The organism is Paucilactobacillus vaccinostercus DSM 20634, from assembly GCF_001436295.1.
Taxonomy (GTDB): domain Bacteria; phylum Bacillota; class Bacilli; order Lactobacillales; family Lactobacillaceae; genus Paucilactobacillus; species Paucilactobacillus vaccinostercus.
Genome location: NZ_AYYY01000005.1, coordinates 57,672 through 233,333 on the forward strand (window position 1 = coordinate 57,672; position 175,662 = coordinate 233,333).

The window sequence follows — 175,662 nt, forward strand, 5'->3', positions numbered from 1 at the left end:
CGTTGGCCGGGCAGGGACTGCGTTTATTTATGGTATTTTAGTATCAATTGCGGTCAATTTTTTCTGGACACCAGGCCATATTTATTCATCCGGAATTACAGGACTCGCACAGCTGATTAACACGTTAACTGCTCGGTATGCCCCTATTCAGCTGAGTACCGCGCTGATGCTGTTTTTATTGAACGTGCCACTATTTATTTTGGCATGGGTCAAAATTAGCCATCGATTTACGATTTTTACCATAATTTCAGTGGCCTTAGCTAGTATTATGATGCGCTTTATTCAGCCAGTGACGCTGACACATGATCCATTGATTTGTGCAATCTTTGGTGGTGCCATTAATGGATTTGGTACGGGATTGTCACTACGGTATGGGATTTCGACTGGCGGACTGGATATTATTGGGATTGTGTTACGCCAAAAAACCGGTGCCAAGATGGGTAAAATCAATATTAGCTTTAATGTTTTAATTATTGCTGCGGCTGGATTTGTATTTGGTTGGCCATATGCGCTGTATTCGGCTGTTGGATTAGTTGTTAATGCTCGAGTCATGGATATGGTGTATACTCGCCAACAACTCATGCAGGTTATGATCGTTACCGACCGGCCAAAGTCGGTTACTGACAGTATTCAAAACCATATTCGCCGGGGAATCACGATTGTTCATGGTGCTGAAGGCGCGTATCGCCATGATGAAAAGGCCATCTTGTTTACGGTGATTTCGCGTTATGAAATGTACGATTTGAGATCAGCAATCGAAGAGTCTGATCCCCGGGCCTTTGTGTCCATCACTGAATCAATGCAAATTATGGGCCATTTCTATGAGCCTAAATTATAAGGAGTGATAATATGCTGATCGGATCGCATGTTAGTATGAAGGCCCCTAAAATGTTATTAGGTGCTGCACAGGAAGCTGCTAGTTACCAAGCAAACACATTTATGATTTATACGGGTGCACCGCAGAATACGCGCCGTAAGGATATTTCTGAAATGAATATCGCAAAGGGAAACGAATTCATTCGTGCTCATCACATGTCACATATTGTTGTGCATGCACCCTATATCGTGAATTTGGGAAATACGGTAAAACCACAAAATTTCGCTTTTGGAGTCGACTTTTTACGGCAGGAAGTTGTTCGAGCACAAGCAGTTGGGGCCACTCAAATTACATTGCATCCTGGTGCTCATGTTGGCGCGGGTGCGGATCAAGCATTGAACCAGATTATTAAGGGACTCAACGAGGTTATTACACCTGACCAAATTCCTCAGATTGCAATTGAAACAATGGCCGGTAAGGGCAGTGAAGTGGGAATTAGCTTCGAACAACTTGCAACTATTATTGACGGTGTCACAAATAATCAAAAATTATCGGTCACGTTTGATACATGTCATACCAATGATGCTGGCTATGATGTAAGAAATGATTTTGATGGTGTTTTGAATGAGTTTGATCATGTCGTGGGAATTGATCGGTTAAAGGTATTACATTTGAATGATTCCAAAAATGAACGTGGCGCACATAAAGACCGGCATGCTAACATCGGGATGGGGACCATAGGATTTGAGACTTTAAATTACATTGCTCACCATCCGCAACTCGAAAATGTACCTAAGATTTTGGAAACACCGTACATTCCAATTGACGAGAAACATAAGGTGGCGCCATATGGGCGGGAGATTGAAATGCTGGTAACACAAAAGTTTGATCCAGATTTTACGAAAAAAATAGCGAAAAGTGCTATCAATTAGAGCATATTTCCTGTATAATACATTCCTGTGGTAAATTACAGATGATAAAATTATTACTTGCTGTATTGACGATAAAATCGTAATTATGTATAATAATCTACAGCAGTATGACTATGTCTTAATTATGTATAGTTTGCCGTGTAATCTTAAGCTCGGAGGGAGGGAATTCATATGGCAAAAACAGTCGTTCGCAAGAATGAATCTCTAGACGACGCTCTTCGACGCTTTAAGCGTACGGTTTCAAAGAACGGTACTTTACAAGAATACCGTAAGCGTGAATTTTACGAGAAGCCAAGTGTCAAACGCAAGTTAAAATCAGAAGCTGCTCGGAAACGTAAGAACAAGAAACGCTTTTAATATTGGACGTTAATGCTCCTGAATCGAATGAGTTTTCATTCGGACAGGAGCATTTGTTTTTAATTACGATAAAATACTAATAAAAATTAATGTGGAGGACAACAAACATGAGTTTACTAGAAACATTAAATCAAGATATGAAAACAGCAATGAAGGCTAAAGATAAGACTACTTTGAGTGTTGTCAGAATGCTGAAGTCAGCCGTGATGAACGAACAAATTAATTTGGGTCACGATTTAACTAACGATGAAGAAGTTGCCGTTTTATCACGTGAATTAAAGCAACGCAAGGATTCAGTAGCTGAATTTGATAAGGGCGGCCGTGAAGATTTAAGCGCCCAAACTAAAGCAGAAATTACCGTTGTTGAAAAGTATATGCCAGCACAGCTTTCTGAAGACGAAGTCAAGCAGATTGTGGCTGATACAGTGGCTGAAGTTGGTGCTCAAAGTATGGCGGACTTTGGTAAAGTGATGGGTGCAGTTATGCCTAAGTTAAAGGGTCAAGCAGATGGCAAATTAGTTAACCAAACGGTCAAAGACTTATTGAAGTAACCTTAATCCCTGGCGTTGGTCTAATTAGTACCGATGTGGTAAAATTTGTCTGTATTGATTACATGGTAAAGGAGATTCTTAGTTGAGCGAGCAAACTACAAGTTCAGTCGAAAAAACGTTTCGTGTGAGTGATCCAGAAGTTGAAATGGGCCTTTTGGGAACGCAGGATCAATTTGTGAAACTTCTTGAAGAAGGCATGAACGTTACGATTCGACCGTTTGGTGAAGAATTAAAAATTAATGGGGATGATTTGCAGGTTGATCAAACCCTCGGGATTTTACGGAAGTTGGCAGAGTTATTAAAGAATGGAATTCGCCTCAACAGTACTGATGTTGTGAGTGCGATGAAGATGGCCGATCGGGGGACCTTAGATTACTTTACTGATTTGTATAAAGAAGTGATTATTAAGGATCGCCAAGGTCGATCAATTCGAGTTAAAAACTTCGGTCAACGCCAGTATATCAAGGCCATTCAAGAAAATGATTTGACTTTTGGAATTGGACCGGCAGGAACTGGGAAAACGTTTCTTGCTGTGGCAATGGCAGTTAGTGCGTTGAAACGTGGAGACGTCGAGAAGATCATTTTAACGCGGCCAGCTGTCGAAGCTGGTGAGAGTCTGGGATTTTTACCCGGTGATCTCAAGGAGAAGGTTGATCCATATCTACGCCCAATATACGATGCACTGTACCAAATTATGGGTGCGGAGCATACACAACGCTTGATGGATCGTGGTGTGATTGAAATTGCACCATTGGCCTATATGCGTGGACGGACCCTTGATGGGGCGTTTGTTATTTTGGATGAAGCTCAAAATACAACAAATGCGCAGATGAAGATGTTTCTGACACGACTCGGGTTTGGATCAAAAATGGTGGTCAACGGGGATATTTCGCAAATCGATTTACCTCATGGAACACGTAGTGGATTAGTCAATGCTCAGAAGATTTTGCAGAATATCAAAAACATTGAATTTGTAAGCTTTAGTGCGGATGATGTGGTGCGGCACCCGGTAGTGGCAAGTATCATTAATGCGTATGAAAAAGAAACTACGAAACGATAGGAAGAATAATGGACTTAGAAATTTACGATCAAACAACACAGCATGTTGCAAATGAGAAAGTTAAGCTAGTTGAAGATGTCCTTCAGTATGCAGGTCGGTATATAGACTTACGAGACGATACGGAAATGTCTGTAACGTTTGTTAATAATGATCGAATTCAGAAACTAAATCGCGAATACCGTGGGGTGGATCGGGCGACCGATGTGATTAGTTTTGCGATTGAAGATAATGCAGATGATGATTTTCCGTTGGTGATGGATGACGAGCTTGCTGCTGAAATTCCCGAAAATATTGGTGATATTTTTGTTTCAGTTGATAAAATTGCTGAACAGGCCAAGTTTTTAGGTCACTCCAATGACCGTGAATTAGGATTTTTAGTTGTACACGGCTTTTTACATCTGAACGGATATGATCACCAAACGCCTGAGGATGAAAAAGAAATGTTCACCCTGCAAAGAAAGATCTTGGATGATTATGGGCTTAAACGATAAGCAAACAACTAAAAACCGGCATTTTGTCCAAGCTATGAAGCATGCTGTTGTTGGCATTTGGACGGTTATTCGTGATGAACGTAATATGCGCTATCATTTACTAGCGGCGATTGTTGCGGTTGGAGCGGGTTGGTATTTTAAAATTTCAGAGTTGGAGTGGTTAATGATTGCCTTAGCCATTTTCTTCGTAGTGGTCAGTGAATTCGCGAATACGATTGCTGAATCGCTAACGGATTTGATTGTTCGAAATCACTATGATCCATTGGCCAAAAAAATTAAGGACGTAGCTGCAGGAAGTGTTTTACTTGCGGCTACGTTTGCTGTTGTTGTGGCGATCATTATTTTTGTTCCTAAACTTTTTTAGAATGAGTGGTAGTAAAAATGGATAATCCAAACTATAAATCAGGGTTTGTTGCTTTAATTGGCCGGCCAAATGTCGGCAAGTCGACGTTGCTCAATCAAGTTATCGGGCAAAAGGTGGCGATCATGAGTAACGTCGCCCAGACAACCAGAAATAAGATTCAGGGAATTTACACTTCTAATGACGCACAGATCGTGTTTATTGATACACCGGGGATCCATAAGCCACAAACTAAGTTAGGTGACTTCATGGAACGTTCGACGTTATCTGCATTGGATGAGGTGGATGCAGTTTTATACGTTGTGAATGCGACGGAGAATAAAGGTGCCGGTGATAACTTCATTATTGAACGATTGAAAAAGGTGCATCAACCGATTTACTTGGTTATTAATAAGATAGATCAGGTGAAGCCGGAACGGCTATTGGATGTTAAAACGCAATTTGAAAGTGCACTTAAGTATGAAAAAATTGTTCCAATTTCGGCGTTAAATGGGAATAATGTGTCAACGCTGATTCAAGAGTTAGTTGAGAAGCTACCAAATGGACCCCAGTATTATCCTGCGGATCAGGTGAGTGATCATCCTGAACGATTTGTAGTGGCTGAATTAATTCGGGAAAAGGTATTTCAACTAACCCGGCAAGAAGTGCCGCATTCTGTTGCCATTGATATCGAGCAGATCAAACGTCGAGATGAGCATACCATCGATGTCAGTGCCACGATTATTGTTGAACGCCCTGGCCAAAAAGGGATTATTATTGGCAAAGGTGGTGCCATGTTAAAGAAAATTGGCACACTGGCACGGCAAGATATTGAACGATTGATGGGAGACAAGGTTTACTTGAAGTTATGGGTAAAAGTTGTCGATGGTTGGCGTGACAAGGGGTCAATGCTCAAGTCATACGGTTATCGTCGAAATGATTATTAGCCTTTAGTCGGTTGGTTGATGGGGGTGACGTCGATGAGTGGTTCTGTGCAAGAATTTAACGGTATCGTGATGTATCGACGTGATTATCGCGAACGGGATTTATTAGTTAAAATTTTGACGGACAAAATTGGTAAGACCATGTTTTTTGTCAAAAATGCTAAGAAAAAGGGATCGCGAGTAGCCGCCGATATTCTCCCGTTTACAAGTGGTCAATATACTGGGGTCCTTAACCAAGATGGATTGAGCTTTATTAATACCACAATGGAAACCACGCATTTTTATCAAATTACGCAAGATATTGTTAAAAATGCTTATGCAACCTATGTTTTAGCGTTGGTTGATAGTGCATTCACTGATCAAAAACCGTTGGGACGGTGGTTTCATCAAATTTATCAGGCGTTAACGTTAATTGACGATGGGTTAGATGCTGCAGTCATTGCTAATATTATTGAAATTCAATTATTAGTACCGTTTGGAATTGCCCCCAATTGGCAGGGATGTAGTGTCTGTGGTCGAACGGATTTGGCATTTGATTATTCGCTCAAATATGGCGGGGTGATCTGTCAGCAACACTATCATTTGGATCCACATCGGCTCCATGTTGATCAACGGACCATCTACTATCTCCGCCGATTTTCAATTTTGGATCTGGATCAATTAAAATCGATCACAGTTCATCCGGATACAAAAAAGAAGCTTCGGCAAGTAATTGACAAGATTTACGATGAAGGTGTTGGTTTGCGCTTGAAAAGTAAACGATTTATTGATCAAATGGATTCATGGGCGGAGCAAATTCCACCATTAAAGCCAAAACAAAAAGACGATTGACAAGTTGAAAGACGTCGACTATGATTAACTAGAAATTAAATATGGCAGCAATGACGAAGTAAAAATAATTCAAGGTTTAGCGAGTGTGGGAAGGTGAAAGCCACGCGATTTGAATTTTAGGCACTTTAACAGTTGCGTTACAATGAAGCTGTTTCACGTTGATGTGAAAAAGCAGGGTGGAACCGCGAATGATATCGTCCCTGTAAAGATTGGCATTAGTCTAATCTTTACAGGTTTTTTATTTTGAGAGGAGAACTAGTGATGACAAAAAAATTGCCGGTACAAGAAATCATACTTACGTTACAAAAATATTGGTCACAACAAGGGTGCATGCTGATGCAGTCTTATGATACTGAAAAAGGAGCAGGAACAATGAGCCCCTATACTTTCTTGCGGGCAATTGGACCAGAGCCTTGGAATGCGGCCTATGTGGAACCATCAAGACGTCCGGCTGATGGTCGATATGGGGATAATCCAAACCGGTTATACCAACATCATCAGTTCCAAGTCATCATGAAGCCATCTCCTGATAATATTCAAGAACTGTATCTTAATAGTTTACGGGAACTCGGAATTGAACCGCTGGAACATGATATTCGATTTGTTGAAGATAACTGGGAAAACCCATCAATGGGTTGCGCTGGTGTTGGTTGGGAAGTTTGGCTTGACGGGATGGAAGTGACCCAGTTTACTTATTTCCAAGTAGTCGGGGGGCTTCAAATGGATCCCGTTGCTGCCGAAGTAACATACGGACTTGAACGACTTTCACAATACATTCAAGATGTTAATAACGTGTTTGATCTTGAATGGACGGATGGCGTTTTGTACGGAGATATTTTTAAAGAACCTGAATATGAACACTCAAAGTATAGTTTTGAAATGAGTAATCAAGAAATGCTACTCCAATTCTTTGAGTCGTACGAGGCTGAGGCACAACGATTGATTAAAGCCGGGCTTGTTCATCCAGCTTATGATTATGTTTTAAAGTGTAGTCATACCTTTAATCTGTTAGATGCACGGGGAGCGGTATCGGTTACCGAACGTGCCGGCTATTTATCGCGAATTCGTAACTTAGCCCGGATGATTGCGCGGGCCTTTGTTGCAGAACGTAAGAAGCTTGGATTCCCACTGATCAAGGATGAAGCAAAACGACAAGCATTATTGGCTGACGATAAGGAGGAAAAGTAAAATGGCTCATTCATTTTTACTAGAAATTGGCGTCGAAGAAATGCCTGCACATGTTGTAACACCAAGTATTGAGCAATTAGCACAACGTGTTACGAAATACTTAAAGGAACAACGTATTGAATTTGGGGAATTGAAGCAGTATGCGACGCCACGTCGCCTGGCGATTTTATTGACGGATCTGGCCGATAAACAACCAGATATTGATACTGAGGTTAAAGGCCCCGCAAAGAAAATTGCACAGGATGCTGATGGTAATTGGACTAAAGCAGCGATTGGATTTACACGTGGTCAAGGCCTGAGTGTTGATGATATTACATTTAAGGAAATTAAGGGAACTGAATACGTTTATGTGGAAAAACACATTGCCGGTAAAACGGTAAATGAAGTTTTAAGTGGGTTGAAAGACATTATCATGGCAATGAACTTCCCAACGATGATGAAGTGGTCAACACATAAGTTTGAATTTGTCCGCCCCATCAAATGGTTAGTGGCATTACTTGATTCGCAAGTAATCCCATTTTCAATCTTAAACGTTGCCACCGGCAACCAAACTAAGGGGCACCGTTTCTTAGGTCATGATATTACGCTTAATCAAGCAACTGACTACGAAGGGGCACTTGAACACGAGTTTGTAATTGCGGACCAAGATGCAAGAAAGCAATTAATTCGGCAGCAGATTGAAAAGATCGCAACCGATAACAAATGGCATGTTCAGCCCGATGAAGACCTGCTGGAAGAGGTCAACAACTTGGTTGAATGGCCAACAGCGTTTAGCGGTCACTTTGACGAAAAGTACCTTGAGTTACCGGATGAAGTTTTGATTACTTCGATGAAGGATCACCAACGTTTCTTTTTCGCGCGGGATCAAGCAGGAGCTTTGCTGCCTAACTTTATTTCAGTTCGAAATGGAAATGATCAATTCCTAGATAATGTGGTCCGCGGTAATGAACGTGTGTTAACCGCCCGTCTTGAGGATGCACAATTCTTCTATCAAGAGGATCAGCAGGTTACGGTGGACGAGTACGTTGAGCGTCTTAAAAACGTTAGCTTCCATGATAAAATTAGTACAATGTTTGAAAAAATGCAGCGAGTATCGGTTTTAGCAACCATGTTTGGGCAACAGTTGAACTTAACTGATAATGAACTGGCTGAGTTGAAGCGTGCTAGTCAGATTTATAAATTTGACTTAACCACTGGTATGGTCGGTGAATTTGCCGAACTTCAGGGAGTTATGGGTGAAAAGTATGCCTTACTTAAGGGAGAACCAGCGGCCGTAGCAACCGCAATTCGCGAACATTACATGCCAATTTCGGCAGAAGGCGAATTACCAGAAACTCAGATTGGTTCAATTTTGGCAATTGCGGATAAGTTGGATTCTATTTTAAGTTTCTTTGCTGTTGGAATGATTCCAAGTGGTTCCAATGATCCGTACGCACTTCGCCGTCAGGCATTTGGAATTGTCAGAATTATTGCTGATAAGCAATGGCACTTGCCATTACTTAACATTGCTTCGGTATTTTCAGATGCAATGAAGACGGCATCTGTGGTTCCGACATTTGATGTGACTGTTCATGCAAACGAGGTCAGTGACTTTATCAAGGATCGGATTAAGCAACTCTTCAGTCATCAAGGTATTCGCCATGATATTGTTGAAGCTGCTACTGAAAGCACACAGTCAGATATTGAAAACGTGATCGAAGCACAGCAGGCAATTGATACGGCTAAAAATACTGATGGCTTTAAAGCTTCGGTTGAAGCTTTAACACGAGTAATGAGAATCTCAAAGAAGGCAGATTTTGCGGAAGATCAGTTAACGGTTGATGCAAAGCTATTTGAAAATCCATCCGAAATAGCTTTGCATGACCAGGTGGCTGCATTAAGTGATCACTTTGCGGCGCAGTCTGTGACGGCTAAGCTAACGGGATTGCTGGATCTTCGCACTGCGATCGATGCTTACTTTGATGAGAACATGATTATGGCCGATGATGAACAAGTGCGTGATAATCGATTGAAACAGTTGAAAAAACTATCAAATATGATTTTATCCGTTGCTAATCTCGATGCATTGATCGTGAAGTAAGCGCGGAGAACTTGACAAAGATGTTCGGGCAAGGTTGTTTTGATTGACAATATAGTAGTTTGTGTTAACATGTATCATGTATAAATGTGAGTGTGAACAGAGTCGCGTTCCGATTGGAAAGCGGCTTTTCGTAGCTATTGGCAATTGAACCGAGGTGTTTTGATGGTGGCCAGGATTCCGGAGGAAGTTATTGACCAGGTACGAAACTCCGTTAATATTGCAGATGTTGTTGGGCAATATGTGCAATTAAAGAAATCTGGTAAAAATTTGTTTGGGCTGTGTCCATTTCAAGATGAAAAGACGGCCTCTTTTTCGGTCAATGAGAGTAAGCAAATTTTTCACTGCTTTAGTTGTGGTCGTGGCGGAAATGTTTTTAAATTTATTATGGAAATTGAGAACATTTCCTTTCCACAAGCAGTTATTAAAATTGCACAAGATAATCAGATTGCGCTACCGCAATCTGTTCAAGAGAGTGAATTTGATGGTGGTCAACAGGTCAACAGTGTTGATCACCAGCTTATTGAGCTCCACGAGTTAGCGGCTAAGCTTTATCATCATATTTTGGTTAACACTCAAGCTGGCGCTACAGCGTTAAGCTATTTAAAGCAGCGAGGGCTGAGTGCGGAAATTATCAATGATTTTGGAATTGGCTTTGCGCCACCTCAGCGACTATTATTGCCGTTTTTTCACGAGCGGCAAACCGACGCCGACTTATTACAGCAAACGGGCCTTTTTTCGCAAAACCAACAGGGCGAGCTGTATGACCGCTTTGTGGATCGAATTATGTTTCCAATTAAAAATGGTAGTGGGCAAGTGATTGCCTTCTCAGGACGATTATTGTCAACCGAAAATACGGACATGCCAAAGTATCTGAATAGTCCTGAAACGAAACTATTTAACAAACGCCGGGTGCTATTTAATTTTGATATTGCGCGTAAAGCAGCTCGTCGGGAACAAAAATTGATTTTATTTGAAGGCTTTATGGATGTGATTGCGGCCTATCGAGCGGGAGTTACCAATGGGATTGCCTCGATGGGAACCAGTTTGACTGAAGAACAGGTGAGCATGATTGAACGGGTAACCTCCAATCTTGATGTTTGCTATGATGGTGATCAGGCTGGGCAAAACGCAACTAAACGGGCGCTTGAAATGATTCAAGGGCAAACGACGAATGTTCAATTGGAAGTTGTTTCGATGCCCGCGGGTATTGACCCTGATGAGTATTTACAGCAATATGGCGCAGAAAAATTTAAACAGTGGTTGATGGATGCTCGACAGACCCCAGTTGCATTTAGCCTGCGACATCTTAAGCAGGGACTAAATCTAGAAAACGAAGCCGACCAAATCAACTATTTAAATGCGGCATTACAAATTATTGCTGGGGTTCCAAATGAAATTGAACAGGATGTTTATGTTAATCAACTGGTGTCAGAGTTTAAACTCGATAAGGCCAATTTAACAAGCCAGTTACGGGAGTTAACCCGTCAGCGCGATGAACAGGTGCAACGAGAGCAAGCACAACAAAATTATAACCATGTTGAGACAGCGCCCGTATATCAGCAAGAACAGCCGGTACTTGACCAAACACAGGTTGCGGAACGAATGCTCCTCAGGCAAATGCTGCATGATCATGGTATTTGGGTGCACGTTCAAAATATTGATAATTTTGCTTTTGTCCATGAAACGTATCAAACTCTTTATTTATTGGCGGCCAGTTATTTTGAGACACATAGCGAGTACCTTGCGTCAGAATTTGTTGATTACGTTAAGGATGACCGATTGCAGCAGTTATTGGTAGAGGTTGAGCTAATTCAAACGGATGAAAGTGCTAATATTGATGCCGTCAATGATTATATACGGATCATTATGCAAAAAACACCAATTGAAGAGCAAATAAAGAGCAAAAAAATGCAGTTGCATGAGGCGTCTCATTTGAAAAACCAAGAATTAGAGCAACAGTTGACGATTGAATTGATTGATTTGTTAAGAAAGCAACAGCAATTATGATCATAAGGAGAGTATTAAATGGCTAAAAATGTCAAAAAAGATAAAGACAAGGTTATCTCTAACAAGGAAGATTTCGACCAAAAAAAATATGATTCTGCCGTTGGTAAATTAATTCGTGAATACAAAAAGAAGAAAACGATTAAGTATGATGAATTAACCGATAAAATTGCGACGCCTTTCGGTCTGGTTGCTGAAGGAATGGATGACTTAATTCAAAATGTCGAAGACTCAGGAATTAGCGTTGTCGATGAAAATGGTGAACCAGATCCACGGGCGTTGAAAGCACAAGAGGTATCTAAAAAAGAATTAGATGACACCTCGGCTCCAGCCGGTGTCAAGATCAACGATCCAGTCCGGATGTACTTGAAAGAAATTGGCCGGGTTAATTTGTTGAGCGCCGAAGAAGAAGTACAACTAGCACTTCGGATTGAAGAAGGCGACGAGACAGCTAAGCAAGAATTAGCAGAAGCTAACCTTCGTTTGGTGGTTTCAATTGCTAAACGCTATGTTGGGCGAGGAATGCAATTCCTAGACCTCATTCAAGAAGGAAACATGGGCTTGATGAAGGCCGTTGAAAAATTTGATTACCGCAAGGGATTCAAGTTTTCGACTTACGCAACATGGTGGATTCGTCAGGCGATCACCCGTGCGATTGCCGACCAAGCGCGGACGATTCGTATCCCAGTGCACATGGTTGAAACGATTAATAAGTTGATCCGGATTCAGCGTCAATTGCTTCAGGATTTGGGACGGGAACCAACCCCTGAAGAAATTGGTGCCGAAATGGATATGCCAACCGAAAAAGTACGTGAAATTTTGAAGATTGCACAAGAACCTGTATCGCTCGAAACCCCAATTGGTGAAGAGGATGATTCACATTTGGGCGACTTCATTGAAGATCAGGATGCAACTAGTCCTGCTGACCATGCAGCCTATGAGTTGTTGAAGGAACAGTTGGAAAATGTTTTGGATACCCTGACAGATCGTGAGGAAAATGTTCTTCGTCTTCGGTTCGGTCTAGACGACGGTCGGACACGGACGCTTGAAGAAGTTGGGAAGGTCTTTGGTGTTACCCGTGAACGGATTCGCCAAATTGAGGCTAAGGCGTTAAGAAAGTTACGTCATCCATCACGTTCAAAACAACTAAAGGATTTCTTAGAATAGTTAACAAGATTGGAAGACTCTCTCGGCTACGGATAGCGATTGACGCTTCCTTTTTTTATGATTAAACTTTTATTGAGGTGAAATGATGGACGCAAAACAGTTATCAAAACGACTCGCAACAGTTGCTAAGTATGTTCCGGAGCACGCCAGGATGGCCGATATTGGTTCGGACCATGCCTATTTGCCGGCTTTTCTAGCTTTACAAGGAAAAATTTCGTTTGCCGTTGCGGGTGAGGTTGTTAAGGGACCGTACGAGAATGCGGTTCATGAAATAAAGAGTCAAAATTTGGATCATGTGATTATCGCACGCCTGGCGGACGGATTGGATGCCGTTAACTTGGATGATCAGATTGATACCCTTACCATTGCGGGAATGGGAGGAACGTTGATTACTAAAATTTTGGAGCATGGATTAGCTAAGTTATCGACAGTAACTCGATTGATTCTGCAACCTAATGTGGGTGAGTACGGTCTACGGAAGTGGCTAATGGAACATGATTACGAGATAATTGCTGAAGAAATTCTTGCTGAGGATGGGCATACTTATGAAATTATCGTCGCCCAGCCAGCCACTGATCCGATTATGTATACAGAGGCTCAGCTACTATTCGGTCCATATCTTGTGCAACAGCAAAGTGATGTTTTTCAAGCTAAGTGGCAAGAACAGTTAACACATTTAAAGCAATCTATTCAGCATATGGAAGCAGCAAAAAATCCGCCCTTAGATAAAATTAAGACGTTCCAAAGCGAGGTTAAAGCAATTCAGGAGGTGCTGGCATGATTGGTCAGGATTTAATTCAGCGTTTTGAACGGTTTGCCCCCCCTGCAATTGCCGAAGACGGTGATCCGATAGGCCTTCAGCTTGGTGATCCGCGGCGTGAGGTTAAAACGGTGATGACTACATTAGATGTGCGACCTGAAGTTGTGGATGAAGCTATTGCATATCATGTTGATTTCATTTTTGCACATCATCCAATGGTGTTCCATGCAGCTAAAAATTTAGATTTAAGGGATCCTCAGAATGCAATGTATGCCCAACTAATCAAACATGACATAATTGTGTATGGTGCGCATACCAATCTCGATAATGCCAATGGGGGCATGAATGATTGGCTAGCACAACAACTGGGACTGCAACAGACGATACCGTTACTTAAAGGTGGTATTGATCCTGAAACGGGACTACTGTACGGAATGGGACGGGTTGGTAATTTGTCGCAACCGATGGATGCAATGACGTTTGCCCAGCATTGCAAACAAGTGTTCGGTGTTCGTGGATTACGCCTAATTCAGCCTGCTCATCCCCGGATGATTAACCGTGTTGCAGTTTTAGGGGGCTCGGGGGGCCAGTTTTATTTAGATGCTCTCAAAAAAGGTGCAGACGCGTACGTGACAGGTGATGTTTCGTATCACGTTGGTCATGATATGATTGCACATGATTTAGTCACAGTGGATCCTGGGCATCATATAGAATGCATTTGTAAATCATATTTACAACAGATATTCACACAATGGTGTACGGAAAATGATTGGGCGGTTGATATTTATGCGTCACAGCTCAATACCGATCCATTTACGTTTGTTTAAAATGTGGAGGCGATACAATGACGAAGTACGATGGATTACTAGAACGGTTTATCCGTTATGCTGAGATAGAAACTAGATCTGACGAAAATTCAAACACGATTCCTTCAACACAAACGCAGGTTAAGTTTGCTCAGCAACTGACTCAGGAACTGACGGAACTTGGTGTGCAAGACGTTCATATTCATCCTAAAAATGGGTATGTGATTGGGACGATTGCAAGCAATGTGACGGACGAAGTGCAAACCATTGGGCTAATTGCCCATATTGATACGGCTGACTTTAATGCGCATAATGTGAGGCCACAGGTGATCGAAAACTATGATGGCCATACTGATCTTTTACTCGATAAAGAGGGACAGTATGTGCTCTCCTTAAAGGATTTTCCGGCCTTAAAACAGTATGCCGGTCATACACTGATAACGACTGATGGTACCACGCTTCTTGGTGCTGACGATAAAGCCGGGGTAGCTGAAATTATGGCGCTGGCACAGTATTTTTATGAACATCCAGACGTTAAACATGGTGCGATTAAAATTGGGTTCGGCCCCGACGAAGAAGTTGGGACCGGTGCAGATCTTTTTGATGTTCAGGATTTCGATGCAGATTTTGCCTATACGGTTGATGGTGGCCCGTTGGGAGAACTGGAGTACGAAACGTTTAATGCAGCGCAGGCTAAAATTGAAATTCAAGGGAAAGATGTACACACGGCGACTGCTAAAGGTGTGATGGTGAACGCATTGCAGGTTGCAATGAATCTCCATGATATGTTACCTAAGCATGACCGTCCTGAATTAACTGCAGGCCGTGAGGGCTTTTATCATTTGGATCATTTAGCCGGGACGGTCGATCATGCAACAATGAACTATATTATTCGAGATCACGATCGTCAGTTGTTTGAGCATCGCAAGCAACAGTTACAGGCAATTGTTGCCCAGCTTAACCAACAGTTTGATGAGCCACGAATTTCTTTGCATCTTGCGGATCAATATTACAACATGCGTGAAGTGATGGAAAAACATATGGCTGTTGTTCAAGTTGCAAAACAGGCGATGGTTGATCTTGACATTGCGCCCGTGATTTATCCGGTTCGTGGTGGTACGGACGGATCGAAAATTTCGTTCATGGGATTACCAACGCCCAATTTATTTGCGGGTGGCGAAAATATGCATTCACGTTATGAATTTATCTCGTTACAGGTGATGGAGCAGGCCGTGGATGTTTTGCGCAAAATTGCGGAGTTGACGGTCGAACAAGGTCAATAAAAAAGTCATGGCAATCATTGCCATGACTTTTTTATTATTTAATTTAATCTTCTTTTAATTCAGCGCTACGAGTAATGTAGTAAAAGCTGTTAACCCCAGCTAATGCTACCACAATAGCAATAATTCCCATTTCGAGCGGTTGGATAGTCAATAAATCAAGTTGACTACCAATGTAACCCAAAATTTCACCTAAGATGAATGCCCAAAAGGCAGCAACCAGGTTCTGAACGATAAGACGCATGTTTACTCACCCTCTCAATTTACATACTTTAGTTTATCACTAAATCTGAAAATAGACAAAGGAAAAAATAATGGATTCATCTTAAATTGGTATAGATTTTTATAAACGATAATTTACTGTGATAAACACTTGACAATTCAACAATAAACCATCAATATTAAAGCTGTTATCATCGAAATTGATGGTATTGGTATAGATTAATTACGAGAATCATTATTCATGACTGGGGGTGGTCTTTGGTATAATTACGTTGAGAGGATGATAATGATGGAGTTTGTGCCACTTCAAGTATTAAGTAGTTATAGCTTGCTTAATAGTACAACTAAAATTGACCAGCTGGTGTCTGCTGCCAAACAACGTGGTTATCGGTCGCTAGCGTTGACTGATGAGGACGTTTTATACGGTGCCGTTGAGTTTTACAATGCTGCTCGGCAAGCTGACATTCATCCCATTATTGGGTTAACACTCCGAATGAATAGTGTTGCTGAAGAAGGTGTGACCGTCCCAGTTGTTTTGCTAGCAAAGGATTGGCAGGGTTATCAGAATTTAATGAAGCTGTCGACGCTACAAAATACCGGTGATGAAAAAACACGGCTCACTTATTCCCAAGTCAAGCCAATGCTGGCACACGTCTTTGTAATTCATCCAACGAATGGGGATGTTTACCGGCTGGTGCAGCAGGGAAATAGTGATCAAGCACGTGATCTACTTGTGCAATGGCAAAGCGATGCAGATGAACAGAGTGTTTTGATCGGTGTGAATCCATATACGGATCCCATTTTACGGCAATCGATTCATCAACTGGTTGATGCAACTCATACCGAGGAAGTTGCGCTAAATCGGGTTGGCTACCTTAATGCCGACGACCATTTTGCCGTTGAAGTGTTACGCTCAATTGATCAGGGAAGTAAGTTTCAACAGCCTGAAAGTTTAGCGCACCAGTTAGGAACACATTATCTGCGTGATATGACGACGGAGGTTGCCGCCTACGAAGCTGCCCAACTATCAAAGGCAGTATATCGTACGCAACAAGTAGCTGAACAGTGTCAAGTGGTGTTTACCTTTCAACCGCCTGTATTGCCTGCCTTTCCAACAACTAATGGTCAAGACTCACAGCATTATTTACGACAGCTTTGCTTGTCAGGACTGAAACAGCGCACCCTAGCGCCTGGTATTACGGTTACCGATTATACCCAACGACTGGCCAAGGAATTAAAGGTTATTCACAAGATGGGATTTGATGATTATTTTCTAATCGTATGGGATGTCATGCGTTTTGCTCATGACCAGGGAATCACGACCGGCCCGGGGCGAGGGTCAGCAGCCGGTTCGCTAGTGGCGTATGCATTAGCAATTACGGATGTGGATCCGTTGCAGTATCAGTTGCTGTTTGAGCGTTTTTTGAATCCTCAACGCGCCCAGATGCCCGATATTGATCTAGATTTACCGGATAATCGGCGTGGAGAGGTTCTTCAATACGTGCATGATAAGTATGGTCATACGCAGGTTGCCCAGATCATTACGTTTGGTACACTGGCGGCCAAGCAAGTGATTCGAGATGTTGGTCGAGTATTTGGCTTATCGCAGTCAGAATTATCAGCGTGGAGTGCAGCAGTGCCCAATCAGTTGCATATTGGTCTGAATCAGGCCTATCAAGATTCGATGGGGTTACGGACGCTCGTTGGTGAAACTACTAAAAACCAGCTGCTGTACCAGGTAGCGCAGCGCTTGGAAGGATTACCGCGTCATTATTCGACCCATGCGGCGGGAATTGTATTGTCAGATGAACCCTTAATTAACGTTGTCCCGCTACAAGATGGTGGTGAGGGACTATTGATGACCCAGTTTACCAAGGATACTGTAGAATCGTTAGGATTATTGAAGATGGATTTCTTGGGTCTCCGTAATCTAACGATTGTTGCCCAGACAATGGCCATTATTCAACGTGAAACGCCTGAATTCTCACTGACTCAAATTTCGTTGGCTGATGAAGAAACATTGCAGTTGTTCCAGCAGGGAGATACAAACGGTATTTTTCAGTTTGAATCTAATGGGATTAAAAACGTACTGGTGTCATTGCATCCGGATAACTTTGAATTAATTGTGGCCGTAAACGCGTTGTATCGTCCGGGACCAATGGAAAATATTGATCACTTTATTAAACGAAAAAATGGTCAGGAACCTGTTACCTACCCGGATGAGTCCCTGAAACCAATTTTGGGCGTTACTTATGGAATTTTGGTTTATCAAGAGCAAGTATTGCAGGTCGCTTCACAACTTGCCGGTTTTTCACTTGGAGAAGCTGATTTATTACGGCGAGCGATGAGCAAGAAAAAGCAAGCCGTAATGGATGAGATGCAAGATAAGTTCATAGCTGGCGCACAGGCAATGGGGCATTCACGGGCGGTAGCTGAGCAAGTGTTTGACTATATCGACCAATTTGCACGTTATGGGTTTAATCGGTCACACGCAGTCGCCTATTCAAAGATGGCTTTCCAGATGGCGTACTTGAAGACTCATTTTCCCGAAGCGTTTTTTACAGCACTACTAAACTCCGTGGCTAATAATCCGGCTAAAATCAAAGGATATTTAGCCGAGATCAAGAAACGACGGGTTAAAGTGATAGGACCTGACATTAACCGTAGTGAGGTACAATTTTCCTTCCATGGGGATGCCATTATATTTGGGCTAAGCGTGATTAAGGGGATGCGTCGAGACTTTGTCGAGGCAATCGTCAATGAACGAACAAGCAATGGCCCGTTTGAAGATCTTTTGTCGTTTATCCAGCGAATGGATACGAAGTGGCGTAAAAAGGAAATTTTGGAGCCACTCATTTATACAGGGGCTTTTGACGGCCTCGGCTATAATCGTGCTGAGTTAATTGAAGCACTTACCGGATTACTCGACAGTGTGGAATTAACGGGTGCGAGCCTGAGCCTGTTCAAAGAATTAAAACCGACGATTGCAGAGCGGGCGGAATTTTCGTTAACCAAGCGTCTGGCGTTTGAGGAACAATACTTAGGGGCATATCTTTCCGGACACCCGGTGGATCAGTATACTGATCTGGCCCACCAACTTGGGACAACGATGATTGCTGAATTACGTGAGAATATGACGGTGACAATGATTATTTTTGTCGGACATGTCAAGGTGATTCGAACTAAGCGTGGTGATCAGATGGCCTTTGTTTCTGGTAGCGATCAGTCTGGAACTGTCGATATTACGGTATTTCCCAAGTTGTTTAAACGAGTACAGCAATTATTAGACCAAGATCAAATAATTGTTGTTCGTGGCCGTGTGGAACTGAATCGAGGTCTTCAAATCGTTGCGGCCTCAATCGAAGCAGCCCAGCAACTGGCAGTTAAATACCATCAGTCGACAGCAAACGCGCAAACAGGTAAGCGATGGGTACTAAGAATTGATGCGAAACATCAGAACCAGGAAGTTCAAACTCGCCTTCACGAGTTTATTCGACAACATCAAGGGCCCATTCCAGTTATCCTATTCAATCCGGTTACCGACCGGAAAGTAATTCAACCAAAGAACCAGTGGCTAGTGGATAGTACACAAATTATCGGTGATTTGGTCAAAATCATTGGCACTAATAATGCAGTATTACAAAATTTAAATAACACTGCTCAATAAAAGGAGAATAAGGTTATGAATCAAAAATTTGATATTGAAGTTTATTCAGATGGTGCGATTATTGAAGATATGCGTGAAGACGCTAAAAAGGACTACGTGACTGGTTTTACAACCAACCCATCTTTAATGAAGAAAGCTGGAATTACCAATTATATGGAATTTGCCAAGCAAGTGATTAGTGAATTTCCGGATTACAGTATTTCTTTTGAAGTATTTGGTAGTGATCATGAAACAATGAAAAAGGAAGCCCAAACAATTTCTGCACTGGGAGATCATGTTTTTGTTAAAATTCCGATTATTTTAGCGGATGGGACGAGCAACGGACCATTGATCAAAGCCTTATCAGATGCTGGTATTAAGGTTAACGTAACCGCAATTGCAACAGTGGACCAGGTTGAGGATGCGCTTGCAAACGTGAATGATGATGTGCCATCACTGATTTCAATTTTTGCTGGTCGTGTAGCCGATACGGGACAGGATCCAACAGACTTTGTTAAGCAAAGTGTGACATTAACTAAGAAGCACCCTTCTGCTAAACTTCTATGGGCTGCAACGCGTGAAGTTATTAATGTTTATCAGGCTCAGGCAATGGGGGTTGATGTGATTACTGTACCACCAACGATTTTGGCTAAACTAAACAAGGTGGGTAAATCTTCTCTTCAAGTTTCAATCGATACGGTCAAGGGCTTCGATAAAGATATTTCGAGCCTTGGCTTTAGCATTTTAGATTAAGAATTTACACACGAGTGAATTAACAGTTTCGATTTTAGGATGAAGTGGGAGACTAACTAAGATAAGCAATTAGTTAGTCTCCCATTTCTTTTTGCTTAAATTACTTAAAAATAATTGATTAGATTAATTATTTAAATACTTAATTAAACTGATGAATTAAGGATTAGTTTGAGATTGGAGCCGTTTTCATTGATAAAAATGATAGAAAATGGAGACATCAAATTTAAAAAGTGATATCATAACATCTGTACAAAAGGTGAGCGGTTCGCAAACCTAACTTACTCAAAGGAGAGATTTCACTTATGAAAAAAACCAAGATTGTTAGTACGCTTGGACCCGCAAGTACTGACGTTGATACAATTGTTAAACTGATCAATGCTGGCGCAAACATTTTTCGTTTTAACTTTTCCCATGGTGATCACGAAGAACACCTGGGCCGTTTGAACAACGTTCACAAGGCGGAAGAGATTACTGGCAAGACTGTTGGTATTATGCTTGATACCAAGGGTGCTGAAATTCGGACTACTGTTCAAAAAGAAGGTAAGATCGAATTCAACATTGGTGATAAGACTCGTATCTCAATGGATGACTCAATTGAAGGTACTCACGAAAAGATCGCTGTCACATACCCTGGCTTGTACGATGATGTACATGAAGGTGGACACGTCCTTTTTGATGATGGCTTGATTGACATGAAGATCGACGAAAAGGACGATGCTACTAAGGAATTAGTATGTACTGTTCAAAACCATGGTTTGCTTGGCTCACGTAAGGGTGTTAATGCCCCAGGTGTTTCAATCAACTTACCAGGGATCACTGAAAAAGATGATAGCGATATTCGTTTTGGCTTGGACCACGAAATCAACTTTATCGCCGCTTCATTCGTTCGTAAGCCAGAAGATATTGAAGATATCCGTGCATTGCTTGCTGAAAAGCACATGGAACATGTTCAAATCTTCCCTAAGATTGAATCACAAGAAGGTATTGATAACTTTGAAGAAATCATCAAAGTTGCCGATGGCTTAATGGTTCCTCGTGGTGACATGGGTGTTGAAATTCCAGCAGAAAATGTTCCTTTGATTCAAAAGACATTTATCCGCAAGTGCAACTTGCTTGGCAAGCCAGTTATTACGGCAACCCAAATGCTTGATTCAATGCAAGAAAACCCACGTCCTACACGTGCTGAAACTTCAGACGTTGCCAATGCCGTCTTTGATGGTACTGACGCAACAATGCTTTCTGGTGAAAGTGCTAACGGTGACTACCCAGTAGAATCTGTTGCAACTATGAACCGGATTGACATTAAGGCTGAAAATGCTTTGAACCGTTTTGGTACTGAAACATTTGATTTCGATACTGCTGACGTTACTGAAGCACTCGGTTCAGCTGTTAAGAAGACTGCTAGTGACTTGAACATTAAGACAATTGTTGCTGCTACTAAGTCAGGATACACTGCTAAAATGATTTCTAAGTATCGTCCAGATGCTAATGTTTTGGCTTTGACTTTTGACGAACGCACACAACGCGGTCTTATGATCAACTGGGGTGTTCAACCATACGTTGTTGAAGCACCTAAGGATACAGACGCTTTGTATGAATTAGCTTCAAAGAAGGCCGTTGAACTTGGCTTTGCTAAGAAGGGTGACAAGATCATCGTTGTTGCCGGTGTTCCCGTAGATCAAAAGGGAACTACTAACATGATGCGTGTTCAAGAAATCAAGTAATTTAAAGATTTCTAAAACCGTTTAATTCTGTTTTTTGCAGAATTAAACGGTTTTTATTTTGCGTAAATTTTTGGGATCAATTGATGACGCTTTTCAATTGTGCTTTTGACGTGTAAAATAAGGGTATCTAGAAAAGTCGAGGGATAAAATATTGTTAAATACATCGTTAGGTAAAGTCGTTACTGCAATCATGATTGATGAAAATCATGATTATTATTTTGTACAAAAGGATGGGGTGACCTACAGCCTGCTGAAAGAAGAGACTGAAAAAGCACTTCATATTGGTGGACAAGTGCGTGGGTTTGTCTATGAAAATAATGATCATCAGTTACAGATGACATTAGACATACCTCAGGTCATGGTTGATCATTATGCATATGGCACCGTAGTTTCGGTTCGCCGAGATTTGGGTGTGTTTGTAAATATCGGCTTAAAGAATAAGGATATTGCGGTATCATTGGACGATTTACCATCATTGAAACAGCTTTGGCCACAAAATGGTGATCGCTTAATGATTGCTTTAAAAATTGATCATAAGGGCCGACTCTGGGGGGAACTGGCTGATGAACCAATTTATGAGGCAATCTCTAACCGGGCTCGTCCAGATTTAAAGAACGCAGACATGATGGCCACGGTTTATCGGTTGAAGATGGCGGGCACGTTGGTGCTGACTGATGATTATTACTTAGGTTTTATTCATCCAAGTGAGCGTGATCAAGAACCACGTTTGGGACAACATGTTAAGGTGCGGGTAATTGGGGTATCGGACTATGGTACGCTTAACTTATCAATGAAGCCGCGAGCCTATGAAGCAATTGGCGATGATGCAGCAATGCTTTTGGCAATGCTGGAACATGCGCATAATCAACAGTTACCCTACACTGATAAAACGGATCCCAAAGTAATCCGAGACGTTTTTGGCATTAGCAAGGGGCAGTTCAAACGAGCAATTGGTAATTTACTTAAACGTGGTCTAGTTGAACAGATGAACGGATTTTTAGTTTTAAAGCGATAAAATAATGAAAGACGGCACTCAGCATGCAAAATGAGCTAGAGGATTATCTTCATTACCTTCGGGTAGAACGCGGCCTCTCAGAAAATACAATTACCAGTTATCATCAAGACTTGGTGGCTTTCGCACAGTATCTGACGACACAGCAAATTAAAAGCTGGCGTGAAGTAGATCGATATGTCGTGATTAACTACTTGGCAACGCTGCAAGAGCAAGCTAAAGCTAAAAATACAATCATTCACGTGGTATCAACATTACGCCATTTTTTTCGCTATTTAGCGGGTGAAGGACTGATTAGCGAAGATCCTATGCTGAAGGTTGATACACCCAAAAGCGGACAACACTTACCTCAGGTTTTGACACGTGCTGAAATTGATCGGCTATTGGCCGCTCCAGACACGAGTAAAAAACTTGGGATCCGTGATCGCGCTATTTTGGAAGTGATGTACGCAACCGGGTTACGTGTTAGCGAGTTGGTGAACCTAACCTTGGATGAACTGCATCTCGAGATGGGATTGATTCAGCCCCTGGGTAAGGGTGATAAAGAACGGATCATTCCGATTGGCGAGGTCGCACTTGATTGGATGGAACGCTATTTAGCGGAAGTTCGCCCTATATTGCTTAAAAGCCAATCTAGTGACTACGTGTTCTTAAATGCACATGGACGACAGCTTTCACGACAAGGTATTTGGAAAAATTTGAAGGCACATGTGGCACGAGCCCAAATTACGAAGAACGTAACACCACATACGTTACGGCATTCATTTGCAACCCATATTCTGGAAAATGGGGCCGATTTACGTATTGTGCAGGAATTGTTGGGACATAGCGATATTTCAACGACACAAATATATACGCATGTTTCTCAAAAACGGCTAACGGAAGTTTATCAGAAATATCATCCACGGGCTTGAACGCGTAGAAGGGGATTACATGTTAGTTAATTACCGAGATGAGTATAAAAAAATTGCCATGGGATTGTTATCGTTTATTCCCGATCTTAAAGATTTGAGCCATTTGAATTCTGAGATGGCGTGGTATCAGCAAAGTGCTAACCGACCGATGTATCTATGGCGCAATGCGGATGAACACCTGATTGGAATCGTGTGCTTGGAAATTGGCGACGAGTATGTGTTGATCAGAAGGCTGTCCTTCACACCCTCTGATCGGACAGGACGCAATATTTTTGCGCTGTTGAATGCGGTACATGATAAGTATTCTGAAAAGAAACTCGTGGGAACGATGGAGACCCAGCCGCTCATCACTAACTGGGGGAAGACGCTAAATGGCTGACGAAATAATTCAAGAGTATCAGCACCAACCGACAATCCGGGTCAGTGATTTTGAAGGACCATTGGATTTGCTGCTTCATCTGATTAAAAGTGCGGAAATGGATATCTACGATATTCAAATTACCGAAATTACGGCGCAATATCTAGAATATCTACATGCGATGCAGGATAATCAGTTGGAGGTCGCAGGGGAATACTTTGTGATGGCGGCAACGCTGATGGCGATTAAGAGTCGTATGTTGCTACCAATTGATGAAGATGAAACATTTGTTGAAGAAGAACCGGTTGAGGATCCACGCCAAGAGCTGGTCGATCAACTATTAGAGTATAAGCGCTATAAGCAGGCAGCAGAACAACTGCATGAAAAAGAACAACAACGGCAACAGGAGTTTACACGTTCTGCGGCGGCAATTCCTGATGACATAAAGGGAATTAAGGTCGCCCCCGGTGTGAGCATTGAACAGCTGCAAGAGGCTTTTGTCGCCGTAATGAAACGCAAACAGTTGGCACAACCCGTGAGTCAAACCGTACAAACGGAGCGAATTAGCATTTCAGAGAAGTTGAAAGTGGTGTTAACCGCAGTTAAAAAGGGGCCAACCGTTTTTGAGGCACTTTTCGAAGGGCAAACAACCCGGGATGAACTAGTGACGACTTTTTTGGCGGTGCTTGAGTTATGCAAACATTGGGCGGTGCGAGTCGATCAACAGCAACGTTTGGGCCCACTATTGATCGTTGCGGGTCCTAAGAGTAAGGAGTTTGAACATGAACAATTTGGCACAAATTGAGAGCCTGATCTTTATTAGTGGGGATGAAGGAATTTCATTGACTGATCTGGTATCGATTACGGGGTTTATGCGTCCGGCGGTTCAGACGATGGTCGAACAGTTGACGCATAAGTATGCGGATGATGAGCAGAGCGCGCTAGTCGTATTGGAAAGTGATCAAACATATCGATTAGCGACTAAAAAAACACTTGCACCGATCGTTAAGCAGTATTTTGAGGTGCCACTGACAACGCCACTTTCGCCAGCTCTCCTTGAGGTCTTAGCAATTATTGCCTACCGGCAACCGATTACTAGACTGGAAATTGATGAAATTCGAGGCGTTCAAAGCTCAGCGACATTGCAGAAGTTAATTTTAAGAAACTTGATCGAAGAACACGGTCGACTGAATGCGCCTGGCCGGCCGTTTCTGTATGCAACAACACCGTACTTTTTAGATTATTTTGGATTGACCGGAATTGATGCGCTGCCACAGTTACCACAGATTGATGATATCGATAATGAAGCGTTGAACGGCGATCTCTTTTTGCAGGCATTTGAAAATAGAAAACGTGAGGATAATTAGAATGGAACGATTACAAAAGGTCATGGCTGAGGCAGGCGTTGCTTCAAGACGGAAATCTGAAAAGATGATTCAAGAGGGCCATGTTAAAGTTAATGGGCAGTTAGTGACTGAATTGGGCGTTAAAGTAACGGCCAAAGATTTAGTAGTGGTTGATGGGGTTCCCCTTTCACGCCAGCGATTAGAATACTATCTCCTGAATAAACCACGTGGGGTTGTTTCAACGGCTCACGATGATAAGGACCGTAGAACCGTTGTTGATATTTTAGCTGATGACGAGATTACAACACGAATTTATCCAGTTGGCCGGTTGGATTATGATACGACAGGGTTACTACTGCTTACCAATGATGGTGAATTGGCGAATAAGCTCACGCATCCTAAGTACGAAGTCGAGAAAACCTATGTCGCTAAGGTTAAAGGACAAGTAACCAATGATGATTTAAAACAACTGCGACTTGGCGTGATGGTTGATGGACGAAAGACAAAATCTGCTAAAGCGAAGATTACGGCTACGGATGCTAAAAAAGGAACGACAATCGTACAACTAACGATCCATGAGGGCCGGAATCACCAAGTCAAAAAAATGCTGAAAGCCGTGGGGCATGAAGTGCTTAAACTACACCGTGAAAGTTATGGCTTCTTGACACTGGCTGGGGTTCCAGCTGGACAGTGGCGACGACTCAAAACAAGTGAAGTTATGCAACTAAAAAAGCTATAACGAAATTGTTGTATTGCTTGGGATTATCTGCTATGATTTAGCCGTACAGATCTGTACGAAAAAAATTTAATAGGTTCGTCTTCAGGGCAGGGTGTAATTCCCGACCGGCGGTGATAGCCCGCGACCTACGTGTGTGCGTAGTTGAATCCAGTGAAATTCTGGGTGCCGACAGTATAGTCTGGTATAAAGAAGATTTCCACTATTTAGTTAGTCGTAAATCTTTTATTTGATTTACGATTTTTTTATAGTGAATTTTCATTATCATTGAAGATGGCCTCTCAGGAGGTTTCAATTGTGGTGAAAGTATTTAATGTGCATCGGACCGTCGGTATGGCGTTGTTAGGTGCAATTGCGTTTGTGTTGATGTTTGTGGAGTTTCCAATAATTCCCATTGCACCATTTCTTAAGATCGATTTTTCTGATGTACCGGTGCTGCTCGGGTTGGTCATTTATGGGCCATGGGGCGCGGTTGGCATTACGTTTTTGAAGTGTTTGATACACGCCTTGGTATATGGCATGTCCATCCCAGAATTGATCGGTATTTCCAGTAGTTTCATTGCTTCATGCACGCTGATTTTCCCATTTAATTGGGCATTGAATCGCCGTCATGGGTCACAGCGATCGAACTACATTATTGGAATTCTTTTAGCTACGCTTAGTTTAACCGTTATCGAGTCTTTACTGGACTGGTTAGTGGTCTTACCGCTATATATGACGGTTTTAGGAATGAAACTTACGATCTCGTTGCCAACGTTGGTAATGGCCGGCGTCGTACCGTTTAACCTTATTAAAGGAATTTTAATTGGTGTTGTCTTTTGGTTAATTGCCAGTCGAATGCAAGGCTGGTTAGCAAAACAAAAATAAACTTTTAAAGCAAGAGTCTGGTAATTTACCAGGCTTTTCTTTATGCTTAGGGTATCTGATTTTGGAGGGACAACCGTGGACTATTTGATCATGCTATTATCTGTGCAACAAGCACGCCGTATTCGAGTGATTGAAAATATATTAGTAAATAAGCGCACGGTTGCAACGTTATTTTGGGGGATGCGATATCAAATTTTACCGTGGCTAGGGTACCGACGCAAAGTATCACGCAGGCAGTTTGACATCGTTTGGCAGAACCTACTCGATGCAGGACTGATAACGATTGTCGAACAGCAGGCTCAATTAACTGCTCGTGGAGAAGCACAACAGAGGCAATTTTACAGCACTCATTATCAACCACGGTATCAAGCGGCCTATTTACTGATGAACGTGGATCAGGTCATTCAACGACTACTACTTGCTACTCAGGTGGTATCCGAGTATAGCTACGAAAGCCGACAATATGCCCCATTTTCGTTTAATGATGATGATCTGCGAGCTGTTAAGCAATGGTTTACTCATCAAAACAAGGCCCAATTAGTGCTGACCTATAAGCAAGAGCTGGCCGATTTCTTAGCGACATTAACGGATGAAGAAGCCGATTTTATGGTGAGCCAGTTTATTGGACATGAAGTTGCTGGGGAAGCATTAACTCAGCTGGCAGACCGACTAGCAATAGATGTTGAAACGGCACGGTTGATGCAATATGATCTTTTTGCGGGCTTGGCACAATATGGTCTGCATCTGAAAGGTGGTGCTCTTTACCAATTGATAGCACCAATGAGTAGTTTAACGCCTATGTCGAATAGTGCGGCACAAACATATACACTTTTTCAACAACGATTATCCATTCAGCAGATTAGTCGTACTCGGCGGTTAAAGATTGGGACGGTAAGGGAACATCTTCTTGAAGCCGCAATTTTTGAGGGCGCTAACTTTCCATATGATTGGGTGTTGTCATCTAGTCAGCAGACTCAGTTGGCGACACGGTATGGGGATGAACAGATTGACCATTGGCAGTTTCAGGAACAAGAAACGGATACTGCGGATGCCTTTTTTTACTTTCGACTATATCAAATTATGAGGAGTTTTATTTCCAGTGACGATCACACAGGCACAGATTAAGACGGTATTACATAATCAATTTGGGTATGATGGGTTTCGTGAGGGACAAGCGGAAGTTGTTAATGCTGTCCTAGAAGGGCAGGATACATTAGCTGTTTTACCTACTGGAGCCGGAAAAACGTTACTCTATCAACTCCCAGGCTACTTATTGCCCGGCACCGTATTAGTGGTGTCGCCGCTCTTATCGCTTATGCAAGATCAGGTCTCACGGTTACATGAACGGGGCGAAAAGCGAGTTGTTATGCTGAGTTCATTACAGTCGGTTAGTGAACGGCAACGGACGCTTCGAATGATCGCTCAGTACCGATTTGTATTTGCTTCTCCGGAGGTTTTGGCTCAACCGACAGTCATCGCCGCGTTAAGGCGCGCACAAATTAGTCTATTTGTGGTGGATGAAGCCCATTGTGTGTCTCAGTGGGGCCCCGATTTTCGTCCGGAGTACTTGATGCTAAACCAAACAATTGACTTACTGAATCATCCAACGGTGCTTATGCTCACGGCAACGGCAACTAAAGCAGTTCAGGCCGATGTGATCAATCGTCTGGGATTAACCTCGAATCGGGTAGAACATGTGGTGAGATCGGTTAATCGCAGTAATATTTTCTTAGCTGTTCGTGAATGTACGGATCAACAGGATAAATCGGCCGAGTTAATCCAACTTGTAACTCATATCCAGGGAGCAGGGATTGTTTATTTTTCGAGTCGCAAACAGGCATCCGCATTTGCCGAGCAATTAAATTCGGAGACCTCACTTAGGGTAGCGGCCTATCATGCAGGAGTTGACCAAATTACCCGTTATAAGGTTCAACATCAGTTTATGAATAACGAGCTAGATTTGATTTGTGCAACCAATGCGTTTGGTATGGGAATTGATAAGGAAGATATCCGATATGTGATTCATTATCACCTGTCTGCTAATTTGGAAAGTTATGTGCAAGAGATTGGCCGTGCTGGTCGTGACGGCCAACAAAGCATTGCAATTTTGCTGTATAGCGAGGGGGATGAGCAGATTCCGCGACAGCTCAGCCTCGGAAACTTACCTAATGAACGGGTAATAGAAGGCGTTATTAATCAGCAAATTAATCCGGATGATTTAGGTGAAATGGGAGAGATTTTATCGTATTACGTGGCTAATGACTATCCGGCCGCAGAAATTACTAGAATTTTCAAAGAACGTGCTTTACAATCTGAACAAGCGTTACACATAATGATGAGTTACATTCGGGCAACAACGTGTCGGCGGTCAGTTATCTTACAGTATTTTGATGAAGCACCACTTTCTCACCGGCCAAATTGTTGTGACTATGATAATCCAGATAATGTGATTGAGCGGTTAGGCTTACAAACCGATCCGAAACTAAGCCAGGCAACACAGCCCTCAGTTTCGTGGCAAAAAAAACTAGATCATCTGTTTTTTGTAAAATCTTAATTTTTTGTGAAAGCTGGTATGATACAATAAAAAGGATGGAAAAAAAGGGGGATCACCTGATGAGTGACAAACGTGAAGACCAACCCAAAGAAGAAAAAAAGCCTTGGGAAAAAACCTTTAACGATGATCAGGATTTAGATCAAGAAGGTAATTTGTCACGGACAAAGCACCGTAAGCAGACAACCCATAATTCGATGATTACGACAATTTTGATTGTCATTATTATTGTCCTTGCTGCGACACCGGTCGTTTACTGGATTGATCACCAAAGTTCGTTTAATAAACCTGATTCCGGAACGGAAGCAGTGGCCCAGTCATCTTCTTCTCACAAGAAGGTGACTTCAACGTCTAAAAGTGAAAAAACGAGCGTGAAGAGCACCAGTACTAAAAAGGCGAGCAAATCTAAATCAAGCTCGTCAAGTGTAGCAAAGGAGTCAACCAGCGCAAAAGCCTCTTCTAGTAGTGCTAGTTCTTCGTCGTCCTCATCGTCGTCTAGCAGTAGTGATGGGGATAAGAAGTATGTGACGGTGCCTGCTGGTGAAGGACTTTACCGAGTTGCTGTCAATAATGGCATTACGGTTCAAGAATTGTGTGAATTAAATGGTATTAGTTCTAGTACTTCACTGACACCAGGTCAGCAGTTGCGCGTTAAATAATTTTTGGGAGTGGAATAGGAGTATGGTAAGTGCATTACAGGTAGCAATTGATGGACCGGCATCCGCTGGCAAGAGTACGGTGGCTAAATTAGTCGCAAAACAGTTTAATTATATTTATTGTGATACCGGGGCAATGTATCGAGCAATCACATATGCTGCTCTTCAGCAACACATGGACTTAACTGATGATATTGCGGTTGCACAATTAGCAAAACAAACCAAAATTATATTTCAACCGGGTGATCCAGTTCAACGAGTGCTGATCGGTACTCAAGATATTACTGAGGCAATTCGACAGCCAGAGGTAACCAATAACGTGTCCACGGTAGCTGCAATTGCCGCTGTTCGTGAAGAATTAGTGCGACAACAACGTGAAATTGCGTCACATGGTGGTATTGTGATGGATGGACGAGATATCGGTACGACTGTACTACCGGCCGCGGAGGTTAAAATTTTCTTGGTGGCTAGTGCTCATGAACGGGCAGTCAGACGGTACAAAGAAAATGTCCTCAAGGGCATTGATACACCACTTAATCAGCTACAAGAAGAGATTGAACTGCGTGATAAAAAAGATTCTACGCGCAAGGTATCTCCACTGACACAGGCGTCGGATGCTCAGAAATTAGATACGACTAGTTTGTCAATTGAGCAGGTTGTTGAGAAGATTAGTGATGTAATTACAAAAAAACAGCACGAATTGTGCTAAATACTAGCATTATCGACGAATTTTAGGTATCATATAGGGTAGAGTTGATTGTTGCAAGGAGGAAATTTTTTTCATGGCTGAAAATGAAGATAGAAACGACTTATTAAACGCATTGAATAGCGTTGAAGAAGTAAATGTTGGGGATGTAGTTAAGGGTGAAGTATTGGCTCTTGATGACGATCGTCAAGTAATTGTTGGTATTGAAGGTGCGGGCGTTGAAGGTGTTGTACCTGCAAAGGAATTATCAACAAAGCCAGTTGAAGATATTAATGAACAAGTTAAAGTTGGCGATGTTTTAGATTTAGTAGTTATCTCAAAGATCGGTAACGATAAAGAAAATGGAAGTTACTTACTTTCACACCGTCGTCTTGAAGCACGCAAGGTTTGGGACGATATTCAAAAGAAGTTTGAAGCTGGCGAAACAATTACAGCGCCTGTAACACAAGTTGTTAAGGGTGGATTAGTTGTTGATGCAGGTGTTCGTGGATTTGTTCCAGCATCAATGATTACGGATCACTTTGTGGAAGATTTGAACCAATTCAAGAGCCAAACACTTGAATTCAAGATTGTTGAAATCGAACCTAGTGAAAATCGTTTGATCTTGTCACACAAGGCAATTGTTCAAGCAGAACACGAAAAGGCAGCTAAAGAATTGTTTGCAACTCTTGAAGCCGGCCAAGTTGTTGAAGGAACAGTTGCACGGATGACTAACTTTGGTGCATTTATTGACCTTGGTGGTGTGGATGGCCTAGTTCACGTTTCAGAAATTGCTTACGAGCGTGTTGAGAAGCCTTCTGATGTTCTTAAGACTGGTCAAAAGGTTAGTGTTAAGGTATTGTCTGTTGATCCAGAACGTGAAAGAATTTCACTTTCAATCAAACAAACATTGCCTGGCCCATGGGATGATATTGCTGAAAAAGCACCTGAGGGTAGTGTTCTTACCGGGACTGTTAAGCGTTTGACAAGTTTTGGTGCCTTTGTTGAAGTATTCCCAGGCGTTGAAGGCCTTGTTCATATTTCACAAATTTCACACAAACATATCGCTACTCCCGCTGACGTGTTGACGCCAGGACAAGAGGTTCAAGTTAAAGTACTTGAAGTTCATCCAGATCAACAACGTTTAGGCCTTTCTATCAAGGCCTTGGAAGAAAAGCCACAAGCATCAGGTGATCAAGAACGTCGTCAAAGTCGTTCGAACAACGTCACTGCAAATGCACCTGAAGAGGAAAGTGGTTTTACTCTCGGTGATCTCATCGGTGATGAACTTAAAAAGTAATTTTTAAAATTATCTATAAAAAAGAGGCTGGGATATATGTCCCAGCTTCATTTTTGTTCGAAGGAAGGTGAAAAATATGGCAAAACCTGTAGTTGCAGTTGTTGGCCGACCAAACGTTGGTAAATCAACGATTTTCAATCGAATTGCCGGGGAACGTATCTCGATTGTTGAAGATACGCCTGGAGTTACGCGTGATCGGATTTATGCACACGGTGAATGGATCGGAAAGCAATTTGATTTGATTGATACTGGTGGAATCGAGATTTCCGATCAACCGTTTGTAACTCAAATTCGGCAACAAGCTGAAATTGCGATCGATGAAGCAGACGTCATTGTTTTTCTGGTCGATATTAAGAGCGGATTAACTGATGCGGATGAACAAGTCGCGCAAATTTTGTATCGTTCTAGTAAGCCCGTTGTTTTAGCTGTTAATAAAGTCGATAACATGGAATTGAGAAGTGAGGTATACGACTTCTATGCACTAGGGTTTGGTGATCCTTACCCAATTTCTGGGGTTCATGGTATCGGAGTTGGTGATTTGCTGGACGCGGTTGTAGCTGAATTTCCGGATGATGCTGAAAATGTGGAAGATAATAGCATTCGGTTTAGTTTGATTGGTCGACCAAATGTTGGTAAATCTTCTTTGGTGAATGCGATTCTCGGTGAACACCGGGTGATTGTTTCTAACGTTGCTGGGACAACCCGTGATGCGATTGATACGAAGTTCACCACGGATGACGGGACAGAGTTTTCGATGGTCGATACGGCCGGAATGAAGAAGCAAGGCAAGATCTACGAAAATACAGAACGGTATGCGATGCTGCGAGCAATGAGGGCGATTGATAATAGTGATATCGTACTAGTGGTGTTGAATGCGGAAGAGGGCATTCGTGAGTTTGATAAACGAATTGCTGGTTATGCTCATGAAGCCGGACGTGGTGTTATCATTGTTGTTAACAAGTGGGACGCTGTCGAAAACAAAGATACTAAAACAATGCAGGCGTTTGAACAAATCATTCGTGATGAATTTCAGTATCTAAGCTATGCACCAATTGTTTTTGTTTCTGCTAAGACCAAGCAGCGCCTTATTAAACTACCACCACTGATTAAGCAGGTATATGAACACCATACTAAACGGATCCAGTCGGCAACGCTTAATGATGTGCTTATGGATGCATTGGCTGCAAACCCAGCACCCAGTTCTAATGGGAAACGGTTGCGGGTTTATTACGGCACACAAGTGTCAGTGCAGCCACCCACGTTTGTCATTTTTGTTAATGATCCGGATATGATGCATTTTTCATATGAACGCTATTTAGAAAATCAAATTAGAAACGCCTTTGATTTTACCGGTACGCCGATCCATTTGATCAAGCGTCGACGTAAGTAGGACAAGGCTTTCAGCCATAAATACGGTCCTGAAATTGTGATGATTTCAGGACCGTATTTTTATACATATTTTGAAGCTTGCCCCCCATTTTGCCCACCCAATTTAAAAATTAGTCGGTTGGTGCCTCCCTTTTTTGTATCAAAGTAGTAATTTATGGGAAAACAACACCATAAAAAGGCGTGAATCGCTGAAGGCTGAGAACGGAGACGAAAGGCTTGACTAATCCAATTATATAAGGGATTGTACTAGATCTTAGTGTAATTTTAATAATGATGGAATTTAAAGTGGATTTTTACCTTTTTTTCGTTTGAAATGTCTGAAAAGCCCTTGCCAGCGCGGTTTGCGTATGATAATGTTGAGTTTAGAAATGATACGGTGTTCCGTCATTATTTCGTTAATTTTGACAACCAAAATTAACATCAAATTTTGTGGATGCCCATAGGCATCTTACTACTTTGGTGGGAGGTGAAATTACATGGCAAATAAAGCAGAATTAGTTAACGACGTTGCAGCAGCAACTGGTTTAACCAAGAAAGATGCAACTGCTGCCGTTGACGCAGTATTCAACTCAGTTCAAGCATCATTAGCTAAGGGCGAAAAGGTACAATTGATCGGCTTTGGTAACTTCGAAGTACGTGAACGTGCTGCCCGTAAAGGACGTAATCCTCAAACTGGACAAGAAATTCAAATTCCAGCAAGCAAGGTACCTGCATTCAAGCCAGGTAAAGCTTTAAAGGACGCCGTTAAATAATCGGTAATCCTTTTAAAAAAGGAGCTATGACTCATTTAGTCATGGCTTCTTTTTTACATAAATAATGAGTAATTGTCTGAAATATTCGCTTTAGAATGAAAAAATTGGTATGATCGATTGAGTGATTTTTAACTAAGGAGATGTTTTTTAATGACGTATTCTGAGAAAATGTTGGATCAACTTTCTAGTGGGCAACTAGATGATGCCAAAAAGTCATTTGCAAGTGCGCTGCGCCATGATGACGATGACATGCTGTATAGCCTGGCAGAGGAATTGTATGGCCTTGGTTTTGTGCGGCAAGCCCAACGAACTTATCTAAAGCTTTTAGAACGTTATCCGGATGAGGATCAGTTGCGGACCGCATTAGCAGATATTGCCATCGATGAAGGAAACAACGACGAGGCCCTTTCGTATCTGGATCAAATTAAACCTGAGTCGAATGCGTATGTGCAATCTCTATTGGTGGCAGCCGACTTATATCAAACACAGGAATTATTTGAAGTTTCTGAGCAAAAGTTAATCGAAGCTTATAACCAAGCGCCTGAGGAACCGGTGGTATTATTTGCTCTGGCCGAATTTTATTACATGATGGGACAGTATGAGACGGCTATTCCGTACTATTTCTCTCTAATCGAACAGGGGGAGACTAACTTTGCGCAAGTTGATTTGGCGGGACGACTGGGGATTTCCTACGCACAGAGTGGTAAATTCGAAACGGCAATTGGGTATTTAAAACAGGTAAAACCAGAATTTCAATCTAGCGATATTCGGTTTCAGACCGGCTTTACACAACTACAATTGAAACAGTATGAGGCTGCAATTGAGGTGTTTAAAGATCTTCAGGAACAAGATCCCCAGTACGCAACAGTTTATCCCTATTTAGCCCAAGCATATGAAAAACTAGAGCGTTATTCAGAGGCACTAACGGCGCTTCAAGAAGGACTTGGAGTCGATCAGTATAATGAACAACTCTATCAGCAGGCGGCGGCTGTGGCGAGTCATTTGGACGATGAGGATCTAATGGAACGCTATCTTTCTAAAGCGCATGGATTGGACCCAGAAAATATTGCGATTACGATCGAATATAGTAATTTATTACTTAAACGGCGAAAATACGCACAAAATATTGAATTACTATTACCAGCGGTCAAGTCTGATCAGACGGATCCACAAATTTATTGGAATCTAGCTGTTTCGTATCGAGATCAAGATCAGTATGATCAGGCACAAAAATACTATGATGCCGCATTACCGTATTTCAATGATCAACCTGAATTTGTTAAGCAAACGGTCTATTTCTATCGGGAAATGGGGCAACGTGAAACCATGCTTGAACAACTCAAAAAATATGTCCAATTAGTACCAGACGATAGCGAAATGGCGTTATTATTGGAAGAAACAGAAGACGAGTTTTAAAAAAGACTCAACTATTTAGCTTAAGTCGATCAGTAAATGTTGATAGTACTGTAGTGCTTGTGGATCCAACATCAATTTTGCGGCTAATTGTTGGTCGGATAAGCCAGATTCGCGTTGTAAAACAGACAGAATATAACTTTGATGCAGTACCTTGGGTGAAATTGAAAATCCAAGGTACTGACTGTCTTTTTTGAGGTATTTATGCAGGGCAGCATTGGTTAGTCGAGGATTGGCAAGATCTAATCGCTGTTTTAAGAAAATATCGGCACTATGTTGACGACGTTGCAATGGGGTAATGAATGTTTGGAATGATTCGCGAAAGGTAAGCTCATGTTCAACTGTTGCTGGTAGAGACTGCCAAGTTAAGTAAAAGTGCGGCTGAAGAAATTCTTGGACGGTGTAACCCTTGCTCAGCAATAGGAGTGTTAGCCGCGTATAGTGGTGAACATGCGCATCGTCAAGGATGATCGGTAAGGTGGCCAACCACTTAGTTTGAAATGGTGCTTGTGTATCGCGTTTCGGACCATGAATGCTGATGGTAGGCAACTGAGTCGTGAGATGATGAGTAAAGAGAAATTGAAAATAACGATTAATTTGTGAAAGGATCTTGTTGATGGTCGTTGCTTTGGCCTGTTGCTGATCCGTTAACCAGGTGAGATAGGCTTCAATGTCACGATCAAAAATATTATTAACAGTTGGATGGTCGGCGAAGCCGGTATTTGTGGTAGTCAAAAAAGAAAAAAATTCGGATAATGATTGGTTATAACTGGTGATGGTCGCAGAAGCCAATTGTTGATGTCTTAAAAAACGGACGAAATCGATTTGATAGGGATACGGCATATGCGTTCCTCCTGCTAAAGTTAAATGTAAAAAGTTACTTTAACTTTAGCATAAAAAACATCCCGCTGCAAAAACCGCAGCGTAAACCATCATAAAAGCGGGTTTCACTTACAACTTGAAATCTGGTAAGATAAAGCTTGAAATTAACGATAGGAGCGAAAAAAATGACTAAAGTAATTATTGCCGGTTATAACGGTAAAATGGGCCAAAAGGCCGTTAAAATGGTTCAACAACATGACGGATTTGAATTAGTTGCCGTGTACGGATTAGAAGAAAAAACAGCAATTGAGCTGGATACAACAACTAAGATTTTTAAAAGTCTTGATGAGATTGACATTGATGCAGATGTTTGGGTTGATTTTACTGTACCAAGTGCCGTTTATGAAAATGCAAAATTTGCCATTAACCATGGTTACTCACCAGTAATCGGAACAACTGGTCTAACTGATGAACAAATTAGTGAGTTGAAGCAATTGGCAGCTGAGAAAAAATTGGGTGGTTTGATCGCACCTAATTTTGGTATCAGTGCAGTTTTGTTAATGCAATTTGCACAGCAAGCCGCTAAATATATGCCCGATGTTGAAATTATTGAAATGCATCACGATCAAAAAGTCGATGCGCCAAGTGGTACTGCGTTGAGTACTGCCAAGCTCATAAGTAAGGTGCGTCCTTCCCACGAACAAGGTAATCCTAATGAAAAAGAAACGCTGGCCCATGTTCGTGGCGGCGATTTCGATGGTATTCGAATTCATGCGGTACGACTCCCTGGATTGGTAGCCCATGAGCAAGTGATGTTTGGGTCATTAGGGGAAGGATTAACAATCCGTCAAGATACATTTGATCGAGAATCATTTATGAGCGGAGTTGCTATTGCAATCGAAAAAATTACTGACTATCACGAACTATTGGTTGGACTTGAGAACGTTCTATGATTATTAAAAAATTACCACAGGAATTTGAACAGGCACGACCAGTCATGCAACAGATTGAAGCAGCTGGCTTTGAGGCTTATTTTGTTGGCGGCAGTGTCCGTGACACGATTTTAAATAAGCCGATTCATGATGTTGATATTGCGACGAGTGCTTATCCAGAAGAAATCAAACAAATTTTTCACCGAACGGTAGATACGGGAATTGAACATGGTACGGTCATGATACTTGATCATGGTAAAGGGTATGAGACAACTACTTTTCGTACTGAATCTGGCTATCAAGATTTTCGGCGACCCGATGAAGTTACGTTTGTTCGATCATTACAAGAAGATCTTCAACGTCGCGATTTTACAATCAACGCGCTTGCAATGAAAGAAGATGGGACCGTTATTGATCTTTTTAACGGTTTGAAGGATCTCAAAGCGGGTATGATTCGAGCTGTTGGAACACCACAAGAACGATTCCACGAAGATGCTTTGCGGATGATGCGGGCGATTAGATTTGCTAGTCAACTGGATTTTAAAATTGAGAAAAAAACGTTGGCCGGAATTCAAGAAAATGCAGCACTGCTGAGTAAAATTGCAGTCGAACGAACTCGTGTTGAGCTTGAAAAATTATTACTTGGTGAAAATCCGGCAAATGGAATCAGTGCTCTGATCGAGACAAATCTGTACGAGTATTGTCCCATGCTAGCTCACTTTAAGAGCGGGTTGACACAACTATTGGCGTTAAACGACTGGCATTTGAGTTCTGAAACAGAAGTTTGGTCATTGCTGAGTTATGCTTTTTTCCTGCAAGGAAAGCAAGTGACTACGTTTTTGAAGGCCTGGAAGACATCTAATCAGGTATTAGAAGATACTCAGGCCATCGTGAGTGCAGTCAGTCCGTTACTTGAAGGAGAACCATCGAAGCTATTGTTATATCACACCGGGCGTGAGCGGTTAGCGAGTGCTAATAAAATTGCCAATCTGTTTGGTGGCGAAATTGATACACCTGAGTTACTTGAGCAATACGACCAACTGCCGATTAAATCGAAAAAGCAATTGGCGATCAACGGCGGGCAGTTAATGAAGCAAGCTAACTTAACGCCAGGGCCGATGATTGGTACAATTTTGACCCAGTTGGAGACAGCGGTGGTTAATGGTGAAATGGAGAATAAATTAGAGTCGTTACTTGAAGAAGCAAAAAACATAGCGAAAGTGTGAGAGAATGCAAACATTACGTGCTGATAATTTAACCAGTACCTACGGCGAAAAAACATTATTTAAGGATATTTCCTTTATCATTAACGAAAACGATCGGATTGGATTGATCGGAACGAATGGTAGTGGCAAAACATCTTTATTAAATGTAATCAGTGGTATCGTGAGCCCAGAAAGTGGCGAGTTTGATGCGCCTAATGACTACACAATCGGGTATTTGAAGCAACAACCTGAATTGAATGATCAACTGACGATTCTGGATGCTGTTTTTGCGGGGACTCAGCGGGTATTTGAAACTATTCGGCAATATGAACAATCAGTTGAAGATATGGGAAAACATCCGGATGATACTCGTTTATTAGACCGTTACACGAAGCTTCAGGCACAGATGGACCAACAAGATGCCTGGGCGGCTGAAAGCCGAATTAAGACGATCTTAACGCAACTTAAAATTACCGATATGTCTCAGAAAATTGTTAACCTTTCTGGAGGGCAAAAGAAGCGGGTTGGAATGGCACAAATCTTGATTCAGGAACCAGATCTACTGTTGCTCGACGAACCAACAAACCACTTGGATCTAGATTCAACGGTTTGGTTGCAGGACTTTTTACAGACCTACAAAGGGGCTGTCATTGTTGTTACCCACGATCGTTACTTTTTGGACCAAGTTGCTAACCAAATTTGGGAATTATCGTTCGGAGAACTATATCAGTACACGGGAAATTATCAAGATTATGTTTCACAAAAGGCGGAACGAGTTCAGCGAGAGTTAGATACAGAGCATAAACAACAGCAGCTATACCAAAAGGAATTAGCTTGGATGAGAACTGGTGCCAAAGCTCGGTCAACTAAGCAAAAGGGACGTATTAATCATTTTAATGAACTTAAGGACTCTATTGGCAAGGTTCAGGTAGATCAAAATATTGATATTGAGCTTGGTCAACAACGACTTGGAAAAGATGTTATTGAGCTAAGCCATGCTAATTTGACACTGGGAGATCATCAAATTCTTAACGATTTCAGTCTTCTTGTTCAGGCCGGTCAACGAATTGGAATTTCAGGTGAAAATGGAGCCGGAAAATCTAGTCTACTGAATGTGATGGCATCGAAGCTTTCATTGGACAGTGGAACCGTTAAAATTGGTGAAACGGTCAAAATTGGTTATTATACGCAACAGACTGAGCCTATTGACGAAGATAAACGGATGATCAGCTATTTGAGTGAAGTTGCACAAAGTGTGACAGATCGAAATGGTGTTCAAATTAATGTTACGCAGTTACTCGAACGATTCTTGTTCCCAAGATTTATGCATGGTACGCTCATTCGTAAGCTTTCGGGTGGCGAAAAACGTCGATTATACCTACTTAAAATTTTAATGATGCAACCCAATGTATTATTGTTAGACGAACCGACTAATGATCTTGATATTGGTACATTGACAGTTCTTGAAGATTATTTAGATTCGTTTAATGGAACTGTAATTACAGTTTCACATGATCGTTATTTTTTGGACAAAGTTGCGGATCGGCTGCTTATTTTTAATGGTCAGGGTGATATTGACCCCTATGCGGGTATGTATACAGATTACTTAGACCAGTTGAATCAACAATCACGAGCAACATCAGCCAAAAAGGGGAACTCTGATGATGAGCAGAAGCCAGTGGTTGAAAAGCCAGCAAAAGAAAAGACCAAGTTAACCTATGCAGAACAAAAAGAATGGGAAACGATTGAAGATGATATTGATCAATTGGAACAACGAAAGCAAGATATTCAAGGCCAAATGCAAGAAAATGGCGATCAATATGATAAACTTGCTAAACTGCAGGCGGAGTTGGAATCACTTGATCAACAGATCGATGACAAAACTGAACGTTGGGAATACCTCAGTGAATACGCAGAATAGGTAGGAGGACAATACAGTGACAACCACGAGTAATGAACAACAGTATTTGAAATTGGCACATGATGTTTTAGAGTATGGTCACGAGAAGATGGATCGTACTGGAACTGGGACAAAATCATTATTTGGATACCAAATGCGTTTTGACTTAAGCGAAGGCTTTCCAATTCTAACGACGAAAAAGGTTGCCTTTGGATTAATTAAGAGTGAATTACTCTGGTTCTTGCGTGGTGACACGAATATTCGCTTCCTGTTGCAACACAAAAATCACATCTGGGATGAGTGGGCGTTCAAAAAGTGGGTTTCTAGTGATGAGTACCAAGGACCGGATATGACTGATTTTGGACTCCGAGCAGATGCTGATCCGGAGTTCAAAAAAATCTATTTGGCTGAGAAAAGAGCTTTTTGTGAAAGAATTTTAGCAGATGACCAATTTTCACAAAAATACGGAGATTTAGGACTTGTGTACGGTAGCCAGTGGCGAGCATGGCAAACTAGCAATGGACAGTCAATTGATCAAATTCACGATGTTGTCGAGCAAATCAAGCATAATCCTAATTCGCGGCGTTTGATTGTGACGGCATGGAATCCCGAAGATGTGCCATTAGTGGCCTTACCGCCTTGTCATACGTTATTCCAGTTTTATGTAGCGGATGGCAAACTGAGCTGTCAGTTATATCAGCGAAGTGCCGATATCTTTCTTGGAGTACCATTTAATATTGCTAGCTATGCATTATTAACGCATTTAATTGCCAAAGAGTGTGGTCTTGAAGTCGGTGAGTTTGTTCATACGCTGGGTGATGCCCACATTTACAGCAATCATATTGAACAAATACAGACTCAGTTAGCGCGCACCCCACAAGATGCACCTAAATTGATTTTACCGAGTGAGACAAAGGCTTTAGATAGTTATGAAGTGAGTGATATTAAACTAGAAGGTTATAAGCCATTACCGGCAATTAAGGCACCTGTTGCCGTCTAGTCAAGGAGGAAAGCTAAATGATCGCATTTGTTTGGGCTGAAGAGTTAAATGGCTACATTGGAAATCATGGCGATTTGCCGTGGCATTTACCTGCAGATATGGCGCGATTCAAGCGTGTTACAATTGGGCATACCGTGGTGATGGGAAAAACAACATTTAATTCGATGCACCGACCATTACCTAAGCGCCGCAATGTGATTTTATCAACTTCAATGCCAGTCCAAGACGGTATTGAAGTTGTCCGGTCAGTTGCAGAGTTGCAACAACTAATCGATAACACTGATGATGATATTTATATTATTGGCGGTGCAAAGGTATTTGAATCAACGCAAGCGATTGTTAATTGTCTCATCAGAACGGTTATTGAAAAATCTTACAAGGGCGACACAAAAATGCCGCCAATCGATTATCACAATTGGCGGCTGGTTAAATCCGATCACTTTGAGGCAGATGAAAAAAATGAAGCGGCTTATAGGTTTGAGACCTGGTGCAAACTAGACGTAGAATAAAATTGAGAAGTACATGGTGATGGTGCCGGCAAGCACGAAAAAGTGCCAGATAAGGTGTGAGTATGCGTTGGGTTTTGTGTAAACCAGTGCGCCAAGGGTAAACAAAATGCCACCACTGAGTAGCAGGAAGAACCCGACAGGTGTCAGACTAGTCCACAGTGGTTTGAAGGCTAGTAAACAGAGCCAACCCATGATGATGTAGATAACGGTGGACCAGATACTAACGCGATTGAGCCAGATACTTTTATAAACGACACCACAGACCGCCATGGCCCAGATGATGCCAAATAGTGTCCATCCTTGCCAGCCACCAATGCTAACGAGACAATATGGGGTATAGGTTCCGGCAATTAGCAAGAAAATCATGGAGTGGTCGAAGACCTGAAAAACATGGTGCGCTTTCGTAAATACGAGTGCATGGAACATTGTTGATGCGAGATAAAATAAAACGAGCAGACTTCCATAGACTGTGAATGAAACAATTCGGATTGCGCTACCAGTATGTGCTGCACGAATGATGAGTAAGACTAAGCCGGCGATTGCCAGGCCAACACCAAGGCCATGGGTGATGGTGTTGGCAATTTCGATAACGATGGTTTGTTTTGTTTTTTGTGGTTGCATAAAATAAACTCCTTGTTAATTATTGTCGATTTACAATGAAATTAAGCCATTGTTTTGCTATACTAAGTGCGAAAGTAGTTCAACCTTGTGTCTTGACTTTCAATCTTAACTTAACTACTATTCGTTAGTAAGTTAATTAAATTATATGATCTAGTCTTCAAGACTAGATCAGTATAACACATTATTACTTTATGAGAAAGCGTGGTCAAATTATGACGAATATTAAAATCGTCACCGACTCCTCAGCGGGATTAACCGAAGATGAAATCAAACGATATGATATCACGATCGTCCCGTTGTCAGTTATGATCGATGGCACAATTTATGTAGAACGTGAAACAATTACTAACGAACAATTCCCAGAACTGATGAAGAATGCAAAATCATTGCCTAAAACTTCACAGCCACCAATTGGTAAATTTGTGGACGTGTTTGATCGGCTAGGCGAAGATGGTAGTGAAGTTTTGTGTCTCACAATGATGGAATCAATTAGTGGTACAGTACATGCCGCAGAGCAAGCCGCTGCAATCACTAAAACAAAAGTAACGGTCGTCGATAGTAAGGAAACTGATCGTTGCTTGGCGTTCCAAGTGATTGAAGCCGCTAAGATGATTGAAGCAAACGCCCAGATGGATGCGATTTTAGAAAAGCTCGAAGATATTCGCGAACATTCGGAAATTTATTTAGCCGTTGTAAATTTGAACAACTTAGTAGCCGGTGGCCGAATTAGCAAGATGGCGGGAGCTTTGTCTAACCTGCTTAACATTAAGGTAATGCTTGAGGTAACAGATGGTGAAATTAAGATCCGTCTTAAAGGTCGCGGCCTTAAACCAATCCACAAGTATTTAGATGACGTCTACGAAAAAATGCAAAGTGGTGTTAGAAAAGTTAAAGCCATTGGTATTTCACATGTTCAGGCAGACGAAGAGGTGGCCAAGATGAAGGCCACATTGGAGAAGTTATTCCCTGATATCAAGATTGTTGTCAGAGAAACTGTCCCAATTATTGCCACACATACGGGTATGGGTGCATTTTGCCTACTTTATTACACTGAATAAATGAATTTTAATGATAAAGGCTGACGCAAATTATTTGCTGGCAGCCTTTCTTAATACGTTGGGAGTTTTTAATTTGCGAAAAGCAGTGATCAAAATTTTAATCGTAATTGTGGTACTTGCTGCTGGAAGTGGCGGACTGTTACTGTGGCAACAGCACCAAAGTCCAGCACGGCAGTCAACTGAAAAGGCGGCACCACTAGTTCATAAGAAAACGCAAATTAAAAAGAACGTTAATTTAATCGCATTGGGAGATTCTTTGACACAGGGTGTTGGTGACCAAAAGAAAAATGGTGGTTACGTTGGGATTATTAAAAGTAAAATCGAAAAAAATTATAATACCACGGTTCATACTAGTAACTACGGTGTCGCTGGGGATCGATCTGACCAAATTTTGAGTCGCTTAAAGAGTGAAAAAAATTTTCAATCGCAGTTAAAATCGGCTGATGTGATCGTTATGACAGTTGGTGGCAATGACTTAATGCAATCATTGCAAAAAAACATTTTCGTTGCAAATCAGAGTGAGTTTACTCGTAACATGAATCAGGCTAACCAAAAATATGTGACCAAATTAACCAAATTGTTCAAAGCGGTTCGTCACTATAATCCACACGCACCGATTTTCTTATTCAGTGTCTATAATCCATTTTACGTTTACTTTGCCAATGTTGACACGATAACAGCATCGGTAAATTCGTGGAACCAAGTAACCAAAGAAAAAATGGATAATTACGGACCATCCTATTTCGTTGATATTAATAATCTTATGTCGCATGGTCAGTATACGACTAAAAAGGCTCAGCAACAGTTGATTAAACAAGATAAGCAAGCTAACACAGGTGCTACTAGTCAGAAGCAAGCCATTAAAGTAATGAGCGAGAAAAATCATAATCTGAATGACTATATTTCAACTGATGATAATTTTCATCCGAACCATTTAGGTTATATTAAGATGAGCGATCAATTGTTTAAAACGATGCAACATCACATTAGTTGGATAAGAGAGGGTAATGAGTAGAAGTGACCGAGACAAGAAAAAATAATCGAAAAACGAGACATAATTGGTGGAAATGGGCGTTTATTATTTTGGTGGTACTAATTGTTGGAAGCACCGGCTACGTTGTTCATCAAGTTAGTGCACCAGTTGAGAAACAAACGACGGTACAACCATTGAAGACGAGTAATTCTTCGTTTCAAGTTAAGCTTAATTCTACCCAGGTTAATGCATTGGCCGCCAATTATCTAACAAGATTACAAAAGAATGAAAAAACAAAGTATAAGTTTGTTGTTGGCAAAAAATATGCTACGATCACTGGATCGACGAAATTTTTGGGGTTTAAGTTGAATTTTGCCTTGAACTTCATCCCCCAGCGACTTAGTGATGGTAATGTGTTATTGAATGCCAAAGGCCTCTCAGTCGGCCGGTTGAATATTCCGATTAAGTATGTCATGGGCTATATTAAAAATCATTATAAACTGCCAAATTGGGTTAAATTGAATCAGAAGAAGAAGACAATTTTACTTGATATGAATAAGTATAGTAAACATCGTAACCTACATTATTCGGCGGAAGAAATTAATTTACAACAGGGAACGTTTAGATTTTTAGTTACCGTCCCCAAACTTGATGGAGGTAATGACTAATGCGGCTAAGCTTTTATCAGTATTTAATGACACAAAAGAATCCAAGTGGTGCCAATGAGGTTGAACAGTTTGCAAATAACGCTGCGCTTGATCAGGCGTTTCCAAAACAATCTCAAGATTTTGACGAAATATCGCACTACTTGGAGGAAAATGCACTCTATTTACCATCAATGACAGTTTTTGATACCGCTTGGCAGTGGTATCTTGAAAAAATGAACTAGATTAGTTTAAACGCTGGTATACCAATTGTTTGCAGCTTGTATTTTTATACAATTTTTTTACCAGTCTCAATTTTGCTCCAAAAAAATCTACATCTCAGTTAATGAGGTGTGGATTTTTATTAGGGTGGCTTTAATAGCTTTAGGGTCTAACAAACGGTTGATTGTAATAATTGATTGCAAACGGTAGATTGGAGGTTTCTGATTCATATTGCCCGTGTACTTGTGTAAAAAAATAGCCACCTTACTTATTAGGTGACTAGTCATAGATACTTCGGCGGTGACCAATTTGCAATGCTAACACGACTAATCTGTCATCTTGAATCTCAACGATGACACGATAGTTGCCAATGCGGTATCGCCATTCGCCTGATCGATTAGCGGTGAGTCCTTTACCAAATGATCGAGGATCCGCAACACCATCAACGTGCTGGTATAACCAACGAGTAATAAGTATTGCTTGATGTTTGTCCATCTTACGAAGTGAACGTTGCGCTTCGCGAGTGAATTCTAATCTATAGATCAATCTAGATCACCAAACTCATCTAAGATTTCATTCATTGATACAGTTTTATGGTTATCTTCGCCCCAGCGCTTTTTTGCAATTGCAGCAGTTTGCTTGTCATATTCATCTTCGAGTTGATCCATTGAGTAGTTTTTTATCAAATCGGATAGAGTTAGTCCATAGAAGTCGGCCATATATTGTAGCCATTCCTTCTCGTCGTCTGACACTCGTACTGTGATCATTGCCATAATATGCGCCTCCCATTGGTGTAATACATTGTACTACGAGCGAGAATATATGTAAATAAAAACAAGCTGTCCATGGCCAGACGATTATTGGGTATGGTTTATCAGAAACGGTGGCAAATTGATATTATTGATTAGTGACAGAGAGTACTATACAGTGCATTTAGTTATCTATGCCTGGGAGCAATGCCCATTGTTTTGACCTGCTGTTAATTACAAAGTAGTAATGGTGGAGTAGCAATCATAAAAATGCTGGAGCGGCTCCACCATTGCCTCACAAAAAATAATCGTGTATGCTAGTGTGTGCATTATAATGGTAGAAATAAGAAAGTACGGCGTCTGGTTATTGGCGACTGTATCTAAAAAATGAACTAGGAAGGAATTTAACATGGCAATTATTCAATGGTAGACTGGAAGCTCACTATAAAAAATGACTAGATATTGTAAAAAAGCAGCGGGATAATATGAGATTTAAGTAGCCAAAAGCCTGATAAAACGGGCTTTTTTGTTTGCCGTTGATTTGAAAGTTTAGGTATCTTTTTCTCCCAATTTTGTATAGAAATTTGGCCGATTGAGCAATAATAAGCAATGATTATCAAATTATGGTACCAAAATTGGTACCGCAAAAAGGCCGCCGGGACATATGGACTTCCTTTTATGGATTTGAATAAGTTATTTTCAAAACGAAATATCGATCCAAGTTTGAAGTTGGTTAATCTATCGGCTTAAAAAACTAATCATGGAAGAATGTGATTATTCAGTATGATCTAAAATAGATGCTGCTATTTTATTTCAAAATAAAGCTTGACGCTTACATAGATATGGGTCTATATTATAGATATAGATGCGCGTCTATGTTTACAAAATACGATGTTTCTTGCGGTGATCGAAGCAAGTTGAGTTGAGGAAATGCAGTTGCGGAGTTTGCAACTAAGTTCCCTAAAATCACCACGAAAGCGGTCATAATCATTCATTTTGGCAACACTGATTAGCAAGAAGTATCTGCTTGTTGAATATTTTCTGCTAAACAGGATTGGCTTTCTGTTGTTGATTAAGCCAAAACCAAAAGTAGCAAGTTCAGTCTGTATCACTGTAACATCAATGTTTATTATTAGCGTATTTAACTAATAGATTACCTTAATTATGGAATAGGAGCTTACAAATGGACTATCAAAAGTATGTTCAAATGCTGAAAGCAATGGCCGATCCAAATCGCTTAAAAATTATTGATCTGCTTTCCTGTGGTTCTTTGTGTGCTTGTGATATTTTAGAATACTTCGATTTTTCGCAGCCGACTTTATCCCACCATATGAAAGTCTTGCAAAATGCCGGTATTGTTGCGGCACGCAAGGAGGGAAAGTGGCAGCATTACACGTTACGCGCCGACTTTATGCTGACCTTTAAGCAGGATACAGCGCAATTATTATCAAGTGATGATCACTGTATCTGTCACGATGCCGGCTGTGCTGATTGTGAAGAATGTGCTTCAGGAAAGGTTGTTATGACTAATGAAAAAGATTGAATTATTTGAACCAGCAATGTGCTGCTCGACTGGGGTTTGTGGCCCGTCCGTTGATCCTGCTCTTTTAATGATCACGTCGGCTTTTGATGCGCTGCAAGGTGTGACCACCGTTGAAGCTGACCGCTACAACTTAAGCAATAATCCTGATGTTTTTAGTGAGCGGGCCGATATTTTAGCGGCCATCAAGGATGATGCTGACGCTGTTTTGCCGATCACCGTGGTTGACGGCCAGATCGTTAAAACTGGCGCTTACCCAACGATCGATGAATTATCTGACTATACTGGGCTAGTTTTCGTGCCAGCTGAGCAAACCGGTGGTTGTTGTGGCGGTGACGGGGGCTGTTGCTAAATTTTTAAGTAAGAGATGGCGCGGCCATTTCTTTTGAATTATACATAGATAAATATCTATGTGACTGAGGAGGATAACATGCAAGATTATCAACCACAAAAGGCTAATTTAACTCATTATTTGTTTTTTACCGGTAAAGGTGGCGTTGGTAAAACAACGACGGCCAGTGCGACCGCCATTAATTTGGCCGACGCTGGCAATCAAGTGATGCTCGTTTCAACTGACCCAGCCAGTAATTTACAGGATGTTTTCAATACAGCGTTGACCAATAAACCACAAGCAATCAAAGGTGTACCGGGGTTGTTTGCCGCCAACTTTGATCCAGTGACTGCTGCCGGTGAGTATCGGGAGAGTGTTGTTGGCCCTTATCGCGGCGTATTGCCGGCCGCGGCGATCAAAAATATCGAGGAGCAACTATCTGGCTCGTGTACAGTCGAGATCGCGGCATTTAATGAATTTGCCAACTTTCTAACTGATCCGACGGTTGACCAACGCTTTGATTATATTATTTTCGACACGGCGCCGACCGGCCATGCCTTGCGCATGCTACAGCTACCATCAGCGTGGAATAATTATTTAGCTGAAAATGAGCGCGGTGCTTCTTGTTTAGGCCAATTAGCTGGCATGGGTGATAAAAAAGCAATTTACGCCAAGGCGGTAGCAACGTTAAGCAATGGGGACTTGACCACATTAATGTTGGTAACGCGGCCACAAAAAGCCGCATTACTTGAAGCGGCACGAGCAGCACAAGAACTAGCCGCGATCGGCATGACTAATCAGCAGTTGATCATTAATGGCACGCTTAAAACACCGACGGATCACGCTTCGCAGGCTATTTTTGCGCAACAACAGGCTGATCTACAACAAATGCCGGCTGTATTAAAAAAATTTACTCAGTATGAAGTGCCGTTACGCGCCTACAACGTTACCGGCTTAAATAAATTACACCTGGTGTTACAGGCAACACAACCCGCATTAGCTACCTATCCGCCGCTGACCAATAACTATCCCAACTTAGATACGATCGTTGCTGATCTGATCAAGACGGATAAAAAGATTATTTTTACCATGGGCAAAGGGGGCGTCGGTAAAACAACGGTTGCGGTGCAGATCACGCAGAAATTAGTGGCCCAACATAAAACCGTTCATTTAGCCACCACTGATCCGGCCGATCATCTAGATTTCTTTAAAACAGCTGATCCGGCAGTTACGATCAGCCATATTGACGAGCAGCAGGTATTGAAAGATTATCAAGCTGAAGTACTGGCAACGGCTCGCCAAACCATGAAAGCGGCTGACGTTGATTATGTCGCCGAAGATCTCCGTTCACCATGTACGCAAGAAATTGCGGTTTTCCGCGCTTTTGCTAATATTGTGGCGCAAAACGACAGTGACGTGGTGGTGATCGATACGGCGCCAACTGGGCACACGTTGTTACTATTAGATTCCACTCAAAGTTATGCACAGGAAGTTAAGCGCACAGCCGGTGACGTGCCACAAGCAATTATTGATCTATTGCCACGGTTGCAAGATCCCCAACAAACCGAGATCGTGATGGTGACTTTACCGGAAACAACGCCAGTCTACGAATCAATGCGGCTCAATGAAGATTTAAACCGGGCGCAAATTGCCCATACATGGTGGTTGGTCAATCAAAGCATGCTGGCTACACAAACCACGCATCCGTGTTTACAAGCACGGGCACAAAATGAAGTTGAATGGATCGAAAAAGTCAAAGACGTTTCGGCCAATCATTTTGCAGTGGAACAGTGGCAACCAGATTTTGAACAAACGCTATTAACGATTTAAATAAAGATATCAATTGATCAGGGTAGCGATACCCTGATTTTGGTAGTTGGGAGGAATTATGCAAGTCTTTTTTGCTGTTTTTATATTTTTACTCACGTTATTATTCGTCATTTGGCAACCTAAGGGGCTATCAATAGGCTGGACCGCAATTGGTGGGGCAGTACTTGCACTGCTATTTCGGGTCGTCACATTTAAAGATGTGGGTACCGTTACTGGGATCGTTTGGAACGCCACTTTGTCGTTTGTCGCCATTATTTTGATCTCATTGATTTTAGATGAGATCGGCTTTTTCGAGTGGGCCGCTTTACATATGGCACGACTGGCTAAAGGCAATGGTGTACGTATGTTCATTTTGATCGCTATTTTAGGTGCGATCGTGGCGGCACTTTTTGCCAACGATGGGGCGGCATTGATTTTAACGCCGATCGTTCTGGCAATGGTGCGAGCCCTACATTTTGATGAAAAAAAGGTTTTCCCATTTATTATTGCCAGTGGCTTTATTGCCGATGCGACTTCGTTACCATTAGTTGTTAGTAATCTAGTCAATATTGTTTCCGCTGACTTTTTCGGCATTACATTTTCCGAGTATGCCCTAAGAATGTGGATCCCTGATCTTTTTTCACTGATCGCCAGCATCAGTATCTTATATTTGTATTTCCGCAAGGCCTTACCCAAACATTATGATGCAGATCAGGTTGCTGAACCAAAATCTGCAATCAAAGATCAACGATTATTTAAGTTCTCTTGGGTCGTGTTAGCGGCGTTATTGATCGGTTATTTTAGCAGTAGTTTTCTAAACATTCCCGTTTCGTTTATTGCACTTACGATTGCCGCAATTTTCTTGTTGGTTGGTCAACAAAGTCATCACGTTGATACTAAGGCAGTCATTAAAGGAGCACCGTGGAACATCGTCTTCTTTTCAATCGGAATGTATGTGGTGGTTTATGGCCTACAAAATGTTGGCTTGACAACATTACTTGCTGGTGTTATCGCCAAAATGGCAACTGGTAGCCGGTTTGTGGCGACCATGGGAATGGGTTATTTGGCAGCGTTCCTGTCATCAGCGATGAATAATATGCCAACGGTAATGATCAATGCTTTATCGATCAAGGGCGCTAATGTATCAGGGTTAATGCACCAAACGTTAGTTTATGCAAATATTATTGGTTCTGATCTAGGACCAAAGATCACACCAATCGGTTCGCTGGCGACGTTAGTGTGGTTACATGTTTTGGCGCAAAAAAACGTAAAAATTGCTTGGGGTACTTATTTTAAAATTGGGATCACGATCACGATTCCAGTCCTATTCATTACATTATGTGGTTTATGGTTATCGCTAAGTCTTTTTGGTTGAGAAAGGATGACTTGCTATGATGCAAACTGAGTATGCACAACAAGATTCATTAGCTAATAGATTAAACATAGTCGATGCTTTAGTGAAACAGGCCACGAAAGCTGAAATAGAATCAATTTCTGCTGTTTACCTGATTCAAGCCAACCAAGAAATTAATTTGCTTGAATTAAAATACAGTAGTGAATTAACAATACAACAGAACTTGTATAAGGTAAAAATAGCCTTTTTGCAAATAAATCACTTGATTTTAAATAATCTAGCGGTCAGCCATTTTCGTGATTATACACAAATAGAAAAGGAATTTGAACATTTTCATCGTCTAATATGCGAGGTGAAAGACGATTAAAATTGAAATATTTGAAGAGGCGATGTGTTGTGCAACTGGTGTTTGTGGTCCCAGTGTAAAGAAAGAATTGATTCAGACTACCGCAATTCAACGTCATGTTAATGCAGATGGTGAAAATATAATCATACGCAGAAATCTTACACAAAATCCGGACGCCTTTGTTCGTAATCATCAAATAAATGACCTATTAAAAAAATATGGAATCACTGTATTACCAATTACTATGGTTAACGGTATAATTTTTAAACAAAGAGATTATCCAACCTTCCAAGAGTTTTCAGATTATCTACATCAGGATTTAAGTCGTGCATTTGTTCGCTAACAACGGTGAAAGGAATTAATTAAATGGCAAATGAAACGGAAAAATTATTAATTATCGGCGGCAGTGACGCCGGAATTTCGGCGGCCTTAAAGGCTAAAGAACTTAAACCTGAATTAAAAATTCAGATATTATTAGCAGATGAGTACCCAAATTTATCAATTTGTGGAATACCTTATGCAGTCAGCGGAGAAGTGCCGGATTGGCACTTGCTAGCTCATCGTAATTTACAAGAATTGACTTCGACTGGTATTGAATTTCAAATGAACATGATTGCAGATAAAATTGAACCGCAACGACATGAAGTCGTAGCACATGCGCTTACAGGCGAATTAAAAACTTATCATTATGACCACTTGGTTGTAGCAACAGGAGCTAGACCAAAACTATCGGGTATTAAAGGTGTGGACCTGGCGCAAGCTCAACAGCAAGATAGTAAAGTTCGTATTTTGCATACAATGGCAGATTACTTTGCGATTGAAAGAAATATAGCTACAGATAGTGTTCGGAAGGTCGCAATTGTTGGGTCTGGTTATATCGGAATCGAAATGGCGGAGGCTTTAAGAAAACGGCATTTAGACGTCACTATTTTTCAACGAGGTTCAGAAATACTTTCCACGGTTGATGCTGATTTAGGCCGAATTATTCATCAAAAGTTGTCTGCTAATGCCGTCAATGTTATTACTGGTTTAACCGTTTCAGAAATTAATGAAACTGGTAGCAACGTGGAAGTTGTTGGCTTAAATGAGCATCAAAAGACACAATCTTCTACGTATGATTTAGTCTTAATCGTTGTTGGTGTTCAACCAAATAATGAGCTACTGGTCAAGGTAGGTGCTGAAACTGGAATTGCCGGGGCCATCGAGGTTGATCAATATATGCAGACCTCATTACCTGATATATGGGCGGCCGGCGATTTGGTGGAAACAAGACATCATTTATTAGGTGAAACCTACTTGCCATTAGGTACGACTGCACATAAACAAGGAAGAATTGCTGGTTTTAATATTGCTGGAATTCAACGTGCCTTTAAAGGTAGCCTGGGGACACAAGTTTTAAAGGCATTTGATTTAGTTGTTGTACGGACAGGGTTATTGACAAGTGAGGCTATCCAGGCAGGGTTTAATCCTTTCACGGTAACAACTGATGTTGATGACCATAAGGCTTATTTTCCCGGTGCTCAAGAAATTAAGATCAGAATTACTGGTGATCAAAAAAGTGGCCGGCTTTTAGGCGTGCAGTTAATTGGTCATTACGGTAGTGAAGTTGCTAAACGCAGTGATATTTTTGCTACGGCAATTTTTAATGATATGACAGTAGCCGAAATTAGCGACCTAGACTTATCCTATTCACCACCAGTTGGATCACCTTGGGATGCAGTACAAATCGCAGCACAGAACTGGGAACAACAGAATGCGAAACGCTAAGGAATTAATTTATAACTGAAGGAACAACTTCACTTCATTATTAATTAAGCTTTCTACTATCTGTTTTTATATGATTACCAGATTACTCTGAGGACAATGATTGGCGGCTATTTATATTGAAAGAATTAAAATGGCGCAAAATGATAGTAACGAAACTTTGGCATCTTCTGGTAGATTAAATTAAAACTAAGACCTGTATCTTAGTTTTAATTTAACTAGTGAATATGAATAGTGGTTAATGTCAGATAGAGTGGCTATAGGAGCTACTCTATTTTTTGATTCAAATTAAATTGGGGGACAACACTATTACATGATATAATGTAATAGATTAATAAACGAGGAGTGATCTAATGATACAAGTAGACTGTTGTCCGGGTAAACCAGATTTGGCTGATCGGGCATTGTTAAATGAGAATCAAGCCGCTGACATTGCTTTACTTTTTAAAGTACTCGCAAATAATACGCGGCTAAGAATTTTACATTGCTTAACGCGTGAACCAGATATGGCCGTTAGTGAGATTGCTACATCACTAAATATGAAGGTCCAAGCCATCTCAAACCAGTTACAACGTCTAGTAGATCAAAAGATAGTTAAAGCGAAGCGTAATGGCAACTTCATTGAATATCAGATCATTGATGAATGTACGGCAATTTTATTAGAACGGGCATGGTGTTTAGCTGAAGATGCCGGAAAAATCAATGCTGGTGGGGGAAAATAAAATGATCAGGACAATTATAACGAGTATTATTCTTTATACATCAACTGCAATCGACTTATTAGTTATTTTAATGTTACTTTTTTCAAAATATCGTTCAACAAAGCATCGCCGACAAATTTATATTGGTCAGTTCTTAGGCTCATATACGCTCATTGGAATTAGTTTGTTTTTTGCATTTATTCTCCATTACGTACCCGCCAAATGGTTACTAGGTTTTTTAGGGTTGATTCCCATTGCCTTTGGAATCAAATATATATTTAGCAAAGAAGATGAAGCCGCAGAAGTTGATCAGAAAATTGAAGCGCGTAAAAATAAGAATTTAATTGCAACGGTGGCTTTAATTACGGTAGCTTCTTGTGGTGCGGATAATATTGGCCTTTTTGTTCCTTACTTCGTATCATTATCACTGGTACAGCTAATCGTAACGCTGTTTGTTTTTACCATTTGTATTTATTTTTTAGTTTTCCTTGGTGATAAGTTCTCACAAGTGAATTTTGTAAAGAACTTTCTTGATCGTTTTGGTGATTGGATCATGGCCATTATTTATATTGGTTTAGGCATCATGATCATTCTTGAAAGTGACACTATTAGGCATATTATGCAGCTATTATTTTAATTAAGCAGTAGTCGATATTTTTTATCATTCATTGATCATTGCGATAATCCCTTTGTAGTTGTCAGATGAAATACAATAATTCATCTGATGATTATGGAGGGATTTTTGTATGTCCAGATCTAAGTTCACAGTTCTCGAGAAGCTCAATTTAATTGAAGATTATCAGCAGTCGGGGCTCCCTAGGGCTACTTATGAAAGGCAGCATGGAATCGGTAAAGATACACTTAGAAGTTGGTTGATACGTTATCAAAGAGATGGTCTAGAAGGCCTGCAAGAAGCAAAGAAGAATATTCACTATAGTAAGGAGTTGAAGCATACAGTCGTCTTTGCGTACTTAAATGGAGAAGGTACATTTGGTGAGTTGGCGGACAGATATGGTCTGCGTAACGCTACCCAAGCACAAAACTGGGTTACCAAGTATAATGAGGACAAACCTTTGACGGCATCGCCGTCCAGAAAGCGGGTTCCCACTATGCCTAAGAAGACAACTTTCGAAGAACGAATTGAAATCGTTGAGTACGTAGTCAAACATAAACATTCATACGCTGAGGCCGCAGAGCACTTTCAAGTCTCCTATCAGCAAGCACAATCTTGGGTGCTTAAGGCCAAGAACGGTGGTTATGAAGCCCTCGTCGATAACCGTGGTCATCACAGGGACGAGTCTGAATTGACTGATCTCGATAAGGCAAATCTTCGTATCCGCCAGCTGGAAGCTGAGCTTAAAGATAAAGAATTGGTGGAACAATTCGCAAAAAAATTGCTGGAACTTCAGCGCAAGGGGTGAATAAACAGCATCAACTGGCCTACGTCGCAATCAAAGAGGTCAGTCAAGGCAAGCGCGGTGCGCTTACCAAGTTATTAGCTGTTGTCGGCGTAAGCCGGCAGGCTTACTACAAAGGCTTAAAGCGTGAAGAAACAGCTTGGGAAGTTCGTGATCGTCAACTCAAGGAACGGATACAATACTGGTTTGATTTCCATCATCAGAGCATCGGTGCTGGGAATCTCTTAGTGAATCTACAGCATGATGAATCGATTACGTTTGAAGTTACCTATAAAATGGTTCGGCGTGTGATGCGAGAGCTTGGACTGAGGTGTCAGATTCGAGTCAAGAAACACAGTCGTCAAAAAGCTAGTGAGCAGTACGTCCAAGACAATGTCTTAAACCAAAATTTTGATACGGACGCGCCTAACAAAGTTTGGTTGTCCGACTCGACTGAATTGCGATTCGGCCCGAATGGTGAATACAAAATTCGACTGAGTGGCGTTCTTGATCTCTATGGACGCCTTCTCTTGGCACACAACCTCAGCATTACCGAAACCTCAGCTGCGGAAATCGAAGTGTTCCAACGTGCATTTGATCGTGTTGGAGACGTTCATCCATTGATTCATACGGATCGCGGCTCAGCTTATACATCTGGTGCCTTCAACAACTTTCTAGGCCGTTACGATGTGATACGCAGTATGTCTCGTCCAGGCACACCATACGATAACGCGCCGATGGAACGTTGGTGGAATGAGTTTAAATTGCGCTGGATGGAGCGTCATCCGATGCCTAAGACCCTTCAAGAACTCGAGAGGCTGGTTGAAGAAGGTATTGAATACTTTAATCACCACAACCGTTCAGCACAAAGAAACGGCCTCACTCCAGATGAATACTGGAATGAAGCCTCTTAGAAACAGATTCAATTTTTTATTATTTCATCTGTCAACTTGACAGGGCCTAGTGCACATCTTCTTTTGAAGGTGATTTTTTTGCGTTTGGTGATAAGCATTGATGGTATTGATTTTATTGTATAAGGCATTGATTTCTTTAATTGGTAATTGCCGATATTTTGATTGGCGGATGATCGGTCGATCATTGTTATCAGTCTCTGGGGTACCATCTTCATTGATTTTTGTGTAGGGTTGAAAATAGCTCATAATTTCATGAACTTGATCACTAAGACCATCAATTTGACGCGGTGAAAAATCATCTATGCGGTGCATTAAGCGAAAGAGGTGCTCAGTTTTGTCAGTATATTCATCAATGCGATCAAGAATAGCAGTAGTGCTACTGATTTCAATTTCAGCCGGTGTGCCAAATAAGTCGACGGCGGAAACATTGAAAAATCTGGCAATTCGGTCCAAGTTTTCAAAACTAGGATAACTTTTACCGCGTTCAATATTTGAAATTGCTTGTTTTTGAACTTCGATGGCAATGGCTAAGTCTTCTTGCGTGATCTGGTGTTTTTGCCGCAATCTTTTTATGTTTTGACCAAAGTTTTCGATCATTATCATCACCTCATGATTATCTTAACTTAGTTACTTAAAGTAGACAACTACAACGACTACTCACGGTCTTTGAGTAGGTGGCATAAGGTGATTGACCAGCTCTAAAGGCCTACGTTATCATGTTTATATGATCTAAGCCAAGTGAAATATTCTTACAAATTTTTGCTGGCATTGATCATAATCGTTCCTTGAAAACAGAATAAAGGAGGAAAAAAGATTAGCCGCCGCCACGCGCGGCGTGCAACGCGAAAGCCGCTAGCGTGAGCGGCGGTCGGCTTTAGCCGGCCGCCTCAACCCCCAAGTTCTAATAGGGGGGTAGAAAGTATAAACGGTTAATTAATCCAGCAGCAAGAAATGCCAATTTCTAGGTATTCAAGCAACAAAGTTGCTGTTAACCGTGACTAAGAATTGCAAATTTTGGAGGTGAGCGTACTTGAATGAAGATTTAACTCTAATTGATTACCAGGTCCAAGCTGATTGGCTTAATATTTTTTGGCAACAGTTGGAGGATAAAAAAATTAAGCAAAGTCAGCTAGCTAAGTCAATGGGCATCAGTCGTTCTTATCTCAATCAACTATTGAACAGTAAGCGACCATTAACTGAGGCCATGCGCCAACGATTAACCGCAGCCTTTCGCGAACTGAGTGGCATCACCGCATTAAACATTTGTTTTGACTATGTCCGGATCAGATTTCCAACCCATGATGTTGACGAATTGATCGTGGCACTTTTCTGCATCAAGCCGATTTATTTTGTTTATGAACCTTATGGCCGTTATGGCTACAGTGGAAAATTTCGGCATGGCGATATGGAAATTTTTGTTTCACCGGAAGACGATAATCGCGGTTCATTGATTGAGTTGAAGGGGAAAGGTTGTCGCGAACTGGAAGGCATTTTAGTGGCCAGTGAACAGAGCTGGTATGACTTTTTACGGCAGGCACTGGCCCTTGATGGCGTAGTTAAACGCATTGATCTAGCCATCAATGATTATTTAGATGTGCTCCCGGTTCATTACTTGATTAAAAAGAGTATGCGTCATGAATACATTACAAAGTTCAGGGAGTGTAAATACTTTGTCCGCGACAAAGACAATTTAAAAGGAGAAAGTCTCTATTTTGGCTCACGTAAAAGTGCAATTTATTTTTGTATTTATCAGAAAGATATTGAGCAATATTTTAAATTAGGTAAAGCGTTGGCGGAGACCAAAATCAAGAATCGATTTGAGATTCGTGTGTTTGACGAACGGGCTGAGCAAACGGTCGCCGATCTATTGGCCTATCGCAACCCGCAGCGAACCGTGTTCGGTATTATCAATAATTACTTGCGTTTTGTGAAGCCGATTGCCAACAAGCCAACGTCAAAATGGCCGTTGGACGATCGGTGGACACAGTTTATTGGTAAATATGCCGATAAGTTACGTTTGGCCGTTTCGCCGGAACCGGTCACTTTAGACCAAACTATTCAATGGATCAAGAAACAAGTGGCGCCAAGTTTAAAAATGTTAATGGCAATTGATTCGGCTAAAAGCGAGGATACTCTAATGACGATCATTGCTGAGGCCAAGTTAAGTGAAAATCAACAAGTGATGATTCAACAAATGTTGGCTAGTCCCGAAGAAATAATGATTCAGCAACCCAAACATAATGGCGATTGAGATAATAAAAAGATGCAACTACGCCGACCAAAGCAAGTAGTTACACCTTAAAATAGATAAAATAAGCAATCTATCTACGATTATTATCTCACTTCATCTAGAAATTAGGAAGTGAAAAAATGGAAAATACAAGTGTACCATATAGTGGCGACTCCGCCGGTAAAGCGGAATGGGGAACCAAGCAAGCATTGTTGAAACGCTATGAGGGTCTAAATATTTATACATTAAATCGGTGGTTGTCGGAAATGCGTAATGACGCTACTTTTCGTCAGGGCGTTATTAATCCTACACACAAAATTGTATTGATCAACTTTGCGACCTTTCAAGAATTCTTGTTTTGGAAACAGCATCATTACATCCGAAACGTCTGACAACACCGCCGGGACATGGTAAAATGAAATAGCTATTTAATCTCATTTTATCTTTCCTGTTTATTAATTTGAATTGGAGGATAAAATTATGCATTTTCAAAAAAGAGTACTCGCTGACGGAACTTCAACTTATCGCGCTTTCGAGAATTATATTGACCCCTTAACTGGCAAACGGAAACGGGCCTCAGTAAGTTTTAAGTCTAATTCTCAAAGAGGTAAAGCACAAGCGGCGCGAGAACTTGATGAAAAGATCGAAGAGCTAACTTCACAGCGAGCTCAAGCACTTGATGAGCGCGTTCAAAAATGGACGTTCAAAGATTTACGCGAAGATTGGTTTGATTTGTGGAAACAGTCTGTTAAACCAATGACAATTAAGCGCGAGGCGCTTGTTATTAGGCGGTTGAATCAAATTATTGCAGACGATATTTTGGTAAAAAACATCACGCCTATGTTAGTCAATAAATGTTTGCAAGACTATCGCGAAAAATACAGCGCTAGTTTTGCCACCATGCAACACATCAAATCAACTTTCAATAAACTTTTCGACCATGCGGTGCTATATAACATCATTCCAGCTTCACCGACAGCCGTTCTGCATTTAAAAGCGACAACGACTGAAAAAATCGAGCGGAAGGATCGCTTGGAAAGTAAGTTTCTTGATTCGCGTGAGGTCAAAGTCTTGTTCACTGAATTGGCACAACGCCGCAATCCGGCGTACTATGATCTGGCACTATTTATGATTGCAACAGGTTGCCGAATTGGTGAAGCATCAGGGTTAACATCTGATAAGATCGATTTTGCTAAAAAAACAGTTACGATTTCTAGTTCCATGCAATCACATGACTTACGGGTTGATGAGTACTACGAAGATACCGTCAAAACGGTTGCTGGCGAACGGGTGGAGCAGTTACCTGATTTTGCGATTGCTGCATTGAAGCGTGCGATACACCGTAATGCCGTATTTGATAGGCGGATGAAGGAATTACCGAGTGATGCTTTTCATGAATTTCAAGTGATTTTTCGGACCGAGTACGGTTCACCGATCACGTCACATAGTTTTCGTGAAGTACTTGGCAGAATTAAAGCAGACTTGGAAAAGAATTGTGAAAAACGCTATGGCTTCAAATGGACGAAAAATCCAGTGCCACATAGTTTCCGACACATTCATATCTCCGTCTTGCGTGATGATTCCTCTGTAACGTTGAAAGAAGTGCAAGAGCGAGTCGGTCACGTTGAAGAACGGACGACTGATGGCTATACGCACCGCCTTTCACATTCACAAGAAAAGTCGGTTGAAGTAATTGATACGTTCGCTAGGAAGGTTGGTATTAGTCTTCAACCGGTGTAAACAAAGTTCAGCTATTACCGCTAAAATGCTAATAATATGGTACCAGCAACGGGACACATGGCACAAAAGTGGTACCATTAAGAAAATTTATCAGAGCAAGAGCTTGAAAGCCTTGCTACGAAAGGGGATATACACTATGGCAACTATTCAATGGTTTCCAGGACATATGGCGAAAGCTTTACGACAAATTCGTGAACAAATGTCGCTGGTTGATATTGTTTTTGAGTTGGTTGATGCACGACTCCCATACTCGTCCCTTAACCCGGAAGTGAAAAAAGCAATGGGAGATAAACCACATCTGTTAATCTTGACTAAACTTGATTTGGCCGACCCAGGTGTCACACAAAAATGGATTCAATATTTTGAACATCATGGACAGCCTGTACTGGCTGTTGACTCACGTGATCGTAAAGTCGCAAGTTTGGTCACTAAAAAAGCACAAGCTGTACTTGAAGAAAAACGGTTATCACAGCAGCAAAAGGGTATGCAGGAACGTGCTATTCGGGCAATGTGTGTGGGTGTCCCGAATGTTGGGAAATCAACACTATTAAATCACCTAGTAAATCGAAATGTGGCGACGACTGGAAATCGTCCTGGTGTAACGACTGGCCAGCAATGGTTACGATTATCCGCGGATTTGGAGTTACTGGATACACCTGGCGTACTGTGGCCTAAGTTTCAAACTCAAGAAATTGGGGTCAAACTGGCACTATCTGGAACAATTAAGGATAGCTTATTTCCTAAAGACGATGTGGCCTTGTTTGCAATTCGGCATTTACGAACCGTTCATCCAGAGACAGTTATTGACCGTTATCATATTTCCGAAACGGATATGTCAGAACAAGCTAGTGATGCTGACGTCTTATTGGCGATTACAGCTAAATTAGGGTTTAAAGATGACTATGACCGGGCAAGTGAACGACTCATCTTTGATTTTCGAAAGGGCAAGCTTGGTCGATTATCGTTGGAATCACCAGCTGATACGATTGGAGCAACAGAAGTTGACTAGGCTAACCATTAAAGAAATTAGAATGCGATTACAGGATGAGACAAGCCTTGAGAGCGAGTTTGTTCGCTCGTTGGATGATGACCCTAGAAAGGGTGTTCAAGCTACGCTAGCCGCGTTTAAAAGGCGAATAGAGCAAGAATTAGTTCGTCGCAAGTCGTTTGAACATCGATTTATGTATGAAAAGCAGTTTTGGCAAAGCGGTATTCAATATGTGGCGGGCATTGATGAAGTTGGTCGGGGCCCTTTAGCTGGTCCGGTGGTCACAGCGGCTGTCATCATTGACGATCATTTTGATTTAATGGATGTTACTGATTCTAAGCAGTTAAGTGCTCATCAGAGAGAGCAATTGTATCTACGAATTATTCATGAAGCAGTAGAAGTTAATATTGCTGTTAAGGACAACCACTTCATTGATCGAGAAAATATCTATCACGCCACACAGTTGGCAATGATCGAATCCGTTAATGGCTTGCAGCACCATCCGGGTCAATTAATCGTGGATGCAGTACCGCTGCAAATTGATATTCCACAGACAACCCTAATTAAAGGTGATCAGAAGAGTATTAGCGTTGCTGCCGCCAGTATTGTGGCTAAAGAATATCGAGATCATTTAATGGCGGTGTACGATCAACTTTATCCCGGATATGATTTTGCACATAATATGGGATACGGTACTCAGAAACATATTGCGGGACTCAGGACGCAAGGCATTACACCGATTCATCGACTTTCTTTTTCACCTGTGAAAAAATATCAGTGATTTTTAGAAAACATCTCGTACTTTAAATAGGTAGGAGGTGTTTTTATTAACGTTCGAGAATTTATTCTTAAGCTTCATTTATGTGAGGGTGTTGGAATTAAAACGGAGTTTCAAATCTATCAGGCAATGATTGATCAGCCATTTCACGGTAATATCAAGGATATTTGTCAGTTAGCTGGACTCACGCAGCATAAAACGCTGCAAATTACGACGAGTTGGCATAGTCAAACATTAAATAATCAGGTCCAACAGCACATCAAGCAATGTCCATTTATTACCATTTTTGACGAACAGTATCCGCTTCAATTACGAGAAATTTATTGTCCACCGCTAGTTTTATTCTATGCTGGTGATATTGGTTTATTAAAGTCGACCATGTTAGGAGTCGTCGGTGCTCGAAAAAATACCAGGTATGGTGCACAGAGTATTCGGTGCATTTTACCAGGCGTTATCCAGCATTCAATTACGGTAGTTAGCGGTTTGGCAACCGGGATTGATGGCCTTAGCCATATGACCGCGTTAGAAAATCACGGACGTACAATTGGTGTGATTGGAACCGGATTAGATGTTTCTTATCCCACACAAAATCAAGCACTGCAGACCGAAATGGCGCGAACACAGCTCGTCATAACAGAGTATCCATTAGGGGCTCGTCCCTACCGTTCTCATTTTCCAGAACGGAATCGAATTATTGCGGGATTATGTGAAACACTATTAGTTGTGGAAGCCCAAGAAAAAAGCGGCAGTTTAATTACTGCTAGTATTTGTGTTCAGGAAAATCGAAACGTATGTGCGATTCCAGGTCGAATTACTGATTCGATGTCAGTGGGGTGTAATCAACTCATTGCAGCCGGCGCAAAACCGGTTTTGACAGCTGAAGATTTGCTCCTAGAGTTTCGAAAATAGTGGATTGCATTTGACATCGCATTTTTTTTGAAATAAGATGGTTGAGATATTTACGGTAACGTACAATAGACATTATGTCATTTTTAAGGAGTTCGATGATGGTAGAAAAATCTACGAGCAAGCCTAAAGCACGTAAAGCGAAACCGAGAGCAAAGGCTAAGAAAAAATTAGTGATTGTCGAATCACCATCAAAGGCGAAAACAATCGAAAAGTACCTTGGACGTACTTACAAAGTGGTGGCAAGTATTGGCCACATCCGAGACCTACCAAAAAGTCGGATGGGTGTTGATATTGAAAACAACTATGAACCAGACTATATCTCCATCCGTGGTAAGGGCGATGTCATCAAGGAATTACGTAAGGATGCTAAAAATGCTAAAGAAATTTATTTAGCATCTGATCCGGATCGTGAAGGAGAGGCCATTGCATGGCATGTTTCTAATATCTTAAAATTAGATGCCAATGGTAAGAACCGAGTTACGTTTAATGAAATTACCAAGGATACCGTTAAAGAAGCGTTTAAAGAACCTCGTAGCATCAATATGGATTTGGTAGATGCACAACAAGCGCGGCGAATTTTGGATCGACTAGTGGGCTATTCGATTAGTCCAATTTTATGGAAAAAAGTAAAAAAAGGATTGAGTGCTGGGCGAGTCCAATCTGTGGCCCTTAATCTAATTATTAAACGTGAAAAAGAAATTCAAGCATTTGAACCGCAAGAATACTGGACTATTGATTCCGAGTTTAAAAAGGGACGTAGTAAATTTGCGGCCGCATTTTATGGTGTTGCAGGAAAAAAGCAGGACCTGTCCGATAATGAAGCTGTTCAAAAAATTTTGGGGCAGTTAGACCGTAAGGGTGATTTTGAAATCACTAAGGTGGTCAAAAAGGAACGGCGGCGTTCACCGCAACCACCATTTACCACGTCTACCATGCAACAAGATGCGAACCGTAAATTGAATTTCAGAACACGAAAAACGATGATGGCGGCGCAACAACTGTACGAAGGAATTAACATTGGCAAAGGTGGTGCGGTGGGGTTAATCACCTATATGCGTACCGATTCAACGCGAATTTCATCGATTGCGAAGCATGAAGCCTCACAATTCCTGCATGAAAAGTATGGGGCTGAGTATGCGGCAACTAAACCAGTTAAGGGGAAATTGCCGGAAGGTGCGCAAGATGCGCATGAGGCCATTCGGCCGACGTCTGTATTTCGGACACCTGCAGAAATGAAGCAGTACCTTACTAACGATCAATACAAGTTGTACAACTTAGTTTGGTCGCGATTTGTTGCAAGTCAGATGACACCACAAGTTGTGGACACAATGACAGTTACAATTACGCAAAACGATGTTGATTTTCGGGCAAACGGATCAAAAATTAAATTTCCTGGATTTACTAAAATTTATAGTTCTGGTAAAGAAAAGGACAATGTTTTACCTGATTTGCAAGAAGGCGAAATGGTGCAACTGGTTAAGACAGATCCTAGTCAGCATTTCACTCAGCCACCGGCACGCTATTCTGAAGCTAATTTAATTAAGGCGTTAGAAGAAAATGGTGTTGGACGTCCATCAACTTATGCGCCAACGCTAGATACGATTCAGCGACGGTACTATGTGAAATTGACAGCACGGCGGTTTGAACCCACCGAACTAGGCGAAATTGTCAATACGATTATTGAGGATCAATTCCCAGATATCGTTAATGTGAAATTTACAGCCAAGGTTGAAGATGAACTTGATGAAATTGAAAATGGTAAGCAAAATTGGGTTAAGGTAGTTGATGAGTTTTACAAACCATTTTCTAAGGAAGTTGATCAGGCCGAAAAAGACGTAGAAAAAATTGAGATGAAGGATGAACTTGCCGGAATCGATTGTGAAATTTGTGGCGCACCGATGGTAGTTAAGATGGGACGTTACGGAAAGTTCTATGCTTGTTCACGTTTCCCCGATTGTCGGAACACAAAAGCGATCGTCAAGGATACAGGAATTACCTGTCCGAAATGTCATGAGGGGACTGTTGTTGAACGTAAATCGAAGAAGAATCGCGTCTTCTATGGCTGTTCACGTTTCCCAGATTGTGACTTTGTTTCTTGGGACAAACCAATCGGCCGAAATTGCCCTAAGGATGGGCACTTCTTGGTTGAGAAGAAGGTTAAAGGCGGTAAACAGATTGTCTGTCCAAATGGCGACTACGAAGAAGCCGTTCAAAAATAGTGCCTAAAAAAATTGAAATTTCCTCCATAGTCTGTTAGCTTCAGACTATGGGGGCTTTTTTATGGCAGAAAATTTAGTAGCATTATTTTTAAAATATCTCACCATTGAGCGGCAATATTCTGAGGACACAGTCAAAGCCTATGCGGAAGATATTGACCACTTCAAAGCATTTTTGAAGGAAAATGGTGGTATGAAGCAATGGCAAGATATTGATAAACTTGATGCTCGTGTATATCTCACTTATTTAAATGAGAAGCAGTATCAACGAAGTACAATTTCACGTAAAATTTCTAGTTTGAGATCTTTTTTTAATTTTCTCAATAAAAATGAGTTGGTTGGTGGCAATCCATTCAGCAATATTGTCCTTAAACGGCACCAAGAAAAGTTACCCCGGTTCTTTTACGAACAGGAAATGGATGCCCTGTTTAAGGCCGCCAAGGGAACAGGAAAACCGCTAGATACCCGAAATTCTGCAATACTAGAAGTCCTGTATGCGACTGGTATGCGGGTGAGTGAATGCGCTGATTTAACCATGCATCATGTTGATTTTGATGTCCAAATGATGTTGGTTACTGGGAAGGGCGATAAAGAACGCTATATTCCATTTGGACACTATGCCAAGGCAGCCTTACAAACTTATTTTGAACAATGCCGGACGCCCTTAATGAACCGGTATCAGCAAGATCATGACTATGTTTTTATTAATCATTATGGTAAGCAAATTACGGCTACCGGGATCGAATATGCTTTGAATCAGGTCATCAAGCAGAGCAGTTTAACAACCAAAATTCATCCCCACATGATCCGGCATACTTTTGCGACCCACATGTTAAATAACGGTGCCGATTTACGCAGTGTTCAGGAACTGCTAGGCCATGCGAGTTTATCGACGACTCAAATTTATACCCATGTTACTCGGGAACATCTTCAACAGGATTATCAAAAATATTTTCCGCGAGCTAAAAAGGAGAACGTAGACGATGATAGAACTGAATAATGAAAAGTTGCATGTTGAATTTAGTGAAACAGGTGCACAACTAATCCGCCTGCAAGATCAAAAAAATGGTCGCGATTATTTATGGTCTGGTGATCCAACGTATTGGCGTTTCAGCGCACCAATCTTATTCCCAATAGTTGGTCGATTAAAAAATGATCAATACGAGCATCAGGGCCAAACCTACACGATGCATCAACACGGATTCGCTCGTGAGAGCGAGTTCAAGGTGGTTGAGAAGAATCGGACACAGATTATTTTTGAACTTACGTCAGCAATGCATCAATTTGATAACTACCCCTTTGAATTCATACTCCGCGTTACCTATCAACTGAAGGCTGATGAATTGACCATTTCGTATCAGATCACAAATCCGGGTGAAGATGAACTATTCTTTTCGATTGGTGCTCATCCAGCATTTAACGTGTCACTGGACGAAAATCGAGAACTAGATCATGTGCGTCTGTCGGTCACGCCACAGCGAATTTATGATCAAGTTAAATTAATTGGTCCATATAGTGATATTCAGCATCCCCAAAAACTCGATTTAACCCAGCCTCTTGAGCTAAAACGTGAGATGTTTGACAATGATGCACTTATTTTGGATCTGCAAGGACAAGCAATTGAACTGACTCTTAATAGCCAAGATAATCATGGTGTTAAAGTATTCCTGGATGACGCACCATATGTGGGTGTCTGGGCACCATATCCCAAAAAAGCACCGTTTGTCTGCATTGAACCATGGTGGGGAATTGCTGATCAGATTAATGCGAGTGGCCGACTAAATGAAAAAGCAGCAATTAATCAATTAGCGAGTCATGCATCCCAACAAATGCAGTACAGAATAACCCCTTTTTAATGAAATAAAAAACGACCGATACGTTGAGTACCGGTCGTTAGTGATTATGAGTTCTTTTTATGTCGTAAGTAGTTCCCTAACCCAAATGAAACCATTGATTCGGTACCATTAAAAATACGGGAAATGTTAGAGCGATGACGCCATATAACGACAATTGACAAGATACCGGCAATGATCGCTAATATCCAGTCCTGTAAAAAAAGTGCAACGATTGTTGTGAGTGTAATGCCAATGATACTTGCGGCACTCGCCATGCTGGTTAATAACAATGTTGAAACAAAAAACGTGCTGGCCATTAAAAATAGCAATGGGTTATAGGCCAGAAGAATACCGGCACTGGTCGCAACGGCCTTACCGCCGTGAAAATGATCGAAGATGGAACAGGTATGGCCTAACGAAGCAAAAAGTCCAATGACCAAAGGATTAACATGCGACATGCCAAATAGATAGGGCTGACTAGCAGCAAGTGTTCCTTTAAGAATGTCAATCAATAAAACAGCGATTCCAGCTTTTTTACCGAGTACCCGGAATGTGTTAGTCGTTCCAATATTGCCACTTCCTTTTAGACGAATATCTTCGTGAAAAAAGAGTTTGCCAATCCAGACGCCTGATGGAATTGAACCCAGGAGGTAGGCGATTATTATCATTATTGCAATTTTCATTATCGGCTCCTTGAAATTTAATCCCAACTATCATAACATGAACGTCTTAAAATTCAAATACAGACCTTGTTAAAAGGGTTGCAAGTTCTGTTTTTTTCGGTATGATTGTTTAGTGTTTAAGCAAGGATCGCGGACAAATCAAGGATTAACGTTGTAGTTTATTAGCCATTTTTTTGAAATGCGTATATAATGAACTGTTGACTGTATCGTTAAGGTGTGCGTACTATGAAATAATATTTTGCTGAAGTAAGGAGTTTTTTTGAGTGGCGAAAAAGAAATCAAATTATGATGATTCATCAATCCAAGTGCTTGAAGGACTAGAAGCCGTTCGAAAACGGCCCGGAATGTATATTGGGTCTACCGATGCCCGAGGATTGCATCATTTAGTATATGAAATTGTTGATAATGCTGTTGATGAAGCATTATCTGGGTTCGGAAAAGAAATTAGTGTCATCATCGAAGCGGATAATGCAATTACGGTTCAAGACTATGGCCGTGGTATGCCGGTCGGTATGCACGCATCTGGAATTCCTACCGCTGAGGTCATTATGACGGTACTTCATGCCGGTGGTAAGTTTGGTCAAGCAGATGGTTACAAGACGTCTGGTGGACTGCATGGTGTGGGTGCGTCAGTTGTTAATGCCTTATCGGAGCATTTGACACTTACCATTGTCCGTGACGGGTTTAAATACCAGGAAAAGTTTGAAAATGGTGGACACCCAGTCGGGACCCTTGAAAAAGTCGGTAAGACACGGGATCCTAATGGTACGCGGGTATCATTTAAACCAGATGCGACGATTTTTACAACCGTTGTTTATAATTATCAGACCCTTGCCGAACGCCTGCGAGAATCGGCCTTTTTACTTAAAGGTGTCAAGATTACGTTGACGGATAAACGTGTGGGACAAGAACAAGAAGAGATTTTCCAGTTCGATGAAGGAATTAAACAATTTGTTGAATACTTGAATGAGGACAAGGATACATTAGGAGACGTCCTATATTTTGATGGCGACAAAGATGGTGTCGAGGTAGAAGTCGCTGCACAGTACAATGATGGTTATTCTGAAAATGTCTTGTCATTTGTTAATAACGTTCGAACACCGGATGGCGGAACGCACGAAGCCGGAATGAGAAGTGCTTGGACTAAAACGTTTAATGACTATGCACGGAAGGTAAACTTACTGAAAGAAAAGGATCGTAATTTGGAAGGTAGCGATGTCCGTGAGGGACTGTCTGCCGTTATTTCAGTGAGAATTCCGGAGCGTATTCTACAGTTTGAAGGTCAAACCAAGGATAAACTCGGAACACCCGAAGCACGAAAGATTGTCGATGCAGTCATAAGTGAGCAGCTAGGCTATGCATTGATGGAAAATGGCGAATTTGCACAAATGCTGATTCGTAAGTCTTTGCGTGCCCGCGAAGCTCGTGAAGCCGCTCGTAAGGCACGTGATCAGTCCCGCAGTGGTAAAAAACGTAGCAAGCAGGAACGGTTGCTATCAGGTAAACTAACGCCGGCCCAGTCTAAAAATGCTAAGAAAAACGAACTTTTCTTGGTCGAAGGGGATTCGGCTGGTGGATCTGCCAAGCAGGGTCGTGATCGTCGTTTTCAAGCGATTTTACCGCTTCGTGGGAAGGTATTGAACACAGAAAAGGCTAAGCTGGATGATGTGCTAAAAAATGAAGAATTAAATACTATGATTTACACAATTGGCGCTGGTGCCGGTTCCGAATTCAAGGTTGAGGATTCACATTATGACAAAGTTATTATTATGACTGATGCCGATGATGACGGGGCTCATATTCAAATTTTATTACTCACATTCTTCTACAAGTACATGCGGCCAATGATCGATGCCGGTAAAATCTATATTGCACTGCCGCCCCTGTATAAATTACAGAAGGGCCGCGGTGATAAAACCAAGATTGAGTATGCTTGGACCAATGAAGAACTAGCTCAGGTTTCTAAAACATTTGGTAAGGGCTCAAGTCTCCAACGGTTTAAAGGGTTAGGCGAAATGAATGCGGATCAACTATGGGAAACCACGATGGATCCGGAAACTAGAACGCTGATTCGGGTTAGAATTGAGGATGCTGCGCTTGCCGAGCGGCGTGTGACAACGCTAATGGGTGACAAGGTAGAGCCACGTCGTAAATGGATTGAAAGCAATGTTCAATTTACGATGGAGGAAGACGACAGTATTTTAGATAAGCAGGAATCAGCAACGACTGATTCTGCTGAAGAAACAACAATAACGTCTCAACAACCGACCATTAGTACCTGGAATGACCAAGATGATCAGCTAGATTTATTCAATGGATCAAAACGAAATTAAAAAAATGAAGAGAGGTAGCGCTAGTGAGTGAATCAAAAATTCAGGAATTAACACTGGAAGACGTGATGGGTGATCGTTTTGGTCGCTATTCGAAATCGATTATTCAAGAACGTGCGCTCCCTGATATTCGTGACGGATTAAAACCAGTTCAACGTCGAATCCTATTCGCTATGAATAAGGATGGTAATACGTACGATAAAGGGTTCCGCAAGTCGGCTAAGTCTGTCGGAAATGTCATGGGTAACTTTCATCCCCACGGGGATAGTTCTATTTATGAAGCACTGGTTCGTATGAGTCAGGACTGGAAACTAAGAGCACCGCTAATTGAAATGCACGGGAATAATGGTTCAATGGATGGGGATCCGCCGGCCGCTATGCGGTATACCGAGGCACGGCTCAGCAAAATTGCTGGATTGATGCTGCAAGATATTGACAAAAAGACGGTTGAAATGGTTCTTAACTTTGATGATACCGAGTATGAACCAACAGTATTACCAGCTCGAATTCCTAATTTACTGGTAAATGGAGCAACCGGTATTTCTGCCGGCTATGCAACGGATATTCCACCGCATAACCTAGCTGAAGTTGTCGATGCTTTAATTTATTTATTATCCCATCACGATGCAACACTAGAGCAGTTGATGGACTTTATCCCGGCGCCTGATTTTCCGACAGGTGGAATTATTCAAGGGATTGACGGAATCAAGAAGGCCTATCAAACTGGTCGTGGTCGAATTGTGGTTCGGGCAAAGACAAACATTGAAGAATTGCGTGGCGGTAAGTCGCAAATTAATGTTACCGAAATTCCCTATGAAGTGAACAAGGCACAACTCGTTAAACGTATTGATGAAATGCGGATCATGAAAAAAGTTGAAGGAATTGCTGAAGTTCGCGATGAAACTGATCGTAATGGTCTGTCGATTGCGATTGAACTAAAACGTGAAGCTAATGCACAGGGGATTTTGAATTTCCTATTCAAGAATACTGATCTACAAATTAATTATAATTTCAACATGGTGGCGATTGACCATAAACGGCCTGAACGGGTTGGACTGAAACGATTCCTTGAGGCTTACTTGGCCTTTCAAAAGGAAATTATCACTAAGCGAACTAAGTTTGATCTCGATAAGGCACAGACACGGTTACATATTGTTGCCGGTCTAATCAAGGCTTTGTCAATTCTTGATCAGGTAATTGCAACAATTCGAGCTAGCAAGAACCGAAAAGATGCAAAGCAGAATTTAATTACTCAGTATGCATTTACAGAGCCTCAAGCCGAAGCAATCGTTACCTTACAACTGTATCGGTTAACCAATACAGACGTGACTGAATTAGAAGACGAACAAGCGCGGTTAGAAAAAGATATTGCTGGATTTAAAGCTATTTTGGGCGATGATCGCAAACTGGCACAGGTTGTTAAAAAGGAACTGCTACAAGTAAAAAAACAGTTTGGTGATGCTCGGAAAACGCGGGTTGAAGAACAGGTTCAGGAACTTAAAATCGATACTGAAGTATTGGTACCTGATGAAGATGTGGTTGTCCTTGTGTCTCACGATGGCTATATTAAACGGAGTAGTACGCGTTCTTATAGTGCTTCGGATACGGATGATAACGGTTTGAAAGAAGACGATTATCCAATTCTACTGGCTAAGTCGAATACATTATCACATCTATTTTTGTTCACTAATCGGGGGCATTTAATCTACCGCCCTGTGCACGAAATTGCAGATGCGCGTTGGAAAGACACCGGTGAACACATTTCACAGACCATTGGTTTAGCAGATGATGAACGAATTATTAAGGCAATGACCTTCGATGATTTAGAGAAGGAAAGTGGTACATTCTTGATGGCTACCAACGATGGCTATATTAAGCAAACTGCTTTTAAGGATTATCTGCCCGGACGAAACTATAAGAAACATCCAAGCACGTATATTAAACTAAAACAAGAAACGTCAGTTGTTCTAAATGTGACTTATTACCGACCAAACAGCGTTAATCAAACTGTCTTGCTGATGAGCTATACTGGATTAGCACTGAGATTTGATTTGGCAGAAGTGCCAACTAACGGTGCGCGTACGGCTGGTGTGAAATCCATGAACTTACGAGATGATGATTGTGTCGTTAATATGGCATTGTGTGACGAAGGTGATAATATTGCCTTGATTACTACTCGTGGTGCGTACAAAGAGATGAAACTCGAAGAGATTCCAACAACATCACGGGCACGGAAGGGTGTTTTGATTCTTAGAGAATTAAAAACTAATCCTCATCGAGTGGCAGATTTTATCGATTATCCAGCTTCGTTTGAAGGCGCCCTTGAGATTATTACCGACCGTCCAATCATTCAAGACGTTCTTACAAACGATCATCCGTTAGGATCACGGTATTCGAATGGATCTTTTGTATTAGATACTGATACCCAGGGGTTGCCAATTTCGCTGCGGCGTAAACTCTTACAATTGGTTGTTTAAATAAAATTAATAAATTCATCACATTTTTTATATATTTTTTTCGCTTTTCTTTAGGTTAAGTGTAGTAAACTGATTACGTTGATTAATTTACGCTTATTCTTTGTAAATCGATCTCTCATCACTTATAATAAATCTATGATTTAATGATTATAGAAAAGATAAGAACTGAAAGGAAAGTAAACTGCATGAATACTAAACAAGAAAGTATTTTTTCATCAAAAACCCTGACATACTTCCTTCAATTAACGGAAACGATGAATTATACCCAAGCAGCGCAAATCTTAGGAATTACCCAGCCAGCACTGACCCAACAAATTAAAAAACTGGAAAGAACAGTGGGTGCACCATTATTTTATTCAGTAGGTAAGAAACTTAAGTTGTCAGATGCCGGGTACACCATGCTTAAGACGACGCACAATATTTACGATCTGTTGAATGAAGCAACCGATGAAATCCAACAGGCAACGAGTGCTAATCATGGGGAAATTCATTTAGGAATTCTGGCTTCAATTGAAACACAAGTATTAGAGGAGTTTGCCATTCGTTACTATAAGGCTAATCCCGATATTCATTTAACATTCCATATGTTAACCAGAAAAGAAATTTGGGATGGCTTGGAAAACAATCAAATCGATTTAGCCATTATGTATTTACCAGACGATAGCATCAAAAACTGGAAGCCATACGATTCTAAGAAAATTATGAGTGAAGATCTACTCTTTATTCATCATGATGCAGAATTGGAAGGTAAAAAGAAGATCAAGCTTAAGAAGACGCTGGATCATCCGTGGGTAACCTATCCGGTTGGCTATTATCTTGATCAAATGGTCAAAGAAGCCTATAAAAATCAAATGGTTGATCAACCTGATATTATTGCCCGGTTTACACAGTCTGGGCAAATCTACCGGTTCATGAAAGAAACTGATTCTTATACGGCATTACCAAAAAGTTATGTTCTTTCACGTTTTGATCGTGATACAATTATGACAGCTACTTTTGAGCCGCAAATTAAGTTTAATCTTTCATTTGTTTATCGGACGGCAAAGGATCAAATTCCGCGGATTGCACAATTCTTGGAAGAATTTGATGGATTCCTTGAAGAACGTGATTATTATCAACGTATCGATGACATCGTGAAGGCAGAACAGGATGAAGCCGAACAAAAGTAGGTGACGATATTATTGCAGGAGGAGACTATCCAATGAGTAAAGAGTTAGTTTTTGGTCACCAAAATCCAGATACGGATGCCATTGTAGCGGCAAAGGCATTTTCATATCTCCAAAATAAATTAGGTTATGATACTGAGGCAGTTGCCTTGGGCGAACCAAATGCTGAAACACAATTTGCTTTGAAGCACTTTAATGAACCAGCACCACGGGTGATTGAACAAGCCGGTAACGAAGTTGATGCTGTTATGCTGGTTGATCACAATGAACCACAACAAAGCGTGAGCGATCTTGCTGATTTAACCGTGACACACGTTGTCGATCATCACAGAATTGCCAACTTTAATACAGCCCAACCACTTTGGTATACTGCACGGCCAGTTGGTTGTTCAAGTACCATTATTTTGGACTTGTTCAAGGAAAATGGAATTGATATTCCGGCTAACTTAGCGGGCCTCATGTTATCAGCTATTATTTCGGATACGCTGTTACTCAAGTCACCAACGACTACACCAGCTGACGAAAAAGCAGTTAAAGAATTAGCTCAAATTGCAGACGTCGACTATGAGACTTATGGTTTAGAGATGCTAAAAGCAGGTACTGATTTGGCAAGTAAGTCTGATCTTGAACTTGTTGATGGTGATGCTAAGTCATTCGAACTAGGTGGCAAGCAAGTTCGTGTCGGACAAGTAAATACTGTTGATTTAGATGATGTCTTTTCACGTCAAGATGCACTTGAAACCGTAATGAAGGATGAAAATGATGCTAAGGGTTATGATATTTTCTTACTTTTAGCAACAAACATTCTTAACAGCAATTCTGAATTACTGGTTGTTGGCGAACCAAAGGATAAAGTAGAAGCTGCATTTGGTAAGAAGCTTAATGATCAAAATCGGATGAGTCTTCCTGGGGTGGTATCTCGTAAGAAACAAGTTGTACCACCATTAACGGATGCTTTTGCATAAATTTAATGAATGCTTTATGGCAGTCCGACAGTTGTTGGACTGCCATTTTGATTTACCCATTCCATCATAGAAAAGGGAGGCCTTTAAAATGGCTTACGAAACAGCAATTTTTGCGGGTGGTTGCTTTTGGTGTATGGTTCAACCATTTGATACACAGCCTGGAATAGTGAGTGTTAGATCTGGGTATACTGGTGGTCACACAGTTAATCCAACCTATGAACAGGTTAAGAGTCATACTACTGGTCATACAGAGGCTGTTAAAATCACGTTTGATCCCGCTATTATTTCGTACGAACAATTAGTGGAAATATACTGGCACCAAACGGATCCGACTGATGCGATGGGCCAATTTCAAGATCGTGGGGATAATTATCGACCAGTGATTTTCGTAAACAGTGATGAGCAACGGCGAATTGCGACAGCCTCACGGCAAAAATTAATTGATAGTGCCTTGTTTGCAGAGCCCATTGTGACCCAAATTGAAGATGCAAAGCCGTTCTACGAAGCAGAGGACTACCATCAAGATTTCTATAAGAAAGATCCGAAACGTCATGAAGCCGAAGAAAATGGTGGCCGAAATCAATTTATTCAACGGCATTGGCAATAATTAGAGTTAAGATTAAACAAATAATAAGGATGCGGATCGTCGTATCCTTATTTGTTTTATTGTCCTTTTGAAGATTTGCAAGTACAATGGGAGAGGCGTAAAGAAAGGGAAAAATAGAGAAGGAAGGTCTTATTTTGCTTGAAACCGCACTGTTACTGTTATTGGTAGGGGTCTTTGCTGGGACGGCAGGATCGTTGCTTGGAATTGGTGGTGGGATGATCGTAATTCCTATCATCACTGTTGGAATGGGATTACCGATTAAGTATGCGATCGGGGCAAGTGTCATCGCTGTGATTGCGACAAGCTCAGGGGCAACTATTGCGTACTTGCGTGATGAACTATTAAATTTGAGAGTTGCAATGTTCCTAGAGATTGCAACGACGGTGGGCGCAATTACCGGAGCGGTCCTAGTCGGATTAATCCATGCGGTTTGGCTAGAGGCATTGTTTGGGTGCTTCTTGCTATACTCGTGCTACAACATGATTAAAAAATTATGGGGAAAGAAAAAGTTAGATACCGATCAAGACGTTGTTCCTGATCACTTGTCCCAACGCTTACGACTTGGCGGATCATACTATGACAAATTAACAATGAAACAAGTCGATTATCAAGTTACTAATGTTCCCGGTGGCTTTGCAATGATGTATGGTGCTGGCTTAGCCAGTGGCCTCCTCGGAATTGGTAGCGGGGTATTTAAAGTAATTGCGATGGACACGATCATGAAAATGCCACTCAAGCCTTCCAGTGCAACAAGTAATTTGATGATGGGTGTTACTGCAGCGGCCAGCGCGACAGTTTACTTTTTCGAAGGTGCTATACGTCCTGAAATTGCTGCTCCCATTGCCCTTGGAATTTTGATTGGTGCTGCGATTGGAACCCGAATTATGCAACGAATTCAACCACGAATTTTGCGAATTATATTCGTACCAATTCTGTTTTACATGGGAATTCAGATGCTAATTAAGGGCATTGGAGGGACCTTTTAATGACTGAAAATAAACAAGAATTAGATTTAAAAGATGAAATTCACAATGCTGAGCGATTAATCGGAAAGGTCATGCAAATTGGCGTGTTTCTGGCAGCCGGGGTAATGTTGATTGGTGTTTTAATGTTTCTCGTTAGTGGTCATTCGGGATATTCTGGTACGTATCATCCGTACCAATTCCAGACAATTTTGGCCGGACTTGCGGGTTTAAAACCCTATGCCATCATTATGACGGGACTTTTTCTGCTGATTTTAACACCGGTTTTGCGGGTCGTGGTGTCAATCTACGCCTTTTATGTTGCACGTGATCGCTTGTACGTGTGGATTACAACCATCGTGCTAATAATATTATTGATTGCGATGGTGATTGGAATGTATGGCATTTAAATGTGTGCTATAGTGTTTGTAAGGGCTTTTATTAAATACAATAATTCGTAACTTGGAGGTCTATGATAATGCAGACAAATGTACCGCAAATAACGCTTAGTGATGGTAATCAAGTGCCACAAGTCGGTTTTGGAACCTACTTACTGAATGGGTATACTGGTGTCAATGCAATGACGAGTGCGTTAAATAAAGGATATCGATTTTTAGATTCGGCTTTTAACTATGACAATGAAGGTGCTGTTGGTGAAGCTGTTAGACGTAGTGCGGTTCCGCGTGATGAAATTACGGTCTTATCTAAGTTACCCGGGCGTTTTCATGAATATCACCAAGCTATTCAGGCGATTCAAGAATCGGTTTTACGGACTGGATTAGATTACATTGATTTGTATCTGATTCATTGGCCAAATCCACAACAGGGCCTGTATGTTGAGGCATGGCAAGCCTTAATTGATGCGCAACGTTTTGGATTAGTGCGTTCGATCGGGGTTTCTAACTTTTTACCAGAGCACTTGGAAAAGTTAGAAAAGGAGACCGGAGTACTACCTGTCGCGAACGAAATTGAAGTCCAGCCCTATTTTAATAATCAAGCGCAACGGGACTATAATGATCAGCACAATATTGCAACAATCGATTGGAGCCCCATTGGTCGAGCAAATGAAATGCTGAAGGATGAAACGATTGGTAAAATTGCACAAGCACATCAACGTAGTATCCCGCAAGTTATCTTACGGTGGGAAATTCAGCTTGGTACTATTACGATTCCTAAGGCCACTACGCCCAGTCGACAGGTTGAAAATCTCAGTTTATTTGATTTTGAATTAACTGCAGAAGAGATGGCCATTATTAGTTCATTGACAAGGCCAGATGGTAGAACATCGAACCAGGATCCTGCCGTCCATGAAGAATTTTAACGACAATAGGGTGAGTAGTCAGTTAGTTTATGCTAACTGGCTATTTTTTTAAAATTTAATGTTGCCTTCAAGTTACTGTAAGGTTGTAAGCTGGTGGTTGTGAGATTAAAGAAGGGAAGCCAACGATATGAATATTAAAGAAGCTAGTGAGCGGACCGGTGTATCGTCTGCAGCAATTCGCTATTATGAAAAGGAAGGGTTAATTCCTGTAATTGATCGAAGTTCGGTAGGTAATCGTGAAATTGATGAACGTATTATTCGTCGAATTACATTTGCCAAACAAATGCGAGATGCTGGTATGAGTATTGAAAATTTACGGCGATACATTCAGTTATTTGACGCACAAGAAGATAATACGAATGAACAAATCGCATTGTTGAAAGAGCAGTTAGCCGAGATGGAAGAGCGGCGAGATGACATTCAAGCGGCTATCGATCACTTGCACTACAAGTTAGATCATTTTAGTGATCACATGGTGGATACTGAAAATGAATTACGAGAAATTGAACGCCAGCATGCTGCTCAGGTTGAAAAAGAAGGTAAAGATGATTAGTGCACCCCAAACTTTAATAATTTATTATTCACGAACTGGAAATACGGCAAGTATTGCACGCCAAATTGCACAAATCATCGGCGCAGACGTGTTTGAATTAAACACCAAAGATGCTTTTCCAAAGGACATGTCCGCAACGGCTGATGTTGCGATTAAACAGTATCAATCTGGTCAATTACCGGAATTAGTTGAAACCCCCACGTTAAGCAGCTATCAACGGATCTTGATTGGTAGCCCCGTTTGGAATGGGAAACTGGCGACACCAATTGCGCGATATCTACAAGAGACGCAATTTTCTCAGCAACAAGTAGGTCTTTTTTGCTCATCAGTAGGACAAGCTGCAAATGTTACTACCAAGGGAATTAAAGGAACCACCAAAATACTACCGACGTTATTTCTAGTGGGAAGCGTAGTAACGGCTGACCAGGTTAATCAATGGCTAGTGAAAGACTGCTAAGCGGTTAGCACTTAAAAATATTGCATAACTAAAACAACCTCGTGATAATTTCACGAGGGTATTTTAGTTATGACTTGATACCTTTGACGACATAAATAAATGAACTATGCTGCTTAATTTGGTTATTCACTTTTAGCGGATATGGCGCAAGATGATAGTTTATGGTTTGGGTGATTTCAAGATTAGAATTATGATTTTGGCGACTAGTGACGATAATGGTGTATGTGCCAGCTGATAAGGACCTATTGACGCGGAAACGATGATTGGAAGAAATAAATGAATAACGACGACCGGTTTGACTATTCACCAACCGCGCATTAAAACTTTTGGCCGCGGGCATAAATAAAGCTATATTACTGGCTGGTTGTGTCAATCTAATTTTTTGTGAGACGGTTGTTCCCTTGTTGATTGTTTGCAACCGAGTATGATATTGCATGGAAAGCTCACTACTTTGGGTAGCAATAATGGGAGCATGGGGTGATAGAATCGAGTGATAGTTAATGACCACAAAGCCAATCGCACCAATACATACCGCCAGTAATGAGGACAGACATAGTCGCTGCCACCGACGGGACTGCAATGAGTGAACAACGGGGAGTTGGATTTGAGGAGTTTCTGATATGCAGATAAACAGGAGTAAGGGCAGCAAAACTTGCCCGTAGCGGCTCTCCGTTTCCCAAACCAAGACATGGAAGGCAACATAGCCCACACTGACGATTGTTGCCAAAATGGGAATTGATGGTTGTTGTCTGAATGACTTCTTAAGCAGCGTGACACATGCGAAAATACCGTTGAGATAAAGTAACGTAAAGGCGGTCCGCATGATGATGGCGCCAATGAGACTGGCCGGTTCTTGCCAAGAACGATACCATGCAGGGACTTCAATCAATCCTGCTGTATATGAGGTTTGAATATTTCCCACGTTGAGTAGAATCCAGAGTTTAGAAAACCAACGTGCAACAATGCCTATCGGCCCTAATTTCCGAAGCCGTTTGATTAAAGCTGCTTTTAGGTAGTTGCTGCGGGCAGTCTTATTTGGAAGCCGATTCATTCGCTGAACATCGCTACTGACGTAAGTGCCCTTGTGGTGCGGATTGTAACTCATCCAAATCCAATTCAGAGTTGGCATCGTGTATTGACTTTTTTGAGAATAGTGAATATCTGATTGAATTGTGCGAGCGGCTGGAAATACCGCCCCGATGCCGATAATCATAATCGTTAAGGGAATTATGATTATCCGAGCAGCCTTTTGGCTAGCCAAAAGTAATGCGAGTTCGAAAATACCGATCGCAACAACAATGACTATCAAGTTCGGTTTGATAAGCTGACCGATAAACATCATAATGAACAAAATCAAGCCAGCGATTATTTTTTGATAATGCGTTAGCCGAGCCCAACGTTCGAGAATAATAAATGTAATCAATAGAAAAAGTAAAATTGGCAAATCCGAATAAAAAACTTGAAGATAATACGTATATGCAAACGGTGAGATCAAAAAGAATAACATTAATAGAAGGCTGAACATACTATGGGCGGCCTTTTTGATGGCTATTAATAGTGTTAGCCCAATAAAGCTGTCTAGAAAAATGATGGACAGCAGATGAAGGGAAGTATTGGTGGTTAAATTGAGGACGTTGGTTAATTGCATCCATTTTGCTAGTAAGAACACTAGAGAAACATTGTTTGGATAACGCCAAAAGTAGGTGGAGGTAGACCAATTATATTGGTGATGGCTAATGAGCTCAGCTTGTGACAGGACCCGAAAAGGATCATGAAATATTGATGCGGGTAGAAAGTGAAGAACGAGTAGTTGAATAATGAAAATTAAACTCAGGTCAACAACTAGCCATTTTTTCAATAGACGTTGTGATAACTGAAGACGATTACGATAAAAATAATAGATTAGAATGATCGAGGTACTGAGTAAAATGACTAAGGCGCTAGTCGATGGATTATGAAGGTCAAACAAATTGGACATCATGCCAATGAATAAACTAAAAATCAGAATTAAGGGAAAAATTGAGAGCAGTTTTATTTGTTTACCCATCGTGAGTTAACCAAGTTTCTTTTCGATTGTAAATCGAGGCCGTTGCTTAACCTCGGTAGTTAATTTACCGATGTACTCACCAATGACACCGAGGCTGATCATTTGGAAGCCCCCAAGAATCCAAATCGAGATCATGAGTGATGACCAGCCGTGGACGGTCAGACCCAGCAACTTAGTGACAGTTGAGTAGACTAACGCGATAATTCCTAAAAAGCTAGCAAAGCAACCAAGTAGGAGGATGGCTCGAACTGGGGCTATTGAAAATGAAGTGAGGCCGTCCCATGCGAAGGCGAGCATCTTTTTGAGTGGATATTTGGATTCACCAGCCATTCGAGGCGTCCGTTTGTAGAAAACTTTATCAGTATTAAAGCCGATTAATGGAATGATGCCTCGAATAAAGAGATTTCGTTCTTGGTATTTTAGGAGAGTTAAGACGGCTCGCTGAGACATTAACCGAAAGTCAGCATGGTTTTGGACGAGTTTTACCCCTAACAGATTGAGGGTCTTATAAAAAATACCGGCCGAAGTGCGTTTAAACCAGGTATCCGTTTCACGATTATTTCGTACCCCATAGACGATATCGATGCCATTTAAATATTTGGCCACCATTTCAACCATTGAGTTTGGATCGTCTTGCAGATCGGCATCAATTGTAATGATGACGTCAGCAACCTTTGCAGCTTCGGTCAAGCCGGCAATCAGTGCATTTTGGTGACCAAAATTACGACTAAATTTTAGTCCATCCACACGGGCGTTTAGTTGGTGTTCGCGTTGGATAATGTTCCATGTTTCATCTTTTGAACCGTCGTCAACGATTAATAAATTTGATGCAGGATCGATGTTCTGAAGGTCAATAATGCGATTTTCAACTTCGAGTAACGTTTTAATTGAATCGGGTAATACTGCTTCTTCATTAAACGCAGGAACAACAATTGTTAATTTAGATAACATTTAGTTCACACCTTTCATTTTTAGCTTAGGGAAATGAGTTTGAAGTTTTAAAAAGTAAAAATACAGTAGGCGAGAAATTTCCCACCATGAGAGCGAAAGTAGGGTGCTTCCTAATACGTCAGATGGCCAGTGTGCACGTAAATAAATTCGTGAAAACGCAACGAATCCAAACCAAATGAGAGATAAAAGGGTGATGATGAGCTGGATTTCGGCATCCTTAACATAGGGGATTAAAACGAAGAGAATTGTCAGAACCAAGATAGCTGTGGTAAATGTATGTCCGCTTGGAAAACTAAATCCAGTGTCTTTAATGACTTGAAATTGTGGTCGAGCACGGTGAACCACATTTTTAATGACGTAGGCGAGGGCACTTCCCCCTAGTTGAACACAAATCACCCAGCAGGCGGTCAATCGTTCGTGACTGAGCCATAATCCACCGGCAACGATAAAGATTAATAAAATATTAATCATGGGACTACCAAAAAAAGCAATGCTACTGAAAATGGTGGTGGTTGGAGTTGTAATCATTGGCGTCGTGATATGCTGGATAGTGGCATCAAAGTTGACGAGAAGTGTTGACTTGGTCATTACCATCAGGGTCAGTACAATAAAACCAAGGGTTGCAAGAAGACCAGTGATAAACCAGACTTTATTTTTCCGCATCGATACGAACATCCTTTCTTTTGCGACTAAGCGTCATCAAAATGGCAGGTATTAATGAAATTACGATAATTGCGATCATGATAAGTTCGAAATGGGCTTTAACAATCGCAATATTCCCGAAGAAATAGCCAGCTAGTACTGCTAGATTGACCCATGCGACGGCTCCGAGTACGTTGAAAATGATGAATTTTCGATAATGCATTTTACTAATACCGGCTGTAAACGGGATAAAGGTTCGAATTATTGGAACAAAACGTCCCAGAAAGATCGCGCTACTTCCATGACGATCAAAAAACGCTTGTGCTTCGGCCATGTATTTTGGTTTAATCCATTTTTGCCAACGAGGACTAGATAAATAGTGTCCGAATCGGGCCCCAATTTCGAAGTTGATGGTATCACCCACAATTGCGGCAATTGATAATAGGACAATTAGCCAGATTGGATTAAGCGTATGTGTTGCCATTGCGGCAATGGAACCACATAGAAAAAGCAGTGAGTCACCTGGTAAAAATGGAAAAACGACTAGGCCCGTTTCAATAAATATAACGGCAAATAGGCCAATATAGACAAGGGCACCATATTTAGCAATCATCAGCGGGAGAAGATGGTCGATACTTAGGATGGAAGTTAAAATTATAGTTGTCATAAACAGGTCTCATTTCTTTCTTAATTTGTGGAAGTCCTTTTGACAAGACTTCTTGATTACGGAATCTAGGATATAAGAAATGGGGACTTGGAAAAAGTAGCCAAAAATAATAATCATCTGTGAAATTCTCATTGGAATAAAAACACTCTAGTAGCCAATTATAGGCTGCCAGAGTGTTTTGCTTTTATCATTAATAATGATTGAAAATGAAGGTCATGGATTATCTGTGGTGCAACAGTATGCTTTTTTATCCGACGAATAAAAGCGGGTGCTCGATTTATGGTTATGGTCAAATAATGGAGAAAATTTCTGTGAAATTCTCACCTTGGGTTTATTTTAACGCTCTTTTTACGGTTATCTAAATACCATATTCTATGTGATAAGTACGTCAAAGACTTAAACATATAATCAGATAGGTGATAACATGAATGAATTAAAAGAATGGAATGATAAAAAAATTCGCTTAAAGAGATATCGGGGGCTCCTGCTGGCACAAAGTATTGACTTGACTAACTTCCATGAAGAGGTAGACTCGACGCACTCGATTGGAGATGATCAGAAGTGCCAAATTTGTTGTCAGTACCGAAATTTAATGAAACGGATTAATGATGTTAAGCAGTTAATTCAAGCTACTGAACAGCAAACAGTGATAGTTAAGGCCAATCAAAGTGTACCCAAACGGCGTTACTATTATATTTGTGTAGATCACGAACGAACAATTTACGTTATTCGCGATAAGGGAATTCGAGATGCTGAAGGCTGGATTCCACTGGAAAAGCGTCGTGATATGAAAGCAACTCGAGTATCGCAAGCTCGAGCATTTCAAGTGTTACAAATTTTAGACCAAAAAAATCGAAAAGATCGGATCAATTTTTTACGACATGATAATTTTTACTTCGGTGTTGTCGATAAAGGATAGTGCTATGAGCTAAGTGATTTTAAAAAAGTTTTTTCAAAAGTAGTTACTAAGTCTTGCCTTCAAGTAACTTGAGGGGTGTAAGTTAAACTCGTAATCTATTATTTGGAGGATGATTGATATGAAAGTACTTATTATGGCGGCCAATGGTCAAATTGCACGGTTAATTGAGGAGCGGATTTTGTCAGAATCAAAATTTAGTCATATTGAATTAACGCTCTTTTTACGACAAGCTGACCGTTTGAGTCAGCTGCGTAATAACGCTCGAGTTACCTTTATTGAGGGAGATTTAAGTGATGAAAATGCAGTTAACAAGGCTGTTGCGGGACAAGATTTGATTTTTGTGGGTGTTGTCGATCACACACAAAATAATGTGTGGACAAAGAACATTATTAACGCAATGAAACGAAATCACGTTAGTCGCGTTGTTTTCACTAACATTTTGGGGATTTATAATGAAGTTCCGGGAGAATTTGGTCGCTGGAATGCACGTCAGGTTATGAATGGCTTGAATGCGGCGATTGAATCAGACCAGTTACTTGTTGATTCAGGGTTGCAATATACAACGTTGAGATTACCCTGGTTAAATGATCGCCATGAGATTAATTACGTGGTCACTCATCGGGCGGGAGCCCTATGTTGGCGTATCAGGTTCCCGTCGAAGTGTTGCCGATTTAGTGCTCCGAATTATCGCTAAACCAGTATTGGGAATCAACGATAGTTTGGGATTAGCAGATCCGTCAACACAGGGCGAGAATCGTCCGGTTTACTAATGAAACAGTTAAAACTTGTTAACTTGATAGATTTAAACGTGACTGGACGAACATTAAATGTTCGTCCAGTTTTGATATACCTGCAGTTTAGTCGAACATGTCAGAAACAAAATATCTTTTTTATGAGGAAAGTTGGCTGATTTTGCTTGCCTTGCAGTTACTGTAAGGGATTATTCTTATTTTCGTTGCTATTGATGAAGATTGTAGGAGGAATATATACAAGGATGAAACAGTCAAGATTTGGAATCGTGTTACCGATTATTTTAGTTAGTTATTTCATGATTTTATTGGATAACTCTATTGTTTTTACAAGTACTGTTAAAATTGCCCAGGATTTAAATATGGGACCGCAGGCACTTTCTTGGGTCACAAATGCCTATGTGCTTACTTTTGGTGGTTTACTAATGCTTGGTGGTCGTGCTGGAGACGTGTTCGGTCGCCGGCGGATATTTTTACTGGGACTGATAATTTTTAGCTTGGGCTCTCTGATGGTTGGATTATCTGTGAATGGGATCATGATGATCGCAATGCGTGCACTACAAGGAATTGGTTCTGCCGTTTTAGCTCCAACGACACTGGCACTATTGATGGATAGTTATCAAGGTACGATGAGAACGCGTGCTATCATCTACTACGGTGCTACTGGGGGCCTCGGTGCAAGTTTTGGCTTGGTCATTGGCGGCTTGATTGCAAGCTATACCTCGTGGCGGTGGGGATTTTTACTGAACGTCCCAATCGGGATCATCATGGTGATTCTAACCATCAAGTTTATTTCTGCTGGACGGCAGAAGAATCTAGGAAAGATTGATTGGCTTGGATCTCTGCTTTCTGTAATCGGAATTGTCTTATTAGTATTCGGAATTAATGGTGCTAGCCACCCGTTGATAACAGTAGTAATTGCCTTACTCTTTTTGAGTGTCTTTGTTTGGCAGGAGAAACATACTGAGCAACCAATTATGCCGCTGCGATTGTTTGTAGATCGTGAGCGAAGTAGTGCATATGTAGCACGTTTCTTTTTCTTATGCGCAATGATCTCGTATTTCTTCTTAACGCCGCAGGCAATGCAACATGTGTATCACTTTACACCGTTAATGGCCGCGATTGGATTTTTACCGGAAACTGTACCGCAATTTATTTTTGCAACATTAGTTTCAAGATTAAACGTACGATTTTCGAATGTACAAATTATGATGACTGGAACAATCATCACAACTTTGGGATTATTGATGGCATCAGTTGTTAAAATTCAAGGTGGTTATTTCTGGGCGATTGCTGTGCCAATGGTGATTATCGGAATCGGACAGGGATTTACATTGAGTCCGCTGACGGTATCTGGTGTAGCGAATACTGATCCAGAGATTGCAGGATCTGCATCAGGTGTGGTTAATACTGTGCATCAAATTGGAAGTTCATTTGGATTATCCGTGATTACATTGCTTACAACGGGTTTAGCAAGCCCAGTGATGACGTATGATCGATCAGTAGAACTTATGACAGGGTTCATGGTGTTATCGATGATTGCGGTTGTAAATATTATGATTGGTAAACGGGCTACGAAAGAAGCTGTTAATTAATCAGTACAATTTGTTTGTTGGCGGGAATGTTCTTATAAAAAAATAGTCTAAAACAGCCTAGTTCAATGTGAGAACTAGGCTGTTTTCAGTATCATGATTAATCATTGATAATCAGAAGGGATTTAATCGCTTGTCGTTGATCCATTGCATCGTAGGCTTGTTGCACGTCTGCCAAAGCAAAACGTTGAGTGAAGACGTGGCCTGGATGAATTTTGCCGTTTAAGACGGCATCAAGCAGGGTGTTACGATCGTAAGTCGTCACTGAGGCGATACCACCGCGTAACCCCACGTTGTTCCAGAACGGGGTAGCGTTAGCATTAGTGGCTTCCTGTGGGACGCCGACACGTCCGACGATGGCTCCTGGTCGTGCCACATGAATCGCGGTGTCAACAGATAGCGCGGTACCAACGCATTCGAGCACCGCATCAGCACCACCATCAGTCAGTTCGAGCACCTTTGCTACGGCATCGTCACCACGCTCTTCGATGATGTCAGTGGCACCAAATTCGCGCGCTAAAACTTGACGCTCGGCATGCCGGCTCATGGCGATAATACGTTTGGCGCCCATCAATTTTGCGGCAATAACACCGCACAGACCGACGGCACCGTCACCCATCACAACGACGGAATCACCAGGTTTAACTTCGGCACTAGCCGAGGCGTGGTAGCCAGTCGCCATAACATCGGATAGTGCCAGCAAGTCGTTGAGTTGTTCATCAGTGTAGTCATCAGGCTGGCCGGGGATTTTTACCAATGACCAGTTAGCCTCCGTATAGCGAACGTATTCGCCCTGAAAGCCACTGGATCCCTGTTCTTCGGCGTTCAAGCAGTTACCTTCGAAACCGGCACGGCAAGCTGCACAGTGTCCACAGCCGTGAGTAAATGGCAAAATGACAAAGTCGCCTGATTTGATACTGGTTACATCGGTACCGACGCTTTCTACGATACCGATGGCTTCATGGCCCACAACGGATCCGGCTTTGCGCTGGGAAAGCCCGCGGAACCACCAGAGGTCAGACCCACAAACACAAGCACGCAACACTTTAATAATCGCATCATTGGGCTTTTGAATCTGTGGTTTTGGTAGCTCTTGAATGATTACTTTTCCGGGTTCAACAAAAGTAGCAGTTTTCATATTAATAGGACTCCTTTTTTTAGTTGTACGATGTGAGTATAAAGCGTTGCAGTAACTGTAAGGCAAGCTATTTTACGAAAAAATGAAAAAAATCTTGCCTTGAAGTTACTGCAAGGGGTTAATATTCAGCATAGGCAAAAATTAGATGAGAGGAATGAATAAGCAAATGACAAATGTATTAATTATCGGTGCTACTGGATCGATAGGAAGTGTTACAAGAAAATATTTCCTTGAGAACACAGATGATCAATTAACGTTAATGTCTCGATATCCCCAAAAATTAGGTCAGTTAAATGAGTGTCGAGAGCATGCGATTGCAGGAAGCGTCATGGAACAGACGGATGTACGGCGATTATTATACGACATTTAAAACCTTCACTATGTGATGTTCAAGTTAAGTATACGATCACTGATCCCAAAGAAATTAATTTGGTCGACTACTATGGTTTAGCTTCAGATGAAGCAAAAAAATAATACGACGTTCGAGATATGCAACCATCTTATACTAGATATTTGGAGTCGACAAAGTTAGAAATTGCACGTAATGGTCAGACTGAAATAATTGATAGTTCAATGTTGTATGAAATTAATTTTTCCGGTAAAGAACTCTAATAGAGTCTGTAGTATTGATTACTGATGTTTATAAGCTTACCGACTAGTGGGGTTTAACATTTAGAAATACTGAAAAAAAGATCAGTTACGGTTACCAAATTTATGGTGACGTTACTGATCTTTTCTATTTGAACTAGAGATTGGCGTGTAGATTTTTTTTGCCGATATAGGGAAATTCATAGATCATTGGCCCAGATTCTTGGATGTTGTCGTAATCAGAGATGTGTAATTCTAATCTACCAGTGGCAAAGTATCGAATGTACGCAGGTTCTACATTGAACCGATCAAATAGCTGCTTTTGTTGCAGCGTGGTATCACCATACATACAGGTCAATGTAGTTGCATTCATCCTTTTCACCATGTGACGTAAGCAGCTTTATAGTCGATTGACCTGCAAATGCCACTGGTAATTGTATGGTAATGGGCGATACTACTTAATGGTATTTTAGTTCTCGCTTGTTAAATCGAGATTCAAGTTTCTACTTGATTTAGAGTTTGCAAGACTTGTTGATCATATATCAATGGATTTAGTAGAAAAGATGCCCAATGAATGCTGGAAGTTTTAGCTAATTGTGGATGGTAATCGCTTTTGAAAGGCCGAGTGCCGATCAGTTTAATTCAGGTTGAAAGTTGCCAACAAGCTCGACATAATTGAATCCAGTGACATGTTCACCCTTGAATGTCCCGTCAAAGGTACATGAGCCTTCGTACTTGTCTTGCTTAACCTTAGAAACGATTTCCTGTTTTTGTGTTCCTCGTACTTCAACGTTAAATTCGGAATCAATAGAGGGCATGCGGATTGTCCATTTTGTCGGGTAAACTTGACCAGTTTCTGTGCTGGTAAAGAATTTATCTGCATCTTCATTGAACGGGACAACGTCTACCACTGTATGAACACCGTCGGGTGATATGATGGTTGCCCAAGCATTTTCTTTGCCGTTATTCACGGTAACGTCCCAGACACTGATGCGATAACCATTGGACAAATTTAGGTTCATCCACTGCCATTGATGGTGATTTGCCAGTGCGTCTTTACTCAAATCGCCCCATTGACGATCGAGCCAAACGTCACCGCTGACTTGATATTTTTTCCCATCTAGTGTCAGAGTGCCGGTACTAGTCAAAGTAGGAACCGAAAATTGGTATGCTAACACTTCATCATTAAGAAAAGGAAAAGCACCAGTTGCGCAGTTAAACATAATCGGTCCTGCGAGCTGCATTTCCAGATCAATATGACCACGATTATCAGGAAGGTCAGTTCCAGCGAAAAATTTATTGCCTTCACGACGTAGGTATGAGATTGGACTCTTTAAGTTCAAGTCTGAAAATTCGTAACTAAATTGTGAAGGGCGTGTAAAGGCAGTTTCTTTTGCGATATACTCGTTATTAGTGAAATCGATCATTGATACAATGTTACCCATCAATGGATAGGGTGCTTTTTTCATGAGGGGGACTTTTTTGGGATTGATGAATCCCATGTGCAACATGATTCCAAATTCTCGACCATCATTGGCTTTGAGGTTGGCTGCAATAAACTGGCTTTCGGTATTAAAGCCAAGGTGCGCTCCAAAGTCTGATTCATGATTGATATAGGTTGGAATACCATTTACAGAACCTGGTTTAATTTGATACTTTACTTGATTGTTGGACATGATGAGTGCTCCTTTCAATTTCTATTAATGTATGATAACGTCGGATAAACCCGGTATCAAGCGTATTAAGACTTCTGGAACAAAGGAGCGCTATTATGTATCACATCAAAGACGACAAACGGATCAAGCAGTCTGCAGAACTGATTGGTAAAGGGGTTTTGGCTTGCCTGAAAAATAAAAGCTTAGATGATATTACGGTATCAGATATTCATAGATACTCGTCTGTTAGTCGAACGACATTCTATCGCCTATTTGATACGCCTTTAGACGTGCTTCAATATTTATGCGATCAAACGCAACAACAAGCTTTAGACCAGCTTCATGCCGTTAAAGACAAAAATCCGGAAAAACAACTGTTAAACTTGACGAGTGCGTGGCTAACTCATGCCACGCTGCTCAAGGCAATTGTTCAAAGTAATCATGTTGAGATGCTCAGATCCGCAATGGCAACTGGAATTGCAGATGTAGCATTTGATGAGGTTATTCGTGATGTCTCTAGATATCATGCGACGGAGTATAGTACTGCCGTAGTCTCTGCCATCATGATCGGTGTTGTTGAGGTCTGGGTTAATAACGGTCAAAAAGAAACTGCCTCTGAATTATTAGCTGGTGTTGGCGGAATTGTACAAGTATTTTCAGACTTATCGTAAAATCATTGCATAAAAAGCCCTCGCAATTTCTGCTTTGCGAGGGCTAGTATTGTTTTAAAGGATAATTTTTGGAGAAGAGTGCCTTATCATTTACGCTTACGGAATAGATAGATGACCGCTGGCATGATTGTTAAAGTCATTATCAGTGAGTAAGCGGTGTCTAGTACTGTGATCAACCCAAAGGATTGCAATATTGGAAAAGCACTGAACATCAACGTACAAAAGCCGCCGATGACAGTTAATCCGGAAACAGTAATTTCACTTATATACCATTGTTTCGCTTATTAGACCTATCAATCATCAGTTGTATTCAATGCAGCCCGCTGTTTGTCGGGATCTACGTGAGTGTACAGCGAAGTCGCTGAAGTCCCTTTTTGACCGAGCTGTTGGGCGACAATAACTTGATCTTTCGTGTTACTGTATATCTCCGATGCGACCGTGTGTCGTAGTTTATGTGGTGTCATTTTGCGACCGAAAGCCGTGGAATATTTACTAACTAACCGTTCAATTGAATTAGAAGCAATTCGATTAATGCTCCCGTGATACTCTGTTAAAAAGAATGCTAACTGATTCTTCTCTGGATGGTAAAGGGCTTCACGATGTTCAGCATAGGTTGTTAAATACGGAATGGCCCAGTCAGCGATGGGAACAGTATCTTTTTGGCCACCTTTGCGAATAACATCCAAGTAGCGATCATTTAAATTCAAATCTGCTAAATCAATATTTGCTGCCTCAGATACTCGAACCCCAGTTCCGAGCATAAGTGCGATCAAGGCGAGGTCTCGTTCTTTATTTTTTTTGAATGGACTGATGGCTTGCTTATTAATTTTACTAATGTAGGTATTATCGATAAAGTCTAAAAATTCAAATTTTTCATTGCCGGTGAGCATATGGGCTTTGATTGCATGAGCTCGATAACTTAAAGTTTGAGTATCGTTAACGGCACTGATTTTCAACATGACGTTTCGTTCGAAGTAGGGATTACCATTTAAGTCGTCAGCCGTAATTGTTAAAAACTTGTAGAGCGAGCGTAAGGCGTTGATTGTTCGGTTCACGGTAGTGGGAGAGAGATCATGCTTTTTTGAGGTCGTACTCGTATGCTGGATGTAATCCAAATACATCATAATATCGTTGCGCTTTAGGTGTTCAAGGTCAGTGGGGGCAATTTGTTCATTGGTAATTGCAGTGCTTAAATCACATGAACGTAGCCAATCAAAAAAACGGCGAAATTCAGTTAAGTACTGGTAAACAGTGGTAGTGGAAAGATTAGTTCCAATTTTGTATTCAGTAATAAAAGAAGGTAATTGTTTTAATTCCTGATTGATTAGATTTAAATAGCGATCTTTTTCCATTGCGTTAGGACCTCCTAGCTCCGTTAAGAATCATATGTTCATGATAACATAGTAGTGGTGCAGTAGTCATTAAAACAAAAATTTTAATGACAGGTAGATTGAAGCGGTTATCAAGTGAATTATCGTAGCCGATTACATGAATTGATTTGATTGGCTGTAATTTACCGTTAAAAGTTCATATTTATAGACAAAAATAGCTTTTTACGGCCAAATACCATGGTTTAGAGCTCTTTTATACAGAAATGAGTAAAATTTAAGCTAAAATCAGGGTTTTTGAGCTAAATTTAAAGTTTTTCAACGATTTTTCACGAAATCGATACAAAATTTAACACCAATAATATTGAGTTGCTTGAATTGAGTTGCTTGATGAGTTGTCATTAATTGCTTAATGGCGGTATGATTAGTTTGATAACAGTAATTGATTGATTTGGCGGTAAACTCTAATAAAGGCTATAGTATGGCATGCAGTGTATGGTTTTAGACCTTGGAATCAGCAAAGGCAGTTTGGCTGATATATGTGCGAAAGTTAAGTTGTAAACTCAACTTCATGGAGCCGATAATGAAATTCACGAAATAAAATATATGTTAACCAAGTTATGAAGTGAAGCCGGCAAAATATAGTTGAGTAAAACGATGATTAACTGACAAATTACCAGTATATCGGTTGATTCTAGATTTAAACTCTACTTTGTATAATATATATTATGTAAACTAGAAAATAAAAAAATGAATTCTAACCTATTTTTCAGTCTGCCCCACGGTCAATTACATGTTAGACATACTTGTTACCTGAAGGAAGGATATTTTGATTAAACAGACCATCACTAACACAGCTACCCGTAAGATTGGACTACATGTTGTATTATCTACGGAGCAGCGTGAATTAGTATTAAAGATTATGAATTTTACTCGAGATCGGCTTCAAAATAACCAGACTGGTGTATTTACCATCTTTGGTGATGCTGGGACCGGTAAAAGCGTGATTTTATCCCATCTATTCGCTAAGATCCAGTTGCTAGCACGGACTGATAACACCAGCGCTCTATACCGGACACAGAATTACTTTCTAGTTAACCATCCAGAGGTTTTAAAAGTATACAAGGCTATTGCTGGTAGTAACACTATTCTGTTAAAAAAGGATTATCAGCGGCCAACTACTTTTATTAATCAGCTGGATAAACACAATCAAGCGGCAGATATTGTACTGATTGATGAAGCCCATTTGTTACTATCAAAGTCAGATCATTATAATAACTTTTATTTTCATAATCAGTTACAAGAAATTATAAAACGTTCAAAAGTCGTTATCTTAGTTTTCGATCAAACACAAGTATTACGGATGAAAAGTTACTGGACAAATGAACGGTTAAATGCACTACTCACACCCTACCCTCATGAAAACTATGTACTGAAAAAACAGTTTCGGATGTCAGCAGGTCCAGAATTATTAGACTGGATTAATCAGCTAACGCTACGACGGACTGTGACAGAACTAACCCCTGAAATGTTAAATAACTACGATTTCAGAATTTATGATGACGCTGAAGAAATGAGGAAGGCAATTGTGATGCGTAACCAGCAAGTTGGCCTTTCACGTATTTTATCAACTTCCGGGTATCCTTCAACATTAGATGGTGGTAAGCATTATATCTGTGAAGGAAAATTTAAGATGCCCTGGGACCAATATAATTATACGGAAACTCCCTGGGCAGAAATTCCAGCCACCATCGATGAAGTGGGATCTATTTACACGTGCCAAGGATTCGATCTTAACTATGCAGGAATCATCATTGGACCACCTATTTATCTTAGAGACGCCAAGCACGGACGGTTAGATGTTGATCTCACGAAACATACTGATGTCGAAGCGTTTAAAAAACGCGATGATCTGACTGATCCCGCCATGATTGAATCAGTGGAGAAAAAAATGATTATGAATTCGTTGAATGTTTTGCTGAAGCGTGGTGTCTATGGAACCTATCTATACGTTCATGATCCGCAACTAAGAAGGCTCTTGCTGAAGCAATTTGAAAAGATTACCCAGAAATAAAAAAACTAGGAATAACATCAAATATACGCTTGATGCTGTTCCTAGTTTTATTCAATATAATAATAATTGCAATTACTTAAATATAGTTTTTTTGCTTTTAGTCAGCATCGATGTCTTTCATCCAGGCAATGGCTAGTGCCTTTTCTCCAAGATGAGTACCAATAACTGGTCCAAAATAACTGATTTCAAATGGGATGTTAGGATACTTTGCGCTCAATTTGTCGCGCCATTTAATGGCTGCTGGTTCGTCGTTAGCATGGATAACAATTGCTCTAATTGGGTAATCAGCCTCGACCACCGATTGGTCAAATATCTCCTCACAACGTGCCAGTGCTTTTTTGGTTGAGCGTACCTTCTCAAAAGCTTCGATTTCATGAGATGGTGTGTGCATGCTAAGCAAAGGTTTAATTTTCAATAGTGATCCGATGAAGGCCGACGCATTTGAAAGCCGACCGCCCCGAACTAGATTTTGTAGATCATCAACGATAAAGACGTTATTAATGGTCGTACGTAAGTCATCTAGCCTATTAATAATATCTTCGACTGAGTTGCCCTGCTTTGCCATTTGCGCGGCAGCAAGCACGAGGTACCCCATTAATTTAACGGTTACCTGCGAGTCGTATGGAATAACCTTAATGTTGGACGTTAGTTGGTCATTAATCTGGCGTAAACTGTTAACAAATCCGGAAATGGTACTTGATAAGTGAATACTGATGACAGCATCGTATCCGTCTTGTGCAAGACCATCGTACAAGGCAATCATTTCCCCAAGTGGCGGCTGTGAAGTGCTGGGAAATGAACTAGAATTACGAAGCTTGTCATAGAATTCACTAGTTGTGATATCGATACCTTCGCGGTAGCTTTGACCATCGATAATTACAGGAATTGGGACAACTTTAATTCCGTTCGCTGCCACTTCTTCGTTTGAAAGATAGGCAGTGCTGTCAGTAACAACAGCGATTTTCATTTATAATTCCTCCACTTATTTCATTTTAATTTAAAATACATCTCAACAATACTAGCATACATTTATTGATTAACCAACCAAATTGAAAGTCAGTTAAAGAAAATTAAATATTTCTTATTATCTAAATAACTACTGTTTGGATACACGGGCAATGCTTTTATCGAGACGGTTGAGCAAAATACGTAATAGATTATTTTCTTCGTCGGTCCAGCGGTCAAAAATACGAGTGCTTAAATCAGCGAATGCAGTATCAATTTCTATAATAGCTTTTTTCCCTGCTTGTGACATCGAATATACGAGTTGGCGTTTGTCTCGCCCGGTCGGTGTTTTTTGAAGCATTTCTTTTGTCACTAAATTTTTCAATTGACGGCTGAGAGTAGATGTATCTAATTTCGTTGCGTCGGATAGTTGTTCTTGTGTACGATAACCTGCTTCAATTTGGAGTAGTAATTGCCATTCTGCGATAGTTAATTTGGAACGCTTTGTAATGGCTAATAGCACACTTTTATAATTTTTTTCAATGTCTCGAAGTGCGATTAAACTATCTTTCATATTTTGTCTCACCATGTCCTTATAGTCATGTTTTTATATGATTGCATTATACAATATTAATATTGTATAATGCAATCATATTTAATTTTTGTACTATGAAGTAAAGACCGGTATACTAAAATGGATTGATTTTTTTAAGGAGGTACCAAGAACAATGGCCTTTGACGGATTTTTTACCCATGCAATTGTTCATGAATTAAATGAACTACTGGCAACTGGCAGAGTGGCCCGAATTCACCAACCCTACCCTGCCGAAATGATTTTGGTAGTACGTGCCCATCGCCATAATTATAATGTTTTGATCTCTGCTAATCCTACCTATCCGAGAATTCAGATTACAGATGTTCCGTTCAAGAACCCTCCAACGCCAACAAACTTCACAATGACAATGCGCAAGTTTCTGGAAGGTGCAATTATTAGTTCTGTGCAACAAATTGATAATGATCGAATTGTTCAAATTAATTTCACAACGCGTGACGAACTTGGCGATAACCAAGAACTAAAACTCGTGATTGAAATTATGGCTCGTCATAGTAACATTTCCCTAATTAGTGTTAAAACGGGTAAAATTATCGATACGATTAAGCATGTTGGTTCAGACCAAAATCGATATAGAACTTTACTACCAGGTGCCACGTTCATTATGGCGCCACAACAAGAAAAGTTAAATCCATTTATTGCAAATCAGGCTTATGCGCAATTGGCTCATAAAATTACGAATTTAGAGGAATTGGCCAAAGAGTTGCAACAAGCTTATCAAGGGATGGGTCGACAGACTGCGAAGGAGCTTGCTTACGAACTGTTAAATAGTGAGAACGCGCCAGAAGCCTATCAGCATTTTTTGAGACAATTTAATCAACCAACGCCTTCTCTGGTCGAGTATGTCAACGGAAAAGTTGATTTTACGGTATTTCCGCCTGCGGACAGTCAAACAATTGCTAATTTAACTAGCTATCAAACACTGTCTGAACTTCTTGACGCTTTTTATGCTAATAAATCGCAACGGGATCGTACTAAACAATTGGCAAGTGAGCTGATTCGAGTTGTACACAATGAACTAAAGAAAAATAAAAACAAGGTAAAGAAACTAAACCGAACCCTATCGGAAACAGAAAAAGCAGATGATTTTCGAATTCGTGGCGAAATTTTAACAACTTATTTACGAGACATCAAGCCACAGTCAACTGAAGTTACACTACTTAATTTTTATGACGAAAACAAACCACTAAAGATAAAACTGTCTAACCAGTTAACGCCTTCTCGAAATGCTCAAAAGTATTTTACTAAGTATCAAAAGCTTAAGAAAGCTGTTAGTCATGTGAATGAACAGTTGGCAATCACTAATCAAGAAATTGCCTATCTTGAAAATATTCAATCACAAATTGAGCTTGCCAATCCGGAAGATACTAAGGAAATTCGGCTTGAGTTACAACAGCAAGGATATTTGCGTGTCAAAAACACTCGGAATAAGAAGAAAGCACGGGTCCAAGTTAGCAAACCAGAAGCGTTTAAGTCGTCTGATGGTACTGAGATTTTAGTTGGGAAAAATAATCTGCAAAATGATCGTCTTTCCTTTAAAATCGCCAATAAGAACGATATCTGGTTGCACGTGAAGGATATTCCTGGATCGCACGTAATTATTAGGGATTCTGATCCTAGTGAACAGACCATTCAAGAAGCAGCGCAGTTAGCAGCCTATTATTCCAAAGGACGTGAGTCAGCCCACGTGCCAGTGGACTATTTACCGGCTAAATTATTAAGGAAACCAAATGGAAGTAAACCGGGATTTGTCATATTTGAGGGTCAAACGACTATTTATGTGACTCCTAATTTGGAAATCGTTCAGCAGCTGCAGAAATAGAGTGATATAAAAAAGGAGTTTTGACTACTATACTGTCAGAACTCCTTTTTGCTTTACATAGTTTTACGTAAATGAACCATCATGAAATTGAAATTGTCCATTAACATTTAATCGTTTTAACGCGTCTGTGACTCCTGTGCCTAGCGCCATTTCCGCACCTAAAACATTGGTAGATTGAATAGTTTCACCAAATAGATGTAGCGCCTGAAATGGAAATGTGGCGGCATACGCAGCAGTTTGGGGTGACGATGGCAGTGTTACTTGCTCGTTGAACTCATCGAAAACAAAAGTGTGATCAGATAACTGAATTGCGGCTTGGACTAGATCTACATGAAGTACTTTGGATAAAAAGGAAATTTCTGTTAGTGGAATGACCCTAGTTTGCTCGACTCGTAATCGGTTAGTTTTAACAAATAATGTTTGATAAATCCCCGGTTCTTTTTGTTGGGAAACGTGGTCCTCACCGTTAGAGTTAATTTCATTTTGATCATTTTCACTCAGCTGTGCTGGATAGACCATTGCCGTTGGTTCCCCAAAACCACTTGGACTCTGAATGAGATAAGAACTGATTCCCAGTGGATAAACTTTTTGACCATCGAACAGTGCATTATAACAAAATTCAGGTCCATTGGAGAGATGTGAGTGTAACCGACCGTTTTGCGGTAATTGTACAATTGGTAAGTTGTATTTCTCAAGTTCCGAACATAACCGCTGACGAATCTTAGGAATATAGATGACATCCGGTTTTTCAGCACGTGCAATCGCTAGAATGTCGGTAGTTTCAACCGGTTCAACATAAATTTTATCAGATAGAATTTGGTTCATTGATACGGCGCTAGGATTATTGTTAATGAGGATAGTTTCATAACCCTGTTTTTTTAGTGTCTGTAACATTGCGGCTGTATAGTATTCGGCTGCTCCAGCATTACCAAGCCGAAAGCCTCCTGCCCCGATTATCAGCGCTTTTTTATGATCGCTAGAAACTAATTCAGTTTCTTCTTCAAACGTCGAGTAAAAAATGGTTGTGTGCTGTTCAAATTCACCCGCAGAAGGATCGACTTCTTTATAGACCGGATAAATTTGTTGTTCGTCACGTAACTGGGTTACCTCGGCTTCTTCTACGTCCCATAGCTTGCCGATCATTCGATCGCTATAGCCATAGTACTTAGCTTTCCTGAGAGTGTCTATGTCCCGAGGGTTGGCTGCTACTTCACTATGAAGTTGTTGCACTTTTTTTAACTTGTAAAAATAATATGGATCGATTTTTGTTAGTTCTGCTAGTTCACTTGTAGAATATCCTCGGTGCAGTGCCTCAATTAACAGTACAATGCGATTTGCACGCGGATGAATTAACCGTTGAACAATCTCATCGTCGGAAAGTTGTGCGTTCTCTTCCATCCGAAAAGTATCGGAGTGAAAGTGAGCAGCGCGCATTGCCTTAATTAGTGCCTCTTCTGTACTTCTGCCAATTCCCATTGTGGAACCCGTTGATCTCATTTGCGTTCCTAATCGTTGATTGGAATCAGGTAAGATATCAAATGGCCAAATTGGAATTCGTGCGGCAATATGGTCCATACTGGGTTCTATGAGAGCACTACGGTAGCTATAGTTACTATCAAGGATGATTTCAGGAAGAACCTTGCCAGCCAAGAGTGATGCACAAACTTCTGCTAGTGGATATCCGGTTGCTTTTGCCGCGAATGATGTCATTCGGTCAAAGTATGGACTATTTTTGATCACGTAGAACTCACCAGTACTGGGGTTCAAAGCAAATTGTACATGATTGATGCCGACAATTCGGAGTTTACGTGTGATTGCTAAAGCTACGTCTCGAATGCGTTGATACTCACGGTCAAGAAGCGTTTGTGTTGGTATAAAGGCAATCGAATCTCCGGCATGAATCCCAATGGGATCAAAATCTTCGATCCCAGCAACCTGAAGCATTGTCCCCAACCGATCGCGTAAAACAACAACTTCGATTTCTTTATAACCGGCAATGCTTTGTTGGACCATCGCTTGGCCCACTCGTGATTGACCAAGTGCGATATTAATGGCATCTGCTAGTTCGTTAGTATCATGACACGTGCGGCGGGTCAAACTCCCCTGTGGAGCGACCGGCTTAACGATGACCGGAAATCCAGTACTTCGTGTGAGTTCTACGGCGGATTCAAAACTGTTGACAGATTGGGCCGTAATAATGGGCGCCTGCATTTGTTTCATTGTTTGATTTAGCAATACTGGATTATTTAATTGCCGGATGGTAGCTTCTGGAACCCCTAAAATTTTAATATGTTGTTCGTTTAAAATTCCTGTTTCTAGCAGTTCTTCCACAAGACGTAAACTATTGATGCCACCAAGATTTGGTAAGATTGCATCTGGATGATATTCATGAATCACAGATAGTAAATTTTTTATCGTCAGTGGCAAAATGCATGATTGATCAATCGCCTGCTTATTTCCGAGTGAAAAGGAAAATGGATTGTTATCAATCAAGATCGTTTGGTAGCCTTGCTGTTTTAAATGTGTGGCCACTTGAAAAATAGCAGAGTCGATTTCGGTTTCATGACTGATCTCATCTGCTCCGCCACCAATAATTAAAATTTTTGAGATTTGGTTATTCACTGCTAAGCCCCCCGCCTTTGCATAGATTCGATAAATTCGTCGAATAAGCCATTGGTTTCGTCAGGTCCGGGTGCGCCATCAGGAAAAAATTGAACCGAAAAAGCCGGGAAATTACGATGACGGAGTCCCTGAACGGTATCGTTGACCAGATCGATATATGTGACGAATAACCGGTGTCGATCAACTGATTGCCGATCAACTGCGAAACCTTGACCCTGGGATGCGTAAATAATATGATCGGTAATTACTTCTTTAATCGGATGGTTCATCCCGTGATGCTCTGCCGGAAGTTTGCCTACTTCAGCTTGGTTAGCCATTGCAAAGAGTTCATGTCCGAGCCCAATTGCAAACAGTGGAATCTCTGTTTGAATTAGCTGAATCATTTCTAAAACGGATGGCCTGAGGTCATGGGGGTTTCCGGGTCCCGTTGACAATACCACCCCATCAGGATCAAGGCGAAGGATATCTTCTGCAGAAGCCGTGTAAGGTAGCACAGTTACATTGCAGTTTCGCCGACCAAGTTCCCTTAAAATTCCATGTTTAAGGCCAAAATCAATGACAACAACGCTCAAACCCGTTCCAGGATTAGGATATGGTTTTGGCGTTGAGACTTGAGCCACCTGTTGATTTGTTAGAACCGTTGCATTTAGTTGATCGAATGCGTGGTCGTCTGGAACAGGAACAATACTAGCTTTCATCGTTTTACCAATTTTGCTGAGCTTTTTGACGACCGCACGTGTATCAATACCCGTGATTCCAGGTATATTCATCTGCTTGAGGTATTGATCCAATGACAATCGGCTGATTCGGTTAGTTGATACATTGGCTAATTCTCGGACAATAACGCCCTTGATACTAGGTAGGATTGATTCATAGTTTGCTTGATTAATACCAGAACTACCAATATTTGGTTGGGTAAAGATAACGATTTGGTTGTGATAAATTTGATCTGTAATAATTTCCTGATATCCGGTCATACTGGTGTTAAAAACGAGTTCTCCCGTTGTCACCGCAGGAGCCCCGAATCCGGTCCCTTTATAAACGGATCCATCTTCTAAAATTAAATATCTTTCAGTCACAAGAATGCCTTCTTTACTAGTTGTTACGATCTATAAATCGTGTGTGTTCAGATAGGTAATCATCGTTTGAAAATATTCAGGTAATGGTGCTTCAAACGTCATTTGTTCATTAGTAGTGGGATGAACGAAGCCCAACAATTTTGCATGTAAGTATTGTCCGTTACCGGGTAATGTTTTGCGTGGCCCATAAAGTGGATCTCCAGCTAAGGGATGACCAATATACTGCATGTGGACACGAATTTGATGAGTTCTCCCCGTCTCTAAATGGCAACTGACCAACGTATAGTGCTGATAGCGTTTTAGCACGTTGAAATGAGTAACGGCATGACGTCCGTCAGCAACGACAGCTTGTTTTTGGCGGTTAATGGTTGAACGTCCCAACGGGGCATTAATGGTCCCCCGTTCTTCCTCAATTTGCCCATGAACTAATGCAATATATTCACGTTCATTCGTCTTGGCCTTTAGTTGAGCTGCAAGACACTGATGCGCGTGGTCGTTTTTTGCAACCATTAGTAGCCCAGACGTGTCCTTATCGATTCGATGAACAATTCCAGGCCGAAATTCGCCATTAATCGTGGATAACGGACTATGATAAAGCAATGCATTCACCAATGTGTGATTTGGATGGCCTGCTGAAGGATGAACCACCATTCCTTGAGGCTTATTGACCACAAGAACGTCATCATCCTCATAGACAATATCTAAAGGAATATCTTCTGGAGTGAGATCAATTTTCTGAGGTTCTACTGGAACAACTTTAATTTGATCATTATTAGCTAATTTATATTTGGGCTTTACTGTTTTGCCGTTCACCATCACATGACCAGACTCAATCCATTTTTGAATCTGAGAACGTGAAACGTCATTCATGAGTTTTGGCAGGATTTTATCGATTCGGCCAAGATGTTGTTCTTCCGTTATTTTAAAAGTAAATGTTTTATTCAATCTAGATCACCTGAAATCCATACTGCGATAACGAGCCAAATGACACCAATGGTCAGGCACATATCCGCGACATTAAAAATGGGAAAATTAATAAAATCTAGTTGGAACATATCAACAACGTACCCTAAGCGAATTCGGTCAATAAAGTTCCCTATTGTTCCGGCCAAAATTAAGCTAATGCTGAAGGCATACATTTTTTTAGAACGAAACCGCCAAAGAAAATAGCCTAAAATGAGTAGCGCAACGATTGAGATAATTGTAAAAAACCATTGTTGACCTCTCAAAATACTCCATGCAGCGCCATCGTTTCTTAAATTCGTGAACGATAGTAATCCGGGGATGATGGTATGTACCTGATTGAGTGCAATTTGCTGAACAATAGTATATTTAACCACTTGGTCGGCGATGATTAGTAGTAAGATAACGATAAGGTAATAAGGCATAACATCCTCCAGAGAAACGTACGTTTATTTTAGTTGTTGCTTGATTGACTCAAGTGAATTGGGCATAAACGAAAAAAACATGGTTTGCCCATTCACGGTCATATGCATTGAATGTTTAGAGAAGCGTAATTGGCGAATTGACTGTCTGGGAATAATCAGGTAATCTTTTTGAAGCACCCGACTGAATACTAGTTTGGTTGGTGTCACTAAAACAGTTCGACGTGTAATTTGAAAAAAAGCCAAAAGAATGAAGACTACAAAAAAAGCTGCTGTAATCCATTGAAAATGCGTAATTTCAAGCCACACAATAATTCCAATTAGTAAAATAACAACGGTCCAACACCAATTAATGACTGCAGATACAGGATTTGGTTGATAAAAATATCTTTGTTGTTCTTCCATGGGGTATAAATCTCCTTTAATAACATACTAAGTGAGGGTACATATATGATTAAACTATATACGGATGCCGCAACTCTTGGCAATCCAGGACCGACTGGTTTGGGCGCCTTAATTGTTAGTCCAGAAAAAAATTTGCAACTAAAACAAACATTAAACTCTGCTTCAAATCACGAAGGCGAGTTTGCGGCTGCTATTGCGGGCTTCAAGGCAGTAAAAGAACAATTTACTGCTGACGAAACCATTCTGTTTTATACCGATAGTCGGTTAGTTAGCGATGCCGTTGGCAAAGGATTTGCGAAACATTATGAAGCGCAACTAGCAGAGTTGTTGGCATTGATTGATATTTTCAATTTTGTAGTAACGAAATGGATTCCTGAAAAACAAAACCAAGGTGCTCACAACCTCGCAAATCAAGCGTTACACGCAAACGAATCATAGTATGTGTCACACACTACCAGTATATCAAAAATTGGCATCCATTGAGGACGAAATCGCTTAATTTAAACTAAATTTAGCAACAAAAAATAGACATTCTCATTTGAGATGTCTATTTTTTGTTGCTACTATGACGAATGAATAACTAGACTAGTTGTAACGCTAGTCAAAAGTCTTGAAACGTTGATCATCATCCATATAATCTTTATCGCCAGCTTGTGCTTCAACTGAGCCAAATGGCATTTCTGCTCTAAGACGCCAGTTAGCTGGTACGTCGAAAGCCTCGCGAATTTGGTCGTCAATAAGTGGGTTATAATGCTGTAAACTAGCGCCTAATTCATTTTCGGCTAAGGCAGTCCAGACAGCGAAATTGGCAATTCCCATACCCTGCTCTGACCAATCATAGAAGTTATCAGCATATAGTGGTGCTTGCTTTTTGTAAGCATCGACCACATCAGTGTCAGTAAAGTACAAAATTGTACCATATCCTGCTTTAAAGCTGTTGATCTTAGCCGTTGTTTTAGCGAACGCATCGTCATCTTTGACTTCTTTTCTCAAACGGGCTAAAACAATATCCCAAACTTTATCGTGTGATTCACCAAATGTGATGATGGCACGAGTAGTTTGATTGTTAAACGCAGTTGGCAAGTTTTTGATGGTGTCTTTTACTAATGTACTAATTTCTTCATTGGTGAAAGACACGTTCTTACCTAGAGCATAGATTGAACGGCGTTGTTTAGCTAAGCTAATTAATTCATTTTTCATATTTAGGTTCCTCCAATAAAAGCTTTAATTCGTTAACGAGTACCAGCATATCATACTTACAAAATGTAAGCAAAACTTTTTTACGTTTATTGCTTGATTAACAAAAAAATAAAGATATTAGACTAATGTTGCTTTTTGCCCCAGAATTGAAACAGATCAGTTCGCAAAGAACCGTTATAGAGCTTACGCTTTTTAGTTGCTTTTTGCCCGTAAAACTGTTCAAATTCTAAATCACTGGTAAGAATATATTTACTCCATGTTGTCATTGGCCGGTAGACATCACCCATTTGTTGATAGAGTTTTCGAACGGTGTCTTGGTCTCCAAGTCGTTCACCATATGGTGGATTAGCAACGAGGACGCCGTTGATTTTATCGGTTTGCCAATCTTTCACTGCCAATTGTTTAAATGAAATATCCTGTAGTAAACCTGCTTCCTGTGCATTAACTTTCGCGATATCAATCATATTTTGATCAATATCATATCCGGTAATGTCTAATTCAGTATCGTAGTCTGCCAGAGAATCAGCCTCGTCACGAATCTGCTGTGATAAATTATCGGGCGTCATTTCCCACTTTTCACAAACAAAATCGCGATTGAAGCCGGGGGCGATATTACGGCCAATTAAAGCTGCTTCGATTGGGATTGTTCCTGACCCACACACTGGATCGACAAATGGATTGTCCGTGAACCAATGTGATAATAAGACTAATGCTGCCGCCATATTTTCCTTGAGTGGGGCCCCACCCTTAGCAGTACGATAGCCCCGCTTGAATAGGCTACTTCCGGTAGAATCCAAAGTAAGTATAACGTGATCTTTATTAATCATTACTTCTAGTGGATACAGTGCACCAGTCTCTGGCAACCGAGTTCTCCGGTGGTATACGTCACTCATTTTGGCAACAATAGCTTTTTTTACAATGGCTTGCACATTTGGCACGCTGTGTAACTGAGAATTGTGTGAACGTCCTTCAACAGGAAATTGTGCGTCGATGGGTAACAAGTCATCCCAAGCAACAGCTTTTGTTTGTTCAAACAAGCTATCAAAAGTGACCGCATCAAATTCAGCAACAATAATCTTGACGCGATCGGCAGTTCTTAGCCACAAATTAGTTCGGATAATATCCTTGATATCTCCTTCAAAACGGACACGGCCGTTTTCGACGTTGGTATCATATCCTAAGTCACGTAATTCGCGGCCGACTAGTGCTTCGATTCCGGCAGCAGCAGTTGCCATTAATTTGTATTGTTTCATCCTTTACCTCTTCATAAAATTCATTTACAAGTCTAATTATAGCAAATCTCCTGTTTAATAAGTGCAGAAACAAAAAAACTTCACCGTATGAAGTGAAGTTTTTTGAATTACGATAATAAATTATTAGTTTAATGTCATTTCGTAGCTGTAGCTTGCTTGCTTACCAGCATCGAGTGTAACATTCGCTTCTTTTTCGAGTAGTTCACTTTCTTGCCCAGAAATGTCAGGCAGTCCTTGGAATGGTTCAATGCAAAGAAATGGCGCATTCGCACCTTCCTTGGTCCATAGACAAACATAGCGAAAATCGTTGAGGCTTAATTCAATGCTATGATCTGATTTTTGCGAGCTAAGCTTAACTGAATTGATACCATCATTCTCAATGATAACTAACCCGGCCTCAAACATGTCATGGTTGAGTTGAATTGTACTTTTATCAGCAGCTGTAAGTGGAATGATCTTACCATCACGGTATGGTGCCGGCGTTTTAATGATTTCAAACTGTTTTAAATCTAAGTTCTTAGGTTGAAATTCAAGTTGGTAGTCATCGAATGTGGCATCACCGTCAATCGGCACATTAAATGCGGGATGCGAGCCAATGGAGAAGGCTAAAGTCTGATCATCAAGATTATTAACATCAAAGTTTAATTTGATACCAGTTTCCGTAACCGTGAAGGTAACATCTAAGCGAAACTTAAATGGAAACAGTTTTTTTGTTGCCGTATTGTCTGTTAATGAAAGTGTCAGAGATTGACCACTGTTTGCAGTAACATCAAAGAGTTGGTCACCGGCAAAACCGTGTTGTGGCATTTGGTATTCCTGACCATTGAGTAAGTATGAGTCTTTTTCAGATCGCCCGATGGCAGGGAAAAGTACTGGTGCATGTTTTGGCCATAAATCATTATTCCAAATATAGTCAAAATTTCCGGCCTTATTAATCAGATGAGTTAATTCAGCTCCCTTTTCGTTAATTTCGGCCCTGAACTGTGTATTTTCAATAACTTGCATTGTTAGCACTCCTTTTAACCTATTATCGATAGTGTTTAAAACTGCTATATCAGTATCATGAATCCGTTTACATTATAACCTTATTAACTATTTTGTCAATTGAACTGAGGGTGATATCTCTTCCTCAGTAGTTCTTTCTAAGGAACTAGTATGCTAGTTTTATTTTTAAGTAAAATAAAAAGTCCAGATAAAAATATCTGGACTCGCCTGTTTGTAAATTTCTGTAAGCCATGTTTTGTCGAAGCACAATCTTCAGGCTCAATTGTGCAGTGGCAATCATCTATCTCGAGACATAAAGTCTCCCCCCACAATCAGTTCAATTACCTATGTGAAGCTCCCCTACCATAAGTTTGGGTTTCCCGCTCGAGGGGTTTACCGCGTTCCATCAATGCTGTTTCCAACATTGCTTCGTCACTGTGGCACTTTTCAGGAATACTCGAGCATAGCCGAAGCCTTAGCCGTTTTTCCCGCCGTAACCATTACTGGTCCCCCGGCTTATTTTTTCACCGAGCACGAACACTACAGACATCGCAGTCTGTGCGAGCATGGACTTTCCTCAGCTGATACAAACCAGCCGCAATCACCCAAAATTTACAAATTTATTATTTAATTAAAGCAAGTGTGAATCAGACTGATCGTTACCAAGTTGTGATCCGAAAACGCGACGTTCCAAGTTAGAAAGACGTTTTAGAATATCCATATTGGTTGCACTCGAAACTGGTTGTTCACTAGTAGAACGTGTTCCAATAGAAGCACCGACTTCAACTTGACGACTTAGCTCATCATTTTTAGCCTTAAGTCGTTCATTTTCACCTTGAAGCCGTGTAATCTCCTTGTTAAATGCGTCGTAATCCTTAATGACATCATCTAAGAAACTATCAACGTCTGTTGGATCATAAGCTGATCCCATCCGTTTTTCTTTAAATTCTTTTTGGAGAATATCTTTTGGAGTAAAGTTAATGTTATCCAATTTCAGCACCTCAGTCGTGATTTCTTAACTACCTAATTTAGTTTACCAAAAAAATGAATAAATGCAAATAAAATTATGAATCTTCATGATTTCTTTGCATTTTTATCTCTTCTTGTTCCTCTTCATATTCGTTTGCCGCTTCCTGTAGTTGATCAAAATCAATGATGTTAACAGGATATGGATGTGTCTCAGCAAATTGCTGGGCTGCTTTTAATTCGAATTCCGATTTACCGGGATACTCAGAATCATATACAAATAATGCCGCATCAGTATGCATTAACATGAACTCTTGATAATTTCGAAGTTGAGCTGGTGATCGGTATTTTGTATCACTAACCTGATCGGCAAAATCCGCATCAGTTTGTAACTGAGATAATTTGGCCTTGTTATCATCATTCCATTGACTACCGAATTCAGCAAATGGCGCCATAATGGCGACTTTAATTTCCGGGTAGTCGCTTTTTAAATCGATTCCCCAGCGTGCTGACCATTGCTCAATTCCCAGTTGTGGCCCCGTGATAAGCCAATCAACACCCTGTTCAATTTGATTACGTAATGCTTGTTTAACTGCTCGTTTAATGACTTCAACTTTAGGATCTTTTTCTTGAAATACATTTAACTCATAGCTTCGATAGCCTGTAATCCATAGTCGACTCATTTATTAACCTTCCCTACAAAAAATTTAAACTTTATTTACCTGTATGTTTGGTATAATACTGTATAGCTGGGAGGATTGCAAAAATGACAATTCATTATCCAAATGGACAACAATATACTAGGCCCAATCAGCAGGGTTCGTCAAAGCAAACTTCAAATGTAACACGGTCGGTTTATGGCAAACGAGGGATGTCGCTGGAACAAGAGATAAACGAAAGCAACGCCTACTATCTTGCTCATAACATTGCAGTGATCCATAAAAAACCTACACCTGTACAATTAGTTAAGGTTGATTATCCAAAACGGAGTGCTGCTGTAATTAAGGAAGCCTATTTTAGACGACCTTCAACGACGGACTACAATGGTGTTTACCGTGGTTATTATCTGGATTTTGACGCAAAAGAGACAAACAATAAGGTTTCTTTCCCGTTAAAAAACTTTCATGAACATCAGATTGAGCATCTACGAGCATGTGTTCAACAGGGTGGTGTCTGTTTTGCATTTCTCAAGTTTTCTCATACAAATCAGCTTTTCTTACTTCCCGCCTCCAAATTATTTGCTTATTGGGATGAGCAAGATAGTGGCGGTCGTAAGTCAATTCCACTCAAAAATATCGAACAAGACGGATATCAAATTACCTATCAATTTAATCCACTGATTCCATATATAGATGCGGTTGATCGATTGATTGAAGATCTTGGAGTATAAAGGAGTACGATATGTCAGATAACAAACGTCCATCACGACAGACTCGCATGCAGTCTGAAAAGAATGGCAAGTCAGGTTCTCATAGTACCGGAAGTATTATTAAAAGAATCATACTATGGGGACTTAGTTTAATTGGTATTTTAGTTCTAATGGGAGCGGTACTCTTCTTCTACTATGCTTCCACAGCACCTAAAATTTCTGAAAGTGAGCTATCCAGTCAAGTTGCAACTAGAATCTATGATTCTGATAATAATGTTGTTTCTGAATTGGGGGCTCAAAAGCGTGAGTATGTTAAATCAGCATCGATTCCGAAAGAATTAAAAAATGCGGTTGTTTCAATTGAAGACCGTCGTTTTTATAAGCATCATGGTGTCGATCCTGTTCGGATTGTGGGCGCTGCTTTTTCAGATCTCACCCACTCATCTAGTGGTCTTCAAGGTGGAAGTACCTTAACACAACAGTTGGTCAAACTATCAGTTTTCTCAACTGCCGCATCGGATCAGACAATCAAACGTAAAGCGCAAGAAGCATGGCTCGCGATTAACGTAGAACGCCACTACTCCAAGGCCAAAATTTTGGAATTTTACATTAACAAGGTTTATATGGGGAATGGCGTATACGGCATGCAGACAGCCGCACAGTACTACTATGGTAAAAACTTGAGTCAGTTATCACTTTCTCAATATGCAACGTTGGCCGGCGTGCCTCAGTCACCAACCTACTATAATCCAATTAGCAACGCGACGGCCGCTACGCAGCGTCGGAATGAAGTTCTAGATGCAATGGTCCGAAGCAAATATATTTCTCAATCACAGGCTACGGCAGCCAAAAAAGTTAACGTTCAGACCGGATTAGATTCATCACACGGAAATACTTCAAGTGCGTCATCAGCGGATGATAGTAATAACAAAGTCATTGATTCTTATTTGAAACAGGTTGTTTCGCAATTGAAGAAAAAAGGCTACAATCCTTATACTGATGGATTGGAAGTCCATACTAACTTGAATATGGACGCACAACAGCATCTCTATGACACGGCCAATGATGGAACGGTTGCTTTCCAGAGTAAAGACATGCAAATTGGTGCCGCAATTACTAATCCAAGCAACGGTAAAATCATTGCAATGCTTGGTGGCCGTAAGACAGGCAATGTAACGTTTGGTCTTAATCGGGCTGTCCAAACGGATCGAAGTGCCGGTTCAACATCTAAACCATTGATGGATTACGGCCCGGCAATTGAATATCTAAACTACCCCACTTTCAGGCCGGTAAAAGATATTTCATTTACTTATCCAGGAACTTCTAAGAAGCTGTACGATTTTGACCGTCAATTTAAAGGAACAATGACAATGCGTCAGGCATTGGTACAGTCACGAAACATTCCAGCCATTAGAACACTACAAGATGTTGGTATGAGCAAAGCAACCAAATTCTTGGCTAAACTCGGCATTAAGCCAACTTCGAGTTCTGGATTTGAACTGCAAAATGGGATTGGGTTATATATTTCACCACTGCAAGAAGCCGCAGCATATGCGACATTTGCGAATGGCGGAACGTACTATAAGCCCTACTACATTAGCTCTATTACGACTAAGAGCGGCGATTCTTACAAGTACAGTTCTACCGGGAAACGGGTTATGAAGAGTTCCACCGCCTATATGATTACTGACATGCTTAAAGGTGTTATTAACAGTTCTAGCGGAACTGGAACGGCTGCTAAGATCTCTGGGGTTCATCAAGCTGGTAAGACTGGGACGACACAGTACCCAAGTGGCAGCGGCGTCTCATCCGGTGTGATGGATTCTTGGTTTGCTGGGTATACGAAACATTATTCGATCTCCATTTGGACCGGTTATGATAAGGCTTTGGTCGCTGGACACGCAGTTACAAGTACCTATGAGAAGACGGCTCAGAAAGTTTACCGAAGTGAAATGAGCTATCTTGAAAACCAAAATCCTAGTTCTGACTGGTCTGTTCCAGATACTGTTTCAGTTGTTTCTAGAAATGGTCAGCGTGAGTTAGAGGTTAAGGGTGCTTCGTGGAGTGACACAGGGACCAGTGATAAGTATGCTGAGAACAATAATGGCTCTTCAGACGCAGATAGTAGCAGTGAAGTTATTGTTTCATCATCCTCATCAATGAGCGAATCTAAACAAGATTCTGAAAATTCAAGTAGTAGTTCTAATAATTCGTCATCCGTTGAACAACAGCCAAATGGCGACGGAGATGATGGCAATACGGATGCCACTCAGAGTACGGATGCAACAACTACTGATACAACATCATCAGCCACGACATCTACACCAACGTCAACTCAACCAGATAGCAGTGCAGCTGCAACACCTGGACAATAATGTGACGTAAAAAAGCTCAAATTTCACTTAAAAATGAAATTTGAGCTTTTTAATTTTATTTTACATGTAGTAGGTCAAATCACTTGCCACGCTAGGATAAACCGGTATGAAATTTTTTAAATCATTGACCGTAGTTTTGTTTTTAATCATTAAAGTAAAATAGTTGATGAGCTCTTCAGCATTGGTTGCAAGTACAACGGCCCCTGCTACTGTCTGATCTTGCTGATTTAAAATAACAGTTACTTGAGCGTCAGTATCTAAAAGACGATTGTACGTATACCATTTGCCGACAGATGCGGAATTAATTTTGAACAATTCTGGATGTTGTTCTGCAGTTTCAAGACTAACACCAACTTGCGATAATTCTGGGCCGGAAAAGACGGTATGTGGGACGACCGGATACTGAATTGAAGCACTGATTTTTTTTATTTGTTGTGCGACGTACCGTCCTTCAAAACTGGCGACAGGCGTTAATTTAGGGATCTTTTTATCGATGACATCGCCCACGGCAAAAATATTTGGTGCATCAGTTTGAAGATGATCATTGACACTGATCCCTTTTGAGGTGTACGCAGCGGTTGTATTTTCTAAGTTTAGTGATCCAACACTCGCGTGACGTCCCGTGGCGGCATATACTGCGTCTACTGATAATGATTGTTGATGCTGGGAGGTAACTTGAAATGTATGAGCTCCTTTTTTGACACCGGTAATAGTATCATTAAAGTGAAAAACAATTCCTTTCTCAGTAAGTAGTGATACTAGCTTTTGAGTATATTCCTCTGGAAAACTTCTGAGCACACGACTATTATGCTGGAAAATATGAACTTCAGCGCCAGCACTGACGGCGATATTAGCTAGTTCAATCGCAACGTATCCCCCACCGATGAAAGCAATTTTTGCTGGTAAAGAATCTTCATCTAAAAAGTCGGTGCTTGTTTTTAACCAATTATTACCTTCAATGTCAGGAATTGAAGCTTCGGCGCCGGTTGCAATAATAAAATATTGCGCAGAAATTTGACGTTCATTGACTTGAATCTGATGCGCATTCAAAAAATGACAAGTTCCGGCAATGTGGTCAATGTCAGCATTAGTTAAACCATTTTCGGTTCCTCCAGGGATCTGATTGGTATAGGAACGTTTAAACTGCATCATATCATGCCAATTGACTTTTAGATGAGCGGTATCTTCAAGCCCGTTATGCTTGTATTTTTGTGCTTGTCTCTGAGTCTCTACGATACCATATAGCATTTTTTTAGGATCGCAACCATAGTTGGGACAGGTTCCTCCCCAAAGATGCTTTTCAACGACAAGTACCTTATGAGTTGCCGAAAGTTGATATGCGGCGGCAAGACCCCCTGGCCCCGCACCAATGATAATAACATCGTAGTCATACTTTTCCATACATTATCACTCCCCTAATTCATTGATACATTCAGCATACACTATGTCCAAGTTACGAGCACGAATCATGCCTGCTTTTAATAAAAGAATCGACAATCCAAACGGATCGCCGATTCTTTTATTCATCTGATATTTTAAAAAGTGGAATATCTGGGCCAGCAGGATGCTTATGTGTCGTTTTTCCTTGGGCTGTTTGTTGCTCAATATGAGTTTGGCGTATTTGATCAACCTGTTGGGGAGTCGTAACATGTTGTTTTTCCCAACTTCGTAAAATACGATCCATATATTTAAGATTCCATGCTTGATTTAAAACGGCTTCTTGCAGCGCCAATACGATCATTTTTGGTGCGTAATGGTCGTCATCAAACCATCTGGCAACTGTTTCTAACTCAATTGGTGATAGTGGTCGTCCAAATTCTACCTCAATTTTATCAAAGGTTTGTTCTCGTTCACTCGTATCTTCAGTTGCAATTTGCGTAGCTGTTTGATTCGATACAAATTGGATAATTTTCTTTGTGAGAAGTGAAAAATTGTAGTAATCACTTTGTTTACCGTAGTTATCGGTTTTAGTTTCGTGAACAAGAAACTGGCGTTGAATCATTTGATGAAGTAATTCGAAAACCTGTTTCTCATCGGTTCCCAAGTTAGTTGCAACCTGAGAAATATTGGGGCTGGCAATTCCTTGATCAAGATATGATTTTAATTGCAAGTAGACCATTAGCTGAGCTGTGGTCATACCAATTTGACGATAATTTCGTAAAACAAGATTACTAATAATGGTTTGCCCTGATGACTCAAAGGCGTCGACAAATTGATCGATACTTTCGCTGATAGTAAACTACCTCCCCGTCAATTTCTTTATGGATAAATACGATTTAATAACCGTGGAAATGGAATTGTCTCACGAACGTGGTCTTCTCCTGTTACCCAAGTTAAGAAGCGTTCGAGTCCTAAACCAAATCCTGAGTGTGGTACAGAACCGTAACGACGTAAATCAAGATACCATTCATAATCCTTAGGATCGAGACCTGCTAGTTTGATTTGCTCAAGGAGATAGTTATAATCGGTTGCGCGTTCTGAACCGCCGATGATTTCTCCATAGCCTTCAGGGGCCAGTAAATCGGCACAGATCACGATATCTTCTCGGGTTGGATGTGGCTTCATATAGAAAGGCTTAATGGCTTTAGGATAGTTTAAAATGAATACTGGTTGTTCGAATTGATCTGCGAGGTACGTTTCTTCGGGTGACCCAAAATCATCCCCCCATTTAACATCCATCCCCGCTTTTTGTAGCATGTCAATTGCTTGATCATAACTGATTCGTGGGTATGGTGTTTTCGTATACTTACGGAGCAATTCTGGATCACGATCAAGAGTTGCAAGTGATGAGGCACAGTGGTCAATCACGTTTTGAACTAAGAAAGCCACGTACTGTTCTTGAACTGCCAAACTATCTTCCTGGTGCATAAAGGCCATTTCGGGTTCAATCATCCAAAATTCAATCAAATGACGACGTGTCTTCGATTTTTCAGCACGAAATGTGGGACCGAATGAAAAGACTTTATCGAACGCCATTGCACCTGCTTCTTCATAGAGCTGGCCACTTTGTGAAAGATAAGCGTCATGATCAAAATATTCCGTGTGGAATAAGTCAGTGGTTCCCTCAGGGGCGTTACCTGTTAAGATGGGTGCGTCAATTTTAGTGAATCCCTCCCGATTGAAGAATTCATACGTAGCACGAATCACCTCATTACGGATTGTTAAGATTGCGTGCGGCCGACTAGATCTCAACCAAAGATGACGATGGTCTAGCAAAAAGTCAATACCATGGTCCTTAGGCGTAATCGGATATTCTTCACTTTCACCGATCACCTCGATAGACGCCACTTGAATTTCATAGCCAAATTTTGACCGAGTATCTTCATGTATCTCACCAGTAATCCAGAAACTAGATTCCTGGCGTAAGTGCTTAGCAACATCAAACGTTGATTCATCAACCGCGTTTTTTAGCACAACTCCTTGAAAAAAAGCAGTACCATCCCGTAGCTGTAGAAATGCAATTTTGCCACTTGAACGTTTATCAGTTAACCAAACACCAATTTTGACTTTTTGGTTTACAAAATTTGGTGCATCAATAATGCTAATTGTTTCCAACGAAAACTCCTCCAATTACATCTTATAAATTATCAATTCTTTGAACGTCTTTACCGTTCTTAAAGTTCAAGAGTTCGTAACACAGGTTTCCGTGCTTATTGAGGTAAGTAACTTCCCAAACTGCATGGTTATTAAAAATACCCGGTGCAATTTTGAGAACTCGTTTTGGATTGCGTTTATTCCAAATCTTAGTTAATGCCTCGTTCTTGGTAATTCCGTCTTTTTGCTTGAGTACCCGAATCTTGCCACCCTTTTTGGCGATGACAACAAGAATCGATTGATTCTTGTTATTGGTACCAGCAACGGTATAGTACGTTTTTTCACGATTGTAGATATAAAAATCATCTGTCTTCTTTAAATTCGCGTACTTTTTAGCCATTGCAATGGCTTGTTGCCGTGATTCATTTTTAGGATGATTTCCCACTGCGTAGATGGTCCAGCCACACAGAAAAATTAGAATAATAATCACCAATGTCAACCGAATTGGATGGCGACGCCGTTGACTATTTCGTCGGCTCTGCATAAATTTGTTACCCCTTTTTATTTAATCGAATGCTATTATAACAGACATTTCACCACCTCAGCATATTATTCATGCTTTTTAAAGAAAGCTTTGGTTTCTTTAATAATTTCATCAGTTGGAATTGTATCGATCGGTAATTCGGCTGGCAAAGTATTCATAATTGAGTGCCCATATTTACGTTCACTTAACCGTTTATCTAATACAATCGCAACTCCGTAATCTGCTGGTGTTCGAATTAGGCGCCCCATCCCCTGACGAATTCGCAAGGTAGCCTTTGGAAGGGCTGCCCCATAAAAGGGATTCTTATGATTTTGCTTCAGCCAGTTACTCTCGGCCTTTGCCAAAACTGCGTCTGGAAAGTCGAATGGTAGTCGCGTGATAATTAATAGCTCCAGCTGACTTTTGGGCAGGTCAATGCCTTCCCAAAAACTTGATGCTCCGAGCAATATTGACTGATTACCAGTTAGAAATTGTTTCAGAACTTTTTCTTTGTTGCCGGTAATTCCCTGAGCCAAAATTTCTCGTTGCAAGAAAAGGTCGGTACTATGCAGCTGACTGTATACCTGTTCGATGGTTAGCAGTGAATTAAACAGGATTAACGTTTGCCGAGGATTGTCTTTTGTAACTCGGTAGATAGTTTTACTGAGATATTCGATATATTGGTGGTAGCTATTAGCTGTAATGAGTGGTGCATCTGCCGCAATCATCATTTTAGCCTGATTTTTAAAATCAAATGGCGATGCGAATTTCTTGATTCGAGTTTCATCTGGATCTACATCTAATTGATCATATAGGTAGCGTGATCGGCCTGATGAGAAAAGTGTCGCACCGACAAAAGTGGGTTTCTGAAATGCTGGATAAACTTGGCTTGCCAAGAAATTACGGGTTGTGAGTAACCCCCCACTCAGTTGTAAGTTACTTTTTTCAGATGACTGGTGAACAGTGAGCCAGAAAACGGATTCGGCAATTTGATGAATCAGGACATCGCTAAAGTGATGTAAGGTTTCATCGGCCTTAGTAATAATCATGAGTTGGCTTTGGAACTGTGTCACGAGGTAACGGTCGCTTGCTAGCCAATGCTTTTTATTGTGACTAAAAAGATGGTAAATAGCATTGAAATGCAGGTGCAAACTGCCCAGCGCCTGTTCAAGATCTAACAAAATTTTATTGGATGGTTGTAACATAGCTGCTAGTTCGTGATTATCGATGGTCTGTTCAATAATGGACTGTGCCTGTTGTGAATCAACGTTGAGCATAAATTGTCGATATAGTGCCTGCTCAAACTGCTTGAAGGCTGTTTCAAGACTCACCAAGTCGCTACGTAAGAGATCGATGTTATATAGTCCAAGTGGCAAATCGTTAAAAATTTCCCTTAAATTACGATCGTGCCCAGCATTAACCAGCCCCTGTAAAATGTGAATAGCAGCGTTAATTGTTGGAAAGCTAATTTGATGTCGTGATTTCTTTAAGATGCTATCGCTTAAATGCTGTGCTTCATCAACCACTAAGTATGGCGAGTTTAAGGACTGCCCCAATTCTGTAGCATGCTGTGCAAGGTAAGCATGGTTAACAATTACAATATTCGCTTGTTCTAGTTCGGTTTGGCGTCGCACTAGAAAATCATCTTCGTAGAATCGACTTTGGCGATTCAAACTGTTGATTCCCTGATGGCGAATTTCGGTGAAGTATGGTAAACGATAACTATTCAGATTAAGCTCATCCAAGTCACCACTTTGTGTTTCTAATAACCAGACCAATAACTTGGCTTTCGTCATTTGAACTGGCTTAGCATCTTCGATCATACTTAAGGAGTGATCAAACTTAGCCAAGTCGATATAGTGACTGTTCCCCTTCAAAACCACACAACTGACCGTAAATGGCAAAATTGGATTCAAGGTATCAGCAACCGAGCGCTTCAGTTGTTCCTGCAAAACATTAGTTGCAGTACTAATAACCACTTTATGTTCCGGATAAGTTAAATAGGTCATGGGTAAAAGATAGCCAAGTGACTTTCCAGTCCCCGTCCCAGCTTCAATAATCATATTTTTAGGATTTTCATGAGTATAATTATTGAAAATAGCATTCATCATTCGGGCTTGGGATTGCCGGTAGTCCAACCCATCGGTATTTGACTGCTGATAAAGCTTCTCTTTTGCTGATTTGGTCTTAGGATACTTGAACGATTGCCGGTTATTAATTAGTTCACGGCGGTGTGGCCGGTGAAGAATGAGATTTTCTTTCTGATAAAGGCTATTGGGTAGTTGTCGTTTTTCTGTGCGGCTGGCCAACTCATTTTGAAACATTTGCGCAGTTTCGTAGGGTAAGTCTAACCGAAGATTAACCAATTGCTGTAGTGTCACCGTCGGGAGATCTTGGAGTCGAATGAGTAGCTTGTTGAGTAACTGACTAGTGGCTTCGGCGTCCGAGTCTGCACTATGGGGAGAGTCATGATCGATTGCGAGATATTTGGTTAAATCACGCAACCGAAAGCTAGGCTCTGTGGGTAACAAAATTTGACTGAGTGTTACGGTATCAATTGCGGAAATTTCTAGAGCTGGAAATCCAGCACGTTCTAATTCGGCGTTTAAAAAAGGAAAATCAAAATTGACGTTATGTGCCACAAACGTAGTGTCACTTAACAGACTAAAAACCGTTGCTGCAACGTCATCGAATAAGGGTGCCCTTTTCACGTCATGATTGCTAATCCCAGTTAGCTGTTCAATTGCTAGTGGTACGTTTGCTTGGGGGTTTATCAGCGATTCGAAACGATTGACAATTTTGCCGTCACAAAACAGGACGCATCCGATTTGAATGATGCGATCCCCGTTTTTATAATTGGTACCAGTCGTTTCTAAGTCAACGACTGAATATATTTTTTGATTATGCATCTTAGTCACCATTGTTAGTTATTATTAAATCAATTCCTATCATACTATTTGTGAAAGAGCTTTACCATTTTTCTCGTCGGAGAAACCATTAAAATTTAATTAGTAAACGATTGGGATTATTAAACTCTGTATAAGTTTCAGCTTAGTTTGTCACTATAATGAATAATTTAATGTATAATGAACTCTGGTTTTTATTCTAGACATTTGGGAGGGTTAGATTCGATGGTACAAAAAGGGAGTGGTACTAGCCACGCCAAAATAATTCTCATCGGTGAGCACAGTGTTGTGTATGGACAACCAGCAATTGCACTGCCCCTCTCCCGTGTTACGTGCAATGTGACGATTTTGGAAACTCAATCTGGTGGACAACGAATTGATAGCCGTTATTTTGATGGTCCAGTTAATCAGCTACCTGAAACAATGGCTGGAATCGCCACGCTAATTCAGAAGTTAACTGCTTATTTCAACGGATATGATGATACTTGGTTAATGCAAATCACGAGTATGCTACCGGCCGAACGTGGTATGGGGTCTTCGGCAGCAACCGCAGTTGCAATAACTAAGGCCTTTTTTGACTATTACGGTCATGTAGTGAGTCGAGAACAGCTTTTGGCATTTGCAGACATTGAGGAACAAATTACGCATCGCAGTCCCAGCGGCCTTGACGCTGCGACCGTAAGTTCTGATTCACCAATTTGGTACGTTAAAAATAGTCAAACAGTCCCCTTGCAGATGAATATTGATGCGACACTTCTAATTGTGGATACTGGTGTCGAAGGTCGGACAAAAGAAGCTATTAATACCGTTAAGCGCCAGCTTGAAACTAATCAATTAGTCACGATGCAGCGAATCGAGCAATTAGGTAAACTAGTACGGGAAACTAAATCGTGTCTGCAACGCGGCGATATCACTAAACTTGGAAAATGCTTGACAGCTGCTCAGCAACAGCTTAGTGCCCTGTCTGTTAGTCATCCTTCATTAGACGAACTCATTGACCTAGCAATGCTTAACGGTGCATTAGGCGCCAAGTTAACTGGTGGCGGTCGTGGGGGATGTTTAATTGCATTGATGGACAACGAAACGGCAGCTAAAAAGTTGGCTACTAAAATGGTTAGTGCTGGGGCTAGTGCTACCTGGATTCAACCACTATCGGGAGGACTTGAAGCGTAATTATGTATGCAAAAGCGAAGGCCCATACTAATATTGCATTAGTGAAGTATTGGGGCAAGAAAGACGCGGAGCTAATTATCCCCTACACGGATAGTTTATCGCTTACGCTAGATGAATTTTACACGACAACTGCCGTTCAATATGATTCTCAACTACAACACGATGAGTTTGTAATTGATGGTCAACCGGTCAATGAAAAAAACTTTATCAAATTAACAAAGTTTATGCAGTACATCCGAGAAATTAGTGGTGTTACGGCATTTGCAAAAGTAACATCAACTAACCATGTTCCAATTTCTGCAGGATTAGCTTCATCAGCATCGGCGTTCGCTGCGTTGGCGGCGGCAGCAACTAAAGCAGCCGGGATGAACCTGAATCGCACCGAATTATCTAGAATTGCTCGTCGTGGTTCCGGTTCTGCAACGCGGTCTTTATTTGGCGGTCTAGTGGAATGGCATCACGGAACAGATGATGCGACATCATTTGCTGAGCCGATTCAAGAACGGGTGGACTTTGGCTTGGAAATGACGGCCATTATGCTAGATACCAACATTAAAAAGATTTCCAGTCGTTCTGGAATGCAAAATGTTGTAAAAACTTCACCCTACTACCCGGCTTGGATTGATGTCGTTCAACACGACATGGTTGCCATGAAGCAAGCTATTCGGGCGCAAGATGTTACACGAATTGGTCAAATTGCCGAACTAAATGCAATGCGAATGCACGCACTTAATTTAGCGGCTGATCCCAGCTTCACGTATTTTAACGCGGACACGTTGCGGGCAATGGCGCTTATTCATGACTTGCGTAACCAGGGTATAAACTGCTATTATACCTTGGATGCGGGTCCAAATGTAAAAGTGATTTATCACAAAAATGATCGCCCCAAAATTTTAAAGGCGCTTCAAATTGAATTTCGAGAAGACCAACTCGTGGTTGCTAAACCAGGACCGGGAATCCAATATCTGGATTAATATTAATTAGGTTGATGAAAGGACATGTTCTGTTGATTACTGCTCAAGCACCTGGAAAATTATATATTGCTGGCGAATACGCCGTCGTGGAAAGTGGCCTTCCCGCGGTAATCGTGGCACTAAACCAATTTGTTACTTGTACTGTTGAAGAAAGTACGGATTTTGGAAGTATCGTTTCTCGTCAGTATACTGAAAATTCACTCCATTGGCGTAGAATGGGCGATGAAATGGTTTTTGATAACCGCGATAATCCCTTCCACTACATTCTTTCGGCCATTAAAATCACAGAAGAATATGCGCGATCACTAAATCAACAATTAAGTGTTTATCATTTACGAATTGATAGTGATTTAGATAGTGAAGATGGTAAAAAGTATGGATTAGGTTCTTCAGCTGCTGTCACGGTGGCGACGGTTAAAGCCCTCTGTGGGTTTTACCGTTTACCAGTTACTCAAAATCAGATTTTTAAATTGGCTGCGATTGCCCATTTTGATGTTCAAGGAAACGGGTCCCTCGGAGATATTGCCGCTTCCGTCTACGGTGGCTGGATTGCGTACCACTCTTTTGATCGCCAATGGTTGGCTGAACGACGTCACGTTCTTCCGCTACCAGAATTGATCGATCTAGAGTGGCCTGATCTTCAAATTGAACAGCTAGTTGCCCCTGCTGATCTAAAACTTGTGATCGGTTGGACTGGCTCGCCGGCTTCAACTTCCAAGTTAGTTGACAAGGTTTCAATGGTAAAAGTTCGTGATCAAACTGAGTATCAAACGTTTGTTTCAGAGAGTCGAAACTGTATTCAACGAATGGTGGAAGGCTTCCGTGAACAAAATTTGTTAAAGATTCAAAATGAAGTCCGCTATAACCGTCAGTTGCTGCATCAATTAAGCGACTTTTCAGGTGTTCAAATTGAAACTCCGGTGTTAACTAAAATGTGTGAAGTAGCCGAAAAATTTGGTGGTGCTGCTAAGACTTCTGGTGCCGGTGGTGGCGACTGCGGAATTGTTTTAATTGACCGTCGGACGGATTTAGCTAATATGTTGGCACAGTGGAAGGTTAATCACATCGAACAGCTTTCCTTGACAGTACATGTTATCAAAGAAGGCATTACGCAACTTTCATAACCTAGAGGATTAATTATGGAATCACAACATGCACAGAGAAAAAATGAACATATTTCGCTCGCCGAAAAATTATACGGTATATCGCACCAGAATCACCCATTTGATGGTGTGCGGATAATTCATCAAAGTTTACCAGAATTATCGATTCAAGACGTGACATTGACAAGTGCGCTGACTGAAACCATTCAATTGTCGGCCCCTTTCTACATTGAGGCGATGACCGGTGGTAGCGAGTTAAGTTTGAAGCTTAATCAGCAACTTGCGCGAATCGCGGCCGACTGTGATTTGGCAATGGCATGTGGTTCTCAGAGTGTCGCTTTGAAGCATCCGGACGGAATCGATAGTTTTCGAGTATTGCGACAAGAAAACCCCAATGGTGTTTTGATTGCTAATATCAGCGCTGCGGCATCACCAGAACAGGTTAAAACTGTTGTTCAGATGATCGATGCCAATGCGGTGGAACTACATCTAAACGTCGCACAAGAACTGGTCATGCCTGAAGGTGAACGATCATTTAGGTGGTTGGATAATATTAATGAAATTGTTCAACGGACTGATGTTCCGGTGATTGTTAAGGAAGTTGGATTTGGCATGAGTCAGGAAACAATACAACAACTAATTAACACCGGTGTTAAAAATATCAATGTTAGTGGTCGTGGTGGGACAAATTTTGCTCGAATTGAAAACCGACGAAATCATGAAAATGATTTCGATGATCTGGCTGACTGGGGCCAGACGACGCCAGAGTCGTTATTAGAAAGTCAAAGGTTTCAAAAAGAAGCCCATGTCATTGCGAGTGGTGGTATTGTTACCCCACTTGATGTGATTAAATGCGGTAATTTGGGTGCACAGGCAGTTGGAGTCGCTGGTTATTTCTTGAATAAACTAATCCGTGAAGGCGACGATGCTTTAATTCAAACCATTAATAATTGGCGTGTTGAAATAGAAAGAGTCTTGCTACTCTGTGGTTGTCGTCAGTTCAATGAGTTAACAAAGGTACCTCACGTTTTATCAAATGAATTACAATCATATTTTGAACAAAGAAACACGAGAAACGACTAAAAATCGTTTCTCGTGTTTCTTTTAGAATCGTAGTCCCTTGGGATAGAAATTTTTAACTGTTTTGTTAACCAGCTTACCGAAGCAAACAGCATGATTTTGACAAGTTAGCAAATACCATCCTTTTGGATAGTCGTTATTCACGGTAATCGTATCACCGTGGACGTATTGACGCCATTGTTCTTCAGTGATAGTCAGTTTGTTAAGGACTTGATCATCGTCAATGGCAAGTGCTAATCCAAGTGCTGGTTCAAATCGACGTTTCTTAAAGGTTCCCAGATGAACGCCCGGTCGAACGATCGACATTTTATCGATTATCGGCATTCCATTCGGCATGTCAAACAACTGATCACCAAATAAAGCTAAGTTACGAATTTGGTAATTTACCAAACAACTATGAAGAAATTCAGTTAATTCGGTTTGTTGCTCCTTACTTAATTTTACTGAGCGAAACGGATGTTTTACTGTAGGAACTATTTTTGAGCCTGATGCTGCCTGCCAGACAAGCTTAGCAATAAAATGTCCCTCACCCTTCATATGATGAGGAAAAAGTCGGACAGTCTTAGTGAGTTCGGGATTATCGTTGCCCCATTCTGGTCGACCGTCATCCATGCCAGAATATTTTTTTATTGGTACAAGTGTGAACTGAGGATATTTTCTGATAAACCAATCAATAATCTGTTCATCTTCTTCAGGAGCAAAGGTGCATGTGGAATAGATCAAGGTACTTCCGGCATGCATCATTTTAACCGCCGAGTCAAGAATGTGTTGTTGCCGATTAGCGCACTCGTTGGAGTAGTCCTTATGCCAATATTGGGTGGCAGCAGGATCCTTACGAAACATCCCTTCCCCCGAACAGGGGGCATCAACTAAAATGCGATCAAAAAAAGCAGGAAATTGAGCTTCTAGTTTTTCTGGGCTTTCATTGGTAATGACGGTATTTTGTGACCCCCAACGTTCTAAGTTTTCCGCTAAAATTTTGGCACGCGCTTTGAAAATTTCGTTGCTAACAAGCAGCCCCGAGTTTTGCATTTTTGCAACTAAATGAGTGCTTTTTCCGCCCGGAGCGGCGCACAGATCTAACACTTTTTCTCCCTGTTGTGGATCTGCGACCTCCCCCACATACATTGCGGATGGTTCTTGACTGTATAGGTAGCCCGTTGTGTGATCGATGGATTTACCATTTAAGTGTCCATAATGTCCGTCACGACAGTATGGCACTTGTTCATTAGTCACATATGATTGATCAACCAAAGAACTGGCTTTGTTTGAATTAATTCGGTATCCGCCGGGACTGGACTGATTAAACGAATCAAAAAAAGCAGTTGCTTCGGGTCCTAATAGCTCTTGATATTTGTTAATGAAATCTTGCGGTAAGTTCAAAATAAAACTCCTTTTGTTAGGCATATTGTAATATACAATGTTGATCATTGTATATTACAATATATCGTTTTAAACGTCTTTAATTAGTTGATTTTACTAGTGTTTTTTGATGAATTATGATAACGTGAATACTTGTAATCATTGAACGAAAGAAGTGAAAAATAATATGAATCAACACTTAATTGCTATCGATTTAGATGGTACTACATTGAATGATCAATCTCAACTTTCATCAGAAACAATTTTGACGCTTCGAAAACTAGCTGCAGATGGTCATATTGTCAGTATTGTTACTGGCCGACCGTATCGAATCTCAGGCCAATTTTATGATCAAATTGGGTTGAAAAGTCCGATGGTCAATTTTAATGGTGCATTAGCACACATTCCCCATCAACAGTGGCAATTTGAGTATCAGCAAAACATTGATCGGCAAATTGCACTGGATCTTCTAACCCATCGACAAGATTTGGGAATTCATACCATGACAGCAGAAAATAAAATGCATCTTTGGGCAAACCAGCCTAGTCACGTGATGAAAGACTTTTTCCCCACGCATTTGGCAACCAATGAAGTGCTTAATAGTTTGAATTTAACATCAAACCCAACAGCGCTAACCCTGCAATACGAACCAAATGACAAACAGGCACTTATTGGTCGAATTAATAAAAACTATGGGGCTAACGTTGATATTCGTGTCTGGGGCGGCCCACACAGTATCTTAGAAGTTGTTTCTAAGGGGGTTCATAAAGACGCCGGAATTGAGCATATTGCTAAAGCCTATGGGATTGCGCAACAAAATATTATTGCTTTCGGTGATGAAGATAACGATTCTGAAATGATTTCCTACGCTGGCCGCGGTGTAGCAATGAGTAATGCAATTGAATCAATCAAACAAATTGCCAATGATGTTACCCAAGATGATAATGATCATAATGGCTTGGCCCACTATTTACAAGATTACTTTAAAATTGATGTGCCGTCACAGTTTGCCGTTTGAAAATAATTATAGGACTGATCCGATAGGATCAGTCCTTTTTTATCGTCAATTTAATCTTGATGGCTGAATGCTTGTGTGGCCTTAATTGCCCGTTGCCAACCGTCATAGATAGTGGCACATTTTGTTTCTGACATTTTAGGCTGAAATTCGGCGCCTAGTGCACTAAGATGTTTAAGCTCATCTTGATCGTGCCAGAAGTCAACTGCTAAACCGGCTAGGAAAGCGGCGCCCAAGGCGGTTGTTTCTTCAATTTCTGCCCGTTGAATTGGAGTATGCAAAATATCTGCTTGAAATTGCATGAGGAAATTGTTCCGAGAGGCACCACCATTAACGGTAAGTGCTCTAAGTGGTAACCCGGTATCAGCGACCATAGTATCGACAACATCTCGCGTCTGAAATGCAATTGATTCCAGTGTGGCACGAATGATTTGATTCTTTGTTGTCCCACGAGTGAGTCCGAACATCGCACCACGGACCTCTTGATCCCAATAAGGTGCACCTAAACCTGTAAATGATGGAACAACATAAACGCCTTTTGTCGATTCGGCAGCAACTGCTAGTTTTTCCGATTCCGACGCATGTTCAATCATCTGTAAGCCATCACGTAGCCATTGAACTGCTGATCCCGCAACGAAAATGCTTCCTTCGAGTGCATAGTTAATTTGGCCGTTAATTCCATATGCAATAGTTGTTAGCAGGCCGTTATCTGATAGTGTAGGTTCAACCCCTGTGTTCATGACAATAAAGGCGCCTGTACCATATGTGTTTTTTACCATGCCCTTCTCAAAGGCAGTTTGACCAAACAATGCTGCTTGTTGATCTCCAGCAATTCCGGCAATTGGAATTTGGACGCCATAAAAATGGTACTCACTGGTATAGCCATATAATTCAGATGAAGAACGAACCTCTGGTAACATGGAACGCGGAATATCAAGCAGATCAAGGATATCTTGATCCCAATCCAACTGATGAATATTGTACAACATTGTCCGACTGGCGTTGGTAACATCTGTGGCATGTACCTTTCCATTAGTTAAGTTCCAAAGTAGCCAGCAGTCAATCGTTCCAAACATAAGGTCGCCGTTTTCCGCTTTTTGTCGGGCACCTTCTACATGATCAAGAATCCATTTAATTTTGGTAGCAGAAAAATAAGAATCAATCACCAATCCGGTTTTATCATGAATCATTTTACTGTAACCATGATCGATTAGATCATCGGCAATTTCGCTGGTTTGCTTAGACTGCCAGACGATTGCGTGATAGATTGGTTTGCCCGTATGTCGGTCCCAGATAATGGTAGTTTCCCGTTGGTTAGTAATCCCAATAGCAGCAATTTTGTAGGGCCTAATTTTAGATTGAATCATAACATCCGAAATTACCTTTTGGACACCATCCCAAATTTCAAGGGCATCGTGTTCCACCCACCCTGGTTCCGGAAAATACTGTGTAAATTCATGCTGTGCTTTAGCGACTTCTTTTCCTTGATGATCAAAAATGATTGCGCGAGAACTTGTCGTTCCTTGGTCAATCGCCATGATGTATTGTTGATCGCTCAAATTATGTCATCCTCTCAGATAGTGATCGGTAATATTTTATTCTAATGGTAAATCTTGTCGAATTAAATCTTGCAAGCTTTCACGTTTAACAATTAATTTTGAAGTGCCATTTTCGCAAAAAACGACGGCAGGCCGTGGATTACGGTTATAGTTACTAGCCATTGAATAGCCATATGCACCAGTATCCAAGATTGCCAACAAGTCACCTGCTTCAGTTTTTGGTAATTTCTGATCCCAAGCAAGCATATCGCCAGATTCACAATATTTACCCGCAATGGAAACCGTTTCTGTTACGGGGTGAGTCAGTTTATTAGCAACTACAGTTTCATATTTTGCCTGATATAGGGCCGGTCGAATATTATCGCCCATACCGCCATCAACAGCCACATAGGTTCTCACACCCGGAATGACTTTGCGAGAGCCAACGGTATAGAGCGAAACGCCAGCGTTTCCAACTATTGATCGTCCAGGTTCTATCCAAATTTCAGGTAATTTCATTTGAGTTTCGGCAGCAATACGCTTCATTTCATGGAGGATAGCTTTAATAAAGCTTTCTGGTTGAAGCGGCTTTTCATCGTCAGTATATTGGATGCCAAATCCACCACCCAAATTTACGACGGGGGCCAGAAAATCAAATTTTACTTGCCAATGATGTAATAGTGCCATCATCTTTTGTGCGGCCATGATGAAGCCATCAGTTGCAAAAATTTGAGAGCCAATATGGCAATGAATGCCAATTGGATTGAGGTGCCGCGTTGCAAGCACTTGTTGAATGGCATCATCTGCCTGACCACTATTGATGTCAAAACCAAATTTAGAATCTTCTTGTCCTGTCATAACGTATTCATGCGTATGTGCTGAAATGCCCGGTGTTACACGGAACATCACATCAATATCTTGACCGCGTTTGTCGGTTAACTGAGATAGTAACTCAATTTCATGAAAATTATCGAGAATAATGCAGCCAATGTTCTGATCGAGTGCTAGTTCTAATTCCTCGTAACTTTTATTGTTACCATGAAATGAAACTTTTCCCATTGGGAAGCCTGCCTGAGCAGCAGTGTATATTTCGCCACCGGAAACAACATCACAATGAATATTTTCTTGGTTAATTAGTTGATACATTGCAATCGTCGCAAAGGCCTTGCTGGCATAACTAATTTGGTAATCAACTTGCTCTTCATCAAAGATCTTTTTAAAATTTCTAATTTGTTGACGAATATTGTTGGTATCATATGCGATCAAAGGTGTTCCATACTGCTTTGCTAGGCTAGTTGTATCAACACCACCAATAAGTAGATGGCCTTCATGATTAATTTGATCAGCATTAATTTGTGTACTCACACGCAATCCTCCCCTAAAAACAGTAAAAAAAGCGGCCACAACGATAAGACGCCCATTGTGGTTCATCCGCTTGTCTTACAAGATTATCTCCCAGTACCATTTAGAATAGAAATATTATTATTGGTCACTTTTCAGTGTTCCACCAACACTGTAGTGACTTGGTTTCATTTCGTTTAGAACAATGTGAATACGCTCTGCTGGAACGTTAGCATCTTTTGAAATTGCAGCAGTAACATCTTTAACCAATGCTTTTAATTGTTCTTCAGAACGTCCTTCTAGTAAATCAATGTGAACTAATGGCATTGTTTTTACCCCCATCTTTATCTATTACGCCTATTATACTTAAAAAAGTAGCAATTGCCAAACGCGATTCTACAAAAATAGGGTTAAATAAATCCAAACAAAAAAGACCCATGATAATTTATCATGAGCCTCTTTTTTAAATTACTTATTGATACGGCGTTCTGGGATACGAGCTGCCTTACCATGTAATGCACGTAAGTAGTACAATTTAGCACGACGAACGCGACCATGGCGAGCAACTTCAATCCGGTCAACACGTGGTGAGTGAAGTGGGAAAGTACGTTCCACACCAACACCGTTACTGATCTTACGAACAGTATATGTTTCGCTGATACCGAAGCCGTGACGCTTAATAACGACACCTTCGAATAATTGGATACGTTCGCGAGAACCTTCTACAATTCGAGCATAAACTCGAACAGTATCTCCGGCACGGAAATCAGGGATATCGCTACGTAATTGATCAGCAGTGATCTTTTCGATTAAAGTATTTTGACGCATAGTTTTCTTTCCTTTCGCCGACATTCTTGTCGGATAACCAACAGCGGAATATCGTTACTATGGCTTAATAGCCAGGTAATATCTTAGCATAATACCCTACCAATTGTAAAGAGTTATTCAGGTTCACTTTCATCTTCTTCGATTTTTATGTCAGAAAGAAGATGGCGTTGTTGCCCTGTTAAATGTGCACTTTCCAACAAATCTGGCCTACGATGGAGTGTCCGTCGTAAGGACTCTTTTTGGCGCCACTGAGCAATTAGTTGGTGATTACCACTTAATAGTACTTCTGGGACCTTCATGCCCCGAAAATCGGCTGGCCGAGTGTACTGTGGGTATTCAAGAAGACCATCTTCAAATGAATCCCCTGTGGCGGAATCATGATTACCTAGAACTCCTGGAATAAACCGGACTGTTGCATCGATCATGACCATTGATGCAAGCTCCCCGCCAGTGAGCACAAAATCTCCGAGCGATACTTCATCAGTAACAATTTGTCGAATTCGCTCATCGTATCCCTCGTAGTGACCACAAATAAATGTTAGATGATCTTCATGGGCCAATTCATTAGCTAAATGCTGGTCAAACTTTTGGCCAGCCGGATCCAGCAAGATGACACGCCCCTTAGAGGTATCTGGACCAACTTCTTTTTGGATTGCATCATAGGCATCGAAGATCGGTTGTGCTTGTAATAGCATTCCGGCGCCGCCACCGTACGGAGCATCATCAACATGGCGTTGCTTGTCGGTGGTATATTCCCGAAAGTCAGTAACATGGACATCTAACAGCCCTTTTTCAGTTGCCTTACCGAGAATCGATTCTGTGAGTGGTCCTTTAAACATTTCAGGAAAAAGACTTAGAATATCAATTCGCATATTAGTCAAGCCCCTCCATTAATTCTACTAAAACTTTGTGGTGTTCAAGATCAACTGTTTTAACAACATCATCAATCACAGGCAATAATAGATCATTTTGGTGTGGCCGTTTAACAACCCATACGTCGTTAGCACCAGGCGCTAAAATTTCTTTAATCGTACCAATTTTTCCATCGGTAAGGGTTTCAACATCTAACCCAATGATTTGATGATAATAGTATTGACCATCTTCAAGTGATTGTTGATCATCTTCGCTGATCATAAGCTCTTGCCCTTTATAAGGTTCAACTTGGTTGATATTGTCGAACTCTTTGAACTTGAGCAGATAGGTTCCCTTATGTTCTCTTACGGCCGTGATGGTAACTGGAATCGGTTGCTGTGCTTGAATATAGAGTTGTTGTTTAGGCTGAAAGCGTTCCTCCGGAAAATCCGTTGTTGAGACCACCTTAACTTCGCCGCGAATACCATGAGTATTAACAATTTTTCCTACATTATAATATTTCACGTTGTCTCCTTATTTTTAACTAAAGAAAAAACTCCCGCACGGTTATTGTGTGGGAGTTTCGTGGTTACGATGATCATTAATCACTAACCGTACTTTTCTAGATTTATCGTTAATCGTACTATAGACAATTGTCCGAATATCAGCTGCAACATGACCATGACGGCCAATTACACGTCCAACATCTTCGGCGTGAACATCTAAAGTGTATTGTTCATACTTCAATGTTCTTTCCATATCTATCTGAACGGCTTCTGGATGAGCCACAATCGGTTGGACGATCAATCTAATTAAAGTATCTATTTCAGTACTAGTCATGATTAAACACCACTACTTTTTTGCAAGCTTTTCGTCGTGAAACTTCTTCATAACGCCGGCTTTAGATAAAATGTTACGAACAGTATCTGATGGTTGTGCACCATTGTTAAGCCATTGCATGATCGTTTCTTCTTCAAGCTTAACTTCTGCAGGTTCGATCAATGGATTGTAAGTACCCACTGTTTCGATGAAACGACCATCACGTGGTGAACGTGAATCAGCAACTACGATACGGTAGAAAGGACGCTTCTTTGAACCCATACGCTTTAAACGAATTTTAACTGACATTGAATAGACACCTCCCAAACTTTTATTAACACGTAATAATATACCAGTGTTTAAAACGAATGTAAAGTAAATTTCCTTAACAGTTTAAATTTATTTGAAATAACTTCATATTTCGTCGATTTGGTAGGTATGAACGTCCTTATTCATCCAAGTATTCTTTGGTGGATGCAATAATTTCTTGAATTCCTTTTTTTGCATCTGAGAATAGCATGTGGGTCTTGTCATCTGAGAACAATTCATTCTGGATACCTGCATATCCAGTACTCATAGAACGTTTAATTACAACCACGGATTTAGATTTATCGACATCTAGAATTGGCATTCCTGTGATGGCGGTCCCTTTGCGTCGTGCTGCAGGATTGGTCACATCATTGGCCCCAATTACGAGTGATACATCCGTATTTTCAAACATTGAATTGGCTTCCTCTAACTGTTTCATTTGGTCATACGGAACGTTAACTTCCGCCAATAACACATTCATATGTCCTGGCATCCGCCCAGCAACTGGATGAATAGCATAATTAACATTGATATCGTGATCGGTCAACAGTTTTGCTAGTTCGGCCACTTCGTGTTGTGCTTGTGCCGCGGCAAGTCCGTAACCAGGGACGATCATGACATTATTTGCATAGGCAAGTTGAACACCAACATCATCAGCGGTAGTTTCCTTAACATTTACGGGAATATCATCAGCTGCAGCACTATTACTATCGCCAGTACCGAATCCACCGGCAATGATATTCATGACTGACCGATTCATGGCTGCTGCCATTTGTAAGGTCAAGATTGTCCCCGCAGCACCAACTAACGCCCCTGCAATAATTAAGGCTTGATTGTCGATGACAAAGCCGGCCATTGATACGGCTAAGCCGGTAAAAGCGTTTAGCAAGGAGACAACAACTGGCATATCTGCCCCACCAATTGGAATTGTCATTAAAATTCCAAAAACTAAACTGGCACATAGCGTGAGAATTAGCCACCAAGAATTAGCAGCGAATCCAATAGTTAGTACTACGGAAACTAGGATAACAATGACGACAACGGCATTGAGGAGTTTAGCACCAGGAAAAGTAATGGGTTTACCAGAAATTTTACCGGCTAATTTACCAGTAGCAATCAATGAACCGGAGAAAGTAATCCCACCAATAACAAGATCAAGTGCGACAGGAAATGAAAATGCAAAGTGTAAATGAGAGCCAGCCGCCATACTCAGGTAATCAAATGTCCCGATTGCTGCTGCGGCACCACCACCAACAGCATTGAACAAACTAACCAGTTGCGGCATATCCGTCATTTCCACCGTCCGGGCGCGAATAGTACCGTATCCTAATCCAAGGACTAATCCAACTACCAAAATGAGACTACCGGTCATTGTTGCCTCATTTTGATGTAGTGCAATCAAAAAAGTCATAATAACAGCAATAATCATTCCGACAGCTGAAACTCGATTACCATTACGGGCGGTTTTCGGCGTCCGCATCATATGCAATCCAATGACGTAACAGGCGGCACTGATTAAATACATCAGTGAAACAATTGTCATTAATAGTGACATTACTTTTCACCCCCGTCTTGTGATTGATCATCTGATTTTTTGGGTTTTGAAAACATTGTAAGCATTCTGTCAGTGACAACGTATCCACCGGCCACATTGACAGAGGCTAAGAAGACCGCAATGAAGGCAATCACGTAAAATAATATTGAGTGTGCCTCCAGCGCAATTAGAATAGTTCCAACCACGACAACCCCATGAATAGCATTTGCGCCAGACATCATTGGTGTATGCAGTGTCGCAGGAATTTTACTAATTACCTCAAATCCGACAAGAATACTGAGAACAAAGATGGCAATATTGGTATATAATTCTTGACTCATATTAGCTCTCCTCCGTTTCTGTATGAGGATCCGGAAGATCCGGTAAATCGAGGGCTTTTCGAAGCCGTGGGTTTACAATATCTCCCTTATGCGTAGCAACCAAGTCTTTTAATACATCATCGGTTAAATCAAATTGGACCGTGTCCTCATCAATAATATAGTTCAACACAGCGAGAATGTTTTTAGCAAATAACTGCGAAGCTGAATTTGAAACTTGGCTAGCTAAGTTTCCGGCACCCACAATGGTGACATGTTGTTCAGTTGTGATCGTTTTGAAGGGCTGGCTCCCAGCCACATTTCCCCCTAGCTCACTAGCAGCCAAATCAACAAAGATCGTGCCTGGCTTGGCATTTGTGACGCTATCATCCGTGACTAATAATGGCGGCTTATGTCCTGGAACCTGAGCCGTTGTGATGACAATATCATTTTGTGCTATAAAATCGGCCAACTCTTTTTGCTGAGCCGCTTGTTCTTCAGCTGTTAATTGACGGGCATAGCCACCGTTTCCAGCACCGTTTGCGACTGAACTAGTTAAGAAGGTTGCACCGAGCGACTCAACTTCACCACGTGATGCAGGACGTACATCGTACCCAGAGACAATCGCCCCCAATCGCTTAGCAGTACCAATGGCTTGTAATCCGGCAACACCGGTTCCGAGCACCAATACTTTAGCTGGTTTAACGGTTCCAGCAGCCGTGATCATCATTGGAAAATACTTTGGATAAAGATCACTTGCAATCAAAGCCGCTTTATAACCGGCAACACTGGACTGTGAACTTAACACGTCCATGGTTTGTGCCCGACTGATTGTCCGAGGTAGAAGTTCCATTGAGATAACGCTTACATTTTTCTTTGCTAACATCTCAATTTTAGCCGGAATAGTTAACGAATTAAATAACCCGATCACGACTTGTCCATCTTTCAAGGCGGCCAGTGTTTCGTCATCTGGCATATCAATCATGACTACAATATCAGTCGTCGTTAAAGCCGTTTTTCGGTCAACTATTTCAGCTCCCACGGCTGTATAGTCCACATCAAAAAAATTGGCGTCACTGCCGGCACTATTTTCAATAAAAACTTTTTTGCCGGACTTAGTTAGCCTTTTAACAACCTCTGGATCGATTGAAACACGATGCTCATGTGGAGATTGTTCTTTTAATACACCAATTTTTATCCCCATTTCAAATTCCTCCTTTTACAAAAAAGTCAATCTTTGAATATAGTTTCACAATACACCATTATTGTATTCCTTTTCCTAATAATTAACAAACGTTTTTATTCTTTCATGCTAATATGGTCTGATTATCTTTTAAATTTTCATTTTTTGTTAGATAAATTTAAATTAGGTAACAAAAAAAGCTACTTTCAGTTTGAAAGTAACCTTTTCATACATATTAACGACGTTTTTTGTTTTTCTTTGCTCGTTTCTTTTTGTTCTTTTTCATTTGGCGAGACATTCGGTTCATTGCCAGTTTACCTAAACGGCCACCTGGCATAGACCCACCCATCATATTCTCAAGACCAGACATATTTCCATTTGAAACTTGTTTCATCATTTTTTTCATCTGATTAAACTGCTTAATCATCCGGTTGACCTCTACAATCGGACGACCAGAACCAGCTGCTAAACGACGGCGACGACTTGGGTTCAATAAATCAGGATTTTCACGTTCTGCTGGTGTCATTGAATACACGATGGCTTTTAAATGTTCCATATCTTTAGGATCAATATTAGCATTCTTCAAGGCAGGGTTATTAGCCATTCCTGGAATCATTTTCATGATATCTTCCATTGATCCCATTTTTTGCATCTGTGCCATTTGATCCAAGAAGTCATTAAAATCAAATGAATTTTCACGCATCTTTTCAACGGTTTTTTGGGCCTGCTCTTCATCGAAATCTTTTTGAGCCTTTTCGATCAATGTGAGCATATCACCCATGCCCAAGATACGGGACGCCATTCGATCTGGATGGAAGACGTCTAGGTCATCCATCTTTTCACCCTGTCCGACAAATTTAATTGGTTTACCGGTAACGGCACGGATCGAAAGTGCCGCCCCACCACGAGTATCACCATCTAATTTAGTTAAAACGACACCAGTGATATCCAGTTTTTCGTTAAATCCTTCAGCAGTTTCAACCGCATTTTGACCCGTCATTGCATCAACAACCAGCAAAATTTCATCTGGGGACGCGAGAGTCTTGATTTGAACTAGTTCGTCCATTAACTTTTCATCAATTTGCAAACGACCAGCAGTATCAATGATTACATAGTCATTATGTTGATCGCGTGCCTGTTGCAATCCTTGCCGGACAATTTCAACGGGATCAACGTCGGTTCCAAGTTGAAAAACCGGGACTTCAATTGACTGGGCAACCTGTTCCAATTGATCAATCGCAGCAGGACGATAAATATCGGCTGCGATAAACATTGGTCGGGCATTTTGCTCGTTTTTGAGTTTTAGGGCTAATTTACCAGCCGTTGTCGTTTTACCAGCCCCTTGGAGACCAGCCATCATGATAATAGTTGGAATTTTATCAGATTTGTTGAGGGCAACTGCTTCTTCCCCCATCATCTTGGTTAGTTCTTCGTTAACAATTTTAACAATTTGCTGGGCGGGGTTTAATCCTTTGAGAACATCAGCACCTGCAGCCCGAGTACGTACTTGTTTGACAAAGTCCTTAACCACTTTGAAGTTAACGTCGGCTTCCAACAACGCTAGACGAATGTCTCGCATCGTTTCCTTTAAATCAGCTTCCGTTACTTTTGGCTTACGCCGTAGCTTTGCCATTGTATCTTGTAATCTTTGTGTTAATCCTTCAAACGCCATAACTTACTCCCCATCATTCTTCTTCTAGATTTTCGAGATGTGCAACCAGATTATTAAGATGTTCATCCTGCGGATAATGCGTTGCGACATAGCTTTGAATCTCATCTGCCTGGCGATTACGAGCTAAAAAGTCTTGGTGTAAATGGAGTTTACTCTCATAATCTTCCAGAATCGATTCCGTCCGTTTTATATTATCATACACTGCTTGACGACTCACAGAAAATTCTTCGGCAATTTCGCCCAGGGAAAAGTCATCCCCGTAGTAAAGCTGAATGTAGTTATTTTGTTTTTGTGTTAGTAGTGGTTGATAAAATTCAAATAACGAGTTAATTCGGTAATTTTTTTCGATCTCCATTGTGTCACCATCCTAATCAGTTGGTTCAACTAAACCTTTAAATAGTCCGTAGACGAATTCGCTCGCATCAAATTTTTGTAGATCTGAGACTTTTTCTCCAAGGCCAACGTATTTAACAGGTAAATGGAGTTCATTACGAATTGCTAGCACAATTCCGCCGCGAGCAGTCCCATCCAACTTTGTCAGGACGATTCCAGTTACATCGGTGCTTTCCTTGAACAACTTTGCCTGACTGAGTGCGTTCTGGCCCGTTGTAGCATCAAGAACCAGCAATACTTCATGAGGGGCATCAGGAATCTCACGACTAATAATGCGTTTCATTTTGGCTAATTCATTCATTAAGTTCACTTTATTTTGTAGTCTACCAGCCGTATCAACGAACAAAATATCGTAATTTTCTTGTTTGGCACGCTCCACAGCATCAAATACAACTGCTGCTGGATCCCCTTTTTCCGGTCCGGTTACAACCGGAACATGATCGCGCTTGCCCCAGACCTGTAATTGCTGAATGGCACCCGCACGGAACGTATCAGCAGCCGCTAGAAGTACTTTTTTCCCTTGCTGCTGATACATTGCGGCCATCTTACCAATTGTGGTTGTCTTACCCACACCATTCACGCCAACAAATAGAATGACAGTTGGTCCAGTTGGTGCAAAGTTAATTTCGTTATGTTCATCTTTGCCCTGTTGTTCGTATAAATCGACCATTTTTTCAATGATGACGTTAGTCACGGCTTGTTTATTTTTCGCATTCTGTAATTTGACTTCTTCACGAAGTTGGTCACTTAGTGTCTCAGCCATTTCAAAGCCTACATCGGACTCAATTAATGCCTCTTCTAGGTTTTCAAAAAAGTCCTCATCTACATGACGGAAGTTGGCTAGCAAGGCATTGAGACGTGCACCAAATCCAGTTCGCGTTTTCGCCAGTCCCTGCTCATACTTATTATCGGTACCGGTATCTTCACTAGCCTCATTGTGGCTCTCATTTTCTTGGTTAGCATTCGTTTCTACTGAGGTTGGTTCGACAACGCTTGCTGCTGATTGTGAGGGTTGCTTTTCAACTGGCTCATCGTCACTTTGATCTGATTCAACAGTATCCTGAACAGAACTTACTGGCACCTCAGAATTCACGGGTTCAGAAGCCACCGTGGTTACTTCTGAAGCAGGTGTTGAGGTCGCTGAAGTTGCTGATTGTGATTGGGGCATCGCACTTGCTGCCGCTTGTGCAGTGTTACTACTTAGTTCTACTTCGCTGACTGGTGTTGCAGACGGTGATTCACTAACAACCGCGGTACTTTCTGGTTCTGTCGTGTCACTTTTCTTTTGTTTACGTTTAAAAATATCAAATAATCCCATTATTTCCTCCTTAAATCGGAACATCTTCAAGAGATACTGAAACCATTTTTGAAACACCAGATTCTTGCATTGTTACCCCATACAAAACATTAGCATTCATCATAGTTCCCTTACGATGAGTGACAACAATAAATTGTGGGCCATTGTCCCCATAAGTACTTAAATAGCGCGCAAATCGGTTTACGTTAGCTTCATCAAGTGCTGCTTCTGTTTCATCTAAAATCGCAAATGGTACCGGGCGAACTTCCAAAATGGCAAATAAGAGCGTGATCGCAGTCAGTGCCTTTTCCCCGCCAGAAAGTAAGCTCATCTGTTGATTCTTCTTGCCAGGTGGCTGAGCAATGATGTCAATGCCAGTTGTTAATAGGTTATCTGGGTCTGTTAAAACTAACTGAGCTTGGCCGCCCCCAAACATTTGAGCAAAAATATGTGAGAATGATGTTGCAACCTGCTGATAGCTTTCATAAAATCGCGTTTCAACCTCTTGATCCATTTCTTGCATTGTATCATTTAACTGCTGTTTTGCGGATAAAAGATCCGTTTGTTGATCATGCAAGAATGAGTAGCGTTTATTAACGCGGTCATATTCTTCAATTGAACCAAGATTTACCGGTCCAATTTCATCTAATCCACGCTTCAACAATTTTAGCTGAGTATTAATTTGTTGTGGCGCCATTGAGCTTAGGTTTTGTTTAGCTTCTTCGAATGTCATAGCATAGTTTTCGGACAAACGGTTAAATCCGTGATCTAATTGGGCTGATAATTTCGCATTTTTGGCATGAACTTCATCGAGATCGTTTAGGGTTGCTCGCTGGAGTTCACGCAGACGATCTAAATCATGACTAGCAGTTTCAATTTGAGTAGTTTGCGTATCTAGCTTTTGAGTGACAAGTTCTAGATTAGTTTGTGATTCAGCCTGCGCATTTTTTAATTGTTGTAACGACTGAGTTGCACGAGCCTTTTCCTGCTCTCTTTTTTCCTGCGATTCACTCGCCATGTTGGCTTTGGAATTCAGCTCATCCAATTGAGCATCAATCGTGTGTATGTTAATTTGCAATTGCTTTTTTTGCTGGTTTGTTTGTCGAATCTTTTCTTGTGCAACTGCAAGCCACTGCTTCTTTTGCTGAAGTGATTCTTGACGTTTAGAGTCGTCTAATTGTGTCACATTAAGCTGTTGTTTCGTTGCTATTATTTTCTGCTTCAACGTTTCAATGGTTTGCTCAATTTCTTGGGACTTGTTCTCGTTAGTGCGTAACTGATCCTCATATGAGGACGTTGAACCGTCTTGTTGCCCTACCTCGAAGGATAGTGCTTTTAACTGCCGTTCATTTAGCTTTTGTCGATCGGTTAATACTTTCAACTTGCCATCAGCAGTTTGAAACTGATTTGTTAGGTCAGTCACACTTGTTTGTAATTGCGCAATAACCTGATTATTAGCTTGTGTTGCCCGATCGAGTTTTTGAATGGTTGCTTCTAAATCACTCACGTTGCTTCTAGCAGCAACTAGTTTAGTTTCCAGTTGCTCAACTTCGTTCTGACGGCTAAGTAGCCCTTGCCTTTGTTGGCGGTTGGCACCACCAGTCATTGCGCCACTAGCGTTAATAAGTTGCCCATCAGTTGTGACAATTCTAAAACGGTGCTGCGTCTGCTTCGAAATACGGGTTGCATGTGATAAATTATCCGCGACAATTGTATTACTAAGGAGATGGTCAACAATAATTTGCTGCTCAGGTTGAATGGTGACTAGTTCACTAGCCAGCCCTAAAAAACCATCCATGTTACTAATTCGATCCAAAATAATTTGATTGGGTGTATGATGCGCCAATGAATCAATTGGTAAGATAGTTGCCCGTCCACCACGGTTACGAGTCAGGTAGCTAATAATGGCTTGTCCCGTTGTTTGGTTATCAACGACTAAATTTTGGAGCTGTGCACCAAGGACGGTTTCAATGGCGGTCGTATATTGTGCAGGGACGTTAATCAATTCCGCCACCGGTCCCATAAGCCCGTTAAACTGTTGCCGTTGCTGAAGAACAGTACGTACGCCTTGATAAAATCCCGAATACTCCGTTTCCAGTGATTTGAGACTCGTCTGTCTTGCTTCCAGTGACTGGACATTACCTAATGCCTGATACCACTTTTTTTGTGTAGCATCGTAGTCATTTTTTAAACTTTGCCGCTGATTAAGTTCTGTATTCAGTTGTTTTCGCTTGTCAGTGAGTTCAGCATTCAATGTGTTTCGCTGCTGTTGTTGCTGTGTCAAGGCTATTTTTAGTTCATCAAACTGTGCCTGAATGGTCTTCAGTTCTGTCTGAGATTGAACTTGTCGTTTACTATCTTGTTCATGGTTTCGAGTTAGAAAGGTTCTTTGATTATGAACAGTCGTCAGCGCCTGCATTTGATCGATTTGTTGATTTTGGAGTGCTTCAATTTGATCCGTTAATAGCTGTGCCTGCTGTTCAGCGGTTATCTGTTCGGCTTTTGCAACCTGCTCTTGCATGGCATTAATTTCAGCTTGCTGTGTCGAATATGTAGCTTGAATGTTGGCGAGCTCTTGCGAGGCCTCTTCTTTATTCTGTTCAAGCTGCGTACGTTGTTGTTTTAATTGACCCAAGTTAATCTTTTGTTGACTTGAGCGTTCAGAACTAAGACTTAATAAATTGTTTAGGTCCGCAATTTTCTTCGTTTGTTCAAGTAATTGATTCTGAAGCAAATCTTTTCGCTGTGTGAGCTGCGTTTGACTCTGCTTTAATTTAACCAGTGTCGATTCTGCTGCTTTAACTTTTTTATCATAGTCATGCGTCATTTGGTCCAAACGATGTTGTTCTTGTTCAATTGTTTTGGTTTGAGCTTGATATGCTTCAATATCAAGCACAGTTTTAGTGCGGTCAAGTTGATCAAACTGTTTTTTCTGTTCTTGAAATTCTTTAGCAAGTGCACTTTCTTGCGCTAGGGGTTCAAGCTGAGTTTCCAGTTCACTGATGATATCACCGACTCGGTGAAGGTTATCGGTAGTATCAGCCAATCGCTTTTCAGCGGTAGTTTTATTTTTCTTGTATTTTGCAACCCCTGCAACTTCTTCAATGACGGCCCGACGATCTGTAGGCTTTCCATTAAAGATGGCCTCTACTCGCCCTTGTGAAATAATTGAGAATGACTCACGCCCCAGCCCAGAGTCCATAAATAAGTCAAGAACATCTTTGAGACGACATTCTTGACCATTAATTAAATATTGACTTTCTCCGGTTCGATACAGTTTTCGAGTGATCTTAATTTCACTATAGTCACTATTAAGATAGTGATCTTGATTATCAAAGGTAATGGCTACTTCCGCCCGATTAAGTGGTTTACGTGTATCCGATCCAGCAAAAATGACATCTGCCATTTTGTTGCCCCGGAGGTCTTTTGCTGACTGCTCGCCCATCACCCAACGGATTGCTTCAATGATGTTACTTTTACCACTCCCGTTTGGGCCTACAATTCCTGTCATGCCCGGCATAAATTCAATTTTGGTTTTTTGAGCAAATGACTTAAATCCATTTAACTCTAATGAAATCAATCGCATCTTGGTCTCTCACTTTATTGTTGATTTTGCCGTAGATCTTGAAGTGCATTTTTTGCAGCATCCATTTCGGCGTGCTTCTTTGAAGTCCCAGTTCCCGTACCGATTTGTTGATCATCAGCACTTACCCCGACTGTGTACCGGCGGGCATTAGCCGGGCCCTCTTCTTTGATGACAGTATAGTCGATATCAACATCACCATTGCGTTGGAGGAATTCTTGAAGACTAGTTTTATAATCGACTTCATTATCAAACCAGCCTTGGTCTAATTTCGGAAAAATAACTTTACTGATGAAAGAAACGACGGCATCTTTTCCCTGGTCCAAATATAAGGCACCAATAAATGATTCAAAAATATCGCACAGTAAAGAGGACCGTTGTCTAGCACCAGCCATTTCTTCACCATGACCAAGACGAATATATTGATCAAAATGACATTCGACTGCAAACTTGCTGAAGCTATCCTCTTGAACCATTGCCGCACGTAACCGGGTGAGTTCCCCCTGTGGCATCTGTGGATAGCGCTTGTAGATGTATTCCGAAACTGTTAATTGTAAAACTGCATCTCCCAAAAATTCGATTCGTTCATAAAATTTCAAACCGCGGTTGGGGTGCTCATTCACATAAGAGGCTTGTGTGAATGCTTCATCCAATAAAGCATGGTTAGTAAAATGGATATCAAATTTATCTGCTAATTCGTTTTCTAATTCTTTTATCATTGCTACTTCCTTCTTCTGTTATAGTGCCTATTATACGTGTTTTAACAAGATTGGAAAAGAGTAACAACCACTTGTTTACACGGAAAAGGACCGTATGCAATTTGCTACGGCCCTTTTAGTTCAGTATTTAGTTTATTTGGCTTGGTTATTGGCAATGTAGTCAACTACTTCACCAATAGTACTAAGTTTTTCAGCTTCTTCATCAGAAATCTCTGAACCAAAAGTATCTTCTACTTCAAGTACAAATTCAACAAAATCAATTGAATCCGCATTTAAATCGGTTTTTAAATTTAAATCAGTCGTAATTTTAGCACGATCAATATCAAAATGGTCAGCGACGATTTCGCTTACTTTATCAAAAATTGCTTGTTTATCCATAATTTAGTTGCTCCTCGTTTTTTCTCACTGAACCAGTTTAGTCGTTTTCAGTAGGATTGTCCACTAATTCTTGGTGACCAAAGTAATCAACGGTTTGTTGAATCACATTTGTATCAATCATGGTCTTAATCTGGCTAATTGTATTTGCAACCGCATCGGCTTTGGAGGCACCATGGGTTTTAACCACCGGGGCTTTCAAACCTAGCAAAACAGCGCCACCGTATGTCGAAGTTCCCATAACATTGGCAATTTGGTTGAACACTGGCTTCAAAAGTAAATAGCCGAGTTTCGCACGTAATCCACCATGCAAAATACCATGTTTGATTAATTTAAGGACCGTTTTCGCAGTTCCTTCAGTGGCTTTCAGTGCTGCATTACCTGTCCAACCGTCTGTAACAATGACGTCGGCTTTGCCGGACAGCAAAGCGCCAGATTCAATGTTACCGATAAAGTTTAAATCAGTTGCGTCATTTAGTTGTTGCCAAACTTCTTTGTGGAGTCGATCTCCCTTGTCTTCTTCTTCGCCGTTATTCAAAAGACCGATCCGTGGTTCTTTAACACCCAAAACCTGTTGTGCGTAAAACTTACCTAAATATGCATATTCAAATAAATTTTTGGTTTTACTTTCAGCATTTGCCCCGGTATCTAGATATACAAAATTAGACTGTGCTAACTCTGGATTAGGTACGGGCAGAACAGAAGTTAAACCTGGGCGATCAATTCCTTTAATACGGCCCACAATTAGTAACCCAGCGGCCAAGACTGCCCCCGTATTACCCGCGGAAAAGAAGGCATCAGCTTGATGTTCTTTAACCGCCGTGGCTGCACGCACGATTGAAGAATCTTTTTTCTTACGAATTGCTCGAACCGGTTCTTCTCCCATCTCAATCATTTCTGTTGTCGGAATTAATTGTAGTCGTTCGTGGTTCTTAATCTCAGCGGTAACTTGTTGCTCGTCGCCAAAAAGCAAGAATTCAATATCTGGATATTGATCACGAGCAGCCTCGACACCCTTAATAATCTCTTGTGGTGCGTGATCGCCACCCATGGCGTCTACAGCAATTTTCATCATTTCATCAACCTCTCTTTTTAATCAAAATGAGTTTGCAACTGATGCCGTTTTAAATATGCAACTAGTGGAATATTGTCTGTGACATCATCCCAATGGGGCATTTTAAGCAGTTCTGCAGCATCATGTTGTGCAATTTCTAGTATTTTCAAATCTCCTACCGGATCGCCAATTTTAAATTCTGGGACACCAGATTGCTTTTGTCCCAAAATATCACCAGATCCTCGTAGTTCCATGTCTTTTTGGGCAACGACGAACCCGTCAGTCGTGTCCACCATTGTTTGCATTCGTGCCACTCCAACTTCATTTTTAGGATCAGCAAGCAAAATACAGTAGCTTTGTTGCTTTCCTCGACCAACACGGCCACGAAGTTGGTGTAATTGGGCAAGGCCAAAACGGTCTGCATCATAAATCATCATAACCGTTGCATTGGCAACATCCACCCCCACTTCAATGACGGTTGTGGAAACTAATACCTGTAATTCATTAGCCTTAAACTGCTCCATGACCGCATCTTTATCATCATTTGACAAACGGCCATGTAATAAGCCAACTTTAAATTGTGGTTCAAAATAAGCCGCCAATTGTTCATAAAGTGCTGTGGCATTTTGCACATCCAAAGCTTCTGACTCTTCAATTAGTGGAGTGACAATATATACTTGCGCACCCTTTTTTAATTCCTGTGCAACGAATTCCAACGCAACCCCATTTTGGTTAGACCTTAACCAGCGAGTTTGAATTGGAAGTCGTCCAGCTGGTAATTCATCAATGATCGAAACATCCATCTCACCATAAGCGGTAATTGCTAATGTTCGCGGAATGGGAGTTGCAGTCATCGCCAAAACATCTGGCCGGTCCCCCTTTTCACGTAGCTTTTGACGCTGGTTAACACCAAATCGATGCTGTTCGTCAGTAATAATAAGCCCAAGGTTGGCATACTCAACACTATCTTGAATAAGTGCATGGGTTCCGATAATTAAATTAATGGCACCCGTTCGAATTTGATCTTCAAGTATTCGATGCTGCTTCGCGGTCAAGGAACCCGTTAGCAGCCCAACGTTCACTGGCAAGCCTTCAAAAAGATGTGCTAAGTTTTGCGCATGCTGTTCAGCTAAAATTTCGGTGGGAACCATCAATGCTGCTTGGTATCCAGCAGTAATTGCGGCATAAATGGCAATTGCCGCAACAATGGTTTTACCAGACCCTACATCACCTTGCAGTAGCCGATTCATTTGAACCGGTTCAAGAAGATCACGACAAATTTCATTCACAACTCGCTTCTGCGCCTTTGTTAACTCATAGGGCAATTGCCCGATAAATGACTTAATCTCATCGTTATGGTATTTAATGACGAGTCCATTACGTTTTTGATTTGCTCGTTTAGTTGCTTGTAGCCGCAATTGGAACAAAAAAAATTCTTCATAGGTTGCACTTCGTTTGGCAAGCTTAGACTGTTCATCACTGGTTGGAAAATGCATCTCACGAATCATCTCTTTGCGGGACATTAGATGATATTGTTGGCGCAACGACTCTGGAATAAGCGTCGGAATCACGTTTTCATATTGTTTAAACGCCGCAGTAATAATCTTTTTGATCGTGGCCTTTTTCACATTTTTATTAGTTGGATAAACAGCACTGTATGAATGCGATTCAGCAGTATCAACCGTGATTAACTTACTGCCAGTCATACGAAGATGTTGCCCATCCCACTTACCAAATACAGCCAAATCGCGGCCAAGTTCAATCTTGCTTTTTAAATAAGGCTGATTAAAAAAAGTCACCAAAATAACTTCACGATTAACCATAAGCCGAAAACTTAATCGATTTTTTTTATACCCAAATCGTGCAATCACCGGCTCCGACATCACGGTCCCTTTAATCGTGATTTTTTCTTGGTCCTTAGCATTTTGGACAGATTGAACTTCAAAGTTATCATAACGAAGAGGATAGTACGTGAGCAGATTTTCAACGGACAGGATATTCAACGTTGCTAAATTTTCGGCCGTTTTTGGACCAACTCCTGGCACAGCAGAAACAGAATCCTGAAGACTAAGCACCAAATTCCTCCTTTACTTGTTAACTAATACAAAAATGATCGAGTGAAAACACAGTTTTCCCCCGATCAAGGTAGATCATTATTCAACTAAAATTAAATATGGGTAAACTGGCTGACCACCAGAATGGATTTCAATTTCAAGTTCATCGTCAATTTCTTCAATAGCAGCTTCAATAGCTTGAGCTGTTTTCTCGTCACCATCGGAACCCAAAATGATCGTTACAATTTCACTATCGTCATCCAACATAGCTTTAACCATCTTGATGGCCGCCATCTGAACATCTGGATCTGTGACCGTAATTTTACCATTCACAATGCCCATGAAATCGTCTTTTTTGATGTCAATACCATCGATAGTGGTATCTCTGATAGCATTGGTTACTTCACCGCTTTTAACCGTTGCAAGATTTTCTTCCATAGCAGTCTGATTTTCTTCGAGTGAACTATCGGGGTTAAAGTCAAGCATGGCCGTCATTCCCTGCGCAATGGTCTTACTGTGCACAATTTTAGTTGGAATTTCAACGACATCTGCCGCTTGGTCCGCAGCCATAAAAATATTACCATTATTAGGTAATACAATAGCCTTCTTGGCACCACTGGCGTTGATTGCATCAACAATATCCTGAGTACTTGGATTCATTGTTTGACCACCACTAATAACGTGGGTTACACCCAAGCTCTTGAATAGCTTAGCAATGCCCTCTCCTGATGAAACGGCAATCACGGCTGTTTCAACTGGGGTGCTTGGTACACTGCTCTCAGAGCTAGTTGCTGTGGGTTGTTCATCCTTTTCCATGATGGTTTCTTGTTGCCATCGCATGTTATCAACTTTTACTTTTTGTAAATCACCGAACTGTTGTCCCCAAGACAATACCTTACCAGGATGTTCAGTGTGGACATGCACTTTGACAATTTCGTCATCGTTGACAACTAACAAGCTATCTCCTAAATCTGCAAGGTAGTTGTAAAATTCATCATAATCGAACTTTTTGGTAACTTGTTTCCCCCGGCCAATTCGGACCATGATTTCAGTACAATAACCATATACGATATCATCCGGATCAAGCTGTCCCTGAGCACTACGATGATGTTCGGCATTGATCATTTCATCCATCTCTGCATTATCAGGTGTGTGGTCTTCATCATCAATAACCTTGCCACTAAGTGATTCATAAAAAGCCTGAATAACAAAAGTAAGCCCTTGCCCACCTGAATCAACAACCCCCACTTCTTTCAGAACGGGAAGTAAATCTGGTGTCTTTTTAAGTGCTTTTTGTGCTGCTTCGTAAATGGTTGCCAAAATTTCAACGATATCATCCGTTTCATCGGCCTTTTCAATTCCCGCCTTAGCGGATTCGCGAACAACAGTTAGGATGGTACCTTCGGTTGGCTTCATTACGGCCTTATAAGCCGTCTGGGCCCCACTGGCATATCCTGCGGCAAAATCTTTACCAGTTAACGTTGCTTTGCCTTCAATTCCCTTGGAAAATCCACGGAAAATTTGTGACAAAATAACACCAGAATTTCCGCGGGCACCCATTAGGAGTCCCTTAGCTAAGGCAGCAGCGAGATCAGCAACATCGTCACTGGTTGCCTCGCGTTCATATTTAGCCCCGCTAGCAAGCGACATGCTCATATTAGTACCGGTATCCCCGTCTGGAACTGGGAACACATTTAATGAATTAATGAATTCGGCGTTTTGCTGGAGTCGATTTGAAGCGGCTTGCACCATCTTGCCAAATTCAAGGTTTGTAATTTTTGTGACTGTCAATTATTTATCCTCCTGACGAGATCATGCTAATTTATTCAGCTAGTACACGAACACCCTGAACGAGAACGTTGACCGAATTAGCAGTTACGCCAAGCATTGATTCTAAATTATACTTAACTTTTTCTTGGACGCTTTTTGAAACAGCAGAAATTTTAGTGCCGTAGCCAACAATAATGTTCACTTCAACTGCAATTCCATTGTCTTGTTGACGAACAACAACACCCTTGCTGTAGTTCTCTCTTCTCAAAATATCGTTAACGTTGTCTCGAATTTGATTACGGCTGGCCATACCAACAACACCATAGTTATCAGTTGCGGCACCACCAACGACAGTCGAAATCACATCGTTTGCGATATCGATTGTTCCGTACTGGGTTTTAATCTTAACTGCCATATTAAATGGCCCCCTTTTTTATCAAAAAGTAAGTTTTACTCATAACGATATTCTACCATACCACATAACCGATAAAAAGCAAATTAAGTCTCCCCTTGACCAAACAACGTAATTATACTAAAAACGACACCTCTGGGGTGAGGTGTCGATTACAAGATATCACACTGGGGAAGTGTGCTTGTTCATGTTGGAGAAACATAGGGTTTTGGGGAAGACTATGTTTCATAGTTTAGGTTTTGGGAGGAGTACGAATAGGTAAAACCTTTAACCTATCGTGCAGTTAATATAACATCTTTTTCATTAAAGTGCCAGTAATTTGATCTGAACTCACTTTTTGCTTTTATGTTCTGTTCTTCATTGAAAAAGCACTGAAGATATGATATTTTTATGACTGGTTCCTATTTAATGACTGATCTAACAATATTTATAGCTGTAAAGTTAAAGAACTTGACAGAAATCTATTGCAATGAGATCGTAGCTATGGTAAATTATTTAGGTGAGTTATCGCGCAATTGCGATCAATAGTAAAAAAATTGATGAGAAGAGGAGGGGTTATTCATGGCTAAAGATTTTATCAGCGGTAAACGGACACGCTTTGGTAACAAGCGTTCTCATGCCCTTAACTCAAGTCGTCGCAGCTGGAAGCCAAATCTGCAAAAAGTAACAATTCTCGTAGATGGTAAGCCTAAAAAGGTTTACGTTTCAGCACGCACTTTGAAATCAGGTAAAGTGACTCGAGTTTAATTAAATAAAAAGGCCTACATCTTAATTGATGCAGGCCTTTTTATTTTAGTCTCGACTCTGAATAACAGCAACAATGCCACTGTCAAACTTAAAATGATTTAGATCACCATTAAATTCGTTACTAGCCCATGATGTTGGATGGCCACTACTGTAATCATTTAAAGGATATTTTTCATCGAATAACGTTAGACCGTCCACTTTTGTCAGTGTCACAAACGCAAGGTATTTTTTATTAGGTTCTTTTTTTATTTCGTGCATTCCGGGTTGATAGTAAGTAATCGTATTTTGACGGTCAATGAGTTTAATGTTAGTGACATAGGGCCTAAAACGTGGCTCAAGGGGTAAAAATATATTAGCGAGTAAATGGTCCATTCGCCCTCCCGTAGCGCCATATATCGCGAGTTGCTCAAACTTAAAATATCGAATTGCGGTAATAACACCAATTTGCGTATCCGTTAGGTCTTTTTCAGGCGGGAATGTCTCGATATGGGTAATCTGTTCCTTAACGCGTGCGAGTTCTTCTTGGGCAGTTGAGTCAAAATCTCCAACTGCAATTTCCGGTTTAATTCCTAATTGCAACAGACGGATTGCTCCACGGTCAACGCCAATCCAAGGGCCTTCAATTTGACCGCTCTTTAGGGTGTCAGGCCACTGTTGCGTTGGTCCCCCTACCAGTACATTCAGTTTTTTTACTTTTCGTTTTTGAATAGTCATTGGTGTCTCCTAAAAAATAAGAGTGTCGGCTAATATGCCGCACTCTTATTTTAATACATATTTTATCTATTTGGTTACATCTTTTAAAGTATTCATCTTGGCCACTGGATCAGCGTCGTTAAAAACATAAGATCCGGCAACTGCAACTGTGGCACCAGCTTTATAGCAGTCAACAACGGTCTGATTATTCACGCCACCATCGATTTCGATGTCGTAGTCATACCCACGGTCCTTTTTAATTTGGTCCAACTGAGCAATTTTAGCGACTGTTTCTGGCAAGAACTTTTGTCCCCCAAAGCCGGGGTTAACAGTCATTACTAGCACTTGATCAACCATTCCAAGAACAGGTTCGATCAATGACACTGGCGTTCCAGGATTGATAACAACTTCTGCCTTTACACCACCATTTTTGATTAATTGAAGTGCACGATGGATATGAGATGTTGCTTCTACTTGAACACCAATCAAATCAGAACCGGCGTCAATGAAGTCTTGAATTAAATGCTCTGGGTTTTGAACCATTAAATGAACATCAAGGAATAAATTTGAAACCTTACGAATTGCTTTTACGAATCCTGGACCGTACGAAATGCTTGGGACAAAGGTACCATCCATCACATCAATGTGTAAATAGTCGGCGCCACCCTTTTCCACTTTTTCAATGTCACGCTGTAGATTGACGTAATCGGCACTTAGAATAGAAGGTGCAACTTTAATCATTATAATTCCTCATTTCTCTTTATTGTATTTTGGTTTTTGATTAGCTATCAGGTCATGAAACATTAGATAGTTTTCATACCTACTGTTCATAATTCTACCATCAGTGACGGCTTTTTTCACGGCACAACTTGGTTCTTTGATGTGTAAGCAACCCCTGAAGCGGCATTCTGCGCTTAATTGCAGCATTTCGGGAAAATATTGAGGGAGCTCGTTTATCGTCATTTCAAACGCTTCGTACGATGAAAATCCCGGTGTATCTGCAATAAGCGACCCATTAATATTTAACAGACTAACCTTGCGCGTTGTATGCTTCCCGCGTTGAAGAGCTTGCGAAATTTCTCCGGTTGCCAGTTGTAGTTCTGGTGATAGTTGATTAAGCAATGTTGATTTCCCAGCCCCAGTTTGTCCCATCACGACGCTGATTTTACCGGTTAAAAGTGATAGCAGCTCCGTCTTAACTTGCTCGTTAAATGCTGGCTGATGAAAAATCACATGGTACCCAATTGTACGGTATCCGGTAACAATTGTTTCGTTAAACGTTGATGCTGCTGAAGGATCCAACAAATCTGTTTTGGAAAAATAAATAATTGGGGTGACATTTTGCGCTTCCAAGGCGACCAACTGTCGATCCAGTAAATTGCTTGAAAATTCTGGTTCTTTGACCGCCGTCACGACAACTGCAATATCGACATTGGCAATCGGTGGCCTAACAAGTTGGTTTTCGCGTTCATGAACTTTAAGAAGATAGCCTTCACGTTGGTTATCGCTTTGAAAATCAACATGATCTCCCACCATTGGTTTAATTTTTTTTGCACGAAAATTGCCACGGGCACGTGTCCGATAAATAGTGTGTTCTGTATCATCCAAAACATCGTAAAAGCCACTAAGCGACTGTTGTATAATCCCCTTCTTCACACGTTTCTCCTTATTGTTTTATTGTTGAATATTAGTTGCACTCATAATTGTTTTGCCATCACGAATAACCTTGTAGGCGCCCTTATCATCCCCATTTAAAGTAAACGGAATGTTGATCGTTGTATCCTGGCTAATCATGACGTCTTGATATTCCTGAGTTAAATTGTGATTAGCATCTTGAATATAAATTTGAACACGATTTTGAGTCTGATTATCGGAACTATCAAACGGAACGTTCACTTGGACAGTGGTGCTTGTTTCCTGCTTTTTTGCCACCGTAATGGTGATCGAATCATCATGACTGACCTTAGTTCCAGCAACTGGAGATTGACTAATGACATGTCCTTCATCTACTGAATCCGATTCAGCCTCGTTGGTTGTAAGTTGAAGCTGATTATCATCGGCGTATTTTTGCACCTCAGCCGTTGTTTTGTTAGTAAAATCCGGAATTGTAACTTTCTTTTTTCCGGCGCTTACATGAAATGTAATTGTCGTGTTAGCAGCATTTACTTTTTTCTTAGCATGGATACTTTGTTTAATGATGGCACCGGAATCGACATCATCGGAATAAATGGCAACTCGCTTGACTGTCATTCCCTCACTCCGAAGTTTTGCGGCAACGGATGCATAATCATCACCCGTATAGTTACCAATGGTGACTTTTCGATGACCAGTACTAATTGTCAAACCAACCATTGAATCTTCTTTTATTTTTCGTTGAGAATCCGGATTAGAACTGATTACTCGTCCTGTGTGCACTGTTTCACTGGTCTTGCGGTGAACACTTCCTAATTTTAAATGATGTTCTTGAAGCTTACTTTTGGCTTGTGTTTGTGTTAATCCAGCTAATTCTGGCACTACAACACGCTTTGGAATTAGCATCCATGTTGTGATACCAATCGCCAGCAACAGAATGATACCGACAATCCATGGCCACTTCCAATGTTTTTTAACAGGTTGCTGAGTATTTTGAGTTGTTTTACTTTCGTCATTGACCGCCGCATTGATTTCGCTTGGGTCAATCACCTTCGTCTCCCCTTGATCATCAGAGCTGGGAATAAAACGGGATTCGCCAACACGACTGTTAGAAAGCGAAGTGGCCAAATCACCCGCCATTTCCTGGGCGCTCTGGTAGCGATCCGCTGGAAGTTTGGCCGTTGCCCTTAAAACAACATTTTCTAGTGCTTGCGGAATTTGTGGATCAAATTTGCGAACTGATGGAATTTCATCCCGGAAGTGCTTGAGTGCAATTGAAACGGCCGTTTCGCCTTCAAAAGGTACTTTACCAGTCAAAAGTTCATATAAAATAATTCCTAATGAATAGACATCTGACTGTGGCGTAGCAATGCTTCCACGAGCCTGTTCGGGAGAAAGATAGTGTACGGACCCCATTAAGGTATTCGTCTGCGTCAACGAATTTTGTGATACAGCAACTGCAATACCAAAGTCGGTAATTTTCACATTCTGATGTTCGTCAATCAACACATTTTGTGGCTTCAAATCGCGATGAATAATTCCGTGTTGATGGGCTTCTTCAACTGCCGACAAAATTTGTTCCATAATTTCAATGACTTGCTTGAACGGAATGGGAAAATGTAGGCCGATGTATTCTTTCAGATCGGTTCCCTTAACGTATTCCATCACCAAGTATTGAAGCCCATGGTCTTCACCAACGTCATACACACCAACAATATGAGGATCATTTAATTGCGTTGCCGCCATTGCTTCACGCTGAAATCGTCGCTTAGTATGGGGATCGTCACGCAAGTCTAATCGCAGTAATTTAACTGATACGTCACGATCCAGAATCAGGTCGTGTGCCAAATATACATTGGCCATACCACCCTCACCAAGGGACCGAATAATTTTATAACGGTTATTTAGTGTATATCCAGGATTCATATGTCACTGCCCTCCTGGTAATTTTCCGCGATGAGTACCGTAATATTATCCGGACCCCCAGCTTGGTTAGCATCGTGAATTAATTGCTCACATTTTTGATCTGTTGTAAGTGATGATTCTAGTACTTCTAAAAGACGTTGATTTTCCACCATATTAGATAGACCGTCAGTACACAATAACAAACGGTCATTTTTATGAATTTCATACAGGTTCACATCAATGTCCGCATCGCTAGAAATACCCAAAGTTCGAGTAATAATATTTTTTTGGGGATGCGTTCGAGCTTGTTCCTCAGTAATTTCACCGCGTTTGACCAATTCATTGACTAATGAATGATCCTCCGTTAATTGACTAAGATTTCCATCCCGATTGAGATAGCCGCGACTGTCCCCAATATTGGCCACAATCATCTGATCTTCAAATAGGATTGCAGCAACTAATGTAGTTCCCATCCCCTGCAGATTTTTAAATTGTTGCGCCTTGGCGATAATTTGGGCGTTTTCATCACGTACTTCACTAGAAAGCCATTTTACAGCCGCTAAGGGTGTCTCAAAAGAGGTTTCCTCGAAATGACGGCCAATATGAGAAACTGCCATCGATGAGGCTACGTCACCGCCTTGATGGCCCCCGATACCATCCGCAACGATGGCAAAAGTAAGGCGATCTATATTTTTAAAAACACCGACATAGTCTTGGTTTTCCTCGCGGGCCCTGCCAATATCTGTTTTAAATGCAATTTTCATCAAAAATTCCTCATTTATTTGTCGCTCTTTTTTATAGTTGCAACGAAGAAGCCATCTGAATTGAAATCACTAGGTAAAATTGTTAATGTCGCTTGTTGACTATGTGACGGCAACTGGTTAGTGGTTTCCGTTGGAATAATTGAAAAATCTGGGTGACTTTGAATAAATTGAGTAACCACCTGATCATTTTCCTGTTGCAAGATGGTACAAGTACTATAAGTGATTATACCGCCTTTTTTGACCTTTGGTGCAACTGCATTTAAAATACTGAGTTGAATTTTTTGCAGATTCAAACTATCTGCTAAAGACTTGTCATACCGAATTTCTGGCTTGCGTCTAATCAAGCCAAAGCCGCTGCATGGTGCATCAACCAAAATACGATCAAATGCTTCATCCGCATATTTTTCGTCTACTTTTCGTGCATCCAGTTTTACGGCTTCAACAACGTCGGAAACTGACATTCGCTGGGCCACTTGGTTGATTAATTTGATTTTATGAGGGTGAATATCCAAAGCCGTTACTTTACCAGAGGCATGAGCATCCAAGTCCTGTGCAATTTGGACCGTTTTACCGCCAGGTGCTGCACAAGCATCTAAAACTTGACTAGAAGGTACCAGCGCCATACTATCAACGGCCAGTGTGGCACTTTCATCCTGAATAGTAATCAATCCTTGCTGGAACAAGTCGGTATCCGCGACCGATATCGGGCCACTAACGATTAAGCTATCTGGTAGTACTGGACTTTGCCGAACATCAAATTGCTGATCAGTCAGTAATTCTTTGACCTGTGCAACAGTTGTCAACTTTCGATTAATTCGGATTGACTGATGTGGTGCGTTATTAATTGAAGTTAATACTGCTCGAGTGGCTTCGAGCCCATACTGGCGATTCAGTTCATCGATTAGCCATTGTGGCACACTATATTCAATGCTCATTCGCTTAATTGGATCTTCAATCTTTGCAAAATCAATTTCGTTATTTCTGAGTGCAGTATGTAACACTGCTGTGACCAGTTTACGGATTCCAGCATGGCCGATCACCTTAGCAATTTTGATAGCTTCATCGGTCACTGCCCAGTTCGGAACCCGATCTAAATAACGGTACTGGTAAAGTGACATAATTAGTAGTGTTTTGACCCAAGAATCTAGCTTTTTTCCCTTAATAAATGGATTGAGCCAGTATTCCAAAGTTAATCGGTGTTGAATAACACCATAAACAATATTAGTTAATAGTCGTTTGTCGGCTGCCGACAAGATAGTCTGTTGTAAAGCCTGATTTAATTGAATGTTTGAGTAAGCATTAGATTGGATAATTTTATCAAGTGTCGTTAATGCGAGATACCGGACACTTTGTTTGACTTCTTCATTTTGATTATTCATAAGTAATCGCCTGTACACCCTGTGTTAGATTTTGATGACCGTTAAGATAGTCGGTAATTGTCATTTGTGGTTTACCGGCAGGTTTGAGTTGCTGCAGTGAAATTGTGGTATTTTTCCCAGCCGCCAACACCAACTCATGTTTACCAGCGCGGACAACCATTCCTGGTGCCATATCCGTCGTTTCCGTTAACGGTGTGGCCGCAATAATTTTTGTTCGAATGCCATCTAAAACAACATTGGCAATTGGAAACGGTCGTAGTCCACGAATCTTACAGTCAATTTGTTGTGCAGTTTGATGAAAATCAAGTGACTCTTCTTCAGACGAAATATTAGGTGAAAAGGTAACCTTAGTTTCGTCTTGAGGAGTAGCTTGAATGTTACCAGCAACTAGATTAGGCAATGTTTCTAATAACAGATCACGGCCAAGAACACTAAGTTTATCAAACATTGTTCCTGTATCATCATCAGTTGTAATGGGGATGGCGCGCTGTGACAAAATATCACCAGCATCCATTTTCTTAACCATATAAATAATGGAAACCCCAGTTTGTGCGTCACCATTTATAATGGCGTAGTGTACGGGTGCACCGCCGCGATATTTGGGAAGTAATGAAGCATGGACATTAACCGCAGCAATTTTGGCCGCGGCCAGCAGCTTAGTTGGTAAAAATTGTCCAAATGCAGCCGTTACAATTAAATCTGGTTGCAACTCAATGACACGTTGCATTTCTTCACTGTGATTTATTTTTTCGGGTTGTAAAATTTCAATGTCATGGTTCATCGCCGCTTTTTTAACGGGTGGTGCTGTCAAAACATGCTTTCGTCCTACCTTCCGATCTGGCTGCGTCACCACTGCTAAAACTTTATAAGCTGGATCAGCGATTAAGCTTTCTAAAATTGGAACTGAAAATTGTGGCGTTCCCATAAATACAACTGATGTCATGTTTAAATTCTCCTAAATAAAGTATTGTGGTTCGGGATCAACTGAAATTTGTAATCCCCGTTGTTTAAGCTTTTGACTGGTCTGCATAACCTGCATTAATAGTGCGTGCAAACGATCATTATGTTGATACTTGATCACCATCTGGTAATAGTAACGTCGATTCATACGTGCAATCGATCTAGGGGTGGGGCCCAACATAATGCATGTCGAACCAAGCCCATTGTTTAAGAAACTTGCCAAGTCGAAGATGGCCTTCGCAGCAACAGCTTCGTCTTCATGACTGACAGTAATTTGAACCGTATAAAAGTACGGTGGGTACTTACCGCGATGCCGAATTTGCATTTCCACTTGGAAAAACCGTTCAAAATCGTGTTTTCGTGCAAGCTGAATGGCATAGTGGTCGGGATTGTAAGTTTGAATAATAACTTGCCCCGGTTTATCTGCGCGGCCCGCGCGGCCACTGACTTGTGTCAATAATTGAAAAGTATGTTCACTCGCTCGAAAGTCCGGCAATCCCAACCCCGTATCAGCATTGAGTACACCGACTAATGTTACGTTAGGATAATCTAATCCTTTTGCAATCATTTGTGTTCCGAGTAAGATATCGGCCTTATGATCACCAAATTGACGTAAAATTTTTTCATGCATTCCCTTACGGCGGGTTGTATCAACATCCATTCGTAAAATTCGAGCATTCGGTAATTTTTCTGCCAACTCAGCTTCGACTTTCTGTGTGCCAGTACCATAATACCGAATTTGGTGGCTATGGCAATTCGGGCAGATATCGGGAATTGCCTCTTCATGACCACAATAATGGCACTTCATTGTGTGGGTGTCCATATGGAGCGTTAATGAAATATCGCAATTGGGGCACTGCAAGACGAACCCACAATCCCGGCACATGATAAATGACGAATACCCCCGTCGATTGAGCATTAGAATACTCTGTTCGCCACGCGTAATGCGTTGCGCCAAGGCCTCCAGGAGTTCTGTCGAAAAGTTACTCTCCGCATGCTTTCTTAATTCCTGTCGCATATCAACAACATTAACCTCAGGCATTGGATGATGATTGACCCGTTGCGTGAGCATGAGTTGGTGATAAACCTTTTTTTCGGCCCGTGCCCGTGATTCCAGGCTGGGTGTTGCACTTCCCAAGACCAGTGGCGCGTGATGATACTTTGCACGCCATTTAGCGACATCTCGAGCATGATACCGCGGGGTTTCATCTTGTTTATAACTTGTTTCATGTTCTTCGTCCAGAATGATCAGGCCTAAATTAGTAACCGGGGCGAAGATTGCTGAACGAGCGCCTACGACAACATGGGCCTCCTGATTTTCAATTCGACGCCATTCATCATATTTTTCGCCATTGGACAGGCCACTATGCAACACAGCAACATCGCTGCCAAAACGACGTTTAACGCGCGCAACAATTTGAGGCGTCAAAGAAATTTCGGGTACTAACATGATAGCAGTCTGGCCTTGATCAATAGCCCGTTTGATACATTGCAGATAAACTTCGGTTTTGCCGCTTCCAGTCACCCCTTCAAGCAAAAATGTTTTGTCCTGGTGCTGATCAACGGCCTGATTAATGGCGCTAACGGCGATCTGTTGCTCATCATTTAATTTCAGTTGTGATTCAATAATGGCCGTATCTTGTAGTGCCGTCGGAGTTCGATATATTTCAACCTTTTTTTTGATTAACCACCCTTTTTTTGCTCCGGTATTAAAAACGGCTGTAGAAAGATCACTATTTTGTCGTGCTTCAGTTAATTTGATTGTTTTCCCGATAATACTTTGTAAGTAAGATAAAAGTCGATTTTGTGCTTTTGCTTGACTATTAAGTGTGCTTCGCTGTTCTTCGTATTGTTCAAAAGTTAATGCAGGCGAAATCCCCAGAACCGTCTTTGGTTTCGCACGGTCACGAACACGATAAACAACTTCAACCTTTTCCTGCTTTTTCAGCTTCAATAATTGGCTAAGCTGTGGCTTAGTCAATTTTTCGGGATTAAACTCAATTTCATCTAATCCGTGAAATTGAGTTAAAAAAGTTTCTTCATCCACTTCATCAATTAGATGGAGATATTTTTGTGTCTTTGTTTTTAGCATTGCTGGTAGCATCGTATGGATACATGTAATTTGAAAAGCAAAAGTTTGGTTGGCCATCCATTGAGACAGCTGCAATAATTCGTCGTTTAAAACTGGATTAAGATCCATTAACGAATCAATTTTTTTGAGCTGACCATCGTAAGTACTAGTCTCGTCAAGACCTACGACAACCCCTTCAACTTTGCGAGTTCCATTCCCAAATGGGACTACTACGCGCATTCCAATTTTGATCTGGTATTGCCACTCCTGCGGTACTTGATAAGTATAGGGACGATTGGTTTGCATTGTCGGAACATCTACAATAACTTGTGCAATTTCTGCCATTCAATCACCCTACAAAATTTGATCTGAAATCAAATCAATTATTTTTTTAGCAACTAATTGTTTACTCATCTTGGGCCATTTTTCAGGTTCGTGATTTCGAGTCAGAATAGTTACTTGATTATCATCACTGCCAAAGCCAACTCCAGGATTGCTAACATTGTTTGCAACAATGATGTCTGCATTCTTTTGAATTAATTTCTTATTTGCGTTTTGGAGTAAATTCTGTGTCTCGGCCGCAAACCCGACAACAAATTGGTGACGTTTGATTTGACCCACTTGTTTTAAAATATCTGGTGTTTTGCGTAACCGCAATGTTAACTCATCACTATCTGGATTCTTTTTAATTTTTTGATCGGCTCTTGTTATTGGTTGAAAATCGGCAACAGCTGCCGCCATGACTAAAGCATCAACATCAGTGAAGTCATGCTTTACTGCCTGCGCCATATCGTTGGTAGATGTGACACGCGTCACCAGAATTCGCGAGTCCAGAGTTGCTAAATTCTTAACCTGCCCCGCAATTAGAGTAACCGATGCCCCCGCTTGTGCGGCGGCATTTGCAATGGCGATTCCCATTTTACCCGAGGAATGATTGCCGATAAAACGGACTGGATCAATATCTTCTTGAGTTCCACCGGCCGTGACTAAAATTTTCTTGCCCACTAATCGATCATCAGATTGAAGAATAGCTTGCGCCATGTTAAAAATGGTATCAATTGCTGGCATTCGGCCAGTTCCTTCGTATCCCTCTGCCAAATGACCGGTTTCAGGCGGGATTACATTAACCTGATCGTTTTTTAATTGTGCAATATTTCTCTGCGTTGCTTCATTGGCCCACATATGAGAGTTCATAGCTGGGACCACAAGCTTAGGGGCATCAGTTGCCAGCAACGTTGACGATACGGCATTATCCGCGATCCCACCAGCCATTTTAGCAATGGTATTAGCTGTCGCAGGCACTACGATTGCTAATTCAGTCCAATCTGCCAGTTCAATATGTGCAATTTTAGCCTTTTGAGCTAGCGACCATAAATCGGTCAAAACGGGCTGCTTTGTTAACGCCTCAAAAGTGGCGGGTGTAACAAATTTGGTTGCCGATTCAGTCATCGCAACGCGAACATCATCACCATTTTTTTGAAATAATCTGAGTAGTGAGACAGCCTTATAAGCGGCGATTCCACCCGTTACGTGAATCGTGACACGCGTCATTCAAATCTCCCCATTCTAAATTCAATTACTAAATAAAATTATAACACGAATCATGAAAAAATAAGCCCGCAGCAACTAACTTGCTCCGGACTCGTGTTTGTATCACAAACAAACTTAATTAAAATGTTTCGCTATCTTTATCGATTGTCACTTCGCCAGCTTCAATTTCTTCCATAGCTTTGCCGACTGATTTGTCTGAATCGTACTTGCTCAGCAATGGTGTTGCACCCGCATCAATTTCATGGGCCCGTTTACTTGCAAGCATGATCAAAGAATACCGAGAATCAACCCGTTCTAGTAGCTTATCAACTGATGGATATAAAATCATTTGTTCATCTCTCCTAACATACCAAGATAATCAGGCATTACCCGCGGCACACGTAACCGTTCGCTGCGAATAATATTCTTAATTTTTTCCACTGCATTGGGAACCTGATCATTAACCACCGCATAATCATAGTTCTGCATCATTTTGATTTCACCAACTGCTTTTTGAATGCGTTTATTGATCACATCCATTGCATCGGTACCACGGTGAATTAATCGCTGCTTAAGTTCCATCAAATCTGGTGGAGTTAAGAAAACGAAAACACCATCCGGACACTTTGCTCTGACTTGCATTGCACCATTAACTTCAATTTCAAGAAAGACATCCTTACCAGATTCCAGTGTTTCATTAACATAGTTTAAGGGTGTTCCATAATAATTGTCAACATATTTGGCATATTCAAGCATCTCTCCAGTTTGGATTTTACGCTCAAATTCTTCTTTTGATACAAAGAAGTAGTCAATTCCGTCAACTTCACCAGGTCTCGGCTTACGAGTTGTCATTGAAATAGAATACTGAAAATCATTGTTGTCCTGATCAAAAATTGCTTTGCGAACGGTTCCCTTGCCGACTCCTGAGGGACCAGACAAAACAATCAACATTCCACGTTTTGTCATGCGATTATGTAGCTCCTTAATTTATGTGTTACTAACCATTTTGCACTATTTATTATGGGTAATCAAGAAAATTTTAAAATTACTAGTTTTTGGTCGAAAAAAATTAAAGTTTGATTAGTGGGGTTGCAAAATTGAACATTTGTTCGTATAATATGAAACACAAACAAATGTTCGGGAGGATTCATCATGCAGAATTATCAAAGTGCGATTAAACTAGTTAGTAATCAATTGAAGCAACGGTTTGACCAACTATTACTATCGGAAACTACTCGTCCTCGTATTCAGCCAGTTGTAATTAAACGCCAAATGCCCCGCTTTCAAATTGATTTATTCACGCGTCGTTCCTTAGAATCGCATTTCTTAGTAAAACTGCAACTGATGCCAACGTCGGATATGGGCCAAGTCACAAATGTAATTGGCCATCTATCCCTGTTCAAGGATTCTAAGATTTTACTAACCACGTTGGATAACGTTACTTATTTAATAACGCCCTCACTAATTAGATACATTGAGAAAAGATAAAAAGGACTAAATCACGCTGTTTTAATAACTTTCGCGTGATTTAGTCCTTTTAACTATTCCTGTCCCATACGTAGTAATTCTTGAGCATGTTCAAGAGTTAGTTTAGTGACTTCAGCACCAGACAGCATTCGGGCTAGTTCATTAATTCTATCTGGTGTTTTTAAGATAGTCACCGTGGTCATTGTTCGACGATCATGAATGCTCTTTTGAATCATAAAATGATGTGCTGCAACTGCGGCAACCTGTGGTAAGTGCGTAATACATAGTACCTGCGAGGAGCGTGAAATTAGTCGGATTTTCTCAGCAATTGCCTGAGCCACCCGGCCACTCACGCCTGTATCAACTTCGTCAAAAATAATACTAGTAATTTCTTGATTCTGCGCAAAAATTGTTTTCAGAGCCAACATTACACGCGATAATTCACCACCAGAAGCAATCTTTGCGAGTGGCCCCAGACTCTCACCAGGATTGGTTTGAATATAGAATTCAACGCGATCAAGACCACTGTTCATTATTCGTTCTCCATTGCCACTTTTTAAAAATTTAACTTCAAAAACAGCCTTTTCCATGTACAATTCTTTTAATTGTTGGTTAACCTTTTTAGCTAATTGATGGGCTGCTTGCTGTCGTTGCTGGCTCAACTGGTGACCAGTAGTCATTAACTTTTGGTAGTGGTCATGGAGCTCTTCTTCCAAATTATCGCTATTAGTTTCAGAAGCCTGCATGGATTTGAGTTCTGCTTGTATTTTGTCGTAGTAATCCAAAATTTGTGCGACAGAATCACCGTATTTATGTTCTAGATCCGCAATAAGTGCCAGCCGATTTTCAATTTCATTTAATCGTTCCTCGTCAAATTCTAAATTATCCAGTTGATGAGACGCCTGCCCTGCCGCATCTTGCAAACTGTAATAGGCGCTAGAAATAGTATCCGTTAAATCAGAATAAGTCGCGTCAAACTCTGTAATTTCTTGTAGCGCGTTCATCGTGTTAGCAATTAAATCCAGAATCGAACCGTTTTCATCACCATTTAAAGTCGAACTGGTAAGCTCTAACGCATTATTGATCTGCTGAAAATGGCTCAACCGCTCTTTTTCGACTATCAGTGACTCATCTTCATTGGGTTGCAAATCTGCAGACTGAATCTCATTAACCTGAAATTTGAGCATATCCAAGCGCTGCGCCCAAAGTTGTTCGTTGGATTGCTTCTTTTCAAGTGCTGCTTTAACCTGTTCATAGTCATGATATTCTTCATGATATTGCTTAAGCAAACTGCTGATATCATCGCGTGCGTACTCGTCAAGCATTCCTAAATGCTCTTCAGGTCGTAGGAGCCGTTGATGCTCATTTTGCCCCTGAATATCAACTAACCAGGTTCCAATCTGGCGAAGCATCCCCGTATTAATCAGAGTACCATTGACCCGAATGGTGTTACGTCCAGAGCGATGAATTTCCCGCTGAATAATCAAAATTGAGTCTTCGTAATCAATACCAAATTCATCAAGCAATTGACTGAATTTTACGTTGTTAGGCATCGTGAATTGTCCTTGAATACTTAGCTTTTCTTCTCCACGTCGAATAAATTCTTGTGATCCACGACCACCAGCCAAAAGACCAACGGCATCGATGATAATGGACTTCCCGGCACCGGTTTCACCAGTGAGTACGGTCATCTGATCACTGAATTCTAACGAAAGATGATCAATAATTGCCAAATTATCAACTGTTAATTCCTGAAGCAACTTAACTCCTCCATTCTGGCCAAAAAGGTGAGCAGAAGACACACTTCCCTCACCTTTTTAGTATCTATCCCTCAATCAATTCGTTGATTAAGTTTAACATTTGCTGTGCACCACTATCGCTGCGGCAAATCAATAAAACTGTTGAATCATCACCAAGTGTACAGAAAACATCCTCATAATTCATCTGTGAGATTAGCGTTGATAGAGCTGGGCCATTACCTGGTTGAACATGTAAAACAACCAATTTATCCTGTATGTCCATCGAAATAACAGCGTCACCTAGTGTTCGCCGTAATTTCTTTTGCGTATCCAGTTGCTTTTGAACGGGAAGGCTGTAGTGATATCCTCCACCAATACTTGGTACTTTTACAAGCTGCATTTCCTTAATGTCACGCGAGATAGTCGCTTGTGTAACTTTAATTCCCTGTCCATCTAGTAGGCTCACAAAATCCTCTTGACGCTCAATACTGTGCTGATTCATTAGCTGACGTAGATATTGTTGGCGCTCTGCTTTTCGCATCTTAACACCCCTTGAAATGATTATTTATACATTATATTTTACTAGAAATGTATAAATAATGAAAGGCTAAACATGCCTTTATTTATTTAACGATTCATATGCATTATTTAAAACCTGATCAATCGACACGTCTGCGGCAATTTGCCCCAGCGAGTCCGCTAGTTTTAGGTGAGCTAGAAATTCAATATTACCTTGGCCCCCCTTAATTGGTGAAAAATCCAATCCAATTACGTCGAAATGGCTATCACAGGCAAATTTAAGGACATTATTGAGAACATCACGATGCACATTTTCATCATGAATAATACCATGTTTACCGACATTTTCCTTACCTGCTTCAAATTGCGGTTTAATTAAAGCAACAACCTCACCTTGCTGTGTAAGAATATTAGCCAGTACAGGCAAAATTAATTTCAACGAAATGAAAGAAACATCAATTGACGCAAATTGTGGCTGTCCACTAGTAAAGTCATCTAGTTGACTATACCTGAAGTTAGTTTGTTCCATTACAACTACACGTGGATCTTCACGTAACTGCCATACTAACTGATTAGTCCCAACGTCAAGCGCATAACTTAATTTTGCGCCATTTTGCAGCATCACATCCGTAAATCCGCCGGTTGAAGAGCCGATATCTAGTACAGTTTTATCTTGAACAGAGATATTAAACACCTTTAATGCTTTATCAAGTTTAAGACCACCACGACTTACATAAGGCATTTTTTTACCTTTCATATGTAGAGTTGTAGTAATGGGAATCTTTTCACCAGGTTTATCAAGTCGTTCATTATTCTTCCCCAAAATTTCGCCTGCCATAACCGCCCGTTTGGCTTGCTCTCGGGAATCAAACAATCCCTGCTTGACCAATAAAATATCAACACGTTCTTTTTCCATTATTTTCCCCTATAAATCAAAGTACGCTATGAATTCATCATAGACTTGAAATGATTGATGAGTGCTTTGTTCAAGCTGAGCTTTAATTGCCTTTAGTTGGACAACCGTATCCAGTAAAACCGCCTTCGTTTCATCAATTCCTATTAACTCTGGGTAGGTATTTTTATGCTCATCATGATCTTTGTGGACTTGTTTGCCCATTTGTTCAACCGATCCAACGACATCCATTAAGTCGTCATAAATTTGAAAGGCCAGTCCAAAGCTTTTACCAAACGAACTTAGCAACGACATTACTTCCGGCTGTGCGTGCGCTAAGATTCCTCCCGCACAAATCGCATACTCAATCAAAGCCCCCGTTTTTTGACTATGTAGGAGTTGTAATTGAGATAGGGTCAAGTGTTGGTGCTCGCCCTCGATATCTGATGTTTGACCAGCGACCATTCCAGCGGGACCGGCAGCAACTGCTAACTTGGCTACCAATTGGTTAGTTGTTGTTGCAGGCAATTGATTATCAACCAACCACTGAAACGCCAATGTCAGTAATCCGTCGCCAGCAAGTGTTGCAATACCAGCACCAAATTTTTTATGATTGGTCGGCTTCCCACGTCTCAAGTCATCATTATCCATCGCTGGAAGATCATCGTGAATCAGAGAATAGGTGTGTAATAGCTCCACTGCACAACTAGCTTTCAACACGTCTGGATCAAGTGTCTGACCAAGTGACTGATACGTGGCTAGGGTCAATGCTGGTCTTAACCGTTTACCACCCGCCAATAAGGAATACTGCATCGCTGCATTAAGTACCGGCTGTGCAGTATCAGCTGCAATATTTCCGGCCAGAAAATGGTTAATTTCAATTTGAAGCGCTGATAAGTTACTGATGATTATCGTCCTCTTTTTGTGTTGTATCAAATGGAATTTCATGCCCTTCATCATCCATTAATTTAGCTAATGTTTTTTCTGCATTATCTAGAGTAGATTGTAACTGTTTACTTAGTTCAACCCCAGTTTGAAATTGTTTCAAGGCTTCTTCTAGGGGAACGTCGCCTTGTTCAAGTTGCTCTACGATCTTTTGCAGATCGGTAAGTTGCTGCTCAAAACTTTCTTTTTCAGCCATAATTTGTACTAACCTTTCTTGATCTCTGTAATTTTCGCTCTGGCTTGCCCGTCGGTAAAGTGAAGATCAATACTTTCACCGGTCGTCAAATCGATTGTGTTTTTTACCACATGATCATGCGCTGTGACATAAGTGTATCCCCGTGACATTATCTTCAATGGACTAAGAAAATTAAGCGATTCAACGGTACTACTAAACTCTTTATGTTGATCAACCATAAATTGCCGCATAGCGCGTTCTAGCCGTGCATGTAGTGTTTCCTCAACTTGTTGAGCACGACTAATTTGCTGACTAAGTGCCTGAACGGATAACCGATTTTTTGTAGCTAACACCTGTTGTTGCCATTGCCCAAATTGAGTTGCTGCTTGTCGTGCAAGACGTTGTCGGAGTAAATCAACGTTTTGACTATATCCGTCATACAGCCGATTTGGCTGTTGAAAAATATAGTTTTGTTGTAGGCGTTTCAATCGCTGTTGATTCAATTTAATCAAGCTACGAGTAGCCGCAACAAGTCTCTGCCGTTGATTAATAAGTTTAATCACTTCATCTGTTAAAACTGGGACTGCCAGTTCTGCTGCTGCAGTTGGTGTTGCAGCGCGTACGTCAGCTACAAGGTCCGCAATCGTTGTGTCTGTCTCGTGACCGACTGAGGAAATGACAGGTAGATTACTAGTTGCAATCGCGCGCGCAACAATCTCTTCGTTAAATGGCCATAGATCTTCGATTGAGCCGCCACCACGGCCAATGATCAACGTATCGAAAGTTCCGTCCGCATTTGCTCGTTCGATTTGGCGCACAATGTCCTTTGCTGCGGCATCACCTTGGACCAGTGCCGGAAAAAGGACAATCTGCGCGATTGGGAATCGTCTCTGGGTCGTTGTTATAATATCACGAATCACTGCACCACTAGGACTTGTAACGACTGCAATCTTCTTAGGAAACTTAACCAATGGTTTCTTAAAGGCATCAAACAATCCTTCTTGTGCAAGCTTATTTTTTAACTGTTCGTACGCTTGGTAAAGTGCACCAACGCCATCTGGTTGCATTGAATCAACATAAATTTGATAGCTGCCACTCGCCTCATACAATCCAATTCTACCAGAAACGAGAACCTTCATCCCGTCTTCCGGGGTAAATTTAACCTTTTGAAATGCAGATTTAAACATAATTGCACTAATTTTAGCATGTTCGTCCTTTAGGCTAAAATATTGATGTGCATTAGACCTTAAACGAAAATTAGAAATTTCACCTGTTAAATAAATACGTCCTAAATAAGGATCAACGTCAAATTTACGTTTAATATATTTAGTTAATGCTGATACAGAAAGATATTTGGAATTATCCATTATTTTCAAGGCTCCACTTTGTTAACTCTACCGTTTGCTGCATTAATGTGGCGATAGTCATTGGGCCCACACCACCAGGAACTGGTGTTATCGCAGATGTTAAGTCAGCTACTCGGTCAAAATCTACATCTCCGATCAGTTTACCATTTGCATCGTGCTCAATGCCGACATCGATGATAACTGAATTCGGTTTAACATACTCTGGTGTAATAAGATGTGCAGTACCAGTTGCAACCACTAGTATATCCGCCTGTTTGGTAATTGACTGTAAGTTTTGTGTTTGACGATTAGTAATCGTAACTGTCGCATCAGCATTTTGCAACAGCGCAGCCATTGGTTTACCAACCAAAATACTTCGACCAACCACCACAGCACGTTGACCAGCAATTGGAATATGATAATGGTCTAACATCGTCATAATTCCCTTAGGCGTGCATGCCACTGGATAGTGGGTTGGCTCATTAGCGTAAAGTTTGCCTAAGTTTATTGGATGAAATCCATCAACATCCTTTTCTGGGGCAATTGCTTCCGTTACTGTCGATTGACTAATATGGGCCGGCAACGGAGATTGAACCAAAATGGCATTAATTGTGTTATCGCGATTCAAAGATTGAACGGTATCGATAATGACCTGCTGTTCAGTACTTGCAGGAAATTGCTTTAGGATAGATGTCATTCCTAAACGTTCAGCTTTCCGTTGCTTATTACGAGTATATATCTGACTTGCTTCGTCATCACCGACTAGAATAACAGCAATTCCCGGCTTAATTCCAGCAGCGGTCAACTGACTTACGTCATTCTTAGTTTCTTCATTAATAATTTTAGCTAATTTTTTACCATCTAAAATTGTTGTCATTCAATCAACTCTCCCTGCTCAAAACATCTTCAGTAATATTAATATTTTAGCATAAAGCTAACTTGTAAAGTAGTAATAAAAAAGCCTGATGCTTAACGCTCATCAGACTTTAAAAAATCAATTATTTAGCTTGCTTTTCAAAATTTCCCAGAACACCATTAACGAATCCCTTGGATTTATCATCGCTAAAGGTCTTTGTTAACTCTAATGCTTCGTTGATTGCCACTGCATCAGGAACATTATCAACAAACTGCATTTCATATAATGCGATTCGTAAAATCACCAGATCAGTCTTAGCTAATCGTGACAAACGCCACTTTTTATCCAATAGCTGTTGAATGCTAGCATCTAATTCATCCTGATGTGCAATGACACCATCAACCAATTGCGTTAGGTACGCCGGAACTTCGTCATCGTCATTCAATACTTGGTCATAAATGTCACTCACATTTGCACCAGAATTTGACGATAATGCGAACAAGGTTTGAAAAGCGCTTCTTCTAATTTGATGACGATTCAAACTCACTGCTGTTCTCCATTTCCATCTTCAGCAAAAATATCATTTGGATCAATTTGCTGTTCGACTTTTTCGGTTACAACACCTTCAATGTGAACATTAACCTCTTTAATCTTGAGATCCGTCATCAATGAAATCTGTTGTTTTACCTTGTCTTGGATCTCTAGGGCAATCTTAGGAACAGAAACACCGTAGTCCAAGTAGACAGCGACATCAACCGACAGCTCATCATCGTTATTCGTTAATTTAACACCACGACCATGATCAGGGCGACCCAAAAGTTCATTCACACTACTTGCGATTGAACCGTGCATTCTAGACACGCCTTCTATTTGACTTGCGGCAATTCCCGCAATGATTTCTAACACACGAGGAGCAATTTGGATTGTTCCTAATTCTTGTTCATCGTCATTTAAGACAATATTTGTGTCTTCTGCCATCGGTACAGTCCTCCAGTCTTAATTAATAACTAGGCCCGTGAAATATAAGTGCCGTCAGTGGTGTTAATGATAAGTTCATCATCAGCATTAACAAAGAATGGCACTTGAACAACGACACCCGTTTCCATAGTTGCAGGTTTTGAACCACCAGAAGCAGTGTCACCCTTGATACCAGGTTCTGTTTCAGCAACTTTTAAAGTTACGGTGTTTGGTAATTCAACACCCAATGTTTCATTACCAAACTGAGTAATGCTAACTTCCATGTTTTCTTTAAGATATTTCATTTCGTTCTTGATGTGTTCTGCTGGCAATTCGATTTGTTCGTAGTTGTCAGTATCCATGAAGACATAATTGTCACCGTCAGCGTATAAATACTGCATTGAGCGAGTAGTAATGTTAGCTTGTTCCATTTTTGCACCGGCACGGAAAGTCTTTTCTTGCACAGCACCAGTACGTAAGTTCTTAAGTTTTGAGCGGACGAAAGCGCCACCCTTACCTGGTTTAACATGTTGAAATTCAATAATCCGCCAGATTGCATTATCCACTTCAATTGTTAATCCATTTTTAAAATTTGCTGTAGAAATTGCCATAATTGTTTCCTCCTAGAATATATCTATTTCATTCTGCAATAAATGGCGCCAAAAAGCAACTAATTATCTATAAAATAGGTAGTTGTTTTGGTGCATGTGTGAGCTGCTGGACACCAGTAGATGTAATTAAAAGATCATCTTCAATCCGAATTCCACCATTGTGAGGTAAGTAAATTCCCGGTTCAATGGTGACAACCTGTTGCTCCAAAAGTGTTGAATTATCTGCCCCGTAACTAGTTGGCAGTTCGTGGATATCAAGTCCAATTCCATGACCGATACCATGGTTAAAATATTCGCCATATCCAGCATCGGCAATGATTTGCCGCGCAACCTTATCAATCTCGCTTCCCCTTACTCCAGGAACAATGCGGGCAGTTGCTTGTTCTTTAGCTGCTGTCAAAATTCGATAGATCGTGTCAAATTCATCTGCAACACCGGGCAACCCAACCGTTCGGGTGACGTCAGCCGTATAACCATCCAAAAAATAACCATAATCGATAATTAGAATATCTCCAGAGCTAATCTTTTTGGAGGTTGACAAGGCATGTGGTTTAGCAGCGTTAGCACCACTAGCAACAATGGTATCGAACGACGCCTTACTTGCACCTTGCTGTTTCATCCACCAATCTAGTTGATTAGCAATTTGTATCTCGGTCATACCAACTTGGATGTACTGAGACAGATAGTCGAACGCCTCGTCATGAAGCGCGGCAGTCGCAGTTATGGTTTCAATCTCCTGTGTGTCCTTATTTGCCCGATGATTTTCAATGAAATCTGTCATGGGAACAATATCCGCATCCATAATTTCGTCTAAAATATCATACTCACGATATGATATTTTAGACTCAAATCCTAGTACTGTAATATGTAATTGCTCACAGCACTCTTTTAATTTGCTAAGGTAGCGTCGGCTAATACAACCCACTAAACTTTTATCATCAAATTCGGTTAAGGCCTCTTCATAGCGATCATCAGTAATTAAATATCCAGTTTCTTGATGAATTAGTAAGAGTCCATCACCCTGGATCAGTTTAAATCCAGTCAAATAAAAAATATTTGTTGCGTCGGTCACCAAAAAAGCGTCTAAATACGCATTTTCAATGTCACTTTGTATTTCGTTAATTCGTTGCATAACGTCACCATGTTTTTGCAAATAAATAAAGATCGTAACAAAACAATGTTTTGCCACGATCTTTATTTCATTACTATTGAGCTACAGGGTAAACTGAAACCTTGCGCTTGTCACGACCAAGGCGTTCAAATTTAACAACGCCATCAACCTTAGCAAACAGAGTATCGTCGCCACCGCGACCAACATTTTCACCTGGGTTGATATGCGTACCGCGTTGACGGTACAAGATTGATCCTGCTGTTACAGTTGAGCCATCAGCTGCCTTAGTCCCAAGACGACGACCAGCTGAGTCACGACCGTTGGCAGTAGAACCGCCCCCTTTGTGGTGTGAGAAGAATTGTAAATTCATAATCATCATCGTTCACCTCCAAATATAGAATTGTTAATTATCTAATTTTACAGTTAGAAAGTCTGAGTAACTCTCCGCCATGTCTAAAATACCATTGTAGAAAGTTTTCAGTAATATTTGAGTATCATGCTTGTCTGACAGCTGACTGACCATCATCAAACCACCATTTTCTTCATCAAGCGTAACTTTCGGATTTTCTCCGACCACTTGTTGAAGACCATTGATTATGGTGATGGACAAACCGGAAACGGCTGCACAAACAATATCTTGACCATAAGGACCAGAATCCGCGTGACCGGTAACTGAAAAGCCATCAATTACTCCTGTTGCATTCTGGCTGAATATTGCCTTAATCATGATAACTCCTAATTAAGCATTGATAGCATCAATCATAACTTTCGTGTATGGTTGACGATGACCTTGCTTAGTGTGTTGATGCTTCTTTGGCTTGTATTTGAAAGTAACAACCTTCTTTTCTTTACCCTGTTTTTCAACAGTTCCAGAAACAGTTGCACCGTCGACAGTTGGTGTACCAATCTTTGTTGATTCACCGCCGACAAATACTACTTGATCAAAAGTAACCTTTTCACCAGCCTCAGCAGCTAACTTTTCAACGTAGATCGCTTGACCTGCTTCTACCTTGTATTGTTTACCACCAGTTGCAATAATTGCGTACATATTGTGCACCTCCTTAATATCTTAGACTCGCCGTACAAGCAGCAGAATGCTTTAAACTTGTTTGCGTGCGGTTGCAGTTGCGAGTTCACAAATACAACAGACATATGTTATCAGATTCTCTTCTTTCCGTCAAATGATTTCACAAATCTTTGGTGAAATACTTTGGTCAGCACTTTTTTCAGAAAGACACTACTTAACATCCACATTGCCACACACAGATTCCGCTACGCTTAAGCAACGCCAATGCAAAAATGACTTGCACTCGGTAGCAAGCTACTTAGGACGCCAAAATACGCAGACGATCTTAAAATATTACATTAAGTCAGTTTTCAAACTTGACGAGCAAGCACACCAGAAAATGTAAAAATCTTATGATGACCAGGACATTATTTAGTTACTAGTAATTTCTCAAAAAATGTTATAAATTGCTTTAAACGAGCATATAAAAAGTCGTTACGCACTGGTATATCAGCGTTTCTGACAAATAAACCAGTGTATAACGACTTTTATCTAGTGAAGCGAGTGAGGTTCGAACTCACGACCGTTCGCTTAGAAGGCGAATGCTCTATCCAGCTGAGCTACCGCTCCAAACCTTAATCATTATATTGATATTTGTTCATAATGTCAATTCTATTTTTAGTAGCAGCACTAAGCCTAATAAGAACCGTTAAACTTGTCGAACAACCAAACGTTTGTTGTGGGTAATCTGTCTAGCATCGTTGCTAATAACTGTGTATCTTCATCTGAGTTTAGTTTTGCTCGTAACTTCTCCAATTTGTCAGTAAACGCTTTGTTGCCGCGCATAGTTCGAACCTGAATTGTAACGTAGTCATTTGCCATTTTATAGGCCAGTGCTACCGGAAGCTGTGTTGCCATTGGATCTTCAATAATCTTTTTAATGTCATCTTGTTGATATCCAAGTTCTGCTAAGTCATTTTCTCTCCCTTTATATTGTGTGGCCATGCGGTAGGCTAATTCAAAAATATCCATCGTGATTACTCCCATTCAATGATTAGTTGAGCATCAGAATATCACTAATACTCAATTAGAGTCTAACCTAATCATTCTAAAAGTACAATTACGTCAATCCTTCAAAAATGGGCTCAAATTATTGTGACTTGGTAAATAATTCACCAGTTGTGAAACAATCAAATTCAAAACATGAAAAAGACGCCTCTTTTTACTTATATTAGAATCCAAAGTCTATCGAGGTTATGAATATTAGATAATATTTGAAGAAATGTCTTTTTAAAGTCTTGACGTAGCGCTTACATATAGATTATACTCGACACAACATTAATAATTTGACGAAATATATTCGATTAGGGGTTGTAAGCATGGCGAATAGTAAAACTGATCCAAGAGTTATCAAAACTCGTAATAACCTAAAAAAAGCATTGGTTCAGTTAATGAAACAATACAAGGTTGAAAATATCAGTGTTCAAAAAATTACGGAAAAAGCGTCTATCACCCGCGGAACATTTTATCTGCACTATAAAGACAAACAAGACTTTATTGAAAGATCATTGAGTGAAATTTTGGATGATTTTTTTGATGCTGTAATGATTGATGGTACAGATTATTTGCCAGCGATTAATACAGATGAACCAATCCGTGTATTTTCCCAACAACGTGCTTTTAAATATATTGAAAACGAAGCGGAAACCTTCGACGTTTTAATTAACAATCAAGAAAATGAGCCATTTTTTGATCATCTGTATGCACGCTTAGCAGACTACCTACAAAAATTCCATCAACAGGTTGGTGCTCAATTCGCTGAGCTAGGAGTTCCAGTTAATCTTGAAATTTCATTTATTGTTTCTGCGGAACTCGGCCTAATTAAGAACTGGCTTCGTGATGGCATGATTTACACGCCACGTTATATGACCCAGAGTATTGATAAAATTTTCTCTCAAATTAATTGCTCCGGTATTTTCTTTACTGACTTCTTCGTTGATGAAAACCAAAATATGCTCTAATAAAAAACTAGCTCCTCGCACTTTTTAGTGCCCAGGAGCTAGTTTTTTAAGCTTTTATTTAACAATGATTACGTCACATTTAGCGTTATTCATAATGTAACTAGCAGTAGATCCGATAAAGACACGTTCCATACGGGTCAATCCAGTTGCACCAATTACGATAGCATCCACGTTTTCCTTATCCGGAATATTTTCAGCAAGTTCCAACTTACGGTCACCAACTAACACTTTATCTTCAAAATCAATTCCTGCTTTTGTTGCTTCGCTTACATAATTTTTCATTGTTTCTTTTGCATGAGCCATCAGATCCTCACGCATATTAGGTGCCATTACATAATTACCAGTATTGCTCATCGCCATTGCTAACGCACGATCGTCAACAACTGTTACTAATAAAAGTGAAGCATTTAATGCTTGCCCAAGGTCAATTGCACGATGTAAAGCGTCCATTGATTGTTCAGATCCATCAATTCCGACTAGAATTTTATGATATCTTTCCATCATAAGCCCTCCTTTTTCAGGTCAAACGTTAACACAACTGATACTGCTTACATTCTGATTATACTGAAAACTAGTTATACCTGTCAAAAGATAGCAATTATGTTAAGTCATGATTACATCACATTTAACTAGCTCAAAAGGTTTTGCATATGCTATAATTTTTTGTACGCATAATGTTAATTAATTTTGAAAGGTTGTGGTTAAATTGCCCGCATTAAGCCCCTACAAATAAACGATATAACAATATTAAGGAGCGAAATGAATACATGATAGACGATGACCCACATATACGTGAGCGACAAATAAATCAAAATTGGTGGCAATTAACCAAAGAAACGTTATCTAACCAATATCAAACAACGGTTGATGAAGGCCTTAGCGAAGCCGAGGCTAAACAACGGTTGATCAAATATGGGACTAACGAACTCAAAGTTAAAAAGGCGTCCAACTTCATCAGATTTATTAAACAATTTAACAACAGTATCATCTATATCCTAGCAGCCGCTGCAATTACAACGCTTTTAATGCATCATTACTCAGACTCAATTGTTATCGGTCTGGTAATTATTGTGAATGCGATTATCGGTTACGTTCAAGAGAAGCAAGCCGACGACGCGTTATCGAAAATCAGTGAGCTACTGATTTCCAAAAACTTTGTTATCCGAGACGGTCATAAATTAGAATTAGACTCTCGTGATATCGTTGTCGGTGATTTGGTCAATCTTGAAGCCGGTGATGCCGTTCCAGCCGATATCCGGTTAATTTCAGCAGATAATTTTACAGTTCAAGAATCTTCACTAACCGGTGAATCTGTATCAGTTGAAAAAAACGATCACCCTATTCTGCAGGAAAAATTACCAATTACAGAACAAACTAACATGGTCTTTGCCTCCACAATGGTAACATCTGGCTCAGCAATGGGAATCGTTGTTGCCACGGCTGCTGATACTCAAATTGGACAAATCCAACAATCCGTGACTGAAGCAAAGGGACAAGTAACACCCCTAATGAAAAATTTAAACAGTCTTGGTTTTGGCCTTTCAGTAGCAATCTTAGTGGCGGCTGGCTTATTATTTATCCTTGGGTGGATAACGCACGTCTACAGTTTACCAACTCTATTGATTGCAATTGTGACAATGGTCGTTGGCTCGATGCCAGAAGGTCTTCCTGCTAGTACATCAGTTGTATTGGCGATGGGAACTCGTAACATGACCAAGAAAAATGTGATTGTTAAAACTCTTCCCGCCGTCGAAACTCTGGGTGCTGTTGATATTGTTAATACTGATAAAACAGGTACGCTAACTAAAAATGAAATGACGGTAACAGCTATCGTCACTGACGATCATACATTCTCAGTCAGCGGTGTCGGTTATGCCGAAAATGGTCACGTTGATTTAGAGGGCGATCTCCTCCTTGATGATCGTCCCTATGACTGGCATCAAGATGATGATGTGCAGTGGTTAGTTGATATTGCCGGCCAAACGACAGATGCTGAATTACGCCTCGAAGATGGTAATTGGCAAATGACTGGTGAGCCGACAGACGGGGCACTGACAACGCTTTATCACAAGTTAACCGGTCACCAACCAGAAACCGATCCACTCGATTCACTCCCCTTTGATTCTGCCATTCGCTATTCTGCCAGATTAGTTAAGCGGGATGACCAGAACATTTTAATGTTAAAGGGATCTCCTGCAACAATCATGCAGATGGCTATTTCCCATAACGTTTCACTAAATGAGCAGTATTGGGAAGCAGAAATGGCGCAGTTAACGAAACAAGGCATGCGTGTGGTAGCACTTAGCTACCAAAAAGTGGCCCCTGATGTTACCGACATTGATCAAATCGATATTGGTCAAGAAATGCACTTTATCGGAATGGTCGGAATGATTGATCCACCACGAACTGAAGTTAAACAATCCATTCAACAATTGAGGCAAGCCGGTGTCAAGGTCAAAATGATCACTGGTGATCATCCTGATACCGCCGCAGCGATTGCTAAGCAACTCGATTTAGATGATACAATTCGTTCGATCACCGGTCCCGAAATTGATGAGATGGACGATGAACAACTTCAGCACAACATTGACCGCTACAACGTGTTTGCACGAACTACTCCCATGAATAAACTTCGGATCGTAAATGCACAGCAGGCAAATGGTCATGTTATTTCCATGACCGGTGATGGCGTCAATGATGCGCCTGCGTTAAAACGAGCAGATATTGGCGTTGCGATGGGTATTAAGGGAACAGAAGTTGCCAAACAGTCTGCAGACATGGTCCTTGCGAATGATAAGTTTACGGACATTGTTGCGGCCGTTCGTGAAGGCCGACACGTATTTGATAATATCAACAAAACGATTCGGTTCCTTCTTCCGACCAGTTTTGCCGAAGGGATGATCGTGGTCTATAGTATCCTGATGGGGCAAACAATGCCACTCTACCCAACACAGCTACTATGGATCAACATGGTATCCGCCCTCACCATTCAATTTGCGTTTATCTTTGAGCCACCCGAAAATGGTATTATGCTTCGGGGCCCAAGGTCGGTTAAGGCTGGTATCTTATCGAAGATGGATGTTGTAGAGATTGTGTGCGTTTCCCTTCTTATTTCCGGTTTGGGGATGATTGCCTATGATGTGTTTACCCAGATGGGTATGTCACATGTCGTTGGAAGTACAATGACTTTGAACATCATTATTTTCGGTAAGATTTTCTACCTGTTTAATATTCGAAATTCTTATCCAGCAATTTCGAAGTATTTTTTCCAAAATAAGATGGCGTTTTACATTATCGGTGTGTTAATTATTTTGCAAATGGGAATTATTTATCTTCCATTCATGCATGATATTTTCCACACAACTAGTATTGGATTCACGTTTGGTTGGTTAATTCCAATAATCGCTGGTATTATCGTTTTATTCGTGACCGAATGTGTCAAGCTTATGCGCATTCAGTATCGTAAAACCAGAGGGAAAAAATCACAACAATTTGAAAAATAAGTAAAAAAGGGATCCTCATTGAGGGTCCCTTTTGCTTGTCAAAAATGATACTTAAAATTAAGTTTTCATTTTCTGGTTGTAAGCACGTAATAACAGACCGGCTATAATTACGCACTTCAGTGCGATAGAATCAC

The 175,662-nt window shown here is 40.9% G+C and carries 173 protein-coding genes, 1 tRNA gene, 1 other RNA gene, 1 pseudogene, 1 riboswitch and 1 other annotated feature (1 of these 178 cut by a window edge); of the genes and pseudogenes, 92 read left to right on the plus strand and 84 right to left on the minus strand.

The features are described from left to right. The 16 genes from FC26_RS00980 to pepT all read left to right on the plus strand — a co-directional run. Positions 1-838: the 3' portion of a YitT family protein gene (locus FC26_RS00980; protein ID WP_057777181.1), read on the plus strand. Its footprint begins 38 nt before the window's first position; 838 of the gene's 876 nt are visible here — the last part of the coding sequence; its start codon lies off the left edge, out of view; it ends in the stop codon at positions 836-838. Between the two features lie 11 nt (positions 839-849). Beyond that, the gene (locus FC26_RS00985) at positions 850-1,749 is read left to right on the plus strand and encodes a deoxyribonuclease IV (protein ID WP_057777182.1); all 900 of its coding nucleotides are present in this window, start codon (positions 850-852) and stop codon (positions 1,747-1,749) included. A gap of 171 nt (positions 1,750-1,920) precedes the next feature. Further along, positions 1,921-2,106: a 30S ribosomal protein S21 gene (gene rpsU, locus FC26_RS00990; protein WP_010622233.1), complete on the plus strand. Its 186-nt coding sequence runs from the start codon at positions 1,921-1,923 to the stop codon at positions 2,104-2,106. Between the two features lie 107 nt (positions 2,107-2,213). Continuing rightward, entirely contained in the window at positions 2,214-2,657 is a 444-nt protein-coding gene (locus FC26_RS00995) for a GatB/YqeY domain-containing protein (protein ID WP_057777183.1), read from the plus strand. Positions 2,658-2,739: 82 nt separating this feature from the next. Continuing rightward, a complete protein-coding gene (locus tag FC26_RS01000; RefSeq protein ID WP_057777184.1) occupies positions 2,740-3,717 on the plus strand; it encodes a PhoH family protein in 978 nt (325 codons plus the stop codon). A gap of 8 nt (positions 3,718-3,725) precedes the next feature. After that, a complete protein-coding gene (ybeY, locus tag FC26_RS01005; RefSeq protein ID WP_057777185.1) occupies positions 3,726-4,208 on the plus strand; it encodes an rRNA maturation RNase YbeY in 483 nt (160 codons plus the stop codon). Next, positions 4,192-4,572 (plus strand): diacylglycerol kinase family protein, encoded by a 381-nt coding sequence (locus tag FC26_RS01010; protein WP_057777349.1) that lies wholly within the window; start codon positions 4,192-4,194, stop codon positions 4,570-4,572. Before ybeY ends, FC26_RS01010 begins: the two co-directional genes overlap by 17 nt. Positions 4,573-4,589: 17 nt before the next feature. Next, on the plus strand, positions 4,590-5,495 hold the full coding sequence (era, locus tag FC26_RS01015) for a GTPase Era (protein ID WP_057777186.1): 906 nt from the start codon (positions 4,590-4,592) through the stop codon (positions 5,493-5,495). 33 nt (positions 5,496-5,528) lie between these two features. Then, positions 5,529-6,323: a DNA repair protein RecO gene (recO, locus tag FC26_RS01020; protein WP_057777187.1), complete on the plus strand. Its 795-nt coding sequence runs from the start codon at positions 5,529-5,531 to the stop codon at positions 6,321-6,323. A gap of 261 nt (positions 6,324-6,584) precedes the next feature. Continuing rightward, a complete protein-coding gene (glyQ, locus tag FC26_RS01025; protein ID WP_057777188.1) occupies positions 6,585-7,511 on the plus strand; it encodes a glycine--tRNA ligase subunit alpha in 927 nt (308 codons plus the stop codon). Position 7,512: 1 nt separating this feature from the next. Beyond that, positions 7,513-9,591 (plus strand): glycine--tRNA ligase subunit beta, encoded by a 2,079-nt coding sequence (gene glyS / locus FC26_RS01030; protein WP_057777189.1) that lies wholly within the window; start codon positions 7,513-7,515, stop codon positions 9,589-9,591. A gap of 162 nt (positions 9,592-9,753) precedes the next feature. Then, a complete protein-coding gene (dnaG, locus tag FC26_RS01035; protein ID WP_157060997.1) occupies positions 9,754-11,598 on the plus strand; it encodes a DNA primase in 1,845 nt (614 codons plus the stop codon). An 18-nt stretch (positions 11,599-11,616) separates the two neighbouring features. Beyond that, entirely contained in the window at positions 11,617-12,762 is a 1,146-nt protein-coding gene (gene rpoD / locus FC26_RS01040; RefSeq protein ID WP_057777190.1) for an RNA polymerase sigma factor RpoD, read from the plus strand. A gap of 85 nt (positions 12,763-12,847) precedes the next feature. Beyond that, complete coding sequence (locus tag FC26_RS01045; protein WP_057777191.1) at positions 12,848-13,543, plus strand: tRNA (adenine(22)-N(1))-methyltransferase; 696 nt, start codon at positions 12,848-12,850, stop codon at positions 13,541-13,543. Further along, positions 13,540-14,349, plus strand: a complete 810-nt coding sequence (locus FC26_RS01050; protein ID WP_057777192.1) for a Nif3-like dinuclear metal center hexameric protein — start codon at positions 13,540-13,542, stop codon at positions 14,347-14,349. The genes FC26_RS01045 and FC26_RS01050 overlap by 4 nt, the downstream gene beginning before the upstream one ends. A 17-nt stretch (positions 14,350-14,366) precedes the next feature. Next, the gene (gene pepT / locus FC26_RS01055; protein ID WP_057777193.1) at positions 14,367-15,611 is read left to right on the plus strand and encodes a peptidase T; all 1,245 of its coding nucleotides are present in this window, start codon (positions 14,367-14,369) and stop codon (positions 15,609-15,611) included. Between the two features lie 43 nt (positions 15,612-15,654). On the opposite strand, the gene FC26_RS01060 is transcribed toward pepT, so the two are convergent. After that, positions 15,655-15,852 carry a DUF2929 family protein gene (locus FC26_RS01060; RefSeq protein ID WP_057777194.1) on the minus strand — a complete coding sequence of 66 codons (198 nt, stop codon included), beginning with the start codon at positions 15,850-15,852 and terminating at the stop codon, positions 15,655-15,657. A 267-nt stretch (positions 15,853-16,119) separates the two neighbouring features. On the opposite strand from FC26_RS01060, the gene dnaE reads away from it, so the two are divergent. The 18 genes from dnaE (at position 16,120) to FC26_RS01150 (ending at position 35,935) form a co-directional block, all read left to right on the plus strand. Continuing rightward, positions 16,120-19,497: a DNA polymerase III subunit alpha gene (dnaE, locus tag FC26_RS01065; RefSeq protein WP_057777195.1), complete on the plus strand. Its 3,378-nt coding sequence runs from the start codon at positions 16,120-16,122 to the stop codon at positions 19,495-19,497. A 15-nt stretch (positions 19,498-19,512) separates the two neighbouring features. Continuing rightward, entirely contained in the window at positions 19,513-20,229 is a 717-nt protein-coding gene (locus FC26_RS01070; RefSeq protein ID WP_057777196.1) for a transaldolase, read from the plus strand. A 302-nt stretch (positions 20,230-20,531) separates the two neighbouring features. Further along, positions 20,532-21,953 (plus strand): pyruvate kinase, encoded by a 1,422-nt coding sequence (pyk, locus tag FC26_RS01075; RefSeq protein WP_057777197.1) that lies wholly within the window; start codon positions 20,532-20,534, stop codon positions 21,951-21,953. Between the two features lie 151 nt (positions 21,954-22,104). Then, positions 22,105-22,968 carry a CvfB family protein gene (locus FC26_RS01080; RefSeq protein ID WP_268872640.1) on the plus strand — a complete coding sequence of 288 codons (864 nt, stop codon included), beginning with the start codon at positions 22,105-22,107 and terminating at the stop codon, positions 22,966-22,968. A 23-nt stretch (positions 22,969-22,991) separates the two neighbouring features. Continuing rightward, on the plus strand, positions 22,992-23,879 hold the full coding sequence (gene xerD, locus FC26_RS01085) for a site-specific tyrosine recombinase XerD (protein ID WP_057777198.1): 888 nt from the start codon (positions 22,992-22,994) through the stop codon (positions 23,877-23,879). A gap of 19 nt (positions 23,880-23,898) precedes the next feature. Continuing rightward, entirely contained in the window at positions 23,899-24,258 is a 360-nt protein-coding gene (locus FC26_RS01090; RefSeq protein ID WP_057777199.1) for a hypothetical protein, read from the plus strand. Further along, positions 24,251-25,042: a segregation and condensation protein A gene (locus FC26_RS01095; protein ID WP_057777200.1), complete on the plus strand. Its 792-nt coding sequence runs from the start codon at positions 24,251-24,253 to the stop codon at positions 25,040-25,042. The genes FC26_RS01090 and FC26_RS01095 overlap by 8 nt, the downstream gene beginning before the upstream one ends. Next, on the plus strand, positions 25,020-25,604 hold the full coding sequence (scpB, locus tag FC26_RS01100; protein ID WP_057777201.1) for an SMC-Scp complex subunit ScpB: 585 nt from the start codon (positions 25,020-25,022) through the stop codon (positions 25,602-25,604). The genes FC26_RS01095 and scpB overlap by 23 nt, the downstream gene beginning before the upstream one ends. Before the next feature lies 1 nt (position 25,605). Further along, complete coding sequence (locus FC26_RS01105) at positions 25,606-26,322, plus strand: pseudouridine synthase (protein ID WP_057777202.1); 717 nt, start codon at positions 25,606-25,608, stop codon at positions 26,320-26,322. 73 nt (positions 26,323-26,395) lie between these two features. Then, a riboswitch (FMN riboswitch) is annotated at positions 26,396-26,520 on the plus strand. A gap of 96 nt (positions 26,521-26,616) precedes the next feature. After that, positions 26,617-27,186, plus strand: coding sequence for an ECF transporter S component (locus FC26_RS01110; RefSeq protein ID WP_083483705.1), 570 nt, complete (start codon positions 26,617-26,619; stop codon positions 27,184-27,186). Positions 27,187-27,261: 75 nt separating this feature from the next. Next, complete coding sequence (locus tag FC26_RS01115; RefSeq protein ID WP_057777204.1) at positions 27,262-28,311, plus strand: helix-turn-helix domain-containing protein; 1,050 nt, start codon at positions 27,262-27,264, stop codon at positions 28,309-28,311. Further along, complete coding sequence (locus FC26_RS01120) at positions 28,286-29,740, plus strand: RecQ family ATP-dependent DNA helicase (RefSeq protein WP_235809450.1); 1,455 nt, start codon at positions 28,286-28,288, stop codon at positions 29,738-29,740. Before FC26_RS01115 ends, FC26_RS01120 begins: the two co-directional genes overlap by 26 nt. Positions 29,741-29,799: 59 nt before the next feature. Next, entirely contained in the window at positions 29,800-30,396 is a 597-nt protein-coding gene (locus FC26_RS01125; RefSeq protein ID WP_057777205.1) for a LysM peptidoglycan-binding domain-containing protein, read from the plus strand. A gap of 22 nt (positions 30,397-30,418) precedes the next feature. Then, positions 30,419-31,102 carry a (d)CMP kinase gene (gene cmk / locus FC26_RS01130; protein ID WP_057777206.1) on the plus strand — a complete coding sequence of 228 codons (684 nt, stop codon included), beginning with the start codon at positions 30,419-30,421 and terminating at the stop codon, positions 31,100-31,102. Between the two features lie 73 nt (positions 31,103-31,175). Then, positions 31,176-32,378, plus strand: a complete 1,203-nt coding sequence (rpsA, locus tag FC26_RS01135; protein WP_057777207.1) for a 30S ribosomal protein S1 — start codon at positions 31,176-31,178, stop codon at positions 32,376-32,378. 76 nt (positions 32,379-32,454) lie between these two features. Further along, entirely contained in the window at positions 32,455-33,768 is a 1,314-nt protein-coding gene (gene der, locus FC26_RS01140; protein ID WP_057777208.1) for a ribosome biogenesis GTPase Der, read from the plus strand. A gap of 475 nt (positions 33,769-34,243) precedes the next feature. Then, on the plus strand, positions 34,244-34,519 hold the full coding sequence (locus FC26_RS01145) for an HU family DNA-binding protein (RefSeq protein ID WP_010622201.1): 276 nt from the start codon (positions 34,244-34,246) through the stop codon (positions 34,517-34,519). Between the two features lie 150 nt (positions 34,520-34,669). Further along, the gene (locus FC26_RS01150; RefSeq protein ID WP_057777209.1) at positions 34,670-35,935 is read left to right on the plus strand and encodes a tetratricopeptide repeat protein; all 1,266 of its coding nucleotides are present in this window, start codon (positions 34,670-34,672) and stop codon (positions 35,933-35,935) included. A gap of 15 nt (positions 35,936-35,950) precedes the next feature. On the opposite strand, the gene FC26_RS01155 is transcribed toward FC26_RS01150, so the two are convergent. Then, positions 35,951-36,775, minus strand: a complete 825-nt coding sequence (locus FC26_RS01155; protein ID WP_057777210.1) for a site-specific integrase — start codon at positions 36,773-36,775, stop codon at positions 35,951-35,953. A 164-nt stretch (positions 36,776-36,939) separates the two neighbouring features. Here FC26_RS01155 and dapB point away from each other — a divergent pair, with 164 nt between their 5' ends. From dapB to FC26_RS01180, 5 genes are read left to right on the plus strand one after another with little or no spacing between them, the layout of a single operon-like run. Further along, positions 36,940-37,707 carry a 4-hydroxy-tetrahydrodipicolinate reductase gene (gene dapB, locus FC26_RS01160; RefSeq protein ID WP_057777211.1) on the plus strand — a complete coding sequence of 256 codons (768 nt, stop codon included), beginning with the start codon at positions 36,940-36,942 and terminating at the stop codon, positions 37,705-37,707. Next, positions 37,704-38,912 carry a CCA tRNA nucleotidyltransferase gene (locus tag FC26_RS01165; protein ID WP_057777212.1) on the plus strand — a complete coding sequence of 403 codons (1,209 nt, stop codon included), beginning with the start codon at positions 37,704-37,706 and terminating at the stop codon, positions 38,910-38,912. The genes dapB and FC26_RS01165 overlap by 4 nt, the downstream gene beginning before the upstream one ends. 4 nt (positions 38,913-38,916) lie before the next feature. Further along, positions 38,917-40,812, plus strand: a complete 1,896-nt coding sequence (locus FC26_RS01170) for an ABC-F family ATP-binding cassette domain-containing protein (protein WP_057777213.1) — start codon at positions 38,917-38,919, stop codon at positions 40,810-40,812. 16 nt (positions 40,813-40,828) lie between these two features. Beyond that, on the plus strand, positions 40,829-41,791 hold the full coding sequence (locus FC26_RS01175; RefSeq protein ID WP_057777214.1) for a thymidylate synthase: 963 nt from the start codon (positions 40,829-40,831) through the stop codon (positions 41,789-41,791). 17 nt (positions 41,792-41,808) lie between these two features. Next, a complete protein-coding gene (locus tag FC26_RS01180; protein WP_057777215.1) occupies positions 41,809-42,300 on the plus strand; it encodes a dihydrofolate reductase in 492 nt (163 codons plus the stop codon). Here the strand turns inward: FC26_RS01180 and trhA are convergent. Further along, the gene (gene trhA, locus FC26_RS01185; RefSeq protein WP_057777216.1) at positions 42,286-42,921 is read right to left on the minus strand and encodes a PAQR family membrane homeostasis protein TrhA; all 636 of its coding nucleotides are present in this window, start codon (positions 42,919-42,921) and stop codon (positions 42,286-42,288) included. The genes FC26_RS01180 and trhA overlap by 15 nt on opposite strands. Positions 42,922-43,133: 212 nt before the next feature. Between trhA and FC26_RS01190 the strand changes: the two genes are divergently transcribed. The 4 genes from FC26_RS01190 (at position 43,134) to FC26_RS01205 (ending at position 45,841) form a co-directional block, all read left to right on the plus strand. After that, positions 43,134-43,979: a DegV family protein gene (locus FC26_RS01190; RefSeq protein ID WP_057777217.1), complete on the plus strand. Its 846-nt coding sequence runs from the start codon at positions 43,134-43,136 to the stop codon at positions 43,977-43,979. A 73-nt stretch (positions 43,980-44,052) separates the two neighbouring features. Continuing rightward, complete coding sequence (locus tag FC26_RS01195) at positions 44,053-44,994, plus strand: SGNH/GDSL hydrolase family protein (protein WP_057777218.1); 942 nt, start codon at positions 44,053-44,055, stop codon at positions 44,992-44,994. 2 nt (positions 44,995-44,996) lie between these two features. Continuing rightward, a complete protein-coding gene (locus tag FC26_RS01200; protein WP_057777219.1) occupies positions 44,997-45,620 on the plus strand; it encodes a YpmS family protein in 624 nt (207 codons plus the stop codon). Further along, positions 45,620-45,841 carry a YozE family protein gene (locus FC26_RS01205; protein WP_057777220.1) on the plus strand — a complete coding sequence of 74 codons (222 nt, stop codon included), beginning with the start codon at positions 45,620-45,622 and terminating at the stop codon, positions 45,839-45,841. Before FC26_RS01200 ends, FC26_RS01205 begins: the two co-directional genes overlap by 1 nt. Before the next feature lie 256 nt (positions 45,842-46,097). Here the strand turns inward: FC26_RS01205 and FC26_RS01210 are convergent, their stop codons facing one another. Beyond that, positions 46,098-46,364 (minus strand): type II toxin-antitoxin system RelE family toxin, encoded by a 267-nt coding sequence (locus tag FC26_RS01210; protein ID WP_057777221.1) that lies wholly within the window; start codon positions 46,362-46,364, stop codon positions 46,098-46,100. Beyond that, positions 46,361-46,591 (minus strand): type II toxin-antitoxin system RelB family antitoxin, encoded by a 231-nt coding sequence (gene relB / locus FC26_RS01215; RefSeq protein ID WP_057777222.1) that lies wholly within the window; start codon positions 46,589-46,591, stop codon positions 46,361-46,363. Before relB ends, FC26_RS01210 begins: the two co-directional genes overlap by 4 nt. Positions 46,592-47,750: 1,159 nt before the next feature. On the opposite strand from relB, the gene FC26_RS01220 reads away from it, so the two are divergent. The 11 genes from FC26_RS01220 (at position 47,751) to FC26_RS01270 (ending at position 56,723) form a co-directional block, all read left to right on the plus strand. Further along, entirely contained in the window at positions 47,751-48,110 is a 360-nt protein-coding gene (locus FC26_RS01220) for an ArsR/SmtB family transcription factor (protein ID WP_057777223.1), read from the plus strand. After that, complete coding sequence (gene arsD / locus FC26_RS01225) at positions 48,097-48,459, plus strand: arsenite efflux transporter metallochaperone ArsD (protein ID WP_003678459.1); 363 nt, start codon at positions 48,097-48,099, stop codon at positions 48,457-48,459. Before FC26_RS01220 ends, arsD (FC26_RS01225) begins: the two co-directional genes overlap by 14 nt. 78 nt (positions 48,460-48,537) lie before the next feature. Next, a complete protein-coding gene (arsA, locus tag FC26_RS01230) occupies positions 48,538-50,268 on the plus strand; it encodes an arsenical pump-driving ATPase (protein ID WP_057777224.1) in 1,731 nt (576 codons plus the stop codon). A 58-nt stretch (positions 50,269-50,326) separates the two neighbouring features. Continuing rightward, entirely contained in the window at positions 50,327-51,622 is a 1,296-nt protein-coding gene (locus FC26_RS01235; RefSeq protein ID WP_003678455.1) for an arsenic transporter, read from the plus strand. A gap of 16 nt (positions 51,623-51,638) precedes the next feature. Then, positions 51,639-51,968 carry a hypothetical protein gene (locus FC26_RS01240; RefSeq protein WP_057777225.1) on the plus strand — a complete coding sequence of 110 codons (330 nt, stop codon included), beginning with the start codon at positions 51,639-51,641 and terminating at the stop codon, positions 51,966-51,968. Between the two features lie 7 nt (positions 51,969-51,975). Next, positions 51,976-52,290 carry an arsenite efflux transporter metallochaperone ArsD gene (gene arsD / locus FC26_RS01245; RefSeq protein ID WP_223843906.1) on the plus strand — a complete coding sequence of 105 codons (315 nt, stop codon included), beginning with the start codon at positions 51,976-51,978 and terminating at the stop codon, positions 52,288-52,290. Between the two features lie 23 nt (positions 52,291-52,313). Then, entirely contained in the window at positions 52,314-53,714 is a 1,401-nt protein-coding gene (locus FC26_RS01250; protein WP_057777226.1) for an FAD-dependent oxidoreductase, read from the plus strand. Between the two features lie 350 nt (positions 53,715-54,064). Next, positions 54,065-54,433, plus strand: coding sequence for an ArsR/SmtB family transcription factor (locus FC26_RS01255; RefSeq protein WP_003678450.1), 369 nt, complete (start codon positions 54,065-54,067; stop codon positions 54,431-54,433). Between the two features lies 1 nt (position 54,434). Continuing rightward, complete coding sequence (locus FC26_RS01260; protein ID WP_003678449.1) at positions 54,435-55,049, plus strand: CadD family cadmium resistance transporter; 615 nt, start codon at positions 54,435-54,437, stop codon at positions 55,047-55,049. Positions 55,050-55,158: 109 nt separating this feature from the next. Further along, positions 55,159-55,833: a helix-turn-helix domain-containing protein gene (locus FC26_RS01265; protein WP_057777227.1), complete on the plus strand. Its 675-nt coding sequence runs from the start codon at positions 55,159-55,161 to the stop codon at positions 55,831-55,833. After that, positions 55,830-56,723, plus strand: coding sequence for an IS3 family transposase (locus FC26_RS01270; protein WP_057777228.1), 894 nt, complete (start codon positions 55,830-55,832; stop codon positions 56,721-56,723). Before FC26_RS01265 ends, FC26_RS01270 begins: the two co-directional genes overlap by 4 nt. Before the next feature lie 24 nt (positions 56,724-56,747). Here FC26_RS01270 and FC26_RS01275 read toward each other — a convergent pair whose 3' ends face one another. After that, positions 56,748-57,320: a helix-turn-helix transcriptional regulator gene (locus tag FC26_RS01275; protein ID WP_057777229.1), complete on the minus strand. Its 573-nt coding sequence runs from the start codon at positions 57,318-57,320 to the stop codon at positions 56,748-56,750. Positions 57,321-57,753: 433 nt separating this feature from the next. Here FC26_RS01275 and FC26_RS01280 point away from each other — a divergent pair, with 433 nt between their 5' ends. From FC26_RS01280 to FC26_RS01320, 9 genes are all read left to right on the plus strand, one after another. Next, positions 57,754-58,974, plus strand: coding sequence for a replication initiation factor domain-containing protein (locus FC26_RS01280; RefSeq protein WP_057777230.1), 1,221 nt, complete (start codon positions 57,754-57,756; stop codon positions 58,972-58,974). A gap of 119 nt (positions 58,975-59,093) precedes the next feature. Next, positions 59,094-59,345: a hypothetical protein gene (locus FC26_RS01285; RefSeq protein ID WP_021349957.1), complete on the plus strand. Its 252-nt coding sequence runs from the start codon at positions 59,094-59,096 to the stop codon at positions 59,343-59,345. An 88-nt stretch (positions 59,346-59,433) separates the two neighbouring features. After that, positions 59,434-60,693: a tyrosine-type recombinase/integrase gene (locus FC26_RS01290; protein ID WP_003678442.1), complete on the plus strand. Its 1,260-nt coding sequence runs from the start codon at positions 59,434-59,436 to the stop codon at positions 60,691-60,693. Positions 60,694-60,829: 136 nt separating this feature from the next. Then, positions 60,830-61,702 (plus strand): ribosome biogenesis GTPase YlqF, encoded by an 873-nt coding sequence (ylqF, locus tag FC26_RS01295; protein WP_057777231.1) that lies wholly within the window; start codon positions 60,830-60,832, stop codon positions 61,700-61,702. Continuing rightward, positions 61,695-62,462, plus strand: a complete 768-nt coding sequence (locus FC26_RS01300; protein ID WP_057777232.1) for a ribonuclease HII — start codon at positions 61,695-61,697, stop codon at positions 62,460-62,462. The genes ylqF and FC26_RS01300 overlap by 8 nt, the downstream gene beginning before the upstream one ends. Positions 62,463-62,588: 126 nt before the next feature. Continuing rightward, positions 62,589-63,368, plus strand: a complete 780-nt coding sequence (gene dprA, locus FC26_RS01305) for a DNA-processing protein DprA (protein WP_191978868.1) — start codon at positions 62,589-62,591, stop codon at positions 63,366-63,368. Between the two features lie 98 nt (positions 63,369-63,466). Continuing rightward, positions 63,467-65,587, plus strand: a complete 2,121-nt coding sequence (gene topA, locus FC26_RS01310; RefSeq protein WP_057777234.1) for a type I DNA topoisomerase — start codon at positions 63,467-63,469, stop codon at positions 65,585-65,587. Between the two features lie 61 nt (positions 65,588-65,648). Further along, the gene (gene xerC, locus FC26_RS01315; protein ID WP_057777235.1) at positions 65,649-66,584 is read left to right on the plus strand and encodes a tyrosine recombinase XerC; all 936 of its coding nucleotides are present in this window, start codon (positions 65,649-65,651) and stop codon (positions 66,582-66,584) included. After that, a complete protein-coding gene (locus FC26_RS01320) occupies positions 66,568-67,440 on the plus strand; it encodes an aldose 1-epimerase family protein (RefSeq protein WP_057777236.1) in 873 nt (290 codons plus the stop codon). Before xerC ends, FC26_RS01320 begins: the two co-directional genes overlap by 17 nt. 44 nt (positions 67,441-67,484) lie before the next feature. Here FC26_RS01320 and plsY read toward each other — a convergent pair whose 3' ends face one another. After that, complete coding sequence (gene plsY / locus FC26_RS01325) at positions 67,485-68,102, minus strand: glycerol-3-phosphate 1-O-acyltransferase PlsY (RefSeq protein WP_057777237.1); 618 nt, start codon at positions 68,100-68,102, stop codon at positions 67,485-67,487. A 263-nt stretch (positions 68,103-68,365) separates the two neighbouring features. Between plsY and parE the strand changes: the two genes are divergently transcribed. From parE to FC26_RS01375, 10 genes are all read left to right on the plus strand, one after another. Further along, positions 68,366-70,435: a DNA topoisomerase IV subunit B gene (parE, locus tag FC26_RS01330; RefSeq protein WP_057777238.1), complete on the plus strand. Its 2,070-nt coding sequence runs from the start codon at positions 68,366-68,368 to the stop codon at positions 70,433-70,435. A gap of 23 nt (positions 70,436-70,458) precedes the next feature. Continuing rightward, positions 70,459-72,909 carry a DNA topoisomerase IV subunit A gene (parC, locus tag FC26_RS01335; protein WP_057777239.1) on the plus strand — a complete coding sequence of 817 codons (2,451 nt, stop codon included), beginning with the start codon at positions 70,459-70,461 and terminating at the stop codon, positions 72,907-72,909. A gap of 185 nt (positions 72,910-73,094) precedes the next feature. After that, on the plus strand, positions 73,095-74,078 hold the full coding sequence (locus FC26_RS01340) for a LysR family transcriptional regulator (RefSeq protein WP_057777240.1): 984 nt from the start codon (positions 73,095-73,097) through the stop codon (positions 74,076-74,078). A gap of 32 nt (positions 74,079-74,110) precedes the next feature. Then, complete coding sequence (locus tag FC26_RS01345; RefSeq protein ID WP_057777241.1) at positions 74,111-75,040, plus strand: manganese-dependent inorganic pyrophosphatase; 930 nt, start codon at positions 74,111-74,113, stop codon at positions 75,038-75,040. A gap of 88 nt (positions 75,041-75,128) precedes the next feature. Next, entirely contained in the window at positions 75,129-75,647 is a 519-nt protein-coding gene (gene msrA / locus FC26_RS01350) for a peptide-methionine (S)-S-oxide reductase MsrA (RefSeq protein ID WP_057777242.1), read from the plus strand. A 134-nt stretch (positions 75,648-75,781) separates the two neighbouring features. Further along, positions 75,782-76,633, plus strand: a complete 852-nt coding sequence (locus FC26_RS01355; RefSeq protein WP_057777243.1) for a sulfite exporter TauE/SafE family protein — start codon at positions 75,782-75,784, stop codon at positions 76,631-76,633. Continuing rightward, positions 76,633-77,019: a DUF1634 domain-containing protein gene (locus FC26_RS01360; protein WP_057777244.1), complete on the plus strand. Its 387-nt coding sequence runs from the start codon at positions 76,633-76,635 to the stop codon at positions 77,017-77,019. Before FC26_RS01355 ends, FC26_RS01360 begins: the two co-directional genes overlap by 1 nt. 68 nt (positions 77,020-77,087) lie before the next feature. Continuing rightward, complete coding sequence (locus tag FC26_RS01365) at positions 77,088-77,930, plus strand: aldo/keto reductase (protein ID WP_057777245.1); 843 nt, start codon at positions 77,088-77,090, stop codon at positions 77,928-77,930. Between the two features lie 127 nt (positions 77,931-78,057). Further along, entirely contained in the window at positions 78,058-78,483 is a 426-nt protein-coding gene (locus FC26_RS01370; RefSeq protein ID WP_057777246.1) for a MerR family transcriptional regulator, read from the plus strand. Further along, positions 78,419-78,940: a flavodoxin family protein gene (locus FC26_RS01375; protein ID WP_083483707.1), complete on the plus strand. Its 522-nt coding sequence runs from the start codon at positions 78,419-78,421 to the stop codon at positions 78,938-78,940. Before FC26_RS01370 ends, FC26_RS01375 begins: the two co-directional genes overlap by 65 nt. Before the next feature lie 67 nt (positions 78,941-79,007). Here FC26_RS01375 and FC26_RS01380 read toward each other — a convergent pair whose 3' ends face one another. From FC26_RS01380 to FC26_RS01395, 4 genes are read right to left on the minus strand one after another with little or no spacing between them, the layout of a single operon-like run. Further along, positions 79,008-80,987 (minus strand): hypothetical protein, encoded by a 1,980-nt coding sequence (locus tag FC26_RS01380; RefSeq protein ID WP_057777248.1) that lies wholly within the window; start codon positions 80,985-80,987, stop codon positions 79,008-79,010. Between the two features lie 6 nt (positions 80,988-80,993). Next, positions 80,994-81,938, minus strand: a complete 945-nt coding sequence (locus tag FC26_RS01385) for a glycosyltransferase family 2 protein (RefSeq protein WP_057777249.1) — start codon at positions 81,936-81,938, stop codon at positions 80,994-80,996. After that, a complete protein-coding gene (locus FC26_RS01390) occupies positions 81,939-82,601 on the minus strand; it encodes a phosphatase PAP2 family protein (protein ID WP_057777250.1) in 663 nt (220 codons plus the stop codon). It abuts the gene before it with no gap. Next, the gene (locus FC26_RS01395; protein WP_057777251.1) at positions 82,588-83,247 is read right to left on the minus strand and encodes a VTT domain-containing protein; all 660 of its coding nucleotides are present in this window, start codon (positions 83,245-83,247) and stop codon (positions 82,588-82,590) included. Before FC26_RS01395 ends, FC26_RS01390 begins: the two co-directional genes overlap by 14 nt. Positions 83,248-83,671: 424 nt before the next feature. Between FC26_RS01395 and FC26_RS01400 the strand changes: the two genes are divergently transcribed. The 3 genes and pseudogenes from FC26_RS01400 (at position 83,672) to FC26_RS01410 (ending at position 86,510) form a co-directional block, all read left to right on the plus strand. After that, positions 83,672-84,166, plus strand: coding sequence for a hypothetical protein (locus FC26_RS01400; RefSeq protein ID WP_057777252.1), 495 nt, complete (start codon positions 83,672-83,674; stop codon positions 84,164-84,166). 112 nt (positions 84,167-84,278) lie between these two features. Further along, positions 84,279-84,936: pseudogene (locus FC26_RS01405) on the plus strand (NAD(P)H-binding protein). 224 nt (positions 84,937-85,160) lie between these two features. Beyond that, the gene (locus FC26_RS01410) at positions 85,161-86,510 is read left to right on the plus strand and encodes an MFS transporter (RefSeq protein ID WP_057777253.1); all 1,350 of its coding nucleotides are present in this window, start codon (positions 85,161-85,163) and stop codon (positions 86,508-86,510) included. Positions 86,511-86,607: 97 nt separating this feature from the next. Here the strand turns inward: FC26_RS01410 and FC26_RS01415 are convergent, their stop codons facing one another. Next, positions 86,608-87,645 carry a zinc-dependent alcohol dehydrogenase family protein gene (locus tag FC26_RS01415; RefSeq protein ID WP_057777254.1) on the minus strand — a complete coding sequence of 346 codons (1,038 nt, stop codon included), beginning with the start codon at positions 87,643-87,645 and terminating at the stop codon, positions 86,608-86,610. A 166-nt stretch (positions 87,646-87,811) separates the two neighbouring features. Here FC26_RS01415 and FC26_RS13170 point away from each other — a divergent pair, with 166 nt between their 5' ends. Further along, the gene (locus tag FC26_RS13170; RefSeq protein ID WP_202813364.1) at positions 87,812-88,015 is read left to right on the plus strand and encodes an NAD(P)H-binding protein; all 204 of its coding nucleotides are present in this window, start codon (positions 87,812-87,814) and stop codon (positions 88,013-88,015) included. Positions 88,016-88,390: 375 nt separating this feature from the next. On the opposite strand, the gene FC26_RS01425 is transcribed toward FC26_RS13170, so the two are convergent. Both FC26_RS01425 and FC26_RS01430 read right to left on the minus strand, forming a co-directional pair. Continuing rightward, positions 88,391-88,606 (minus strand): hypothetical protein, encoded by a 216-nt coding sequence (locus FC26_RS01425; protein WP_157061000.1) that lies wholly within the window; start codon positions 88,604-88,606, stop codon positions 88,391-88,393. A gap of 259 nt (positions 88,607-88,865) precedes the next feature. Then, the gene (locus FC26_RS01430; protein ID WP_057777257.1) at positions 88,866-89,909 is read right to left on the minus strand and encodes a lipocalin family protein; all 1,044 of its coding nucleotides are present in this window, start codon (positions 89,907-89,909) and stop codon (positions 88,866-88,868) included. 95 nt (positions 89,910-90,004) lie between these two features. On the opposite strand from FC26_RS01430, the gene FC26_RS01435 reads away from it, so the two are divergent. Then, positions 90,005-90,559, plus strand: coding sequence for a TetR/AcrR family transcriptional regulator (locus FC26_RS01435; RefSeq protein WP_057777258.1), 555 nt, complete (start codon positions 90,005-90,007; stop codon positions 90,557-90,559). 86 nt (positions 90,560-90,645) lie between these two features. Here FC26_RS01435 and FC26_RS12655 read toward each other — a convergent pair whose 3' ends face one another. Both FC26_RS12655 and xerS read right to left on the minus strand, forming a co-directional pair. Next, complete coding sequence (locus FC26_RS12655; protein WP_338045546.1) at positions 90,646-90,825, minus strand: MMPL family transporter; 180 nt, start codon at positions 90,823-90,825, stop codon at positions 90,646-90,648. Positions 90,826-90,852: 27 nt separating this feature from the next. Continuing rightward, positions 90,853-91,911 carry a tyrosine recombinase XerS gene (xerS, locus tag FC26_RS01440; protein WP_057777259.1) on the minus strand — a complete coding sequence of 353 codons (1,059 nt, stop codon included), beginning with the start codon at positions 91,909-91,911 and terminating at the stop codon, positions 90,853-90,855. Positions 91,912-92,731: 820 nt separating this feature from the next. Between xerS and FC26_RS01445 the strand changes: the two genes are divergently transcribed. Next, positions 92,732-93,961 (plus strand): DUF2075 domain-containing protein, encoded by a 1,230-nt coding sequence (locus tag FC26_RS01445; protein ID WP_057777353.1) that lies wholly within the window; start codon positions 92,732-92,734, stop codon positions 93,959-93,961. Positions 93,962-94,058: 97 nt separating this feature from the next. Here the strand turns inward: FC26_RS01445 and FC26_RS01450 are convergent, their stop codons facing one another. Together FC26_RS01450 and FC26_RS01455 are read right to left on the minus strand one after the other, a co-directional pair. Beyond that, entirely contained in the window at positions 94,059-94,928 is an 870-nt protein-coding gene (locus FC26_RS01450; RefSeq protein ID WP_057777260.1) for a DegV family protein, read from the minus strand. 129 nt (positions 94,929-95,057) lie between these two features. After that, the gene (locus FC26_RS01455; protein ID WP_057777261.1) at positions 95,058-95,480 is read right to left on the minus strand and encodes a MarR family winged helix-turn-helix transcriptional regulator; all 423 of its coding nucleotides are present in this window, start codon (positions 95,478-95,480) and stop codon (positions 95,058-95,060) included. A 154-nt stretch (positions 95,481-95,634) separates the two neighbouring features. Between FC26_RS01455 and FC26_RS01460 the strand changes: the two genes are divergently transcribed. After that, positions 95,635-97,341 (plus strand): NFACT RNA binding domain-containing protein, encoded by a 1,707-nt coding sequence (locus tag FC26_RS01460; RefSeq protein WP_057777262.1) that lies wholly within the window; start codon positions 95,635-95,637, stop codon positions 97,339-97,341. A 63-nt stretch (positions 97,342-97,404) separates the two neighbouring features. Here the strand turns inward: FC26_RS01460 and FC26_RS01465 are convergent, their stop codons facing one another. The 5 genes from FC26_RS01465 to FC26_RS01485 are packed head-to-tail and all read right to left on the minus strand — an operon-like array spanning position 97,405 to position 102,832. Then, positions 97,405-99,963, minus strand: coding sequence for a carbamoyl phosphate synthase preATP-grasp domain-containing protein (locus tag FC26_RS01465; protein ID WP_057777263.1), 2,559 nt, complete (start codon positions 99,961-99,963; stop codon positions 97,405-97,407). A 2-nt stretch (positions 99,964-99,965) separates the two neighbouring features. Beyond that, entirely contained in the window at positions 99,966-101,042 is a 1,077-nt protein-coding gene (locus FC26_RS01470; protein WP_057777264.1) for a carbamoyl phosphate synthase small subunit, read from the minus strand. Positions 101,043-101,072: 30 nt separating this feature from the next. Beyond that, on the minus strand, positions 101,073-101,987 hold the full coding sequence (locus FC26_RS01475; protein ID WP_057777265.1) for an RluA family pseudouridine synthase: 915 nt from the start codon (positions 101,985-101,987) through the stop codon (positions 101,073-101,075). Next, positions 101,984-102,430, minus strand: a complete 447-nt coding sequence (gene lspA / locus FC26_RS01480; protein ID WP_057777266.1) for a signal peptidase II — start codon at positions 102,428-102,430, stop codon at positions 101,984-101,986. The genes FC26_RS01475 and lspA overlap by 4 nt, the downstream gene beginning before the upstream one ends. A gap of 24 nt (positions 102,431-102,454) precedes the next feature. Beyond that, positions 102,455-102,832, minus strand: a complete 378-nt coding sequence (locus FC26_RS01485) for an EbsA family protein (protein WP_057777267.1) — start codon at positions 102,830-102,832, stop codon at positions 102,455-102,457. Between the two features lie 45 nt (positions 102,833-102,877). Here FC26_RS01485 and FC26_RS01490 point away from each other — a divergent pair, with 45 nt between their 5' ends. Further along, complete coding sequence (locus FC26_RS01490; RefSeq protein WP_057777268.1) at positions 102,878-103,270, plus strand: ribonuclease HI family protein; 393 nt, start codon at positions 102,878-102,880, stop codon at positions 103,268-103,270. Positions 103,271-103,429: 159 nt separating this feature from the next. Here the strand turns inward: FC26_RS01490 and FC26_RS01495 are convergent, their stop codons facing one another. The 6 genes from FC26_RS01495 to FC26_RS01515 all read right to left on the minus strand — a co-directional run bounded on the left by FC26_RS01495 (position 103,430) and on the right by FC26_RS01515 (position 107,918). Beyond that, positions 103,430-104,032: a nitroreductase family protein gene (locus FC26_RS01495; RefSeq protein ID WP_057777269.1), complete on the minus strand. Its 603-nt coding sequence runs from the start codon at positions 104,030-104,032 to the stop codon at positions 103,430-103,432. Between the two features lie 122 nt (positions 104,033-104,154). After that, on the minus strand, positions 104,155-105,285 hold the full coding sequence (locus FC26_RS01500) for a THUMP domain-containing class I SAM-dependent RNA methyltransferase (protein ID WP_057777270.1): 1,131 nt from the start codon (positions 105,283-105,285) through the stop codon (positions 104,155-104,157). Positions 105,286-105,408: 123 nt separating this feature from the next. After that, the gene (locus FC26_RS01505) at positions 105,409-106,290 is read right to left on the minus strand and encodes an aldose 1-epimerase family protein (protein WP_057777271.1); all 882 of its coding nucleotides are present in this window, start codon (positions 106,288-106,290) and stop codon (positions 105,409-105,411) included. 219 nt (positions 106,291-106,509) lie between these two features. Then, positions 106,510-106,882: RNase P RNA component class B (gene rnpB, locus FC26_RS12420), an RNA gene on the minus strand. Positions 106,883-106,900: 18 nt separating this feature from the next. Continuing rightward, entirely contained in the window at positions 106,901-107,260 is a 360-nt protein-coding gene (gene gpsB, locus FC26_RS01510; protein ID WP_057777272.1) for a cell division regulator GpsB, read from the minus strand. A gap of 73 nt (positions 107,261-107,333) precedes the next feature. Further along, positions 107,334-107,918 (minus strand): SLOG family protein, encoded by a 585-nt coding sequence (locus FC26_RS01515; RefSeq protein ID WP_057777273.1) that lies wholly within the window; start codon positions 107,916-107,918, stop codon positions 107,334-107,336. A gap of 83 nt (positions 107,919-108,001) precedes the next feature. Between FC26_RS01515 and recU the strand changes: the two genes are divergently transcribed. After that, positions 108,002-108,625 (plus strand): Holliday junction resolvase RecU, encoded by a 624-nt coding sequence (recU, locus tag FC26_RS01520; RefSeq protein ID WP_057777274.1) that lies wholly within the window; start codon positions 108,002-108,004, stop codon positions 108,623-108,625. 11 nt (positions 108,626-108,636) lie between these two features. Beyond that, positions 108,637-110,979 carry a PBP1A family penicillin-binding protein gene (locus FC26_RS01525; RefSeq protein ID WP_057777275.1) on the plus strand — a complete coding sequence of 781 codons (2,343 nt, stop codon included), beginning with the start codon at positions 108,637-108,639 and terminating at the stop codon, positions 110,977-110,979. Positions 110,980-111,039: 60 nt separating this feature from the next. On the opposite strand, the gene FC26_RS01530 is transcribed toward FC26_RS01525, so the two are convergent. The 5 genes from FC26_RS01530 to FC26_RS01550 all read right to left on the minus strand — a co-directional run bounded on the left by FC26_RS01530 (position 111,040) and on the right by FC26_RS01550 (position 117,945). Then, positions 111,040-112,380: a dihydrolipoyl dehydrogenase family protein gene (locus tag FC26_RS01530; RefSeq protein ID WP_057777276.1), complete on the minus strand. Its 1,341-nt coding sequence runs from the start codon at positions 112,378-112,380 to the stop codon at positions 111,040-111,042. A 118-nt stretch (positions 112,381-112,498) separates the two neighbouring features. After that, complete coding sequence (locus tag FC26_RS01535; RefSeq protein WP_057777277.1) at positions 112,499-113,212, minus strand: DnaD domain-containing protein; 714 nt, start codon at positions 113,210-113,212, stop codon at positions 112,499-112,501. A gap of 26 nt (positions 113,213-113,238) precedes the next feature. Continuing rightward, on the minus strand, positions 113,239-114,534 hold the full coding sequence (gene asnS, locus FC26_RS01540; RefSeq protein ID WP_057777278.1) for an asparagine--tRNA ligase: 1,296 nt from the start codon (positions 114,532-114,534) through the stop codon (positions 113,239-113,241). A 22-nt stretch (positions 114,535-114,556) separates the two neighbouring features. Then, entirely contained in the window at positions 114,557-115,057 is a 501-nt protein-coding gene (locus tag FC26_RS01545) for a cell wall elongation regulator TseB-like domain-containing protein (protein ID WP_057777279.1), read from the minus strand. A 65-nt stretch (positions 115,058-115,122) separates the two neighbouring features. After that, positions 115,123-117,945: a helicase C-terminal domain-containing protein gene (locus tag FC26_RS01550; RefSeq protein ID WP_083483710.1), complete on the minus strand. Its 2,823-nt coding sequence runs from the start codon at positions 117,943-117,945 to the stop codon at positions 115,123-115,125. A 222-nt stretch (positions 117,946-118,167) separates the two neighbouring features. Here FC26_RS01550 and mvk point away from each other — a divergent pair, with 222 nt between their 5' ends. From mvk to fni, 4 genes are read left to right on the plus strand one after another with little or no spacing between them, the layout of a single operon-like run. Continuing rightward, positions 118,168-119,115, plus strand: coding sequence for a mevalonate kinase (gene mvk / locus FC26_RS01555; protein WP_057777281.1), 948 nt, complete (start codon positions 118,168-118,170; stop codon positions 119,113-119,115). A 2-nt stretch (positions 119,116-119,117) separates the two neighbouring features. Next, positions 119,118-120,089, plus strand: a complete 972-nt coding sequence (gene mvaD, locus FC26_RS01560; RefSeq protein ID WP_057777282.1) for a diphosphomevalonate decarboxylase — start codon at positions 119,118-119,120, stop codon at positions 120,087-120,089. A gap of 32 nt (positions 120,090-120,121) precedes the next feature. Next, positions 120,122-121,213 (plus strand): phosphomevalonate kinase, encoded by a 1,092-nt coding sequence (locus FC26_RS01565; protein ID WP_057777283.1) that lies wholly within the window; start codon positions 120,122-120,124, stop codon positions 121,211-121,213. 12 nt (positions 121,214-121,225) lie between these two features. Beyond that, a complete protein-coding gene (gene fni, locus FC26_RS01570; protein ID WP_191978869.1) occupies positions 121,226-122,275 on the plus strand; it encodes a type 2 isopentenyl-diphosphate Delta-isomerase in 1,050 nt (349 codons plus the stop codon). 21 nt (positions 122,276-122,296) lie between these two features. On the opposite strand, the gene FC26_RS01575 is transcribed toward fni, so the two are convergent. Next, positions 122,297-123,655: an RsmF rRNA methyltransferase first C-terminal domain-containing protein gene (locus FC26_RS01575; protein WP_057777285.1), complete on the minus strand. Its 1,359-nt coding sequence runs from the start codon at positions 123,653-123,655 to the stop codon at positions 122,297-122,299. 166 nt (positions 123,656-123,821) lie between these two features. Here FC26_RS01575 and FC26_RS01580 point away from each other — a divergent pair, with 166 nt between their 5' ends. Further along, positions 123,822-124,652 (plus strand): Cof-type HAD-IIB family hydrolase, encoded by an 831-nt coding sequence (locus FC26_RS01580; protein ID WP_057777286.1) that lies wholly within the window; start codon positions 123,822-123,824, stop codon positions 124,650-124,652. Between the two features lie 50 nt (positions 124,653-124,702). On the opposite strand, the gene glpK is transcribed toward FC26_RS01580, so the two are convergent. From glpK to FC26_RS01685, 21 genes are all read right to left on the minus strand, one after another. Next, complete coding sequence (gene glpK, locus FC26_RS01585; RefSeq protein ID WP_057777287.1) at positions 124,703-126,208, minus strand: glycerol kinase GlpK; 1,506 nt, start codon at positions 126,206-126,208, stop codon at positions 124,703-124,705. Between the two features lie 36 nt (positions 126,209-126,244). Then, positions 126,245-127,552 carry a diaminopimelate decarboxylase gene (lysA, locus tag FC26_RS01590; RefSeq protein ID WP_057777288.1) on the minus strand — a complete coding sequence of 436 codons (1,308 nt, stop codon included), beginning with the start codon at positions 127,550-127,552 and terminating at the stop codon, positions 126,245-126,247. 117 nt (positions 127,553-127,669) lie between these two features. After that, positions 127,670-127,855: a 2-hydroxymuconate tautomerase gene (locus FC26_RS01595; protein ID WP_057777289.1), complete on the minus strand. Its 186-nt coding sequence runs from the start codon at positions 127,853-127,855 to the stop codon at positions 127,670-127,672. 141 nt (positions 127,856-127,996) lie between these two features. Further along, the gene (rplS, locus tag FC26_RS01600; protein ID WP_057777290.1) at positions 127,997-128,356 is read right to left on the minus strand and encodes a 50S ribosomal protein L19; all 360 of its coding nucleotides are present in this window, start codon (positions 128,354-128,356) and stop codon (positions 127,997-127,999) included. A 113-nt stretch (positions 128,357-128,469) separates the two neighbouring features. After that, positions 128,470-129,228 (minus strand): tRNA (guanosine(37)-N1)-methyltransferase TrmD, encoded by a 759-nt coding sequence (gene trmD / locus FC26_RS01605; RefSeq protein ID WP_057777291.1) that lies wholly within the window; start codon positions 129,226-129,228, stop codon positions 128,470-128,472. Between the two features lies 1 nt (position 129,229). Further along, a complete protein-coding gene (gene rimM / locus FC26_RS01610; RefSeq protein WP_057777292.1) occupies positions 129,230-129,733 on the minus strand; it encodes a ribosome maturation factor RimM in 504 nt (167 codons plus the stop codon). 42 nt (positions 129,734-129,775) lie between these two features. After that, positions 129,776-130,048 carry a KH domain-containing protein gene (locus FC26_RS01615; protein ID WP_057777293.1) on the minus strand — a complete coding sequence of 91 codons (273 nt, stop codon included), beginning with the start codon at positions 130,046-130,048 and terminating at the stop codon, positions 129,776-129,778. 12 nt (positions 130,049-130,060) lie between these two features. Continuing rightward, positions 130,061-130,336, minus strand: coding sequence for a 30S ribosomal protein S16 (rpsP, locus tag FC26_RS01620; RefSeq protein WP_057777294.1), 276 nt, complete (start codon positions 130,334-130,336; stop codon positions 130,061-130,063). Positions 130,337-130,475: 139 nt separating this feature from the next. Beyond that, a complete protein-coding gene (locus FC26_RS01625) occupies positions 130,476-131,891 on the minus strand; it encodes an NAD(P)(+) transhydrogenase (Re/Si-specific) subunit beta (RefSeq protein ID WP_057777295.1) in 1,416 nt (471 codons plus the stop codon). Then, a complete protein-coding gene (locus FC26_RS01630) occupies positions 131,891-132,211 on the minus strand; it encodes an NAD(P) transhydrogenase subunit alpha part 2 (protein WP_057777296.1) in 321 nt (106 codons plus the stop codon). Before FC26_RS01630 ends, FC26_RS01625 begins: the two co-directional genes overlap by 1 nt. 1 nt (position 132,212) lies before the next feature. Next, the gene (locus tag FC26_RS01635) at positions 132,213-133,391 is read right to left on the minus strand and encodes an NAD(P) transhydrogenase subunit alpha (RefSeq protein WP_057777297.1); all 1,179 of its coding nucleotides are present in this window, start codon (positions 133,389-133,391) and stop codon (positions 132,213-132,215) included. Positions 133,392-133,605: 214 nt separating this feature from the next. After that, positions 133,606-135,042 carry a signal recognition particle protein gene (ffh, locus tag FC26_RS01640; RefSeq protein ID WP_057777298.1) on the minus strand — a complete coding sequence of 479 codons (1,437 nt, stop codon included), beginning with the start codon at positions 135,040-135,042 and terminating at the stop codon, positions 133,606-133,608. A gap of 13 nt (positions 135,043-135,055) precedes the next feature. Further along, positions 135,056-135,397 (minus strand): putative DNA-binding protein, encoded by a 342-nt coding sequence (locus FC26_RS01645; protein ID WP_057777299.1) that lies wholly within the window; start codon positions 135,395-135,397, stop codon positions 135,056-135,058. Between the two features lie 12 nt (positions 135,398-135,409). Next, on the minus strand, positions 135,410-136,753 hold the full coding sequence (ftsY, locus tag FC26_RS01650) for a signal recognition particle-docking protein FtsY (RefSeq protein WP_057777300.1): 1,344 nt from the start codon (positions 136,751-136,753) through the stop codon (positions 135,410-135,412). A gap of 10 nt (positions 136,754-136,763) precedes the next feature. Then, a complete protein-coding gene (smc, locus tag FC26_RS01655) occupies positions 136,764-140,318 on the minus strand; it encodes a chromosome segregation protein SMC (RefSeq protein WP_057777301.1) in 3,555 nt (1,184 codons plus the stop codon). A gap of 14 nt (positions 140,319-140,332) precedes the next feature. After that, complete coding sequence (gene rnc / locus FC26_RS01660) at positions 140,333-141,034, minus strand: ribonuclease III (protein ID WP_057777302.1); 702 nt, start codon at positions 141,032-141,034, stop codon at positions 140,333-140,335. Positions 141,035-141,166: 132 nt separating this feature from the next. After that, the gene (gene acpP / locus FC26_RS01665) at positions 141,167-141,412 is read right to left on the minus strand and encodes an acyl carrier protein (protein ID WP_057777303.1); all 246 of its coding nucleotides are present in this window, start codon (positions 141,410-141,412) and stop codon (positions 141,167-141,169) included. A gap of 37 nt (positions 141,413-141,449) precedes the next feature. Continuing rightward, positions 141,450-142,481: a phosphate acyltransferase PlsX gene (gene plsX / locus FC26_RS01670; RefSeq protein WP_057777354.1), complete on the minus strand. Its 1,032-nt coding sequence runs from the start codon at positions 142,479-142,481 to the stop codon at positions 141,450-141,452. A 20-nt stretch (positions 142,482-142,501) separates the two neighbouring features. Further along, positions 142,502-144,538: an ATP-dependent DNA helicase RecG gene (recG, locus tag FC26_RS01675; protein ID WP_057777304.1), complete on the minus strand. Its 2,037-nt coding sequence runs from the start codon at positions 144,536-144,538 to the stop codon at positions 142,502-142,504. A 78-nt stretch (positions 144,539-144,616) separates the two neighbouring features. Next, a complete protein-coding gene (locus tag FC26_RS01680) occupies positions 144,617-146,308 on the minus strand; it encodes a DAK2 domain-containing protein (RefSeq protein WP_057777305.1) in 1,692 nt (563 codons plus the stop codon). A 31-nt stretch (positions 146,309-146,339) separates the two neighbouring features. After that, a complete protein-coding gene (locus FC26_RS01685) occupies positions 146,340-146,702 on the minus strand; it encodes an Asp23/Gls24 family envelope stress response protein (RefSeq protein WP_057777307.1) in 363 nt (120 codons plus the stop codon). A 558-nt stretch (positions 146,703-147,260) separates the two neighbouring features. Between FC26_RS01685 and rpmB the strand changes: the two genes are divergently transcribed. Beyond that, positions 147,261-147,446, plus strand: coding sequence for a 50S ribosomal protein L28 (gene rpmB, locus FC26_RS01690; RefSeq protein WP_057777309.1), 186 nt, complete (start codon positions 147,261-147,263; stop codon positions 147,444-147,446). 45 nt (positions 147,447-147,491) lie between these two features. On the opposite strand, the gene FC26_RS01695 is transcribed toward rpmB, so the two are convergent. From FC26_RS01695 to gmk, 11 genes are all read right to left on the minus strand, one after another. Then, positions 147,492-148,160: a thiamine diphosphokinase gene (locus FC26_RS01695; protein ID WP_057777310.1), complete on the minus strand. Its 669-nt coding sequence runs from the start codon at positions 148,158-148,160 to the stop codon at positions 147,492-147,494. Between the two features lie 66 nt (positions 148,161-148,226). Next, the gene (gene rpe, locus FC26_RS01700; RefSeq protein WP_057777311.1) at positions 148,227-148,880 is read right to left on the minus strand and encodes a ribulose-phosphate 3-epimerase; all 654 of its coding nucleotides are present in this window, start codon (positions 148,878-148,880) and stop codon (positions 148,227-148,229) included. 9 nt (positions 148,881-148,889) lie between these two features. After that, positions 148,890-149,795, minus strand: a complete 906-nt coding sequence (gene rsgA / locus FC26_RS01705) for a ribosome small subunit-dependent GTPase A (RefSeq protein ID WP_057777312.1) — start codon at positions 149,793-149,795, stop codon at positions 148,890-148,892. A gap of 18 nt (positions 149,796-149,813) precedes the next feature. Further along, complete coding sequence (pknB, locus tag FC26_RS01710; RefSeq protein WP_057777314.1) at positions 149,814-151,697, minus strand: Stk1 family PASTA domain-containing Ser/Thr kinase; 1,884 nt, start codon at positions 151,695-151,697, stop codon at positions 149,814-149,816. Further along, positions 151,694-152,440 (minus strand): Stp1/IreP family PP2C-type Ser/Thr phosphatase, encoded by a 747-nt coding sequence (locus tag FC26_RS01715; RefSeq protein WP_057777315.1) that lies wholly within the window; start codon positions 152,438-152,440, stop codon positions 151,694-151,696. Before FC26_RS01715 ends, pknB begins: the two co-directional genes overlap by 4 nt. 14 nt (positions 152,441-152,454) lie before the next feature. After that, positions 152,455-153,819: a 16S rRNA (cytosine(967)-C(5))-methyltransferase RsmB gene (gene rsmB, locus FC26_RS01720; RefSeq protein WP_057777316.1), complete on the minus strand. Its 1,365-nt coding sequence runs from the start codon at positions 153,817-153,819 to the stop codon at positions 152,455-152,457. Beyond that, positions 153,812-154,762, minus strand: coding sequence for a methionyl-tRNA formyltransferase (gene fmt, locus FC26_RS01725; RefSeq protein WP_057777317.1), 951 nt, complete (start codon positions 154,760-154,762; stop codon positions 153,812-153,814). The genes rsmB and fmt overlap by 8 nt, the downstream gene beginning before the upstream one ends. A gap of 12 nt (positions 154,763-154,774) precedes the next feature. Continuing rightward, positions 154,775-157,195, minus strand: coding sequence for a primosomal protein N' (gene priA / locus FC26_RS01730; RefSeq protein ID WP_057777318.1), 2,421 nt, complete (start codon positions 157,193-157,195; stop codon positions 154,775-154,777). Positions 157,196-157,204: 9 nt separating this feature from the next. Then, the gene (gene coaBC / locus FC26_RS01735; RefSeq protein ID WP_057777319.1) at positions 157,205-158,401 is read right to left on the minus strand and encodes a bifunctional phosphopantothenoylcysteine decarboxylase/phosphopantothenate--cysteine ligase CoaBC; all 1,197 of its coding nucleotides are present in this window, start codon (positions 158,399-158,401) and stop codon (positions 157,205-157,207) included. Positions 158,402-158,519: 118 nt separating this feature from the next. Further along, positions 158,520-158,729: a DNA-directed RNA polymerase subunit omega gene (gene rpoZ, locus FC26_RS01740; RefSeq protein WP_057777320.1), complete on the minus strand. Its 210-nt coding sequence runs from the start codon at positions 158,727-158,729 to the stop codon at positions 158,520-158,522. Continuing rightward, positions 158,726-159,346 carry a guanylate kinase gene (gene gmk / locus FC26_RS01745; RefSeq protein WP_057777322.1) on the minus strand — a complete coding sequence of 207 codons (621 nt, stop codon included), beginning with the start codon at positions 159,344-159,346 and terminating at the stop codon, positions 158,726-158,728. The genes rpoZ and gmk overlap by 4 nt, the downstream gene beginning before the upstream one ends. Positions 159,347-159,532: 186 nt before the next feature. On the opposite strand from gmk, the gene FC26_RS01750 reads away from it, so the two are divergent. Beyond that, the gene (locus tag FC26_RS01750; protein ID WP_057777323.1) at positions 159,533-159,868 is read left to right on the plus strand and encodes a hypothetical protein; all 336 of its coding nucleotides are present in this window, start codon (positions 159,533-159,535) and stop codon (positions 159,866-159,868) included. 53 nt (positions 159,869-159,921) lie between these two features. On the opposite strand, the gene recN is transcribed toward FC26_RS01750, so the two are convergent. From recN to FC26_RS01830, 16 genes are all read right to left on the minus strand, one after another. Continuing rightward, the gene (recN, locus tag FC26_RS01755) at positions 159,922-161,607 is read right to left on the minus strand and encodes a DNA repair protein RecN (protein WP_057777324.1); all 1,686 of its coding nucleotides are present in this window, start codon (positions 161,605-161,607) and stop codon (positions 159,922-159,924) included. Positions 161,608-161,671: 64 nt separating this feature from the next. Next, positions 161,672-162,127 carry an arginine repressor gene (locus FC26_RS01760; protein ID WP_057777326.1) on the minus strand — a complete coding sequence of 152 codons (456 nt, stop codon included), beginning with the start codon at positions 162,125-162,127 and terminating at the stop codon, positions 161,672-161,674. Positions 162,128-162,205: 78 nt separating this feature from the next. After that, positions 162,206-163,021 carry a TlyA family RNA methyltransferase gene (locus FC26_RS01765; protein WP_057777327.1) on the minus strand — a complete coding sequence of 272 codons (816 nt, stop codon included), beginning with the start codon at positions 163,019-163,021 and terminating at the stop codon, positions 162,206-162,208. A 9-nt stretch (positions 163,022-163,030) separates the two neighbouring features. Then, on the minus strand, positions 163,031-163,906 hold the full coding sequence (locus FC26_RS01770; protein WP_057777356.1) for a polyprenyl synthetase family protein: 876 nt from the start codon (positions 163,904-163,906) through the stop codon (positions 163,031-163,033). Further along, positions 163,896-164,138: an exodeoxyribonuclease VII small subunit gene (locus FC26_RS01775; RefSeq protein ID WP_057777329.1), complete on the minus strand. Its 243-nt coding sequence runs from the start codon at positions 164,136-164,138 to the stop codon at positions 163,896-163,898. Before FC26_RS01775 ends, FC26_RS01770 begins: the two co-directional genes overlap by 11 nt. Before the next feature lie 8 nt (positions 164,139-164,146). Beyond that, positions 164,147-165,484, minus strand: a complete 1,338-nt coding sequence (gene xseA / locus FC26_RS01780; protein ID WP_057777330.1) for an exodeoxyribonuclease VII large subunit — start codon at positions 165,482-165,484, stop codon at positions 164,147-164,149. Then, positions 165,477-166,340, minus strand: coding sequence for a bifunctional methylenetetrahydrofolate dehydrogenase/methenyltetrahydrofolate cyclohydrolase FolD (folD, locus tag FC26_RS01785; protein WP_057777332.1), 864 nt, complete (start codon positions 166,338-166,340; stop codon positions 165,477-165,479). The genes xseA and folD overlap by 8 nt, the downstream gene beginning before the upstream one ends. Before the next feature lie 121 nt (positions 166,341-166,461). Further along, positions 166,462-166,866, minus strand: a complete 405-nt coding sequence (gene nusB / locus FC26_RS01790) for a transcription antitermination factor NusB (protein WP_057777334.1) — start codon at positions 166,864-166,866, stop codon at positions 166,462-166,464. Further along, positions 166,863-167,297, minus strand: a complete 435-nt coding sequence (locus FC26_RS01795) for an Asp23/Gls24 family envelope stress response protein (RefSeq protein WP_057777336.1) — start codon at positions 167,295-167,297, stop codon at positions 166,863-166,865. The genes nusB and FC26_RS01795 overlap by 4 nt, the downstream gene beginning before the upstream one ends. Positions 167,298-167,326: 29 nt before the next feature. After that, positions 167,327-167,887: an elongation factor P gene (gene efp, locus FC26_RS01800; RefSeq protein ID WP_057777338.1), complete on the minus strand. Its 561-nt coding sequence runs from the start codon at positions 167,885-167,887 to the stop codon at positions 167,327-167,329. Between the two features lie 67 nt (positions 167,888-167,954). After that, positions 167,955-169,076 carry an aminopeptidase P family protein gene (locus tag FC26_RS01805; RefSeq protein WP_235809452.1) on the minus strand — a complete coding sequence of 374 codons (1,122 nt, stop codon included), beginning with the start codon at positions 169,074-169,076 and terminating at the stop codon, positions 167,955-167,957. 16 nt (positions 169,077-169,092) lie between these two features. Continuing rightward, positions 169,093-169,374, minus strand: a complete 282-nt coding sequence (gene rpmA / locus FC26_RS01810) for a 50S ribosomal protein L27 (RefSeq protein ID WP_057777360.1) — start codon at positions 169,372-169,374, stop codon at positions 169,093-169,095. A 27-nt stretch (positions 169,375-169,401) separates the two neighbouring features. Beyond that, positions 169,402-169,725 (minus strand): ribosomal-processing cysteine protease Prp, encoded by a 324-nt coding sequence (locus FC26_RS01815; protein ID WP_057777339.1) that lies wholly within the window; start codon positions 169,723-169,725, stop codon positions 169,402-169,404. Between the two features lie 12 nt (positions 169,726-169,737). Next, on the minus strand, positions 169,738-170,046 hold the full coding sequence (gene rplU / locus FC26_RS01820) for a 50S ribosomal protein L21 (RefSeq protein ID WP_057777340.1): 309 nt from the start codon (positions 170,044-170,046) through the stop codon (positions 169,738-169,740). A 13-nt stretch (positions 170,047-170,059) separates the two neighbouring features. Continuing rightward, positions 170,060-170,129, minus strand: a sequence feature (ribosomal protein L21 leader region). 431 nt (positions 170,130-170,560) lie between these two features. Further along, positions 170,561-170,634: transfer RNA gene (locus FC26_RS01825), tRNA-Arg, on the minus strand. Positions 170,635-170,700: 66 nt separating this feature from the next. Continuing rightward, complete coding sequence (locus tag FC26_RS01830; protein WP_057777341.1) at positions 170,701-171,036, minus strand: hypothetical protein; 336 nt, start codon at positions 171,034-171,036, stop codon at positions 170,701-170,703. A gap of 347 nt (positions 171,037-171,383) precedes the next feature. Between FC26_RS01830 and FC26_RS01835 the strand changes: the two genes are divergently transcribed. Then, the gene (locus FC26_RS01835) at positions 171,384-172,025 is read left to right on the plus strand and encodes a TetR/AcrR family transcriptional regulator (RefSeq protein WP_057777342.1); all 642 of its coding nucleotides are present in this window, start codon (positions 171,384-171,386) and stop codon (positions 172,023-172,025) included. Positions 172,026-172,079: 54 nt separating this feature from the next. Here the strand turns inward: FC26_RS01835 and FC26_RS01840 are convergent, their stop codons facing one another. Beyond that, a complete protein-coding gene (locus FC26_RS01840) occupies positions 172,080-172,529 on the minus strand; it encodes a universal stress protein (protein ID WP_083483711.1) in 450 nt (149 codons plus the stop codon). 263 nt (positions 172,530-172,792) lie between these two features. On the opposite strand from FC26_RS01840, the gene FC26_RS01845 reads away from it, so the two are divergent. Next, positions 172,793-175,528 (plus strand): HAD-IC family P-type ATPase, encoded by a 2,736-nt coding sequence (locus FC26_RS01845; protein WP_057777345.1) that lies wholly within the window; start codon positions 172,793-172,795, stop codon positions 175,526-175,528. The last annotated feature ends 134 nt before the right edge of the window (positions 175,529-175,662 follow it).

Bases quoted from the DNA above. Each gene is read 5' to 3' on its own strand.
- FC26_RS01550 (WP_083483710.1), bottom strand. From the start codon at position 117,945: ATGCATAATCAAAAAATATATTCAGTCGTTGACTTAGAAACGACTGGT.
- FC26_RS01365 (WP_057777245.1), top strand. From the start codon at position 77,088: ATGCAGACAAATGTACCGCAAATAACGCTTAGTGATGGTAATCAAGTG.
- rpsU (WP_010622233.1), top strand. From the start codon at position 1,921: ATGGCAAAAACAGTCGTTCGCAAGAATGAATCTCTAGACGACGCTCTT.
- pepT (WP_057777193.1), top strand. From the start codon at position 14,367: ATGACGAAGTACGATGGATTACTAGAACGGTTTATCCGTTATGCTGAG.
- dnaE (WP_057777195.1), top strand. From the start codon at position 16,120: ATGGAGTTTGTGCCACTTCAAGTATTAAGTAGTTATAGCTTGCTTAAT.
- cmk (WP_057777206.1), top strand. From the start codon at position 30,419: ATGGTAAGTGCATTACAGGTAGCAATTGATGGACCGGCATCCGCTGGC.
- rpsA (WP_057777207.1), top strand. From the start codon at position 31,176: ATGGCTGAAAATGAAGATAGAAACGACTTATTAAACGCATTGAATAGC.
- FC26_RS01105 (WP_057777202.1), top strand. From the start codon at position 25,606: ATGGAACGATTACAAAAGGTCATGGCTGAGGCAGGCGTTGCTTCAAGA.
- FC26_RS01425 (WP_157061000.1), bottom strand. From the start codon at position 88,606: ATGAATGCAACTACATTGACCTGTATGTATGGTGATACCACGCTGCAA.
- FC26_RS01685 (WP_057777307.1), bottom strand. From the start codon at position 146,702: ATGGCAGTTAAGATTAAAACCCAGTACGGAACAATCGATATCGCAAAC.
- FC26_RS01045 (WP_057777191.1), top strand. From the start codon at position 12,848: ATGGACGCAAAACAGTTATCAAAACGACTCGCAACAGTTGCTAAGTAT.
- FC26_RS01205 (WP_057777220.1), top strand. From the start codon at position 45,620: ATGCGGCTAAGCTTTTATCAGTATTTAATGACACAAAAGAATCCAAGT.
- FC26_RS01380 (WP_057777248.1), bottom strand. From the start codon at position 80,987: ATGGGTAAACAAATAAAACTGCTCTCAATTTTTCCCTTAATTCTGATT.
- FC26_RS01390 (WP_057777250.1), bottom strand. From the start codon at position 82,601: ATGCGGAAAAATAAAGTCTGGTTTATCACTGGTCTTCTTGCAACCCTT.
- FC26_RS01275 (WP_057777229.1), bottom strand. From the start codon at position 57,320: ATGATCGAAAACTTTGGTCAAAACATAAAAAGATTGCGGCAAAAACAC.
- FC26_RS01190 (WP_057777217.1), top strand. From the start codon at position 43,134: ATGACGAATATTAAAATCGTCACCGACTCCTCAGCGGGATTAACCGAA.
- FC26_RS01815 (WP_057777339.1), bottom strand. From the start codon at position 169,725: ATGATTAAGGCAATATTCAGCCAGAATGCAACAGGAGTAATTGATGGC.
- pyk (WP_057777197.1), top strand. From the start codon at position 20,532: ATGAAAAAAACCAAGATTGTTAGTACGCTTGGACCCGCAAGTACTGAC.
- FC26_RS01830 (WP_057777341.1), bottom strand. From the start codon at position 171,036: ATGGATATTTTTGAATTAGCCTACCGCATGGCCACACAATATAAAGGG.
- FC26_RS01840 (WP_083483711.1), bottom strand. From the start codon at position 172,529: ATGATGGAAAGATATCATAAAATTCTAGTCGGAATTGATGGATCTGAA.
- arsA (WP_057777224.1), top strand. From the start codon at position 48,538: ATGCAAGATTATCAACCACAAAAGGCTAATTTAACTCATTATTTGTTT.
- FC26_RS01090 (WP_057777199.1), top strand. From the start codon at position 23,899: ATGTTAGTTAATTACCGAGATGAGTATAAAAAAATTGCCATGGGATTG.
- FC26_RS01450 (WP_057777260.1), bottom strand. From the start codon at position 94,928: ATGAAAATCGCTGTTGTTACTGACAGCACTGCCTATCTTTCAAACGAA.
- FC26_RS01595 (WP_057777289.1), bottom strand. From the start codon at position 127,855: ATGCCATTAGTTCACATTGATTTACTAGAAGGACGTTCTGAAGAACAA.
- efp (WP_057777338.1), bottom strand. From the start codon at position 167,887: ATGGCAATTTCTACAGCAAATTTTAAAAATGGATTAACAATTGAAGTG.
- FC26_RS00995 (WP_057777183.1), top strand. From the start codon at position 2,214: ATGAGTTTACTAGAAACATTAAATCAAGATATGAAAACAGCAATGAAG.
- FC26_RS01455 (WP_057777261.1), bottom strand. From the start codon at position 95,480: ATGAAAGATAGTTTAATCGCACTTCGAGACATTGAAAAAAATTATAAA.
- coaBC (WP_057777319.1), bottom strand. From the start codon at position 158,401: ATGACGCGTGTCACGATTCACGTAACGGGTGGAATCGCCGCTTATAAG.
- FC26_RS01625 (WP_057777295.1), bottom strand. From the start codon at position 131,891: ATGTCACTATTAATGACAATTGTTTCACTGATGTATTTAATCAGTGCC.
- FC26_RS01320 (WP_057777236.1), top strand. From the start codon at position 66,568: ATGATAGAACTGAATAATGAAAAGTTGCATGTTGAATTTAGTGAAACA.
- rpe (WP_057777311.1), bottom strand. From the start codon at position 148,880: ATGATTAAAGTTGCACCTTCTATTCTAAGTGCCGATTACGTCAATCTA.
- dapB (WP_057777211.1), top strand. From the start codon at position 36,940: ATGACTAAAGTAATTATTGCCGGTTATAACGGTAAAATGGGCCAAAAG.
- FC26_RS01795 (WP_057777336.1), bottom strand. From the start codon at position 167,297: ATGGCAGAAGACACAAATATTGTCTTAAATGACGATGAACAAGAATTA.
- FC26_RS01515 (WP_057777273.1), bottom strand. From the start codon at position 107,918: ATGAGTCGACTATGGATTACAGGCTATCGAAGCTATGAGTTAAATGTA.
- FC26_RS01150 (WP_057777209.1), top strand. From the start codon at position 34,670: ATGACGTATTCTGAGAAAATGTTGGATCAACTTTCTAGTGGGCAACTA.
- ffh (WP_057777298.1), bottom strand. From the start codon at position 135,042: ATGGCGTTTGAAGGATTAACACAAAGATTACAAGATACAATGGCAAAG.
- FC26_RS01060 (WP_057777194.1), bottom strand. From the start codon at position 15,852: ATGCGTCTTATCGTTCAGAACCTGGTTGCTGCCTTTTGGGCATTCATC.
- xerS (WP_057777259.1), bottom strand. From the start codon at position 91,911: ATGGAAAAAGATCGCTATTTAAATCTAATCAATCAGGAATTAAAACAA.
- dprA (WP_191978868.1), top strand. From the start codon at position 62,589: ATGATTGATCAGCCATTTCACGGTAATATCAAGGATATTTGTCAGTTA.
- FC26_RS01695 (WP_057777310.1), bottom strand. From the start codon at position 148,160: ATGACTATTCAAAAACGAAAAGTAAAAAAACTGAATGTACTGGTAGGG.
- FC26_RS01180 (WP_057777215.1), top strand. From the start codon at position 41,809: ATGATCGCATTTGTTTGGGCTGAAGAGTTAAATGGCTACATTGGAAAT.
- FC26_RS01765 (WP_057777327.1), bottom strand. From the start codon at position 163,021: ATGGAAAAAGAACGTGTTGATATTTTATTGGTCAAGCAGGGATTGTTT.
- mvaD (WP_057777282.1), top strand. From the start codon at position 119,118: ATGTATGCAAAAGCGAAGGCCCATACTAATATTGCATTAGTGAAGTAT.
- rpoD (WP_057777190.1), top strand. From the start codon at position 11,617: ATGGCTAAAAATGTCAAAAAAGATAAAGACAAGGTTATCTCTAACAAG.
- FC26_RS01410 (WP_057777253.1), top strand. From the start codon at position 85,161: ATGAAACAGTCAAGATTTGGAATCGTGTTACCGATTATTTTAGTTAGT.
- FC26_RS01525 (WP_057777275.1), top strand. From the start codon at position 108,637: ATGTCAGATAACAAACGTCCATCACGACAGACTCGCATGCAGTCTGAA.
- FC26_RS01495 (WP_057777269.1), bottom strand. From the start codon at position 104,032: ATGAAAAATGAATTAATTAGCTTAGCTAAACAACGCCGTTCAATCTAT.
- FC26_RS01290 (WP_003678442.1), top strand. From the start codon at position 59,434: ATGCATTTTCAAAAAAGAGTACTCGCTGACGGAACTTCAACTTATCGC.
- FC26_RS01485 (WP_057777267.1), bottom strand. From the start codon at position 102,832: ATGGAAGAACAACAAAGATATTTTTATCAACCAAATCCTGTATCTGCA.
- FC26_RS01760 (WP_057777326.1), bottom strand. From the start codon at position 162,127: ATGCGAAAAGCAGAGCGCCAACAATATCTACGTCAGCTAATGAATCAG.
- ylqF (WP_057777231.1), top strand. From the start codon at position 60,830: ATGGCAACTATTCAATGGTTTCCAGGACATATGGCGAAAGCTTTACGA.
- FC26_RS01345 (WP_057777241.1), top strand. From the start codon at position 74,111: ATGAGTAAAGAGTTAGTTTTTGGTCACCAAAATCCAGATACGGATGCC.
- rpsP (WP_057777294.1), bottom strand. From the start codon at position 130,336: ATGTCAGTTAAAATTCGTTTAAAGCGTATGGGTTCAAAGAAGCGTCCT.
- FC26_RS01545 (WP_057777279.1), bottom strand. From the start codon at position 115,057: ATGCAGAGCCGACGAAATAGTCAACGGCGTCGCCATCCAATTCGGTTG.
- FC26_RS01240 (WP_057777225.1), top strand. From the start codon at position 51,639: ATGATGCAAACTGAGTATGCACAACAAGATTCATTAGCTAATAGATTA.
- acpP (WP_057777303.1), bottom strand. From the start codon at position 141,412: ATGGATAAACAAGCAATTTTTGATAAAGTAAGCGAAATCGTCGCTGAC.
- trhA (WP_057777216.1), bottom strand. From the start codon at position 42,921: ATGCAACCACAAAAAACAAAACAAACCATCGTTATCGAAATTGCCAAC.
- FC26_RS01360 (WP_057777244.1), top strand. From the start codon at position 76,633: ATGACTGAAAATAAACAAGAATTAGATTTAAAAGATGAAATTCACAAT.
- rpmA (WP_057777360.1), bottom strand. From the start codon at position 169,374: ATGATTATGAATTTACAATTCTTCTCACACCACAAAGGGGGCGGTTCT.
- der (WP_057777208.1), top strand. From the start codon at position 32,455: ATGGCAAAACCTGTAGTTGCAGTTGTTGGCCGACCAAACGTTGGTAAA.
- recO (WP_057777187.1), top strand. From the start codon at position 5,529: ATGAGTGGTTCTGTGCAAGAATTTAACGGTATCGTGATGTATCGACGT.
- FC26_RS01845 (WP_057777345.1), top strand. From the start codon at position 172,793: ATGATAGACGATGACCCACATATACGTGAGCGACAAATAAATCAAAAT.
- FC26_RS01255 (WP_003678450.1), top strand. From the start codon at position 54,065: ATGATACAAGTAGACTGTTGTCCGGGTAAACCAGATTTGGCTGATCGG.
- rsmB (WP_057777316.1), bottom strand. From the start codon at position 153,819: ATGAATAATCAAAATGAAGAAGTCAAACAAAGTGTCCGGTATCTCGCA.
- plsX (WP_057777354.1), bottom strand. From the start codon at position 142,481: ATGAAAATTGCTGTAGACGCCATGGGTGGCGATCACGCACCACAAGAG.
- lspA (WP_057777266.1), bottom strand. From the start codon at position 102,430: ATGCCTTATTACCTTATCGTTATCTTACTACTAATCATCGCCGACCAA.
- glyQ (WP_057777188.1), top strand. From the start codon at position 6,585: ATGACAAAAAAATTGCCGGTACAAGAAATCATACTTACGTTACAAAAA.
- smc (WP_057777301.1), bottom strand. From the start codon at position 140,318: ATGCGATTGATTTCATTAGAGTTAAATGGATTTAAGTCATTTGCTCAA.
- gmk (WP_057777322.1), bottom strand. From the start codon at position 159,346: ATGACAAAACGTGGAATGTTGATTGTTTTGTCTGGTCCCTCAGGAGTC.
- FC26_RS01260 (WP_003678449.1), top strand. From the start codon at position 54,435: ATGATCAGGACAATTATAACGAGTATTATTCTTTATACATCAACTGCA.
- folD (WP_057777332.1), bottom strand. From the start codon at position 166,340: ATGACAACAATTTTAGATGGTAAAAAATTAGCTAAAATTATTAATGAA.
- FC26_RS01340 (WP_057777240.1), top strand. From the start codon at position 73,095: ATGAATACTAAACAAGAAAGTATTTTTTCATCAAAAACCCTGACATAC.
- scpB (WP_057777201.1), top strand. From the start codon at position 25,020: ATGAACAATTTGGCACAAATTGAGAGCCTGATCTTTATTAGTGGGGAT.
- rpoZ (WP_057777320.1), bottom strand. From the start codon at position 158,729: ATGATTTTATATCCATCAGTTGATAAGCTACTAGAACGGGTTGATTCT.
- priA (WP_057777318.1), bottom strand. From the start codon at position 157,195: ATGGCAGAAATTGCACAAGTTATTGTAGATGTTCCGACAATGCAAACC.
- FC26_RS01145 (WP_010622201.1), top strand. From the start codon at position 34,244: ATGGCAAATAAAGCAGAATTAGTTAACGACGTTGCAGCAGCAACTGGT.
- xseA (WP_057777330.1), bottom strand. From the start codon at position 165,484: ATGGATAATTCCAAATATCTTTCTGTATCAGCATTAACTAAATATATT.
- FC26_RS01750 (WP_057777323.1), top strand. From the start codon at position 159,533: ATGCAGAATTATCAAAGTGCGATTAAACTAGTTAGTAATCAATTGAAG.
- FC26_RS01635 (WP_057777297.1), bottom strand. From the start codon at position 133,391: ATGGGGATAAAAATTGGTGTATTAAAAGAACAATCTCCACATGAGCAT.
- fmt (WP_057777317.1), bottom strand. From the start codon at position 154,762: ATGACATCAGTTGTATTTATGGGAACGCCACAATTTTCAGTTCCAATT.
- FC26_RS01415 (WP_057777254.1), bottom strand. From the start codon at position 87,645: ATGAAAACTGCTACTTTTGTTGAACCCGGAAAAGTAATCATTCAAGAG.
- FC26_RS01500 (WP_057777270.1), bottom strand. From the start codon at position 105,285: ATGAAACAATACAAATTAATGGCAACTGCTGCTGCCGGAATCGAAGCA.
- FC26_RS01530 (WP_057777276.1), bottom strand. From the start codon at position 112,380: ATGGAAAAGTATGACTACGATGTTATTATCATTGGTGCGGGGCCAGGG.
- recU (WP_057777274.1), top strand. From the start codon at position 108,002: ATGACAATTCATTATCCAAATGGACAACAATATACTAGGCCCAATCAG.
- topA (WP_057777234.1), top strand. From the start codon at position 63,467: ATGGTAGAAAAATCTACGAGCAAGCCTAAAGCACGTAAAGCGAAACCG.
- msrA (WP_057777242.1), top strand. From the start codon at position 75,129: ATGGCTTACGAAACAGCAATTTTTGCGGGTGGTTGCTTTTGGTGTATG.
- FC26_RS01250 (WP_057777226.1), top strand. From the start codon at position 52,314: ATGGCAAATGAAACGGAAAAATTATTAATTATCGGCGGCAGTGACGCC.
- FC26_RS01715 (WP_057777315.1), bottom strand. From the start codon at position 152,440: ATGAAAATTGCATTTAAAACAGATATTGGCAGGGCCCGCGAGGAAAAC.
- ftsY (WP_057777300.1), bottom strand. From the start codon at position 136,753: ATGGGATTATTTGATATTTTTAAACGTAAACAAAAGAAAAGTGACACG.
- rnc (WP_057777302.1), bottom strand. From the start codon at position 141,034: ATGATAAAAGAATTAGAAAACGAATTAGCAGATAAATTTGATATCCAT.
- FC26_RS01505 (WP_057777271.1), bottom strand. From the start codon at position 106,290: ATGCAAGTTATTGAAAATACACAGTTCAGGGCCGAAATTAACGAAAAG.
- FC26_RS00985 (WP_057777182.1), top strand. From the start codon at position 850: ATGCTGATCGGATCGCATGTTAGTATGAAGGCCCCTAAAATGTTATTA.
- FC26_RS01835 (WP_057777342.1), top strand. From the start codon at position 171,384: ATGGCGAATAGTAAAACTGATCCAAGAGTTATCAAAACTCGTAATAAC.
- relB (WP_057777222.1), bottom strand. From the start codon at position 46,591: ATGGCAATGATCACAGTACGAGTGTCAGACGACGAGAAGGAATGGCTA.
- FC26_RS01125 (WP_057777205.1), top strand. From the start codon at position 29,800: ATGAGTGACAAACGTGAAGACCAACCCAAAGAAGAAAAAAAGCCTTGG.
- FC26_RS01395 (WP_057777251.1), bottom strand. From the start codon at position 83,247: ATGACAACTATAATTTTAACTTCCATCCTAAGTATCGACCATCTTCTC.
- arsD (WP_003678459.1), top strand. From the start codon at position 48,097: ATGAAAAAGATTGAATTATTTGAACCAGCAATGTGCTGCTCGACTGGG.
- pknB (WP_057777314.1), bottom strand. From the start codon at position 151,697: ATGAATCCTGGATATACACTAAATAACCGTTATAAAATTATTCGGTCC.
- mvk (WP_057777281.1), top strand. From the start codon at position 118,168: ATGGTACAAAAAGGGAGTGGTACTAGCCACGCCAAAATAATTCTCATC.
- trmD (WP_057777291.1), bottom strand. From the start codon at position 129,228: ATGCGAATTGATATTCTAAGTCTTTTTCCTGAAATGTTTAAAGGACCA.
- rpmB (WP_057777309.1), top strand. From the start codon at position 147,261: ATGGCTAAAGATTTTATCAGCGGTAAACGGACACGCTTTGGTAACAAG.
- rplS (WP_057777290.1), bottom strand. From the start codon at position 128,356: ATGCGTCAAAATACTTTAATCGAAAAGATCACTGCTGATCAATTACGT.
- FC26_RS01070 (WP_057777196.1), top strand. From the start codon at position 19,513: ATGAATCAAAAATTTGATATTGAAGTTTATTCAGATGGTGCGATTATT.
- FC26_RS01400 (WP_057777252.1), top strand. From the start codon at position 83,672: ATGAATGAATTAAAAGAATGGAATGATAAAAAAATTCGCTTAAAGAGA.
- FC26_RS01285 (WP_021349957.1), top strand. From the start codon at position 59,094: ATGGAAAATACAAGTGTACCATATAGTGGCGACTCCGCCGGTAAAGCG.
- FC26_RS01050 (WP_057777192.1), top strand. From the start codon at position 13,540: ATGATTGGTCAGGATTTAATTCAGCGTTTTGAACGGTTTGCCCCCCCT.
- FC26_RS01460 (WP_057777262.1), top strand. From the start codon at position 95,635: ATGGCCTTTGACGGATTTTTTACCCATGCAATTGTTCATGAATTAAAT.
- FC26_RS01220 (WP_057777223.1), top strand. From the start codon at position 47,751: ATGGACTATCAAAAGTATGTTCAAATGCTGAAAGCAATGGCCGATCCA.
- FC26_RS01095 (WP_057777200.1), top strand. From the start codon at position 24,251: ATGGCTGACGAAATAATTCAAGAGTATCAGCACCAACCGACAATCCGG.
- FC26_RS01010 (WP_057777349.1), top strand. From the start codon at position 4,192: ATGGGCTTAAACGATAAGCAAACAACTAAAAACCGGCATTTTGTCCAA.
- FC26_RS01235 (WP_003678455.1), top strand. From the start codon at position 50,327: ATGCAAGTCTTTTTTGCTGTTTTTATATTTTTACTCACGTTATTATTC.
- plsY (WP_057777237.1), bottom strand. From the start codon at position 68,102: ATGAAAATTGCAATAATGATAATAATCGCCTACCTCCTGGGTTCAATT.
- FC26_RS01615 (WP_057777293.1), bottom strand. From the start codon at position 130,048: ATGACTAGTACTGAAATAGATACTTTAATTAGATTGATCGTCCAACCG.
- era (WP_057777186.1), top strand. From the start codon at position 4,590: ATGGATAATCCAAACTATAAATCAGGGTTTGTTGCTTTAATTGGCCGG.
- FC26_RS01430 (WP_057777257.1), bottom strand. From the start codon at position 89,909: ATGTCCAACAATCAAGTAAAGTATCAAATTAAACCAGGTTCTGTAAAT.
- FC26_RS01580 (WP_057777286.1), top strand. From the start codon at position 123,822: ATGAATCAACACTTAATTGCTATCGATTTAGATGGTACTACATTGAAT.
- FC26_RS01630 (WP_057777296.1), bottom strand. From the start codon at position 132,211: ATGAGTCAAGAATTATATACCAATATTGCCATCTTTGTTCTCAGTATT.
- FC26_RS13170 (WP_202813364.1), top strand. From the start codon at position 87,812: ATGACAAATGTATTAATTATCGGTGCTACTGGATCGATAGGAAGTGTT.
- FC26_RS01370 (WP_057777246.1), top strand. From the start codon at position 78,058: ATGAATATTAAAGAAGCTAGTGAGCGGACCGGTGTATCGTCTGCAGCA.
- FC26_RS01645 (WP_057777299.1), bottom strand. From the start codon at position 135,397: ATGGAGATCGAAAAAAATTACCGAATTAACTCGTTATTTGAATTTTAT.
- FC26_RS01490 (WP_057777268.1), top strand. From the start codon at position 102,878: ATGATTAAACTATATACGGATGCCGCAACTCTTGGCAATCCAGGACCG.
- FC26_RS01775 (WP_057777329.1), bottom strand. From the start codon at position 164,138: ATGGCTGAAAAAGAAAGTTTTGAGCAGCAACTTACCGATCTGCAAAAG.
- rplU (WP_057777340.1), bottom strand. From the start codon at position 170,046: ATGTACGCAATTATTGCAACTGGTGGTAAACAATACAAGGTAGAAGCA.
- FC26_RS01435 (WP_057777258.1), top strand. From the start codon at position 90,005: ATGTATCACATCAAAGACGACAAACGGATCAAGCAGTCTGCAGAACTG.
- ybeY (WP_057777185.1), top strand. From the start codon at position 3,726: ATGGACTTAGAAATTTACGATCAAACAACACAGCATGTTGCAAATGAG.
- FC26_RS01375 (WP_083483707.1), top strand. From the start codon at position 78,419: ATGAATTACGAGAAATTGAACGCCAGCATGCTGCTCAGGTTGAAAAAG.
- dnaG (WP_157060997.1), top strand. From the start codon at position 9,754: ATGGTGGCCAGGATTCCGGAGGAAGTTATTGACCAGGTACGAAACTCC.
- FC26_RS01265 (WP_057777227.1), top strand. From the start codon at position 55,159: ATGTCCAGATCTAAGTTCACAGTTCTCGAGAAGCTCAATTTAATTGAA.
- FC26_RS01155 (WP_057777210.1), bottom strand. From the start codon at position 36,775: ATGCCGTATCCCTATCAAATCGATTTCGTCCGTTTTTTAAGACATCAA.
- glyS (WP_057777189.1), top strand. From the start codon at position 7,513: ATGGCTCATTCATTTTTACTAGAAATTGGCGTCGAAGAAATGCCTGCA.
- xerC (WP_057777235.1), top strand. From the start codon at position 65,649: ATGGCAGAAAATTTAGTAGCATTATTTTTAAAATATCTCACCATTGAG.
- FC26_RS01385 (WP_057777249.1), bottom strand. From the start codon at position 81,938: ATGTTATCTAAATTAACAATTGTTGTTCCTGCGTTTAATGAAGAAGCA.
- xerD (WP_057777198.1), top strand. From the start codon at position 22,992: ATGCAAAATGAGCTAGAGGATTATCTTCATTACCTTCGGGTAGAACGC.
- FC26_RS01165 (WP_057777212.1), top strand. From the start codon at position 37,704: ATGATTATTAAAAAATTACCACAGGAATTTGAACAGGCACGACCAGTC.
- FC26_RS01170 (WP_057777213.1), top strand. From the start codon at position 38,917: ATGCAAACATTACGTGCTGATAATTTAACCAGTACCTACGGCGAAAAA.